The organism is Microbulbifer agarilyticus S89 (genome assembly GCF_000220505.1).
In the GTDB taxonomy this organism is placed as follows: Bacteria; Pseudomonadota; Gammaproteobacteria; order Pseudomonadales; family Cellvibrionaceae; genus Microbulbifer; species Microbulbifer agarilyticus_B.
Genome location: NZ_AFPJ01000032.1, coordinates 1 through 182,341 on the forward strand (window position 1 = coordinate 1; position 182,341 = coordinate 182,341).

Here is a 182,341-nt window from a genome sequence, read left to right on the forward strand (position 1 = left end):
GATGGCCGAAACCATCTGTATCGATCCGTCGCTCCGCAAGCACCCACACATATTGCTTGATCGAATTTTTAAACAACTCAGTGCAGCGCTGGGCCATCACTGTGGGACGCGTATTCTACACATCCGATCCGCTGAAGCAAGGCTTTTTTAAAAATGTTTTCGAAGAAAAATCTTTGAAAATCAAAAGCTTACTTAGCTTCCCCGCCGCGCTTTGCGTTGCCGCTGCAGCAGCGAGGGCGCGAACTATACGAATCTGCCGGGGGGTGCGCAAGTACTTTTATGACAAAACTGCAAAAAAGATTTTTCCCGGCATTTTCCGCTCAATTAGCGATCAATTCGCACGATAAAACAGGTGATACTTCTTCTTGCCCAGGCGAACAATAAAGTACTTGTTGTGCAGAGCGCGCTCGGTAACAAACACAGACGTCGGGCTGCCATTACTGTCCATGCCCACGCCTGCACCATTTACCAACACGGCACTGCGACCCAGCGCATCCTTCACCGGCTTACCAGAAGCTGCCATGCCCGCATCCACCAGCAATTGAATCAGGCTTTGCTCGCCGAAATCGGCGGGCAGCTCGGAACTGGGCAGACCGTCGAGACGCAGCTGCTCCAGATCACCTTCAGAGAGATCTTCGATACCACCAGAGAACAGCGCCTGAGAAATGCGCTCGGCTGCCGCCAGCCCCTCTTCACCATGCACCAGGCGAGTCACCTCTTTGGCGAGCACTCCCTGCGCTTCCGGGCGGCCGGCGCGCTCAGTATCTTCTTTCTCCAGAGCATCAATGGCATCGACACTCAGGAAGGTGAAGTACTTCAGGAACTTGTACACATCCGCGTCAGCGGTATTCAGCCAGAACTGATAAAAGGCATAGGGCGAGGTGCGCGCCGGATCGAGCCAGATGGTGCCACTCTCGGTCTTGCCGAACTTGGTGCCATCGGCCTTGGTTACCAACGGCAGAGTCAGACCAAATACTTTGCCGCGGTGCTGGCGACGAGTGAGATCGACGCCACCGGTAATATTGCCCCACTGGTCCGAGCCGCCGATTTGCAGGGTGCATTCGTGGCGCTTGTACAGCTCGGAGAAATCCATGGACTGGAGCAGGATATAGGCAAACTCGGTAAAGGAGATGCCTTCACCTTCGCGCTGAATCCGCTGCTTCACGGATTCTTTGTTCACCATATTGTTCACTGAGAAGTGCTTGCCGACATCGCGCAAGAAGTCGAGCACATTCAGGTCTTTGGTCCAGTCCAGGTTGTTAGCGACCAGCGCGGCATTGTCGCCGGATTCGAAATCGACGAAGGCGCTCACCTGGGCTTTGATTTTCTCGACCCAGCTGGAAACCACGTCTGGGGTATTCAGCGAGCGTTCCTGCGCTTTAAAGGAAGGATCGCCAATCAGGCCGGTTGCGCCGCCAACCAGTGCGATCGGCCGGTGACCTGCCGCCTGAAACCTCTTGAGGGTCAGCAGCGGGACTAAACTGCCTATATGAAGGGAATCCGCGGTGGGATCGAAACCACAATATAGCGTGCGACTCTGCTCTGCCAGATGCAGTTCGAGTTCGCCGTCACCGGTGGCCTGGTTGACCAGCCCGCGGCGCGTGAGATCTTCCAGTAGTGTCGCGTCCACTCCGGCCATGGTATCCCCTTGCGGTAAAATCAGATGTCTGAGAAGCCACCAAAGCGTGTTTTGACGGCCAAAAATTGGGCTGCAAATGTACCGAATCCTGCGGTAAATACAAGCTTGAGGGGGTTATGTGACAAGGGCGCGCCCGGCGCAGCACAATGCTGGCCCCCACTACCGTGCGAACGCCTTTCACAACCCTATTGAGGAACTGAATCTTGGTCAGACAGGTCAATTACCCCGTGAACGACGGCGTAAATTTTGTTATAAAGTCGCCCTGGTGTTCGTTTTTTAGACGATCACAGACCTGCGGCGCAACGCTTCACGTCTGACCCGAACCCAACAAATACCACTGTCAGCGCTACTTCTATATAGAACCATGCAAAATCGACGCAAAAACGAGCGCCTGATCGGCGCTATGGGCAAACACTTCCCGCGCACTCACGCCGTTGCTGCCGGTGCGGCGAGTTTCGCCCTGGCCTTAGTCCTGTTTATTTCGCCGCCGGAAGTCGAGGCGAAGCGAACCGCGCTGCCGGTGACCCTGAGCCACGCGGAAGAGGCGCCTCAAGGACTGGCGCCAGAGCACGAGACTGCGGCGGTGGAAAGCACCAGCGTTATGGAAGGTTTACGCGTGGTCCAGGAGACCGTGCGCAACGGGGATACCCTGTCCGACCTGTTCCAGCGCGCCGGTGTCAGCAGCGCGGAGATGTACCAGTTGCTGTCCAGCGGTAAAGAAGCGAAACAACTGGCCAAACTGGTGCCGGGGGAGGAGCTTACCTTCCAGATTGACGGCGAGGGGAGCCTGCAAACCCTAGAACTGCATCGCGACCGCCTCAGCAAGGTGGAATTCAGCCGCGATAGCTCCGACCAGTACAAATACGCCCTGCACACACGGGAAGCGGAGCGCTACACCGCGTTCCGCCAGGCGGAAATCAACAGCTCCCTGTTTGTGGACGGCAGCAAGGCGGGCCTGAGCAATAACCTGATCATGGAGATGGCCGACATCTTCGGCTCGGACATCGATTTCGCACTGGATATTCGCAAGGGCGACAAATTCAGCGTGGTTTTCGATGAAGAGTTCATCGATGGTGAGAAGATTGGCAACGGCGCGATTCAGGCAGTGTCCTTTACTAACCAGGGAAAAACCTTCAGCGCAGTCCGCTACATAGATCGCAATGGCGACGTGAATTACTACACGCCAGATGGCAAGAGCATGCGCAAGGCGTTCATTCGTACGCCGGTAGATATCGGCCGCATCAGCTCCCATTTCAACCCGCGCCGCCTGCACCCGATCTTCAAGACCCGCCGCCCGCACAACGGCACCGATTACGCCGCGCCGCGAGGCACGCCAGTGTATTCCGCGGGTGACGGCCGCGTGGTCAAGGCCGGCTACACCAAGGCCAACGGCAACTACGTATTTATCCAGCATGGCGAGCGCTACCTCACTCGCTACCTGCACCTGCACAAGCGCCACGTAAAGCGCGGCCAGCGGGTCAAGCAGCGCCAGGTCATCGGCACCGTAGGCTCTACCGGTTACGCCACTGGCCCGCACCTGCACTATGAGTTCCTGGTCGACGGCCGTCACCGCAACCCAGCGACCATTGTCCGCAAGCTCCCCAAGGCCAAGGCCGTGGCGAGCTCTGAAATGGATCGTTTCCTAGCCCAGACCCAGCCACTGCTGGCCCAGCTGCAACGGTTTGAACAGCCCGCACTCGCACAAAATAACGAAGAGAAGGACTCCGTAAACTGAATGACGGACCTCTACATTGGCCTGATGTCTGGCACCAGCGTCGACAGTATCGACGCGGTGCTGGTCGAATTTTCTGAATCAGCCGGCGCCTCTGGCAGCCAACTACACTGCAAAACCCGCGCAGCGATCGGTCACCACATTTCCTCGGAAATGCGCGAAGCCATCCTCGCCCTGTGCGCGCCCGGCCCCTCCGAGCTGGACCGCTCCGGACAGCTGGACCGCCAACTGGGGCAGGAATTTGCCGCTGCGACCCTCGCGGTACTGCGCGAAGCCGGCGTCCAGCCACAGCAGGTGCGCGCGATTGGCAGCCATGGGCAAACCGTGCGCCACCGCCCGCCCGGCTCTGTATCGACCCCATTTTCCCTGCAGCTCGGCGACCCCAATACCATCGCGGCGGAGACCGGTATCACCACGGTGGCCGATTTCCGTCGCCGGGATATGGCTCTCGGCGGCCAGGGAGCGCCACTGATGCCGGCGTTCCATAACGCGGTATTCCGCGCCGACCGCGACCGCGCTGTGGTGAACATTGGCGGCATGGCGAACATCACCGAGCTGGCCGCGAATGGGGACGTGCGCGGCTACGATACCGGCCCGGGTAACGCGCTGCTGGATTACTGGGTCAAACTACATCGCGACACCGCGTACGACGCTGACGGCGCCTGGGGCGCTACCGGCAACCCACACCCGGAACTGCTTAATCGATTGCTGAACGACCCCTTCTTTGCCGCGCCGGCCCCCAAAAGCACTGGACGCGAGGCCTTCAACCCCAACTGGCTCGAGATGGCCTGTGCCGGGCTCGAACTAACCCCGGTGGATGTGCAGGCGACCCTGGCCGAGGTCACCGCGGCAACCATCGCCAATGGCGTGCACGAATTTGCCCGCGGCGGTGAGCTGCTGGTATGTGGAGGTGGCGCGCGCAACGGCGACCTGATGGAGCGCCTGCGCAGGCGCCTGCCGACCTGGACGGTTGCGCCCACGGATCATTATGGAATCGATGCAGACTGGGTGGAGGGCGCCGGTTTTGCATGGCTCGCACGCCAGACCATTCTGGGACTGAACGGCAACTGCCCGGCAGTGACCGGAGCATCCAAGGAAACGGTACTAGGGGGAATCTTTCCCGCCTGATTGGCGGGAAAGAAGCTGAAACGCGAATCCGCGATCAGATTGAAAAGGACGAGCCGCAGCCACAGGTGGAGGATGCGTTCGGGTTCTGTACCACAAAGCGCGAGCCAGACAGCCCCTCTTCGTAGTCCACACTGGCACCAACCAGGTACGGATAGCTCATGGCATCCACCAACACCTGAATACCATCTTTTTCCACTACCGCGTCGTCTTCGGCCACCAGCTCATCAAAGGTAAATCCGTACTGGAATCCTGAGCAGCCACCACCGGTAACGAAAACCCGCAGTTTCAGCTCCGGGTTGCCCTCCTCTTCCAGCAACCCCTTCACCTTGGCAACGGCCTGTTCGGTCACCTGGATCGGTTCGGGAGAAAAGGAAACAGCTTCAGACATAGAATTCACTCGACACAGTTTGCAGCTCCAACCCTATGTGGGCGCTCTGACTGGGCGCATTATGAATAAAACCCAGCAAATGGGTCAAGTATTACCCCAATTGCCGGGCTTCACCAGCCAGTTGGCAGCTTAGTCCGCGTCAGTGACTGCTTCGTCAGCGTTAAAGCCGAGCATACGCGGTTCGCTGGCGCTATCCATATCCACATTGGATACCAGCGAGCCATTGACCTGGGCGCCTTTTACCATCTCGATCAGCTTGTAGTGCACATTGCCTTCAACCATCGCCTTCGAGGCCAGCTCAAGGTGGCCGCTGGCGTGCACATCGCCTTTCACATTGCCGTTTACCACGACATTGGGCACACGGATTTCGCCTTCGATGGTGCCACCGTCAACCACTTGCAGGCGCGCATCGCTGTCACTGTGGGCGCTGATATTCCCCTTTACGGTACCTTCAACCACCAGGTTGCCGCGAAAATGCAGGTCGCCGGTTACTTCGGTGTGTTTCGCAATCAGGGTTGTGCTGTTGCCGCCAGTGCTAGCCATAGTTTTCTCTTTCTTTTTCAACATAATTCAACCGAACCTCATGAATTGGATGGAGTCTGGTCGCTCCAAACGCGCCATGTGCGCACTCAGCAAATCAGCTCTGCTGCACCAGCCAGCCATAGCGCTGATCAATATTGAATCCTTTGCGCTTACTGGATTTGAGCGACAGTTCGACACCTTCCGGCACGAAGCCCTCCGGCAACTGCAGCTCTCCCTCGATATTCTGAAAATACTTGAATCGCAGCGGAATCGACTCGCTTTCCACCTGCTGGGACAGGTCCGCCAGTGCATAGCGGCGGGCCTCGCCATCCGTCTGTCCAACAATAGTAAAGCGCACGGCCCCGGTCACCACCTGGTGACGGGCGGCAGACTGCTGAACCAGGAGTTTGTATTGATAGCGGCGATCGCCTGCCTCAGAAATACTGAAACGGCCAATGGAGACACCTTCACTGCCTTCGGCAGGCGCCATAATGCCGCGATAGAATGCAATCTCCTGGCGCAGCTCAGCGATCTGGCTGTCCTTGGTAACCAGCTCGGAACGCACGGACTCACTGGCCTGTTCGCCAATGGTCACCGACTGCTCGGCGGTGGTGGCGCGGATACGCAGGGTTTCGATCTGCGCACGCAGGCGGTCCACCTCATCCAGCGCACGGGCGTGGGCACGAGACTTCTCATCCAGGCTCTTGCTGATCTGATACTGGCCAGCGAAAAAGGCACCGGCACTCGTGGACAGCACCAGCAAGCTCACCCCCAGGGCGGAAAATACCCCGTGCAGGATGGGCCGATGGGGCACCACTTTCATTCGGTACTGTTTGCTGCCTTTAACTTTGCGCGCCATTGGATTGATTCGTGTTGTCGCCGTGTCGTGTATTTTTCTATTGTGCCACTGCTGCCGATTCTAAGGCAGCAGTGCCGGGCTCTCTAGCCCCTGGTTCTCATTTAAGCCAAACATGATGTTCATGTTCTGAATCGCCTGCGCAGACGCGCCCTTGGCCAGGTTATCGATGGCCGATAGCACCACCACCGTATCGCGGTCCTGCGGGCGCATTACCGACAGCCGGCACATATTGGTGCCCTTCACGCTGCGGGTCTGTGGATGGCTGCCAGCCGGCATAACATCCACGAAGGGCTCCGCTGCATAGCGCTGCTCGAACTGCTGCTGCAGCGCCTCCTGGGCACTGGCTGCCGCACTGGGGTCCTTCAGCTTGGCGTACAGGGTCGCATGGATGCCGCGCACCATGGGCAACAGGTGTGGCACAAACGTCAGTTCTACCGGGCCACCATTAGCGCGGTCAAGGCCCTGCTCGATCTCTGGCAGGTGACGATGCCCACCGGCCGCATAAGCACGGAAGGTGTCGTTGTTCTCCGCAAACAGCAGGTCGGTCTTGCCCTGACGACCGGCACCACTGGCGCCACTGGCGGCGTTGGCGATAAGCCCGGTGGACTCGACCAGCCCGGCCTCCAGCAGCGGCAGCAAACCCAGCTGCACCGCGGTCGGGTAGCAGCCCGGGCACGCAATCAGCTGGGCGCCGGCAATTTGATCCCGATTGACTTCGGGCAGGCCGTACACCGCCTGCGGCACCAGCTCCGGACAGCCGTGCGGCTGGCCGTACCAGCTTTCCCAGGTGGCAATGTCCTGTATGCGGAAATCCGCGGACAGGTCGATCACCCGCACGCCCCGTGCAATCAGCGCCGGCACCTGCGCCTGGGCGACACCGTGCGGCGTGGCGAAAAACACCACATCACACGCGGCCAGGGCATCCACATCTGGCGCGGTAAATTTCAGATCGTAGTGACCCCGCAAACTGGGAAAGAGTTCCGCCACCGCAGTGCCCGCCTCGGCACGGGAGGTGATCGCACTGACCTCCACGCCGCTGTGGCCAGCCAACAGGCGCAGTAACTCCACGCCGGTATAACCTGTTCCACCCACGATGGCCGCTTTGATGACACTCACAATCTCGCTCCTTTTTACTGCCTGCTAGTCACTGTCCTTTGCGGGGCGCCCTACTGGCGGGCCACGTCCCCTGTATAATGAGCCGTGCACTCTACCATAAGCCACTCAGATTAAAGGATTAACCGTGCGGCGCAGAACGCAGTCGAAGCCCCAATCCCGCTATGCCGCCGCAATTTCTCGCCTGCGCCGGCCACAGTTTTTCGATCGCCTGCAGCTCGAACTCTCCGCACAGCAAGCCCTGTCAACGCTGGTGCTACTGGCACTGGTCATCGGCATTTGCGCCGGACTGGTGATTATCGCGTTCCGCCAGCTCAGCGAAGGCCCAGCCATCCTGTACCTGCCCAAGCTGGAGGACTTCGAGTCACTCTCGCCGGAGTGGCGTTTCATGCTGCCCGTGGTCGGCGCGATGCTGCTGGGGCTGATATTCCACTGGATCGCACCCTCCGGGCGCCCGGTTGGCGTGGTTCACGTGCTGGACCGGCTGCACAACCACCAGGGCAAGATGCCCGCCAAGAATGCCATCTTGCAGTTTTTTGGCGGCGCCCTGGCGCTGCTCAGTGGCCAGTCCATCGGTCGCGAGGGCCCTTCCGTTCACCTGGGTGCCGCGACCGGCAGCTGGGTCGCACAGCGCCTGCGCCTGCCCAATAATGCCCGGCGTACCCTACTGGCGTGTGGTGTGGCTGCGGCGATCGCCGCGTCATTTAACACCCCTCTGGCCGGGGTGATTTTCGCCATGGAAGTGGTGATGCTGGAATACACCGTGGCGGGTTTCCTGCCGGTGATGATCGCCGCGGTGAGCGGCAGTGCGGCCACCCGCCTGGCGTTTGGGCACCACACCATGTTCAACGTGCCGCCCTCGCAACTGCAGTCGCTGGCAGAGCTCCCCATCCTGTTCGCATGCGCACTGGCGATCGGGGCGCTCGCCTCGCTGTTTATTATCAGTCAGCGCAAACTGGTGCCGCTGCAGCAGAAGTACTCGCCCCTGCTGCGTTTCACCATCGCCGGCGTGGCGACCGGGCTAATTGCCATCTGGATTCCGGAAGTGCTCGGCACCGGGTACGACACCATGGAGCTGGCCATGCTTGGGCAGATCGGCGTGGTTGCACTTTCGATCATCGTACTGGCCAAGCTCACCGCTACATCGCTGGCAATCGGGCTCGGCATCCCCGGTGGGGTTATCGGACCCAGCCTGATTCTCGGCGCCTGCATCGGTGGCGGCGCCGGCCATCTGGCCAATATTCTGCTCGGCGAGGCCACGGCCAGCCCCGGCTTGTACGCAATGGTCGGTATGGCCGCAATGATGGCGGCCATGCTGAACGCACCACTGGCGGCATTGCTGACCATCCTCGAGCTGACCTATAACGCCAACGTGTTATTCCCCGCCATGCTGACCATTGTGGTTGCCTGCCTGGTAAGCCGGCAGCTGTTTTCTACCGATGGGATTTATCAGGAGTCGCTGCGCGCCCTCGGCAAAAGCGGCACCCCCAGCTGGCGCGCACAGATGCTGAGCCGCGTTGGGGTGGCGGGGGCAATGGAGCGGGCCATCGCGGTAGCGCCACAACTGCTGGACCCGACACAGGCGCAACGGCTGATCGACCAGAAACCCGCCTGGCTGCTGGTGGACACCGAAGACAGTGCGGTAGCACTGCGTACCGCAGACCTGGCTCATTTCCTCCAGCGCCCGCAGAACCCGCCAAAGGACCCGCAAGACAACGAGCACAAGCCCGCAGCAGAAGAAAAAATCGACCTGTTACGTCTACCCGGCGAACGCCTGGAAATGGCGCCGCTGAGCTGGCGGGCAACGCTACTGGAAGCTCAGCAGACCCTGGAGCGGCGGGATGTCGGGGCGTTGTACATCGGCCGGGATTACGATCAGGGCAGTCCGGGTGTACGCAACTGTGATGTGGCGGGTATTATCTTGCCCGAGCATATAGAACATTATTACCGCCAGTGAGCCTCGCCATAGGACACTGACCGACAAAACACCAAAACGACAACAACAAACCCTGCCGGGTAAGGAGCCTCAATGCTGTGGGTCAAAGCCTTTCATATTATTGCCATGGTGTGCTGGTTTGCCGCTCTGTTTTACCTGCCGCGACTGTTTGTGTACCACGTCGACGCGACCGATGCGCTGAGCAAGGACCGCTTCAAGATCATGGAGCGTCGCCTGTACCGGGGCATCGCCATTCCTTCCATGCTGGCGACACTGATTTTTGGCATCTGGCTGATTACCTACAACCCTGAGTACTACAAGTCCGCCGGCTGGCTGCACGCCAAACTCACCCTGGTCGTGCTGCTAATCGGCTATCACCATATCTGTGGCAGCTACGTGAAGAAGTTTGCCGCCGACAACATCACCAAGAGCGGGCGCTTTTTTCGCATTTTCAATGAATTGCCGGTGCTGGCACTGATCGCGATCGTGATTCTGGCGGTGGTGAAACCGTTTTAAGACGGCACGCGCCCCGCACAGGGGCGCGTGAGCCCTCCTCGCGGCACCGTCACTACCAGTGACGCAGCTAGAATTAGGATACCTGCCAAAGATTCCCAAACGCCATGGATACGCAACAGCCAGTCGTCCTCACCGTCACCCACCACGACCCCAGCGGCAGCGCCGGTATTGCGGCGGATACGGAAACGGCCGCAAGCCTGGGGTGCCACTGCGCCTCGGTGGTCTCGGCGATTACCGTGGGGGACACCAGTGCGCTCGCCGGGGTGGCGCCGGTGGACGACAGCCTGCTGGTGGAGCAAGCCCGGGCGGTGCTCGAGGACATGCCGGTGGCGGCGATCAAGATCGGCTATCTTGGCTCGGTAGAGAATGTGCACGCCATGCACAGCGTGCTGCGCGACTACCCGGATATCCCGCTGATCATCGATCCCGACGCTACCCTTGCCGACAAGGAAAGTCTGCTGGCGCCGCCCCTGTGGCGCGCCATGTGCGACCTGCTACTGCCGCTCGCCACGCTGGTTGCCCCCAATCGACGCGAAGCCCGGGCCATGGCGGGCGAAGCCGACGTCTACGACGCCCAAGCACAGGAGCTACTGGAAAGTGGCTGCCGCTACCTGCTGCTTACCGGGGTACCGGCGGAAGACCAGCAGCTGGAAAATCGCCTCTACGATGCACGCGGCCTGATTCGTGAATTCCACTGGAAACGACTGCAACCGGCGGCCTATGGGGTCTGCGGGACCCTGACCACGGCGATCGCCTGTCATATCGCGCACGGCCTAAACATGCTGGAAGCGGTCAATCGCAGCCAGCAGTTTACCTGGAGCGCCATCGCCGACAGCCGGCGTCTCGGTATGGGACGACCGGTACCCAACCGGCTGTTCTGGGCCTGCAAAGACTGACCAGCACGCCACCCTCCTTTCTTGCCTTCATTGCGCTGCCACAGTGCTCCGCGGTTTGCGGAGCGGGCCTGTGGCGCGGATAATACGCGCAAATTTTCATCACGGTGTCCCTGTCACCGTTCTATACCCGGTATCCGTATTTCTATGAGCAAGTCTGAAACTCTCTTTGCCGAAGCCCAGAAAGTCATCCCCGGCGGCGTTAACTCGCCGGTGCGCGCCTTCCGCGCAGTGGGCGGCACCCCGGTGTTTATCGAGCGTGCCGAAGGTGCCTATCTGTATGACGCGGATGAGAAGCGCTACATCGACTATGTGCAGTCCTGGGGCCCGATGGTGCTGGGTCACGCCCACCCGGACGTCATCGACGCAGTGGTCGAGCAGGCCCAGTCCGGCCTGAGCTTTGGTGCACCGACCGAGCTCGAAACCGAGCTGGCGGAAGAGCTGTGCCGCGTGTGGCCGAACATGGACCTGGTGCGTTTCGTAAACTCCGGTACCGAAGCCACCATGAGCGCCATCCGCCTGGCCCGTGGTTACACCGGCCGCGACAAGATCGTGAAATTCGAAGGCTGCTACCACGGCCATTCCGATTCCCTGCTGGTAAAAGCCGGGTCCGGCGCACTGACCATGGGCGTACCATCCTCCCCGGGTGTCCCCGCATCGCTGGCCGACCACACCATCACCCTCACCTACAACGATATTGAAGGCGTGAAACAATGCTTCGCCGAAATTGGCGATCAGATCGCCTGCATTATCGTAGAGCCGGTAGCGGGTAACATGAACTGTATCCCGCCCATTCCCGGCTTTCTCGAGACCCTGCGCGAAGTGTGTGACCAGTCCGGTGCGGTGCTGATTCTCGACGAGGTAATGACCGGTTTCCGGGTTAGCCTGACTGGCGCCCAGGGGCACTTCGGTATCGATGCCGACATCACCACACTGGGCAAAGTCATTGGCGGCGGCATGCCGGTCGGCGCCTTCGGCGGCAAGCGCGAGATCATGGAACAGATTGCACCACTGGGGCCTATCTACCAGGCCGGCACCCTGTCCGGTAACCCGATGGCGATGGTGGCGGGACTGGAAACCCTGCAGCTGATTCAAGAGCCGGGTCTCTACGACGAACTGACGGCCAAGACCGACCGCCTGGTGGAAGGCGTGCTGGATGCAGCCAAGGCGGCGGACATTCCGCTGACCGCCAATAAAGTCGGCAGCATGTTCGGCTTTTTCTTCACCGACGCCGAGCAGGTTAGCAACTACCAGCAGGTTATGGCGTGCGACACCGACCGCTTCAACCGCTTCTTCCACGGCATGCTGGAAGAAGGCGTATACCTGGCCCCGGCCTCCTATGAAGCCGGCTTTATGTCCGCGGCGCACTCCGACGAAGATATCGAAGCCACTATCGACGCGGCGAAAAACGTCTTCGCCAAACTGAAATAAGCGAGAGCTGCCATGAGCTTCACCTCCCACCGCGGACCCTACCCGCACAGCCGCCCGCGCCGTCTGCGCGCCAGCGAGTTTTCCCGCCGCCTGGTGCGGGAGAACCGCCTGAGCAGTGACGACCTGATCCTGCCACTGTTTGTGATCGAAGGCCGCGGCGAGACCCAGCAAGTGGCCTCCATGCCCGGCGTGGAACGGCTGAGTGTTGACCTGCTCACCGCCAAGGCCAAACAATTGGTGCAGCTCGGTATCCCGGCGGTGGCACTGTTCCCGGTGGTGGACCCGTCAGCCAAGTCCGACGACGCGCGTGCCGCCTACGACAAAGACGGGCTGGCCCAGCGCGCGGTGCGCGCACTCAAGGATGCCGCGCCAGAATTGGGCGTGATTACCGATGTGGCACTGGACCCGTTTACCAGCCACGGCCAGGACGGCCTGATGAACGATGCGGGTTATATCGTTAACGACGACACAGTGGAGGTACTGGTACAGCAGGCCCTGTCCCACGCGGAGGCCGGCGCCGATGTGGTGGCGCCGTCCGACATGATGGATGGGCGCATCGGCGCAGTGCGCGCCGCGCTGGAACGGGATGGCCACGCCAACACACAAATCATGTCCTACGCCGCCAAATACGCGTCCAGCTACTACGGGCCATTTCGCGATGCGGTGGGCTCCGCCGGCAACCTGAAGGGCGCCAACAAATTCAGCTACCAAATGGACCCAGCCAACGCTGACGAAGCGCTGCACGAGTGCGCACTGGATCTGGCGGAAGGTGCCGACATGATTATGGTCAAGCCCGGCATGCCGTATCTGGACGTGGTGCGACGGGTGAAAGACGAGCTGAAGGTACCGACCTTTGCCTATCAGGTCAGCGGTGAATACGCCATGCATTGCGCTGCGTTCACAAATGGCTGGCTGAACCGCGAGGCAGTCATTCTGGAATCGCTGCTGGCATTCAAACGCGCCGGCGCCGATGGTGTGCTCACGTATTTCGCGGAAGAAGCTGCGCGGCTACTGCAGGCATAAACAAAGGCTGCGGCACCTGGGAGACCGGGGTCAGGGCCACTGATCCTCTTGCTGCTGCGGCGGCCAGGGTTGTGCCTCTTCTACCGGCACACCGCCGCGACGCTGGCGCTCGTCCAGCCGGCGCCGCTCTTCCTGCGCACGCCGCTCTTCTTCCTGATAGCGCTGTTCCTGCAAGCGCGCGGATTCCTCGAGGCGGCGCAAACGCTCCGCCTCATCCGGGGGAATTTGCTGATACTGCTCCGGGCCAAGCTGCTCCTCGCGCTCCAGCTGCTCGCGCAACTGGCGTTCCCGTTCGCGCTGCTCCTGCATCTGCTCGCGGCGCTGCTGCTCCGGATCAATGCCCCAGCCCGGGCTCATATCCTCCCGCGGTGCGACATTTTCATCATCGCGATCAAACCAGTTGCGGAACCAGCCGCGACGCTCGCAGCGCGGGTCGGTCTTGAGGCGGCTCTCCACCGACACCGGGATTTCACGCCCACCCTCACAGTGACGCGGATCCATATATTCGCCTTTCTGATTCACCGGTTTCCACTCGACACCGCGAGGTGCCTGAATACGTCCGTGACGATGGGGCAACTTGCGCATGATGTCGGTCCAGATCGTCAGGGCACCGGTTGCACCAGTGAGTTCGGTGCGCTCGTTATCGTCGCGGCCCAGCCACACCACTGCCGTCACACCGGGGCTAAAGCCGGCAAACCAGCTATCGCGATAATTGTTGGTGGTACCGGTCTTGCCCGCGAAGGGCACGCTGTTGGGTAAGCGACGGTAGGCACTTTTACCGGTGCCCTCGCGCATCACCTGCTCCAGCCCATAGCGCAGCAAATAGATCGGCACCGCTTCCACACCGCGGTTCATTTTCGGGCGAAAGCGCTGCACCTGATCACCCTCCGCATCGGACACCGCCAGCAAGGTGCGCGGTTCCACATGCTCACCGCCATTGGCCATGGTCTGGTACATACCCGCCACTTCAAAGGGGGTCATTTCCACCGCCCCCAGGAACAGCGAGGGAACCCGCGGCAGATTTGCTTCGACACCCAGGCGGCGAATGGTTTCGCGCACATTTTCAATGCCAAGATCCAAGCCCAGACGGGCGGTGGCCTGGTTGTAGGAACGCGACAACGCCACATACAGGGGGACCTGGCCGTGGCTGCGATTATCAAAGTTCGCCGGCATCCACACCTGACCGTCGGCCGCCACTTCGCGAATGGGGGCATCATCAATCAACGTGGCCAGATTGAATTCGTGCGGGCGCTCCAGCGCCGTGAGATAGATGGCTGGTTTGATCAGCGAACCGATCTGACGGTTCGCCTCCAGAGCACGGTTAAACCCTGGATAGTGGGGACGGCGGTCGCCCACCATCGCCAGCACATTGCCGCTGTGATTTTCGAGAATCACCGTGGCGCCCTGTAACGATTTGGCCTCGATGTTGCGATCGCTTTCCAGCTTGTCAGCACCCTGGCTAATCGCGTCTTCTGCCAGCTTCTGCACCGAGGGGGCCAGTGTGGTGTACACCCGCAGGCCGGCAGTGCGCAGCTCTTCCACCGAGTAATAGGGGCGCAACTCTTCCAAAAGCCGCTCGGTAAATGCGGGATAGGGGTTCTGCGCAGCCGCGCCTTTGGTTGCCACTTCCAGTGGCTTGGCCTTGAGCCGCTGCAGGTCCTGCTCACTGATCAGCCCCTGCTCTTCCATGACGTCGAGCACGATATTGCGACGCTCCAGCGCGCGCTTGGGATGACGCCAGGGGTTGTAGTAGGAAGCGCCCTTGGCGAGCCCAACCAGCAGCGCCATTTGATGAGGCTCCAGCTGGTTAAGGGGCTTGTGGAAGTAAAACTCCGATGCCAGGCCAAAGCCATAGATTGCGCGGCTGCCCTGTTGGCCCAGCCACACCTCATTGATGTACTCCTGCAGGATGTAGGCCTTGTCGTAGTGGACCTCCATGAGGATTGCCATCAGGGCTTCGTTGAATTTGCGCCACAGACTCGGCTTGTGGTCGAAGAATATATTCTTCACCAGCTGTTGGGTGATGGTTGAACCGCCCTGCACCACGGTGCCCGCCTGCAGGTTGGCCACCATGGCGCGGGCAATGCCACGCGGGGACACCCCGAAGTGATGGGCAAAGTCCTGGTCTTCCACCGCAATCAGCGTGGCGCCCAGCAGCGGTGGAATTTCGGTAATGCGCACCGGCGTGCGGTCGTCACCCCCGCCAAGCAAGGTGCCGATGGGCGCCGCATCCAGACGAAATTCTTCCAGCGCTGCGCCGTTTTCATCACGCAGGTTGGTTAGCTCATCATTGCGCAGGCGGAAGCGCACCTTGGCCTCCCGGTCGCGGCTGTCCGCATGGACAAAATCGCGGCGCCACACCACATATTCCATCCCCTCTCGCTGCCACTGGCCGGGCTCGTCCACCGGGGATGCCTGTTTGTAGTTGAGCGCAGAGAACTCCGCCTCCAGCTCATCCGGGCGCATCACCATGCCTTCTTTCAATACCAGCGGCCGCGCAAACACGCGTGCGGGCAACTGGTACTGGCGACTGTCGAGGCGCTCGCGCAGCTGCATATCCAGCCACACCATATAGCCGGCCAGCACCAATACACCGAGCAAGGCCAGCAAGCTCAGCCGCTTGATCCAGCGGCCCAGGCGCCCCTGCTTCCGGTTAGCGCGCTTTTTCTGGGTACGACGTTTTGTTGCTGGCATAGATATCTGGGTAACTCTTCAAACTTTTCAGAAACGTACAATAATTCGCAACAGCGCACTTGCTAGGCCGGGGTAACGGCCCCATCGCCTGGGCTCGCTTGTATACACACCGCAGACTTTCGCCGCGACACAACTGCAGCCCGGCCGCACCATAGGCTGTTATAGGCGGCATTTATAAGGTCGGCCGCACACAAGTCAAACCCAACGGGTCACAACGTGCCAGCGCTGCAGCCTCATGCTGCAACCTCAACTAGTGGCAACGCTGTAGCAACCAGCAACAACGCCCACAATGTTCAGCGGGCGCTAAACTTGCACTCGACCGGGTGGCCGCCATAATGCGCGCATTCCCAAATTCAACAGCCCATAACCACGGACTCCCGACCCCATGCACCAGTATGAACTCTATGGCATCGGCGCCGCCCTGCTCGACACGGAAATCGAAGTCACCGACAGCGACCTGAAAACCCTCGGGGTGGACAAGGGTGTCATGACCCTGGTGGACGACGCCCGCCAGCAGCAGCTGGTGGACGACCTCAAAAACCACTTGGTCACAGCCAGCCACGCCTGCGGCGGCTCCGGTGCCAATACCATCATCGCCGCCAGCTACTTCGGCCTGAATACCTTCTATTCCTGCAAGGTCGCCGACGATGCCAACGGCGACTTCTACCGTAACAACCTGGCCGCAGCGGGTGTGCGCTATCCAGAGGTTTTGAACAACGCCGCCACAGGTACCACCGGCAAGTGCCTGGTGCTGATCACCCCCGACGCCGAGCGCAGTATGAACACCTTTCTCGGCATCAGCGCCGAATTGTCAGTCAATGAACTCGACAGCGATGCGCTCGCCCAGTCCCGCTGGGCCTACATCGAAGGCTATCTGGTGTCGTCACCCACCGGTCGCGCTGCCGCGATTGCCCTGCGCGAACAGGCCGAGTCCGGCGGCGTGAAAACCGCTCTGAGCTTATCCGACCCCATGATGGTGCAACTGTTCCACGACGGGCTGAAAGAAATGATCGGCGGCGGCGTCGACCTGCTGTTCTGCAACCGCGACGAAGCGCTGCAGTATTGCGCCACCGACTCCCTGCAGGAGGCCGCACAAACCCTGCGCCAGCACTGCAAGGCCTTCGCCATCACCCTTGGTGCCGACGGTGCACTGCTGTGGGATGGCGAACAGGAATACCGCGTAGCTAGCCCCAAGGTAAATGCCATCGACACTAACGGTGCCGGCGACATGTTTGCCGGCGCCTTCCTGTACGGGATCAACCGCGGAATGCGCTTTGCCGAGGCGGGCGAACTGGCGTGCCGGGCGGCAGCGCAGGTAGTGAGTCAGTATGGACCGCGTTTGCGTGCGGAACAGCACCAGGAATTGCTGACGCAACTAGCCAACGCTTGAACGAAAGCATGCCTCGCGCAGCCATGAAACTCACGAGCGGGTAAGTTGCCGGGTAAGGGTTGCAGCCGCGTCGGCGACAGGGAGGTCGCCGACGCGTGGTCTAGTGAAGGGTTTTCGGGGTGGGCCGGGCTCAATCCACGGAGGTCGGCCGCGGCCCACTGATCTCGGGCAGGCAGGCGGCAGCGGCAATTCCAAACCCCTGCGCGTAATCCACCCCCATCAAACGCAGTCGTTCCAACAGCTCCGGAGTCTCCGCAAATTCCGCAATGGTGCTGATTCCCATCCGCTTGGCCAGGTGGTCCACCGTACTCACCATCGCGCTGTCGATCTCATCCTCCAGCATATTGCGTACAAAGGAGCCGTCGATCTTCAGGTAGTCCACCGGCAACTGGCGCAAGTACGCGAGCGAAGAGGCACCGCGACCAAAATCATCCAGCGCAAAACTGCACCCGGCCGCACGCAACTTGTGGATAAACATCAGCGCCCGATCCAGGTTATTGATCGCACTGGTTTCGGTAATTTCAAACTGCACCCGCGACGGCGCAACGCCCGCATCCGTCAACTCACGCAACACAAAGTCGGCAAAGTATTCATCGCCCAGGCTGATTCCAGAAACGTTGATGGCATAGTGGAAACCGCCGGCGCCACTGCTCTGCTCGAGCGCCATGTACTTGAAGATGTTACGGATCACCCAGCGATCCACATCATCGATAATGCCGTAGCGCTCGGCGGCCGGCAGAAAGAGGCCGGGAGAAATAATATCGCCATCGCGCCCGCGCATCCGCACCAGCACTTCATAGTGATGCACCCGGTTCTTTTCCTGCAGCGCCACCACCGGCTGGCGATACAGCATCAGGCGGTCATCGCGAATTGCCGCATGGATCTCTGACAGCCAGGTGCTCTCGCGGCGTTTTTCCAGTGCCTTGCGCGAATCGCCGAAAAATTTCACCCGGTTGCGCCCCTGCTCTCGGGCCGCACTGCATGCATCATTGGCGGTCGCCAGCAGCTGGCTGGAAGGTGGCGCATGTGCGTCGACACTCACCGCGCCAATAGACAGCGCGGGACGGGTCTCACTGGACTCCCACTCGAACACAAAATCGTTCACCGCCTCGCGCAGCCGCGTGACGATGCGCTTGGCTTCTTCCAGGGTGCAATCGCGGAGCAACACAGCAAACTCGTCACTACCCACACGCCCCAGCAAATCGTTCTTGCCCAGGCACTGGGTGAGGATACGTGCTAATGCAACCAGCAGAGCGTCACCGGCACTGTAGCCAAGGGTGTCGTTGACCACTTTGAATTGATAAACGTCGAGGTACAGCAGGATATGGTGCTGGCGCGGCCCGGTGTCCCGGTTGAGTAATTGCTGCAAGGCCTGTTCGAAGGTCTGGCGATTGGGCAGACGGGTAAGCGTATCGTGACTGCTTTGCCAGCTCAGGCGGGAGGAAATCCGTCGTGCTTCCGAGGTGTGCCGCAATACCACCACGTAGCCATCTAGGCTAACACCGTCTTTGACCGTGTTTATCTGCACACTGATCTCAACGAGTTCCGCCTCACCATCCGCGAGTCGCAGCCCCTGCCTGCGCAGATTCGCGCGCAGCTCGCGACGGCTTGGCACCTCCTCTGCCGTGGCCTCACCCGGGCTCAGGGCGAGGTCGAGTGGCACACCCTGATCATCTTCAAGGCGCAGACACTCCGACAAAATCTGACCGGGTAACAACCCCACGAGGCTGCCACACAGCTCTCCAGCCAGCGGATTGCTGTAACGGATGCGCCCATGGCGGTCGGTGATCACGACACCATCGGCCACTTCCCCCAGCGCCAGCTCAGCAGCAGCCAGGCTCATCTGAGCACTGGGCGACATATCCGGCGTCGATGCATCGAGCTGGCCGTGAAAGGTGGCGCTTTGGGAGTCAAATTCAGTCAAGGGACATCCAGTTTAATCAGCCTGTGCAAATGGCCCGCGGCTAAAGCAAGCAGTGGGCCTGGTGCCAGGATGCTCGGAGCGGTGTAACCAATTACGTTAACGAATGCACTGCATACGAAATTAACTGTACACCGGATCGGCGACAATTTCCGATCAAAAACAAATTTCTCAAAATAATACCGACTTAGGCGCTGGCACGATAACCCTTGTGCACAATCCATTACAAATAGTGTGTAAGTTCGCACACTTTGAGGATTTTTTTTCATGCCAGCAAAAACTGACGTGCGCCTTTACAGGTGTTGACGCAAGAACGACTTCAGCTTTTCGTCCTCAAACGCGCGCTGCAATGTTGCGCTCAGCAGCTGGTTGATCGTGGCCTGCACCTCTTCCTTGCTCGGCTTGATCAGGTTGCGGTCTTTGCCACTGGTGCTGTAATTACCGAAAAAAGTCGCGCCCTTAACCGTAACCTGTAACTGAATCGCCGCACCGGAATCCACCTTGGTGGTGTAAAGCTTGTTCGGGCTGGTGTAGCGCAGGTCGGTCAGGGTTGCCACCACCTGCACATCGCCACCACCCTCAACGGTGCGGAATGACCAGGCTTCAAAACCCTGATACAACGCGTCAGCAATTGCCCGGTCAATATTATTGGCCAGGGTCACATTCGAAGAATCCGAGTAAATCCCCCCCAGCGAGCCGAGCCCATCGTTGCCCAACTGGTTGGCGCCCCGCGCGGAAAGGGTGTAGCCCGCACCGATGTTATCCGGTGCCACACTTACCTGCGGCTTAATTTCGACCTGTACCGGGCTGTGCGCACAGCCGCCCAGCATGACCGCAAAACCGGTCGCCAGTATCGCAAAGAGTGATTTCATAAATGGCTCCACTTTTTATCTGTAATGGCCGCTCACCGCGGCGCAAGGTTTCAATCTGGGTTTCTACTCAGCGCTAACCATGTCCATGGTGGCCGTGATGGTGGTGATGATCTTCCTGCTCCACCTCAGCACTCATTCCCGCGGGCGGAGCATCGTTGAGCCCCAGCACCGGCAATGAGAGCTGGAAGCTGCTGCCATCGGCAAATATGAGCTTTACCGGAAGTTGTGCACCAGCTTGCAGCCGCACGCCATGCACCATCAGATGGGTGCCACCAGGGCGCATTTCAAGAGAGGCAAGGGCCGGTAAGGCGAGCTGCCCCAGCGCGCGCATCTTGCTTATTCCATTCTCCTGCAGGGTCGTATGCAGCTCCACGCGGCCCTCGGGATGGGCGGGCAACTCGATGCGCTCCAGCACATACTCGCTTGTGGACAAATTCTGTAACGCCAGATAGGCCGCGCCCATGGGTGCGCCCGGTGGCATTTCCCGGGCGTAGCCGACGGCGCTGAGGTGCCCGGCAGGTTGCTGATCCTTCAGGTCACTTGCATGAAGTGCGCCGGCAGTAAACGCAGTAACCAGAGATGCGAGTGCAATGACCCGCAACAGGCCCGCGGCAAAGCGACTTTTTTTCATAATCAACTCCCCATCTAGACATGTATTGCGCATAGCTGTGAATCGTTGTACTTATTCGCGCTTAGCCGCGCTGTATCGTGCATCGCCAAACCCGCGCGTCGCTTGCGCGAGCGCGGCTTAGCGACTCTTTTGTAACAGTAATCGCGGTGGATTGCCGAGCTTTATGTCACCCCGAACCCGGTATCCCGGTACCGCCTGGCGCAACTGACTGTAGATCCAGCGGCCCTCGGCATCATCGCGCGCAACAATAATCACCCGTAACTGATGCTGCTGGATCCGCTGTGCGGTCGTGGCGAGCATCTGCACCATGGCCGCGGAGCGCGCGGACAACTCGGCTGGCGGTAGCGCCACTGTCTGCGCTCCGGGCCCGTCCAGTGTCACATCCTGACGGGCACGCTGCCGCTCGCGCTGCAATTGTGCACGCACCTCTGCAGACAGAGGGTTGCCGGGGGCGATTTCATCCGCGGTATTCAGCAGACTATTTACCTCCCCGAAGGATCGCCGCCGCAACGCATCGCGTGCCCGATCCACCTGATGCATTACCAGCGTTTGGATGCCCGCCCTGGCCTGGGTATTGCCTGGATCCAGCTGCAGTACCTGCAAGTAAAAATCGTAGGCGCTGGCACCAGCCGGCATGGTGATAAAACCCTCACGCTGCGCCACTTCCGCCCGCGTCAGAAAGTGACGAACAGCGCGCTGGCGTATCTCTTCCGGGCTGGGGCCGGTGGGCGCTGGCGGCACAACCACTTGTGGCGCCGGAGGCGGCGGCGTTGCACACCCTGCCAGCAGCACAACCGCACCGGTTGCGAAAACAGTGACCGCCTTCAACTTTCTGATACCCACCTCCCTGAAGCAGTCACCCATCGGGCGACTGTTGTTTTTTTGTACCGACACCACCGTTATACTGCCAGCGCAATTGTGCGCAGGCTGCGGCACACGCCAGCGTCCAGCCTGCAGCTGCACCCCAACCGGGGAACGGCACCGTGCAATAACAGTCCAATCTGACCCGACTATAAAGAATTTTATTACCGATGACTGCGAACACTTCCGGCATGCGCGAAATTTATCTGCCCACCTCTTCGAACACGCGGCGCCCGTCGCGCAACCGACTGGGGACTGCGCTGGCTCTTCTGACCGCATTGCTATGCAGCCTGCTGCTGAGCGCCCCGGCGAGCGCACAACAGGAGAACCCATTCGCCGCGCTCGCTGGCGGTCAGGACGATTTTCTGCCGGTAGACGAAGCCTACCAGCTCGACGTTCTGTTAACTGACACAGATGCCGCCGCCCTGTTTCAGATCGCTCCAGAATATTACCTGTACCGGGACAAGTTATCGGTTTACCTGCTGAACGGCGAAGACAAGACCGAACTGCCGCTGACCCTGGTAAGCGGCGAGGTGATCTGGGACGACTATTTCGAAAAAGAAACCGAGGTGTACCGCTGGCAGCTGGAAGTTCCGTTGGCGCTACCAGAGGGAGCCAGCAAGGCCCGCCTGCAGGTGAACTACCAGGGCTGCGCGGATGCGGGCCTGTGCTATCCACCGCAAACACGTAATTTTGACCTGGATCTGCTGCAAAAAACCGCCACCCCCGCCGCCGGCAATGGTGGCCTGGGCTCAGGCCCCGGCGGCGCAGCAAGTGGCAGCACTGCACCCCTCGCCGGCAGCGCCAGCAGCACGCTTTTCTCCAACCTGTTACTGGCCATGGCGCTGGCTTTTGGTGGCGGCATGCTGCTGAACCTGATGCCCTGCGTCTTCCCGGTACTGTCGATCAAGGCGCTGACCATCACCAACAGTGGTGACCGCCAGCAGCTGCACGGCTGGGCTTACACCGCGGGCGTGGTCGCAACTTTCCTGCTGATTGCCGCCCTAATGCTGGCCCTACGCACCGCGGGTGAGGCCGTCGGCTGGGGCTTCCAGCTGCAGTCGCCGGTCGTAGTAGCCGCGCTGGCCTACCTGTTTTTTGCCATGGGCCTCAGCCTGTCCGGCCTGACCGAGTTCGGCGGCCGCCTGATGGGCCTCGGCGCCAACAGCGAAAGTAAGGGGCTCAGCGGCTCCTTCTCCACCGGCGCTCTGGCTACCGTCGTGGCCAGCCCGTGCACCGCGCCCATGATGGGCTCGGCGCTGGGCTTTGCCGTGACCCAACCCGCGCCAGTCGCACTCGCGGTATTCGCTGCCCTGGGCTTCGGCATGGCGGCACCCTTCTTGCTGCTTACCTATATTCCCGCACTGGCCCAGCGCCTGCCGCGCCCCGGCCCCTGGATGGAAACGCTCAAGCAACTGCTGGCCTTCCCAATGTACCTGACTGCGGTGTGGCTGCTGTGGGTACTGGGTCGCCAGAGTGGCAGTGACGGGGTTACCCTGGTGCTGGCCGGTGCGGTTGCCATCGCCTTCGCCCTGTGGCTGTGGCCGCGCCCGGCAACCGCCGGCAAAACCTGGCTGCGCACCAGCACCGCGGTGATCGCGGTTGCCGGCGCCATTTGGGTTCTACCCAACCTGGACAGCAATGCGAGCCAGCCAACGCAGGCAAGCAAGAGCGATTACTGGCAGACCTATTCGCCAGAGGCTCTCGCAGCAGCGCGCAGTGAAGGCCGCCCGGTACTGATCAACATGACCGCAGCCTGGTGCATCACCTGCCTGGCGAACGAAAAAGTCGTACTTTCCAGCGACCGTATTACCGCGGCGGTGGCAGATCTGGGCATTACCGCCCTGAAAGGTGACTGGACCAACCAGGACCCGCAAATCACCGAACTGCTGGCACGCTACGGCCGCTCCAGCGTGCCACTGTACCTGCTGTTTCCGGAGGGCGGTGGTGAACCACAGATTCTGCCGCAAATCCTGACCCGCGATGGCCTGCTCACGGCCATGCACAGTGCGGTTAGCGAAGAGCGCCTCGCTGAATCCGCTACTCGCTAGTTTGCCCCTGCCGGTGGCAGAGCCACCGGCCCCCTTCGCCGCAACCACCCCAGCGGCATCGAGCCCCACCTTTCGGCCAAAATGCCATTGTGGCCATTCACGCTGGCGAAAAAGCCACCCATTCATAAAAAACTACGGCAATTAGGCCGCTAACTTCGGCGAACTGCGCGCAACGTCTCTTTTTCGACATTTGAGGCATGGACAGGGGGTCACTTTTACGGCAAACTCCAAGCGAAATTTGCCAAACACCCCTTGTGACGCGGTTTTCCGGGAAGTTTCATGACTTTTTCCCGATTTTAGTCACAACTTTGCGCGCTTTACCGAGGCACAGAATGGCTAAACTGCTTTTGCTACACGGCCCCAATCTGAACCTGTTGGGCACCCGCGAGCCAGAGATCTATGGCTCCACGACTCTTTCCCAGATTAATGAAGCTGCCAGCGCGCAGTGTGCGGCGGCCGGCTGCGCGTTCGACAGCCTGCAAAGCAATCATGAAGGGGCACTGGTGGAACGTATCCACCAGGCATTTGCCGACAAGGTCGACTTCATCGTGATCAATCCTGCGGCCTTTACCCACACCAGTGTGGCGCTGCGCGATGCCCTGGCCGGTGTGGCCATTCCGTTTATCGAAGTGCACCTGTCGAACCCTCACGCCCGCGAGCCTTTCCGCCATCACTCCTACCTGTCCGATTTGGCCAAGGGCGTTATTTGTGGGTTCGGCGCGGATAGCTACACCCTCGCCGTGGGAGCTGCGCTCAAGCAACTGGGCTAATCAAGATTTTCATTCCCCGGCTGCGTGTCGGGGAACCGGTATACACAAGATCAAGAGTGAACTGTTATGGATATCCGCAAAATCAAGAAACTAATCGAACTGCTCGAAGAGTCCGACATCGGCGAGCTGGAGATTAAAGAAGGTGAAGAGTCAGTGCGCATCAGCCGCGGCCCCAGTGGCGCTGCGATTCAGATGCCGCAAATGGCCATGCCGATGGCGGCTGCTCCCGCCGCGCCGCAGGCGCCCGCCGCACCGGCACCGGCGGCTGCACCCGCCGAGCCCGCGGAAGAAGCCGTACCCGCACTGACCGGCCATCCGGTTAAGTCCCCAATGGTGGGCACTTTCTATGCAGCTTCCAGCCCCGGCGCCGATCCGTTCGTGAAAGTTGGCCAGCAGGTAAAAGCCGGCGATGTTATCTGCATCGTTGAGGCCATGAAAATGATGAACCAGATCGAGGCGGACAAGGCCGGCACCATCGAGGCAATCCTGGTAGAAGACGGCCAACCGGTAGAATTCGACCAGCCGCTCGTCGTTATTTCCTGAGCGGGGGCGTTTACGCATGTTTGAAAAAATTCTAATTGCCAACCGCGGCGAGATTGCCCTGCGGGTGCTGCGCGCCTGTAAGGAAATGGGTATCGCTACGGTAGCGGTTCACTCCCAGGTTGACCGCGACCTAAAGCACGTGCGCCTGGCGGATGAAGCCGTATGTATCGGTCCCAACCCATCCCCTCAGAGCTACCTGAATATCCCCGCGATCATCGCGGCAATGGAGATCACCGATTCTGTTGCGGTGCACCCGGGTTACGGTTTCCTCGCGGAGAATGCAGATTTTGCCGAGCAGGTACAGAAAAGCGGCTTTACCTTTATTGGCCCCGATGCGGACGTGATTCGCCTGATGGGGGACAAGGTTTCCGCAATCGCTGCCATGAAGAAAGCGGGCGTACCCACGGTACCCGGTTCTGACGGCCCGCTGCCGGACGACGGTGAGCGCTGCCTGGAAATCGCGCGCAAGATCGGCTTCCCGGTCATCATCAAGGCGGCTGCAGGTGGTGGTGGCCGCGGTATGCGCGTGGTACACAGCGAAGGCGCGCTGGTAAATTCCATCGCGGTGACCAAGTCCGAAGCGGCTGCCGCGTTTGGCGACAGCACCGTCTACATGGAAAAATTCCTGCAGAATCCGCGTCACGTGGAGATCCAGGTAATGTCCGACGGCCAGGGCAGCGCCGTGCATTTTGGTGATCGCGACTGCTCACTGCAGCGTCGCCACCAGAAGGTTCTGGAAGAGGCACCAGCGCCGGGCATTCCGGATGCGGTACGCAAGGAAGTACAGGACTCCTGTATCCAGGCGTGTATTGATATCGGCTACCGCGGTGCGGGCACTTTCGAGTTCCTGTACGAAGACGAGCGCTTCTACTTCATCGAGATGAACACCCGTATTCAGGTTGAGCATCCGGTATCGGAAATGGTGACCGGTGTTGACCTGATTAAAGAGCAGATCCGCGTATGTGCGGGTGAGAAGCTCTCTTTCAAACAGGAAGACATCAAGATCACCGGCCACTCTTTCGAGTGTCGTATTAACGCGGAAGACCCGAAAACCTTCTTCCCGAGCCCGGGCAAGGTGGAAAACTTCCACGCACCCGGCGGTTTGGGTGTACGCGTGGACTCTCACCTGTACGCGGGCTATTCGGTACCGCCCAACTACGATTCCATGATCGCCAAGATCATCACCCACGCGGAAGACCGTGAAACCGCACTGGCGCGGATGCGTGTCGCCCTCAGCGAAACCATCATTACCGGTATCAAAACCAACATTCCTTTGCAGGAAGACCTGGTTCGGGATGCGGAATTTGCCAAGGGTGGGGTGAACATTCACTACCTAGAGAAGAAGCTGGGGCTCGAATAAGCCCTGTGACTTCTCCGCCCGCCCCGAAGGTATTTAGCTCTGAAGCACCTCCGGGGCGGGAAAGTACCGGGGATCGGTTTTCAAAACCGCTGTGAACCCATCCCTGGGCGCTGCGGCGGCGACGTCCTGTCGCCGACGCTTTTGAAAACCGATCCCCGGCACCTCCCCTTCAGACTTACCTTCCCTACCCTTTTAGCTCGCGCTCTCTAGTAGAATGCAATCAAGTTCGACTCGAAGGCTCCGCTGCCACGAGCCACCCAAGCACTTCAAAACCAAAAACTCCGGATAACATCTAATGCCCTGGCTCCAACTCCGAGTAAACACCAACCGCGAACAGGCCGAGAAGATTGAAAGCGCCTTGCTGTTCGCCGGCGCCGTCTCAGTCACCCTGCAAGACAATGCCGACCAGCCCATCCTCGAACCCGGCCTCGGCGAGACGCCCTTATGGGACGAAACGCTCGTCACAGGCCTGTTCGATGCCGAAGTCGACACCGGCGTGACCGAAGCCAAGGCCGCCTCTTTCCTGTGTGAACTCCTCCCCAACGCCCGCTGGGAGCAGCTCGAAGACAAGGACTGGGAGCGGGAGTGGATGAGCAACTACAAACCCATCCAATGCGCCGATAACCTGTGGATCTGCCCAAGCTGGTGCGAACCGCCCGCGCCGGAAGCCGTCAATATCATCCTCGATCCGGGCCTGGCTTTCGGCACCGGCACCCACCCCACCACCTTCCTGTGCCTGCAGTGGCTGGCCGGTGAGCCGGTGCAGAGCAAGACTGCCATCGACTTCGGTTGCGGCTCTGGCATCCTTGGGATCGCCGCCATTTTGTTGGGTGCCGAGAACGCCCTGGGTACGGATATCGACCCCCAGGCGTTGATTGCCAGCCGCGACAATGCCGTGCGCAACGGCCTCGAACCCGCGCGTTTTCCGGTTTACCTGCCGGAGAAAACCCCGGCAGATGCCAGTGCCGACATCATGCTCGCCAACATCCTCGCCGGCCCGCTGGTCGAACTGGCCCCGCAGCTTGTGGAGCGCACCAAGGTCGGCGGCCGTATCTGCCTGTCCGGGATTCTGGCCAGCCAGTCTGACAAGGTGAAAGCGGCCTACAGCCAGTGGATCGATTTCGATGCAGATGGTGAAAAAGAGGAGTGGGTGCGGCTGAGCGGGACCCGGGTGAGATAAATCATCAGGGGCACAACGCCGCTCACAAGGCTCACCGGACTACGCGGCGGGCCCTGCGACTGATAAACTCCCACGCCAAAGCAATAATCGTCGAAATCCATGTCGCAACTGGTTACCCGCTGTCCCCACTGCAGCACCTCGTTTCACGTCAGCGAACCTCAGCTGCGCGCCGCCCGCGGTGCGGTGCGCTGCGGCTCCTGCCTGCAAGTATTCCGCGCCGACGAAAATATTGTATTCAACGAGGACGATCCGCAGCCAGCCAACAAGAAAGCGATCGAGGAGTTACTGGAAGATGACGACTTCCTGATCCACGACGATATCGACCTGGATGGCGACGACGAAACTGGTGAAGAAGAGCTACCCAGAAGGGCCAAGCCTACGTCGGAACAATCTGCATCACAGCAGCCTGCGCAAGCCACCGCACAAAAAAGCGATGCTCTCGACGACAGCCCGCTGATCGGCGATGCCTTTGGCGAACAGCAGTGGCAGGAGCTCGGTAGCGAAGACGACGATGACCGACAGGGTGACCTGCTGGACATGGACAGTGGCCTCGACCGGATGAGCGACTCCTCCGACAATCCGTGGGCGGAAGAAATGGCCCGGGAGGAGTCCAGCAGCCTCCGCGCAAGCAGCGCCAAGCAATCGGAAGATGACCTATTTGCCGAGCAGTTTGCCGCAACCGATGACCTCGACACTCCCGAGCCGGAAGAGTTGATTGCCGCGCCGGCACCGGGCTCCAGTCATGATGATGACCTGGCACCGCTGCCGGACGCACAACTGGGCCCATCCGAGCTGCACGCGCGGCACCTGGATTCCGGCCAGCTTGAATCGGCACCACTGCTACCCAAGGACCAGCTGATCTCATCCATCGGCGCAGCGCCGATCGAAATGTCCTGGCAGCCCAAGCGGCACCACATCATCCCTACCTGGCTCTGGGCCCTCGGCAGCCTGCTGCTGATGCTGGGGCTGGTGGCGCAAACCGCCTATTTTGGTTTCGATACCCTCAGCAAGCGCGACCCCTGGCGCAACCTTTACGCCCAGGTCTGCCCGTACATCGGCTGCACCTTGCCACCGCAGGTGGACATCAATGCCATTCACACCGCCAATCTGGTGGTGCGCAGCCATCCGTCGATTCCCGGTGCCCTCGCCGTAGAGGCGGTGCTGCTCAACCGCGCACCGTTTGATCAGCCCTTTCCCAGCCTGCAGCTGCGTTTCACCGACCTGAAGAACAGCCCGGTAGCGAGCCGCCGCTTCAATCCGCGGGATTACCTGCGCGGCGAACTGTCCGGCCGCCGCCTGATGCCTGCCGGCAACCCGGTGCACATCGCGCTGGATATCGTTGACCCGGGTGCGGACGCGGTGAATTACGAGCTGCGCATCGCCCCGAACTGAGCCCGCCATGATCATGGCTGCGATGAAACAGAAGGCGCAAAAATGCGTACGATGGCGCCAATTGCTACAAATTATTGCACAAAGTTCGTCCCAAACGGCCAGCCATCGACCAATTTGAGCGCTTTTTCGCTTTTCCAGTGGGCAGGCAGCCGCTATCATAGGCGGCTCTTTGACACCTGATGAGACCAAACCCGCGGGAGGGTGTGTTGCCCACGGAACTGCCAAGCAGCTTCGCCATCGGCCCCTATAACATCGGAGCGCCAGTAATCCTGGCGCCCATGGCCGGCGTTACCGATCGCCCCTTCCGCAAATTGTGCCGTGAACTCGGCGCGGGCTTGGTCGTATCCGAGATGGTCACCTCCGACACCAGTCTGTGGAACAGCCGCAAATCACGTATGCGCCTGAACCACGCCGGTGAGGCGGGGCCGATTTCGGTGCAGATTGCCGGTGGTGACCCGGAGATGATGGCGGATGCCGCGCGCGCAAATGTCGAGCGCGGCGCGCAGATCATCGATATCAACATGGGTTGCCCGGCAAAGAAGGTGTGCAAAAAAGCAGCGGGTTCTGCCCTGCTGCGCGATGAGAAACTGGTTGCCGATATCCTGCAAGCGGTGGTTTCCTCGGTGCCGGTTCCAGTGACGCTGAAAATTCGTACTGGCTGGTGCCCGGATTCCCGCAACGGGGTAACGGTGGCCAAGATGGCCGAAGATTTCGGAATTGCTGCTCTGGCAGTTCACGGACGCACCCGCGCCTGTGGCTACCATGGTCAGGCCGAATTCGATACCATTGCCGAGATTGTGTCGGCGGTGAAGATACCCGTCTTTGCCAATGGCGACATAACCGGCGCGGAGAAGGCCCGCAAGGTGTTGGACTACACCGGCGCTAAAGCGGTCATGATTGGCCGTGCGGCTCAGGGACGTCCATGGATATTTCGGGAGATTGCTCACTACCTCGCAAAGGGGGAGCACCTGCCGGAGCCCTCACTGGATGAAGTCAGGGATATATTAATCACTCACTTGAGTGAACTGCACCGTTTCTACGGTGAGGTTATGGGGGTACGTATCGCCCGTAAACATGTGGGCTGGTACGTAAAAACACTCGCGGACAGCGAGGAGTTTCGTAAAGCCTTTAACCGAATAGATAGCGCAGAAGCACAACATGCCAGCGTTCGTGAGTGGTTTGAACGCCGAATAACTAGAGGGGCAAAAGCGGCATGACTAACGAAGCATTAATTCCGGATACCAGCGATGTGGTATCCACTGGGGGCCAGACTCAACTACAGCAACCGCAAGCCTTGCGCGATGCGGTTGAGCACGCGATGGAGAACTACTTCCGCCACCTGGACGGACAGATGGTAACCGACGTGTACGATATGGTGCTGTCTGAGATTGAAGCGCCTATGCTGGAAGTGGTGATGAAGCACACCCGCCACAACCAGACCCGTGCAGCGCAGCTGCTGGGCCTCAACCGGGGCACCCTGCGCAAGAAGCTTAAGCGCTACGGCCTGCTGTAAGGCAGCCAACCGCTCCAGGCAGCCAAAGCCGGGGCGGCAAAATTTCGACGAGGGGGGATGAGCTGAGCTCATCCCCCCTCGCTATTTGTATTTCCAACGTTTTTAACCTGCTCTTTACACATCTGAATGGACGATGCGATATGACTGACAAGGTGGCCGTTCGCCGCGCGCTGATCAGCGTTTCCGATAAAACCGGCATTGTGGAGTTCGCCCGTGAACTCTCCGCCATGGGCGTAGAGATCCTCTCTACCGGTGGTACCTACCGCCAGCTGGGTGAAGCCGGTATCCCGGTTGTGGAAGTTTCCGATTACACCGGCTTCCCGGAAATGATGGACGGTCGCGTGAAGACCCTGCACCCGAAGGTGCACGGCGGCATTCTGGGCCGTCGCGGCAAAGACGACGCGGTAATGGACGAGCACGGCATCAAGCCCATCGATATGGTTGTAGTGAACCTGTACCCGTTCAAGGCCACCGTTGCTGACCCCAACTGTGACCTGCCCACCGCCATCGAAAACATCGACATCGGCGGCCCCACCATGGTCCGCTCCGCGGCCAAGAACCACAAAGATGTGGCCATCGTGGTCAACGCACACAGCTACGACACCGTGATCGAAGAGATGAAAGCCAATGACGGCGCCCTCGGTTACGAAACCCGCTACGACCTGATGGTGCAGGCGTTCGAACATACCGCCCAGTACGACGGCATGATCGCCAACCACTTCGGCGCGCGTAACACCAAAAACGAAGCCCGCGAATTCCCGAACACCTTCAACACCCAGCTCGAGAAAGCCCAGGACATGCGCTACGGCGAGAACCCGCACCAGAAAGCGGCCTTCTACGTAGAAGCAGACGCAACCGAAGCCTCCGTATCCACCGCCAGCCAGCTGCAGGGCAAGGAACTGTCCTTCAACAACGTCGCCGACACCGACGCCGCACTGGAAACCGTTAAGCTGTTCGACGAGCCGGCCTGTGTGATCGTCAAGCACGCCAACCCCTGTGGTGTTGCCATCGCCGCGGACATCAAGACCGCCTACGAACTGGCCTTCGCCACCGACCCGGAATCCGCATTCGGCGGCATCATCGCCTTCAACCGCGAACTGGACGCTGAAACTGCCCAGCTGATCGTCGACAAGCAGTTCTCCGAAGTGATCATCGCCCCGAAAGTCAGCGCCGAGGCCGCCCAGGCCGTATCCGCCAAAAAGAACGTGCGCCTGCTGGAATGCGGCGAATGGCCCACTCTTTCTGAACAACAGGAGCGCCCCGCAACCTACGATTACAAGCGCGTCACCGGTGGCCTGCTGGTACAGGAAAAAGACAACGGCATGGTTGCCAAGGAAGACCTCAAGGTGGTCACCAAGGTACAGCCGTCGGAAGAGCAGCTGGACGAACTGCTGTTCGCCTGGAAAGTCGCCAAGATGGTCAAATCCAACGCCATCATCTACGCCAAAGACGGCCGCACCATCGGCGTTGGCGCCGGCCAGATGAGCCGCGTCAACTCTGCGCGCATCGCTGCGATCAAAGCCGAGCACGCCGGCCTCGAAGTTAAAGGCGCCGTTATGGCATCTGACGCCTTCTTCCCCTTCCGCGACGGCATCGACAACGCCGCCAAAGTAGGCATCAGTGCCGTAATCCAGCCCGGTGGCTCCATGCGTGACGAAGAAGTGATCGCTGCAGCCGACGAGCACGGCATGGCGATGGTGTTTACCGGAATGCGTCACTTCCGTCACTGATAACGTCACACAAACGACGACTGTTGTAATGACTCTGCAGTAAACAACCTGCAGAGTCAGACGCGAAGGGGCTGTGGCTGGCGGCCTTTCGCGAGACCGTCTGCGGCCTGGATGGCCGCAGCCGAGCCCCCAGGGATGGGTTTACGGCGTGTCTCGCGAAAGGCCGCCAGCCATAGCTCCGCCACGGACTGGCCAGGTACTTTCCCCTGAAGCCGGTAAAGCAGCAGTCCACCTCATCCGAATGCTAAACTAGCCCACCTAAATCACAGGCACGGGGAAACTCAAGAATGAACATCCTGGTAATCGGCTCTGGTGGCCGCGAACACGCACTGGCCTGGAAGGCCGCCCAAAACCCCGCCGTAGACACCGTCTTCGTCGCACCGGGTAACGCCGGCACCGCCCACGAACCCAAACTGCAGAACGTCAACATCGGCGTCGACAATTTCTCCGCGCTTTCTGACCTGGTGGAAGAAAAAGGCATCGACCTCACCATCGTCGGCCCCGAAGCCCCGCTCGTTGACGGCATCGTCGACTTCTTTAACAGCCGCGGCCACAACATCTTCGGCCCGGAAAAAGCCGCCGCCCAGCTGGAAGGTTCCAAAGCGTTCACCAAAGAATTCCTCGAGCGCCACGCCATCCCCACCGCCGCCTACCAGAACTTCACCGAAATCGAGCCCGCCCTCGAATACATCCGTGAACAGGGCGCGCCGATCGTGGTAAAAGCCGACGGCCTCGCCGCAGGTAAAGGCGTGATCGTCGCCGAAACCGTAGAACAGGCCGAGCTAGCCGTGCGCGATATGCTCTCCGGCAACGCCTTCGGTGACGCAGGCTGCCGCGTCGTGATCGAAGAATTCCTCACCGGCGAAGAAGCCAGCTTCATCGTGATGGTGGATGGCGAAAACATCCTGCCGATGGCCACCAGCCAGGACCACAAACGTGTCGGCGATGGCGACACCGGCCCCAACACAGGCGGCATGGGTGCCTACTCCCCGGCACCGGTAGTCACCCAAGACGTATACCAGCGCATCATGGACGAAGTCATCGAGCCCACCGTGAAAGGCCTCGCCTCCGAAGGCATGCCTTACACCGGTTTCCTGTACGCAGGCCTGATGATCAACGCAGAGGGCACCCCCAAGGTTATCGAATACAACTGCCGCTTCGGCGACCCGGAAACCCAGCCGATCATGATGCGCCTGAAATCCGACCTGGTTGAGCTGTGTATGGCCGCAGTCGAAAAGCGCCTGGATCAGGTAACCGCCGAGTGGGATTCGCGCCCGGCGCTGGGTGTGGTACTGGCCGCCAATGGCTACCCGGGCAGCTACCGCAAGGGTGATGCGATTTCCGGTCTGGACAAGGCGGACAGCGAGAACGCCAAAGTCTTCCAGGCAGGCACCGCGCTCGACGGAGAACGCGTCGTGACTAGCGGCGGCCGCGTACTCTGCGCGACTGCGCTGGGTGACACCGTTGCCGACGCGCAGAAGAATGCTTACGAGTGCGCCAGCAAGATATACTGGGAAGGCGTCTTTTACCGCAAGGACATCGGTTACCGCGCCATAGAGCGCGAGCAGACAACCGAAGCCTGATTGCCCAAGCGGAGCGAAGCTAGCAAGCTAACCAGCTAGTCACCTAGAGAGGAACGTATCGTGAGCAGCCACCGCCAATTAACCGGACTCGACCGCCTGCTACTGCAGGCAGACCGCGCACTGCGCACCCTGAGTCCCGGCTCGCCCTGTCACGAGCGCCCGTCACCCGCTAAAACCGTGGATGAAGCGGAGCTTTCCGACAGTGAGCGTCGCCATGCGGCGGGGCTGATGCGGGTCAATCACAGCGGGGAAGTCTGCGCCCAGGCCCTGTACCAGGGCCAGGCGCTGACCGCCAAATTGCCCGAGGTGCGGGCGGAGATGGAGCACGCCGCGGACGAAGAGATCGACCACCTGGCGTGGTGCGAGCAACGTCTGGATGAACTGGGCAGCCGTCCCAGTGTGCTCAATCCGCTCTGGTACGGCATGTCCTTCGGTATCGGTGCCGCTGCCGGCAAGATCAGTGACAAGGTCAGCCTGGGCTTTCTCGCCGCCACCGAGGAACAGGTGTGCAAGCACCTGGAGGGCCATCTGCAGGAACTGCCTGAGCAGGATGAAAAGAGCCGCGCGGTGGTGGAGCAGATGCTGGTGGATGAGGCCAAGCATCAGCATGCAGCGCTGGATGCCGGCGGGACTCGCTTCCCCGGCCCGGTTAAAGGTTTGATGACGCTGGTTTCTAAGGCGATGACTTCGGTCAGCTACCGGCTTTAACAAAGCTCAGCTCTCAGATGCGAAGCCTGAGTGCTGGGTATTCGTTTTCGGAAGCGTCGCAAACAGGGATGTTTGCGACGCAGCGTACAGGGACGTATTCACAGCGGTTCCGAAAACGAATACCCAGTGCTCGGGCGCCACGGCCCTATCCATCAAGGCTCGAAATCAAACCACTTCAGTCTCACAACGAAGCCAGTCCTCTTCGAGCTCCATCGCGATACGATCCCCAACCAACAACTCCCCCACACCCGCCGGCGTGCCGGTCAGCACTACATCTCCCGGCATCAGGGTGAAGTACTCACTGATATACGCCACCAGATCCAGAATCGGCGTCAGCATATGGTTGGACTTGCCCCGCTGGCGGATCTCCCCGTTCAGCCACAGGGTGTAAGTCAGGTTATCCCAATCCGGCAACCAGTCCAGTTTCACAAACGGCGATAGCGGGCAGGCACCATCAAACCCCTTGGCTTTCTCCCACGGCTGCCCCTTGGCTTTCAGGTCCGACTGCAACTCCCGCAGCGTAAGGTCCAACGCCAACCCCAGCCCGGCAATCGCACCTGGTACATCGCCCGGGTTGGCATCGGTCAGGCGCTCGCCGATCAACAGCGCCAGTTCTCCCTCAAAATGGCAGCTGCCACGGCCGCGGGGAAGGTGGACTGGTTGTGCCATCGGCACCACCGAGGTCGCGGGCTTGATAAACAGCAGCGGCTCGTCCGGAATCGGGTTATTCAGCTCCTCCGCGTGCGCCGCATAATTGCGCCCAACACACACGATTTTGCCGAGCGGCAGGTTGACGGGGGTATTACAGGTAAATTCGTGTTGATACATAACCAGATTCGATAGCTAGGATAGATATTGCGTATAAAGCTTTGGAAAGCCCTTGTGGTATGATGCCGCCCTCGCCGGGCCCCCGGTGAGGCCCAACCGATTTTCTTTAACCCGCCGCGACCGATCTTCGTCGCGCACGGCCAAGAGACCCGATATGGCTCCGCCCAGTTCTGACCAAAAACAATCTCTCCAGAAAGACAAAATCCGCATCCTGTTACTGGAAGGTGTACACCAGTCCGCCGTAGACCTGCTGTCTTCCCGCGGTTACACCAACGTGGAATATATCAAAACCGCGCTGCCGGAAGACCAGCTGATCGAGAAGATTGCCGATGCCCACTTTGTCGGGATTCGCTCGCGCACCCAGCTGACCCGCAAGGTCCTCGAGAATGCGCCCAAGCTCATCGCGGTGGGCTGCTTCTGTATCGGTACCAACCAGGTAGACCTGCAAGCCGCCACCGATCTGGGAATCGCGGTATTCAATGCGCCTTACTCCAACACCCGAAGCGTAGCCGAACTGGTGATCGCTGAAGCCATTATGCTGCTGCGCGGTATCCCCGAGAAGAATATCGTGTGTCACCGCGGTGGCTGGAAAAAGTCCGCGGTGGGCTCTTACGAAGCGCGTGGTAAAACTCTCGGTATCATCGGCTATGGTGCCATCGGCTCGCAGACCTCGGTATTGGCCGAAGGTATCGGCATGCGCGTGATCTTCTTTGATGTGGTCACCAAGCTACCGCTGGGCAACGCCAGCCAGGTCAACAGCCTCGACGAGCTGCTTGCCCAGTCCGACGTCATCTCCCTGCACGTACCGGAGCTGCCCTCCACCAAGTGGATGATTGGCGCCGAGCAGATTGCCAAGATGAAGAAGGGCGCGATCCTGCTGAACGCCTCCCGCGGCACCGTGGTCGAGATCGAGCCGCTGGCGGATGCGCTGAAGAGCGGCCACCTTGCCGGTACCGCTATCGATGTATTCCCGGTGGAGCCACGCGGCAACGACGACGAATTCCAGTCCCCGCTGCGCGGTATCGACAATGCCCTGCTGACCCCACACGTTGGCGGTTCTACCGTCGAAGCGCAGGAAAACATCGGCGTGGAAGTGTCCGACAAACTGGCGCTATATTCCGACAACGGCACCACCACCAGCTCGGTGAACTTCCCGGAAGTCGCCCTGCCCGGCCACGCCGGTGCGCACCGCCTGCTGCACATCCACAAGAATGTGCCAGGCGTGCTCGGCGCGATCAACCAGGTGTTTTCCGACAACGGCATCAACATCTCCGCGCAGTTCCTGCAAACCAACGAGACCCTCGGCTACGTGGTTATCGATGTCGACGCCGAATACTCGGATCTTGCGCTGGAAAAGCTGAAGAACATCCCCGGCACGCTGCGCTGCCGCGTGCTGTTCTAAGCGCACACGCTCGACGCCGCTAACGGGCGCTACCGGCGTCTGTTACACGCCCCGCAACCCGGGTGCTACTGTAAATATCTGCAGTACCCCGGGTTTGTTGATTCTGCCCCCTGGCAGATGGTTCACGGCACCGCTGGGTGATCCCCGGCTCAGTCGTTTCTGTCCCCATTGCTGCTACGCAATACCAACCGCGAAGCGTAGGTAATACCCGTTGAAAAATCACAACTCAGACTCCGCCGCCACCGGCCTGCTCGCGGGCGTCGCTGCCTATTTTATCTGGGGTGTCGCACCGCTGTATTTCAAGCTGCTGGACGACCTGTCGGCACTGGAGATTCTCAGCCATCGCAGTATCTGGTCATTGGTACTGGCGCTGATCATGCTGGCGGTACTGGGTAAGCTTGCGGGGTTGCGCGAGGTGCTGTGCACGCGCAAAACGGTGGTTGCTCTGCTTGTCACTACTGCGCTGATTTCCTGCAACTGGCTGATTTTCATCTGGGCGATCAATAGCGACCATATTCTCGACGCGAGCCTTGGCTACTACATCAATCCGATTTTCAGCATCTTGCTCGGGGTGGTGGCAATGGGTGAGCGGCTGCGCCCGCTACAGTGGTTTGCGGTATGCCTGGCGGCGGTGGGTATTTCTTACGAGATATGGAGTTACGGGCGCCTGCCACTGGTGGCCCTCGGCGTGGCGCTCACCTTCGGCCTCTATGGCCTGGTGCGCAAAAAGACACCGGTGGATAGCCTCACGGGTCTAACTGTAGAAACACTATTTATGCTGCCGCTCGCACTTGGCTTCCTGTTCTGGAGCAGCAGCCCCACCAGCAACTTGCTCAACAACAGCTGGCAAATGAACGCGCTGCTGATTGCCGCCGGCCCGGTTACCCTGACCCCGCTGCTGTTGTTTAATATTGCCGCGCGCCGTCTGAATCTCTCCACCCTCGGCTTCCTGCAATATATCGGACCGACGCTGATGTTCGTGTTCGCCACGGTGCTTTATCAGGAACCACTGACCAGTGCCAAACTCGTCACCTTCGCCTTTGTGTGGGTCGCACTCATCTTTTACTCCGTAGACGCACTAATGCAGCGGCGCCGACAGCGCCGGCGCCAGCAGGCAATGGCATAGAGGAATTGGCGAGAGGGAGAGGTGGCGTGGCTGCGACTAGTCCGCCAGCCACTGGTCCAGTGCGTCGATAATCTGCTGCCGGTATGGCTGGGTTTCGTTGATCATCTGGTGGCGTGCGCCGCGCACAATAACCCGCTTGCTGTTGGGGAAGCGGTCCGCGATCGCGCTCATGTTGTAGCGCCAATCTACGGTTTTATCATCGGTGCCCTGCACCACCAGAATGGGCTTGGGGTTGCGATTGGTTTTTGGGAAGACCTTCAACCAATCCACCATGGCACCTAGCCAGCGAATCGACATGACGGGTGACTGCAACGGGTCGCGCAATGCCTGACGACGGGCAAACTCGGCATCGTGGGTATTGATGTTAAATCCGCGACTGGGGTGCGGCATCAGAAAACGCCCTAGGTAATACATCCATTTGCGCAGGTGCCAGTTGGCCGGGCGCACCAGCGGTGCCAGCAACATGATCTTGTCGAACGGTTGCCACAAACTGAATTGCAGATAACTCAGCAGGGTCGCGCCGCCGGTGCTCTGCCCCATGCCGTGCCAGGGTTGCGGCATTTTATTTCTGGCCTTGCTCAATAAGGCCTCCAGCACTTCACGGTACTGCAGAAAGGTATCGATGGCCACGGGTTCGCCACTGGAAAGCCCATGCCCGGGAAAGTCCACGATCACCACGTTATAGCCACGCTCCAGGCCAAAGCGTATGGCCGAACCGTAAATACCGGTGTGGTCAAAGTAACCGTGACAGATAAATAAAGTGCCCTTGGGGTTATCGACAAACCAGTACTGGGTTACCAGCTCAAACCCGGCGGACTTGAAGGTGCCGATACCGGTGGCACAGGCCTCGGAGAATTGAAGTCGATAAAAATTGCGGTAGGAAATCACCGCTTCCGGCAGGGGTTGGCTACAGGAAAAATCCAGCTGCGGCAGTTGGCTGCGCAACGCAGAGTAGTCCGGACGGCGAATCACCGGACTGGTATCAACGGCATTGAGATCTTTCAGCAGTTCCATGACCTCATGGTACTGCATTTTTCAACAAAAAAGGGCGACCCCGATTCCATAAAATCTGGGGTCGCCCTCTTAACTAACCGCTTTCGATCAATTGATCTTGGGTACCAGCTCACCGTTTTCGTAACGCTGGGACATGACATCCAGGCTAACCGGCTTGATCTTGCTGGCGTTACCGGCGGTGTTAAACGCTTCGTAACGGGCAACACAGATATCTTTCATGGCCTGGGTAGTGGCCTTCAGGAATTTGCGCGGATCGAACTCGGATGGATTCTGAGCGAGGAAACGGCGCACCGCACCGGTGCTGGCGAGACGCAAATCGGTATCGATATTGACCTTGCGCACACCATACTTGATGCCTTCACAAATTTGCTCAACCGGAACACCGTAGGTTTCCGGAATCTCGCCACCAAACTCGTTGATGACCGCCAGCCATTCCTGCGGCACAGAGGACGAGCCGTGCATCACCAGGTGGGTATCCGGGATACGCGCGTGAATTTCCTTGATGCGATCAATCGCGAGAATGTCACCAGTAGGCGGGCGGGTAAACTTGTACGCACCGTGGCTGGTACCACAGGCAATTGCCAGCGCATCTACCTGCGTCTTTTTCACGAAATCCGCGGCTTCTTCCGGGTCGGTCAGCAGCTGGTCGTGGGACAGCTTGCCTTCGGCACCTACACCATCCTCCTCACCGGCCATACCCGTTTCCAGGGAACCCAGGCAGCCGAGTTCGCCTTCCACAGACACACCACAGGCATGCGCCATTTCTACCGCGCGCTGGGTGACATCCACGTTGTACTCGTAGGACGCCGGCGTCTTGCCATCATCCATCAGCGAGCCGTCCATCATCACCGAGCTGAAGCCGAGCTGGATGGAGCGCTGGCAGACCGCGGGGCTGGTGCCGTGGTCCTGGTGCATCACCACCGGGATATGCGGAAATTCTTCCACCGCCGCCAGGATCAGGTGGCGCAGGAATGGCGCACCGGCATATTTACGCGCGCCGGCGGAAGCCTGCACGATCACCGGGGAGTCGGTCTGTTCGGCCGCCTCCATAATGGCACGCATCTGCTCCAGATTATTGACGTTGAACGCAGGCACGCCGTAGCCGAACTCGGCAGCGTGGTCCAACAATTGACGCAAGCTGATTAAAGCCATGAAAAAACCCTTTCTCGTCGATATTTAGCAGTTTTGGGTTAGCGGGCCATTTGCGACCCACTGGGGCGTGCGATTCCTGAAGCAAGCTCCGGTCGCATCTGTTTTTAATTTGGTGTCTGCCCCGGCATCCGCCGGGGGCTTTAAATCTGTATCGCGGCTTTGTTCAGCCGCCCGCTTCAGCTGCGCGCATTTACTCAGCTGCGCGGCCTTATTCAGCTGCGCGGCTCTCCAACATCGCCACTGCTGGCAGCACTTTGCCTTCCACGTACTCCAGGAAAGCGCCACCCCCAGTAGAAATATAGGAGACCTGCTCGGCGATGCCGTACTTGTCGACCGCCGCCAGGGTGTCGCCACCGCCAGCAATGGAGAAGGCGTCGCTGTCGGCAATCGCCTTGGACAAACGCTCGGTACCACCGCCAAACTGGTCAAACTCAAACACGCCCACCGGGCCGTTCCAGATAATGGTTTTGGCGTTTTTCAGGATGTCAGCCAGTGCCGCAGAAGAGTCCGGGCCGATATCGAAAATCATATCGTCTTCGGTCACCGCGTCGGCAGACTTGGTTTCGGCGGCCGCAGATTCGCTGAATTCCTTGCCGGTAACTACATCGGTGGGCACAGGAATATCGCACTTCTGCATCAGGCCCTTGGCGGTATCGAGCAGATCGTGCTCGCACAGGGATTTGCCTACCGGCTTGCCACTCGCGGCGAGGAAAGTGTTGGCAATGCCGCCGCCGACAATCAACTGATCAACCTTGTCGGACAGGCTCTCCAGCACGGTCAGCTTGGTGGAAACTTTGGAGCCACCAACGATCGCCACCATGGGACGCGCCGGGTTGGCCAGTGCCTGCTCCAGGGCATCCAGTTCGGCGGCCAGCAACGGACCCGCACAGGCGACCGGGGCAAACTTGGCCACCCCGTGGGTCGAGGCCTGGGCGCGGTGCGCGGTGCCAAAAGCGTCCATCACAAAAATGTCGCACAGGGACGCATACTGCTTGGCCAGCGCCTCGTCGTCTTTCTTCTCGCCCTTGTTAAAGCGCACGTTTTCCAGCAGCACTACTTCGCCGTCCGCGAGTTCCACGCCACCCTGCCAGTCTTTGATTACCGGCACGTCTTTACCCAGCAGCTTGCCCAGGTGTTGCGCCACCGGTGCCAGGGAAAACTCTTCCGCGAACTCACCCTCCGTGGGGCGCCCCAGGTGCGACATCAGCAGAACCTTGGCGCCAGCGTCTACAGCAGCTTTGATGGTGGGCAGTGCCGCGCGAATACGCGCGTCCGAGGTGACGACCCCGTCTTTTACCGGCACATTCAGGTCTTCGCGAATCAATACGCGCTTGCCTGCCAGATCCAGGTCCTTCATCAATTTAACCGCCATAGCCAATCCTCTTTTGCTGGTTGCTGAATACTTACTCACGCTACCTGCCCCGGCGGGACGGGAAAGCGGGCGCGGATTATACGCTGTTGCGCCACCGGCGGTCACCGTACGGCAAAGTCTGCGCGACGGGGGCTTGGGCAGGCGCGAGTATATCAACCCGTTTTGTAACTGGATTACGGCACACCGCGGATAAGTCATTGACACCGTTGTCATTTTTACAAGAATGCAAAAAAAATCGCTCACGCCGTCGCGGCACCGTTTGCCGGTAATTGCCAAGCCCCGTAGCATTGCCGGCAAACTCGTGCTTTGCTTGAAATTCCTGTGCCCGCTATTCCCAATTTTCTACCGGTTCAACGGACTCCGTCATGTCACGCAGTAAACGTCGTCACAAGGTGCGCTTTCCCAATCCCGACGGGTTGCCTCTCGCGGGTATTCTGGAGACGCCACAGGGCACCACCCGCGGCTTCGCGCTGTATGCGCCCTGCTTCACCTGTGGCAAAGACGTACTGGCCGCTTCGCGCATCTGCCGCCGCCTCGCCGAGCATGGTGTCGCGACCCTGCGCCTGGATTTCACCGGTCTCGGCGACAGTGCCGGCGACTTTAGTGAAACCAACTTCTCCAGCAACGTGGCGGACCTGACAAGCGCGGCATCTTTTCTACGCGATGAGTACCAGCCTGCGGACCTGCTCATCGGACACAGCTTCGGCGGCGCCGCCGTGCTTGCCGCGGCCGACTCGATTCCGGAAGCGAAGGCCGTGGTTACCATCGCCTCCCCCGCTGCACCACAGCATGTGCTGAAGCAGTTTGGTAGCGCCCTGGAAACGATTCAGCAGGAGGGCCAGGCCGAGGTGCAGCTTTCCGCGCGCCCATTTGTGATTCGAAAACAGTTTGTGGACGATGTGTTGGGTATACCGGAAGGGCATATCCACACGTTGGGGCGCCCGCTGCTGATCTACCACTCGCCGATTGATCAGGTGGTATCCATTGACGAGGCCGCAGAGATTTACAATCGCGCGCTGCACCCCAAAAGCTTTATCAGCCTGGACGATGCGGACCACCTGCTGAGTGAGCGGGCCGATGCCCTCTATGTGGCCGATACGCTGGCGGCCTGGGCGCAGCCGCACCTGAAAGCGCACGCAGGCTAATAAGATAAGGTGACACAAATGGAAGAGTTCACGGATCAGTGCCCCTACTGTGGGGAAATGATTTCTATGCTGATCGATACCAGTGCCGGCGACCAGCACTACATTGAAGATTGTGCGGTTTGCTGTCGCCCGATTCAGGTGCGGGTAACGGTAGAGATAGATGGTAGCTGGCAGGTGCAGCTAAGCCATGAAAACGAGGTGTAAGTCATCCGCGCTCTCAAGTAGCGCCCACAACAAAAAAGGCCGCGAACTTCCGTTCGCGGCCTTTTTTGCATCCTGTGAGATGGAAATGCTTACGCCTGGTGAATTTCTTTCGCCACGCGCTCGGCACTGGTAACCGCACCGTCAATATAACCGAAGGTCTCGATCTCAGTGTGCTCACCACAGAAGTGGATATTCCCCTCCTGCAATGGAGGTGCCCCCCACCATGTGGTGTGGCTACCAAAGGTCGGAGTGGAGTAAGAGCCTTTCGACCATGGGTTGGCAGACCACTTGGACTGCATCGCAGTACCGGAGAAGGTTGCAGAAGTGCCGGGGAAGACGTTATCCACAATGCCGTAGAAGTGATTAATATCACTTTGCAGCGGCGCCGCAAATGGCTGGTCGGTGCCGATATTTTTACCGTAATCACCACCAAAGAAGTTCACCAGAATACCATCGCTGCTACCAGTGACTGAGGTGGAATCCCAGGTATCAAACAGTTCCGGGCGGCCGACATAACAGACACCGTTGGCTGTTACTTCTTCACCATTCAGATACCGTGTCTGAGTCCAAGGACGGCTGTTGTGATGCAGCGCAATTTTACCATTTGCACCAAAGGCCATTTGCTCGATCGCCAGCCGCTTTTGCGGACGGAAGCTATTGTACAAAGCAGGAGCAATATCCACATCACGCAGCAGCGAGAACGGCAGCGCCAGCACCAGCTTGTCACAGTTGTGTACGTAGCCGTCTTCAAAGGTCAGGGTGTAAGGACCATTGATGTCGCCATCGATCGCCACCAGCTTACGGCCGGTCTCAATAGTGCCTGCCGGCAGCTCATCTACCATGCGTGTTACCAACTGATCGTTACCGCCTTCGATACGGAAACGCTCATCGGTGCCCGCCAGTGGTAGTGCGCTGTTAATCGGGTTCCATGCCAGCAGATAGATCAGGTTCAGCGCGGTCTGCTCTTCCGGCTGCAGGCCATACTCGGCAACCAGGTCAGCCTGGAAAACCTGCCCCATATTGGAGTTCGCACCGATACCTACCTGGTCCATCCAGGTATTGGAGTCGAGGTAATCCAGCGCCTTGTGCGCGTCGTTATGCGAATCGTAGGTTGGTACCCATGGTGCATCTTTTTGGGTATTTTTGAAGATTCTGTACACATCGCGCCACTCTTCATTGAGCTGGCTTTCGGTGTAGTGTTGCCCGTTTACGTAATAAATCTCGCTACCGCCGGGCACCGCATTGCCGTTCACATCTTCTACGTCCAGACCCAGCTGGTTCGCCAGGTTACGTACCGCAGTATGCTCGGTGGAAATTAGCTCACCGCCGCGCTCAACCGGGCGACCAAAAATAGAGCGGTTGGTGTTTACCCGGCCACCCAGACGGGTGTTGCCTTCGAATACACGGCTACTAATACCGTACTGCTGCAGACGATGCGCACAGCGGATACCGGCAATGCCGCCGCCGATGATAGCCACGCTACCGGTAGGCTTGCTCGCAGCTTGAGTCGGAGCGGATACGGTTCCTGCCGCAGCACCAACACCCACAGCAGCCGCGCCAAACCCGAGCTGCTTGAGGAAGCGACGACGCTCTTCATTCCCGGCCAGCTTTGCGCCTTGTGAAACGATGTCGAGACTTTCATCTGCAGAGATTCCGGTTTTATCGGACAGCGCCTGGGCAACACGCATGCGGCGCATCAACCCGGCGATGGGGGAGAGGGACTTGCGACTTCTCATGATTCTTCCTGTGAGTTTGGCGAAACTGGGACGTAGGTCCCAGAAGTTATTTTTTACGCCATTCTACAGAGGTGACAAAAAAATGGAATATTTATTCAGTTTTTAGGGAAAGTTAAGAACTAAGTACTCACAAGCTCGTAATTAATTGATTTACATACACTTTATCCCCCACTCGTTCAGCACATTGGTGAATTAACGTGCCAGCACCGGTGGATTTTCCATCAATAACAGCGAGATTTGTCACTCACAGCGTACCCAACTGGTCGGCGGGGCGGCGCCCTCCGCACCATGTACGACAGACCAGATACGCCACAAACGAAAAAGGCTTGCCGGGTTAGCGGCAAGCCTTTTCCTATTCGCCCTAATTAACAGGTATTAACTAGGTAGAATCACTGGTACATCGAGTGACGTCTTATTGACGCTGCAGATCGCTGATACAACGATTGTACTCATTGATATACACAGAACTGCCTCGGTTAGGTACTGCATTGGATTTGTCCGCAGCAGAGGTACGACAGCCCTCAATCTGGTCTGCAGTCAGGCCCACACCGGGGTTAGTCACTACAGACGCATTCGGCGTGGACTGATGATCCATCACACGAGGCGGGTTGGTTTCATAAAAGTAACCACCTTGCTCGTTAAAACGATAAAAGGTGTCACCGCTTTTAAAGTAGGTGTTACCCAGAATTTGCACTTCCTGAGCGCCTGACGGCAGTTGCGTCATGGTGCTTTGCGCATGGGCAAAACCCGCAATCGAACAAAACAGAACTACTGGTAACAGGTAACGCATGATGATCTCCTCATCTCCCAATGTGTTCGGAAGTCTATTCACGGTATCTGGGCATCCCAACAGAATTTCTAAAAATAAAACCGTTGAAATGACTTCAAAGCAGAGAGGAGTCGAAGATTAGTTTTCCTGATCACTCTCCTGTTTTTGCTGTTCGCGCAGCTCGCCCAAACGCTGGCTCGTTTGTTTCGCCGTTGGCTTTTCCGGGGCAAAATTTTCTACTTCGGTGCGCTCTTCGCGCAACGCGCGTTCGGTAGCCTGTCGCTCGTCACTATAGTCCGGTGCCAGCGCTAACTTGGGCCCATTGCTGTTAAAGCCCAGCAGCACCCAGATAAAAAACAGCAAGCTCAGCAATCGAATAACCAATGAGCGGTCCAACAACCAGTGCAGCCCTTCACCGCGGTGGCGCAGAAACTGAATCCGCAAAGTAATGTTGAGCACCAGTAAGGCACACGCCGCGATAACAATCCCGCTGGCCAGCCCGCCCAGTGCACCCGCCAGCCAGTTGGCCACCTGTGAGTTGAATTCCATTAGCCCGCCCTCACCTAGCGCTTGCGCGCGACTTGTTTCATCTGCTCGGAGAACACCGCCTGCTGCAGGCCGATAGTGCCCAACGCCTCCACCGGTACAAATACCTTGTTATTCGACTCGGCCATAGTCTCCAGCACTTCAAGCGTGCGATAAGAGAGATATTTGTCCGTCACTGACTTGGCAAGCAGGTCATTAACTTCTTTCTGCCCCATGGCCTTTTCACGAGCGATTGCCCGGTTCATTTTTTCCCGCTCCAGGTCCCGCTCCATCTGAATCTTCTGGATTTCAAACTGCGCCTTCTCCTGTTCGATCAACTCTCGACGCTCCGCCGCGCGCTCCTTGGCCTCAGTGATAACCTTCGGGAACTGAACATCGGCGATACCCAGGCGCTTGATCTTGATAGGAGTGCCATCGAGAGAAGTAGCCACCGCGGAAAACAGTTCCTGACTCAGCATTTCGCGACTGGAAGCAATTTCATTGATGGAGTATTTGGCAATCACCCGGCGTACCACATCGCGTATGACCGGCTGCGCATAGGTGTTGTACACCTGGCTCACAGAGATATTGCCATTCTGCGGCGGCATGCGATCAAAGATATTGTCGATATATTTTTCGTTTACCGCGCCGGTCATGCGGATATCAAAGCTCATATTGAGCTGGTCCTTGGGCATAAACAGCTTGAATTTTTCCAGGTGACCGAAGTCAGCAATCGCCAGTGTCACCAGCTTATCGCAGTAGAAGATGCACATGTCGAGACGGAATTTGGACGGCGGTACAGTACTCGGTTTGTAGCCGTTCTTGGTGAGGACCTTGCCTACATGTGCCGGTGGCACCTCCACCCGGTCGGCGCAGGCAGTCAGCCCCAGAAAAGGCAACAACAAAAGAAGAACAGGCAACTTCGACAGCTTTGGCATTTCCATATATCCCTAAATTCTTTATTCACTCGGGCGAGTACATTAAATAGGTATTCACGCAGGAGCAAGTTGATCAATCTGCGTACAGCTGGTGAAACTCCCACAAGAAAAACCCACTGGCCTGTGATCTAATTGCTGCTTTCTCGCCGCTTTCGGGATCCAAGAAGATGCAAACTGAATTTCTCACCGCGACCCTGTTTAACTTGGGTTTGAACCTGCTGTATACCATTCTCGCGCTGCTAATCGGCATGGTTGCGCTGCTGCTGATCGATAAAAAACTGCTCAAGCATGTGGATATCGAAGGCGAACTCAAAAATGGCAATGTGGCCGTGGCCATTTTTGCCTCAACCATCTTGATCTTCGTTGCCATGATCATTTCTTTCGGTCTCAAGGGCTAGGGTATCGCCGTGAGATCCCTGTTCTTCTATCTGGCCATGGGTTTGCTGATGATGCTGCCGGAACTGGTGCGGCACTGGCAGGCTCTGCCCGACGAGCAGGCCCTGCAGCAGCACCAGCTCGCGGTCATGCTGAGTGAAGAAGGTACGGCTGCGGTTAAAGATGACCAGAAAGGAATCGTAAAGATTGCCGGTAGCTACTCGCCACTCACCGAAACGATGGTGCAGCAGGCGGTAGCAAAACGCAGCGAGCAGCAGAGCAGCTATATCTCTATCTGGAATTGGCAGGGCATCGAGGCGGTGACCGCCTCCGCCCGCGGGCTCGACAGCCAGCACCACTTTGCCAACAGCTATCTGGTGGGTTTCCAGCCATTTGAGACCGAAGCCTTATGGGTGCCGCTGTACACCCTGGCAATGCGCAAGGAATACCAGTACGACCACCTGCAATACGCGGGTCTCGCCGATATCTGGCAGACGTCGCGCCAGGCGTATTACCAGAAACGCGGCGATTGTGAAGATCATGCGATCTTGCTGGCGGACTGGCTGATTAACCTGGGCGTGGATGCGCGGGTGGCTCGGGGCACCTACAAGGGTGAGGGCCACGCATGGGTCGTGGCCATTGTGGATAACACCGAATACTTGCTCGAGGCCACCAGCAAACGTCGCCAGGCCAGCTGGCAAGCCATGCCGCTTGCCGCGCTGAGCGAAGGATATGAAGTGGAATTCCAGTTCAACCGCGACTATTTCTGGGCCAAGACCACCTCAGCGCCAACACGTCGCTACCGCGGTGATCACTGGATTCGCAAATCGCAGTTTATTCGCGGATAAACTGCGCCGGTAATCCTCAGGGGCGAGTATTACCGGCGCCGCACATTTTCCTCAGTCCTAATCACTGGCCGACCTAGATCGGCGAGCCCGGCGGCATCGGCTTAAGATCTCCCTTCTCCACCTTCAATTCGCCATCCATGAAGGCAGCGATACGATTCGCCTCATAAAAGTAGTGGGCGTTGTAGCCGTGTGGATCCTCGCCAAACAACTTCATTGCGCCGATTGCGTGCTGGAATTTAGCCAACTCAAAATTCGCCCGTGCGCGGGCGGACTCGGGCGCCTGCTTGTTGTCTGCCAGTAACATCAGATGGTGGATATACGCGTGGTTAACCCGCTGGTGGATGGCCGCCTGCAGCCCGGTGTATTGCTCACCCACCAATGCCTGCTCGGTAAGCTGCGCCAACAGGGTATTGAAGCCGGGGCCATCGCCCCGTCGCGCCTGCTGTTCCTGCAGGCGTGCAGCACGCTGGGGGTCAAGCAATATGGAGAAGGTATGCCCCGCGGCAGCCTCCGCCATGGCAATCCCGTCAAATGCCACTCCGGTATACGCGGGGAAGCTTTCATTGCTGCGGCTGTACCCGAACGCTTTGGGAGGCAGGAGCTTCAGCACGCGCTCCGGCAGGGTTAGGAACTCCGGCCGCAGGGTTTGCGCCAGCGCATCAATCGCCTGCTGCTGTTGATTCGCAGGCACCATTCGATAGCTCTCTTCACTCGCGTCATTCGACAGGTAGTCGTAATCCAGCCCGCCGATCAGCTTGCCAACCGCCTCGGCTTGGTAGCGGTGGCCGTAGTACACCGGCACCAGGGTTTCTTCCAGCGACGAGCGTGCGGAGTCCACCTTGTTGGCCGCAGGACTATAGTTCTCCAGGGCGTGCTTGCGCAGCGCGGTCATGCGCTGGAATTCGTCCAGCGGCTCCCGCCCGTTATCCCACAGGTGGGAATAGGCATGGACATTATTGATACTGCGGGAGTCCCGATCAGTGATAAACCGTAGCTTCTGTTGTTGCGCCTCCTCGAGCACACCACTGAGATATTCCGCTTCATCGCCGTCGGCCACGCCGTAGCCATAGCGAATCGCCAGCTTGTCCCTGGCGCCAATACCCGACGCGTAGGCATTCTCTGCATCGAACTTGCTGCCGACCAAACTTACCAGAGGCGCGGGATAGTCCATTACCGACGCGCGATCTTCTGCACTGGAAATAAAATTATGCGCCAGGCCGATGGTGTGCCCAACCTCGTGGGCAGAAAGCTGGCGAATACGCGCAAGCGCCATCGCCTTCAGCTGTTCCGTATCCGCATCCTTGTTGCCATAGGGCTGCAGCAGGCCCTGGGCGATCAGGAAATCCTGGCGTACCCGTAGGGACCCGAGGGTGACATTCCCCTTCAGAATTTCACCGGTTCGCGGATCATAAATCGAATATCCATACGACCAACCGCGAGTGGAGCGGTGCACCCAGTTGATCACGTTGTAGCGTACATCCAGTGGATCCGCGCCTTCCGGCAACAGCTTCACTTGAAAGGCATTTTCAAAACCGGCGGCCTCGAACGCTTCATTCCACCAGCTTGCGCCATCAATCAGGGCACTGCGCACCGGCTCCGGCACACCCGGGTCAATGTAATACACAATCGGCTCAACGGGTTCGTTGCTGCCCGGGCGCTTCTCCAGTCGATGCCGGAAGATCAGTCGCTGATCCATGGGCTGGTCGATGGCGGTGGCGTAGTCGCGAAAAATCAGCGGGAAATAGCCGGAGTTACTGTGAAAGCGTCGCGGCTTGTAGCCGTCGTCTGGCAGGGCCACCAGAGAAATATGCTGGCGCAGGGTCGCAAGCTGCGGGGTAGGCACCACTTCCTGCATGTATTTGCCCGGGTCGCTGCCGGCGAAGGTTAGCTGCGCTTCAAATTCGCTATTTTGTGGGAAGCTTTTGGTCCGCGGCAGGTAGATCGCAGAGCGGTCCTTGTCCAGGCTGTAGCTACCCTGCCCGGCTTGCTTGAGCCGCGCAGCAATACCGTGCTGGTCGCTCAGGACAAACGGAGTGAAGTCCACCAGTACCGCGCCCGCTTCTTCACCCAGCACCTTAAAGCCCCAAATCACCGAGGACGCAAAAGCTTCGGATACGGCGCGGCGCTCGGCCGGGTTGTCCGACAGCGCCCGGTATTTCAGATTTACCTGGTGCAGCAACACTTTGTTGCCGACGCGCTCAAATTTAACCACACGGCTTTCTCCGACCTGGTTGCGATCCAGGCCAACCGGGTTGGAACCCAGGCCCTGCGCGAGCCCGGTGAGCAACAGCAGCTCGCGGTCGAACGCATCTACCTGCAACAGCAGTCGCCCCTGCTGGGGGTCCCAGAAGTAATCAAATAACCCCTGCTGCCGCTCCATACCGGAGGTGATCGTGGCAATTGACTCCGCGCGTGAAAAGCCACTGAGCGACAGGACTCCCGTCAGCAGAACAACAGTTAAAATCAGCCGGTGTGACATGGCTCTCCCCAAAATCGGTTTTCAGTATTATTCACCTGTGAAGACTACCATTCGCACAGATTCAGTCCACCAGCCCTATGCCTGCGCCCCTCACTGTCACTGGGATGACGGCTCTGGGATGAAGGTTCGGGGAATCGAACAGTTCCACCCCTGCCAGATTTTTTTACTCGAGTGCATCCAAAAGGGCTTATCGATGAGTCATACCCAAAACACCTGTTATGGAATTCCTGATGAAGCCGATACTCCCGTTCACCTTCGCCGCCTTGGCCACCATGGCAACCGTCACTTTTGCGGCGGAAGACGTGTCCATTTCCCATGACGGAAATAGCTGCAATGTCTCCATGCATCACCAGGTCACCGTCGGGCCGGACTTTCTGGAAGTGCGCGATGAAAACGATCTGGCCCCACTGATTGCATTCAGCAACCCGGACCAGCTGGCTGTGGGTGACGACGGCCTGACGCTGTCGGCAGACCAGCAGAAGCTTATGAAGCAGTACCAGCAGCAACTGCACCAGACCGGCGAAGAGGTATCCCTGCTGGCCGTTGCTGCCGTCGACGTGGCTCTTGAGGGGCTGGGCATTGCTTTGACAGCCCTTGCCGGCCCAGATGACCCGGACACCGAATACTTCCTGCACGAGTCCAGCCTGATCCGCAGCGAGGTAACCGAGAAGCTGCAGCACCCCGGCGATGTATATTCCTTTGGCACCCCGTGGGTGGAAGGGGTCCTAGAGAGCACCCTCGAGGAAGAGCTGGAACCGCGTATCGCGGCATTGGCGACCCGCTCTGCCGGCAAGATTGCCTGGCATGCGATGAAGGCGGTGTTTACTGGTGGCGGCAGTGTAGAAGCGCGTGCCGAAGCGGCAGCAGAGGAAGCGGAAGCTCTGGTGGAAGCGAAAGCGGAAGCTCTGGAAGCGCGTGCAGACGCCTTGTGTGCGCAAATGGAGTCTCTCGATACCCTGGAGACCGAGCTGCACCGTGCCATTCCAGAGCTGAATGGACTCGACCTGATTAAATTCGATCGCCGAGGTTAACCACATACGACCTCGAACGCGAGACTCCTAACACTCCCCAAGTGTTTGGCCGCATCCCCCAGAGGGTATGCGGCCTTTTTTATTGGGCAATCAGGACTTTTTATCGACGCCCAGTTCACCCAGAGTCTGCGCCATGTCCTGAGCACTGGTGGCTGGCTGAATATCGCGGTCGATCTTCAAAATATTACCGTCTTTGCCAATGTAAAAGGTCACGCGCTTGGCCATGTTCAGTACTGGCATTTTCACGTCGTAGGCCTCGGCGACCTCACCGGTGGGATCGCTCAGCAGGGGAAAATCGGCCTTCATTTCCTCGGCGAACTTGGTGTTGTCGTCCAGGTCATCGGTACTGGCCATGAAATAGGTCACATCGTAGGCACGAATCAGATCGCCATTTTCAGCCAGCGACTTGCACTCGATGGTGCAGCCTTTGGTAAAGGCTTTGGGATACCAGGCAATAACGACCGCCTGCTTGCCCTTGAAATCGGACAGTGTGTAGGTTTTACCATCGGAAGCTTGCAAAGAAAATTCCGGCGCCGGGCTTCCCACCTCAAGCGCCATTGCTGGAACGCTGACTACCAGCATCGCCATCCAAAGAAACAATTTTCTCACTTTCCTCTCCTTTACCAGAGTTATGTTCAACAGGCAGAACGGCCTTAATTTTTGACCAAACATCCACCACAAGTTTCCAGCTTTTTACCGCTGGCTTCAATGTATATAGGCCCATAGAATGCAGTCTTTTGCGCAATTCGGTCAGGAGTCATAACACCGGGCAGTCACATACTGCTGCGCAGGGAACAACAGAATAACGCGATAAATAGAGCGCCTTTATGTTTTCCCCTGTTCAGAGCCTGCACCCCTGTCTACGGCTCCTAATAATCGTAGCCCTACTCCAGCTCGTTACCGCTTGTGGCGGCGGCAGTAGCGAAGAGGACGGCAGCGACCGCGAACTGACCCAGACGCCGCCACCTTCTTACGCCCCGGGGAACGGTTCGGATTCCTCCGGTTCGCCTCCCACTCCCGGCAGTAGTGGCGGCACCCAGGCGGTACCCCCCGGTGAATACGCCACGCTCGAACGTTGCACGCCGTTTTCCGGCAGTGCCGAAGCGCCGCTCAAAGTGATTTTTGCCAATCTGGATGCAGCACCATATTTTGACGAGATTGTGCAGGATTCACTGGAAAATCAATTTCGCTCACTTGCACCTTTTGCGGAATATCAGCACCAGTTCGGTTTTTACCGGGTGAACCTTGATGGTTTCTCTGCACAGGGGTGTAGCCGTATTGATAGCGGTGGCTTCACCTGTGATGAGGACAAGATTCATCAGTCGATTTATCAGCAATGTGGCGGCGACGATTTACACGGCGTGATCAAGATCGTCATCGCCGAGGCAGACTTTGGTGCGTCTGGGGGCGAAGTGATCTATGTCGCCAGCGACCGCGATTGGCAAGACAGCGCAACGGCACTGTACTACCTGCGCAACATTGTGATTCACGAAGTGGGGCACAATTTTGGACTCGCCGACCTGTATGACGGCGGCGTGAATCGCGATGGCTCTGCGGTCGAAGGCTGGCCCAGTGAGCTGTCCCGCGAGTGGGCCAACCTGGACGCCCCTGGCTGCAGCAAGTGGTGTAACAACTTCAAACCGGCGAGCGAGTACACTCAATCGGAAAGTGCGGTATGCCCCTCATTCACCGATCGGAGTAGCTGTGTCGCATACAACCGGTCGGAGGCGGGCGAGTGTGCGACCGATGAAGATGGCAACCCCACCTGCTGCGCCTGGTCGAGCAACAACGAGGACGACTATTTTGCCTCACAATGCACTCCTGCCTGGGGCACGGAAAATATCGGGCAGGATTGCCTGCAAGGTACCGGTTGCTTTTATGGCGGCGCCTACGGCAACAATTCCTGGCGCCCGGCCAAGACATGGGAAGACAGTATTATGTACGGTGCCGGGCAATCCACCGCGTTTGACGCGGCATCGGAGCGGGCGCTGGGCGAAGCCATGCGCTGTTGTGGCACCTCGGATGACAGTACCAAGTCCTGTGCGCTGTTTCGCGCGAACTTCACTACGTTTATGCAGGATTTCCAGCCGTATAAAACTCGACTCGGTTCCTGCGGCACACGGTAAGCCTAATTACTTGCCTGCAGAAATTCAGTGAAGCGCGTGTCCAGCTCTGCCGCTGCAGCGGTTCTGCCTTTTGCGCGTAAAATCTCAATCATACACTCGGCGGTACACAGGCCGCCGTCGCGCTGGTTGCGGCGTAAATTGAAACGTGAAGGGTGGTTGGGAAGCAATTCTACGCGTGGGACGGACTTCAGGTAGGCGCTGCGGTTAAACATTTTGCGCGCTTCCTGCCAGGTGGCATCCAGAAGAACAAATGTTTGGCACTCCTCCACGGAAAGAGATTCCGCGAAGGTATTCTCTTCGTGTACTTCGCTATTCGGATATACCAACCCGGTATCAGCCCGCTGTAAAAGCTGGAGTAATTGCACATCCGGTTCGGTGCGTTTCCAAATCACTCGACGCACTACTGCAGCCGCCTCACCCACTAGTGCCAACTTGCCGGTGTTTGTGGGCTTATCAAGCTCCCGCTGATGGGTTAGTAAAATAATCTCCATTGAGGAGCACCACCTCCCTCTTTGTAAACCCGTATTTCACTCCTAAAGAAAATGCACTAACAAAAAAGCACGGCATTACCGTGCTTTTTTAACATCAGTGCATCGAAGATCACTGGGAAAGGCGCAAGGCCTGGCGACTGTCAAAGTCAAAAATCAATACTTCCCCATCGTAGCCATTGAGATAGGTCCATCCAGTTGCCGCATCGACTGCGCCGCGAAATCCAGTATTCGCATTTCTGGCGTCGAAAAATTCACGATCCCCCGTTTCAAGATCAACGTAAATCATCGGCTGTACTCCAGTAACACTAAGGCTCTCCACCAAAAGCTTGTTCCTGTAGGCGTCTAGTCGGATCTGGGTTACCTCCCCTAAACCGGGACCTTCACCCACATCGTCACTGGAGAAAACTTCGCGCTGACCGGTGGCCAAGTCCACTTGGTAAATTGTTCCCGTGGATTGTTCGGAAACATATAGCAAGGTTTGTTCCGGGTTCAATGCCGTATAGGTAGGGAGCTGCCAATCTACGCCACCGCCGGCGCCGCCAGGCTGGCTAACGATTTGACGATTACCCGTCGATAGTTCGACCTGGAAAATAGCATCGACATCTCGATCCAGCACGTATGCAATACCAGTCTCTTCGACGATCTCAATAGCGGTAATTTGAGTAAATACCGGACCTAGGCCTCTGCCAGTGCCTGACACCAGCTTTCGATCACCAGTTTCAGCATCAACTTCTACCACCGTGTTTTTCTCGGAATAAGAAGCACTATCCCACCACGACTGCGCTAGGTAGATATCCCCATCGAGTGCGCTTACCGCAAAATCACGGAAACGTCCGATGTCGGCGCCAGAACCAATGACTTCACTGGTCACGATTTTCCGATCGCCTGAAATCGGGTCAACTGCCATGATTTCATAGGCATAACTTTGCGTAAGTTCATTAATCAGCAAAACCCGGTCATTGACAGAATCGTAGCGAGCAGACTGCCCTCTATTGATCGGAGCCCCCTGACCGCGCGCTCCTTGGGTGATCTGCCTGCGCTCTCCAGTATCAATATCTATTGCTATCAAATGGTTGGCTACGCAGCCGAGGTATATATCACCATTTACATCATCGACAGCCATATCGAAGTTTTGCTCGAAAACAAGATTGGTCGCAAGATAGTCGTATTTGCCGGAAATCAGGCGACGCTCTCCAGTATCCAAATTAACTTCCAGCAGCTCGTCGTAAAAGTCACCAACGTAGGCCTTGTCGCCACTAGAATTTACCGTGAAATTCATAGCCCACTGGAAATCGTAGCCGGTGCCAACTGAATTGCTACTTGCAACAACTCGATTACCCGTAGCCAGATCAATCTCGATTATTTGATCTTGATCACCCTGTCTTGCATGTGCGAACAATCTGCCATTGGCTGCGGCGATAGCACGAGAATTACCTATTGCTGCACCACTTCCGTAGCTTTCACTGGACACAAGGGCTCTTGCTCCAGATGCAAGATCAACGCTGTACAAAGCCCACTCCAGGCCATTGGAAGCGCTGTTAAACATATAGAGGATGTTGGCCGAACTATCGATCGTAGCGTTTTCAGGGCGGAAGCTCACTCCATCCGTGCCATCCCACGAAATCACACTGTCCGGTGTTGACGATAGACTCAGCTCAAACACACTTCCGTCTACATCGAATGCATACATCTTTCCAGTCGTAGTATTCAATGCAGAACCATAGTAATTCCCTGACACAGGGAAGTGTGTCATTTCACCACTGATAACATCAGTGGTCGTTACTACAGATGACAAGCTCACGATGTGATTACTCGTTGCATCAAAGTCTACTGAACGGCAAGCGGCAAAGCCCTCATCCCTTCGTAAAGCCACGGTTCTTGTCGCTGCCGCGTCATTAATATTGCCGTTGACGTCTTCAACTTCAATCACAATCGAATTTTCACCTGGTTCGGTGAGATAAATGTCCGCACTCCAGGTTTCGAAGACACCATCCTCGCCAGAGATCGCATCAACTCCGTTTACTGTAACTCGCTGTACTTCAACGTTATCTGCGGCGGTACCACGCACAGTGACCAATGCGGAACCTTCTTGAATCCGTGCGCCGACAACCAGCCCATCGATATGCGGGAATAGTATCGCTGCAGTTGGCTTTTCCCTCTCGGCACTAGTGGTCACTGAAAAGGTGGCGCTAACATTACTGATTGAAAGCGTCACGGCAGTTTCTGTTGCGAACTCTGGTGAGGTCATAACCCGGACAACAACCGAGTCCCCCACGTTCACGCTACCAGACTCTGAAGTAAACTCCCCTCCATTGACCGAGTATTCACCACCTTCTATTGAGATATCTACGGCTTCATTTATTCCTTGAACGGAAACAGCTTCGGACTCTACCCATACTTCCCAGTCCGCATTAACGATACTGGAAAACGTGAATTGATTTGGTGTCACATCCTGAATAGGAGCGTCTGAACCACCAGAAGATCCCCCACCCCCACAGGCAGACAAAACGAAGATTGATGCGAGCAGCACCAGACGAACCAGCGCAGTTACACCTGGCATGTTTCCCCCTAATTGTTATTAGATAATTAAAATTTGGGGGCAAATATACAGCCACCTAAGGTTGACCTAAAGCGAGTTTGGTCTGAACCTTTCGTTTTGAGCAAATATTCAACACCAATGGCCTAATGCTGAAAAAATAGGCGAGAAAGGTCCAGCATTCGATTGGCAAAACCCCACTCGTTGTCGAACCAGATCAACACCTTGACCAGCTTGCCGCCGGCGACACGGGTCTGGCTGGCATCGACGATCCCGGAGCGCGGATCGTGGTTGTAGTCGCTAGAAGTAAGTGGCTCTTCGCTATAACCCAGCACACCACAATACTCAGATTGCGCTGCGGCCTTGAGCACGGCATTGACTTCCGCCTGGGTAACCGACCGATGCAGCTGCACCGAGAGATCAATGGCGGAAACGTTGATCGTGGGTACGCGCATGGCCTGGGCTTCAAACTTGCCGGCCATGTCCGGGAGTATGCGTTCGATGCCGCGGGCGAGCCCGGTATCCACGGGAATAATGGAGCCGATGGCTGAGCGTGTTTTACGTAAATCGGTGTGGTGATAGGCGTCGTTCACTGGCTGGTCATTCATCGCGGAATGAATGGTGGTGATCACGCCGGCATCAATACCAAAGGCACTGTCGAGCGCGGCGATTGCGGGAATGCTGCAGTTGGTGGTGCAGGAGGCAGCGGAGATGATGGTTTCCTCTCCACTCAGCGAACCGTGATTAACGCCGTAGACGATGGTGGCATCGACATCGCTTTTCGCGGGCTGCGAGAAAATAACCTTTTTCGCTCCGGCCTTGAGGTGCAGCTCGGCGCGTTCGCGTTCGGTAAAACTGCCGGTACACTCGAGGACGATGTCGACCTGCGGCGTGCGCCAGTCGAGGTCTTCGAGTTCGCTGTGATGGGTTACGGAAATCTTGTCGCCGTTCACCAGCAGGGTGTCGTCCTGCACGGCGACATCGCCGATAAAGCGGCCGTGCACGGTATCGTATTTGGTGAGGTGGGCAATGGTGGCGCAGTCGGCCAGCTCATTGATGGCGACGATCTGCAGCTGGGCGCGCAGGTTGGATTCATACAGGGCTCGCAGAACGCTGCGTCCTATGCGGCCGTAGCCGTTGATCGCGAGTCTTATCGGTTTGGGCATGTATACCTCGGGCTATGTCCACCGCCCTTGGTCAATGCTCGGTTGTCGTGCGGTGGCGGCTGGCTACCGGATGCGGATTTTCAGGACCACTGTAAACCCATCCCTGGGCGTTGCGGCGCAAACTTCCTGTTTGCGACGCTCCTGAAAATCCGCATCCGATACCCAGCCTGCGATTCAGACCCCGCTAATTTGCAGCGGAGTCGAACGTTTTACTTCAGCAGGCCTTCTACAGCCTCAACCACTTTATCGGTGGTGATACCGAAGTGCTTCATCAAGTCACCAGCCGGTGCGGATTCACCGAAGGTTTCCATACCGATGATTGCGCCGTCGAAGCCGACAAACTTGTACCAGTAGTCCTTGTGAGCAGCTTCCACGGCAACGCGGGCGCGCACGGAAGACGGCAGTACGGATTCGCGGTATTCAGCGCTCTGTGCAGAGAAGGCTTCGGCACACGGCATGGAGACAACGCGCACCTTGCGACCGGGCAGCTGTTCGGCGGCGGCGGTGGCGAGCTCAACTTCGGAGCCGGTGGCGATGATGATTGCTTCCGGTTCGCCGTCGCAATCGCGCAGGATGTAACCACCTTTCTCGATATCCGCGAGTTGCGCATCGGTGCGTGCCTGCGGGGCCAGGCCCTGGCGGCTGAAGATCAGCGCGCTGGGGCCTTCGCTGCGGGCGATGGCCATTTTCCAGCTTACCGCGGACTCGGTGGCGTCACAGGGGCGCCAGGTCTGCAGGTTCGGGGTGGCGCGCAGTGCGGTCAGCTGTTCTACCGGTTGGTGGGTTGGGCCGTCTTCACCGAGACCGATGGAGTCGTGGGTGTAAACGAAGATGACCTTCTGCTTCATCAGCGCGGCCATACGCACGGCGTTGCGGGCGTATTCCATAAACATGAGGAAGGTCGCACCGTAAGGTACGAAGCCGCCGTGCAGGGCGATGCCGTTCATGATGGCGCTCATGCCGAATTCACGCACACCATAGTACACGTAGTTACCGGAGGCATCGTCTGCCGTGACACCTTTGGTACCGGACCAGATGGTGAGGTTGGAGCCGGCGAGGTCAGCAGAGCCGCCGAGGAATTCCGGCAGCAGCGGACCGTAAGCATTGAGGCTGTTCTGGCTGGCCTTACGGGAAGCGATTTTCTCGGCATCCGCCTGGCACTGCTTGATGTACTCGTCGGCCTTGGCCATGAAGTCCGCCGGCAGTTCGCCGCTCATGCGGCGTTCAAATTCGGCAGCCAGATCCGGGTGGGCTTCTTTGTAGTCTGCGAAAATGTCTTTCCACTCGTCTTCCTGCGCTTCGCCTTTGGCGCGCGCGTCCCACGCGTGGTACAGGTCTTCTGGCACATGGAATGGCTCGTGCTTCCAACCCAGGGTTTCGCGTACCAGGGCGATTTCGTCGTGGCCCAGCGGTGCGCCGTGACACTCTTCGCGGCCCTGCTTGTTCGGGGAGCCAAAGCCAATCACGGTTTTGCAGCAGATGATGGTGGGCTTGTCGGTTACCGCGCGTGCCTCTTCAATCGCCGCTTTGATCGCCGCTGGATCGTGACCGTCCACGTTCGGGATCACGTGCCAGCCGTAGGATTCAAAACGCATGGGCGTGTCGTCGGTGAACCAGCCTTCTACTTCACCGTCGATGGAAATACCGTTGTCGTCGTAGAAGCCAATCAGCTTGCCGAGGCCCAGGGTGCCGGCCAGGGAGCAGGCTTCGTGGGAGATACCTTCCATCAGGCAGCCGTCGCCGAAGAAGCAGTAGGTGAAGTGGTCCACCAGCTCGTAGCCATCGCGGTTGAACTGGGCTGCCATCACTTTTTCTGCCAGTGCCATACCCACCGCATTGGTGATGCCCTGGCCCAGCGGGCCGGTGGTGGTTTCTACACCTGGGGCGTAGCCGTACTCGGGGTGGCCCGGAGTCTTGGCGTGCAGCTGGCGGAAGTTCTGCAGCTCGTGGATGGACAGGTCATAACCTGCCAGGTGCAGCAGGGAATACAGCAGCATAGAACCGTGGCCATTGGACAGCACGAAGCGGTCGCGGTCCGCCCACTCGGGGTTGGCCGGATTGTGTTTCAGATAGTCGTTCCACAGCACTTCAGCGATATCTGCCATTCCCATGGGGGCGCCAGGGTGACCACTGTTGGCTTTTTGGACCGCGTCCATAGACAGGGCGCGGATGGCGTTAGCCTTTTCTGTGCGAGACGGAGTAGAAGACATAGGGATCTCTCGGTTTGGGATCTTCGGTTCATCAGATGCGCTGCGGTCCCGGCTCTGACGGCCAGTATGCCGCGGTCCCTCCCTACCGGCGCTTATCGCTGTCCGGCAAAACGGGGGGCGTATTTTCCCGTACTACCCGGTGGGGCGTAAAGTCTAAGGATTCGTTTCTTCCTTCAGCACAGCAACATTTTCCTAACAAATAGCAATCCTGCTGTACCCGCGGGATTGTCCATGGAATTCACCCCACCTGCATCAACTTTTTTAAATACAGCTAAATCAAAAGTTTTTGATATAGGCCAAAAGCACTGCTAGACTCCCGGCCATGCTTGAGTCCAAAAGTGCCTCCAGCCAACCGGCCGGGGAAGACAAACAACATGCCAGCGACCAGATTCCGCAACTGGCGGCGACCCTTAAGGCCGCCGGCGATCCGTTGCGCCTGGAGATATTGCGCCTGCTGGCTCAGGACTCCTATAGCGTGCTGGAGCTATGCCACATTTTCGACCTGCGCCAGCCAGCACTGTCGCACCACCTGAAGGTGCTCTCCCAGGCTGGACTGGTCAGCAAACGCCGTGAGGGCAACAACCTGTTCTACCGGCGCTCCGCCAACAGCGAGCTGCTCCAGCAACTGTTCAGTGGCCTCGACCAGCTGCCGCTAAGCACTGGCCGGGCCGCCGCCGTGGCCCAGATTGCCGCAGAGCGTGCCGAGGCCTCGCGCCGCTTCTTTGCCGACTACGGCAATCGCTTCCGCGAACAGCAGGAGCTGATCGCCAGTTATAGCGTCTATGGCCCACAGGTAGCACAGCTGCTGAAACCCGGCCGTCACGCGCTTGAGGTAGGCCCGGGCGAAGGGGAATTCCTGGAGGAGCTGGCCAGCCGCTTTGGCACGGTCACTGCGCTGGATCTGTCCGCGACCATGCTCGAGCGCGCGCAGGCCTTTGCCGACGAAAAGGGCCTGCAGAATATCGAGTTCGTGTGCGATGACACACGTGCCGCCGCATCCCGCCCGGAAAGTGCGGACTGCATTGTGGTGAATATGGTGTTGCACCACACGCCGGATCCCGCGCAGATTTTTCACGATCTGCAAAAGTCTTTAAGGGCCGGCGGGCAGCTGCTGATTACCGACCTGCACGACCATGCGCAGGACTGGGCACGGGATGCCTGTGGCGACCTGTGGCTGGGTTTTGCGCCCCAGCAGCTGGTTGAGTGGGCCGCAGATGCGGGCCTGAGCAAAGGGCGCAGTGTGCACAGTGCGCTGCGCAATGGCTTCCAGATTCAAATCCAAGAATTTTTGAAACCCTGACCACCCAAAAAAAATCGCATTCAAGCAGCAAACCAATTACGTAATAGCTAAGTACTAGGCAGTGTCGGCGGGCGAAACCGTAGTTCCCCGCGCCAGCATAGGAATAACGGAAGCGCGCCAAGCGCAATAGGAGAACTCAGCATGAGTGAATACAGCATTTTTACCTCGGAATCAGTATCCGAAGGCCATCCAGACAAAATCGCCGACCAGATTTCCGATGCGGTACTGGACGCCCTGCTGGCACGCGACAAAAACGCCCGTGTAGCCTGCGAAACCCTGGTGAAAACCGGTATCGCGGTTATTGCGGGTGAAATCAGCACCAGCGCCTGGGTCGACCTGGAAGACCTGGTGCGCAAGGTCATTACCGATATCGGCTACACCTCTTCTGCGGTGGGTTACGACGGTGAAACCTGTGGTGTGATCAATGTGATCGGCAAGCAGTCTGTGGATATCGCCCAGGGCGTGGACCGGGTAAAACCGGAAGACCAGGGCGCCGGTGACCAGGGTCTGATGTTCGGCTATGCCACCGATGAAACCCCGACGTTCATGCCGTCGCCGGTGTACTACGCACACCGTCTGGTAGAGCGTCAGGCAGAAGCGCGCAAATCCGGCCTGCTGCCGTGGCTGCGCCCGGATGCGAAGAGCCAGGTTACCTTCCGCTACAACGAACAGGGCGAGCCCTGTGCGATCGATGCGGTGGTGCTGTCTACCCAGCACAACGAAGAGGTGTCCCAGGAAGATCTGCGCGAAGCGGTTATGGAACTGATCGTGCACCACGTGCTGCCGGCCGACCTGCTGCACGAAAACACCAAGTACCACATCAACCCGACCGGCAAGTTTGTGATCGGCGGACCTGTAGGTGACTGCGGCCTGACTGGCCGTAAAATTATTGTGGACACCTACGGCGGTTCCGCACGTCACGGCGGCGGCGCTTTCTCTGGTAAGGACCCGTCCAAGGTGGACCGCTCCGCCGCTTATGCAGGCCGTTACGTAGCGAAAAATATCGTCGCCGCGGGTCTCGCCAAGCGCTGCGAGATCCAGGTGTCCTATGCGATTGGTGTGGCCGAGCCCACCTCTGTCTCCATCAACACCTTCGGCACCGGCAAAATCAGCGACGACAAACTGATCGAACTGGTGCGGGAAAACTTCGACCTGCGCCCCTACGCCATTTCCAATGCGCTGGACCTGCTGCACCCCATGTATCAGCTGACCGCTGCCTACGGCCACTTCGGCCGCGAGCCGTTTGAGCACAGCTACAAGTGGATCGACAGCAACGGCAAAGAACAGGTAGAGACCTTCACCGCTTTCCCGTGGGAGAAAACCGACAAGGCGGAAACCCTGCGCGCGCAAGCAGGTTTCTGATTTACAAGAACACCGAATACAGAGGCCGTTATCGGCCTCCAATAAAATTCTCAAGGATTTAACTAGTGAACCAAATGAGCACCGAATTCAAAGACTTCAAGGTCGCCGATATTAATCTGGCCGATTGGGGCCGCAAGGAAATTGAAATTGCCGAAGGTGAAATGCCGGCATTGATTACCCTGCGTGAAAAGTACCGCGCAGAGCAGCCGCTGGCGGGTGCCCGCATCATGGGCTGTATCCACATGACCATCCAGACCGCGGTACTGATCGAAACACTGGTGGCATTGGGTGCAGAGGTGCGCTGGTCTTCATGCAACATTTTCTCCACCCAGGATCACGCCGCTGCCGCCATCGCCGCCCGCGGAATTCCGGTATTTGCCTGGAAAGGTGAGACCGAAGAAGAGTACGAGTGGTGCCTCGAGCGCACTATTGGTGCTGACGTAGCTGGCTGGCAGCCGAATATGATTCTCGACGACGGTGGCGACCTGACCGAACTGCTGCACCGCAAGTATTCGGAGCTGTTGGACAAATGCCACGGCATCAGTGAAGAAACCACCACCGGCGTACACCGCCTGCAGGACATGCTGAAGGCAGGCACCCTCAAGGTACCGGCGATCAACGTGAACGACGCCGTGACCAAGAGCAAGAACGACAACAAATACGGTTGTCGCCACAGCCTGAACGACGCCATCAAACGCGGCACCGACCACCTGCTGTCCGGCAAGAAAGCATTGGTTATCGGCTACGGTGATGTGGGCAAAGGCTCTGCAGCTTCCCTGCGCCAGGAAGGCATGATCGTGAAGGTAACCGAGGTTGACCCCATCTGTGCCATGCAGGCCTGCATGGATGGTTTTGAATTGGTTTCCCCCTACATCAATGGTGAAAACAATGGCACCGCAGATTGCATCGACCGCACCCTGCTTGCCAATACCGACCTGATTGTGACCACCACCGGTAATGTAAACGTGTGCGATGCGCACATGCTTGCGGCGCTCAAGTCCGGTGCAGTGGTGTGTAACATCGGCCACTTCGATAACGAAATCGACACCGCGTTTATGCGCGAAAACTGGGAGTGGCAAGAAGTAAAACCGCAGGTGCACAAGATCGTGCGCGACGCGGCGAGCAACGATCACCTGCTGCTGCTGTCTGAAGGCCGCCTGGTGAACCTGGGCAACGCTACCGGCCACCCCAGCCGCATCATGGACGGCTCCTTCGCCAACCAGGTGCTGGCACAGATCCACCTGTACAAGGAAAAGTTTGCCGACTTGCCCGCAGACCAGAAAGTATCCGCGCTGTACGTAAAAGTACTGCCGAAGCATCTGGACGAAGAAGTGGCCAAGTACATGGTCGAGGGCTTTGGCGGCGTAATTACACGCATGACCGAAGACCAGGCCAAATATATCGGCGTATCGGTTGACGGCCCGTACAAGCCAGAAAGCTACAAGTATTAAGATGCCTCTGGACCGGTCGCGAATCACCATCGCGACCGGTATCCGAGGGAATGGAAAAGAACAATGAGTGATTTACGTATTAGTTTTGAATTTTTCCCACCCAAGACCGAAGAGGGCCGGGAAAAACTGAAGAACACCCGCGAACAGCTGCAAGCATTTAACCCGGAGTTTTTCTCCGTTACCTACGGTGCCGGTGGCACCACCCGCGACACCACCGCCAACATTGTGTGCGGCCTGCGGCAAAAGGGCGTTTCCATTGCGCCGCACCTGTCATTTGGCGGCGACAACGAAGAAATCGTACTGGGGCTGCTGAACCGCTACAAAGAAGCCGGTGTCGACCGTATCGTAGCATTGCGTGGTGACATGCCTTCCGGTATGGGTGCAGTTGCACAGTTGGTGTACGCCAATGAGCTGGTGGCCTTTATCCGTCGTCACACTGGCGACCACTTCCATCTGGAAGTCGCGGCCTACCCGGAAATTCACCCGGAAGCCGGCAGCTACGATGACGATATCCGCTATCTGAAAGGCAAGTTTGATGCAGGTGCCAACAGCGCCCTGACTCAATATTTCTATAACCCGGATGCGTATTTCTACTTCTTGGACCAGTGTGCCAAGGCAGGTATTGATGCACCCATTTACCCGGGCATCATGCCAATCACCAACTTCACCAACCTGGCACGTTTCTCGCGCAATTGCGGCGCGGAAATTCCACGCTGGCTGAAGTACCGTATGGAAAGTTTCAGCAACCCGGAAGACGTGAAAAAGCTGGGATTGGAAATCGTGACCGATCTGTGTGAAACCCTGCTCGAGGGTGGCGCACCCGGGCTGCATTTCTACACCATGAACCAGGTGGGACCCACGGCCAGCATTCTGGATGCGCTACAAATCTCGCAAGGTTGAATCAAACAAAAAAGAGCCTCAAATGAGGCTCTTTTTTGTTGCAGCTGGAGAACCCTATAACCCTCCCGGGCCACAGTCATTTTTCAAATACTCCTCTAGCGCGGAGAGCATCGTGTAATGATGCTGAGGGAACCAGGGATTACTGTGCCATAAATCAGGAATCTCGAGATATTTGACCGGTTTATCCAGACTTTTCAGGCGGTCATAAAACTTTCGAGACTGGTCCACTGGTACACGCTGATCCCGGTCACCATGAAAAATAAACAATGGAATATTTGCCTTGTCAGCCTCGTAGTGAGGGGACAAGCCGGCGATGGTTGGATTCTGAAATTCCCGGTTAAACGGGTTTTCGAAAGTAATTTTATCAAAGGTATCCAACTCAGATAGCCCAGCACCTGCAATCGCACACTGGTATGGACTATCCTCCCGCACAGTCGCCGCCATGGCTGCATAGCCGCCATACGAGTAACCAAACATAGCTATACGGTCTTCACTTGCAATACCGTTATCAACTAACCACTTTGCCCCGTCATCTTTATCGTCCTGCATCTTCTGTCCCCACTCGCGATCACCAGCACGCCATAGTCGCTGCCCCCACCCCTCTGACCCGCGATATTGAGGCTGCAGGACCGCATATCCACGGTTCGCGAGAAACTGGGCCCAACGATCCCAACCAAGATAGTCACGCGCCCAGGGCCCACCGTGAGGCATAACGACCGTTGGGTAGGGAGGCTTTACTCCATGGGGTTTGGTCAAGAATGCAGGGATTTCCAAGCCATCCCTAGCTTCGTAGGTCACAAACTCCATTTCCGACATGGCCGATGGATCGATATTCGGGAAAGTTCTACCAAGGGGCATCAACTGCTGTTGATTGATAAGAAGGCTGTATGAACCCGGTTCTTTGGGACCCGAAGAATAAATCACTACCAGATTCAAATTTCGAGACATAGACTCCAAACGATGTATTTGATCTTTTGGCAGTGCAGCATCGATTTTGCTTTGCAACTGTGCAAAATCAGCATCGGTGTAAACATCGGTTACCGCAGGGCCAGCGACACGATACCCAATCACATCAGACTTACCGGCCACTGGATAAGGATGAGTGAGCACCCCCATCATCTCATAGTTCTCACCAGGAAATAGCGGCTCGCTCAGCTCGCGAGAGCTAATATCGTAACGGCGAATGATGGCCTTATCGCGACCGGTATTGTCAGACACATAGACACTGCCATCAGCGGCTACAGTTACGCCATCAATACCAATTCCCTCGCGATTAGCAGCATAGACCTTAAAGTGCTCTTCCCATTTATCACTTACAGGGTTTTTGAAGGATGTAACAATATGTATATCGTCACCTGAGCCCTCAATCTTCTGGCGAACGACGACGTTGCCCAAAGTGTCAGTGTCAAAACTACTTCTATCATCACCACGGAATACGCGTTTAGTGGTCAACCGCTTTAGGTCGAGCTCTAAGAACTCCTCGGTCCGTTGATCTGTTTGTATGCTAACCAAAACCTTATTTGGTTTATCTTCAAGTAAATCAACGATAGAGGCAGACTGAATGTCATCGCGATGACGCATCAACTCGCGAAACTCACCAGTGTCAGCGTCTAGAATGTAGGGGATGTTTCGAAACCAACGCGTAGGCTTTCCGCCAAACCGATAATCGAATTTTTGTCGGCCAACGGCAAATAATTTGTCATCACCCAGCCATTGCAAACCAATTAACTTGCTGCTCTTGGGCTGATAGCGCGTGGGTGGTTTTGAAAAATCGGATACGCTCCAAAGAGTCGCATATGGCGCTTCATTCACACTCGCCAGGGTAAGTGCTGATATCCGTGTACCTGCAGGGTTAACACTAACGGAATCAATCAATGGATCATGCACCCAAGCTTCCAGCGGCACATCCTTGGCTTCAATCTTTACTATTGGTAATGCTGCCAATACGGCAAACAATACGTGTCTTATATTTTTTATCATTCGTCGCTTTCTCAAAATTTTAAAATCTATATTTTGGAATCACGTACAGATCGACGCAAAAAACCCGGCCCCCATTTGGTGACCGGGCGTATCCCTATGCGTTAGAAGTCATAACCAAGCTGAACCATAAAGGTACGGCCAAACATCGGATAACCAGAACCAGGCAATGTATTGAAAACACGCCCTGCAGATACCGACCCTGTGCCATCAGATACTATCGGTGGCTCGTCATCCAGCACATTTCTCATGGTCGCCAGTACGCTCCAATCGCCCTCTGAATAACGAGCGGAGAGCGTATGGTAAAGCTCATTGTCAGTTTGGGTGATCAAGCGTTCGTTCGGAGCTTCTTGGCTTGAACCAATGAAGTCCAAACGCCAGTTAAACTCCCACTCTTTGTAGTCGACAGAAATATCCATATCGCCTACCCAGTGCGGGAAGCCCCAAGCACCTTCATAGTTCTCTTCCTCACCCAGAATTTCAGAACTGGACTCATCGGTATAGGTGATAGTTGTATCGACACTGAAATCAAAACTATTGAAGGAGTGCTCGTACAACATATCGATGTCATAACCGGAGGAGTTGAATTTACCTACGTTAATAAAGGATGCATCGACCGATGTCACGAAGCCATCTTCGTCCCGCGCACCAATCCGTGAACAGAAGGGACTGGAAAAGTTTTCTGAGCTATAGCAGGTACCGAGGAGACCAACAGCAGTGAGGCTCTGAACAGTGTTTTCCACTTCAATGTCATACCAACTAAGCGCCACGGACAGACCAAGCTCTTCGGGCTGCCATACGATGCCATAGGTATAAGAATCAGAAGTTTCAGCCTTCAGGTCATCGGCACCACCTGTAACGGTGAGAATAGAGCGGCTTCCATTCTCACCGAAATCTTCCGGTACGACAGCAGCACAGTTCTGATAAATAATATCACCCGGGTCGTATGTAGAAGTGTAGTTTAGGCAGGGGTCTGACAGACCTTGAGCAAAGCTGGTTTGGTCGCCTAAGAAAATTTCATACAAATCAGGTGCGCGGAAGGAGGTACCTTTGGTTGCTCGCAGACGCACGCTAGGGATCACTTGCCAGTTAAACGCTGCGCGGTAAGTTGTGTCGTCACCATAAGAGTCATAGTCAGTCCAACGAGTAGACATATTCAATGACATCTCTTCAGCACCAGGGACATTAGCTAGGAGAGGTAATTCAAATTCACCATAGATTTCCTGGACGGTATCCGTACCCTTAGTGCGCCCCGCTGCAGTAAAGCCCCACAAATTGTCATTTTGCGAATTTTCATCGGGGATATCATCAATACCTTCGCGGCGATACTCGATACCAATTACACCCATGGCTTCACCAGCCGGCATACTAAAGAGTTCACCTGTGGCGTGACCGGCAAATTGGATACTATCGTAGACCGTCTCACCTTCTGTCATGGCAGTGAGGTAATTGCGCTCAGCATCGGTCAGACGGCCATTCAATAGGGCGTCTTCGGTAAACAGGTTGGCCGCGACACAGCCAGGGTTGTTCGCCAGATCCTTACAAACCAGATTGCCATCAGCGTCCAGCTCGGCATTAAGCGAGGCCGTCACTCGATCATCCAGTAGCTGCTCACTCGCGTAAGTACCCTTGGAGTAACCATATCCCATGTACGCATCGTAGGTCCAAGTTGCGGATAGATCGCCTTTCAAACCAGCAAAGAAGTTAATCCGATCAATCGAAACCTTGCTTTCCGGGTTGAGCAGTTCATAGCTAGGCAATACTGGTTGTGCAGTGAATCCGCCAAAGCCCGCGAGAGGGCCACTCGTGCCAAATGGGTTAGTCGGATTGTCTGCTGGAACTACTGGGAAAAACTGACGATAACCACTATTCGCTACCGTATCGCGGCGATTGTAGAACATCTCGTAATAGGCAGTAGCACTGAGATCATTGATCGCAAAATCGTAGTTACCCATAGAAGACAATGAGAACAGCTCTAGATCAGTTTGCATCTGATAAATGCTGCCTTCACGGGTATCGCGATAAAATTCACCAGAGTTATCCAGATCATTTTCCGCTACGGTTGTATAGTAAGGAATACCGTAAATGCCATTGATGGTTGGATCGTAATTTGGATTTGAAGCATCCGCACCAGGCGCCAAACTCGGATCAAAACGGGCCCAACCAAATGGCGAGACTGCAAAACCTTGGATCTGGCCGAAGCACAGTTCCTCTCCAGTCGAAGGGTCACGGTTGTCAATAGTGCCGTTACCATCATTGTCAGTAAGGCGCGGCCGTGTAGTGCACTTTGCGTAGTCAACATCGTTCGCAACGATTTCCGACTGCTTATATGCACTGCTGGCAACATTCACACTCCAATTGTCTCCGGTGACACCCCACACCCCGTCCAGGGAGTACTCGGCACCTTCCCCAATTTCGGGGACCCGGTACAAAAAGTTCACGGTACTACCATCGATGGATTCACGAGTAATTGCGTTGACAACACCCGCGATTGCATCAGCGCCGTAAATAGAAGATGCGCCATCTTTCAGGATTTCATAACGGTTCACCAGTGAGGATGGCAGTGCCGTCAAATCCACTGAGTTGGTTGCACCACGAACACCGGAAGGAGCCCAGCGCTTGCCGTTTACCAATACCAGAGATCGCTGCCCACCGAGACCACGCAGAGAAACGGTCTCTGCTCCCGGCCCGCCGTCAGTGACGAAACCAGAAAAAGAATCATCAATCTGTTGACCAGAGGCAACAGTCGAATTTTGCAAAATATCCGAAGCACTGATTAGACCCGCCAAGGCACTTTTGCTTGTGGTGATTACGGCGATAGGTGCTGTGCTACTGTATGTATCTCGCTTAATACGAGATCCCGTTACAGTCACATTTTCCATGGCCGGTTCAACTTCTTCCGCAGCTTTCGCATCCATCGCGACAGTCTGAGTTTCCAGCTCGCTCTCTTCCTGCGCATAGGCATACTGGATACCAACGCTCATTGCGCCGGCAACGGCAAGACTGAGGAGTTTTTTATTAAATGTCCTTTCCATGCATCCCCCAAGGATTAGCTTTTGGTAGTGAAGGCAAGTCGATTTGAGCCCAATCTTCAGTTGTAAATACTGTGATAGCTGATAAGCCCAAAGGAAACGACTCCCAATGACTTGACGTGCTGAAAGGAGCAAACCTCAGAATAAAACTGTACAAAAATCGGAAAAATTAAAAGTATTCACCATAAGATGAATTATGCGCCAAATTTAGTATGAACCCGCTGCTGCTTTGTTCTTTTTTTGATCATCGGACTTTCTCACAGCAAACTCGGACTGGCCAGATCTAGTTGCTAGCTTCTCGCCGCTCGCCACCGAGACGCACATTTAACGGCTTGCCATCGAAGTCGATCACCCGCACCACCAAACGGCGGTTTTTTTCGCGCCCGCGCTGTGTCGTGTTGTCGGCAATAGGGTCGGAATCACCGAGGCCGGCGGCCTCTACACGGCCGGAATCAATGCCTCGTTCCAGTAAAAACTGACGCACCCAGTCCGCCCGCCACTGCGACAACTTGCGGTTTTTATCCGGATCGCCGGCGTTGTCCGTATGCCCTTCCACCACGATCTGGAGCGCAGGAAAGTCGCGCATGATAACGAGCAACGCTTCCACGTCCCCCAAGGTATTCATCTTGGGGGCAAAGCCTCCGGGAATGAAATCCACACTCAATACAAAACTATCTCCCTGCTCCCGCGTCTGTCCCATCAGATAGCGCACCATGTCGTCACCAAATGGTGCCGCCTCGCGGGCCGTCTGCTCGCTCAAGCCATTACTCACCAGATCCCGCGGGTCGAGTGTGTATTTCTTGGTGGGGTCGGTGCACCCGGTCGCAAGCACAATAGCAAGTACCAGAGGCGACATAGAATAGGTTGCACGGGTAACGGCCCGACGGGGACGCAATGATGACTTGGAACATGCTTTGGGCATGGGGTCAGCTCCTCAACCAGAATCGAGCAGCGCCCGCTACAAACACGAGCACCAGACGGTCCAGAGATTCTAGAGTCGGAGAAAAGTATTCCCTAGGTGGACCCGGATGACGACCTCAGCCACCAAGCAACTCGGGCAACACCATGCTCGTGCAAACCCTTGCATCCACGTATTTCTGATAAGACCAGCGGGACTCTAACCTTCACAAAATGCCTTAAGCCCTCTGGGAGATGGCTATGAACAAACAGCTCCTGCTTACCATCCTCGGCATTGCCGCCATTGCCTGGGCGCTGGTATTTAACGCCAAGGTCACCGCACAGCAAATCGTCACCGTCGATCCGGGAGATGCGTGGCTGAATGCCAGTGAAGGCTATCAAGAGAAAGTCACCTGGCGCATTGCCAGCAAGGGCGGTGCCGCCTCACCGCGCGGGGTATTTGTCAATCTGGACAACAATCAAGAGCTCGCGATCGTTGACCAAATTCTCGAGTTCAGTGGCGACAGCGGTCAACTGACTGAGATCGTTCAGATCTCTCCAGTGCAGGCGCGCAGCTGGCATCAGAAAGGGGTGCGGAGAGTAGGATACCGACGCGTGTTTGCCGGCCCCGCAGGCAGCCTTTCCAACCATATCCTGTTTGACCTGGACTCCAGCGGTCGCCTGGCACAGGTAGAGGCCTCTCCGCCCTCACAAACCGTGAGTGGCAAATCCCGGCAAATGATGATGGCGTGGAACCTGGACAGCGACCTTGGCAACATTAGCGCAACGTCCACCAGTGGACAGTTTCTGGTGGGCGACACAGTAATTTATGAGGTTTCTGAAGCGGTCACCGCACAGGCCGGCAAGCCATTGCGAGAAACGGTCGAATTACCGCCTGGCCTGGTGCGCTCATTACTAGCGCAGGGTATTAATGAGGTGCGCTACACGCGCACTTTCGTGGATGAGAAAGACACGCGGCGCAGCGCTTCGGTAGAGGTTCAACTGACGGAGTAATTGGCCTGTCGGTTAGCCGGCGCGCTTGCGTCGGGTGAGCTGGAACCAGAAAAGGCCTTCCAGCACTATGCCAAGCAGGAGGAAGATAGCACCTCCGGCGGGGATGCCGAATACGTAACAGGCAATGGCTGCAAACAGACAGATAACTGCGATTAATAGTCTTTTCAAGATGCTCATAGCCTAGCTTCCGTAAAATATCGCTAACTCCTTTGCGACCACTTTGCCAGTACATTCAAAAGTAATCCAGCAACAGTTGCATATCGTTGATTACCCGCGCGCCCTCGGCCTCCAGCTGCCGTGTGCGCGTTGCGTGCTGGCTGTATCCGATAACGGGCATACCTGCCGATACCGCAGCCTTCACCCCGGCAATGGAGTCCTCAACCACAAGACAGTGCTCGGGCGCCACATCAAACTGCGCCGCACTGTGCAGAAACAGGTCGGGCCAGGGCTTGCCGCGACCGACATCATCGGCACTGTAGATACGCCCGGCAAAATAATCCCACAATCCGGTTTTGTTGAGTGTGACCTGCATTTTCGCATGAGGGCCAGATGAGGCCACACAGGTTTGCAGGTCTGTGGCCTGCAATTTGTCCAGCACCTCATGAATGCCGGTTACTGCCTCTAACTCTGAGTGGAAGGCGGCGCGAATGCGGCTCTCTGTTGCATTGAAATACGACTGCGGCAACGGACCACCGTAGCGGGTTTCGATATCCAGCAGGCAGTCCTGGATAGAGCGACCACTAAATTCTTCATCTAACTGTTCGGCGGTTGCCGGCATCCCGAGCTTCGTCATCTCCTCCGCCACCACACGGCACACGATCGATTCGCTGTCTACCAGCACGCCATCGCAATCGAAGATAACCAGACGGGTTTGGGAGGTAAAACTATGCATGTATCGTCCAAGGCTTTTTCAGGTCGCAGAGATCAACAGGATCCCGATCAAGACACCTACGGCGCCAGCGACGCGGACAATGTTTTCATTGCCATGGGCGATACCCAGGACAAATTCACGGGTGCGTTCATAACCGGACTGCAGCGCATAGGCGCCGATTACCACCAGCAAGATACCCAACACATTAAACAGGGTGCCCCAGCTGCGGGTATCGGAAATCAACAGGAAAATAATACCGATGACAATCCGTGCCCAGGCACCGAAGTAAAACATCTGTGGATTCATGCGATCGCTTAAATCCCGCGCGATCTGCGGCTTGAGGACAATCAGAATCGACATGGCAGCAATGGCCACACCAATTAACCAGACTAAAGCCTTCATCGTGTTTCCCCTGTTAGATATCGCCCCATTGATACTGCAGCACAGACAAGGCCGCTACCGGCGCCGTCTCGGTGCGTAAAACCCGTGGCCCCAACCGAAGCGGATGGAAGCCCTGCTGCAGCGCCAGCGCAATTTCCTCCGCCGACAGGCCACCTTCCGGCCCCACCAATAATAGCGCGGCATGCGTGCGCCCCGATTGCTGCTCCAGCTCTGCCAGAGTCGCATTGGTGCGATGGTGCAGCACCAGCTTCAGCGCATCACTTTCCTGAGCCTGATCGAGCAACTGCGGCAATTTCAGTGGCGCCAAAATCTCCGGCACCAGATTGCGCGCGCATTGCTCACAAGCGCTGATAGCAATCTGCTGCCACTGACCCAGCTTTTTCTGCAGGCGATCACCGGAAAGTTTTACCTCACAGCGCTCGGTAAACAGCGGCTGAATCTGCGCCACCCCCAACTCGGTGGCCTTCTGGATCACCCAGTCAAAACGATCACCGCGGGAAATTCCTATCGCCAAAGTGATGGCCAGCGGCGACTGCCTGTTACCCTCGCTAAAGGCGCCAATTTTCACTCGCGCCTTTTTGCCCGCCTCAACCAGCTCCGCCGCGTACTCACCGCCGCTCCCATCAAACAAAATAAGCGGACGCCCCGGCCCCAGACGCAACACCTTTACCAGATGGCGCGACGCCGCTTCATCGAGTTGCAGCTCTGCTTGGCCAGCCAAAGGCTGCGAAGAAAAAATACGAGGAATACGCAAAGGAACTTCCAGATCCAGGAAAACATTGCGTGAAGAGTAATACAGGCAGAGAGGAAGTTGTAGCTAGAACCCCGCGGCCCCGGGATAAGGCCGTTTGGTGGCCCTGCACGGAACAGTTGCCGCCCAGGTTGTGGAGTGCAGGGCCACCAATCGGCCGCCACTGCACCCACAAAGTGCTCGAGTTATACCCTCTCGATATCCAACGGCAGTTCTTCAGCAGGCTTGTCGCCCTTCACCCTAACCCGCATCGTCTCAATGACTTTGTACAGGTTAGGCACCAGCACCAGCGTGACAAAGGTCGCACACAGTACGCCAAACGCCAAGCTGACCACCATCGGGATCAGGAACTGCGCCTGGATCGAGCGCTCGAACATAATCGGCACTAGACCGATAAACGTCGTGATGGAAGTAAGGATAATCGGACGGAATCGATCGCGACCCGCCTGTACCACGGCATCCATTACCGCCATGCCCTGTGCACGCAGCTGGTTGATCCGATCCATCAATACCAGGTTATCGTTCACCACCACGCCCGCAGCCGCCAGGAAGCCCAGCATCGACATAATGCTGATGTCGTACCCCATAATCAGGTGGCCCAATACCGCACCGAAGAAACCAAACGGTACTGCGGTAAGGATCAACAGCGGTTGCGAATAGGAACGGAAGGCAATCGCCAACAGCGCGTAGATGGTAAACAGGGAAAGCACAAAGAAAGCCAGAATCGCACTGCCAAACTCCTCTTCTTCCTGCATTTCACCCGCGGTTTTCAGGCTGAAGCCCGGGAACTGGTTTTCCCACTTCTTCAGATTGTTTTCACGCACCTGTTTCAGGATCTCATGCGCCGGCGAGGTACCCGGGATCAACTCCGCGGTAATCTGCACCGTGCGCTCGCGATCGTTGCGGCGAATCGTGGTGTAGCCGGGCACGTACACCGCATCGGCCACCGCACTGAACGGGATTTCACCATCGTTGGTGCGAACACGGATACGGTCGATCTGCTCCTCACTGGCACGCTCTTCCTGTGGATAACGCACCATCACGCGCACGTCTTCGCGACCGCGCGGAATACGCTGCACTTCTTCCCCGTAGAAACCCTGGCGCACCTGTCTGGCCACATCGGCGAGGCCAATACCCATATTGGTAGCGTGGGGTTTCAGCTGGATCTCAATGTCCTGACGCGCTGCGATCAGGTTATCGCGCACATCGTAGACACCGGCAAAGCTGTTCAGCGCTTCTTTTACCGCATCCGCCGCACGGCGCATCTCTGCCATGTCCCCGGAGGCGGTACTCAGGTTGAGCGACATACCCTTACCACCATCGTTAATGGTGTGCTGGATATTCATCTCCTCCACACTCGCCGGCAGCTTACCCACATAGTCACGCCATTTCAGCGCCAGCTGCTCGGAAGTTACGTCGCGCTCTTCACCGTCGGTCAGCTGCAGCAGCACGGTCACATTGCCGCGCCACAGGAATACCATGGTGTTATCGACAAACTCCTTGCCACCGTTCAGCGCCAGCATATCCGGGTCTTTCGCCAGCTCCATACCGGCACGCTCGAACTGCTCCAGCACCCGCTTGGCTTCCTCAAAGGACTCGCCCTGCGCCATGGTGGTTCTAAGTTCCAGCAGGTCCGAGGGAACCGATGGCGAGAACGCCTTGCCCACATAACCCTTGCCGAACAGCGCGAACGACAGGATCAGGGCCAGGAAGAAAATCATCACCGTGGTGCGGCTGTTGCTGAGGGACTTCTCCAGCAGCGGCATGTAGTACTTGTCACCCGCGATCTTCATGGCGCCAGCGAACTTGCCGCGCACCTCCTGCAGTTTGCGACCAACACTCGACGTCGCCTTCTGCTCAGGTTTCAGGCTCACCAGGTGCGCAGGCAGGATCAACAGGGATTCAACCAGCGAGAACACCAGGCACAACAATACCACCACCGGCAACGCCATCATCATCTGCGACGTGTAGCCTGGCAGGAACAGCATGGGCACAAAGAACACCATGGTGGAGACCACCGCAAAGATCACCGGCGCGGAGACCGTTTTCACTCCCGCCTCGGCGGCTTTCAGGCCGGTCTCGCCGCGGTCGTGCGCGGCATGCACCGCCTCGCCGACGATAATGGCATCGTCCACCACGATGCCGAGAATCATCAGGAACGCGAACAGTGACAGCATGTTCAGGGTGATACCGGTGGCCGGCAGCAACCAGAAAGCGCCCATAAACGCGGTAAAGATACCCACGGTTACCCACACCGCCAGTGCCGGGCGCAGGAACAGCATCAGCAGCACAAACACCAGGGCCAGGCCGGTCACCGCATTCCAGAACAGCATGCTCATACGGCTTTCATAGGCCTCGGAGAAATCGAACCAGGTTTCGAACTCCATGCCCGGCGGTAGCGTCTCGCGCGCCTCTTGCATGAACTCGCGAATGCCCTCGGCGGTAGCCACCACATCCAGCGGCTCGCCCTGCATGACCCGCAGGTTCATCGCCGGCTTGCCATTGAAGCGGATGATCGAGCCCTCTTCCTCGAAGCCGTCATTGATTGTTGCCACATCACGCAGCAGCAGCTGCGTGCCATCGGCACGGCTGATTACCGGAATACGCGCGAAATCTTCGGCGGTGTAGGCCTGTCCGCGGGTCTGCACCTGGATATCACCGCGGTCGGAACGCACGCGACCGGCCGGCAGGTCCAGGGATGAGCGGCGCACCGCATTGGCAACATCGTCGAAGGACAGGTTGAAGCGGCGCAGGTTCACTTCCGAGACTTCGATGGAAACCTCATCCGCACGATCACCCCACACATCCACGCGGCGCACACCGGGGATCAGCATCAGCTTGTCGCGCAGGTCCAGTGCGGTCTCCTTGAGCTGGCGCGCAGAGACAGGACCGCCGATGGCGATCATCATCATCTGCTGCTCCCACTCTTCCAGCGAGATCACCGGGCGCTCGATATCCGCCGGGAAGGTATTGATGGAATCCACCTGCACCTTGATGTCGTTCAGCAGACGCAGCTCATCGTAGCCGTCGATCGCCTGGATACGCACGGTGCTGTTACTGCGCGAGGACCAGGAGTTTACCTCCTTGATGCCCTTCACTTCGGAAATAGCCTGCTCGACCCGCTGGGTTACCTGCTGTTCCACCTCCGCCGGGCCGGCGCCGGGGAAGCTGATATTAATGCGTACCACACCGGGGTTAATCGCCGGGAATACCTCGCGCCCGACGTGGGAAATACCAAACGCACCGCCGATGATGATCATTAACATCAACAGGTTGGCGGCCTTACTGTTGCGGACGAACCATCCGATAATGCCCTGCATAATTAGTAGGCTCCCTGCGCAGATGCGCTGCTGCCACCGGCAGTTTCCGCACCCTCACTCTGAGGTTCATCGGACGGCCTCTCGGACTGCTCACCCAGGTAGATGCCGGACGGCTTTTCGTTCAGTGGATTCGGGCTCAGCACCATGCCCTCACGGGAATAGCCGAGGCTGGAGATAACCACCTTGTCACCGGCATCGATGTCGCCGCGCAGCCAAACCTGGTCACCGGCGGCCTGCAGCAACTGCACCTGCTTAAAGCCCAGCTGGTTCTCTTCGTTCAGCACCAGGATATGGTCGCCCTCATGCAGGGCCTGACGCGGCAGCAGGGTGATGTCGTCGTAGGTTTTACCGGCAATGTGCGCTTCCACGAACAGGCCGTTAATCAGCGGCGCGTCGCCCTGATACGGGTTCGGCACCTGGGCCACGGCGTACACAAAGCGGCTGTTGGGATCGATGGCCGCCTCGGTGCGCACAATCTGGCCACGCCACTCGCGGGGCTGACCGGCGAGATTGGCACTCAGGCGCACCGCCGGGCCATTTTCAATAGCGCGACCCAGCGGCAGCTCCAGCAGCGACAACTGATGATCGGTCAGGGGCAGGCGCACTTCGGCAATGCCCACACTGTGGATACGGGCGAGCTTGGTGCCGGCAGTCACGTACTGGCCGATGTCTACCAAAGTTTCCACCACGCGGCCGGCAAACGGCGCTTTCACTGCGGTGCGCTCCAGGTTCAGCTTGGCCTGGTCGCGGTCGGCCTTGGCGGCTTCCAGCTCCGCTTGGGCAGCCGCCAGCTGGGGCTTACGCAGGAACAGGTTGTTGGCAGCCTCGCTACCCAGGTCGCGCCATTCGCGCTTGGCCTGCTTGGCCCGCCCCTCTTCCTGGGCCAGGGCCGCGGCGGCATTGGCGACCTGCGACTGGGAGCGGGTCAGCTGATGGCGGTAGTCCGCCGGCTCGATTTGCAGCAGCGAATCATTTTTCTCAAAGAAGCCACCGGCGACAAACCCATCGCTGACGCTTTCAATAACGCCACCCACACGGGCCACGACCTCAATTTCGTGACGGGCATGTACCGAGCCCTGGCTGGGTACCAGCAGGGTGTGACGGCCGGGCTCCGCGTACAGGATATCGGCCACCGGCGGCACTGCCGCTTCGGCAACTTTTTCCTCAGGCTTTGGCGCAAGCGCAACGACTGCGGCTATCGCAGCCCCACCAACTAGAACCACGAGACCCAAAATTTTATTTTTGCTAGAGCGTTTGTTCGAAGGATTCACAGCTGTCCCATTGATCAAAATTTAACTAGTTGCGCATTCTACAGGGCTGACAGCGTATTGGAACCAGCGCCAGCTTCAGAACACCGCAGCAAAATTCCAGTTGATCGCAAACTGCCGACAGCCACCGCCCGCGATGGGAAATCGAACCACTTTCCACCTTGGTGACCGCGGCCCCATGGCCCATAATGGCCGCCGATTTTTTTGGTCGGGCCCGAGCTGTCAGCGCTCACCTCCCCTGCCGCAAAACGCCTGATGTGACTTTGAGGAAGTAGATAACAAGATGTTGGATATCAACGCCCGTATCGCCGAAGAACTGAACGTGCGCCCGCAACAGGTGGCCGCCGCCGTGGGACTGCTGGACGAAGGCGCGACCGTACCGTTTATTGCCCGCTACCGGAAAGAAGTAACCGGGGAACTGGACGACACCCAGCTGCGTACCCTGGAAGAGCGCCTGCGCTACCTGCGCGAGATGGAAGAGCGCCGCGCGGCCATCCTGAAAAGCATCGACGAGCAGGGCAAACTTACGCCCGAGCTGGCCCAGCAGATCAACGCGGCCGATACCAAGAACCGCCTCGAAGACCTCTACCTCCCCTACAAACCCAAGCGCCGCACAAAAGGCCAGATCGCCATCGAAGCGGGCCTCGAGCCGCTGGCCGACGACCTGTACGGCAACCCGTCGCTGAACCCGGAAGAAGAGGCGCAGAAGTACCTCAACACCGGCAACGAAGACGCCGCCCTGCATGTGAAAGACATCAAGGCCGCGCTGGATGGTGCCAAGTTCATCCTGATGGAGCGCTTCGCCGAAGACGCCGAGCTGCTGGGCAAGCTGCGTGACTTCCTGAGCCGCGACGGCCAGGTGAAATCCAAACTGCTGGACGGCAAGGAAGAGGAAGGCGCCAAGTTCCGCGACTACTTCGAATATGGCGAAGAATGGTCCAAGGTGCCGAGCCACCGCGCGCTGGCGATTTTCCGCGGCCGCAATGAAGGCATCCTCGCCATCAACCTGGGCCTGGAAGGCGACGAAGAGCGCCCCGCCACCGCCGGCCATCCCTGTGAAAGCATTATCGCGCGCCACGTGGATATCGAAGACCAGGGCCGCCCCGCCGACAAATGGCTCGGTGAAGTGGTGCGCTGGACCTGGCGCATCAAGCTGCTCACCAGCCTGGAGACCGACCTGCTTGGCCAGCTGCGCGAAAAAGCCGAGGAAGAGGCCATCAAGGTCTTCTCCCGCAACCTCAAGGATCTGCTGCTGGCCGCCCCCGCCGGCCAGAAAGCTACCATCGGCCTGGACCCGGGCCTGCGCACCGGGGTGAAAGTCGCCGTGGTCGACGCCACCGGCAAGGTGCTGGACCACACCGCTATCTACCCCAACCCGCCACAGAACAAGCTGGCCGAGTCTGCCGCGGTCATCGCCGCGCTGTGCAAGAAATACGACGTGGGCCTGATCGCCATCGGCAACGGCACCGCCAGCCGCGAGACCGACAAGTTTGTCGGCGAGACCATCAAGCAGTTCAAACTGACCGCGCAGAAGGTCATGGTGAACGAGGCCGGTGCATCCGTGTACTCCGCCTCCGAATTTGCCGCCAAGGAATTCCCGGACCTGGACGTCACCATCCGTGGTGCCATTTCCATCGCGCGCCGCTTACAAGATCCGCTCGCCGAACTGGTGAAGATCGAACCCAAGTCCATCGGTGTGGGCCAGTACCAGCACGACGTATCCCAATCCCAGCTGGCGCGCTCCCTGGACGCGGTAGTGGAAGACTGTGTGAACGGCGTGGGCGCCGAGCTCAACTCCGCGTCCGCACCACTGCTGACCCGCGTGTCCGGCCTGTCTGCGTCGATCGCCGCCAACATCGTCAACTACCGTGACATGAACGGCGCCTTCAAGAGCCGCGCCCAACTGAAAGAAGTCCCGCGCCTCGGGCCCAAGGCGTTCGAGCAGGCCGCGGGCTTCCTGCGCATCAACAACGGCGAAGACCCTCTCGATCGCTCCGGTGTGCACCCGGAGTCCTACATCGTGGTGAAGCGCATCGCCGAGAAAAACGGCCGAGAGATCAATGGCCTGATCGGCGACTCCGCCTTCCTGCGCCGCCTGAACCCGGCGGACTACACCGATGAGAAATTCGGTGTACCTACGGTGAAAGACATCATCAGCGAGCTGGAAAAACCCGGCCGCGACCCGCGCCCGGAATTCCGCACCGCCAAGTTCGAGGAAGGAGTCGAGGAGATCAAAGACCTGCGCCCGGGCATGGTGCTGGAGGGTACCGTCACCAACGTCACCAATTTCGGTGCCTTCGTGGATATCGGTGTACACCAGGACGGCCTGGTGCATATCTCCGCGCTGTCGGAGAAGTTCGTCAAAGACCCGCACGAAGTGGTCAAGGCGAATGACATCGTCAAGGTGAAGGTGATGGAAGTGGACGTAGCGCGCAAGCGTATCGGCCTGTCCATGCGCATGTCTGACGAGCCCGGCGAACAGGGCAGCGGTGGCGTGAAGCGCGGAGATCACCGCGAGAGCAGACAAGCCCAGCGCCATAACAACCGCAGCCGCCAGCAACAGGGCGGCGGCAACGGCGGCCGCGGCAGCATGGGTGACCTGCTGGCGGCGGCGATGAAGGGTAAGAAGTAACTACCCAGGTAATAAGTCCGGGTAGTAATCCCGAGCAATAAAAAAGGGCGATCCACTGGATCGCCCTTTTTCGTTTGAGAACTTATGTTTCGCGACTGAGTTCGAGAAAATCTTCTCCGGGATTACACAAAAAGTGCACCTCATTCTCCAGCACCGGGTGTTCGAAGCCCAGCTCCTGCGCATGCAACAAAAGCCTCGATGCCGCGGCGCGCGCCTCGGGGTGTGCGTAAAACGGATCGCCCAGAATTGGGTGGCCGAGGGCCTGCATGTGCACGCGCAATTGATGCGAGCGGCCGGTTACGGGAGTTAACTGCAACAGGCTGGTGCGCCCGTCGCTATCGAGTTTTTGCCAGCGGGTCAGGGACGGTTTGCCGGATTCGAAACAGACTTTCTGCCTCGGGCGGTTGGGCCAGTCGCAAATGAGTGGCAGGTCGACCTCGCCCTCGCTCTGCTCGGGCTCACCCCAGACCCGCGCCAGATAGCTTTTCTCTACCTGTCGATTTTGGAATAGCAGGCTCAGCTGCCGGTGCACCTCTGTGCCCAGCGCCATCACCACCAATCCGGAGGTGTCCATATCCAGGCGATGCACAATCAGCGCCTGTGGATACTCTTGCTGGGCACGCAGCGCCAGGCTGTCTTTGTGGGCGGGATCGCGGCCGGGCACGGTGAGCAGCCCGCTGGGCTTGTCCAGCACCAACAGGTGGGCATCGCTGTAGACGACATCCAGGAGGGGATCAGTGGGGGGATTGTAGGGGCGCAAAACTCGGGCTCGGCTATCAGAAGGAAATGCGCCGCAAGCTTACGCAATTTTGCGCGGCCGCGCATTGGGCGGCCGGACTACTGATTCAGAAACAGCGGGTCAAACTAGGCAGACTAATTAGACGAGTTAAACTAAAAAGCCGCGCAACATGCGCACCAGCACGTCGCGGCTGGACTGCCCCTTGATCCCCACACTGGTGACTTGTGAGAACTCCAGGCTCTGGATCATCCACAGGAACATCTGGGCATCCAGATCTGGGGAGCGGGTTGCCAGCGGCGCAATAAATTCACGGGCGTAGCCAGTGAGCTCGTCGTTATACGACTCGATCTCTTTGGCCAGCGCAGGAGACGGGTGTTGTTCGTACAGGTACTGGCACTCGATCTGCAGTTGACGCAAACGAGTGATAGGACCGGTATCGATCAACTGGGCAAAAATATCCGCAAGCCCCTCGATGTACGCATCGCGTTCCGCCAGCGTACCGTCGTCGTTTACGCAGCGTGCCAGCAATTCGGAATAGGCCACCACGATGCCCATGTTTACGGGCTCCATCGACTTTCTGTACTCGCGGAACGCCTCGACCAGAATATTGTCGATGGTGCCGAAGTAATAGGTGGTCATCGCCAGCTGCACACCCGCCTCACTGGCAATCGACCGGTGAGACAGGGCCGCCAGCCCCTTGCGCGCGATCAGATCCAGAGTGGCATTGAGGATCTTCGCCATGGCGACTTCACGCTTCTCCGCCTTCTTGTTTACAGAGGAGGACTTAGCGCTGGGTGCTGTGGGCGTGTTCTCGCCAGCTCCGCTGCTGGAAACCATGTCGTTACCTCAAGAGAGTAAATTCGGGGCACTCAGTGCACGAAATAGGAACCCTATACAACGGTCAATTATTGGTCAATCGTACAAGGTTTGCGCTAATCTGGCGCCCTGATCAGCAAGATAACGTATAAGACACGCAAACCCGCAAAAATTCCCGCCCATTTACGCTTTTTACGGCCTATTTGCGTCCGTCGGTTCACTTTGGCGCGCTCACGAAAAATGTTTTCAGCGACTATCGGCACGTCCCAGCACCAGAGATTCCACCCCGACTACCGAGACACGAAAACAAACTTGATGCCGCCGCGGCAACTGGTACTGCCGTGCAAAGTCTTCGCGCAATTGCAGCAGCAAAATGCGCTTGTCCATTTCTATGGATACCAGCCGTGCGCATTCAAAACCAAAGTAACAGCGTACTGAGGGATACAGGGCTTTAAACAGGCTCTCCTTGGCGGAAAAGATCAGCGTGGTTGCCTGCGCTGGGCGCAACGGTGAACTGGCGGTCAATAGCTGTTCATCCGCAGTAAGGATGGAAGGCTTCACCTCCTCACACACTTGCGGGGTCATCCAGTGCTCGCGATCGATCGCCAGGTAGCGGAGCTGTGTTGCGCTGGCGAGCACACAGGCAGCCTCATCGCCACAGTGGGTAATGCTGCCGATGACCCCGTTTGGCCAAAGTGGATTGCGGTGCCTACCAATACCGATAGCGGGAACAACCCGATCCCGCGGCCGCAGCTCCGCCAGCAATGTGCCGGCGAGGTAGCGGCCAGCGAGAAACTCCGCCTGACGCCGGGGCACAGCCTGAGCTATCTCTTCGGGCAACAGGATGCCCGCTGCAGTGAAAAGCGCCGGGGAATAGCGCTCGACATCGAAACGGCAGCTGGCCTGATAAAAGCCCGCAGCATCGTGCCGCTCACACGCCAGGTCGAGAATAAACCCGCTGCGGGTCAGTGCCCGGGCCGAGACCTGTGCCGACGCCTGCACTTTTGCCTGTGCTGTTACTTGTTGCACCGGTGGAAGATCCATTCGTTCAATCCGCGGCAGCGCCGACCGCACACTCACGCGCTACCGATCATTCTGTGGCTTCAGCAGGTGCGGCCACGACTTCGGGAAGCAGTGACTGCAACAGCGCATACAACATTTCGACACGCGCCTGGTTGGGAAAGTACTTATTCGCCAGCATCACAAAACCAAACCGCTGCTGAGGTATAAATGCGACATAGGTGGAAAAGCCTCCGGTGGAGCCGGTCTTATTGATCAGTACATTGTGCTGTGGCGCCATGGGGGGGTGGATTGCATCCACCGGCCGGTCTCCACTGATATTCTTCCAGTCGTTACCGGCGAGCAACCGGGTTCGCGCCAGTGGCAGCGCGTATTGCTCCCACACCATATCCTGCACGTAATACTTGGTGCTGAAATAACCGGTGCGGGTTTTCTCCAGCGCCTGCTGCAGGTCCTCATCGACCTTCACCAGTTGCATCTGAGCAGCAATATAGCGGGTCAAGTCTGCAGCGCTGGCGCGTACACCATAGGCCTCCTCAGCCAGCAGCCCCATGTTTACCCGCACCGGCTCGTGCTGCCGGTTATGCCCCTCGGCGTAATTCGCCATTTTCTCGGCGGGGACCTGCACGTAGGTTTCAGATAATCCCAGGCCTCGAAAAATATATTTATCCATTGCCACGGCAAACGGCTGATTCAGGCTGCGTGCGGCAACCAGGCCCAACAGGCCACTGCTTGGGTTGGAATACGTACGCTTGCTACCGGGAGTGTACTGCGGTTGCCAGTCGCGAAAATAACTGAGCAACTGGTCTTCGTCCTGCACCGCGGACGGAACCTGTAGCGGGAAGTGCCCCGCGGTGTGGGTCGCGAGATTGAGTACCGATACCCGGTCCATGGCACTGCCACGCAGCGGCGGCAGGTAAGCACTCACCGGCTTGGCAAAATCCAGCGCGCCTTTGACTTCTGCATACGCCGCCAGGGTGGCAGTGAATGTCTTGCTGACCGAGCCCACTTCGAACAGGGTGTGTTCGGTTACCGGCTCACCGTCTTCCAGGGCCGTCTCACCCAGATTGAAAAAATGCGGTTCGCCATCGATGGTAAGGGCCAGCGACATGCCTGGCACACGGTATTTTTCCACCACGGGCTGGATCGCTGCCACCACCGCGGCCTCAAGCTGATCGGCGCTAATTTTCGCGCCAGAATCCGCGTGGGCCATGCCGCTCAGGATAACCCCGGTAGCGGCAAGCAGGCTCTTCAGTGAGCGTGAAACAAACGGTGAGAGCGACATCTTGTATTCCTTATTGTGGCAACCGCATACCGGCGATGGAAACTCACGGGCGTGTTTTTTGTCTGACCCTATACCCGGGATAAAGTGCAGTTTAGCCGGAATAACTTTCCGCCCCCGCGTATGCACCTAAAATGTGCACATAAACTAGCGCTCGAAAGATGCCGCCACAGTCGGATACACTTTACCCACAATGCACTCGGCTGCATGGCCACCCTAACCCGCTGGCCCTGGGGCCTGGTTGTGCGCCATTAATGACCGCGAGACAAGCCGTACCGGACCCATGCGATCTTTCCTGTTAAAAAGCTTCCTCTTTCTGCTGGTACTCGCGGTACTGGCGGCAGGGGTATTCGTGGCTTTTCCGGGATTGAAGTATGAGCTGTACCGCAAGCTCCCCCCCAAGATCCGCTGGAATATTTCCTACGCCCTGACAGACAAGTTTGTGGTGGGGATGGTGTATTTCGTCGAGCGCAACAATCAACTGCTGCTGGTGCGCCACACCTATCAGGACAAGTGGTCGCTGCCTGGCGGCTGGGTGGAGCGCAATGAGTCGTTTGAGGAATCGGCGCGACGGGAACTGCGTGAAGAGCTGGATATCAAGATCGACGATTTCGAGGTGCTCGAGGTCGACAAGGTGCCGCGCTCGGGCATTATCAATATTGCGGTTCGCGGGCGCCTGAAAGACAAGCAGGTGGCAATCCGCGACGGCGAAATCTACGGCTACCGCTTCTTTGACCTGCATCGCCTGCCGGAAGATGTCATTTACACCCACAAACCGTATATCAAGCGCTATCTGGATGCACGGCGGCCTCCGCGGCAATTGCCGGTGGAAGAGCCGGCGCCGCCCTCGCCACCGGAGCGGCAGTCGCCGTGACGCTACCGCGGGCGGCGAGCGTCAGCCCTTGATGCCATTGGCAATCTGAAACACTACCCGCGCGGCAGTGCGCGCCGCGTGATCTTCAATATCGAAGTAGGGGTTAAATTCGGCGATATCCGCCAGACAGACCTTTTTCGATTCCAGCACCGTATCCAGCAGCGGCTCGAACAACTCGAAGGCCACACCGCGGCCAGCGGGCGCACTCACTGCGGGCATGGTCGCCGCGGGCAGGAAGTCCAGGTCGATGGTCAGGTACACGAAATCCACGCGGTCGATAAAGTCAGCGATCTGGCGCTGAACCAGCTCGATGCGCCAGGGCACGATCTCTCGATCGGAGATGACCTGCGCGCCCAGCTCTTCCGCACGCTGATACAGCGCCGGAGTATTGGCGGTCGCCGCAGCACCCACGCAGAGATAATTAAATGGTCGGCCATTCAGATCGCACTGTTCCGCGATCTGGTAAAACGGGGTACCCGATGAACCCTGCGGCGCAGGTAGCCGGATATCCAGGTGGGCGTCGAAGTTGATAATACCCAAGGTTTTGTCCCGGTGCTGCTCGCGCATCCAGCGCGCGATACCCTGGTAACTGCCGTAGGCAATCTCGTGGCCACCGCCGAGCACCATGGGAAAGTGCCCAGCACTCATCAGCTCGGTAATGCGCGCGCCGAGCATCGCCTGCCCCGATTCCAGATCGTCTTTTTCCACGCGCACGTTGCCCGCATCGTAAAGGGGCGCGCCGAAGGTCTTGGGCAGATTGGCCAGCGCCAGGCGCAGGATACGCGGGCCCTTGGCGGCACCGATCCGCCCCTTGTTACGGCGTACGCCTTCGTCACTGGCAAAGCCCAGAATCGAGAATCCCGGCGGGCTATCCAGATGCAGCGGCACTATGTCCTGATGCCAGCGCTTGCCTGCTTTGCCGTCTTCACTATCGACGCGGCCACTCCACAGGCGCATATCAGCCAGCTGTAACATGATGTCCCCCTAAAAACATTTCTGCGGGTTTCAGCGCACCCACCTCATAGGCAAGCTGGTCCGGCGTGTCCATCGGCCACAGTGCCATATCCGCGCGCAGTCCCGGGCGCAACACACCCCGCGAGCAACAAATCCCCAGCGCGCGCGCCGCGGAGCGCGTCACGCCGGCGAGCGCTTCCGCTGGGGTCAGGCCGAACAGGTTGCAGCCCATATTCATCATCAGGCGCAGCGAGGCGATCGGGCAGCTGCCCGGATTCAAATCGGTGGAAATCGCCATGGGTACACCGGCGGCGCGCAGCTTATCCACCGGTGGTAGGCGGGTTTCCTTCAGCGTGTAAAACGCACCGGGCAGCAATACCGCAGCGGTACCGCTCTCCGCCATCGCCGCGACATCTTCGTCGGTGATGTATTCAATATGCTCCACCGACAACGCGCCTGCACTGGCTGCCATCTTGGTGGCGCCGGTGGAGGCGAGCTGCTCCGCGTGTACCTTGACCGGCAAATCGAGTTTGCGTGCCGCGCTGATTACCCGCTGGCACTGTTCCACCGAGAAGGCGATGTTTTCACAAAACATGTCCACCGCGTCGGCCAACTGTTCCCGCGCGACCGCAGGCAAAATTTCGTTGCATACCAGGTCGATGTATTCGTCGGCGCGGCCATCGTATTCCGGTGGCAGGGCGTGGGCGGCGAGGCAGGTGGTGAGGACGTTCACCGGGTAGTGCTGGGCGAGGCGGCGTGCCACGCGCAGTTGCTTCAATTCATTGTCGAGGTCGAGGCCATAACCGGATTTGATTTCGATGGTGGTGACCCCTTCGCGCATCAGGGCTTTCAGGCGCGGTTCGGCGGCGTGATACAGCTCTTCGGCACTCGCGGCGCGGGTAGCGCGCACGGTGGACAGGATGCCGCCGCCCGCGCGGGCGACCTCTTCGTAGCTTTCGCCACCCAAACGCCGGGCGAATTCACTGGCGCGGTGGCCGCCGTAAACCAGGTGGGTATGGCAGTCGATTAGCCCTGGGGTCAACCACTGCCCCTCGCCATCAATCACCAGATCCGCCGTCGTTTCCGGCAGCTCCCGGCGCGGGCCGATCCAGACAATTTTGTTGCCCGTCACCGCCACCGCAGCGTCTTCCACCGCGCCGTAGGCGCCGGGCAGAGACGGATCCATCGTGGCCGCATGGACATTGGTAATCAGCAGATCACAGCGTTCGGTCATAGTCGCTCACTGAATTGGCGTTATTTGTAACCATAGCCCTGTTTGGGGGGATTTGGCGCGGATTCTCACAGGCCCAACGAGACCTCGTGGGCCCGGTCACTGGGTGTGGGGTTTCAGGACCGCTGCGAGTACATCCATGTACGCTTCGGCGCCGCCATCCATGGCGACGACGATCCTGAAACCCCACACCCAGCACCCGGCCTTCGATTCAAGCCTTATTGGCATGAACCCGATTAGGGAAGACCGCCAACTATTGACAGCCAGCCTCACCAAATTCATAGTTGGCTCCAACTAGACTTGTATATACAAGAATGTACAAGATGGTAGCCACTTTACCCGAGCAGGCAAAGACCACACAAGTATGAGCAGTCAGATTTCCAGCACGACCACCGGGGCCAGCAGCCAACCGCGCTATGCGGCGATCAAAGCGCACATCCGCGCGCAGATCGAATCCGGTGAGTGGCCGGCCCACTTTCGTGTGCCCTCGGAGAACCAGCTCGCCCAAGACTTCAACGTCAGCCGCATGACCGCCCGACGCGCCCTGTCAGAGCTCACCGACGAAGGCGTACTCATGCGCTCCCAGGGCCTCGGTACCTTCGTGGCCGAACCGGTACCGGCCGGTTCTCTGTTGGAAGTCCGCAATATCGCCGACGAAGTTGCCGCACGTGGTCATAGCTACGGTAATCGCATCCTTAAATTGGAACAGACCACCGCCAGTAACGAAGTGGCCGTTGCTCTGGGTCTCGCCGAAGGCGCGGCGGTGTATCACTCGATCATCGTGCATCTGGATAACGGCCTGCCAATCCAGTTCGAGGAACGCTATACCAACCCCACACTGGTGCCGGAATACCTGCAACAGGACTTCAGTGCGGCCACACCAAACGAATACCTGACCCGCGTGGCCCCGTTGACCGAAGCCGATACCACGGTGGAAGCCATTGGCGCGGACGGCACTGTCGCAGAGGCGCTGGAAATCGATAGTGGAAGCGCCTGCCTGCAGATCTGGCGGCGCACCATGAGCCGTGCGGGCACTGTGAGTTTTGCGCGGCTGGTACACCCGGGTAATCGATACCGGCTCGGCGCACAGCTGAGGTTTTGATAGTCAGGTAAAAAACTACAGAAATACAAATTGAAGGCGAGGTGCCGGGGGGAGGTTTTCAGGATCGTCGCAAACAGGAAGTTTGCGCCGAAACACCCAGGGATGGGTTCGCAGGGGGGCGCCTAGCCTGGTCCTGAAAACTCTTACCCGGTGGCCTGCCGCCACAAGACACACAAATGAACCCCGGGGCCAAAAGCCCCAAGAAAATCCAATTCAAACTATCCACAGAATTTGGAACAGACGAGGCAACCATGACCGACAAACGTCACGACCCTAGCCGCAAGATTGCCGCACCCACCGGCACCAAACTAAATGCAAAAAGCTGGCTTACCGAAGCCCCGCTGCGCATGCTGATGAACAACCTCCACCCCGACGTAGCCGAACGCCCGGAAGACCTTGTCGTGTACGGCGGTATCGGCCGCGCCGCACGCGACTGGGAGTGCTACGACAAAATCGTCGAAGTGCTGCAACGCCTCGAAGACGACGAAACCCTGCTGGTGCAATCCGGCAAACCCGTCGGCGTATTCAAAACCCATGCCGACGCTCCCCGCGTACTGATCGCCAACTCCAACCTAGTACCCCACTGGGCCAACTGGGAACACTTCAACGAGCTGGATAAAAAAGGCCTTGCCATGTACGGCCAGATGACCGCCGGCTCGTGGATCTACATTGGTTCCCAGGGCATCGTTCAGGGCACCTACGAAACTTTCGCCGCGGTAGCACGCAAACATTTCGATGGCGGAGCTACAAGCGGAAGCGGGGCAAGAGGCAAATGGATTCTCACCGGTGGACTCGGCGGCATGGGCGGTGCCCAGCCACTCGCCGCCACTATGGCCGGCTTCTGTATGATCGCCGTCGAGTGCGACGAAACCCGCATCGACTTCCGCCTGCGCACCGGCTATGTGGATAAAAAAGCCACCAGCCTCGACCAAGCCCTGGCAATGATCAACGACGCCATGGAAAAAGGCGAAGCCATTTCCGTGGGCCTGCTTGGCAACGCCGCCGACGTTTTCCCGGAAATTGTCGAGCGCGGCATCCTTCCCGACTGTGTTACCGACCAGACCTCTGCCCACGACCCGCTGAACGGCTACCTGCCGAAAGGCTGGAGCATGGAACACGCCGCTGAGATGCGTCAGAAAGACGAAGCAGCCGTGGTAAAGGCTGCGAAAGAATCCATGGGCATTCAGGTCGAAGCCATGCTCGCTCTACAGGAACGCGGCTCGGCCACTCTCGACTACGGCAACAACATCCGCCAGATGGCCTTCGAAGTAGGTGTGGAAAATGCCTTCGACTTCCCGGGCTTTGTACCCGCCTATATCCGCCCGCTGTTCTGTGAAGGTATCGGCCCGTTCCGCTGGGCAGCCCTGTCCGGCAACCCGGAAGATATTTACAAAACCGACGCCAAGGTAAAGGAACTGATTCCGGACAATCCGCAGCTGCACAACTGGCTGGATATGGCGCGCGAGCGCATTCAGTTCCAGGGACTGCCAGCACGTATCTGCTGGGTAGGCCTGAAAGACCGCGCGCGCCTGGCACTCGCCTTCAACGAAATGGTGGCCAACGGCGAACTGGAAGCACCGGTGGTGATCGGTCGCGATCACCTGGACAGCGGCTCCGTTGCCAGCCCCAACCGCGAAACCGAATCCATGCTGGACGGCAGCGACGCCGTCTCCGACTGGCCCCTGCTGAACGCACTGCTAAATACCGCCAGCGGCGCCACCTGGGTCAGCCTGCACCACGGTGGTGGTGTGGGCATGGGCTTCTCCCAGCACTCCGGTGTGGTGATTGTGTGTGACGGCACCGAAGCCGCGCGGAGACGCATCGAACGCGTGCTGTGGAATGACCCGGCCACCGGTGTTATGCGCCACGCCGATGCGGGCTATGACATCGCCAAGAACTGCGCACAGGAGCAGGGTCTCGACCTGCCGATGCTCAAAGACTAAAAAATTTTGCGAAGAAATTTGCGGTAAAAAGATTATGTATCAACTGGAAATTATCCCGGGCCAATTGAGCCTGGAACAACTGCGCCGCGTTGCACGGGAACCGGTGCAGCTGTCGCTACACAAAGACGCCCACGCAGCCATCAAGGCCTCAGCAAAAACCGTGGCGGATGTGATCGAACAGGGCCGCACCGTATACGGAATCAATACCGGTTTTGGCCTGCTGGCTAACACCCGCATCGAAAAGAAAGACCTGGAAACCCTGCAGCGCGCCATCGTCCTGTCGCACGCAGCCGGTACCGGCAACTTTATGGATGCCAATACCGTGCGCCTGCTGATGGTATTGAAGATCAACTCCCTCGCGCGTGGTTTCTCCGGCATCCGCCTGGAAGTGATCGAGGCACTGATCAAGCTGGTTAACGCCGGCGTTTACCCGGCGATCCCGGAAAAGGGTTCCGTGGGCGCCTCCGGTGACCTGGCGCCGCTGTCACATATGAGCGTGGTGCTGCTTGGTGAAGGTGAGTGCTTTATCAATGGCGAACGCAAGTCCGCCGCCGAAGGCCTGAACTTTGCCGGCATGACGCCGCTGGTACTGGCGCCGAAGGAAGGATTGGCACTGCTGAACGGTACCCAGGCCTCCACTGCCTTCGCACTGGAAGGCATGTTTGCCGCGGAGGACCTGTTTGCCGGCGCGGTGGTAACCGGTGCACTGACCCTGGAAGCGGCCAAGGGCTCACGCCGCCCGTTCGACGACCGCATTCACGCAGCGCGCGGACAGGTTGCCCAGCGCGACGTCGCCGCCAGCTACCGCGACCTGCTCGGCACGGCCAGTGATATTGGCGACTCCCATGAAAACTGTGAAAAGGTACAGGACCCCTATTCCCTGCGCTGCCAGCCACAGGTAATGGGCGCCTGCCTGCAGCAAATCCGCTTTGCCGCCGAGGTATTGCTGGCGGAAGCCAACGGTGTTTCCGATAACCCGCTAGTGTTTACCGACGAGGAAAACCCGGAAAACTCCGACATCATTTCCGGTGGTAACTTCCACGCGGAGCCGGTGGCCATGGTTGCCGACAATTTGGCCCTGGCCATTGCCGAAATCGGCTCTCTGTCCGAACGTCGCATGGCGCTGCTGATTGATTCCAACCTGTCCGGCTTGCCACCTTTCCTGGTGGACAACGGCGGGGTGAACTCCGGCTTTATGATTGCCCAGGTGACCTCTGCAGCGCTGGCCAGTGAAAACAAAACCTTCGCCCACCCGGCGAGCGTCGATTCACTGCCCACCTCCGCCAACCAGGAAGACCATGTTTCCATGGCCACCTTCGCCGGTCGTCGCCTGCGCGACATGGCCGACAACACTTGCGGGATTCTCGCGGTGGAATTGCTGGCCGCTTGTCAGGGCCTCGACTTCCGCGCGCCACTAAAAACCACCGACAAGCTGGAAAATGCCAAGGCCGCTCTGCGCGAGCGCGTACCTTTCTATGACAAGGACCGCTACTTCGCGCCGGACATCGAAGAGGCCAAGCAACTGCTGGCGAGCGCCTATTACCGCGATTACCTGGCCACAGAAATGTTGCCCAGCAATCAGTAATTAGCCTGCCGCCGACCTTCGCTTGTACGCAGTGCTCATCTGCGCATGAGCGAAGGTCTTTCTACTTATGCCTTAGCCTTAGCCTGCAAACGTTAACTAGCGGCTGCCTGCTGGGACTCGTACTTCTTCGCCAGCTTGCCGCTGAGCTTTCCCGTCACCGCCCACACCAGTAACGCCACCCAGGCAATCCACGATAGTCCTGCGGGCACATTGGCGAGAAAGATTTTCCCCAAATGCTTGCGATTGAAAAAAATCGCCAGCAGGCTCGGCAAAAACCACACTGCAAAGAAAAACACCACAAAGATCGCAGTCTGCACTGGGTCCAGTCCCGCCAGCAGCGCGAAAAAATCCTGGGCTTTTTGTTCAAGGTTCGACAACATAAGCAAGGTCTCTATATCTGATGGAAAATTGAATCAGGTTGTTCGATCGACGCTTGCGGTAGTACCGGCGAACAGGACTTTCTTACAATTTATTTTTCTTATTTTTCATTCGTTGCAATATTTTCTCGTTGCCAGCGATCAATCTGCTTTGCGCTGCGCTGTATACGGCGCCAATAGCACAGGCTCCATACGGCCATCGCCAGGGTAAACACACCGAGTAGTCCGATGCTGGCGGCACTGTTTTGCCCGAAGATGGGCTCCAGCCAACCAAATTGCGACAGCCACTGCCACAGCGCAAGAATCACCAGCTCGGCGACAAACAGCAGCCATGCGAATTGTAGGGTGCGACGCTTGCGCACCAGCCGCAGCCGCGCGCGTTCCAGATACGCCTGCGTGGTTTCCTCCAGCGGCGCCGACAGGCCTCGACGATTGGAGACCGAGAACGCCATTGCCCCGACCAACAACACCAGTACCAGCAGCGCACGCCACGGTGCGTCGCGCACCTCACTGGCCAGCATCAGGTAAATCCCGAAAAACCCGACCACTATTGCGGCACCCCATTCGAGCAGCGCGTGCAAGCGCATCTTCCGCTCCTCGCGACGAATCCTGTTGCGAATAGCGTCCGGCACCGTCGGCGCAATCGTCACTTGCTGCCACACTTCCGCGAGAGCCTGCAGTTCGTCATTTTCTGCCGTATCGTTTGTCAGCTTGTTGTCTGCGTCGCCATTCATACCGTCTTACCCAATTTTGTATTCAAGCGCTCGCGGGCACGATTCAGGCGCACCGCCACATTGGACTCACTGATACCCAACACTTCGGATATCTCGCTGTAGCTGAGTCCCTCAAAGCGCAGGCTCAGTACCTGGCGCATGCCCAGGGGTAGCTGGGCCACCGCGCGCATCAGCCGCTCGGCGTCCCGCTCTCGTATCAGGCTGCCTTCCGGTCCCGGCCGCTCATCACACACACTTTCCAGCAGGTCGCTGTCGCCCGTGTCACGTCGTCGCACCAACTGGGTCACGCTGCGGTTGTGGGCAATGCGGTAGACAAAGGTGCGCAGGCTCGAGTCGCCGCGGAAATTCGGCAGTGCCCGCCAGATGGCCATCCAGATTTCTTGCACGAGATCTTCCTGCTCTGACCGGTTTCGCACGTAGCTGCCTGCGACACGGGCGATACCGCCGCCGCATTCGTCCACCAGCTGCTGAAAGATTTGTTCCCGAGTGTCCAAGTTATCGTTATCTATCCGTTGAAATGGGCCGCTGAGCCATCACTGGCAGCAGTTGCTACGGGCTACTGTACCCAGCGGGACGGAAACCTTACAAAAAATTCCCGCTTTCGGCGCAAGCGTTGCCTCCGCTGCAGGCCCCGCGCTCCCGACACGCTGACACACTATTCATCTTCACCTGCGAACTCTCAAAACCCCAAAGCCCATTTCGGTCACATTCTGGCCCAGATTGACGTTTACGTTAACGTAAACGTCAACTAGACTTCGGGCAGATCAGAGGACCCCAGATGAACGCCACCGCCACCAATAGCGCCGACAGCTACAGCATTTCTGAGCTGGCCCAGGAGTTCGGGATTACCACCCGCACCATCCGCTTTTATGAAGATAAGGGGCTGATCAGCCCGGAGCGGCGCGGGCAGACGCGGGTGTACTCACCGGAAGACCGGGTGCGCCTGAAGCTGATCCTGCGCGGCAAGCGCCTGGGGTTCTCGCTGGATGAGAGCCGGGAAATCATCGATATGTACGACCCGGCCCACGGCAATGTGGAACAGCTCAACCGCCTGCTGCAGCGCATCGAAAGCAAGCGCGAGCAGCTGCGCCAGCAGCAGCGCGACATCGAGAAGGTGCTCGCGCAGCTGGATGAAGCCACCGCCCGCACCCAGGCGGCTCTTCAAGAACACAGTAACTAATTTCAACCTAATACCACTCTGACTGAGTCATCGCGGAGCAACCCATGAATACGCCTTACCCAACTCTCAACTTCGGCCTCGGTGAAGACATCGAAATGCTGCGGGATATGGTCTACAAGTTCTGTCAGGCAGAACTGGCCCCGCGCGCAGCACAGATCGACGAGGACAACCTGTTCCCCGCGGATATGTGGAAGAAGTTTGGTGAACTCGGCCTGCTGGGTATGACCGTCGAAGAAGAATACGGTGGCTCGAATATGGGTTACCTGGCCCACGCGGTGGCGATGGAAGAGATTTCGCGCGCCTCGGCCTCTGTCGGCCTGTCCTACGGCGCGCATTCCAACCTGTGTGTAAACCAGATCCGCAAGAATGGTACCCCGGAGCAAAAAGCCAAGTACCTGCCGAAGCTGTGTTCCGGTGAGCATATCGGCGCGCTAGCCATGAGTGAGCCAAACTCGGGTTCCGATGTGGTGAGCCTGCAGTTGAAGGCGGAAAAGAAAGGTGACCGTTTCATCCTGAACGGCAACAAGATGTGGATCACCAATGGGCCGGATGCGCACACCTATGTGATCTATGCGCGCACCGAGCCGGGTATCAGCTCCGGTGGTATCACGGCGTTTATCGTGGAGCGTGGGTTTAAAGGTTTCTCCCAAGCGCAGAAGCTGGACAAGCTGGGCATGCGTGGTTCCAATACTTGTGAGCTGGTGTTCGAGGATTGCGAAGTACCGGAAGAGAATATTCTGGGCCAGCTGAACGGCGGTGTGCGTGTGCTGATGAGCGGCCTGGATTACGAGCGCACGATTCTGTCTGGCGGCCCGGTGGGCATTATGCAGGCGTGCATGGATATCGTTGTGCCGTACATTCACGAGCGCAAGCAGTTCGGCAAGGCGATCGGTGAGTTCCAGCTGATGCAGGGCAAGATTGCGGATATGTATGCGGACCTGAATGCGAGCCGTGCGTATCTGTATGCGGTGGCACAGGCTTGTGACCGCGGTGAGGATTCGCGCAAGGATTCTGCGGCGGTAATCCTGTTTACTGCGGAGCGTGCCACGCAGATGGCACTGCAGGCGATCCAGACCCTGGGCGGCAATGGCTACATCAACGAGTACGCCACCGGCCGCCTGCTGCGCGATGCCAAGTTGTATGAGATTGGCGCGGGTACTTCTGAGATTCGTCGTATGTTGATCGGGCGCGAGCTGTTTAACGAGACTCGCTGAGTTTCGTAGGTAGTTTCGGGGCGGCACTGCTGCCGGGACGGGTTCACTGGACATGCCGTGAACCCATCCATGGGGGCTCTTCTAAAACATCCCTGTTTTAGAAGGTCCAGCAAACCCGTCCCGGCATCAGTACCTGCGCATGTAATTTCTGTGTTCTAACCAACAAAATGATTTCTATGAACCAGATTCAGACCAAGATTAATTCCCGCGATCCCGCATTTGCGGAAAACCGTGAGCAGATGCAAAGCATCGTCGACGACCTGCGGGAGAAACTGGAAGCCATCGCCAAGGGTGGTAGTGAGCGCGCGCGCGAGAAGCACGTATCGCGCGGCAAACTGCTCCCGCGTGATCGTATCGATGCACTGCTGGATCCCGGCAGCCCTTTCCTGGAATTCTCCCAGCTCGCCGCCTTCGATGTATACGGTGAAGATGTGCCGGCGGCGGGGATTCTGACCGGTATCGGCACCGTATCCGGCCAGCCCTGTGTGATTGTGGCCAACGATGCGACGGTAAAAGGCGGCACCTATTATCCGCTTACCGTGAAGAAGCACCTGCGTGCGCAAGCCATTGCCGACGAGAACAATCTCCCGTGTATTTATCTAGTGGATTCCGGTGGCGCTAACCTGCCGCGGCAGGATGAGGTATTCCCGGATCGCGAACATTTCGGGCGCATCTTCTTTAATCAGGCGAACCTGTCGGCAAAGAATATCCCGCAGATCGCAGTGGTGATGGGTAGCTGCACCGCCGGCGGAGCCTACGTTCCAGCCATGGCAGATGAGTCCATTATGGTGAAGGAACAGGCCACCATTTTCCTCGCGGGGCCGCCGCTGGTGAAAGCCGCGACCGGTGAGGAAGTGACTGCGGAGGAGCTGGGTGGTGCCGAGGTGCACTGTAAGACGTCCGGGGTTTCCGATCACTTCGCCAACAACGACACCCATGCGCTGCAGATCGCACGTAACTCTGTGGCTCGGTTGAACCGAGTCAAGAATCCGGGCGTGGACATCAAGAAGCCGATCGAGCCGATTTACCCGCCGGAAGATATTTACGGGATTGTGCCGAAGGATTCACGCCAGCCGTTTGATGTGCGCGAGATTATTGCGCGTGTGGTGGATGGTTCTGAATTTGATGAATTCAAGGCAATGTACGGCACCACACTGGTAACTGGCTTTGCGCGTATTCACGGTTACCCGGTGGGCATCGTCGCCAACAACGGCATCCTGTTTGCGGAGAGCGCACAAAAAGGCGCGCACTTTATTGAGCTGTGTGCACAGCGCAACATTCCGCTGGTATTCCTGCAGAACATCACCGGCTTTATGGTGGGCAAGCAGTATGAAGCCGGCGGCATCGCCAAGCACGGCGCCAAGATGGTGACCGCGGTGGCCACCGCCAAGGTACCCAAGATCACTATTTTGATCGGCGGTTCTTTCGGTGCCGGCAACTACGGCATGTGCGGCCGCGCCTACGACCCCAACTTCCTGTTTATGTGGCCCAACGCGCGCATTTCCGTGATGGGCGGTGAGCAGGCGGCAGGTGTACTGGCGCAGGTCAAGAACGACCAGATGACGGCAAAAGGCGAGAGCTGGAGCGAGGAAGAAATTGCCAAGTTCAAGCAGCCGATCATCGACGATTATGAACACCAGGGGCATCCCTACTACGCGTCGGCGCGCTTATGGGACGACGGTGTGATCGACCCCAAAGATACCCGCACGGTATTGGGTTTGTGCTTGGCCGCGGCCACCCACAAAGAGCCCGAGGAAACCAAGTTCGGCGTTTTCCGCATGTAGAATGTTGGCTACACCGGCCAACCCTCTACCTATACGAATTAAGGAAAGAACATGAGCGATAAAATGCTGTGCGAAATCGATAGTGAAGGCGTCGCGACGGTAACCCTCAACCGTCCCGAGATTCACAACACCTTTGACGACGACCTGATTCGCCAGCTGGGCGAGACCTTCGACAAGCTCGCCAACAGTGGCGGCGTGCGCGCGCTGATTCTCGCCTCCAATGGCAAGAGCTTCTCCGCCGGCGCCGACCTGAACTGGATGAAGCGGATGGCGGAGTACAGCGAAGAGCAAAACCGTCAGGACGCAGCGGCGCTCGCGGCCATGCTGCACAAACTCGACCAGTTCCCCGCACCGACCATCGCCCGTGTGCAGGGTGCCGCCTTTGGCGGTGCCGTTGGACTGGTGAGCTGCTGCGATATCGCGATTGCCACCGAACGCGCCAGCTTCTGCCTGAGCGAAGTAAAAATCGGCCTGCTGCCCGCCACCATCAGCCCCTATGTGATCAACGCCATCGGCGCGCGTCAGGCACGCCGTTACTTCGTCACTGCCGAGCGCTTTTCCGCAGCCCGTGCCCAGGAAATCGGTCTGGTTTCGGAAGTGGTAGCCGAGGGCGACCTGGACCTGACCGTACAGAAACTGGTGAACAGCATTACCGACAACGGCCCCAATGCCGTCACCATGGCCAAACAACTGGCCATGTCCATGTCTAACCGGGTAATCAATTCGGAGCTGCAGGGCCAGACCAGTGCACTGATTGCCGCTGTGCGGGTTTCCCCGGAAGGTCAGGAAGGGTTGAGTGCGTTCTTGGAAAAACGCGCACCCAGCTGGATGAACACCAGCGAAGACTAAACAAATACCAAAGCGCTAACGCAGCGCAGAGGTTTCATTGAAGGCCGGGCATCGGGGCTGTGCTTTCAGGATCGTCGTCGCCATGGATGGCGGCGCCGAAGCGTACATGGATGTACTCGCAGCGGTCCTGAAAGCCCAGACCCGGTGACCGGCCGCCACCAAGCCGGAACAGAGCTCCACCAAGAGCGCGAAAAACCAAACAGAGCCAGCCATGATTCGCAAACTGCTGATCGCCAACCGCGGCGAAATTGCTTGTCGCATTATCCGCACCGCACGCCGCCTGGGCGTTGCCACCGTCGCGGTCTATTCCGATGCAGACGCCAATGCCCTGCACGTGCAGCAAGCCGACGAAGCCGTGCACCTGGGCCCGGCGCCCGCCAAAGAATCCTACCTGGATATCGACAAAGTCCTCGCCGCCGCCAAGCGCACCGGCGCCGATGCCATTCATCCAGGCTACGGCTTTCTCTCTGAGAATGCGCACTTCTGCCGTGCCTGTGAAGAAGCCGGCATCATCTTCGTCGGCCCACCGGCTGGCGCCATCGAAGCCATGGGCTCCAAGTCCGCCGCCAAACGGATTATGGAAGAAGCCAACGTACCGCTGGTACCCGGCTATCACGGCCAAAGCCAGGACCCGGGCATTCTCGAAGGCCACGCCAACCGCATCGGCTATCCCGTCCTGCTGAAAGCAGCCGCTGGCGGCGGCGGCAAGGGTATGCGCCGGGTCGACAAGCCCGAAGATTTCCATGCGGCCCTCGATGCAGCCAAGCGCGAATCATTGAATGCCTTCAATGATGACATCATGTTGATCGAGCGCTACGTGGTGAATCCGCGTCATGTCGAGATCCAGGTGTTCTGCGACAAACAGGGTAAAGGGGTTTACCTGTTCGAACGGGATTGCTCGGTACAGCGCCGTCACCAGAAAGTAGTGGAAGAAGCCCCGGCCCCCGGCCTCTCCGCCGAAACCCGCAAGCAAATGGGTGAGGCCGCGCTGCGCGCCGCACATGCGATTGGCTATGTCGGCGCCGGTACAGTGGAATTCCTGCTGGATGCCGGTGGCGCCTTCTACTTCATGGAGATGAATACCCGTCTGCAGGTAGAGCACCCGGTCACTGAAATGATCACCGGTCAGGACCTGGTCGCGTGGCAGCTCGCGGTGGCAGCCGGCGATCCCCTGCCACTTACTCAGGATGACCTGCACATTGTCGGCCACGCCTTTGAAGTGCGTATTTATGCCGAAGACCCGGATAACGACTTCCTGCCCGCCACTGGCAAGCTGTTGCGCCACCAGCCGCCACCAGAAACCCAGTCTGTGCGCGTGGATACTGGGGTGCAAACCGGCGATGAGATCAGCGTGCACTATGACCCGATGATCTCCAAGCTCATCGTGCACGGCAGCAATCGCCGCGAGGCGCTGGCAAAACTCGATCGCGCCCTGCAGCACTATCAGATCGCCGGCCTGCGGCACAATATTGAGTTTTTGCGCCGCGTGATTAATCACACCGCGTTTGTGAACGGCCGGGTGAACACCCATTTTATTGAAGATCACGAACAGGAAATCCTGCAACAGGAGCAGCAACTGCGCTCACAACAGTGTGCCGCTATTGCCGTATTTCTTGCCCACCGCGAAACTCGCGACCAGCACCGCTCTGCCCCCCGGGCCGACGCCTATTCACCGTGGCATAGCGGCAACAACTGGCGCAACGGCCTGACCGTCTGGCGCAGCCAGAAAGTGGAAGTACACGGACGCGAAATCGACATTCAATTTTCCGGCAGCGAGCAGAGCCTGCACTGGCGTTGCAGCGCGGCCGTGGACAACCAGAGTGGCACCGTTTCCGCATTGCACGGGCAAGGTGTCGCGGTACTGGATGGGCGTCGAGTCAATTATTCCAGCGTATCCCATGATGACGAAGGCACAGTATTTGTCAGCGGCGAGCAGGTCGATTTTAAAATTCTGCCACCGGATATCGGCGAAGGTTCCGATGCAGCGCACGGACTGGAAGCGCCAATGAACGGCACCATCGTCACCCTGCTGGTGGAGCCCGGGGCGCAGGTCGCCCAGGGTGACCCGCTGCTGGTGATGGAGGCGATGAAGATGGAGCACACATTGCGCGCGCCGGCAGACGGCACGGTAACGCAATTCTTCTGTGCCACCGGTGAGCTGGTGGATGGCGGCAGTCTGCTGATCGACTTCAGCAGCGAGGCTGCCGAGACCTAACCGGCAAAGAAAATATTGAGAGGTTCAAGGCAATGTCACTGCCCGACAAAGTGAAAATTGTGGAAGTCGGCCCCCGCGACGGACTGCAAAATGAAAAGCAGCCGATTTCGGTGGAGACCCGCGTGCAGCTGATCGACCTGCTGAGCGACAGCGGACTGCAGGTGATTGAGTCCGGCAGCTTTGTCAGCCCCAAATGGGTGCCGCAAATGGCAGCCAGCGAGGAAGTCCTTGCCGGTATCCGGCGCGCCCCCGGCGTTACCTACAGCGCGCTCACCCCCAATATGGTCGGTTACGAGCGTGCCCGGGAAGCACAGGCAGATGAGGTTGCGGTATTCGGAGCGGCCTCAGAGAGCTTCACACGCAAGAACATCAACTGCTCCATCGAAGAAAGCCTCGAGCGCTTCCGCCCGCTGGCCGAGCAAGCCCGCATGGATGGCATTCCGGTGCGCGGCTATGTGTCCTGCGTGCTGGGCTGCCCCTACGAGGGTGATATACCCGCAGCAAAGGTTGCCGAGGTCAGCCGCGCCCTGCTGGACATGGGCTGCTACGAAATCAGCCTCGGCGACACCATTGGGGTTGGCACCCCTGAGAAAGCGCGTCACATGATCGAGACCGCGGCCAAGGCAGTCCCGTTGGAAAAACTCGCGGTGCACTTCCACGATACCTATGGTCAGGCGCTGGCAAACATTTACGCGGCGCTGCAGGCGGGTGTGAGCGTGGTGGATTCCGCGGTGGCCGGTCTCGGCGGCTGCCCTTATGCGCGCGGCGCATCGGGCAATGTGGCCAGCGAAGATGTGCTGTATATGCTCGAAGGACTGGGTATCCACACCGGTATTGACCTGGGGCGACTCGCCAAAGCGGGCAACTTTATTTCCCAAGCACTGGGGCGAGAGAGCAACTCCAGGGTCGCGCGGGCCATCGCCGGTGAAAGCGGCTGCATTAAAGGGGAGTAAGTCGCCTTCCTGGTGGGGGCAATAGAAGCACCGGGGTCACTAGATTCATCTTGATCTGCTACTATCGGGCGCTCTTATTCACTTGCCTGAAATTTGTCCGCATGAAAGTCTTACGTTTTGGCCTTATCGCCGTCACCTCCCTGCTGTTGCTGGCCGCTCTGATCGCACCCCGCCTGATCGGCCCCCAGGTAGAAATGGTGCTGCAACAGCAACTCAGCCAGCAAGACAATATCGAACTGACCGGCTATCAGCGCGGCTGGTTTGGCGCCGAGGCGGTGACCCTGCTCATCGGCAAAGACGGCAAGACCGAAACCCAGAGCGAGATCCAGCACGGCCCCGTGCTGTTCACCCGTAGCGGTCTAAAGGTCGGCGCCCTGTATGCGGAAACCCGCCTGACCGGCAAGCAACTGGAACCGTCCCTGCGTCACCAGCTGGAGGCCTACTACGGCCCGCTCAGTCAGGTGCTCGATGACAGTCCGGTGGTGGTCGAAACCCTCGTTGCCACCAACAACCGCGTAATCAACACCCTGCATCTGCAACCCATCGACCGCAACGTGGCCGATCAGCAAATCCAGTTTGCCGGGGGCAAGATTCGCCTGGTGACCGATTACACGGGCCAGCAGCAAGATAGCCGCTTCGAATTGGGTGAGTTTGTGCGTATGGATGGCCACCGCGAAGCACTGTACCTGCAGTCCGCCAGTGGCGATTTCACCCTGGCGTCCACCGGCGCGGGCACCCTGCAAGTCAAATTGCCACTGGTGCGCACCAACAATGATTCCGGGCCCGTGGAACTGCGCGATGTTGCACTGGACTACACCGGCGAACTGGTGGCACCAAAGACCCTGAAGGTGCAAACCGCCATCAACCTGCCAGACATTCAGTCCGCCACACCCGCCAGCAGCCTTACCCAGCAGCTGCATCTGCCGGCGGTGACCTATGACGACCTGCACCACTTTCTGTACAGCCTGTTACTCAAGCCCTCGGCCGAGCGCAACTGGCCCCAGGTGTTCCAGCGCCCGCTGCAGGCCCAGCAACAGCTGGATATCGCGACCGCAAACGGCCCCATGCAACTGCAACTGGATGTGGACTGGAAAGGCATCCCGCGCAGCCAGCGGGTGCAGAACGACAAGCTGTTCTGGCTGGACAACCTGGAGGGCAGCGCCAATATTTCGGCTGCCGAGCAGGCGCTAATGCAGTCGCCGCTGATCATGCAGGCAAGCGCGCTAAAGCAGTACGGCTTCCTGCTGGAAGAGAACGGCCAGCTGACCATGCACCTGCAGCTGGATAAGGGGGTTCTGGCGGTCAACGGCCAGCAGCTACCTGCGGACCTGTTTGTACTTGCGCTGATGGGCGGGCTCTAAACCGCGCTCGCGCCGTTTTGCAGACAAAAAAAGAGCGGCCAATTGGCCGCTCAACGGTTTTCTCTCACCGTTTATCGTTACAACTTCCATTCTTTCATCATTCTGCGCTGCAACTTAAGAGTAAGCAGGCCGATTGTCCGATAGGTTCAGCCAGCCCCGCACTACGCGATAGACCACCCAAATCCAGCTGATTCCCCAGACCACGAAACCAATCAGAATCCACACCGTCGCCCAACCGATTACAAACCACAGCAAGCTGTACCAGAAGGTGCGGATTTGCCAGCGGAAATGGGACTCCGCCAGGGTGCCGCGCACATCGCCGCGCTTGACGTAATTGATAATCACGCCCACAAAGAAAGGGACCGCGGTAAAAATACTGATGGCCTGGATCAGGTATACCAGGGTGGCGATATCGCGAGCAGAGCGCTCGCGTTCCGTTTGTTGCTCAACAGGGTACTGCTCGGACATGGCTCGACTTCCATTTATTTGCATTCATTCAACCAGCGCTAAGTGTAAGCGCTATTGCTCCTCAGGATAACCACTGCCAGCGGCTACCCATCGTGACAATCGCCGGGTTTATCTCAGCGCCCACTCGGTGTGGACGTTTTTCTCACGCCAGGATTTCAGCTGTTGAATGGAAGTGCGCATCAGCCCGAGGATCTCGGTGCGCTGGTGGCGGCAGTAATCGCGCTCACTGTCGATGGACAAGCGTGCCGACAGGGCCTTCAGGCGCCCAGAAACCACCTCTAGCCCAACACTCTCTGCCTCAGCGGCAATGGCTTGCGCCTGGTGTTGGGCATCCAGCCAGTGTCGTCCTGTCAGGGCACTGGTAAACGCGGTGATTTTCTTCGGCAGGTTGGCAAGGCGGTCTCCCAACAACTCCGCAAACGCCAGATGGCCAAGAGTGTCCCGTTGCCGCTCAAGGGTACTTGCATTCAGCACCTTGTTGGTTCGGCCAGGTTTACCCGCGGCAGACTTGCCCTGGGACTTCTGCTCCACCCAGCTCAGCAACTGCGTCAGCTGTGCGTCGGTTGGCTCGCTGGGCAGTACACCCGACAGCCCCTTCGCCACATAGTGCTCACGATCACCCTTTTTCAGATTGTCTAACATGCCGAATATCAGCAGGTTGTCATTGGAATAGTCGCCGCGCATTTTATTCGCCGTTTCTACCCCGTCGATCAGTGGCAGGCGCACATCGATCATCACCAGGTCATATTTGGACTTGAGGGCTGCCTCGGCGCCATCGACGCCGTTACTCTCACACCGCACCTGATGGCCACTGGCCTCCAGCCGCCGCCGCAGACTGGGATGGCTGTCATTCTCAACCAGCAGAATACTCAGGGGGTGATCCGTTTCTTCCATGCCCAGCGCAGCGGCAGCGGGTGCCGCAGCCGTCTCAAGCCCCTGAGGTGTATCCTGGCCTGCACGCTGAATCTCTTCGATATTGCTGCGCAAAGTGCGGCACTGACCCAGTGCCGCCTCGGCCAGATGTCGGGTTTCATCATCACCGCCGCGGGCGAGCAGGCTCATGGTGCTCACTAGCGTTTCCAGCGGCTTGCGCATGCGGTGGCCCGTAAGGGAAAGGAAATCCCGGTGCTCTTCCTGATTCTGCTCGGCGGAAAGCTTGACCTCCTCCAGCAGCTTGTCGCGCTCCATCAGTTCATGCACGCGCGCCTGCACTTCACGAAACAACTTGGCGTTCTCCGCCTGCAAGTCAGACACCCGTGCCGCGGCAGATTCCTGCGCGGCCTGCAGCTGCGCCCGCAGGCGCACCTGCACGACCACCACGCCAATCAGTACGATACCTGCGAGGAGCAACCAAATCAGGGGGACTCCGGTATCGAGTAATAGCGCCTGTCCGGGAAAGGCAAATGCCGGGGGCGGCACTAGGCTGGCCAAAAACATGGCAGCAACCGGGAGGGAAATTCTGGTTCTGGCAGCGAAAATACGGCTACTCGCCGAACGGCAGTAGGTCATGGTCATACTCATCCTTGAAACCATTGATATGTGCGGGTTAATCCTGCAACCCGATCAAAACCCACGTTGTAGACCCGTTAACGGGAAACTTATTGGAGGGTTTTGTGTGTGTCGGCATCTCGCTAGATTGCCGACGGTCATTCGCATCCTGCTCGCGAATTACTGGACGCGATTCCTGCGCCCATCTAGCTCTCTTCTAGCTCAGTGGAAAAGTAATATTAGCGGTGTTTTACACCAAACTACCGTGCCACTTAAGCCAATTTTACGCCAATATTCCCGAACGTGCCGGAATTCTTGCCAGGCGCATTGGAAGCCACTCCCTCAGGCAAGTCAACTTCACGCGATTACAGTGATTTGCCACCGCAGGGGACGCTATCCATGTCGCGCGCAACAGGCGCCCCGGCATTGCGGCGCGCCCAGATCCGGCGCAGGAAATCGAGGTAAATCCCGTACGGACGCCCAAGGATCCCGGCAATCATGGCGAAGGTAATACAGGCAGTGGCAATCTCTGCCATGGATGCGCCACCGAGCATCATATTGATGGTGTAAAGCGGCAGCTGGAAGCTCAGGAACACGAAAGTATCCACCGCATAATTATGCACAGCACCGCCGCGGCCAAAGCGATTTACTATCCAGGCGCGGTACATACTGAACGGCCGCGCGATCACCGAGTTGAACACCACCGCCAGCAGACGGACCTTCAGGTGCTCACTCCAGCTCATCCCTGCCAGCAACAGCTCGATGGGAATGGCAATTGCCCAGGAAAAACTATTCATGGCAAACACGTCGAGGAGCCACTCGCTCCAGCGCGTACGGCGGTTGCGACGCTCGTTGACCTGCGAATTCGTAGACTGGGTGGTTGCAACCGGCTGCTCGTCCTCCAGTACCATAACGGGAGGAGACACAGGGATGGCTTCGGTTGCCTGCGACAGTGACTGGGGCGACATAGTGATACTTGACCTAAACCGCGGCAGGCTTGTGGCCCCCACAGGCGAGAACTGGACATTATTTGGTCACTTTTGGTGACGCCGGCGATTATATCCACCAAATCGGCAAAATCCAGCCTTACCATATTAAATATTTATTATTTTTCGTAAATGCATCCTACTTTATGGTTATTGCCTCTTAAACCATCCTAAGCAATGCGCGATTTGGCAGACAAAAAAGCACGCCCAAGGCGGTACCAGTCATATGGTACGGGGTGCGGGGTGCGGGGTGCGGGGTGCGGGGTGCGGGGTGCGGGGTGCGGGGTGCGGGGTGCGGGGTGCGGGGTGCGGGGCAGACTATTGCAGATTGAACTGGTCGCGCAGATAGATGGCCCCCATCAATAGCAGCAGGGTACCCACCCACACGGCGATATAGATCTTCATCGCCTTGTTCGCGGATTTTTTCTGCCACCAGGTGCGCGGCTCAATCCCCTTCATCAAAAACACCAGTTTGCAGGCCAGATTGACGCACACGATATTCACCGCCAACAGCAGGCCGGCCCCCAGGGCCAGCTGCCATTTGCCCGAGCCGATCATCATGCCGAAAGTGGCGGCCGGCGGCAGCAGAGCAACGGCCACCATCACCCCGACCAACACACTGGACAGTCCGGAGGTCATCGACAGTGCTGCGGCAGCGCCGGATGCCAGCGCCAATACGACCGAATCCCATCCCACATAGGTGCGGGACAACAGCTCGTTGCTGAGGGTCCCCCAGGGCCAGATCAGGCCAATCACCACCGACAGGCCCACGGCTACCGCAAGCCCTACCACCAGTGTTTTCAGGGCGCTGCGCATCAATGCGGGGTCCGCCAGTGCGGTGCCGAGGCCAAATGCCATATTCGGCCCCAGCAGCGGTGCGATCACCATGGCACCGATGACCGCTGCGACGTTGTTTTCCAGCAGGCCGATGGCGGCAACCAGCGTGGACAAAATCACCAGGATCACGTAATTCCGATCCAGCCGGGCGCTCTTTTCCGCACTGGCGTACAACGCCTCGCGCGCCGCCAGCGCCGTATCCTCCTTCTTGCGCTGCGCATCACTGGGCTTGGGCAGCGACAGCTCTACCGGAATAACCAAAACGCGCGCGCCCGCCACACCATCCACCAGCGGCGCAAGATCGTCGAGAAACACCTGTACCTTGTCGTCACTGGTCAGCAGGCGCATGGCCTGGTGGCCGCTCTGCACCGGACCCTCGATACGAAACTCCTCGGCCTTGCGCGCTTCGGCAATTGCCGCGACACGGTCGGTATCGCGCGGGTCGGTGAGGATGGCGAGCAGTTTCACAGTAGTTTCCGCAGGCGATCAGAATTGGTAGCGCAACGCTGCGCGCAGGGTGCGCGGCTCGAAGATGTGGTAGTGGAGGTCTTCTACCCCTGCGGCCCCCTCACCCGGAAGGCGCGACGCATAGAAGTAATCCACATCGTGGTCATCTGAATTCAGGGCGTTCAGCAGGTCCAGCTGCAACCGCCAGCGATTCAGGTCGCGCCCGAGGCGAAGATTTACCAGCAATGAACCCGCCGACTCGACCGCACCATCCTCCAGCAACGGGTAGGCACTGAAATGGCGCAAATGTAGCGACGCAAACCAGCCGCTGTCACCCCTATAGTTGATGGCCGCGCTGGCCACCAGCGGAATTGCGCCGGGAATTTCATTCCCGGCGGGATCGGAACCGGCAAATTGCGCATCCGTATAGGCGAGCTCCAGCTCGCCACTAATCTGCTCCGAGGCAAACCAATAGAGACCGGCCTCTAGCCCCTGTCGATCGCTGGGCCGGCTGGCTTCGGTATTGCCCGCATCGCCCACAAACAGCAGCTCGGAATCCAGCGCCAACTGCCACAGGGCAAGGGTTGCGTGCAGCCGGTCGGTGACAAACAGCCGCGACCCGAGTTCTACCCCGCGGGACTCAACCAGCGGGTCCACCGCGTCTACCCTCTCCGCCGAAACCGGGTCCACCTGAATGACCGTACCGCGGGCGTCATTGGAATGCAGCCCCTGCCCGTAGCTCATATAGAATTCAGATACAGGCCACGGCTGCCAGGCGAGACTGGCCTTCAGCGATGCCTTGCCATCACTGCGTTGCCCGCTGTTTTGCGCAAGGCCCGCATTTACAGAAAAGTCGTAATGGTCGTAACGCAGCCCCAGATAAGAGCGCAGGGTGTCGGTCCACTGGTACTGGTTAACCGCGAACAACCCCAGGCTATCTTCCACAACCTGATCTTCGCGCACCGTCCCCGTTACGTTGCGAGCGACGGTGCGATACAGACCGACCTTGTCGATATCATCGCGGCGCCCCTGCAGGCCCAGGGTCCAGCTGGCCGCATCGCGCTGCCAAACTTGCGAAGCCTCAAACCCATATACACGGCGATCATCACGCTGTTGGAATTGGTCACCCTGGTCGGGAAAATCCAGCGCATAGGTAAAATTCGACCAGAGGGTGAAGTCGTAGTCGATGACATAAGCACTGACGGCAAGCTCACCGGCCACCGCTGCACCCGTCCAGCCAGCGGAAAAGCTGTAACGCTGCGTATTACCGCCGAGCGTGGTATCCAGGGAGCCAAAGGCATCAATGACGCCCTGAGTCACTGCGCGCGCCGGGATCTGGTCGGGTGAATTCCAGCGGTTGTCGTACCCCATAAACGTCAGGTGCCCGCGGCCGCCGGCGAGATCAGAAGACACCTTACCCAGCAGGTTCGTTTTATGTACCGACTCGTCGATATCGCTCCAGGGCCCATCATAGCCCTGCCACTCTGCCGCCAACATCACATCGCTACTGGACGCCGAGAGCGACTCCGCAACCACCGCGCGACGATAGCCGTACTCGCCGAAACTCAGCTCGGCGAGGCCCCTGGGTAAGGTGTCCGCCAGTACAAACTGTGCAGAACCGGCCGAAGAAAAATCCCCAACTTCCGCATAATACGGCCCCTTGCGATACCGCAGCCGCTGAACCGTCTCCGGGATCACGAAATTGAGGTCGGTGTAGCCCTGCCCGTGACCGTGAGTACGTAGGTTCACCGGCATGCCATCGACAAAGGTGGCGAAGTCGGTGCCGTGATCGAGGTTAAACCCGCGCAAGAAATACTGGTTGGCCTTGCCGCTGCCAGAGTGCTGGGTGGCCACCATGCCCGGCACAAATTCCATCAAGTCGCCGGTACGGATTAGCGGCCAGGTACCGATTTCTGTGGGCCCCACCTCACCCTGTGAAGCCGAGATCGCCTCGCCGTTTAAATTGATCTGTCGCCCAAGCACCGCCACTTCTTCCATGGCTTCTCGATCATCTTCCGCGTGGGGACGTGGCCGGTTGGCCTCTGTGAATCCATTCACAGCGACGGTCAACATGAAAACTAGGGACATCAATGCCTCACTATTATTTTTAGGCGGCGGCTTTCCAAGGTGAGATGGACTGCGCCACCGCATGCACAATGCGACGGCACATCAAACGTATTGAGTGCACTTCAAGATAGTTGAGGATGCTTGCACTGCCAGAACAGCGGGAGGAATTTCGGCGTCAAAAGGCATCTGCGGGGATATGACACACCACCTCTACCTGGTGTCCATCCGGGTCGCGCACAAAGGCACTGAAGTAGTCTGCGTGGTATTCCGGACGCAGGCGTGGCGCACCACTGTCCTCGCTGCTGTCATCTGCCGTACCCGCCTTCAGCGCAGCCTGGTAAAAAGCGTGCACGGTTTCCCGGTCTTCTGCGCTAAAGGCAATATTCACGGCGGGCGCCGTGGTCGAACCACCTTTGATCAGTAACTGCGGCTTACCACCCCAGCCAAACCCGGCCCAGTCACCCATCTCCATCGCCAGCTCATACCCCAGGGGCGCGAGCGCCGCCAGGTAAAATGCCTTGCTGCGCTCGTAGTCGTGCACAGTCAAACCGATATGGTCGAGCATGATGAAGACCTCCCGCTAGAGATTTTTCCCGTTTGGGAGATGAGTATAGATAGCGCGCGGCGACAGCTGTGCCTGCGAGCAACCTAACAGAACTAGTCAGGCAGGAACTGGGAGGCAGCAGGGAAAGAGGCGTATCAAATGATGCCGAAACAGGCGAGCAGCCCGAAGACAACAACCGCAGTGCCGCAAATAAATTGCCCGAGGATCAGCGCGCGGATAGCGAAGGTATAGCGAATACAGCGGCCCTGATTGTTCAGGTCACGGGTGAAAATTCGTGCCGGTTCAGGCAACTGTGCTTCTATGGCGCGCAAACCAGGCACCGTCAGGTTCAGTAATTGCCGACTGCGCATATCCATCACCCAGAATATGGCCGACACAATCACTACAAATCCACCCAGCAGCACCAGAATGAGCGGATGAAACCCTTTTTCCACCGCGGTAAAAATACCGCCATCGGCGAACATGGAAAGCACCACAAAAAAGTTAAAGGCTTTTAAACGCTGCTCGGCGTTAAAACGATAATGGTCACACAGGTACTGCTGTTCGTTCACGGAAGGACTCTAACTGCGAAAGATGAAACGACTACGGCGCTTGCTGAGACAGCTTGCCGTGTAAATCATTGACGGTTTTTAGTGCCGCAGAGCCATACCAGGGGTGTAGCTCCATCACTAGGCGCCCGGCCTGTATTGCCGGATCGGTTTCCGTTAATTTGCGCGCTTCTTCTACCGTATCCACATCAAATACATAGATTCCGCGCAACGCACCACCATCAAGAAATGGGCCTGCCAGAACCAACACGCCTTCGTTCGCCAGGCGCTGGATATTTGCCATGTGTGCACGTTGTAACTCCGCAGCGGTGGTTTCGTCCTGATCTCGATTGGGCCCGGCCTTTAGCAGCGCCAGTACATATTTGTGCATCCCATACTTGTCGGCACCGAGTTCTGCTGCCAGCTGTGGGTCGTAGGTGGGTTTGGTCTCGACGGATTCTTCGGCTACGGCACCTGTCGCCAGCAGCACGCTCGCGAGAGCCGAAATAATCCAGTTGCGTAGTTTGATCATGTTATTACTTATTATTTTTTATCGGGTTCTGGAACAAAAAAATAGTCAGGGCACAATCAGTACATCGGTGTTGGCACGGCCTAGAATACGCTCGGCGGTATTGCCCAGCAAGAAGCCTTTTGGCCCTTTGCGTACCCCACGGCCGACAAGGATTGCGCGCGCTTTATTGCGATCCACCACGCGATTGACTTCAACCGCGGGCTTGCCGGTAACAAAATGTGTTTTTTTACATTTTACCCCGCTGTCGGCAATTACCGTATCGATTGCTTGCAACAAAGCACCCGCTTGCTCGCGGAATTCATCCAGGTCCGCCACTTCATCTGGGGTAGGCACACAGGCCACGGCCTCCAGATCGGCCCCGACCAGTGAGGCCAATTTACCACCCACGGAAAGTACGCGCTGGTTTAGCTCCACATGCAGGGGGTTGTCGATAGCGGGATCCAGTGCGCCAACAATGCGATCGCGCTTGACCCAATCGGTGCTCACCGCGAGCCATAGCGGCGCGGGAAGCGCCTCAATCATCCGCCAGTCGATGGAGCCAAAGCCGCCACGGCCAAATTGCTTTTGCGCAGTTTTTACCACCAGGTCGCAATCATTGGCGGCGAGGTAGTCGAAGGTCCAGTAGGGGATATCGTGATGCCAGATGACTTTGGCGGTCGAACCTGCAGGAAGTGAGTACTCGCTTTGCAGATCCTGCAGCCACTTATTGCGCTCATTTTGTATCTGATCGCTGACGTTCAGTACAGAACCGGACAACAGCGGAATGGAGACCACGGGCTCGTAGACAAAACTCACCAGATGCAGCTTCGCGCCTGACTTTTCCGCCAGCTCCAGCGCCCGCTCCAGGGCTATCTGCTCATGCTTGGGCTTGTCGAGGATGACGAGAATATTCTGCATGTGGCCTCCGTTGCTACAGGGAAGTATTCAGCACCATTAATTAAATCATCGGAAATTGGTTTTGTCTTAGTTTGGATCAACTAGAAAATTTTTGTGGTATCCACTGTCTTGCCATAGTGGCGGACAAACACAGGGGACGGATTTTCAGGACCGCTGTGAACCCATCCCTGGGCGCTGCGTCGCAAACATCCTGTTTGCGACGCTCCTGAAAACCCGCCCCCTGCGCTTGCCCTTCGTATGAGACGCTTGGTGGAATCAGGAGCTATCAGGGAATTGTTATTTGACGCCCTCAAATCGCTAGGTGGAGCTGCAAGGGCCTACGAGGGTCTGGGGTTCAAATTGAAGGAGGGGCGCTGGGTGTTCGTTTTCGAAAGCGTCGGCGACAGGGACGTCGCCGATGCAGCGTACAGGGATGTATTTACAGCGGTTTCGAAAACGAATACCCAGTGCGCCGCCGCCACAGCGCCTTCATTAGAACCCCAAGCGGCGAAACAATATCGTTATTTATTGGCGCGATGATCCACCAGCTCATCAACCACAGAAGGATCGGCAAGCGTGGAAGTGTCACCCAGAGAATCCAGCTCGTTGCAGGCGATCTTGCGCAGAATACGGCGCATGATTTTGCCAGAGCGGGTTTTCGGCAGGCCTGGGGCCCACTGGATGATGTCGGGCTTGGCAATGGGGCCGATTTCCTGCACACACAGGTTGATCAGTTCCTTGCGCAATTCCTCAGAGGGCTCGCGGCCATTTTTCAGGGTCACATAGCAGTAGATGCCCTGACCCTTGATGTCATGTGGATAACCCACCACCGCGGCCTCGGCAGTATCTTCGTGCAGCACAATCGCACTTTCGATTTCTGCGGTACCCAGACGGTGGCCGGAGACATTCAATACATCGTCGATGCGGCCGGTAATCCAGTAGTAACCATCGGCATCGCGGCGTGCGCCGTCTCCGGTGAAGTAGTAGCCGGGGAAGGTGGAGAAATAGGTATCGATCATGCGCTGATGATCGCCGTAGACACTGCGGATCATGCTCGGCCAGCTGGCCTTCATCACCAGAGCGCCTTCACCTTCACCGTCGATTTCCTGGCCTTTTTCGTCCAGCAGGGCCGGCTGTACACCGAAGAACGGGCGTGTCGCGGAACCGGGTTTCATCGCGGTCGCGCCGGGCAGCGGGGTAATCATGTGCGCGCCGGTTTCGGTCTGCCACCAGGTGTCCACAATCGGGCAACGATTTTCACCGACCACATTGTGGTACCACTCCCAGGCTTCCGGGTTGATCGGCTCACCCACGGTGCCCAGCAGTTTCAGCGAGCTGCGGTCACACTTGGTAACGAAATCATCACCGGCACCCATTAATGCGCGAATCGCGGTTGGTGCGGTGTAGAAGGTGTTTACCTTGTGCTTTTCCACAACCTGCCAGCAGCGGGAGGCATCCGGGTACGTGGGTACACCTTCAAACATCAGTGAGATGGCGCCGGCGCACAGCGGGCCGTACACGATGTAGCTGTGGCCGGTAATCCAGCCCACATCGGCGGTGCACCAGAAGACGTCACCTTCTTTGTAATCGAAGGTGTATTTGAACGTCATGGTGGAGGCCAGCAGGTAGCCGGCGGTGGTGTGCAGTACGCCCTTGGGTTTACCGGTTGAGCCGGAGGTGTACAGGATAAACAGCGGGTCTTCCGCGTTCATCGGTTCGGGTGCACAGTCGGTGCTTTGTTCGGCCACGGATTCGGCGTACCAGATATCGCGCTTGCTATCCCAGTCGACATTCGCGCCGGTGCGCTTGACCACCACCGCGGTATGCACGTCCGGGCAGCTAGCCAGGGCCTTATCCACATTCGCCTTCAGTGGCACCTTGCGGCCGCCGCGCACGCCTTCGTCGGCGGTGATCACCAGGCGGCAATCGGAATCGAGAATACGGTCTTTCAGGGAGTCAGGAGAGAAGCCACCGAACACCACAGAGTGCACGGCGCCAATGCGGGTACAGGCAAGCATGGCGTAGGCCGCTTCCGGGATCATGGGCATGTAGATGCACACGCGATCCCCTTTGTTGACGCCGCGCGCCTTGAGCAGGTTCGCCAGGCGGCCTACGTTGTCGTGCAGCTCCTGATAGGTAATGTTTTTGCTGTCGGCCGGATCATCACCTTCCCAGATCAAAGCGGTCTGCGCAGCGCGAGCCGGTAGGTGGCGATCGATGCAGTTGACGGAAACATTCAGTTCGCCGTCGGCAAACCAGGCCGCGTGGCCCTTGGTCAGGTCTTCCTCAACCACCTTGGTGAACGGCTTGCTCCACTGCAGGAAGTCGTTAGCCTGCTGGGACCAGAACGCCTGCGGGTCCTCAACGGACTGGCGGTACATGCGCTGGTAATCGTCGTTGGTGACGAGGGTGTTGGCGGCAAAAGTTTCGGGCACCGGGTAGGTGTGCACTTCGGACATCGTTTTCTCCCTTATTAGTATTATCGGGATGCTGCACGGCCCCATTCATTGAGGCCTGTTGGCTGCAGGCATCACAGCGATACGCCCGGCAATCGCTATGCCCGGCGCGTTGTGTGGCTCTGCTGTGGCTTTCTGCCACTGCGCCACTGATATTCGCGTCGCTGCTATCCCGACAAGTTATACCACTGGCGGCAACCATATGACAACGCTGTCACCATTCCTGCCCCTCCATCATAGCCTGACCACTTTGCGCTTTCCCAGAGGCGTGCCGGAATCCCGTGCCTTTTTTGCCGCGAGCAGGCAAAATGTGCCAACAAAAGTGATCACATTTTGAATTTGCCGGAGGTAGGTATGACCGCGAAGTTGATGCGTGTTACAGAAGGTAAGGTAGCGAGAGAGTCCGGGGTGGTAGCGCCGGAGAAGGTGCTGACTGGGAACCCGCAGCAGTGGACCGAGCACTTTTTCACCAACAAGAAGGAAAACTTCTTCTGTGGTATTTGGTCCTCCGATGCCGGCAAGTGGTCACTCACTTACAGCGAAGACGAGTTCTGTTATATCATCGATGGCGAGGCAATCATTACCGATGCCGATGGTGATAGTGAGCGAGTTACCACCGGCGATGCGTTCTGTATCCCGGCCGGGTTTGAAGGGACCTGGGAGACCATCGGCTCGGTCAAGAAGTTCTACGCCATATATGAAGAGTAAATCAGCGTGAGGCGCCACCTCGGGCGCTTCACATTGGCTCGGTTTAGACGGATCGGTTCAGGCCAAATCTAATTCAGGTAAACAAAGCCTAAACTGATCTCAATTAACCTAACCCGTAGTTAACACCACCACCCTCTCCCGCACGAATATGTGCCCTATGGATCTCCCCATCAACGGAATGCCCCGACTCACTCGCTAACAGGGTGCAAAGGGCGGCGCAAGGTAACAAAAAACAGGATTACCGAAGACATACCGCATACGGCAATGGATGCCACCAACGTGAACGGTGATCCGTCAAATACCGCACTGACAATAACAATTGCAATTGCACCCAATACCATCTGTAGAGTTCCGCCTAGAGCCGCTGCGGTGCCGGCGATTGGCCCATGCTCATCCAGAGACAGCACCATAGTTGTTGGCACAATCAAGCCGAGAAAGGCATTCGATAAGAGCAATAACGCCACCAGAACGACAAAATTGTCCACGCCAGAAATATTCAGCAGCAAATGTACAAGTGCGGTCAGCGCGAACCCATTTACCGCCCACTTCACCACGGCAACACCACCGAAGCGCTCACCGAGGCTGGCTGCGAACTGGCTTGAAGTAAAGAACCCAAGCGCATTCAAGGCAAAGGCCAGACTGAATTGGGTGGGGGTAAGCCCGTAGTACTCGGTATAGAGAAATGCGGCAATTGCGAGGAATGAGAAAAAGCTGGCGGTTCCCATACCGCCAATCAGCGTCATTCCCATAAAGGTAGGATCGCGAAACAAGACCCTGAAAGCAGCGAACATCGCAGAAATTTTCACAGGCACCCGCTCCGCCACCGGCAGGGTTTCCGGTAAAGCAAAGCGGATCAACAAAAGGCTCACCACAGTTGCGGCGGCTACCGCATAGAAAACGATTGGCCAGCCAAATGGATTCATCAGCAAGCTGCCCACAAGCGGTGCCAGCATCGGTGAAATTGATATCACCAACATCACCAAAGCCATCAAACGTGTAGCATCGGTGCCGGTGTAGCGGTCGCGTATAATCGCACGTGGAATCGACATCACCGAGGCCGCGCCAACGCCCTGGATAAACCGCATAGCGATTAGCCATTCAATTGTGGGGGAAAGCGCACAGCCAATGGATGCCAGGAGAAATATCGCCAACCCGAAGTACAGCGGCGGTTTACGGCCAAACATATCCGCCGCGGGCCCGTAGAACAGCTGGCACACGCCAAAGGCAACAAAAAAAGACACCAGCGTGTACTGGGACTTGGTCGCGGAGACACCAAAGTCTTCTGCCATCGCCGGCATGGCAGGGAGATACATATCAATGGCGAAGGGCCCTACGCAACTGAGCAGCCCCAAGATCAACGCCATTTTTACAAAATCGGATTTCATCAAGCTCGGACTTATTTTCGGAAGCGCTTCCGGTACAACCCCCGGACCAGCATGCGTCCGAGCCTTTGGTGAGTCTATCAGCCCTCGCGGTAAGTCCAAAGCAGGCCAAATGTCATTGGGGGAACTTCACTTTCCGATCCGTCTGGGCCTCTGCAGTTATTGGCACACAAATAAAAAACGGTGTCGTGCCAGTCAATAGCTGACTGCCACGGCACCGCTTATTTGTGGAAGAAGGTGTCAGTTCTTACGGATCAGCTCCAGTACCTCTTTACTGGGGAAACCCTGCAGATCAACGCCGACACTCTCTTCAAACTTAAGGATGGCTTTGCGCGTACCGCCGCCGGCCTTGCCATCGATCTCACCATCGTAGAAGCCTTTTTCCTTGAGCTTGGTTTGCAGCTCAATAACTTCATCGCGGTCCAGTTTGGTGAAGGGACGCTTCCAATCTTTGCTGAGCGGGGGCGCGCCACCGATCTGGTCGGCGAGGATACCCACCGCCGCGGCATAGCGGTCGGAGTTGTTGTAGCGTTTGATGACGAAGAAGTTCTTCAGCATCAGGAAAGCGGGGCCTTTGCGGCCAGCGGGAAGTTTTAGCTCGGCGACATCATTCGGACGAGGGAACTCCTTGCCGCGTACACGTTTTACGCCGAGCTTTTCCCACTCGGAAATCTTCAGCTTACCCGCCGGCAACTTACGATCCGGGATGGTGACCTCGTAGCCCCAGGTTTGCCCAGATACCCAGCCATTCTTTTTCAGCAGGTTGGCCGCGGTTGCCAGCGCATCGGGCACGGAATTCCAGATGTCTTTTTTGCCATCGCCGTCCATATCGACCGCATAGGCCTGGTAGCTGGTCGGAATAAACTGGGTGTGCCCCATGGCGCCGGCCCAGGAGCCGGTGAGATTACTTTCGTCGATTTTGCCGCTCTGCAGAATTTGCAACGCCGCCAGCAGCTGGCTGGTGCCGAATTTTTTACGCTTGGGATCCGCGTAGGCAAGTGTGGCCAGCGAGCGAATCACACTGCGCATGACGGTTTTGTTATCCAAGATGGCGCCAAAGCTGGACTCCATGGACCAGATCGCCAGTAGGATATTCGGGTTTACACCTGACTGCTTCTCAATCTTGTCGAGCCAGGGTTTCAGCTCTTTCTTCTTGGCCTTGCCGCGCTGCACCGCGTATTTGGTTACACGGTTATCAAAGTACTGCCATACCGGCGCCTTGAACTCTGGCTGGAAGCTCGCCTTATCCAACACCCACTGGTCCGGTGAGTCGATGCCCTTGAAGGCGCGGTCGAAGGTCTCTGGCGTAATACCCTCTTTCAGGGCCTGCTGGCGAAATTCCTTTTTCCATTTTTCGAACCCCGGATCTGCAGCGGCTACCGCTACTTGCGCGCCCACAATCAACAGAGCACACAGGGATAAAAATGCGAATAGGAATACATGGTGACTACCGGTGCGACGCGCCGGCAAAGAGGCAACTTGGCCCATAACAGCTCCTTGGCAATAACAGCTCGCACAAGGGTAGAACGGAAGGCTGGCAACGGAAAGGGAGGATTGACGCCAGTCATTCAGGGTGTGACTGGAACGACACTTTTTTCCACATGTTCGACCCGCCGCGGGCGGGCCGAAAAGTCGGGAAGTTGATCCGCTCGGATTAGCGCCCGGGAAAATCAGGGCGCCGGCGGAATTACATAGAACAGTACGGCAAAGAAATGCAGTACGCCGCCTGCCAGTACAAACAAGTGCCATATGGCATGGTGGAAGCGCAGGCTACGCCACAGATAAAACGCAATGCCGCCGGTGTAGCACAGGCCACCCAGCACCAGTAGCAGTAGCCCGCCCGGCGCCAAGTTGTCCATCAGCGGTTTCACCGCAGCGACGATTACCCAGCCCATCAGCGCACTCAGGGTAATGGACAGGGCGCGGATCTTCTTCAGCGGCGAGAACTGGATAATCAGGCCCAGCAGGGCGAGTCCCCAGATAACGCCAAATATTGTCCATCCCCAGGGGCCACGCAGGGTGACCAGAGTAAAGGGCGTATAGGTTCCGGCGATCAACAGGAAGATGGCGGAGTGGTCCAGGGTGCGCAAAATTTGCTTGGCACCGGCGTGGGTAACGCTGTGGTAAAGGGTCGAGGCCGAAAAGCACAGAATCAGGGTGGCGGCATAGATGCTGCTACTGACGATATGCCAGGCATCCCCGCGCAGGGCGGCAAAGGCACACAGAACGCCAAGGCCGGCAATGGCCAGCAAGGCGCCGACACCGTGGGTGACGCTATTGGCGATCTCCTCGGCTGCGGTGTAGCGAGTGGCGACCTTGGCGGTCATGCTATTGGACATGGCGCTTACCCTTTGGGTTACCGAATCTGCACACGGTGAACAACCTGTTGAGTGTCGCAGAAAAATGTGACTGTAAATTGAATTACAGTTCCATGATCAGGATTTGTACGGCGGGAGGCAAGCAATGTTTGAGACCGGCGAGTATCGCCGGCCCCAAACTGGGAGGGTTCCTGACGGGTCGATTGACCCAGGGGATTAGATGCTGGGGTTGTGGATACCCATCTCGCACAAGGCGGAGGATTCACGCACGATGGTCTGTACGCGGTCTGGGCCGGTAGAGATGATATCGATGGGCGCGCCCACCAATTCTTCGATACGGGCGATGTAGTCACGCGCAGCCTGCGGCAGCTCCTTTTCGCGCTGCACACCAAAGGTGGTGTCGCTCCAACCCGGCATGGATTCATAAACCGGCTCTACGCCTTCCCAACCAGCGGCGTCGAACGGTACCGGCACTTCTTCGCCGGCAGCGTTGCGGTAGCCCACACAGATTTTTACTTCTTTCAGGCCGTCCAGAACGTCCAGCTTGGTCAGGCACAGGCCGGAGATGCTGTTAATGCGGATAGCGTGGCGCACGGCAACGGCATCGAACCAGCCGGTACGACGCTGGCGGCCTGTGGTAGCGCCAAACTCGTGGCCCTTCTCGCCCAGATGACGGCCCACTTCACAATCCAGCTCGGTGGGGAAAGGACCACCGCCCACGCGCGTGGTGTACGCTTTGGTGATACCCAGTACGTAATCCAGGTACAGCGGACCAAAACCGGAGCCGGTGGCGGTGCCACCTGCGGTGGTATTGGAAGAAGTGACAAACGGGTAGGTGCCGTGGTCGATATCCAGCAGAGAGCCCTGGGCACCCTCAAACAAGATGTGTTCGCCGTTCTCACGCGCTTTGTGCAGCATATCCGCCACATCAGCGATCATCGGTACCAGCTCTTCACGCCAGGCTTCCGCCAGCTTGAGGGTTTCCTCGTAGCTGACCGGCTCCACCTTGTAGTATTCGGTCAGGGCAAAATTGTGGTATTCAAGCAGCTCCTTCAGCTGGGCACAGAAGTTGTCCCAGTTGCACAGGTCACCGAGGCGCAGGCCGCGACGGGCCACCTTGTCCTCGTAGGCCGGGCCGATGCCGCGGCCGGTGGTACCGATCGCCTTGGCACCGCGGGCTTTTTCACGGGCCTGGTCCAGAGCTACGTGCACCGGCAGGATCAGCGGACACGCGGGAGACAGACGCAGGCGCTTGCGCACCGGCACGCCGGCGGACTCGAGACCGCCCATTTCCTTGAGCAGGGCTTCCGGAGACAGCACCACGCCGTTGCCGATCAGGCAGGTAACATCGGTGCGCAGAATACCGGAGGGAATCAGGTGCAAAACGGTTTTTTCGCCGTTGATCACCAGGGTGTGGCCGGCGTTGTGACCGCCCTGAAAGCGGACTACCAGTGCGACTTTCTCGGTCAGCAAATCGACGATCTTGCCTTTGCCTTCGTCGCCCCACTGGGTGCCCAGCACCACTACATTCTTGCCCATGTGTGTATATCTCGTGTCGTCAGTTCAACGTTAGACGGGCGGAAAATAACTGTCGGCCGCGCCCGTCTAGCGGCCAGAAAGTGCAATAAAAAGTTCGACTCAATCGAATAGCTTAGGCTTCAGCCCCGTGGTTTCACCACCCACTCGTCGCCTTCGCGCACCAGTTCGCGGTCGCAGCGGGCCAGGGTCTCTGTGTCGTCACTGCCTTCGCCAGGCATGGTGCTGATGACAATCTCGCCGTCGGCGCGCAGCGCGCCGATAGTTTGCCACAACTGCGCGCAGTCGCCGGCGGGGGCGAGAATCGCGGCGGCTTCGGCTCCGCCGTTCTGCCCCAGGGTATTAATCGCCACCAGGTCGGTACTGAAGCCGGTGGCTGCACGGTCGCGCCCAAACACCGCGCCGATGCCGTTGTAGCGGCCACCGTTGGCCAGCGCCTGACCGTGCCCCGGGGAGTAGGCGGCAAATACCAGGCCGGTCTCGTAGTCGTAACCGCGCATCTCACCCAGGTCAAAAAACAGCTCTACTTGGGGATAACGACGCGCCACCGCGTCCGCGACCTGCTGCAATTCGTCCAGCGCATTGCGCAGGGCCTCGGGGCCATCGGCGAACAGTTCGCTGGCGCGCGCCAGGCAACCACTATCGCCGGCAAGGCGCGGCAAGTTGCGCAGCCATTTCGCTGCCTGCGCGTCGGCAATATTATCTTCTACCCAGCGCTCGATATCCGCCACCGCCTTGCTTTGCAGCAACGCGATCAACGCGTTCTGCTGGGCTTCATCCAGCTGTGCGGCATCCGCGAGGCTGCGGAAAATGGCCACATGGCCGAGATCCAGGTGGATCTCGCGGATCCCCGCGGTGCGCAGGGTTTCCACCATCAGGCTAATGACTTCAATGTCGGCCTGCAGGCTCTCGACGCCATACAACTCGGCACCGATCTGAATCGGCGCGCGCGGGCCCATCGGCGAACGCGGGCGGGTGTACAACACCTGACCGGCGTAACACAGGCGGTTGGCGCCACTTCTGGGGAAACTGTGGGAATCGATACGTGCGGCCTGCGGGGTGATGTCCGCGCGAATACCCAGGCTGCGTCCAGATAACTGGTCGGTCACCCGGAATGTACTCAGGTCTACGTCGCGCCCCATACCGATCAGCAAGGAATCGGTAAATTCCACCATCGGCGGAATGATCATCTCGTAACCCCAGCGGTGGTAGAGATCGAGCAGATCTCGGCGCAGGGTTTCCACCCGCTTGGCGTCCGCGGGCAAAATCTCGGCGATGCCATCCGGTAGCATCCAGCGTTTGGCTTGGGTCATGATGTGGGCGTTCGATAGTTAGCGGGCGGCCTTCTGGCCGGGAGAATCTCGGTCCTGAAGCTCAGTCAAACAGCATCAGCAGGGCCGTGCCGGCGAGCATACAAACGAGCCCCGCCGTGCGCAGGCTGCGATTATCCACAGATGCCAACTGCTGTACCAGTGCGCGCCAGCGCTTGGGGTAGAGAAAAGGCAGAATGCCCTCGATGATCAGCACCAGGCCGATGGCCCGGACCAGCTCGTCCCACACGTTGGTCGTTCCTCAGGACTATTGCACAAACAGGTACAGCAAGAGATTCGTCAAACAGGCCGGCACAAAAAAACCGGGCGCCGGCCCGGTTTTGGGGATTTTACCACTATTTTGTAGAGCTGTGGCCACTGAAGTGGCCACGAAATAGTCATAACTACCTGCGTTATTCCCCGGAAGGATCCTTCAGGTAACGGAAGAACTGGCTGTCTGGCTCCATCAACAGCATATCGCTCTTACTCTTGAAGGACTCTTTATAGGCCGTCAGGCTGCGGGAGAAACGATAGAACTCGGGGTTCTTGCTGAACGCCTCAGCGTAGATCTGAGCGGCCTCGGCATCAGCCTCACCGCGCACCTCTTCCGCCTTGCGATACGCTTCGGATTCGATAACCACCTTCTGGCGGTCCGCGCTGGCGCGGATACGCTCACTGGCTTCCTGACCCTTTGCGCGGTGGTCACGGGCTTCCAGCTCACGGCCGGCACGCATACGCTGGAACACCGATTCGGATACTTCCGGTGGCAGGTCGATACGCTTCACGCGTACATCCACGATCTCAACCCCGAGATCCGTTTGCGCGGTCTTATTCAGATTAGTGGTGATTTCTGCCATCAGCTCATCGCGCTGGCCACTCACTACCTCGTGCAGGTCGCGTACACCAAACTGGTTACGCAGGCGGTTGTTGATCTGCTCTGCCAGCAAGCGCACAGCATTGCGCTCGTCGCCGCGGGTCGCCACATAGAAGCGGCCCACATCGAAGATGCGGAACTTCGCGTAGGAGTCCACCATCATGAACTTGTTTTCGCTGTTCAACATCCGTACCGGCTGGGAATCCACGGTCTGGATGCGCGCATCGAATTTGCGCAGCTCATGTACCAGTGGAATCTTGAAATACAGGCCAGGCTCGTAGTCCGTGCGCACCACTTCACCGAAGCGCAGCAGCACCGCTTTTTCGGTTTCTTTCACCACAAACGCACTGCTGGATACCGCGAGCACCGCGAGCAAAACCAGCGCGATGACAAAAAGAGATTTGTTACTGTTCATTGCTTCTCTCCTTATCGTACGTCGCGGCTGCGGCGGCTATTGGCCACTTCGGTACGCAACTGGTTGATGACACGCTGGGAAATCTCATCGACTACCTGCGGAGAGACCTGGGTGCGCTGGCTGGCGCTGCTCGCACTACTCTCGGCCAGCTTGTCCAGCGGCAGGTACATCATGTTATTGCCGCCTTCCACATCGACCATCACCTTGGAGGTGTTTTGCATCACTTCCTGCACCGCGTCCAGGTACAGGCGCTCGCGGGTTACTTCCGGCGCGCGGGTGTATTCGGTCAACAGCTTTTCAAAACGCACCGCCTCACCGCGGGCGCTCTCTACAATGCGCGCCTTGTAGGCTTCCGCCTCTTCGATCATCCGCTGCGCCTGACCGCGGGCCACCGGAATCACCTGGTTGGCATAGGCCTGGGCTTCGTTCTGCAGACGCACCTCGTCCTCACGGGCACGTACCACGTCATCGAACGCATCCTGCACTTCGCGCGGCGCCTTGGCGTCGGTGAGGTTGACCACGTCGACACGGATGCCGGTCAGGTAGAGGTCGAGATATTCCTGCAGGCGCTCCTGGGTGTCAGCGGCAACCTGGGTACGATTCTGCGAAATAACCCCATTCAACGTCTGTGATCCGACGACGTGACGCAGGGCACTGTCGGTGGCTTCCTGCAGGCTCTTCAGCGGGTCAGCCACACGCAGAACGAAAGACTCTGCATTATCGATGTGCCACTGCACCTGCAGCACCACGTCCACAATACTCGCATCCTCGGTAAGCATCTGACCGGTGGTGCGCTCGGTACGCACCTCGGTCATATTCACCTTGGTGACATGATCGATCAGCGGCGGGTTCCAGTGCAGACCGGCGGTCTGGGTGTTGTGGTATTTGCCGAGGCGCAGGACCACGGCAGATTCGTTCGCGTCTACCTGGTAAAAGCCCCACAGGCCATAAACCACGGCGAGGACGATGAGTACCAGCGACCAGGGGAAGCTGGCATTGCCACCGGGGCGACCATCGTCACTGCCGGAGGGTTTGCCGCCAAACAGGCCGTTAAGCTTCTGCTGCATTTTACGCAGCACTTCATCCAGATCCGGTGGGCCATCGTTGTTGCGATTGCCACCACCCCATGGGTCTTTGTTATTACCACCCGGCTCGTTCCAGGCCATTTACTCACTCCAACTGTGCAATTTATTAATCATTAGCTGACGCAAATTCTAGCATTGAATGCCTTGGCTGCGCCGCGCCTCGCGTAATCGTTAATCGAGCTCCCAGTCTTCAGGACGGGGCTCTTCTTCCGGCTTCTCCGGCAACCACTGCGGCGGGTTACCTACTGCGCGGAAGGGTGCCATCAGGCGCTGTAGTTCCGCGCGCGGCAGTAAAACCTGCAGTTCGACGTCGCCATTGTCGCGATAACTTTCATTTTGTACCGCGTTCCCCTCGAACAGTTGAGCGCGCAGGCGCGCATGCTGCGGGGGAATAACCAGGGCGCCGCTCACCATTTGCTCGCCGATGCGCTCGGCAATCGCTTCTACTAGCAGGTCACAACCGGCTCCGGTTACCGCTGACAACCATACCGCACGGGGCACCCCCTGATCATCGCGGTCGATGCGCGGCTCGGCATCAGCCAGCAGGTCCAGTTTGTTGTACACGAGCAGCTGGGGCAAATCTGCCGCGCCAATTTCCTCGAGTACCGACTGTACTTCCTCAATCAGATGCAGGCGATTTTCCGCCGCCGCGTCCACCACATGCAGCAGAAGCGTGGCATTAGCCGCCTCTTCCAGGGTCGCGCGAAACGCCTCTACCAGGCGGTGTGGCAGGTGGGATACGAAACCCACGGTGTCGGCCAGGACCATCGCCCCGACATTGGGCAAATCCACTCGCCGCATGGTTGGGTCCAGTGTCGCGAACAACTGATCCTGCACATATACGTCGGAACTGGTAATTCGGTTGAATAGCGTGGACTTACCGGCGTTGGTGTAGCCCACCAGGGAGACCGTCGCGACTTCCGCGCGGGAACGCCCGCGCCGCCCCTGCTCGCGCTGGCGACGAACCTTGTCCAGACGCTTTTCAATCGAGTCGATACGTGCGCGCAGCAAGCGGCGGTCGGTTTCCAGCTGGGTCTCACCAGGACCGCGCAGGCCAATACCGCCCTTCTGGCGCTCCAGGTGGGTCCAGCCACGCACCAGGCGGGTAGACATGTGGCGCAGCTGCGCCAGTTCCACCTGCAGCTTGCCCTCGTGGGTACGCGCGCGCTGCGCAAAAATATCCAGAATCAATCCTGTGCGATCGAGCACCCGGCATTTCAGCTCGCGCTCAATATTGCGCTCCTGACTCGGGGAGAGGGTGTGATCAAAGATCACCAGTTCCGCGCCGTGCTTGGTGACGGTTTCCTGAATTTCTTCCAGCTTACCGCGGCCAACAAACGTCTTGGGATCTGGGGTGGCGCGCTGGCCAAAGATAAAAGCCACCGGGTCGGCACCGGCTGAGAGCGCCAGCTCCTCAAATTCCCGCGGGTCATCAGGGCTGTCGATGGCGGAAAGTTCCAGGTGGACCAAAACAGCAAGTTCACCGGATTCCGGGCGATCAAAAAACAAGGATTATTCTCTTGAACTCAATAGTTGCGCCGCACACCGTATTATTCAATGCACTGACGCCGAACAACAGACGCCCCGGACGAGCCGGGGCGCTGAATACAACTTTCTGGAGGCCGGCGCTGAACAAAAGCGGGATAAACCCCAGCATTAGCCCAACACCGTAAACACCCGCTTCGACTTAGCCGCCGAAGCTATCGCGCTCACCGCCTTCCGGTGCGCCGCCTTCACCACCCGGGCCAGCCGGATTCATCAGCGGAACACGCACGGCGCGGGACGGCACTACGGTGGAAATCGCGTGCTTATAAACCATCTGGCTAACGGTGTTTTTCAACAGCACGACAAACTGGTCGAAAGATTCAATCTGGCCCTGCAATTTGATGCCATTCACCAGATAGATAGAAACAGGGATACGCTCTTTACGCAAAACGTTCAGGTAAGGGTCTTGTAAGCTGTGCCCTTTTGACATCATTGTTCTCCTTGCCAAAAGATAGGTCGCCAGATGACGCACGAACGCGCCCGCGAATTCCGCGGACTAAAAAACGGCCATGGTGATGCGGCGTATAAAAAAGAGCCAAAAAATAGACAGGGCTCTGTGAATAACTGACTGATTTGGGACGGACACACCGGCCCACTCACGTTATGGCTGCTCAACCGAGAAATTTCAAGGCCTCTGGCAACATTTCCTCGATTTTGCGGACTTTCCCGCCAGGCTCTTGTGCGCCGATTCGAATAAGGTCAGGCCAGCGCCGCAACCAGGTGAGCTGGCGCTTGGCCAGTTGGCGGGTGGCGGCAATGCCTGCAGCCACCATCTGTTCGTAATCGGTGTCGCCATCCAGGTACTCCCATACCTGACGGTATCCCACCGCGCGAATCGCCGGCAGATCCTTGTGCAAATCACCGCGCGCGCGCAGCGCCTGCACCTCTTCAATGAAGCCGTTTTGCAGCATCCGCTCAAAACGCTCGGCAATCCGTCGATGCAAAATACTGCGATCTTCGGGCACGATCGCCAACTGCTGCACCACATAGTGCGCCAGTGGCGACTCCCGCTCCTGCTCGGCACGCAACTGGGTCATGGTCTTGCCGGAGAGGTGGAACACCTCCAGCGCGCGCTCGATGCGCACCGAGTGATTGGGGTGCAGCTCTGCCGCCAGTTCTGGATCGATCTTCTGCAGCTCCTGATGCAGTGCCGGCCAACCTTCCCTCTCGGCCCGCGCCTCTGCCTGGGCACGGAATTCGGGATCCGCCTCTGGCATCTCTGCCATGCCCTGTAATAGAGCCTTGAAATAGAGCATGGTTCCACCCACCAACAGCGGAATTTTGCCGCGCCCGCTGATCTCTTCCATCGCCGCCAGCGCGTCGCTGCGAAAACGCCCGGCGGAATAGCTCTCCGCCGGATCGCAGATATCAATCAGTCGATGCGGGTATCGCGCCAGCTCCTCCGGCGTGGGCTTGGCAGAGCCGATATCCAGCCCGCGATAGACCAGTGCAGAATCCACACTGATTAACTCGACCGGCAGGCTGTCACTGATCGCCATGGCCAGATCGGTCTTCCCCGAAGCCGTAGGGCCCATCAGGAAGATAGCGCGGGGACGGCCTTCAGCCGAAGCGTTCAAGTTACTGACCTCGCATAAACCATTTATCCATATCTGCCAGCTTGACCTGCGTCCAAGTGGGACGACCGTGATTGCACTGGCCACTGCGCTCGGTGCGCTCCATATCCCGCAACAGGCCATTCATTTCCGGAATGGTTAATTTGCGATTTGCACGCACGGAACCGTGACAGGCCATGGTGGAGAGGATCTCGTTGATCTGATTGCCGATGCGATCGCTGCTGCCCTCGGCCAGCAGATCGCTCAGCACATCGCGCACCAGCTGTTCCACCGGGGCGCTGTGCAACATGCTGGGTACCTGCCGCACCATCAAGGTTTCCGGCCCGGCACGCTGCAGCACAAAGCCGAGCGCAGTGAATACTTCCTCACGCTCCTCGAAGCAGTCTGCCTCGCGCTCGCTCACGGCCAGGCTTACCGGCACCAGCAGCGGCTGCGCCTGAATACCGCCGGCGGCATGGGCGGCCTTCATCTGCTCGTACACGATACGCTCGTGAGCCGCGTGCATATCCACCACCACCATGCCGTGCTCGTTTTGCGACAAAATATAGATGCCATGGAGCTGGGCGATGGCAAAGCCGAGGGGTGGTGTTTCACCTGCTTCCTCCGCAGGTACTTGCTGCGACCAGGCGGCGCTTGATGTCGCGCCTGCGGTCACGGCCGGTGCTTCCCGCACACCGGTATCCAACGGCTTGTGCAGCTCGCCGTAATTGTGCATTTGCTGCTGAATCCTGTCCGCGGACGGCTGAGTGCCGGCGCCGCCGATTCCGCCAAACCCTGGACTGGCCGTCTGGGCCGGTGCGGAAGCTAGCGCCATGCGTTCCTGGCCGGCAAACTCGCCGGCGGCGACACCGGAAACCTGCGGCGCATGAGAATGCGCTTCATCCTCCTCGTCGCGCGCCCCCGGGCGTACATCCGCCAAGGCCCGATGCAAAGAGCCGAAGAGGAAATCGTGCACCAGACGGCTATCGCGGAAGCGCACTTCGTGTTTGGTGGGGTGCACGTTGACGTCCACCGCGGCGGGATCCAGCTCAAGGTACAGCACAAACGCAGGATGGCGACCGTGGTACAGCACGTCGGCAAAGGCACGGCGCACCGCATGGCTTACCACCCGGTCGCGAATAGCTCGACCATTTACGTAGAAAAACTGCAGGTCGGCCTGGGAGCGTGAAAACGCGGGCTCCGCCACCCACCCCCACAGACGCAGGCCACTGCGCTCCATTTCGATATGCAGGGCGTTTTGCATAAACGCCGGGCCACACAACTGCGCCACCCGCCGTTCCATCTCCGCCCTCGAGGTGCCACCGCGCAGGTTGTGCACGCCCTTGCCGTTATGACGCAGGCTGAAAGAGACATCGAAACGGGCGAGCGCCAGGCGTTTGATGGTTTCGTCAACGCGATTGAATTCGGTTTTTTCCGTGCGCAAAAACTTGCGCCGCGCCGGCGTATTGAAGAACAGGTCCCGCACTTCAACCGTGGTGCCACGCGGATGTGCCGCCGGCGCCAGCTGAGTTTCCATTTCCCGCCCTTCCGCGGTTACCGTCCAGCCTTTACCGGATTCATCGCGGCTGCTGGTCATGGTCAAGCGGGCAACGGAGGAAATACTGGCAAGCGCTTCACCGCGAAAACCGAGCGTGGCCACGGCTTCCAGATCTTCCAGTGCATGGATTTTCGAGGTGGCATGACGGGCCAGCGCCAAATGCAGGTCTTCTTTCTCGATCCCCTTGCCATTGTCGCGCACCATAATGCGCTTCACGCCCCCCGCATCCAGGTCGATTTCCAGACGGGTAGCGCCGGCGTCGAGACTGTTTTCCAGCAACTCCTTGATCACGGAAGCCGGGCGCTCGACCACCTCACCGGCGGCGATCTGGTTGGCGAGTCTGGGGGAAAGTAGTTGGATATTTTCTGGCATGGAGGTTTGAAAGCTGTGTGTCGTCTCTGCCGCCCCCACTCAGGGGCTCTGTGTATCGGGGCGGGCCCGAAGCACCCGGAGCGCTTCGGACGGTAAAAATCAGCCAGCGGGGATGGTCAGGGTCTGCCCCACGCGAATCATGGAATTGCGCATGCCATTCGCCTTCTTCAGGGCCGCCACGGAAATGTTATAGCGCGCGGCGATTGCCGACAGGGTATCTCCCCGGCTAATGGTGTGTTTGCGGTCAACGCGACTGGCATTTGCCGCCAGCCAGGTGCCCGCGGGTGGGCGGGAACTGAAGTGGGCCACTATACCTTCACTGAGTTTTTCTGCCATTCGCTTCTGGAACGATGGGTCACGCAAGCGACGCGCCTCCTGCGGGTTGGTAATAAAACCAGTCTCCACCAGAATCGAGGGCACATCCGGATTGCGCAGTACCGAGAAATTCGCCTGCTCCACTTTCTTTTTGTGCAGATGGGTAAAGCTGCCCAGGGAGCTCAGCACACTGCTGCCAATATCCAGGCTGGCATTCATAGTGGCAGTCATCGCCAGATCCAGTAACACGCCCGCAAGAGTATCGTCCTTGTCGCTCAGACTGAGATCGCCGGCACCCCCAATCAAGTCGGACTCATTTTCCCGCTGCGCGAGAAAACGTGCGGTTTCACTGGTGGCACCGCGCGAGGACACCGCGTAGACGCCGGCGCCGCGGGCGTCTTTACGGGTAAAGGCATCGGCGTGAATAGATACGAACAGGTCTGCGCGCAACTGGCGCCCCTTCTTCACCCGGTCGCGCAGGGGAATATAGTAATCCCCGGTGCGCACCAGTTTTGCGGAGAAGCCGCGTTTCTTGTCCAGGGATTTTTTCAGATAGCGGGAAATGGCCAGCACCACGTCCTTTTCCCGCAGCCCGCCCGGACCGAGTGCACCGGGGTCTTCACCACCGTGACCGGCGTCGATGGCGATCACAATGTCTTTCTGGCCGCTGACCTGCACCTGCTGGATAGTTTTTTCTTCGACCTTGCTGCGGTCGTGCAAATCGATCACCAGGCGATCGGGCAGTTGCTCGTGGCGGCGCAGGGCGAAACTGCGCGGATTGACCGGCTGCTTGAGGTCCAGCACCACGCGCAAGTCCCGCTGGTTCTGGGTCGCATGACGCAGGCCGGCAATGGGAGTATCTGCCAGCGGCAGGTTGTCGATTGCCGCGGTAAGCTGCGCGCCACTTACATCGATCACCACGCGGTCAGGATTCTTCAGGGTAAACAGCTTATGTTCTGCGGGGCCATCGAGATCGAACACCAGACGCGTGTGGTCCGGCGCGCGCCACAAACGCACACCCTCCACTTCCGCACTGGATACGGGTAACGCAACCAGTGTTGCGAGGAGAAAAACAATGCTCGTTAGAAATCGCACCGGCAACCCTGCTCCAATCATTATTATTGCCCTGTTTATCGTCCGCCTGCTCGCACTAAATGCATCACGCCTGATCAGCCAGGGTCGAAAAGCGCCCTGCCCAGCACCTCGGTACCAGCATCACTGACTGCGGTTAATTTTAGACTGCGCCCCTCGCCCTGCAGCTGCAATTCAATCTGCAGATCCGGTGTCGGCAAAATACCAGCGCCCCGCTCGGACCACTCCACCAGGCTCAGGCTACCGGGGCCAAAATAATCCCGCACCCCCATGTATTCCAGCTCTTCCGCATCGCCGAGACGATACAAGTCGAAGTGGTATACCCGCTCGACGGGAAACTCATAGGGTTCCACCAGGGTGTATGTGGGGCTTTTTACCGCACCGCGATGTCCAAAAGCGCGCAACACGCCGCGGCTGAATGTGGTTTTGCCGGCACCTAACTGACCGCCGAGAAAAAATACCAGGCCGACGCTCATACCGGAGACGCGGCACGCTTCACCGAGCGTTTCACCCGCCGCCACGGTGGCAGACTCATCCGGCAAATACAGCACTTTTTCCACAGGCTTACCGTCCAAGATTACTAGCCCCTATTAACTCTTCAATTCAGGCTTCAGTCCACAAGCGCGCGGATATGCGGCAACAAGTCCGTGGCTAACAGGCCGCGCTGGCCATCGGCGGCCGCGCAATTACCCGCCTCGCCGTGCAACCACACCCCGAGGCGCGCTGCCGCCGGCAGCGCCATACCTTGACCAATTAGGGATGCGATTACCCCGGTAAGCAGGTCGCCCATACCGCCGGAAGCCATACCCGGGTTACCGGTGTTGATCACATCGGCGCCGTCGCGGTGGGCAATCACGGTGCCTGCACCCTTTAATATCACCACGCCGCTGAATTTTTCCTGAATCGCGCGCGCCGCCGCCACCGGGTCGGCGGTTACCTCGTCATTGGAAATCTGTAACAGGCGCGCCGCCTCTCCAATATGGGGCGTCAGCACCCAATCATCGCGCTGGGTACCGGCAAGGACGCGGCCACCGGCCAGGATATTCAGCGCATCCGCGTCCAGCACCAACGCCGCCTGTGCGCGGCCCGCACGGGCCAGTAATTGTTCACTCCACGGTGAGCGGCCGAGCCCCGGCCCCACTGCAATAACACTGGGCACCTCCAGCAAAGGCTCCAGCTCCTGCCCGGAAACCACCGGATGTGCCATCACTTCCGGGCGGCGGGTCAGTGACGCCACCACATGCTCCGGGCGAGTGGCGAGTGAGATCAGGCCACTCCCGGTGCGCGCCGCGGCCTCTGCGGCCATCATGGCAGCGCCACCAAAACCGTGGTCTCCGCCGACGATCATCACATGACCGAATTGATTCTTGTAACTGTCTGCCGTGCGCGCCGGTAGTCGCGCAAGGCTCTCTGCAGTATGGCGCAGTAACATACCCTGCACCTGTGGATAAATCTCGGCAGCCGCCCCCAGATCGTCAAACACGACCTCACCGGTAAGCGCTGGGCCGCGCCCCAGAAACAGGCCCGCCTTGCGTCCGATAAACGTCACCGTTACGTCCGCAGTGACAGCCTGCTCGGCAAAGCCGCTATCGGCATTCAGACCCGATGGGAGGTCCACCGCCAATACCGGAACACCTGCACCATTGATATGCGCCACCGCTGCATCCACCGGGCTGCGCAGTGCGCCATTGAATCCGGTACCCAGCAAGGCGTCCACCAGCACGGTGTTTTTATCCGGTGCGGGCATGGCGTCAATGGTCGACACTAACTTGGCACCCTCACGCTCGGCAAAGCCGTAGGCCTCCAGGGCTTCTCCCTTCAGCTGCTCCATCGGCACCCCCACGAACACGGTCACGGGGATCTGGCGCTGGGCGGCGAGGCCGGCAATCACATAGCCATCGCCGCCATTGTTGCCGCCACCACAGAAGACCTGAATTTCGGCCACCTCAGGCCAGCGACGACGCAGGCAGTCAAATGCCGCGCGCCCGGCGCGCTTCATCAACGCGCGCCCGGGGATCTTTTGCTGGTTAATTACCAGCTGGTCGAGCTGGCGCACGGCCGCCGCGCTGTAGAGTATTTGCGGCTCAGCAGCGGGGCTTGGGGCAAAATCCTGACGTTCCATGGTGTCCGACATAAGCGAGTACTGCATTCCTGCTGTGGTCAATTTTTAAACTGTGGCAAAATACCGGCAATTATACCGCCTCAACCGGCGAACCGCCGCACGCGGCCAGTGCCAATTTCCCCAATATCGACGAATGCGCAATACCCCCGACCCTCAGACCATGGCAGAACTCGCCGCACAGATTCGCGTGTGGGGGCGGGAGCTGGGCTTCCAGCAGGTGGGGATTACGGATTGTCAGCTGGAACAGCATGGCGAGCGCCTGCAGCAGTGGCTGGATGCGGGTTACAACGGCGATATGGAGTGGATGGGGGCCCACGGCGACAAACGCTGGCGACCGGACTTACTCGAAGCGGGCACTCTGCGGGTGATCAGTGTGCGCCTGGACTATTTGCCGCCGGATACCCAGCCGGTGCAGGTGCTGAAAGACCCGGGCAAGGCCTATGTTTCGCGCTACGCCAACGGCCGCGATTACCACAAGTTAATCCGCAAGCGCCTGGCGCAACTGGCGCAACAGATCGACCGGTATTGTGAAGAGCGCGGCATTCCCGCCCAGGGCCGCGCCTTTACCGACAGCGCGCCAGTGATGGAGCGCGCACTGGCGGAAAAGGCCGGACTCGGCTGGATCGGCAAAAACTGCATGGTGATCAACAGCCAGGCCGGCAGCTGGTTTTTTCTCGGCGAGATCTATACCAACCTGCTGCTACCGGTGGACGAGAGTGACGAGCCCAATCAATGCGGCGAGTGCACCGCCTGTCTCAAGGTGTGCCCCACCGATGCGTTTATCGATGCCTACACCCTGGACGCACGCCGCTGCATTTCCTATCTCACCATTGAAAACAAAGGTCCGATCCCCGAGGAGTTTCGCGAAGCCATGGGCAACCGGGTATTTGGTTGCGACGACTGCCAGATCATCTGCCCCTGGAACAAGTTCGCCAAACCCACCGCGGAACAGGCCTTTCACCCACGCCACGGCCTCGACAGCGGCGAGCTGACGGACCTGTTTCGCTGGACCGAGCCAGAATTCCTGAAAAAGACCGAGGGATCGGCGATTCGCCGCATTGGATTTGAACGCTGGCAGCGCAACCTGGCGGTCGCGCTGGGAAATGCCGACGCCACCCCAGAAGTAATCGCCGCACTGGAAGAGCAACTCGACTCAGCAACGCCGCTGGTGGCCGAGCACATCCAGTGGGCGCTAGCACGGTTGCGCAGTGGACGGCGCAGGAAACGTAAAATAAAACGCTGCTAAACCTGCGCCCGCATCAGCTCATGCGAAAAAAGTGCTCGCGGTAGTGCTTCAGCTCGTTGATGGAGTCGTGGATATCGTCCATGGCCAGATGCGACGAGGTCTTCTTTACCCCATTCAGCACATCCGGGCGCCAGCGTCGCGCCAGCTCCTTCACCGAACTCACGTCCAGATTCCGGTAGTGGAAGTATTGCTCCAGTAGCGGCATATACTTCACCAGAAAACGGCGGTCCTGGCCGATCGAGTTGCCGCACATGGGTGAGGCCCCCTCTGGCACCCAATGGCTAAGGAATTCAATGGTTTCCCGCTCCGCCTGGTGCTCACTGATACTGGAATCCTTGACCCGGGCCACCAGCCCGGAACCACCATGCTGCTCGGTGTTCCAGTCGTCCATGGCGGCCAGCAGCGCATCGCTCTGGTGGATCGCCATGACTGGCCCTTCAGCCAGCACGTTCAGGCGCGAATCCGTCACCACGGTGGCGATTTCAATGATGCGCTCTTTCTCCGGATCCAGGCCGGTCATTTCCAGATCGATCCAGATCAGATTATTCTGATCCACAGTAGTCTCCTTAACGGTCGCGTCCCGCGGCCAGTTGCCATTAAATTGGACGATAGCGAGGAAGGTACCGCAACCACCTAGCGATGCAAGTTATAATCCGCCGCTTTCCACAACCCGAACCCTCATGAGCAAACGCAAACTCAACCGCCGCCAGCAATGGCGCATCGCCAAGATCCAGCAGGAACGGGAGGCCCGCGCACGCAAACGCGAGGAGAACCTGGACCAGGCGGCGGAGGAAGGCGACCTGGGCCCAGAGCAGACCGGAATGGTCATTGCCAACTATGGCTCGCAGGTCCTGGTGGAAAGCGCAACCGACAGCCAATTGCGACAGCGTTGCCATGTGCGCGCCAATATCGACACCCTGGTGACCGGCGACAAGGTCGCCTGGAATCCGGCGACCGGTGAGGCCACCGGCGGCCTCGGCGTGGTCGGTGCACGCCTGCCGCGCCACTCGGAATTGCAGCGCCCGGACCGCTACGGCGACATGAAAACCGTGGCGGCCAATATCGACCGTATCCTGATCGTCATAGCGCCCTATCCGGAGCCTTTTGCCAACGCAATCGATCGCTATCTGGTGGCAGCCGAGACCACCGGCATTCAGCCTCTGTTGCTGCTCAACAAGATAGACCTGATTGACGACAGCAACCGGGAACACCTGGAAGACCTGCTGCAACCCTATCCAGACCTTGGCTACCCGGTACTGAAACTCTCCACCAAAACCGGCGAAGGGCTCGACCGGCTACTGGAAACACTGGCCGAGGGCACCAGCGTGTTCGTCGGCCAGTCTGGGGTGGGTAAATCCTCACTGATCAACGGCCTGCTGCCCAGCGCCGATGCCCGCACCGGCGCACTGTCGCAAGCCACCGGCAAGGGTACTCACACCACCACTGCGGCGGAACTGTTTCACCTGCCAACCGGTGGCGATCTGATAGACTCCCCCGGCATTAGAGAGTTCGGCATCTGGCACATGAGCGAACAAGCACTGCTGGAAGGCTATGTGGAATTTCGCCCGTTTATCGGCCACTGTCGCTTCCGCGACTGCCGCCACCAGAGCGAACCCGGCTGCGCCATTCAGGAAGCGCTCGCACGCGGCGACATCAGCCAGCGCCGTATGGACAGCTTCCTACACCTGCGCAACAGTCTGGAAAGTGACTGAGCTCAACTGACCGGCGACAACCTACTGCCACAACAAGGAATGCAACAAGGAACCCTGCGTGAGTGATATCCCACTGATTCTGGAACCGGAACAACTGGCTGCGTTGCTCGAGCACGAAGAGATCCGCGTGATCGACCTGAGCAGCCCGCAAAACTACCTGGCGGGCCATATCCCCGGCGCACTCGGCCTGCCGTTTCAGGCGCTGATGGCCGGCACCCCCCCGGCACCGGGCAAACTACCCTCAATCGAGCGCCTCACCCAGGTGATGCAGGCCATTGGCCTCACGCCGGATACCCACATCGTTGCCTGCGATGACGAAGGCGGCGGCTGGGCCGGACGCCTGCTGTGGACCCTCGAAGTCATCGGCCACAAAAATTACAGTTACTTGAATGGTGGCATGACCGCATGGAAAGGCGCCGGCCTACCACTGACAACCGAAGACGCCACCGTCTCCCCTAGCAATATCGAAGTAACTATCGCCGACGACGCCCCGATGATGGACGCGGAACAAATCCAGCAGCGTCTCGGGCAAAATGACCTGCAAATCTGGGACGCCCGCTCCCCCCTGGAATACCGCGGCGAGCGCATCGTGGCCATGCGCGGAGGTCACATTCCCGGCGCGATCAATTGCGAGTGGACGCAACTAATGGACCCACAGCGCGACCTGCGTATTCGCGCAGACGCAAAAGAATTTCTCGCGGCGCTGGGTATCGATGGCAGCAAAGAAATTGCCACCCACTGCCAGAGCCACCACCGTTCAGCATTTACCTGGCTGGTAGGAAAATCCCTGGGATTGCCGATCAAAGCCTACCCCGGCTCGTGGAGCGAATGGGGCAACCTGTCGGATACACCGATAGAAAATTAGACAAAAGGTTTTCGAAAACTTACCCAGAACAAATTTTGACGCTAAGGCCGGGTAGCTGGTTCGGGTTTTCAGGAGCGTCGCAAACAGGAGGTTTGCGCCGCAGCGCCCAGGGATGGGTTTACAGCGGTCCTGAAAACCCGAACCAGCTACCCGGACGCCACAGAACCACAACCAACGGGACCACCAAACCCAAATGCACCCGAAATTGTTTATTTTCCTGCAATACATCACCCCCCAGCACCTGCTCTCAAGAGCCGCCGGCTGGCTGGCAGAAACCCGCATCGGCGGTATTAAAAACCCGTTCACCAAGTGGTTTGTGGAAAAGTACGAAGTCAATATGAGCGAGGCGCAGGAAGAGGACTATACCGCTTACACCTGCTTCAATGACTTCTTCACCCGCGCCCTCAAAGAAGGCGCACGCCCGATCGTAGAGGGTGAAAAGACCATTGCTGGCTGTGCCGATGGTGCCATCAGCCAGCTAGGAGAAATCCACAATGGCAGAATTTTCCAGGCCAAAGGCCAGGACTACAGTCTGCTGGAACTGGTCGGTGGTGATCCCGAAGTTGCCGCACAATTTACCGGTGGCAAGTTCGCCACCGTGTATCTTTCTCCCAAGGACTACCACCGTGTCCACATGCCGCTGGACGGCGTACTGCAGCGCATGATCTACGTGCCCGGCGAACTGTTCTCGGTCAACACCACCACCGCCGAAAACGTTCCGCGGCTGTTCGCGCGCAACGAGCGCCTGGTGTGCATCTTTGATACCGCGGCAGGGCCCATGGCCATGGTGCTGGTAGGCGCTATGATTGTCGCCGCCATCGAGACCGTGTGGGCGGGGCAAGTCGCACCGCTGAAGCGCCAGGTACGCACCACCCGCTACGATGAACAGAAGCCCATCGAGCTGAAAAAAGGCGAAGAAATGGGCCGATTCAAACTCGGCTCCACGGTGATTCTGCTGTTTGGGGCCGACAAGGTAGATTGGCTCGAAAGCCTCGAGGCAAGTACACCGGTGAAGATGGGCGAGCACTTTGGTGACCTTATCCAGTAGCGATAACGACAATGCCCGCGGTACCCGAATTTATTCGCAGCAACCCCAGGCTCGCCATTTTTGCACTGGTGGCGGTGGCTGCGTCGGGCTTCGGGCAGACGTTTTTCATCGCGATTTTTGGCGGCGCCCTGCGCGCTGAATTTAACCTCAGCAACAGCTGGTACGGCGCCGGCTACAGCGCCGCCACTCTCCTGTCCGCATTGGTACTGCTCGGTGCCGGCACCTTGATCGATCGCTGGCCACTACGCCGCGTGGCCATGCTTGGCACCCTGCTGTTGACCGCTGGATGCCTGACATTGGCCTTTGCCCACAGTGCCTGGATGCTGCTACCGGGATTCTTCCTGCTGCGCTTCGCCGGCCAGGGATTCATGACCCATATGGGAATGACGACCGCCGGGCGCTATTTCGCCGAAAATCGGGGAAGAGTGATTGCGCTGGCCGCGCTGGGCTTTCCCATCGCCGAAGCACTGCTCCCCACCACCGGTTCGCTGATTATCCAACACCAGGGATGGCGCAGTGTCTGGCTGCTATCCGTGGTGGTGCTAATTATTGGTATTCTGCCGGCGCTCTACTGGCTCGCTGGCAACACTGGTGAACACTCCGAGCAATCATCCGAAGCACCACATCACAACAATAACCACTATACCCGCGCCCAAGTGCTGCGCGACCGCGGTTTCTACTGCCTGCTGCCCGCCGCATTGATGACTCCATTTGTGGTGACCGCGATACTGTTCCACCAGGGTGCCATCGCCGATGAACGGGGCTGGCCGCTACCCACCATGGCCGGTGCCTTTGTGGGGTACGCGGCAGGCCACCTGCTCGCATTGTTTTTTGCGGGCAGCATGGTCGATAAACTTGGCGCGCAGCGAAGCCTGCCGGTCGCCCTGTTACCCATGCTCGTTGCGCTGCTACTGCTCGCCTGCAGCAGCGCATGGTGGGTGCCTTACGTGTACTTGACCCTGATTGGCATCGGCCAGGCGGGAACCGGTACCGCGGGCAGCGCACTGTGGCCGGAGCGCTACGGCACCACGCACCTCGGCGCTATCCGTTCTGTTTCCCAGGCAAGTATGGTGCTGTCGACGGCCGCATCACCGCTGCTGGTGGGGCTACTGCTCGACCGGGCGGTAAGCGTCACGGGTATTTCGCTAATGTTTGGAGGGATCGTTTCACTGGCGTGTGCACTGACGCTGGCAGCGTCACTCACTCCACAACAAATAGTGATACAGCGCGACTGAGAGTCGCAGCTCCCTGCTTCGAGCACTTGAGGACTATGACAGCAAAGCGGCGGGATTAACCCACGGGCAATATACGGGTGAGGAAGGCTGGCAGTCGCGACTGGTTCAGGTACTGATCACGCACCTTGGTCACATCGATCGCAGGATAACGACTCGGGTCCATATCCTGGGTGATGGTGATCAAGCCGACTTCGGCGAGAGACTTCTTGCCCTTTCGAATCAACGCTTGCTTGCGATCGTCATCCGCTGCCATATCGAAAACACGCGGCTTTTCCAGCAGCTGGCGATTGCGATCGGTAACCAGCATGACCTTGGGCTTCAGGCGGCGCTGGTGGTTTTGCTCCACCACTACCGCCAACTCTCCGGTAGAAAGCTCTACCTGGGTGCCTGTTGGGTACAGCCCGATGGACTGGATAAACTCCACCACCAGCTGTTCTTGAAACGCGGAATTGCGCAGCTCATAGAGCTGTGCCACGGCACTGGAAGGCGGCACCGGGAATTCTGCACCGCGGGGGTTGGTGGCTTCATCGTAAAAAGTGACGATGCCACACATCCGTGCCAGCACCGGGATCTGACCACCGCGCAACCCTTTCGGATAGCCACTGCCGTCAAACTGCTCACGATGACAGCGGACAATATTCAGCACCTGCGGATCCACATTTGGATCGCTCGACAGCAGGCGCACGCTGTAATCCACAAATTTGCGGTACTCCAGCTCCTCGCGCGGGCTGCGCTTGTCTGCGGTCAGAACCTGCTGCGAGAGATACAACTTGCCAACGTCTTTCAGCAGGGTAGCAACGCCGAGTTGCACCAGGTCCTGGCGGCGCAGGCCGATATGGCGACCAAAAACCACCGCCCAGATACTCGCCCGCACGGAGTGGTTATAAGAGTGCTCATCTTTCGCCCGCACACGAGCCAGCCACGAGAAGGCATCGGGGCTGCGCAGCACACTGTCAACCATCTGGGACGTTGTCTGTGTTACCTGCGCTGTGGGCAGGGGCTGGTTGGATTCCAGCTGCACCATCACCTGATGCATACCCTGAATCATACGGTCGTGTAGCTTGCGCGCCTTGAGCGATTCTCTGCGTGCTGGCTGCGGGGCGGGATAACTATTGTGGGTAATCTGAACTGGCTTGCAGTTGATGGCCACGGGAATGCGGCGAGGCGCCGCTTTACCGGGCTTCTCGCGCGCGGCACTCTCTGCAGCCGTACGCGTAAGCTTGCGCAGCTTGATGCCCACATCACCGACGGTTTTCGCGACGTCCACATAAACGAAGCGACAGAACTTCTGCAGCTGGCGGATTTCTTCCAGGTCGCGGATATAAAACCCTTGCAGGGCAAACGGAGTGCGTGTCCACGGGCGATCGAGACGAGACACAAACATGCCTCGCTGCAAGTCCTCAACGAATACTTTCGCCTGCTGAATTTCCACTAGATAAGTGCCGCGCTAACCGTTTCGGTGTAATTTTTCTTTGCTTTTTATCTTTGTGACAAGCCGCGCCGAATCAGACCAAATCCCAGAGGCGCGGCCGAAGAAGCGGATTGTCACACAGGCATCCCCTCAGGCACGCCGTCAAGTTGTGATAGATATCACAAAATTGACCACTAATACCAGTCCTTAGGGATCCAGTTAATCAAAAAGCCGCCGATTTGGCGCCTTTTTTCTCATTAAGACTCAGAATGCGCACTCGCGGCCCATTTTATGGCGACGCGCGGCGATACCCCTCAACCGTGATACTGCGGGGAGAGTTCCACCACCGCATCAAACATTGCCCCCGCATGCGCCGGGTCGACCTTGGGCGTTACGCCGTGCCCAAGGTTGAAGATATGCCCACTGCCGCGACCATAACTGGCCAGGATGGACGCGACCTCTTCGCGAATGCGTTCCGGGTTGGCAAGCAGGATCGAAGGGTCCATATTGCCCTGCAGCGCCACCTTGTTACCCACACGCGCCCTGGCCTGGGCGATATCGGTGGTCCAGTCCAGACCAAGCGCATGGGCGCCGGTTTCGGCCATCGTCTCCAGCCACTGGCCGCCACCTTTGGTGAACAGAATTACCGGTACCTGACGGCCATCGTTCTCCTTGATCAGCCCCTGCACAATGCGCGCCATATAGGCGAGAGAGAACTCCCGGTAGGCGCTGTGGCTGAGCGCACCGCCCCAGGTGTCAAAAATCTGTACCGCCTGGGCGCCCGCGCGAATCTGTGCGTTCAGGTAATCGACCACCGAATCCGCCAGTACCGTCAGCAACTGGTGCATATCCTGCGGACGGTTGTAGAGCATCTCCTTGGCACGGGCAAAATCCCGGCTGGAGCCACCCTCAATCATGTAGGTCGCCAGGGTCCAGGGGCTACCCGAGAAGCCAATCAGCGGCACGCGACCGTTCAGCTCACGGCGGATGGTGGTCACCGCATTGGTGACGTAATCCAGGTCTTTCGCCGTGTTCACCACTTCGAGCGCGGCGATATCCGCACTGGTACGCACAGGCTTCTTGAACTTTGGCCCTTCTCCCTCTTCGAAATACAGGCCAAGACCCATGGCGTCGGGGATGGTCAAGATATCGGAAAACAGAATTGCCGCATCCAGCGGGTAGCGCTCCAGCGGCTGCAAGGTCACTTCACAGGCCAGTTCCGTATTGCGACACAGATCCATAAAGGTGCCGGCTTTGGCACGAGTGGCGCGGTATTCCGGTAGATAGCGACCGGCCTGGCGCATCATCCACATCGGGGTACGGTCTACCGGCTGGCGCAGCAGGGCACGCAGGAAACGATCGTTTTGCAGGGGAGCGAACTGGGTATCAGACATGAGGGCAACGGCTGGATAAATGGGCGGCCATTGTACTCTCGGGGTGTGATTTAGGACAGGGAGCCCAATGACGGAGCAACGAGTTTGTACAGATATTTCGTCGAATAGTGGAACCGCCAGATATCTTGCTGACGGTTCCACCGGAAAGGATTGCGGCTACAGGGTCAGACCTCGAGGAAGTCCAGGATACCTTCGGCAGCCTGGCGCCCTTCCCAGATGGCGGTTACCACCAGATCCGAACCGCGCACCATATCGCCACCAGCAAACACTTTCTCATTGGACGTCTGGAATTTGTATTGCTGCTTCTCCGCGGCAACTACGCCACCCCAGTCGGCCACTTCGATATTGTGGTCGCCAAACCACTCGGCCGGGCTCGGACGGAAACCAAAGGCAACCAGCACGATATCCGCCGGAATTATTTCCTCGGAACCGGGCACCACTTCCGGACGGCGACGCCCGTTTTCATCGGGCTCGCCCAGCTGGGTAGTCACAACTTTGACACCCTCAACCTTGCCATCACCGACAATACCCACGGGCTGGCGATTGAACAGGAAGTTAACCCCCTCTTCCTTCGCGTTGGCCACTTCACGGCGGGAACCCGGCATATTCTCTTCATCGCGACGGTAGGCACAGGTAACACGCTGGGCGCCCTGGCGAATTGAGGTGCGGTTACAGTCCATGGCGGTATCACCACCACCGAGCACCACAACGCGCTGGCCTTCTACGGAAATAAAGTCCTCCGCGTTTTTCTCCCAGCCCATGTTGCGGTTCACATTGGAAATCAGGAACGGCAGGGCGTCGTGCACGCCAGGCAGGTCTTCACCGGGGAAGCCGCCCTTCATGTAGTTGTAGGTACCCATACCTAAGAATACGGCGTCGTAATCCGACATCAGCTGATCAAAGGTAATGTCTTTGCCGATTTCGGTTTCCAGGCAGAACTCTACGCCCATCTCAGTGAAAATCGCACGACGCTGCTGCATCACGGACTTTTCCAGCTTGAACTCGGGGATACCAAAGGTCAGCAGGCCACCAATTTCCGGGTGCTTGTCAAACACCACCGGCTGCACACCATTGCGCACCAGCACGTCTGCACAGGCCAGGCCCGCAGGGCCGGCACCGACGATCGCCACGCGCTTGTCGGTTTTCTTCACCGCACTCATGTTCGGGCGCCAGCCCAGGGCAAAGGCGGTATCGGTAATGTACTTTTCCGCATTGCCGATAGTGACCGCGCCAAAGCCATCGTTCAGGGTACAGGCCCCTTCGCACAGGCGATCCTGCGGGCACACGCGGCCACACACTTCCGGCAGGGAGTTGGTCTGGTGACTCAGCTCCGCCGCTTCCATGATGTTGCCTTCACTGATCAGGCGCAGCCAGTTGGGAATGTAGTTGTGCACCGGGCACTTCCACTCACAGTAAGGGTTACCACAGTCCAGGCAGCGGTGCGCCTGGCTGGCTACCTGCTTCTCTGTGTACGGCTGGTAGATTTCCACAAACTGGTTGGTGCGGGTAATGATGTCTTTCTTGGCGGGGTCCACTCGGCCCACGTCGATAAACTGAAAATCGTTGTTTAGACGCTCTGACATACGTAAATCTCCCCCTTATTCGCCGCGCTTGCGCACATCGGACAGCAGTCCAGCGAGGCTGGCCGCCTTCGGCTTCACCAACCAGAATTTGTTGAGGTAATCGTCGAAGTTGTCCAGCAACTCCACACCCCAGGCACTGCCGGTCTCGGCCACGAACTCTTCGATCACTTCGCGCAGATGGCTCTGGTATTCCTCCAGCGCCTCACTGCTGATACGGCGCAGTTCGATCAGCTCGTGGTTGCACTTGTCGAAGAAGTCGCGATCCATATCCAGCACATAGGCAAAGCCACCGGTCATACCGGCACCGAAGTTCACACCGGTTTTGCCCAGCACCGCAACCATACCGCCGGTCATGTATTCACAGCAGTGGTCGCCCGCACCTTCGACCACGGCGAAGGCGCCGGAGTTGCGCACACCGAAGCGCTCACCGGCACAACCGGATGCAAACAGCTTGCCGCCGGTGGCCCCGTACAGGCAGGTATTACCAACAATGCTGGTTTCCTGTGAGGCGAATTCGCTTCCCTGCGGCGGGCGAATGACCAGCTTGCCGCCGGCCATACCTTTACCCACATAGTCGTTGGCATCACCTTCGAGATACATCTCCAGGCCGCCGGCGTTCCACACACCGAAGGACTGACCGGCAACACCGGTAAGGCGCAGCTTGATGGGCGCATCCGCCATACCCTGGTTGCCGTGACGTTTGGCGATCTCACCGGACAGGCGCGCGCCAATGGAGCGGTCGCAGTTGGTGAGCGCAAAGCTGAACTCGCCCCCGGCAAGGTTCTCAATCGCTGGCAAGGTCTCTTCCACCATGCGCTCCGCCAACAGGCCTTTGTCCCACGGTTCGTTCTTGGCCAGCTGACAGGTCTGCGGCTTGCTGTCGAGCAGCTCGTCGGTGTGCAACAGTGGCGACAAGTCCAGGGTCTTCTGCTTGCTGGTCTCCCCATCCAGTGTTTCCAGCAGGTCGACGCGACCAACCAGCTCATCCATGCTGCGCACACCCAGGCTCGCCATCCACTCGCGGGTTTCCTCGGCCACGAACTTGAAGAAGTTCATCGCCATTTCCACGGTGCCAATGTAGTGCTCGTCACGCAGCTCTTTGTTCTGGGTGGCGACACCGGTGGCACAGTTGTTCAGGTGACAGATACGCAGGTACTTACAACCCAGCGCGACCATCGGCGCGGTACCGAAGCCAAAGCTCTCGGCACCCAGGATCGCCGCCTTGATCACGTCGAGGCCAGACTTAAGGCCACCGTCGGTTTGTACGCGCACGTTGCCGCGCAAGTCGTTGGCGCGCAGGGTCTGGTGGGTTTCCGCCAGGCCCAGCTCCCACGGGGAACCGGCGTAACGAATGGAGGTAATCGGGCTCGCCGCGGTACCGCCGTCGTAACCGGAAATGGTAATCAAGTCTGCATAGGCCTTGGCCACACCGGCGGCAATGGTGCCGACACCGGGGCGCGATACCAGTTTTACCGACACCAGCGCATCCGGGTTGACCTGTTTGAGGTCATAGATGAGCTGCGCGAGATCCTCAATGGAATAGATATCGTGGTGCGGGGGCGGCGAAATCAAAGTCACACCGGGCACCGAGTAGCGCAAACGCGCGATCAACTGGTTTACCTTGCCACCGGGCAACTGGCCACCTTCACCGGGCTTGGCGCCCTGAGCCACTTTGATCTGCAGCACTTCGGCGTTCACCAGGTAGTGTGGGGTAACCCCAAAACGACCGGAGGCAATCTGCTTGATCTTGGAAACTTTATCGGTGCCAAAGCGCGCCGGATCCTCACCACCTTCACCGCTGTTGGAGCGGCCACCCAGGCGGTTCATCGCCTGCGCCAGTGCTTCGTGGGCTTCTGGAGACAGCGCGCCGAGGGACATGGCGGCGGAATCGAAACGACGCAGAATATTTTGCGCAGGCTCTACCTCTTCCAGCGGAACCGGCTGTACATCTTTTTTCAAACCCAGCAGGTCACGCAGGGTCGCAACCGGGCGCTGATTGATCAGCGTGGCGTAATCACGCCAGGCCCCGTAATCGCCGGTGCGCACTGCTTGCTGCAACGCCTGTACCACGTCCGGGTTAAACGCATGGTATTCCTCGCCGTAGACAAACTTGTGCAGGCCGCCGGGAGAAACCTTCTTGCGTGGCTTCCACGCCAGTTGGGCACGGGCGCGCATGTCGTCTTCCAGCTCGGCAAAGCCAGCACCCAGCACGCGTGCCGGCGCTTCCGGGAAGCACAGGTCAATCACTTCCTGCGACAGGCCCACCAGCTCGTACAGCAGCGCGCCGCGGTACGATGCAATGGTGGAGATCCCCATCTTCGACAGGATCTTCAGCAGCCCCTTGCAGATACCGGTGCGGTAATGCTTCTGCGCGGTAGCCGCATCCAGCAGCAGCTCGCCGGTTTCAATCAGGTGATTGATGACGCTATAGGAGAAGTACGGGTGCACTGCGGTAGCACCTACGCCAATCAGACACGCCAGCTGATGCGAGTCGCGCGCGGTGGCGGTGTCGACAACAATGTTGGAATCACAACGCAGGCCCGCGTGCACCAGGTGATGGTGCACGGCACCGGTAGCCATCAGCGCGTCGATCGGCAGCTTGCCCTCGGTGATATCGCGATCAGACAGCACCACAATTACGGTACCGTCTTCGCGCACGGAATCGGCCACCTCGCGGCACAGCTTTTCAATGGCACTCTTCAGGTCCAGCTGTGCGGGGTCGTAATTCAGGTCGAACACTTTCGCCGTGAACTCTTCACGCCCTAGATCCAGCAGCGCGGTGTACTTCATATGTGAGAGTACTGGCGAGGATAGGATCACGCGGTCCGCATGTTCTACGGTTTCCTCGAACACGGATTTTTCACGACCCAGGCAGGTTTCCAGGGACATGACGATGGTTTCACGCAGCGGGTCGATCGGCGGGTTGGTGACCTGCGCAAACTGCTGGCGGAAATAGTCGTACAGGCAACGGTTACCCTCGGACAGCACCGCCATCGGGGTATCGTCACCCATTGAGCCGACCGCTTCCTGGCCGGACTCCGCCAGCGGGCGGATTACCTGATCGCGCTCTTCCAGTGATGAGCTGAAGAGCTTCTGGTAAACCTTGAACTGGTCCAGGGAGAAATTGTTATCCACCGGTGCGGTCACCAGCGTGGAACGGATGCGACGGGCTTTTTCTTTCAGCCACTTCTTGTACGGGTGCGCTTTCTTGAGCTCACCATCCACCTCACCGGTGTGGCGCAGCTCACCCTTCAAGGTATCCACGGACAAAATTTGGCCCGGGCCAAGGCGCCCTTTGGCAACCACGTCTGCGGGGTCGTACTGGTAAGTACCCACTTCCGACGCAACCGTGATGAAGTCGTCCTTGGTGATCACCCAGCGCGACGGGCGCAGGCCGTTGCGGTCCAGGGTACAGACCGCGTAGCGGCCATCCGTCAGCACCAGGCCGGCAGGGCCGTCCCACGGCTCCATATGCATGGAGTTGTATTCGTAGAAGGCACGCAGATCGGAGTCCATGGTGTCGACGTTCTGCCACGCCGGTGGTACCAGCATGCGAATCGCGCGATGCATGTCGATGCCGCCCACGGTCAGCAGCTCGAGCATATTGTCGAGGCTGGAGGAGTCGGAACCAACGCGGTTTACCAGTGGCGTCAGTTCGGAAAGCTCCGGCACCAGCTCGGTGATGAACTTGTTGGTGCGCGCGACCGACCAATTGCGGTTGCCGGTAATGGTGTTGATTTCACCATTGTGCGCGAGCATGCGGAACGGCTGCGCCAGCGGCCAGCGCGGCATGGTGTTGGTGGAAAAGCGCTGGTGGAAAACGCAAATCGCGGTTTCCAGGCGCGGATCGGCCAAGTCCGGGAAGAACTTGGGCAGGTCCGCGGGCATCATCAGTCCTTTGTAGGACAGCACCGCGGTGGACAGGCTACCTATATAGGTATCCTGGGTCAGTTGCTGCTCAGCCTTGCGGCGGGCGACAAACAGGCGCGCGTTGAACTGCTGCTGTGCCAACGCTTCTTCTGCATTGTTGATCAACAGGTGCTCGAAACGCGGCAGGGATTCGCGGGCAATGGGGCCCAGGCACTCTTCATCGGTCGGCACCACACGCCAACCCGCCACTTGCAGGCCTTGTTCCTGCAGCGCGCGCTCAAGAATCTCGCGCGCACTGGCGGCCGCGGCCTCGTCCAGAGGCAACATGATGGATCCGACCGCGTACAGGTCACTCAGGTCCTGGCCCAGCTCAGCCTTGGCCACAGCGCGCAAAAAGCTGTCTGGTTTCTGCAGCAGCAGACCACAGCCGTCACCGGTTTTGCCATCGGCGGCAATGCCTCCGCGGTGAGTCATACAGGTCAGCGATTCAATCGCCGTCTGCAATAACTTGTGGCTGGTTTGGCCCTTCAGGTGGGCAATCAGTCCAAAGCCACAGTTATCTTTGAACTCATCCAATCGATACAGACCGCTACCCATAGAATTCCTCAAAGTGTTATCGCTACCCCGCGGGTGGTGCATGCCGCTGCCTCTATGCAGTGACAAGCAGGTCACAGCCGTAGACTGCTCCCGGAGGTATATTTATCTACTCTCGAGCCAAAGGTGCCGCAGAATTCACTGAATTTTCGAAACCCCAGTGACAAAAAAAGCCCACATAAAGGGCTTGGTGTTGCTCGCTCGCTGCGAGCCTGCGTTTATTGTTATCGGCTCTTTTTCCCGGCTTTCACCGGGGGGGCGCGCAATATTACTCGTGCGCCCCTGCGATTGCAAGATTTGGCAGTTTTTTCCGCTGTTAGCGGGCAGTTCGACCGATTTATCTTCTTTTTAGCGCAAGTTCAGACAAAGAATCCTCAGTTTGGTAAAAAAACTACAGATTCATCACTGCGCACCGCAGGCGCGCAGCGTCGCAACCAGCTGGTCTTTCGGTGTATCGCTGATTATTTGTGCGTCCCCGATGGCGCGCAACAGCACCAGGCGCAATTTACCGTCTTGCACCTTCTTATCCACCGCCATGGCATTCAGGTAGTCGTCAACCGTCATATTTTGTGGAGACTGCTGTGGCAGCTTGGCCTTGCTCAGTAGTGCGCGTAACCGCGCGACGTCATCGGCACTAATCCAGCCGCGCAGGTAAGACAACTCGGCGGCCATCACCATGCCTGCAGCCACGGCCTCACCATGCAGCCACTTGCCGTACCCCTGTACGGCCTCTATCGCATGGCCAAAGGTATGCCCGAAGTTCAGGATCGCGCGCCGACCAGACTCCCGCTCATCCTCGGCAACCACGGCGGCCTTGTCGGCGCAGCTGCGCTCCACGGCATAGGCCAGCGCCTGCGGATCCCGTGCCAGCAACAATTCCATGTTCTCTTCCAGCCACTCGAAAAAGGCTGGATCGCAGATCATGCCGTACTTGATCACCTCCGCGATCCCGGCCGATAGCTCGCGGTCGGGAAGCGTGTTGAGGGTATCAATATCGATAAGCACCAGCTGCGGCTGATAAAAGGCGCCGACCATATTTTTCCCAAGCGGGTGATTCACGCCGGTCTTGCCGCCAACGGAGGAATCCACCTGCGACAGCAGCGTGGTTGGCACCTGCACAAAATCCACACCCCGCTGGTAACAGGCGGCAGCAAATCCGCTCATATCACCGATAACGCCACCACCCAGCGCAACAATGGTGGTGCCGCGATCATGGCGGTTTTCCAGCAGACAATCGAACACGCGGTTAACGGTATCCAGGGTCTTGAATGCCTCACCGTCGGGCAGTTCGACCACATCGACCTGCGCAAAATCCTGCAACCCGTTGAGCAACGTCTTCAGGTACAGTGGCGCAATCGTCTCATTGGTTACAACGAGGACCTGCTTGCCACAGATATACTGCACAAACGGTTCAGCATCGGTTAACAGGCCTGAGCCAATCAGAATCGGATAGCTGCGCTCACCCAGGTCGACATTGAGACGGTGCATGGTTACTCCCTAACGCGCACAAGTTGGATATAAAAGAGATAGGACAGAGAAGGTCTGCGGAATGTACTTACGCGGAGGATTGCTCGGCGAGGCGATCGGCGACAAGCTGCGCAGCCTGTTTCGGGGTGCAGTAATCGGTATCGCAAACCAGATCCGCAACCTCGGCATAAAAAGCACCGCGCTGCTCGAGAATCTCGGCAAGCTTTGCCCGCGGGTCCTCTACCTGCAATAAAGGACGATTGCTGTTTTTCGAGGTGCGCTCCACCAGCTGGTCGAGGCTCGCTCTCAGGTAAACAATAAAACCGCCGTGCTTGAGTAGCTCGCGATTCTCCGGTTTCAGGACAATGCCACCACCAGTCGCGATTACCTGAACTTCACCATTACACAGGTCCCGCAACACCTCACTTTCCCGGCGGCGGAAACCCGCTTCACCCTCCACGTCAAAGATCCAGGGGATATCGGCACCGGTGCGGTCTTCCAGCACCTTGTCAGAATCGGCAAAAGGCAGCCCGAGTTGGGCTGCCAGCAATTTGCCTATGGTGGACTTGCCGGCCCCCATGGGACCGACAAGAAAGATAGGCTCGGAGATCACTTGCTAAAGGACAGGAACTCGTCCTGCATGATACGCGGCGTGATGAAGATCAGCAGTTCACGCTTATCTTCTTCACGGCTGGTACGCTTGAACAGGTGGCCAAGGAAGGGAATATCACCAAGGAACGGCACCTTGGTCTCACCCTCAATGGTTTGCGCCTCAAAAATACCGCCCAGCACAATGGTCTCACCATTGGCGACCAGCACTTTGGTCTGCAGCGAGTTCACGTTGATCGCTGGAATCTGTGCACCGGTAATCACGTTGGTAAACAACTCACCGACACTGTTCTGGTCGATGTTGAGGTTCATGATGATGTTGTTATCCGGAGTAATCTGCGGGATAACATTCAGCAGCAGCACCGCCTCCTTGAAGGTTACCGACGCCGCACCAGAGGAAGTCGCTTCCAGGTAGGGGATCTCCACACCGGAGCGAATGCTGGCCTCTTGCTTGTCACCGGTCACCACTTTCGGCTGAGAGACAATTTCGGCCTGCCCCACATCCTCAAGTGCAGACAACTCCAGACCGAGCAGGAAATCCTCTTTCAGGATCGCATACGCTACGCTGCCAGCCGGGTTGGAGACCCCCAAATCGATCAGCATAGGATCATGCAGGGTCTGCGGGGAAGTCACGTCAGGACCACTTCCATCACCGTCAGCAATCAGTCCGATTTGAGAACCAGAGCCAATGCCTAGGCCATCATCACCAACATTGTGGTCTTCCATATAGCTCCAGCGCACACCGATATCACGCAGGAAGCCGGTGTTCGCAGTGACAATACGCGCCTCGATCATTACCTGACGAATCGGGATATCGATCGCATTGATCAGGTCACGGAACTGGGAGATCTTCTCTTCGGTATCGGTCAGGATAATGGTGTTGGTACGCTCATCAACAATCGCACTACCGCGGGTAGACAGGATGCTGCGCCCCTCTTGGTCTTCACTACCACCGGCAAAATTGCCCTGGCCAAATCCACCCCCTCCAGACTGCCCCATACGATCACCCACAAACAGGGTGAAGATTTCTCGGGCATCGGCATAGCGAATCTGGATGTATTCGGTACGCAGTGGCGCCAGCTCTTCCAGCTGCTTGCGAGTCTCCAGCTCACGGCGTTCGCGCTCGGCAATTTCAGCAGCCGGGGCCACCATAATCACATTGCCTTCCTGGCGCTTGTCCAGGCCCTTGGCCTTGAGGATCAGCTCGAGCGCCTGGTCCCAGGGCACACCATCGAGGCGCAGGGTGATACGGCCCTGAACGGTGTCACTCGCCACCAGGTTGAGGTCGGTGAAGTCCGCAATCAGCTGCAGTACCGAGCGCACTTCAATATCCTGGAAGTTCAGCGACAGTTTTTCACCGACAAACGCAAACTCCTGCTGCTTCTCACGCACCTGCGCCACAGTCAGCGGCTTGACGCTAAGCACATATTCATTGTCGGCCTGATAGGCGAGGTAGTCGTAATCACCATCGTGAGGATCAACAGTTATCACGCTGTTGCGGCCATCGTAGTCAACACTGATAGAGTTTACCGGCGTCGCAAAATCGGTCACATCCAGGCGCTGGCGCAGGGATGGCGGCAGTTCCGCACCGAGGAAGGTCAGCACGATTTTGCCGCGGGTGCGCTCTACATCGATATTCACTGCGGGGTCACTCAGGCTGACAATGACCTTGCCCTCGCCGCCTTCGCCGCGACGGAAATCAACATTGTTAATGCCCACATTGCTGGCCGCCTGGAATTGCGCGCTACCACCGATATTGGTCGTGCTGCGCACTGGTGCAGCGGTGACCGCTGCAGTACTGGCACTGTCGGCACCTACTTCCAGTACCACCTGGTTGCCAACGCGCTCGCTGGTGTACACCGGCAGCTTGTCCAGGTTGAGAATCAAGCGCGTACGGTCTTCACCAGACACGATTACCGCGCTGCGTGCAGCGCCGATATCCATGCTGTATTTCTTTTGTGGCAGTACGCTTTCGACACCCGCGAAATCCATCACAATGCGCGCAGGCTGCTCAATGGTGTAGCCAGTTGGCTCCGGCGGCACATCGCTAAAGGTGAGACGCAGCTGGAGTCGGCTGCCCGGCAGCTCGGAGAACTGGATGTCGTTCAGCTGGCTGGCCAAACTTGGCATCGCCAAAGGCAGAATCAGCAGGCCCAGCAGCAACGCTTTTGCGCGCGACAGCTTATTGGCGCCCCAGGCCAATACTCGGGCGAGTTGCTTGATGATCATTTTTAGTTGTCCTTATCTTCCAAAGTCAGTGCCCGCGGCCGCTCAATCCAGCCACCGGTGCCATCCGGCACAATTTCGAGTACATCGAGTTGTGACGACGAGGCGTTGACCACCCGCCCGTGGTTTTTACCCATGTAATTACCGATCGTGATGCGGTGAATGCCGCCATCACCATCATTGACCAACGCCCACAACTGGCCCCCTCTGGACAGGGTACCCACCATGGACAGCGCATCGAAGGGATAGCGCTCCAGCAGTTCTTTCTGCCGGTTGACGTCCGGCGCCACATCCAGTTTGCGCCCCACCAGACGCTGATCCGCTTCCAACATCGGGCGAATAAAGGGACTACGCATAGCAGCCGCGCTGTAGACATACGGGCTGTAAGGCGTAAATGTGGGGATCGGCTCAATCTGTCCTTTGGGCTTGTGCTTGACTGCTGCCATCTTCTGGCGCAGATCACCGTGGCTGCCGTCCAGGCTACAACCGGCGAGCGCCAGGACTGCCGCGGTCAGAGCGAAGTATTTTTTCATCCCTCTTCTCCCTGATCCTTATAGCGATAGGTCTTGGCACGCACCACCATATTCAGGAGTGCGGAGCTGTCTTTACTGGTACCGATTTCGAAGTCATGTAGGGTGACAATACGCGGCATGCCGGCGATACCGGAAATAAATGCGCCAAACTCGTGGTAGCCACCCTGCACCTCGATACGGATCGGCAGCTCTACATAGAACTCACCCACCTGCTCACCTTCCAGTGCAATCTTCTGGATCGTCAGACCGCTACCGCGACCGAACTCATCGATATCTTCCAGCAGGCCAGGCACTTCGGTGTCCTTCGGCAACTGCTTCAAAAGCGCGCCAAAGGTTTCTTCCATCTCGGCCAACTGCTCGCGATACGCATCGAGGTTTGCCGCCTCGAAAGACTTGCGCTCAAACTGGGTAAACAGCTCGCGCTCCTTGTTCGCGGCAAACTCCAGCTGGCCGTAGCGATCCTTGATCATGAAGAAGTAGCCGCCGCCGATTAGCACGGCGGAAATAATGACCAGCAAAGCCACACGCCCAGCGAGGGGCCAGACACCGACACGGGAAAAGTCGATATCATTGATATCCAGCTCATTGAGCTGTTTTAAAGTATCTTCAAGCGCCACGATTACGCTCCACTGTTGGCGCCGTCCTCGGCACCTTCTTCTTTTTTGCGGCCGCTAACACTGACCGTCATTTCAAACGCGCTGGCCTGCTCGCCGTACTCGGGCTTCGCCGTGACCCCGGTGAGGTTGGGCGACTGGAACCACTCAGACTGGTCCAGACTACGCATAAACGAGGACACCCGGTTGTTGGACTCGGCCATACCGGAAATCTGCAGAGTCCTGCCAGTGCGCTTCAGCTCGGTTAACCACAAACCTTCCGGGGCGGCACGTACCATCTCATCGAAGTAACGCACAGCCAGCGGACGGTTGCCCTGCAGCTCCTGAATCACGCGCATGCGGTCAATCAGCTCCTGGCGACGCTGCTTCAGCTCCTTGATTTCACGCACCTGCTTGTTCAGTGCGGCAATCTCGGTATTCAGCAGCTGGTTGCGCTCATTCTGATTGGCGATCTGTGCGTCGACGGTCTTCATCCACATGAACACCGACACTGCAGCAGCGGCCACCACCACAACGGCAACCTGCTGAAACTCTTTCTGCTTCTGCGCCCGGAACTCCTGGCGCCACGGGAGTAAGTTAATTTTTGCCATTGATCAGAACTCCCTTTCGCGCATGGCGAGGCCAGCAGCGATCATCAGGGACGGCGCCTCACTCACCAGAGCCTGGCGATTCACCCGGGACGCGACACTCATGTCCCGGAAGGGGTTGGCCACGAGTGTCGGCTTGTTAAGTTTTTCCCCAACCAGCTCGGCGAGCCCTTCCATGGCAGCAACACCGCCGCCCAGCAGGATGTAATCCACGTCGCTGTAGGAAGTTGAGGAGTAGAAGAACTGCAGGGAGCGCATGACTTGCTGCACCACCGCATCGCGGAAGGGCTCGAGCACTTCCGGGTAGTAATCATCGGGCAAGCCGCTGCCGCCCTGGCGCTTGGCCAGTGTGGCCTCTTCGGCGGACAGGCCATAGCGACGCTGGATCTCATCTGTCAGCTGGCGCCCGCCAAACAGTTGCTCACGGGTGTATACGGTGCGCCCGTCGACCATGACTGACAGCGCACTCATGGTCGCGCCAATGTCGATGACCGCGACCACCAGCTGCTCCTGCGCCGGGAACTGATTGTCCAGCAGGGTGTAGGCACGCTCAATGGCGTAGGCTTCTACATCCACCACCCCCGGCTGCAGCTCGGCTTCGCTCAGGGCAGAAACCCGCTGCTCCACGTTCTCACTGCGGCATGCGGCCAACAGCACCTCAACCTGCCCCTCCCCCTTGTCCGAGGGCCCCTGTACCTCAAAGTCGAGGTTTACTTCATCCAGGGGATAGGGGATGTACTGATCTGCCTCAAGCGCGATCTGGGCTTCCAGCGCGTCGTCGGAGAGGTCGGCCGGCATATCCAGGGTCTTGGTGATGACCGCAGAACCGGATACAGCCACCGCGGCCTGGCGCAGACGGGTCTTGGAACGACGCACGACCTTGCGGATGGCCTCGGCGATGGCACCGACATCATTGATGTTTTTATCCACTACCGCATTCGGGGGCAGAGGCTCGGCTGCATAGCTTTCCACCCGATATTTGTCGCCACTGCGACTCAGTTCGAGCAACTTGACCGAGGTGGAGCTAATATCGAGCCCAAGCATGGCTTTCGGGCCCTTATTGAGAAAAGGGAGCATCCCCATTTTTCTTATCTTTTCCGTGGGTTATGGAGGTTTGATGTTATAGCACTTTAAATTACCGTCGCAACCGCCTTTTGCATAGGTATCAGCGCACATTATTCGTATAATTGTCGAACAGTGCCGATATAATTGATTAAGACGTATACAGAAGCATTTCCATGACCGAAAAAGCCCGCAACCGCCTGTTGTCACTGCTGTGGCTGGCTCTGGCCGGTGCCGCCGCCGGCGCCATGGCGTTTTCCAGTATTTATCTGTACCTGAAACCGGGCTTGCCATCCGTGGAAACGCTGCGCGATATCCGCCTGCAGACCCCGCTGCGCATCTATTCCCGGGATATGAAACTGATTGGCGAATTCGGTGAAAAGCGCCGCAGCCCGATCACCATCGACCAGACCCCGGAGATGTTCATCAACGCCATTTTGGCGGCAGAAGACGACGGTTTCTACTCCCACAGTGGTGTTTCGATCAAAGGCCTGATGCGCGCCGCGCGCCAGCTGATAGCCAGCGGCTCTATCCAGTCGGGGGGCAGTACCCTGACCATGCAGGTGGCGCGAAATTTCTTCCTGAGCCGCGAACAGCGCTTTATCCGCAAGTTCAACGAGATCCTGCTCTCCCTGCAAATCGAACAGGAATTGAGCAAAGACGAGATTTTGGCGCTGTATATCAACAAGATCTTCCTCGGCAACCGTGCCTACGGTTTCCAGGCGGCAGCCCAGGTCTACTACGGCAAAGACATCAATGACCTGAACCTGGCCCAGTGGGCCATGATGGCGGGCCTGCCCAAGGCACCCTCGACCTACAACCCCATTGCCAATCCCTCCCGGGCGCTGGTGCGCCGCAACTGGATCCTCAAGCGCATGCTGGATCTGGGGCATATCGACCAGGACGAGTACAAGAACTCCATCACCGCACCGGTCACCGCACGCTTCCATGGGCGCGACCTGGATTTGAGCGCGCCCTACGTGGCGGAGATGGCGCGTAAAGAGGCCGTGGACCTGTTTGGCGACGCCGCCTACACCGATGGCTACCAGATCATTACCACGGTCGATAGCGGACTGCAGGACGCGGCGCGTAAAGCCTTGCAGCACGGGCTCGAGACCTACGATGGCCGCCACGGTTACCGCGGACCGGAGCAGCGCCTCGACGTGGAGCTGCTGGCGGACAACGATCAGCTGGTGGACCTGCTGAAGGAGATCCCGATACTCGGCGGCCTCGAGCCCGCGGTGGTCACCGCGGTCAATGCCCAGAGCCTGATGGTGCAACTGCGCGACCGCAGAGTGGTCGAAATTGCCTGGGAGAATGGCCTCAGCTCTATTCGCCCGTATATCTCCGAGAATGCCCGCGGTAAGCGACTGACTTCCGCTGAGGAAATGTTCGCGCCCGGCGATGTGGTGCGCCTGCGCCGTATCGTGATCAGTGCCGAGCAGGTAGCGGCGGAGCAGCAAGCAGCCCAGGAAGCCGCACTGGCCTCCGCGGCCGAAGCCCTGGCCGACACCAATATCACCGAAGACCCCTTCTCTACCCCGGAAGGACTGGCCAGCGAAGAGCCCGCAGAGGCGCCAGAGGCCCGCGAAGAGTGGCACCTTGCCCAGGTGCCCGCGGCTCAGGGCGCGCTGGTGTCGCTGGAACCGGAAGACGGTGCGATTCGCGCGCTGGTGGGCGGATACGACTTCCGCCAGAGCCACTTCAACCGGGTCACCCAGGCAGCACGTCAGCCGGGCTCCAGCTTCAAGCCGTTTATCTACGCGGCCGCGGTGGAAAATGGCTATACCGCAGCCAGCATCATCAACGACGCCCCGATCATCTTCGAGCAAACCAATCTTGAGGATGTGTGGCGCCCGGAGAACGATGGCGGAACCTTCCTCGGCCCGACCCGCTTGCGCAAAGCCCTGTATCTGTCGCGCAACATGGTCTCCATTCGCCTGCTGCAGGCACTGGGATTGGACCGAGCGCTGACCTACACCGAAGGGTTCGGCTTCGACCGCGCCAAGCTGGATCGCAACCTCTCCATTGCACTCGGCACTTCTGCGCTCACGCCGCTTGAAATGGTGCGCGGTTACGCGGCCTTCGCCAACGGCGGCTTCCGCGTGGAACCCTACCTGTTAGACCAGGTACTCGATGTGCATGGTGATACCGTCTACCAGGCACTGCCACTGACCGTGTGCCGTGACTGCCCGCTGCCAGGGGAATTACCTGCTGCAGAAGCGGAGCCCGTCGACCTGCAGTCCGTACAGCATGAGGCGGCGGCAGCCGCCCATGAAGAAGAACCGCTCGAACTGCGCACGCTGCCGGTAGCCCCGCTCAGCGCCGATGAGCAGGCCCGCCCCCGTGCGCCGCGTGCGATGGAGGCAGAAACCGCCTTCATCATGGACTCCATGCTTAAGGACGTGATCAAGCTGGGTACCGGCCGCAAGGCACTGGTCATGAAGCGCGGCGACATCGCCGGTAAGACCGGTACCACCAACGGCCCACGCGACGCCTGGTTCTCCGGCTACAGCCCGCATTTGGCCACCAGCACCTGGGTAGGTTTTGACGACAACACACCGATTGGTCGCAACGAATACGGTGGCTCAGCGGCATTGCCCATCTGGATCGACTTCATGTCAGCGGCCCTTGATGGCCTGCCGGAGCGCCACTTGCCGCAACCGGAAGACATCGTCACCACGCGCATCAATCCGCGCACCGGTATGCGCACATCCCGCGGCGGTATATTTGAGATATTCCGCGCCAACCGGGTGCCCGGCCGCGAGACTTATAGCAATTACCCATCGATCTACTCCGACGGCCCGAGCAATCCAGCTAACGGCGACAGCCAGTCGCAGGAGTCAGTGCCCGAAGAGCTGTTCTGACGGTAACTGTCACCGGACCAATAAAAAACGCCGCCCTTGGGCGGCGTTTTTTATTCGCTGCGAACACGACCGTATGACCGGCCGTCGGCAGCTAGCGCGAACTGCGATAGTCGAGACAGGCTTCTTCCAGGGTACCCAGGTCGGGGATGACTGCCGCCTCACCGGTGACCGAGACGTGCATCAACTCACCCATGGCACACTCACCCTCGCGCCCGGCGAGATCGGTGGGGGTCACACGCACCAGGCGTGGTGTACCTTGCAAGACAATCGCAAAAAATGGCAAGTCGCCATCCGGGTTGCCGCTGCTGAGTACCGCGATCCGGCAGTTACTGCGCAGCACCGGCATCGGGTTGCCGCGCATTACCTCAAAAGAAACCAGCGGCAAGCGTAGCTCACGCCAGTGCAGCTCACCCATGTACCAGTCCGGCGCATCAAACGCGGATACCGGGCTCTGCAGGGCGATAATTTCAGACAGTGTGTCTACCGGCACCAACAACTGGCCATCCGCCAGCGGCAACAGCAGGCTGCTGACCTCACTCGGGACCTCGGTGTTCGGCAGGGTCTCTACGCCATTTCCACTCATGCTGTGTACGCTCCACCACCTAGCGTGGCTGCAAAATTCTCATTCACGGCGGCCATCAGGTATCCGCCTTTGCCTCGGTAAAGTCGCGAATCGCCTCCAGCAGGATCTCTTCCTGATACGGCTTACCCAGGTAGTGGTTCACCCCCAGGGACAGCGCGTGATCGCGGTGCTTCTTACCGGTACGCGATGTAATCATGATGATCGGGATGTCCCGTAGACGGCTGCTGGAACGCATGTTGCGCGCCACCTCAAAGCCATCCATACGCGGCATTTCGATATCCAACAGCATCACATCGGGGATGACATCCTGCAGCTGGATAATCGCGTCCTGCCCATCCTTCGCAGTAATCACCTGGAAGCCTTCCCGCTCCAGGAAGCGCGTGGTGACCTTGCGTACGGTTACCGAGTCATCCACCACCATGACCAGTTTCTGGGTCTCTGGCTCTTCCCGCGTGCTCACGCTAGGCGCCTCTTCCAGCAACGGCGTTTCCGGGCGCGCCAGTTGCGCGGAGTGTTTGCGCAGCAGTGCGTGCGCATCGAGGATCACCACCACGGTACCATCACCGGTAACCGTCGCACCGGAGACGCCCTGCACACCGGCAAACTGCGGCCCCAGGCTCTTCACCACAATCTCGCGACTGCCGAGGATTGCATCCACCTGCAGCGCCATCGCGGTGTTATCGGAGCGCACCAGCAGTACCGGCATCTGCATGTCCTCAACCGCCAGACGCGGCTGTGCGGAAGACTGCAGCAGACTGCCGAAATAATTTACCTGGTAAGGCTCGCCGGCGTACTCAAAGCGGGCTTCCGGGGTGCGGTAGTAGTGCTCCAGCTCAAACGGGCTCAGACGCACGATGCCTTCGATGGTGTTTAGCGGCATGGCGAACAAGTCTTCACCCACCTTCACCATCAACGCGCGGTTGACCGACACCGTAAACGGCAGGCGCACCACAAACTCAGTCCCCTGGCCCGCTTGCGAGCCGATTGTGACCGAGCCACCGATCTGCTTGATCTCGGCGGAGACCACGTCCATGCCCACGCCGCGTCCGGAAATCTGAGTGACCTGATCCGCGGTACTGAAGCCAGCGTGCAGGATGAACTGCATGATTTCATTGTTGGACAGCTCTGCGTCCGGGCGCATGAGGCCGCTCTCAATCGCCTTTTCGCGCACCCGCATCAGGTTGATACCAGAACCATCGTCACTGATGGTCAGCACCACCTCACTACCCTCGCGGGCAACGGCAACCGCAATGCGGCCGCGCTCTGGTTTGCCGGCGTCGCGACGCTCCTGCGGGGATTCAATACCGTGGTCCACCGCGTTCCGCAGCATATGCTCAAGCGGTGCCACCATACGCTCCAGCATGGAACGATCCAGCTCACCTTCCACGTTGGAGAACACCAGATCCACCTGCTTACCGAGTTCGGCACTGACCTGACGCACGATGCGGCGCAAGCGCGGCACCAGGCGTGAGAAAGGTACCATGCGGCTGCGCATCAGACCTTCCTGCAGCTCGGTATTTACCCGCGACTGCTGCAGCAGCAAAGTCTCGGTGTCCCGGGCCTTGTTACCCAGGGTCTGGCGCAACTCCAGCAAATCCGAAGTGGACTCAAGCAAAGAGCGTGACAGCTGCTGGAACGACGAGTAACGGTCCATTTCCAGCGGGTCAAAATCCACATCCTGTTCTGCCAGCTGCTCCTGACGGAACTGGATCTGCGCCTCGGTTTCCTTATCCAGGCGGCGCAGCTGTTCATTCAGGCGCGACAGGGTGGAATCCATTTCATCCAGGGCCAGGCCAAACTCACTGACCTGCTCTTCCAGACGGCCACGGGAAATCGATGTCTCACCGGCGAGGTTTACCAGCTCTTCCAGTAGCTCGGAGGCAACCCGCACCATTTCCTGGGGCTGGTTGCGCGGCTGGCCACCATCGCGCTCGCCAACATTTTTCGATTTGCGCACGAAGGGCAGTACATTGCTGCCGCTTGCCGCCGGCGCAACGTCGGTCGGCTCGACCACCGCTGGCGGAGTATCCACAGTCGCGGAAGCCGGCGCCTCGACAACCGGGGCCTGTTCAATTTCAGCCGCTGGTACGTCGACTGCAGTGTCAATCGCAGTATCTACAGCGACCGTCTCTTCGCCGGCTGGCGCCGCATCGGTGCCCACAGCGTGCGCGTCAGCCCACTGGGTCTCCAGCAGGGCACAGAATGCCGGCAATTCATCACCGCCCATCCACGCCTGCACGGTTTCAACACCCGCCGCGAGTCGGTCGTAGATGCCGTGCGCATCGGCAAAGAAACTTGCTGCCGGCGCACTGCCGCTCTGCATATTTTCAATCACGGTCTCGAAGCGGTGGGCAACCTCACCCAGACCCATGAGCGCCGCCATGCGCGCGCCACCCTTGAAGGTGTGCAGCACACGTTTCAGGGCTTCAGGCATGGCGTTGTCGCCCGGAGACTGCTCCCAGTTCTGGATCAGCTCTTCCAGTTCGTCCATCAGATCGGACGCTTCCTCGAGGAACACCTCGACCACATCCGGGTCGATATCGGCCAACAGCGCGCGTTGCGCATCGGTCATCTCACCGGCTGGCGCCTGTGGCGCCGCAACCTCAACATTCGGCGCAGCAGTGGGCTCCGCCGGGGTCACGGGCGGCTCGGCCATCAGTCGCTCGACCACGTCACGCCCTTCCGGCGCGGTGAATTCCGGCTCCGTTGTTTGCTCTGGTGCCAGCTCGGCTTCCGAGACCAGCTCGGGCTCCAGCACCAACTCAGGCTCCAGCACCAACTCGGACTCAAGGGCCTCGAAGGCAGCCGGTGCGGCTACGTCCTGCTCATCGGCAGACAGTTCGGATTCCAGCCACTCAACGGTCAGCTCGCGCTCACCCTCGACTACGCCGGCACTATCGATGACATCATCTGCATTAATTTCAAGCTCGGCAGGCGCATCGGCGATCACACTCTCGCTGGCCAAATCGTCTGCAGCCTGTTCTTCCGCAACCAGGTCGTCAAAGCCCAATTCGCCCAGGTCATCCGCCTGCGCTTCGGCACCAGCAGCAACCTCCGTCTCGGCTTCTGCTTGCGCGGCAACAGTTACTGCCGTGTCATCGAAAACGAATTCGCTGGCATCAATACCAAACTCTGCGAGGTCGATATCTTCCTCTTCACCGCTGTCATCCCCCTGTGCCAGCGCGCGCAGGGCCTCGCCCACAGCGTCGCTTACCTGGGGCAGATCGGTTGATGCTGCGACAGCATCGACCAGGTCCAGCAGCTCATTGTGGCCCTGCTCGAGGGATGCCCACAGCGCGGGTTCCTCTTCCAGGTGACCGTCGATCACCTGGCGATAGACGGCCAGCAACAGGTTCGCCAGCTCCTGCAGCGTGGGTAACTGGGCTTGGCCAGCGGCCTGCTGCAGAACGTCGAGCTCTTCTGCAACCGGCAAAATAATCGATCGATCACCGGGGGCAGCGCGCCAGCGATTCAGCATCTCATCCGCGTCCAGCAGCACTTTCATGCCATCGGCCATGATCACCGCCAGCAGCTGCGGATCCACGGCTTTCGGTTCGTTGGCCTCGCGCTCGCGAATCAGGTGGCCAACGGCGCGTTCCTGCAGTTCCGCTACCCGCGCCACGAACTGATCGCTGCGCTCAACGTGCAGCGGCTCGCGACGGTAAATCTGCTGCAGCACCTCACGCACATAGCTGGCGCCATCGCTGATCAGGTCATAGGTGTCGCTATCAATCGCCACCTGGTAAGTGCGCAACTCCTTGGCGAAGCGCTCAAGCGGCGCCATGAGTTCAGCCACCTGGGTAACTTCCGCCATGTGGGCAGAGCCTTTCAGGGTGTGCAGGGCGCGGTGCAGCGGGTCAGACGGAACGTCGTAGACCGGCGCCTGGCGCTGCATCTCGGCAAGGAATTCCGCCACCGTGGCCAGATGGGTTTCCGCTTCCTGCGCGAAGATTTCCCACAGCTGTGCATTTTCATCCACTTCAAGCGGCGCATCGTCGTTGACGGCTGGCGCCGGGGCGGCCAGCTCGTCCGTGCCGGCAGCGTCAGACGACAGCATTGCCTGCGGCACTTCACCTTGGGAAAGCTGTTTCGCCCAACCCTCCAGCTCTGCCGTGCGTGCCGGGTCCGGGTCACCGGTACGGGTGCGGAAGCCATCGACCATCGACGGCAGTTTGGCGAGCACCATCTCGATCAGGGTGACATGGGCGCGCACCGGCGAGACGGTTTCATCCAGCACCCGGTTGAGCATGTTTTCCACGGCCCACGACAGCTCACCGACTTCCATCGCCTCGACCATGCGGCCGGAGCCCTTCAGGGTGTGGAAGCCACGGCGGAATTCCACCAGCGAGTCGCGATCGCCAAAATTGGCGGCCCACAGGGGGAAGTAGTGGTTGATGGTCTCGAGCACCTCACCGGCTTCCTCGAGGAAAATCTCGACGATTTCATCGTCGATGATGCTGGTATCGTCATCATCTTCCAGCGGAGACAGGGTTGCCGCGGGTTGTTCCACCGCCTGTGCGCTTGGCGCAGCGGCGGAATTAATTTCGGATGAGGTTTCGCTAGCGGTGTCAGTGGCCGCCGCCGGGTCCGCGCCCTCCTCGGCAAACCAGCTCTCTTCGATTAGTGACGGTGCTTGTTGATCGGCAGTAGCGGCGTCTTCGCCGGTGAGTGAGGCGCTCTCGCCATCGCCCGCAGCCGAGGCTTCTCCGCTCAGGCTTCCCGCAAGCGCTGCCAGCGGGTCGGCATCGAGCTCAGGCGCGCTTGCAGATACAGCTGCTTCCTCTTCCGGTTCGAGATCGAGCTCAAACCCATCCAGGGCCTGCTCTTCCTCGTCGGCAACCGGTGCGGCGACCGGCGCAACAGAATCCGTGGCGGTTTCTGCAGGCAGTTCAAGGCTGTTGAGGGCGTCGCTATCGGCACCATCGGTGGTCGCGGCGAACACATCCCCTTCGGAGACTGCATAACCGAGAGTGGCAACACTCTCTTCCGCCAGTGCCAGCAGCATGTCGGCATCTTCGATGCCATCGGCACGGCGCTCAAGGTAATACTCAACACTGGTTACCGCATCGGCCAGCGTGTCCAGTAGTTTCCAATCGGGCTGGTCGCCGGCATTGATCAACCGCTCTTCGATATAACTACGGCACGCACCGACAATTTCAGCAGCGCGTCCATAGCCCACCATTTCCAGGCCGCCACAGACTTCCTGCAGGCGCTTGGGCACCGAGGCGAGATGCCCGGCATCCCAATGGCTGGCGATGTACTCCACCACCGCTTCCTTAACATTTTCCAGGCCGATGCGCGCTTCGCGCAGTACCTGTTCGGTAGCCTCGCCCATCAGCGGCGATTCGCTATCGACCTTGCGATCCCGTTCCGCCGCGGCGGCCAGGCCCGAGTCGAGCTGCACCAGCTCGGATGCGGCCTGCATCAACAGGTCGTCGGGTGCCGCACTGCGCGAGGCGTCGCGCAGGTATTCGTAAATACTGCGGGCGCGGGTACGCTGGTTTTCCAGCCCCAACACACCCAGGGTGTCGGCAATTCGCTTGGCCACCACCGCAGTGTCGGAAAGCGGCGCACGCTCGGTGGTGCTGATACTCGGGTCGAGTGCTTCACGCACACTGCCCAGTTCTTCACGCAGTGCCGCCACCGCGGTGCCCATCGCCTCTGGCCCCATGGCCAGGGCATCTTCGTTGTCCGGGCGCGGCGTGCCGGGCACTGCGCGGTCCAACGCAAACTTCTGGTACAGCGCGGCGGTGCGCGGGCCATTCGGGCCGCTCAGGTAAACGTAAAACAGGAGGTTGCGGATGAGGTCGCGGTCCGGGCGCACATCGAGAACGCGCGCACCCTGCCCCGCGAGCAGGCGGAATTCGACATCGATACGGCGCAGCAACTGGCGCAGCGCCGGCAAAACATTTACCCGGTGGTCCGCGATGCCCTCGAGCAGCCCCTGCACGATTTCCCACAGGTGTTGGCGCTGGCTGCCGCTGTACAGCAGCGCCATTTTTTCACTGACCTTGCCCAGGTAAGCGAGGCTTTCACCGCTGTTCACATCGCGGATCAGGCTGGCGGCGGCCACGTGATACATCTTGCGCAGCTTGGTTACCAGCTCCTGCAGTTTTGCCGTATTACCCAGCAGCGGCTGGCGCTGGCCGCTGGCGTGCTCCAGTGCGGAAAGGTCCGGGGAGAACAGCGCACCTTCGGTAATCAGGCGCTCGCGGCGCACCGCGCGCAAGTCATTCAACAGCGGCAGCAGCAGCACCGCATTATCGCGACGCTGGAAGGCAATTTTTTCCAGGTAGAGGGGTAATTCCAGCAGCGCACGCATGAGGAACTCACGCGTTTCATCGCTGTTCTCGACTTCGCCGCTGGCGAGGGCCTGCACCAGCTGCTCCATCTCTTCGGCGAGCATCGCGGCACCGGTCAGCTCCGCCATATGCAGGCTGCCGTGCACCTGGTGAATCAGGCTGAGGCAATTCTTCAGCAGGCTATCCGCAGCGCTGGCGGCATCACTGGAGGGGTCGGAAGCGGCGGAATCCGAGGCAAATGTTTCCAACTGCTGGCGAGCCTGAGCCAGCGTCTCGTTGATTTCGCCTATCAGCCAATCCAGGGCCACAAAATTGGGATTGTCGTGACTCACGCCAAGTCCTCGGTAATTCAATTTGCCCGCCCGGCAACGGATCTCAGGGAGCCTCCCGTCGCGAGCTGCTTTACACCCTCACCAATTGCACGGTGAGGGCGTCCGCTTTGTCGTTATCAGAATATGCGGTAAATCAGGCCAGAGCCCGGTCTTCACGCTCTTCTTGAGAAAGTGCGGCGAGGCCATCTTCGTCGGCCATGGCGCCCTCAAGGGATTCGTCATCCAGCATCGGAAATTCTTCAGACAGCTGTGCCAGATCGCTATCGTACAGATCGCCTTCCGCCTCCACGTCGTCTGCCTGCGGCAGTTTGAAGCCGGCAACAGAGTCGCGCAGGCTGGATGCGGTCTGGGCCAGGTTACCAATGGACTGTGCGGTGGCCTGGGTACCGGCGGAAGTCTGCGAGGTAATTTCCTGAATCACGTTCATCGTGTTGGAGATGTGACCCGCGGACGAGGCCTGCTGGCGTGCCGCGTTGGAGATGTTCTGAATCAAGGATGCGAGGTTGGTGGATACCGTTTCGATCTCCTCCAGGGCAACACCCGCGTCCTGCGCCAGGCGAGCACCGCGCACCACCTCGGTGGTGGTGGATTCCATCGAAACTACCGCTTCGTTGGTGTCCGACTGAATCGCTTTTACCAGGCCTTCAATCTGCTTGGTTGCCGCAGCGGAACGTTCCGCGAGGCGCTGTACCTCGTCCGCAACCACCGCGAAGCCTCGACCCGCGTCACCGGCCATAGAGGCCTGGATCGCGGCGTTCAGTGCGAGGATGTTGGTCTGGTCCGCAATGTCGTTAATCAGACTTACGATGTCACCAATCTCTTGGGAAGATTCACCCAGTCGCTTGATTCGCTTGGAGGTATCCTGAATCTGTTCGCGGATGGTATCCATGCCCTTGATGGTGTTCTGTACCACCTTGGCACCGTTACTTGCGATCTGTACCGAGCGTTCTGCTACCTGGGCAGATTCCGCGGCGTTCGCAGATACCTGATCAATGGTCACCGCCATTTCGTTCACCGCCGCGGATGCACCGGCAATCTCCTGCGCCTGGTGCTCAGAGGCCTCGGCGAGGTGCAGGGCGGTCTGCTGGGTTTCCTGAGACAGTGAGGATACTTCCTGCGCAGTGCCGTTGATTCGGGATACCAGTACCCGCAGCTGGTCAATGGTGTAGTTAATAGAGTCCGCAATCGCACCGGTGAAGGCCTCGGTCACCGTTGCGGAGGTGGTCAGGTCACCGTCTGCAAGGTCGGCCAGCTCGTCCAGCAGCTGCATAATCGCCTGCTGGTTACGCTCGTTGGTTTCGGATTCTTCTTTCAGGCTTCGACGTGCGCCGGAGAATGCGGTGACCATCATGCCGAAAATCAGCAGCACGAAAACACCGGCAATAATGGCAATGGTTTGGTTGTTCGGCTGACGCTCACTGGACAGGCTAACAATCCGGTCGTTCAGAGTAGACAGGGCTTCCAGCAGCTGCGGGGAAGAGGTGGCAATACCGTCCGCGGCCTGACGGGTCGCAAACAGGGCCGGCGTCGCTTCGAAAATTTCGCGTACGGAAGAACTTACGAATTCGAACAGTTCAGTAATTTCTTCCAGGGACTCACGGGCCTCGCTGTCGGTAACGCGGGAGATACCCATCACCACGTCACCACCCTTCATACCGTCTACCACTTTACCGAACAGGCTGGCATCGGTGTTGAACTGGTCTGCCGCGGCTTCCGCATCGTCACCACCCTGCAGCATCTTATCGATGTTTCGACCGATACGTTCCGCACGCCATACCTGCAGCTGGGCCTGCTCTACCTGGTTGGCCGGAGCGTTGTTGGCCAGCAGGATTTCCACGATGTTGTTGTGCTCTGCCTGCAGTTCCGGCAGCGAGTCGTTCAGGGTGCTCGCCACGTCGTTCAGGAAGATAATGGAATCTTTATTACCGATAATGGTGTCGGCCTGTTCGCGCATCTGGCGCCAGACCTGGCCATAGGCACCCAGTTCAGCCTCCAACGCGCGGCGGCTTCCCGGGTCCATGCCCTGCAGACCGCTCCAGGTTGCAGCCATCTGGTTCACAACCTGCTCCAGGTCCGCAAACGCCTGCTCGTCGCCCGCGGTAGCGGCCGGTGCGTAGGACACCAGCTGGTAAGAAAGAGCGCGCATCTCCGCTACGTCTTCCAGGTACGTCTGATCCCGGTCAGCGTGGCTCTGCACCAAATAGATGCTGACGATCAGCCCCGCCAGTGTGGCGAGTACCAAGAAAAACATAAACAGCGCGGCAGGGTTACTGCGCAACGCGGAAAATGAATTCTGGGAGCCTGTTTTCATAATTTACTCCTGGCGGACCTGTGCCTCAGGCCAATTCTTGTTTTCACCACTTATTGAGGCCCACTGGCCTCACAACCCCAACTGCCCGCAATGCGGACATCCCCAATACCGGCCACGGCCGACTACGGTTCGCGACCGACACCCGCTGCCGCAGCAGCATCAGGGCCGGACACTGATATGACGTACGGACGCTGCCGCACCTCATTGACCCGCCAGGGCGAGTCGACGCAGACACGAGGCCTACGCCTGTAACGCAGAATGCCGCGACTCAGTGAGCCGCGGCATCCGCAAATTGAAAATCGTTTATCAGCGCCTGCAGATCGAACACCAACCAGCGCCCCTGCTGCAGCACAAACTGGCCGCTCACCATGGGCGCAAAGGGTTCCGAGAGATCTGCGGGCGGCATCTGCCCATATTCCAGCGCCAAGTGTTGCATACCATGCAACTCATCGACGATCAGGCCGGCATAGAGCTTTTCGTGCTCCAACACCAGCACACGACGATTCTGGCGCGAGCTGGCGAGGTGACCACCAAAGAAAGCGGCCATATCAAACAGCGGCAACAGGCGACCACGCACATTGGCCACACCGCGCACCCACGGCTGAACCCCGGGGATAAAGGTGTACTGGGGAACCTCAAGCAGCTCCACCACGTCCTCCATGGCGGCCACGAAGCGCTGACCCAGCAGAGAAAACCCAATGCCCGTCCAGTAGGGTTTGATTTCCTGACGGGCGGGCAGCCCCTTAGCCTGCGCCTTGGCGCGGTTGGCAATATCGACGAGCGCGAGATACGGGGTAAGCGTTGGTTGCACGGAGACTCAACGTCGGCCTCAGGCCAACACCTCCGCGATAGTACCCAGCAGCTTGCCCTCGTCGACCGGCTTGGTCAGGTAGGCACTGGCGCCCTGACGCATACCCCAGACACGATCAGTGTCCTGGTCTTTGGTCGTCACGATGACGACGGGAATGCCAGCGGTCTCGCCACCTTTACTCAGCTGACGGGTAGCCTGAAAACCATTCAGGCCCGGCATTACGATATCCATCAGAATAACGTCGGGGCGCTGTTCACGCGCCACGTCCACACCGCTCTCGCCATTGGTGGCGGTCAGCACGGCGTGACCGTTCTTCTCAAGCATGGTGGTCAGTTTGTGAGTTTCGGTTGGCGAGTCATCGACGATTAGCACTCTGGCCATCTGGTCCCCCGAGATAGTGTTGTCCACTCCGGCCATCGCAATTTTACCGGGCGGATGTTGTTGGCACTGGCCACCCCCACTAGCGGAGCGCGGCCATACGCTTTGTTATTTATTGCAAACGACGCTGACATTTACGACATTCGATCATCTTTGGGATCGTTGACCTGCATCAGCGTGGCTGGACGCAATAGTCTACGCCATTTCTGCCAAGGGTTTCACGCCCTGAATGAGAAGTTATTCTCAGGCAGCGTGATGCGGCTTGGCATGGGCGGAAATTGCGCCCAGAAGTTCGCTTTTGCTGAACGGCTTGGTCAGATACTGATCGCAGCCGACCACGCGCCCCTTGGCCTTGTCGAACAGGCCATCCTTACTGGACAGCATCACGACAGGTGTACTGCGGAATTCGCTGTTGTTTTTGATCAGCGCACAGGTCTGATAACCGTCCAGGCGCGGCATCATGATATCTACAAAGATAATGTCCGGACGTGAATCGGCGATCTTCGCCAGTGCATCGAAACCGTCGGTGGCGGTAACGACCGCGCAACCGGCTTTTTGTAGCAACGTTTCTGCTGTGCGACGAATGGTTTTACTGTCGTCGATCACCATCACGGTGAGACTTTCCCAGTTGAGCTCCATAGTGTGTTCCCAAATCCCCTTCTACTTATTTTCAGGCGTCTCGGCCATGAGCCCGGGCCTGTCTTTACAACCTCATTACGGGGTCCGATCGTTGCTGCGAACAGCCACCTGGGGAGGGTTTACGCTCTTGCGCGAACCCAGTGACCGGCGGACGCAGATCAGATGCAAACTTGTATCACAGATGAACAGGTGAATCTAGCGACGTCCGAGTGTGGCAGCGCACAATGGTCATTTTGTGAGCGGTGCCGCACTTTACCTGCCGGCGTATCCGCACCGGCAGCTTGCAGACTGGGGGCACTACTCTTACCTTACCCGTTGCGCAGCCATCCAGTGTTGGCGCGCCCCACCCAGCAAGTTCAGTTTGACGGACATTCTATGAGCCAGACTCTCGGCGTGGTCATGGACCCCATTGCCAATATCAACTTCAAGAAAGACACCTCCCTGGCCCTGCTGCTCGCAGCCCAGCGCGCAGGATTCGAGCTGTATTATTTTGAACAGGCAGACCTGTATCTGGATGGCGCAAAGCCGATGGGCAACGGCGCACCGCTGCAGGTGTTCGCGGACCCAGAAAAATGGTTCGAGCTCGGTGAGCGCAAACCGGTACACCTGGGCGATCTGGATGTACTGCTAATGCGCGTGGATCCGCCATTCGACAATGAATACATCTACGCAACCTATATTCTCGAAGCCGCTGAGCGCGCCGGCACCCTGGTGGCCAACAAGCCGCAGTCTCTGCGCGACTGCAACGAAAAGATTTTCGCCACCCACTTTGCCGACTGCATCCCGCCGCTGATCGTCAGCCGCGACATGCAGCAACTGCGCGAATTCCACCGCGAACACGAGGACGTGATCTTCAAGCCTCTCGACGGCATGGGCGGCACCGGCATCTTTCACGTAAAGCCGGACGGCGGCAATATTGGAGCGATTCTCGAGACGCTCACCGACAACGGCCAGCGTCAGATCATGGGGCAACGCTACATCCCCGAGATTAAAGACGGCGACAAGCGCATTCTGGTTGTGGACGGCGAACCGGTGCCGTATAGCCTGGCGCGCATCCCGCAGGGCGGCGAAACCCGCGGCAACCTCGCAGCAGGTGGCCGCGGCGAGGCGCGCCCGCTCAGTGAGCGGGATTTGGAAATTGCCCGCCGTGTCGGCCCCACCCTGAAGGAAAAAGGATTGCTGTTTGTCGGCCTCGACGTGATCGGTGATTATCTCACCGAAGTCAATGTGACCAGCCCCACCTGTGTGCGAGAAATTGACGATGCCTTCGGCACCGACATTGGCGGCATGCTGATGCGCGCGATCACAGACCGATTGGCAAAAAAGGGATAAACTGCCCAGCGAATGGTTCAGCACCCGGCCCGCAACACGCAATCGGGCCGATGGGTGCTGGCATTGAGCAGAAGTAACCGCAACCGCAGTAACAACAATAACCAAAATGACCGCAGCTCCCAGCCAGCCCAAGCGCCAGACTCCGCCAACCGCCCCGGGCAACCCGTCGTCCCAGGGCGACCGATTTACCTTTGCCCTGTTTCTGGCCTGCGCCCTGCACGCCCTGTTGATATTCGGCGTGGCGTTTACGGCGCCAGAGGCCAGCGAGGCACCGCCGACTTTGGAAGTGACCCTGGCGCAGCACCGCTCCATGGAAGCCCCGGAAGACGCCGACTACCTGGCGCAGCACAATCAGCAAGCCAGCGGCACCGCGGAAACCCCCAAGGAACTGTCGACCGACCGACACGCGGAAATCGCGGACACCAGCATTCGGCAGGTCAATCCGCTGCCCCAGCAACAGGCCGCTCGCCCGGCAGATCAGCTGCGCCAGCTGATTACCACCATCGGTGACAGCCCCACGCAGGCACCGGAGCTTCCCGCCGAGGACAAGCGCTCGGAAGAAAAGCAGGGCGACGCACCTTCCGACCTGCCGCCGAGCAACCCGGAGATCGCCAGCCTGCAGGCGCGCCTCGACAAGATTCGCCAGACCATTGCCCAGCGCCCGCGGGTACGCCGCCTCACTTCCGTAGCCACCAAGGCCTCCCCGGATGCGACCTACCTGCACGACTGGCGCCAAAAGGTGGAAGCGGTCGGCAATGACAACTTCCCCGAGGAAGCCCTCAGCCGGCAGATCACCGGCGACCTGCGCATGATGGTGCGCTTGCTGCCCACCGGCGCGGTCGAAGAAGTGGTCATTCTGGAGTCCTCCGGTGAGCGCATCCTCGATGATGCCGCGCAACAGATTGTGCGCCTGGCGGCACCGTTCGCACCCTTCCCCGCGGAGATTCGCCAGCAGGCAGACCGACTGGAAATCATCCGCACCTGGCGCTTTGAAATGACCGGCTTCTCCACCGCCGCCAGTAAAACTCCCAGCCGCGGCTAACAGCCTCTAAACTAGCACCATGCAACCCACAAACACCGACAAGATCGACAGCGATCTCACCAGTAACAGCCTGCGCGGCCAACTGCTACTGGCGATGCCCGGCATGCAGGACCCGCGCTTTGTGCATGCAGTCGCGTTTATTTGCGAGCACAGCGCTGACGGCACCATGGGTGTAGTCATCAACGCACCGAGCAAGGTGACCTGGAAGGAAGTGTTCTCCCAACTGGCACTCGACGACATCAGCCTACGGGGTGATGAGCCGGTACTGGTGGGCGGCCCGGTGGCCCAGGAACAGGGATTTGTGTTGCACGGCCGCGGCATGCAGTTCGCCTCTACCGCCGAGGTTTCTGAAGAAATCAGCCTGACCGCCTCCAAAGACATCATTGAATCGCTCGCCGCTGGCCGCGGACCTGACGATGTGCTGCTGGCACTCGGCTACGCCGGCTGGGGCCCCGGGCAACTCGAACAGGAAATTGCTGAAAACGCCTGGCTGACACTGCCGGCATCCGCCGAGATCCTGTTTGCCACCCCCTGGGAAAAACGCTGGCAGGCCGCCGCCGCACGCCACGGCATTGACTTGAGCGGGATCGGCACCCAGTCTGGCCACGCCTAGGTTTACCTTCTGCATATGAAAGCCATCACCGCCCTCGCCTTCGACTTCGGGACCAGTTCCATTGGCCTGGCGTACGGCCAGAGCCTTACCGGCAGTGCCCGCGAGCTCGACCCACTGCCGGCCAAAGACGGCAAGCCCGACTGGAATCGGGTGCAAAACATCGTCGACGAATGGAAGCCCAAGGTGCTGGTGGTTGGCCTGCCCCTGAATATGGACGGCAGTGAAAGTGAGTTTGGCGCTCGCGCACGCAAATTTGGCCAGCGCCTGCATGGCCGACTCGGCCTGCCGGTGGAATATGCCGATGAACGTCTGAGCACGCGCGCCGCCAAGGAGGAGGCGCGCGACCGCGGGCATCGCGGCAACTACGCCAACCAGCCCGTAGACTCCATCGCCGCGCGCATTTTTCTCGAGGACTGGCTGCGCAACGTTGCCGACTCTTGATGCGGCGGCCGGTAATCCGGCGCACAAGCTGGTAAACTTGCGCGCAACGTCAATCCAGCCAGTTTCCCCGCATGTCCGAATCAAGCACCACCAGCAACACCCCGATTTCCACTGTCCGCATCGCTACCCGCGAGAGCGCCCTGGCCCTGTGGCAGGCGCACTTCGTCAAGGGTGAGCTGGAGCGCCACCACCCGGGGCTCACCGTGGAACTCCTACCCATGACCAGCCGCGGCGACCAACTGCTCAGCATCCCACTGAACAAGGTGGGCGGCAAAGGACTGTTCGTGAAAGAGCTGGAAAAAGCCATGCTGGAAGGCCGCGCCGACATCGCGGTGCACTCCATGAAGGATGTGCCGATGGAGTTCCCGGAAGGCCTGCACCTGCCCGTCATCTGTGAACGCGAAGACCCGCGCGATGCGTTTGTGAGCAACCACTACGCGTCTCTCGCAGAACTCCCGCAAGGTGCGGTAGTTGGCACCTCCAGCCTGCGCCGCCAGTGTCAGGTGCTGGCAGTGCGCCCGGATCTCGAGGTCAAATTCCTGCGCGGTAACGTCAATACCCGCCTGGCCAAACTCGACGCCGGCGAATACGACGCCATCATCCTCGCTGCGGCCGGCCTGTTGCGCCTGGAGATGGACGCGCGCATCGCCGCCTTTATCGAACCGGAAGTGCTGCTGCCTGCCGGTGGCCAGGGTGCCGTAGGTATCGAATGCCGCCGCGATCCGGCACTGGAAGCCTTGCTGGCACCGCTGCAGCACGATGCAACCCGCCATCGCCTCAATGCCGAGCGCGCCCTGGTGCGCCGCCTGAATGGCGGTTGCCAGGTACCGATTGGATGCTACGCAATTTTCAGTGACGAAAAACAAACCCAGCTTTGCCTGCGCGGCCTGGTGGGCAGCCCCGACGGCGCGACCATGCTGCGCGGCGAAGTCCATGGCCCTGCTGAAGAAGCAGAATCCCTCGGCATCCGCCTGGCCGAACAGCTGTTGCAGGCCGGCGCCGACAAGATCCTCGCGGAAATTTAATTCATCGCCACTTAATTCACCATCGCATCCGCAGTGACGGCTCCACCCATGACCTCACCCCTCGCCGGCCAGCGCATACTGATCACTCGCCCCGCGCACCAGAGTGACCGCTGGCAGGCACTGCTGCACGCGCAGGGGGCGATGGTGGACAGCATTCCCATGCTCGCTATCGAACCGGTAACCGATGCGGACGCAGTGCAGGCGGTGAAAAGCCTGATCCTGGATTTTGACCAGTTCGATCACGCCATCTTCGTGTCGCAGAACGCCGTACAATTTGGTTTTGACTGGTTGGATGACTACTGGCCACAACTGCCTCAGGGGCCGCGTTACTACGCCATCGGTGCGGCCACGGCCAGGGCGATTCGCGCCCGCGGCGCCGGGCCTGAAGCATGCGACAGCGCTGCGATGGATTCCGAAGCATTGTTAAACCTGCCACCGCTGCAGAACCCGCAGGGCGAGCGCGTAATCCTTTTTCGCGGCCAGGGTGGGCGCCCACTGATCGGCCAGACACTGGCAGAGCGCGGCGCGCGTATCGACTACTGCGAGCTGTACCAGCGCCTACTGCCAGCCGATGCCTGCACAGAACTGCGCGCGTACCCACACATCCCCGATGCCATCACCTTGCACAGCGGGGAAACACTGGAGAACCTGCAGCGCGCACTGGAAACAACCGGTAAACGCGCCGCGCTGAACGACTGCGCGCTGGTCCTCCCCAGCCAGCGCGTCGCCGAGCAGGCCCTGGCGCTCGGTTTCAGCAAGGTTTTTGCCGCCAAAAATGCCGGCGACACGGCCATGCTGGACGCATTAAGCGAAGCACTCGCGTCCCCGCATTGCTGAAATCCCACCGATCACGGTAAAAAATTTTAATTCCGCGCCAGACTTCCTATAAAGAACCGCTGCAGTCGCTATAATTTGGCGACAAATTTTCTAGCGGCATCCGTGCAGCCCACCGCCCTGACAACCGCTAGAACGACCGGTGCCCCCACGCATCTACCCTGAGCAAGCGAGCCCATGAGCGATAAAAAAGCCCCAGCTTCCGCCACGCCGGACGACAACAACGATAAGCAGAAAGATATACCCACGGTGACCGAGAAAGCGGAGCCCAAGAGCAACTTCGCCAAGGCCGCAGTAAAAACCGGCGACGTAAAGACCAGCGGCAGGGCCAAAAGCGACAGCAAAGCAAAAAACCCAAGTACGCCCCGCGCCGCAAAGAAGGGCAATGGCTGGGCCTGGTTCTGGTTACTGCTGTTGGCACTCATCGCCCTCGCGGTCGCCGCCTGGTATTTCATTCCCAGTGTGCGCACGCAAGCCAATAGCCACCTGCAGGACCTGCCGCTGGTGGGGCGGTATTTTGCTGCCGACACACAAACCATTTCGCAAAGTGGCCGCACCACCGCCAGCGAAGACAATGCACCGGCAGCCAGTGACCAATCTCAGCCAGCAGACAGCATGCCCTCTGCGCCAGCCACTAACGACAACGGCACGGCCAGCCGCGCCGCCGACTCAGCGACAACAAATAACCAGGGCACCACAACCGACAACGCGCAGACCACTACCGCACAGCCGCCAGTACCCGAGCAACCCATGCTGCAGCCCGGCGAATCCCAGGCCACGCCGCCGTCGGCAACATCACCGACGCCCCCGGCCTACCAGAACCTTGAGCTCATCAAAGGCCTGCGCCAGCAACTGGAGCAGCAAAACCAGGTCATCGAGCAGCTTCAGCAACAGCTGGCAGGTGTGCAGCGCAACGTCACCGCACAGGGCAACCGCCTGAGCCAGCTGGGTAACGCCAGTCGCGAAGACTGGCAACTGGCGGAAGCGGATTACCTGCTGCGCCTGGCCAACCAGCGCCTGATGCTGGAGCAAGACAGTCGTTCCGCCCTTGGGCTGCTACAGGAGGTCGACAAGATTATCCGCGACGTGGATATGCCGGATTTGTACGGTGTGCGCCAACAGCTGTCCCGCGATATCACCGCACTCAAGCTCGTCGAAAATGTGGACCGCGAGGGCCTCTACCTGCGCCTGCGCGCACTGGAGGAGCAGATGGTCAAACTGAACATCCAGCCGCAGTTCGATCTGGCCAAACGCGATGCCGCTGTCATCCAGCAGCAAAACGCGAACCCCGATGTTGGCGAGGCGCACTTCCGCTCCAGCTGGAGTAACTTCCTTAACTTCCTCAAAGGTTCTGTGCGTATTCGTGATGGCGAGGTCGACCCGGTTCTGCTGTCGCCACAGAGTGAAACCCGTTTCCGCCAGAGCCTGCGCTTGAATATGGAACAGGCCGAACTGGCGGTGCTGCGTGCGGATGACACCGTGTTCAAAGACTCCATTAATCACGCGCGCCAGCTGCTACTGGACTACGGCGTGGACAATCCTCAGCGTCAGGTAATCCTGCGCGAGCTGGAAGAGCTCGCGCAGGAGAAAGTCAAAGTCGAGCTACCGAACCTGAGCGCGTCGCAGACCGCGCTGCGCAACTACATCGACAAGATGCACAAGGTCTCCTCCGGACAGACGCCGAGTAATGACAACGGAGGTAGCGACTGGTGAAACGCTTCCTCCTATTTACCCTGCTATTACTGCTCGGCGGCGCCTTGCTCGCCGAGGCCATGCGCTCCTATCCCGGCTACCTGTTATTGATGGTGGGTGGTGATGGCGGAAAACGTATCGAAATGAATTTGTGGGTCGCCATCGGCGGCCTGGCTCTGGGCATACTCGCGCTGTTCCTGTTTATCTGGCTGTTGCGCAGCGTGGCGCGGGCCATTGGCGGTAGCGTCAGCCGCATTCGCTTCGGCCGCAGCCGTATCGCCCGCCGCCGGCTTACTAATGGCCTGGTGGAGTTTATGGAAGGCAACTGGGCACGTGCGCGAAGATTACTGCTGAAAAGTGCGGCGCGCTCCGATGCCCCGATCATTAATTACCTGGCCGCAGCACGCAGCGCATTCGAGCTGGGGTATCGCGACGAAGCCAATGAGCTTCTGGCCAAGGCCGAGGCCACCGGTGATGACACCCAACTCGCCGTGGCCATCAGCCAGGCGCGCATGCAATTGCTCGACAAGCATTATGAGCAGTGCATCGCCAGCTTGCAGCGCGCGATGCAACAGGAGCCCAACCATCCGGCCCTGTTGCAATTGCTGCGTCAGGCCTATTACAACATCGGCGAATGGCATGGTCTGCGCGAGTTGTTACCCAGACTGGAAAAGCATGCCAGCATGCCCGAGTCACAGTTCCAGCAACTAGAACTGGAGGTGTACCAGAACCTGCTGCGTGACGCCGCCAATCGCGATAACAAGGACAAGCTACGCGAGACCTGGAACAGCCTAAGCGGCCGCTGGCAGCGCAATATTGAACTGCGCAATCTTTATGGAGCCATGCTGCACAAGGTAGGGGATGATGTTGAAGCGGAGAAACACCTGCGCTGGATTCTCAACCGAGAGTGGCGTGCAGACACAGTGCGCCTCTATGGCCACCTGACAGGCGCTGACGCCAGTCAGCAGCTCACTATTGCCGAAGGCTGGCAAAAAGAATACGGGGAAAACGCCGATCTTCTTACCTGCCTGGGACGCCTGTATCTGCGCAATGAAATATGGGGCAAAGCGCGGCAATATTTCGAAAAAAGCCTGCTGCTGCGCTCAGACCCGGAGACCTCCGCCGAACTGGCGCGGCTCCTCAACGCATTGGGTGAAAAGGAGAATGCGGCGCGACTTTACGAGCAAGGGCTGCTACAGGCAGTTTCCACACTGCCACAGCTACCGTTACCTGACCAGCAGGCACATATGCTGGGGACACGGGCATCCTGATCGCTTGTCGACGTGCTCAACCACGCGCGCACCATTCCCACGGATGTATCGATCCAGGTGCCCCGAGAGGGGCAACATGGTAAATAGCATCATTTAAGTGTCGCATGAGACTGACAAATCAGCGGCCGGCGCGACGCGCTTATGCAGGCTTCCGTCGCAGAACAGGTAAAGATTGGGTCCGCTAAATGGATAATCGCCACCTTGCGTAGCCGTGCTTAACACCTCGCCGGATTCCTTATCAATTATGGTCGAGACCACCCTGGGTTTATCCCCATGCTGGACGTCAACGGTCAGCAGCTTACCATCCAATTCGAATTGATAGGCACCGGGTTTATCCAGATCAACGGTGGCTTCCAGCGAAGTAACATTGTCTTCGATAACGATATAGTCAACGGTTTTTGCCACCGATGTCGCTGAAAGTAATCCCGCACAAACTAGCAGTAAGATACGTTTTCCGTTCATTTTTAAATCCTTTTTCATGTGGCGATTTAGCCTAGCCTGACGCAGATGAACCCGGCCTGAACGGTATGCACTGGGTAACACGATAAAGTCTTGGCCCGGTCGCAACCAAAGACAACTGAGTTACCATTAGACCCAGACCTTGCCATTCATAGATCACTAACCAGATAATTCAACACATCAACGACCTGCTGCGGTGTTGTTGCCCACGCATATGCCGCAGCATCGACCTCTTTTAGCGGGTGCACGATTTCCTCAGCGTGTAGCGTAATGTAGGGTTTACCAAGAGCAGCACAGTATCCGGCATCAAACGCCGCATTCCACTGCTTGTACTTATCCCCAAATCGGATAATCGCAACATCGCACTTCTCGATTAGTGTTTTTGTACGAATTGCATTCACCTTCGCCGACTTATGGTCACGCCAAAAACCGCTCTCTTCGCCGCCAAGCACATCACCCGCCCCATCACTGGCGTCATGATCCGTAACTGCAGATGAAAAGACAAAATTACCACCTGCGCACCCATCGATAATCTGCTTCCGCCAATCCGTATGGATCTCACCAGAAAGATAGATATTTAACGCCACTTCAAACTCTCCGATTTAAATATAGATCTAGGCATGGCATGAGCAATGCCTCGAGCAACTACTTAATCTCACACCAAAAAAACCAAATATACTTCACTCGATGAAAAAAATTTCAGTATTCGTAACAACACAGCAGATATGCATCAAATGCACCCACCGTTGATAACTCAAGGCATGCGCCTATCTTCATGAACTTTGTAGGCAAGCCCACGACACTCCATATACTTGTAGCAGAGCCTCTCTGCAAAAATCTGACATTGCTCAATTACTATGCCGTTCGCGCCTTGGTCCAACGCCCGCGACTTTAGAATTTTTTCAAGGCTGACGCGTGAAAGACGGCCCTCATCCGCACTCTCTTGACAATGGGAAGCTTCCACCGCCCCTAGAAAAACGGCTTCATGCTGCCCTATTTCCTCTTGGGAGTACTCCTTTACATTTTTTGACTTCAGCATTGACGTGGCATATGGGCCATAGTCGACAACTACAGACAAGCGAGCACAGCCACAAAGCACAAATACGAGTATGACACTGAATATTTTCATAATTTATTTAGGAAACCCTAATAGCTCGACACTTTAAGGGCTGACCTTCTCCGCATACACTCTGCAAGAAAAAAAGAACGCAAGAACACAACAAACCTAATAGGTCCAGAATAATTCACGCCATCCGCAGCTGCGCCATGATCCACTCTAGAACCGAATACCCGCATTAATATTGAAAAATATTACACGAGCTGCTGTTTCACCAGGTCTGCCCACAAATTGAAATTTGACCTCTGGACCTACTGTAAATCTATCACTGAACACCAACCCACCTTTGAAAGATGCTTCAGCCATCGATCTAGTCTTACTGCGCTCAACGGAAAATTTTGCTGCCCCAATGCCGGCGGTACAGCCCAAATATGCATGTAGGTCTTCATCAATAGTATAATCCTGTGCGAATCGCAGTCCGGCCGACAGTGACATATATTCCTGACCAGTTTCATGCAGTAAATTTCTTCCTGAATCGAGCAAGGAAAAATCGACATAGTATAAATCTGACGTTGGCACCCATCGAATGCCCTTCGCCAAACCAGAATCCAAGCCCAATATCGCATAGTGATTTCTGTCAATATCGCCTTCGTCCTTATCAGCCTTAACGGAAGCCGAAGGTGCATACGAAACAATCAACTCATTAGAAAAACAGCTTTCTGCTAGGAGTAAAAATGGAAGTACAAAATAGATTGCTTTCATGGCATTTCCTTATAGCGCGTCAATAATGCAGAAAACGACTGATCCAAATTTCAGGCGAGTGAGTGCAGAAGCCAATGATTTAATTGAATTATATGTGCGCTACTCAGGCACGCCAAAAACAAACATTGTACCGAAGAAGAATACAGCGGATACGATCGCTGAAAAGTAGCTCAAAACAAAAGGCAGCCTCCATTTTTCGGCGAAAGCTTTGGCTGACTCACAAGAGATTGCCCGATAATCCTTGTTTATAAGATATTTATTTAATGGCCAAGCACTAACAAGGTCACCATTCCCAAGCAAGGTTGGCTCACCGGCGTGTTTCCATAAACCAGGGTGCTTCCTTCGGCTACCTCGGATAAACATCCAGGATGAAATACTCTCTAGAATAAGACAAACAAAAAATACGGAAAATGTTGTCCAGAAAACCACTTTTTGTCCTTTTCTTATTACGCCCTACTCAGAGGTCGCATATTTTGTGCGCAGCTTGCGCAAACTTGAGCGCAGTGACCCATGCAAAACGTGCATGCAGTAAGACGCCCCACGAACCCCAAAAGCTCCGGAAAAACTGTACCGACTTACTGGTATTTTACGACTCATGGCTGAAAAGAGCTGCACCGCCGCTTAAACCAACCAGTTCGCTTTTTGTAGTTTGTCGGGCAATTTTCTTGGCACTCGGCGCCCAACACTTTTAGCGATTTAGCGTCTCTATAAAAGGCAACAGTTTCGCCTAAAACCACATGCTTGTATCCGGGCTCAGTAGATGAAACTAGAAAATGATTATCGCTGTCTCCGATCAATATTCTATCACTAGCCAGTGCATACACATCGAATCTCCACATGCCCCAGGAACTCCAATTATGCATTATTAAGCAATTAGACATTGTTTTTAGTGGCTCTTGCTCTTCCTCCGAATGAGAATGTGAAGATATACCAATCGTAGTAATTAGCAGCATTCTTATTATTTTCATGCTCAACTTTCCTTGTAATTGCTAGCGCCTCAAGAACCGGCGGCGCTTACACCCTCCGAATTGCTTGAGTTGTTAAGTACTGCCTGTTGGTACGCACCATCGTAAATTAGAAGACTCAATATCATACCCTGGATTAGCACTGTAATCTGATCTAGTGTGTACCCAATAGCGTGGTCGACTTGCGGACCAACGAAGAGAAGTAAGGGAAATATTAAGATAGTTGAATACACATAAGCTTTTCGCGCCCACAACTTGAGCATAAGAAGCCCAAGCATTGAGACTAAATTTACAAGCGCTAGGACCAATAAAAAAATTAATGCTATCACCTCCATAGTCGCCGGAGTAGCTTCTTCATTTATGGCCAGATACTCTTGAAGCTCGACTGGTAGATATGAGTCAGTGAAAAATAGTGCAATAATGATAAGCACTATGAGAGTGAGCTCTAGCTTTACCAAATTCCTTATCGTGTTAATCATTCCTCAAATGCTCCCTCTAAAATTTAGCGCCCGCAGCAATTTGCGCGGTCTTGTTAGTGCATCGGTATCACCACCTTCTTCGCCGCGGGAAATACAACTCCAGCTTCATGCGCAATTTCGTTTGAGTTAACACCGCTGAAGTACAAATCTATAACACCCTTGTTTTTCAAAAACAGGCTAACTACAGCAGCTTCTTGTATCAACTCGACACTCTCTCTCCTAACTCGAATGGTTTTGGGACCAAACGGCCAAGTACCTAATGAAGTAGTAATTTCGATTCGATCTCCAAGATCACGAAAAATTCTTTTTTCAATATCGTGAAACTTTCTCGTCGTATACTTTTGAGTTATGTATGGAGCCAAAAAAGCAATAAGAAATGAACTTAGTCCAGCTATCAAATATTCCAAAATACGACCTTAGTAGCGCTAACGCCCACAGCAGGGGCGGCTTACCTCATGCGCGCTTTGCGCGAAAATGGGAGCAAAGCGACCGCGCAAAACGTGCATAAGGTAAGCCGTCCCGCGGAGGACCGAAGAGCCATAGCCTTGCTGCCTGTGTTTGTTAAGCATCTTTGCTTCGGTGCCGGACCGCACTATAAGTTAGCCACCAACCTACCAGGCGCCCCAAAACGAAAACTACGAGGATTGGTGGCCAAAGAGCGGACACAATGTCTTGGTAAAATGAGCTTGACCAATCATAAACGGGCCAAATCCATACAGTGACAATAATTAAAGAGCTTACCCAGTTATCTATTTTGACCCAGCGATATACCAACTCTAGAAGCAGATAGAAAATAACCACCAAACCTACACCCGCCCATAGCTCTGAGTCATAGCAATTCTTGACTACTGCAATGAGCATGAGAATGGCAGGAACCACTCTTAAATAGGCTCTATCTTTCTCTGGTGTATTTTTCAGCATCAACTTCTTGTGATTGCTTAACGCCGCCAGCAGGGGCAGCTTACCTTGTGCGCATTTTGCGCGAAAATGGGAGCTCAGCGACCCGCGCAAAAGGTGCACAAGGTAAGCTGTCCCGCGGAGGGCCAAAGGCCCGGAGCTTTATTGCCTGGCTTTGTTATGTGATCACCTGCCGCCCTACTCGCTTGCTATGTGGTTAGCTCATTTTCTGCCATACCGCATCAACATTTCTATACTGATCAGGTAAATGTTCTTTGGCATCAACTGCAGAACAGTACTCTGAGTCTTGTTCAGCCTCCCAGTTAGCGTCGCAACTGAAGCGATAGACCACCTCCGAATCTCTGTACTTGCAAATAGCTAGGCCAAATATTTCTGATGCGATTTTCCCACAATCATAATAAATCACCCCAAACGGTCTATCACCCGACCAAGACCATTCAATAACCTTTGCACCATCTATTTCTTTGGGTGGTTTACTCATAAATTCCTGACACAT

At 58.3% G+C, this 182,341-nt stretch carries 151 protein-coding genes; 60 read left to right on the forward strand and 91 right to left on the reverse strand.

What is annotated here, in order from left to right; genetic code table 11:
• The coding region (locus AS89_RS18665) for a hypothetical protein (protein ID WP_237709663.1) at nt 1-347 on the forward strand (347 nt) is incomplete at its 5' end.
• On the opposite strand, the gene tyrS is transcribed toward AS89_RS18665, so the two are convergent.
• Complete coding sequence (gene tyrS, locus AS89_RS0109285) at nt 332-1,639, reverse strand: tyrosine--tRNA ligase (protein WP_010132278.1); 1,308 nt, start codon at nt 1,637-1,639, stop codon at nt 332-334. The genes AS89_RS18665 and tyrS overlap by 16 nt on opposite strands.
• 364 nt (nt 1,640-2,003) lie before the next feature.
• Between tyrS and AS89_RS0109290 the strand changes: the two genes are divergently transcribed.
• Both AS89_RS0109290 and AS89_RS0109295 read left to right on the forward strand, forming a co-directional pair.
• Complete coding sequence (locus AS89_RS0109290) at nt 2,004-3,374, forward strand: peptidoglycan DD-metalloendopeptidase family protein (protein ID WP_010132279.1); 1,371 nt, start codon at nt 2,004-2,006, stop codon at nt 3,372-3,374.
• On the forward strand, nt 3,375-4,499 hold the full coding sequence (locus AS89_RS0109295; protein WP_010132280.1) for an anhydro-N-acetylmuramic acid kinase: 1,125 nt from the start codon (nt 3,375-3,377) through the stop codon (nt 4,497-4,499). It abuts the gene before it with no gap.
• A gap of 34 nt (nt 4,500-4,533) precedes the next feature.
• Here the strand turns inward: AS89_RS0109295 and erpA are convergent, their stop codons facing one another.
• The 4 genes from erpA to argC form a co-directional block, all read right to left on the reverse strand.
• Nucleotides 4,534-4,887: an iron-sulfur cluster insertion protein ErpA gene (erpA, locus tag AS89_RS0109300; RefSeq protein WP_010132281.1), complete on the reverse strand. Its 354-nt coding sequence runs from the start codon at nt 4,885-4,887 to the stop codon at nt 4,534-4,536.
• 129 nt (nt 4,888-5,016) lie between these two features.
• On the reverse strand, nt 5,017-5,430 hold the full coding sequence (locus AS89_RS0109305; RefSeq protein WP_100169327.1) for a bactofilin family protein: 414 nt from the start codon (nt 5,428-5,430) through the stop codon (nt 5,017-5,019).
• Between the two features lie 94 nt (nt 5,431-5,524).
• Entirely contained in the window at nt 5,525-6,268 is a 744-nt protein-coding gene (locus tag AS89_RS0109310) for a DUF6776 family protein (RefSeq protein WP_010132283.1), read from the reverse strand.
• 60 nt (nt 6,269-6,328) lie between these two features.
• Entirely contained in the window at nt 6,329-7,384 is a 1,056-nt protein-coding gene (gene argC / locus AS89_RS0109315) for an N-acetyl-gamma-glutamyl-phosphate reductase (protein ID WP_010132285.1), read from the reverse strand.
• Nucleotides 7,385-7,508: 124 nt separating this feature from the next.
• On the opposite strand from argC, the gene AS89_RS0109320 reads away from it, so the two are divergent.
• The 5 genes from AS89_RS0109320 (at nt 7,509) to hemB (ending at nt 13,180) form a co-directional block, all read left to right on the forward strand.
• A complete protein-coding gene (locus AS89_RS0109320) occupies nt 7,509-9,338 on the forward strand; it encodes a chloride channel protein (RefSeq protein ID WP_010132286.1) in 1,830 nt (609 codons plus the stop codon).
• Between the two features lie 72 nt (nt 9,339-9,410).
• Nucleotides 9,411-9,833: a protoporphyrinogen oxidase HemJ gene (hemJ, locus tag AS89_RS0109325; protein ID WP_010132287.1), complete on the forward strand. Its 423-nt coding sequence runs from the start codon at nt 9,411-9,413 to the stop codon at nt 9,831-9,833.
• Between the two features lie 104 nt (nt 9,834-9,937).
• A complete protein-coding gene (thiD, locus tag AS89_RS0109330) occupies nt 9,938-10,729 on the forward strand; it encodes a bifunctional hydroxymethylpyrimidine kinase/phosphomethylpyrimidine kinase (RefSeq protein WP_010132288.1) in 792 nt (263 codons plus the stop codon).
• 144 nt (nt 10,730-10,873) lie between these two features.
• A complete protein-coding gene (gene hemL / locus AS89_RS0109335; protein ID WP_010132289.1) occupies nt 10,874-12,157 on the forward strand; it encodes a glutamate-1-semialdehyde 2,1-aminomutase in 1,284 nt (427 codons plus the stop codon).
• Between the two features lie 12 nt (nt 12,158-12,169).
• Nucleotides 12,170-13,180, forward strand: coding sequence for a porphobilinogen synthase (hemB, locus tag AS89_RS0109340; RefSeq protein ID WP_010132290.1), 1,011 nt, complete (start codon nt 12,170-12,172; stop codon nt 13,178-13,180).
• A gap of 30 nt (nt 13,181-13,210) precedes the next feature.
• Here hemB and mrcB read toward each other — a convergent pair whose 3' ends face one another.
• Nucleotides 13,211-15,874: a penicillin-binding protein 1B gene (gene mrcB / locus AS89_RS0109345; protein WP_010132291.1), complete on the reverse strand. Its 2,664-nt coding sequence runs from the start codon at nt 15,872-15,874 to the stop codon at nt 13,211-13,213.
• 385 nt (nt 15,875-16,259) lie between these two features.
• On the opposite strand from mrcB, the gene AS89_RS0109350 reads away from it, so the two are divergent.
• Nucleotides 16,260-17,264 carry an adenosine kinase gene (locus AS89_RS0109350; RefSeq protein ID WP_010132292.1) on the forward strand — a complete coding sequence of 335 codons (1,005 nt, stop codon included), beginning with the start codon at nt 16,260-16,262 and terminating at the stop codon, nt 17,262-17,264.
• Between the two features lie 130 nt (nt 17,265-17,394).
• On the opposite strand, the gene AS89_RS0109355 is transcribed toward AS89_RS0109350, so the two are convergent.
• The 4 genes from AS89_RS0109355 to AS89_RS0109370 form a co-directional block, all read right to left on the reverse strand.
• Nucleotides 17,395-19,188 carry an EAL domain-containing protein gene (locus AS89_RS0109355; protein WP_010132293.1) on the reverse strand — a complete coding sequence of 598 codons (1,794 nt, stop codon included), beginning with the start codon at nt 19,186-19,188 and terminating at the stop codon, nt 17,395-17,397.
• 290 nt (nt 19,189-19,478) lie between these two features.
• On the reverse strand, nt 19,479-20,057 hold the full coding sequence (locus tag AS89_RS0109360; protein ID WP_010132294.1) for a YajG family lipoprotein: 579 nt from the start codon (nt 20,055-20,057) through the stop codon (nt 19,479-19,481).
• A 73-nt stretch (nt 20,058-20,130) separates the two neighbouring features.
• A complete protein-coding gene (locus AS89_RS17270; protein ID WP_010132296.1) occupies nt 20,131-20,688 on the reverse strand; it encodes a copper chaperone PCu(A)C in 558 nt (185 codons plus the stop codon).
• A gap of 117 nt (nt 20,689-20,805) precedes the next feature.
• Nucleotides 20,806-21,582 (reverse strand): N-acetylglucosaminyltransferase, encoded by a 777-nt coding sequence (locus AS89_RS0109370; RefSeq protein ID WP_138976387.1) that lies wholly within the window; start codon nt 21,580-21,582, stop codon nt 20,806-20,808.
• A 137-nt stretch (nt 21,583-21,719) separates the two neighbouring features.
• On the opposite strand from AS89_RS0109370, the gene AS89_RS0109375 reads away from it, so the two are divergent.
• The 11 genes from AS89_RS0109375 (at nt 21,720) to coq7 (ending at nt 34,379) form a co-directional block, all read left to right on the forward strand.
• Complete coding sequence (locus tag AS89_RS0109375; RefSeq protein WP_010132299.1) at nt 21,720-23,600, forward strand: protein-disulfide reductase DsbD family protein; 1,881 nt, start codon at nt 21,720-21,722, stop codon at nt 23,598-23,600.
• 332 nt (nt 23,601-23,932) lie between these two features.
• Complete coding sequence (gene aroQ / locus AS89_RS0109380; protein WP_010132300.1) at nt 23,933-24,370, forward strand: type II 3-dehydroquinate dehydratase; 438 nt, start codon at nt 23,933-23,935, stop codon at nt 24,368-24,370.
• A 66-nt stretch (nt 24,371-24,436) separates the two neighbouring features.
• Complete coding sequence (accB, locus tag AS89_RS0109385) at nt 24,437-24,913, forward strand: acetyl-CoA carboxylase biotin carboxyl carrier protein (RefSeq protein ID WP_010132301.1); 477 nt, start codon at nt 24,437-24,439, stop codon at nt 24,911-24,913.
• Nucleotides 24,914-24,929: 16 nt separating this feature from the next.
• Entirely contained in the window at nt 24,930-26,273 is a 1,344-nt protein-coding gene (accC, locus tag AS89_RS0109390; protein WP_010132302.1) for an acetyl-CoA carboxylase biotin carboxylase subunit, read from the forward strand.
• A gap of 295 nt (nt 26,274-26,568) precedes the next feature.
• The gene (gene prmA / locus AS89_RS0109395) at nt 26,569-27,453 is read left to right on the forward strand and encodes a 50S ribosomal protein L11 methyltransferase (protein WP_010132303.1); all 885 of its coding nucleotides are present in this window, start codon (nt 26,569-26,571) and stop codon (nt 27,451-27,453) included.
• A gap of 99 nt (nt 27,454-27,552) precedes the next feature.
• Nucleotides 27,553-28,845 (forward strand): DUF3426 domain-containing protein, encoded by a 1,293-nt coding sequence (locus tag AS89_RS0109400; RefSeq protein ID WP_010132304.1) that lies wholly within the window; start codon nt 27,553-27,555, stop codon nt 28,843-28,845.
• A 179-nt stretch (nt 28,846-29,024) separates the two neighbouring features.
• Complete coding sequence (gene dusB, locus AS89_RS0109405; RefSeq protein ID WP_050901676.1) at nt 29,025-30,062, forward strand: tRNA dihydrouridine synthase DusB; 1,038 nt, start codon at nt 29,025-29,027, stop codon at nt 30,060-30,062.
• Nucleotides 30,059-30,358 carry a DNA-binding transcriptional regulator Fis gene (gene fis / locus AS89_RS0109410; RefSeq protein WP_010132306.1) on the forward strand — a complete coding sequence of 100 codons (300 nt, stop codon included), beginning with the start codon at nt 30,059-30,061 and terminating at the stop codon, nt 30,356-30,358. Before dusB ends, fis begins: the two co-directional genes overlap by 4 nt.
• Before the next feature lie 140 nt (nt 30,359-30,498).
• The gene (gene purH, locus AS89_RS0109415) at nt 30,499-32,088 is read left to right on the forward strand and encodes a bifunctional phosphoribosylaminoimidazolecarboxamide formyltransferase/IMP cyclohydrolase (protein ID WP_010132307.1); all 1,590 of its coding nucleotides are present in this window, start codon (nt 30,499-30,501) and stop codon (nt 32,086-32,088) included.
• 287 nt (nt 32,089-32,375) lie between these two features.
• Entirely contained in the window at nt 32,376-33,671 is a 1,296-nt protein-coding gene (purD, locus tag AS89_RS0109420) for a phosphoribosylamine--glycine ligase (RefSeq protein ID WP_010132308.1), read from the forward strand.
• Nucleotides 33,672-33,731: 60 nt separating this feature from the next.
• Nucleotides 33,732-34,379, forward strand: coding sequence for a 2-polyprenyl-3-methyl-6-methoxy-1,4-benzoquinone monooxygenase (gene coq7 / locus AS89_RS0109425; protein ID WP_010132309.1), 648 nt, complete (start codon nt 33,732-33,734; stop codon nt 34,377-34,379).
• Between the two features lie 165 nt (nt 34,380-34,544).
• On the opposite strand, the gene AS89_RS0109430 is transcribed toward coq7, so the two are convergent.
• Entirely contained in the window at nt 34,545-35,207 is a 663-nt protein-coding gene (locus AS89_RS0109430; RefSeq protein ID WP_010132310.1) for a fumarylacetoacetate hydrolase family protein, read from the reverse strand.
• A gap of 154 nt (nt 35,208-35,361) precedes the next feature.
• Between AS89_RS0109430 and serA the strand changes: the two genes are divergently transcribed.
• Both serA and rarD read left to right on the forward strand, forming a co-directional pair.
• Nucleotides 35,362-36,609, forward strand: coding sequence for a phosphoglycerate dehydrogenase (gene serA / locus AS89_RS0109435; RefSeq protein ID WP_010132311.1), 1,248 nt, complete (start codon nt 35,362-35,364; stop codon nt 36,607-36,609).
• A gap of 211 nt (nt 36,610-36,820) precedes the next feature.
• On the forward strand, nt 36,821-37,735 hold the full coding sequence (gene rarD, locus AS89_RS0109440; protein ID WP_010132313.1) for an EamA family transporter RarD: 915 nt from the start codon (nt 36,821-36,823) through the stop codon (nt 37,733-37,735).
• Between the two features lie 36 nt (nt 37,736-37,771).
• On the opposite strand, the gene AS89_RS0109445 is transcribed toward rarD, so the two are convergent.
• From AS89_RS0109445 to AS89_RS0109455, 3 genes are all read right to left on the reverse strand, one after another.
• Nucleotides 37,772-38,767 carry an alpha/beta hydrolase gene (locus AS89_RS0109445; protein WP_237709664.1) on the reverse strand — a complete coding sequence of 332 codons (996 nt, stop codon included), beginning with the start codon at nt 38,765-38,767 and terminating at the stop codon, nt 37,772-37,774.
• Nucleotides 38,768-38,836: 69 nt separating this feature from the next.
• Nucleotides 38,837-39,901 carry a class II fructose-bisphosphate aldolase gene (gene fba / locus AS89_RS0109450; RefSeq protein ID WP_010132315.1) on the reverse strand — a complete coding sequence of 355 codons (1,065 nt, stop codon included), beginning with the start codon at nt 39,899-39,901 and terminating at the stop codon, nt 38,837-38,839.
• 208 nt (nt 39,902-40,109) lie between these two features.
• A complete protein-coding gene (locus AS89_RS0109455; protein ID WP_010132316.1) occupies nt 40,110-41,273 on the reverse strand; it encodes a phosphoglycerate kinase in 1,164 nt (387 codons plus the stop codon).
• A 365-nt stretch (nt 41,274-41,638) separates the two neighbouring features.
• Here AS89_RS0109455 and AS89_RS0109460 point away from each other — a divergent pair, with 365 nt between their 5' ends.
• Nucleotides 41,639-42,418 carry an alpha/beta hydrolase family protein gene (locus AS89_RS0109460; protein ID WP_010132317.1) on the forward strand — a complete coding sequence of 260 codons (780 nt, stop codon included), beginning with the start codon at nt 41,639-41,641 and terminating at the stop codon, nt 42,416-42,418.
• Nucleotides 42,419-42,436: 18 nt separating this feature from the next.
• Entirely contained in the window at nt 42,437-42,622 is a 186-nt protein-coding gene (locus AS89_RS0109465) for a CPXCG motif-containing cysteine-rich protein (protein ID WP_010132318.1), read from the forward strand.
• 89 nt (nt 42,623-42,711) lie between these two features.
• Here AS89_RS0109465 and AS89_RS0109470 read toward each other — a convergent pair whose 3' ends face one another.
• From AS89_RS0109470 to AS89_RS17275, 4 genes are all read right to left on the reverse strand, one after another.
• On the reverse strand, nt 42,712-44,358 hold the full coding sequence (locus tag AS89_RS0109470) for a flavin monoamine oxidase family protein (protein WP_010132319.1): 1,647 nt from the start codon (nt 44,356-44,358) through the stop codon (nt 42,712-42,714).
• Between the two features lie 412 nt (nt 44,359-44,770).
• Nucleotides 44,771-45,148, reverse strand: a complete 378-nt coding sequence (locus AS89_RS0109475) for a hypothetical protein (RefSeq protein WP_010132321.1) — start codon at nt 45,146-45,148, stop codon at nt 44,771-44,773.
• Nucleotides 45,149-45,265: 117 nt separating this feature from the next.
• Nucleotides 45,266-45,676 carry a hypothetical protein gene (locus tag AS89_RS0109480; RefSeq protein ID WP_010132323.1) on the reverse strand — a complete coding sequence of 137 codons (411 nt, stop codon included), beginning with the start codon at nt 45,674-45,676 and terminating at the stop codon, nt 45,266-45,268.
• Between the two features lie 14 nt (nt 45,677-45,690).
• On the reverse strand, nt 45,691-46,590 hold the full coding sequence (locus tag AS89_RS17275; protein ID WP_100169331.1) for an SPFH domain-containing protein: 900 nt from the start codon (nt 46,588-46,590) through the stop codon (nt 45,691-45,693).
• 167 nt (nt 46,591-46,757) lie between these two features.
• Here AS89_RS17275 and AS89_RS0109490 point away from each other — a divergent pair, with 167 nt between their 5' ends.
• Together AS89_RS0109490 and AS89_RS0109495 are read left to right on the forward strand one after the other, a co-directional pair.
• Complete coding sequence (locus tag AS89_RS0109490; protein WP_010132325.1) at nt 46,758-46,988, forward strand: DUF350 domain-containing protein; 231 nt, start codon at nt 46,758-46,760, stop codon at nt 46,986-46,988.
• A 9-nt stretch (nt 46,989-46,997) separates the two neighbouring features.
• Nucleotides 46,998-47,813 (forward strand): transglutaminase domain-containing protein, encoded by an 816-nt coding sequence (locus tag AS89_RS0109495; RefSeq protein WP_010132326.1) that lies wholly within the window; start codon nt 46,998-47,000, stop codon nt 47,811-47,813.
• Nucleotides 47,814-47,886: 73 nt separating this feature from the next.
• Here AS89_RS0109495 and AS89_RS0109500 read toward each other — a convergent pair whose 3' ends face one another.
• Nucleotides 47,887-50,292, reverse strand: a complete 2,406-nt coding sequence (locus tag AS89_RS0109500) for a zinc-dependent metalloprotease (protein WP_010132327.1) — start codon at nt 50,290-50,292, stop codon at nt 47,887-47,889.
• Nucleotides 50,293-50,522: 230 nt separating this feature from the next.
• On the opposite strand from AS89_RS0109500, the gene AS89_RS0109505 reads away from it, so the two are divergent.
• Nucleotides 50,523-51,323, forward strand: coding sequence for a DUF2884 family protein (locus AS89_RS0109505; protein WP_158217353.1), 801 nt, complete (start codon nt 50,523-50,525; stop codon nt 51,321-51,323).
• A 90-nt stretch (nt 51,324-51,413) separates the two neighbouring features.
• On the opposite strand, the gene AS89_RS0109510 is transcribed toward AS89_RS0109505, so the two are convergent.
• The gene (locus AS89_RS0109510) at nt 51,414-51,932 is read right to left on the reverse strand and encodes a peroxiredoxin (protein WP_029249915.1); all 519 of its coding nucleotides are present in this window, start codon (nt 51,930-51,932) and stop codon (nt 51,414-51,416) included.
• Nucleotides 51,933-52,150: 218 nt separating this feature from the next.
• Here AS89_RS0109510 and AS89_RS0109515 point away from each other — a divergent pair, with 218 nt between their 5' ends.
• Nucleotides 52,151-53,449: a hypothetical protein gene (locus AS89_RS0109515; protein ID WP_010132330.1), complete on the forward strand. Its 1,299-nt coding sequence runs from the start codon at nt 52,151-52,153 to the stop codon at nt 53,447-53,449.
• A 2-nt stretch (nt 53,450-53,451) separates the two neighbouring features.
• Here the strand turns inward: AS89_RS0109515 and AS89_RS0109520 are convergent, their stop codons facing one another.
• The 4 genes from AS89_RS0109520 to tkt all read right to left on the reverse strand — a co-directional run bounded on the left by AS89_RS0109520 (nt 53,452) and on the right by tkt (nt 59,852).
• On the reverse strand, nt 53,452-53,940 hold the full coding sequence (locus tag AS89_RS0109520; protein WP_010132331.1) for a DTW domain-containing protein: 489 nt from the start codon (nt 53,938-53,940) through the stop codon (nt 53,452-53,454).
• 109 nt (nt 53,941-54,049) lie between these two features.
• Nucleotides 54,050-56,500, reverse strand: coding sequence for a PQQ-binding-like beta-propeller repeat protein (locus tag AS89_RS0109525; protein ID WP_010132332.1), 2,451 nt, complete (start codon nt 56,498-56,500; stop codon nt 54,050-54,052).
• A 122-nt stretch (nt 56,501-56,622) separates the two neighbouring features.
• Entirely contained in the window at nt 56,623-57,642 is a 1,020-nt protein-coding gene (gene gap / locus AS89_RS0109530) for a type I glyceraldehyde-3-phosphate dehydrogenase (protein WP_010132334.1), read from the reverse strand.
• Nucleotides 57,643-57,851: 209 nt separating this feature from the next.
• Nucleotides 57,852-59,852, reverse strand: a complete 2,001-nt coding sequence (gene tkt, locus AS89_RS0109535) for a transketolase (RefSeq protein WP_010132336.1) — start codon at nt 59,850-59,852, stop codon at nt 57,852-57,854.
• Nucleotides 59,853-60,174: 322 nt separating this feature from the next.
• On the opposite strand from tkt, the gene AS89_RS0109540 reads away from it, so the two are divergent.
• The 4 genes from AS89_RS0109540 to metF all read left to right on the forward strand — a co-directional run bounded on the left by AS89_RS0109540 (nt 60,175) and on the right by metF (nt 64,865).
• Nucleotides 60,175-61,152 (forward strand): metalloregulator ArsR/SmtB family transcription factor, encoded by a 978-nt coding sequence (locus AS89_RS0109540; RefSeq protein ID WP_010132338.1) that lies wholly within the window; start codon nt 60,175-60,177, stop codon nt 61,150-61,152.
• Between the two features lie 141 nt (nt 61,153-61,293).
• Nucleotides 61,294-62,514 (forward strand): methionine adenosyltransferase, encoded by a 1,221-nt coding sequence (gene metK, locus AS89_RS0109545; protein WP_010132339.1) that lies wholly within the window; start codon nt 61,294-61,296, stop codon nt 62,512-62,514.
• A 74-nt stretch (nt 62,515-62,588) separates the two neighbouring features.
• The gene (gene ahcY, locus AS89_RS0109550; RefSeq protein ID WP_029249916.1) at nt 62,589-63,965 is read left to right on the forward strand and encodes an adenosylhomocysteinase; all 1,377 of its coding nucleotides are present in this window, start codon (nt 62,589-62,591) and stop codon (nt 63,963-63,965) included.
• A gap of 63 nt (nt 63,966-64,028) precedes the next feature.
• Nucleotides 64,029-64,865, forward strand: a complete 837-nt coding sequence (metF, locus tag AS89_RS0109555) for a methylenetetrahydrofolate reductase [NAD(P)H] (RefSeq protein WP_010132341.1) — start codon at nt 64,029-64,031, stop codon at nt 64,863-64,865.
• A gap of 54 nt (nt 64,866-64,919) precedes the next feature.
• Here the strand turns inward: metF and AS89_RS0109560 are convergent, their stop codons facing one another.
• The 3 genes from AS89_RS0109560 to AS89_RS18195 form a co-directional block, all read right to left on the reverse strand.
• Nucleotides 64,920-66,845, reverse strand: coding sequence for an alpha/beta hydrolase family protein (locus AS89_RS0109560; RefSeq protein ID WP_010132342.1), 1,926 nt, complete (start codon nt 66,843-66,845; stop codon nt 64,920-64,922).
• A 101-nt stretch (nt 66,846-66,946) separates the two neighbouring features.
• Nucleotides 66,947-69,877 (reverse strand): TonB-dependent receptor plug domain-containing protein, encoded by a 2,931-nt coding sequence (locus AS89_RS0109565; RefSeq protein WP_010132343.1) that lies wholly within the window; start codon nt 69,875-69,877, stop codon nt 66,947-66,949.
• 280 nt (nt 69,878-70,157) lie between these two features.
• The gene (locus AS89_RS18195) at nt 70,158-70,796 is read right to left on the reverse strand and encodes an OmpA family protein (RefSeq protein WP_237709665.1); all 639 of its coding nucleotides are present in this window, start codon (nt 70,794-70,796) and stop codon (nt 70,158-70,160) included.
• A 236-nt stretch (nt 70,797-71,032) separates the two neighbouring features.
• On the opposite strand from AS89_RS18195, the gene AS89_RS0109575 reads away from it, so the two are divergent.
• Nucleotides 71,033-71,785, forward strand: a complete 753-nt coding sequence (locus AS89_RS0109575; protein ID WP_010132346.1) for a hypothetical protein — start codon at nt 71,033-71,035, stop codon at nt 71,783-71,785.
• Nucleotides 71,786-71,797: 12 nt separating this feature from the next.
• Here AS89_RS0109575 and AS89_RS18860 read toward each other — a convergent pair whose 3' ends face one another.
• The 6 genes from AS89_RS18860 to AS89_RS0109605 all read right to left on the reverse strand — a co-directional run bounded on the left by AS89_RS18860 (nt 71,798) and on the right by AS89_RS0109605 (nt 78,352).
• Nucleotides 71,798-71,962: a hypothetical protein gene (locus AS89_RS18860; RefSeq protein WP_010132348.1), complete on the reverse strand. Its 165-nt coding sequence runs from the start codon at nt 71,960-71,962 to the stop codon at nt 71,798-71,800.
• A 55-nt stretch (nt 71,963-72,017) separates the two neighbouring features.
• On the reverse strand, nt 72,018-72,677 hold the full coding sequence (locus AS89_RS0109585; protein WP_010132350.1) for an HAD family hydrolase: 660 nt from the start codon (nt 72,675-72,677) through the stop codon (nt 72,018-72,020).
• An 18-nt stretch (nt 72,678-72,695) separates the two neighbouring features.
• Nucleotides 72,696-73,058, reverse strand: a complete 363-nt coding sequence (locus AS89_RS0109590; protein WP_010132351.1) for a hypothetical protein — start codon at nt 73,056-73,058, stop codon at nt 72,696-72,698.
• 13 nt (nt 73,059-73,071) lie between these two features.
• Nucleotides 73,072-73,812 carry a 16S rRNA (uracil(1498)-N(3))-methyltransferase gene (locus AS89_RS0109595; RefSeq protein WP_010132352.1) on the reverse strand — a complete coding sequence of 247 codons (741 nt, stop codon included), beginning with the start codon at nt 73,810-73,812 and terminating at the stop codon, nt 73,072-73,074.
• 182 nt (nt 73,813-73,994) lie between these two features.
• Nucleotides 73,995-77,129, reverse strand: a complete 3,135-nt coding sequence (locus tag AS89_RS0109600) for an efflux RND transporter permease subunit (protein WP_010132354.1) — start codon at nt 77,127-77,129, stop codon at nt 73,995-73,997.
• Nucleotides 77,130-77,131: 2 nt separating this feature from the next.
• Entirely contained in the window at nt 77,132-78,352 is a 1,221-nt protein-coding gene (locus AS89_RS0109605) for an efflux RND transporter periplasmic adaptor subunit (protein ID WP_237709667.1), read from the reverse strand.
• Nucleotides 78,353-78,680: 328 nt separating this feature from the next.
• Between AS89_RS0109605 and AS89_RS0109610 the strand changes: the two genes are divergently transcribed.
• Nucleotides 78,681-81,029, forward strand: a complete 2,349-nt coding sequence (locus AS89_RS0109610; protein WP_010132356.1) for a Tex family protein — start codon at nt 78,681-78,683, stop codon at nt 81,027-81,029.
• 82 nt (nt 81,030-81,111) lie between these two features.
• On the opposite strand, the gene AS89_RS0109615 is transcribed toward AS89_RS0109610, so the two are convergent.
• From AS89_RS0109615 to ampC, 4 genes are all read right to left on the reverse strand, one after another.
• The gene (locus tag AS89_RS0109615; RefSeq protein ID WP_010132357.1) at nt 81,112-81,789 is read right to left on the reverse strand and encodes an RluA family pseudouridine synthase; all 678 of its coding nucleotides are present in this window, start codon (nt 81,787-81,789) and stop codon (nt 81,112-81,114) included.
• 126 nt (nt 81,790-81,915) lie between these two features.
• Nucleotides 81,916-82,605 (reverse strand): TetR/AcrR family transcriptional regulator, encoded by a 690-nt coding sequence (locus AS89_RS0109620; protein WP_029249918.1) that lies wholly within the window; start codon nt 82,603-82,605, stop codon nt 81,916-81,918.
• 225 nt (nt 82,606-82,830) lie between these two features.
• Nucleotides 82,831-83,628 carry a 4'-phosphopantetheinyl transferase family protein gene (locus AS89_RS17285; protein ID WP_010132360.1) on the reverse strand — a complete coding sequence of 266 codons (798 nt, stop codon included), beginning with the start codon at nt 83,626-83,628 and terminating at the stop codon, nt 82,831-82,833.
• A 46-nt stretch (nt 83,629-83,674) separates the two neighbouring features.
• A complete protein-coding gene (gene ampC / locus AS89_RS0109630) occupies nt 83,675-84,889 on the reverse strand; it encodes a class C beta-lactamase (protein ID WP_010132362.1) in 1,215 nt (404 codons plus the stop codon).
• Between the two features lie 280 nt (nt 84,890-85,169).
• On the opposite strand from ampC, the gene AS89_RS18200 reads away from it, so the two are divergent.
• A complete protein-coding gene (locus AS89_RS18200; protein ID WP_010132364.1) occupies nt 85,170-85,760 on the forward strand; it encodes an NUDIX hydrolase in 591 nt (196 codons plus the stop codon).
• Between the two features lie 21 nt (nt 85,761-85,781).
• On the opposite strand, the gene hutG is transcribed toward AS89_RS18200, so the two are convergent.
• Together hutG and hutI are read right to left on the reverse strand one after the other, a co-directional pair.
• Nucleotides 85,782-86,735, reverse strand: a complete 954-nt coding sequence (hutG, locus tag AS89_RS0109640) for a formimidoylglutamase (protein WP_010132365.1) — start codon at nt 86,733-86,735, stop codon at nt 85,782-85,784.
• Nucleotides 86,719-87,948: an imidazolonepropionase gene (gene hutI / locus AS89_RS0109645; RefSeq protein WP_010132366.1), complete on the reverse strand. Its 1,230-nt coding sequence runs from the start codon at nt 87,946-87,948 to the stop codon at nt 86,719-86,721. The genes hutG and hutI overlap by 17 nt, the downstream gene beginning before the upstream one ends.
• A 361-nt stretch (nt 87,949-88,309) precedes the next feature.
• On the opposite strand from hutI, the gene hutC reads away from it, so the two are divergent.
• The 3 genes from hutC (at nt 88,310) to hutH (ending at nt 92,575) form a co-directional block, all read left to right on the forward strand.
• Nucleotides 88,310-89,047 carry a histidine utilization repressor gene (gene hutC, locus AS89_RS0109655; protein WP_010132368.1) on the forward strand — a complete coding sequence of 246 codons (738 nt, stop codon included), beginning with the start codon at nt 88,310-88,312 and terminating at the stop codon, nt 89,045-89,047.
• A 251-nt stretch (nt 89,048-89,298) separates the two neighbouring features.
• Nucleotides 89,299-90,990, forward strand: coding sequence for a urocanate hydratase (gene hutU, locus AS89_RS0109660; RefSeq protein ID WP_010132369.1), 1,692 nt, complete (start codon nt 89,299-89,301; stop codon nt 90,988-90,990).
• Nucleotides 90,991-91,024: 34 nt separating this feature from the next.
• Nucleotides 91,025-92,575, forward strand: a complete 1,551-nt coding sequence (hutH, locus tag AS89_RS0109665) for a histidine ammonia-lyase (RefSeq protein ID WP_010132370.1) — start codon at nt 91,025-91,027, stop codon at nt 92,573-92,575.
• Between the two features lie 92 nt (nt 92,576-92,667).
• On the opposite strand, the gene AS89_RS0109670 is transcribed toward hutH, so the two are convergent.
• The 3 genes from AS89_RS0109670 to AS89_RS0109680 all read right to left on the reverse strand — a co-directional run bounded on the left by AS89_RS0109670 (nt 92,668) and on the right by AS89_RS0109680 (nt 94,180).
• Nucleotides 92,668-92,955 carry a superinfection immunity protein gene (locus AS89_RS0109670; protein ID WP_010132372.1) on the reverse strand — a complete coding sequence of 96 codons (288 nt, stop codon included), beginning with the start codon at nt 92,953-92,955 and terminating at the stop codon, nt 92,668-92,670.
• 98 nt (nt 92,956-93,053) lie between these two features.
• Nucleotides 93,054-93,686 (reverse strand): hypothetical protein, encoded by a 633-nt coding sequence (locus AS89_RS0109675; RefSeq protein ID WP_010132373.1) that lies wholly within the window; start codon nt 93,684-93,686, stop codon nt 93,054-93,056.
• A complete protein-coding gene (locus AS89_RS0109680) occupies nt 93,683-94,180 on the reverse strand; it encodes an RNA polymerase sigma factor (protein WP_010132375.1) in 498 nt (165 codons plus the stop codon). Before AS89_RS0109680 ends, AS89_RS0109675 begins: the two co-directional genes overlap by 4 nt.
• 284 nt (nt 94,181-94,464) lie before the next feature.
• On the opposite strand from AS89_RS0109680, the gene AS89_RS0109685 reads away from it, so the two are divergent.
• The 7 genes from AS89_RS0109685 (at nt 94,465) to AS89_RS0109715 (ending at nt 103,242) form a co-directional block, all read left to right on the forward strand.
• Entirely contained in the window at nt 94,465-94,866 is a 402-nt protein-coding gene (locus AS89_RS0109685; protein WP_010132376.1) for a MerR family transcriptional regulator, read from the forward strand.
• Between the two features lie 44 nt (nt 94,867-94,910).
• The gene (locus tag AS89_RS0109690; protein ID WP_010132377.1) at nt 94,911-96,080 is read left to right on the forward strand and encodes an isovaleryl-CoA dehydrogenase; all 1,170 of its coding nucleotides are present in this window, start codon (nt 94,911-94,913) and stop codon (nt 96,078-96,080) included.
• 176 nt (nt 96,081-96,256) lie between these two features.
• The gene (locus AS89_RS0109695) at nt 96,257-97,864 is read left to right on the forward strand and encodes a carboxyl transferase domain-containing protein (protein WP_010132378.1); all 1,608 of its coding nucleotides are present in this window, start codon (nt 96,257-96,259) and stop codon (nt 97,862-97,864) included.
• A gap of 51 nt (nt 97,865-97,915) precedes the next feature.
• Nucleotides 97,916-98,713, forward strand: a complete 798-nt coding sequence (locus AS89_RS0109700; RefSeq protein ID WP_010132379.1) for an enoyl-CoA hydratase/isomerase family protein — start codon at nt 97,916-97,918, stop codon at nt 98,711-98,713.
• Between the two features lie 211 nt (nt 98,714-98,924).
• Entirely contained in the window at nt 98,925-100,928 is a 2,004-nt protein-coding gene (locus AS89_RS0109705) for an acetyl/propionyl/methylcrotonyl-CoA carboxylase subunit alpha (protein WP_010132380.1), read from the forward strand.
• A 32-nt stretch (nt 100,929-100,960) separates the two neighbouring features.
• Complete coding sequence (locus AS89_RS0109710; protein ID WP_010132381.1) at nt 100,961-101,881, forward strand: hydroxymethylglutaryl-CoA lyase; 921 nt, start codon at nt 100,961-100,963, stop codon at nt 101,879-101,881.
• Between the two features lie 101 nt (nt 101,882-101,982).
• Nucleotides 101,983-103,242, forward strand: a complete 1,260-nt coding sequence (locus tag AS89_RS0109715; protein WP_010132382.1) for a DUF945 family protein — start codon at nt 101,983-101,985, stop codon at nt 103,240-103,242.
• 114 nt (nt 103,243-103,356) lie between these two features.
• On the opposite strand, the gene AS89_RS0109720 is transcribed toward AS89_RS0109715, so the two are convergent.
• The 10 genes from AS89_RS0109720 to acs form a co-directional block, all read right to left on the reverse strand.
• Complete coding sequence (locus tag AS89_RS0109720) at nt 103,357-103,710, reverse strand: DUF4870 family protein (RefSeq protein ID WP_010132383.1); 354 nt, start codon at nt 103,708-103,710, stop codon at nt 103,357-103,359.
• A 108-nt stretch (nt 103,711-103,818) separates the two neighbouring features.
• On the reverse strand, nt 103,819-105,147 hold the full coding sequence (locus AS89_RS0109725) for a response regulator (protein ID WP_138976388.1): 1,329 nt from the start codon (nt 105,145-105,147) through the stop codon (nt 103,819-103,821).
• A 416-nt stretch (nt 105,148-105,563) separates the two neighbouring features.
• Nucleotides 105,564-106,166 (reverse strand): L-alanine exporter AlaE, encoded by a 603-nt coding sequence (gene alaE / locus AS89_RS0109730; protein ID WP_010132386.1) that lies wholly within the window; start codon nt 106,164-106,166, stop codon nt 105,564-105,566.
• A gap of 336 nt (nt 106,167-106,502) precedes the next feature.
• The gene (locus tag AS89_RS0109740) at nt 106,503-107,489 is read right to left on the reverse strand and encodes a TIGR00341 family protein (RefSeq protein WP_010132387.1); all 987 of its coding nucleotides are present in this window, start codon (nt 107,487-107,489) and stop codon (nt 106,503-106,505) included.
• Between the two features lie 18 nt (nt 107,490-107,507).
• Complete coding sequence (locus tag AS89_RS0109745; protein WP_237709666.1) at nt 107,508-109,556, reverse strand: TonB-dependent receptor; 2,049 nt, start codon at nt 109,554-109,556, stop codon at nt 107,508-107,510.
• A gap of 154 nt (nt 109,557-109,710) precedes the next feature.
• Nucleotides 109,711-110,100, reverse strand: a complete 390-nt coding sequence (locus tag AS89_RS0109750; RefSeq protein WP_010132389.1) for a VOC family protein — start codon at nt 110,098-110,100, stop codon at nt 109,711-109,713.
• 134 nt (nt 110,101-110,234) lie between these two features.
• Entirely contained in the window at nt 110,235-110,651 is a 417-nt protein-coding gene (locus AS89_RS0109755) for a RipA family octameric membrane protein (protein ID WP_010132390.1), read from the reverse strand.
• Between the two features lie 31 nt (nt 110,652-110,682).
• Complete coding sequence (locus AS89_RS0109760) at nt 110,683-111,159, reverse strand: YciI family protein (RefSeq protein ID WP_010132391.1); 477 nt, start codon at nt 111,157-111,159, stop codon at nt 110,683-110,685.
• Between the two features lie 45 nt (nt 111,160-111,204).
• Nucleotides 111,205-112,056, reverse strand: a complete 852-nt coding sequence (locus AS89_RS0109765) for a universal stress protein (RefSeq protein ID WP_010132392.1) — start codon at nt 112,054-112,056, stop codon at nt 111,205-111,207.
• A gap of 500 nt (nt 112,057-112,556) precedes the next feature.
• Entirely contained in the window at nt 112,557-114,494 is a 1,938-nt protein-coding gene (gene acs / locus AS89_RS0109775) for an acetate--CoA ligase (protein WP_010132394.1), read from the reverse strand.
• 351 nt (nt 114,495-114,845) lie between these two features.
• Between acs and AS89_RS0109780 the strand changes: the two genes are divergently transcribed.
• Nucleotides 114,846-115,199, forward strand: coding sequence for a cupin domain-containing protein (locus tag AS89_RS0109780; RefSeq protein WP_010132395.1), 354 nt, complete (start codon nt 114,846-114,848; stop codon nt 115,197-115,199).
• A gap of 188 nt (nt 115,200-115,387) precedes the next feature.
• Here AS89_RS0109780 and AS89_RS0109785 read toward each other — a convergent pair whose 3' ends face one another.
• The 15 genes from AS89_RS0109785 to AS89_RS0109855 all read right to left on the reverse strand — a co-directional run bounded on the left by AS89_RS0109785 (nt 115,388) and on the right by AS89_RS0109855 (nt 132,688).
• Nucleotides 115,388-116,584, reverse strand: a complete 1,197-nt coding sequence (locus AS89_RS0109785; protein ID WP_010132396.1) for a multidrug effflux MFS transporter — start codon at nt 116,582-116,584, stop codon at nt 115,388-115,390.
• A gap of 237 nt (nt 116,585-116,821) precedes the next feature.
• The gene (locus AS89_RS0109790; RefSeq protein ID WP_010132398.1) at nt 116,822-118,069 is read right to left on the reverse strand and encodes a lytic murein transglycosylase; all 1,248 of its coding nucleotides are present in this window, start codon (nt 118,067-118,069) and stop codon (nt 116,822-116,824) included.
• Nucleotides 118,070-118,251: 182 nt separating this feature from the next.
• Entirely contained in the window at nt 118,252-118,920 is a 669-nt protein-coding gene (gene trhA / locus AS89_RS0109795; protein ID WP_010132399.1) for a PAQR family membrane homeostasis protein TrhA, read from the reverse strand.
• Between the two features lie 195 nt (nt 118,921-119,115).
• Entirely contained in the window at nt 119,116-120,438 is a 1,323-nt protein-coding gene (locus AS89_RS0109800; protein WP_010132400.1) for an adenylosuccinate synthase, read from the reverse strand.
• A gap of 119 nt (nt 120,439-120,557) precedes the next feature.
• Entirely contained in the window at nt 120,558-121,748 is a 1,191-nt protein-coding gene (locus tag AS89_RS0109805) for an ATP phosphoribosyltransferase regulatory subunit (RefSeq protein WP_010132401.1), read from the reverse strand.
• A gap of 61 nt (nt 121,749-121,809) precedes the next feature.
• Nucleotides 121,810-121,995: a DUF2065 domain-containing protein gene (locus tag AS89_RS0109810; protein ID WP_010132403.1), complete on the reverse strand. Its 186-nt coding sequence runs from the start codon at nt 121,993-121,995 to the stop codon at nt 121,810-121,812.
• A gap of 163 nt (nt 121,996-122,158) precedes the next feature.
• Nucleotides 122,159-123,034: a protease modulator HflC gene (gene hflC / locus AS89_RS0109815; RefSeq protein ID WP_010132404.1), complete on the reverse strand. Its 876-nt coding sequence runs from the start codon at nt 123,032-123,034 to the stop codon at nt 122,159-122,161.
• An 11-nt stretch (nt 123,035-123,045) separates the two neighbouring features.
• Nucleotides 123,046-124,200: an FtsH protease activity modulator HflK gene (gene hflK / locus AS89_RS0109820; RefSeq protein WP_010132405.1), complete on the reverse strand. Its 1,155-nt coding sequence runs from the start codon at nt 124,198-124,200 to the stop codon at nt 123,046-123,048.
• A 90-nt stretch (nt 124,201-124,290) separates the two neighbouring features.
• Nucleotides 124,291-125,628 (reverse strand): ribosome rescue GTPase HflX, encoded by a 1,338-nt coding sequence (hflX, locus tag AS89_RS0109825; RefSeq protein WP_010132406.1) that lies wholly within the window; start codon nt 125,626-125,628, stop codon nt 124,291-124,293.
• A gap of 178 nt (nt 125,629-125,806) precedes the next feature.
• The gene (gene hfq, locus AS89_RS0109830; protein WP_010132407.1) at nt 125,807-126,094 is read right to left on the reverse strand and encodes an RNA chaperone Hfq; all 288 of its coding nucleotides are present in this window, start codon (nt 126,092-126,094) and stop codon (nt 125,807-125,809) included.
• A gap of 181 nt (nt 126,095-126,275) precedes the next feature.
• Complete coding sequence (miaA, locus tag AS89_RS0109835) at nt 126,276-127,199, reverse strand: tRNA (adenosine(37)-N6)-dimethylallyltransferase MiaA (RefSeq protein WP_050901677.1); 924 nt, start codon at nt 127,197-127,199, stop codon at nt 126,276-126,278.
• Nucleotides 127,200-127,242: 43 nt separating this feature from the next.
• Entirely contained in the window at nt 127,243-129,147 is a 1,905-nt protein-coding gene (gene mutL / locus AS89_RS0109840; protein ID WP_010132409.1) for a DNA mismatch repair endonuclease MutL, read from the reverse strand.
• A gap of 99 nt (nt 129,148-129,246) precedes the next feature.
• Nucleotides 129,247-130,578 carry an N-acetylmuramoyl-L-alanine amidase gene (locus tag AS89_RS0109845; RefSeq protein ID WP_010132411.1) on the reverse strand — a complete coding sequence of 444 codons (1,332 nt, stop codon included), beginning with the start codon at nt 130,576-130,578 and terminating at the stop codon, nt 129,247-129,249.
• Between the two features lie 53 nt (nt 130,579-130,631).
• Nucleotides 130,632-131,129, reverse strand: a complete 498-nt coding sequence (tsaE, locus tag AS89_RS0109850) for a tRNA (adenosine(37)-N6)-threonylcarbamoyltransferase complex ATPase subunit type 1 TsaE (RefSeq protein ID WP_010132412.1) — start codon at nt 131,127-131,129, stop codon at nt 130,632-130,634.
• A 35-nt stretch (nt 131,130-131,164) separates the two neighbouring features.
• On the reverse strand, nt 131,165-132,688 hold the full coding sequence (locus AS89_RS0109855; protein WP_010132413.1) for a bifunctional ADP-dependent NAD(P)H-hydrate dehydratase/NAD(P)H-hydrate epimerase: 1,524 nt from the start codon (nt 132,686-132,688) through the stop codon (nt 131,165-131,167).
• A 121-nt stretch (nt 132,689-132,809) separates the two neighbouring features.
• Between AS89_RS0109855 and queG the strand changes: the two genes are divergently transcribed.
• Nucleotides 132,810-133,922, forward strand: a complete 1,113-nt coding sequence (queG, locus tag AS89_RS0109860; RefSeq protein ID WP_010132414.1) for a tRNA epoxyqueuosine(34) reductase QueG — start codon at nt 132,810-132,812, stop codon at nt 133,920-133,922.
• 13 nt (nt 133,923-133,935) lie between these two features.
• Here the strand turns inward: queG and orn are convergent, their stop codons facing one another.
• Complete coding sequence (orn, locus tag AS89_RS0109865; protein WP_010132415.1) at nt 133,936-134,478, reverse strand: oligoribonuclease; 543 nt, start codon at nt 134,476-134,478, stop codon at nt 133,936-133,938.
• A 124-nt stretch (nt 134,479-134,602) separates the two neighbouring features.
• Between orn and rsgA the strand changes: the two genes are divergently transcribed.
• From rsgA to AS89_RS17295, 4 genes are all read left to right on the forward strand, one after another.
• Nucleotides 134,603-135,634, forward strand: a complete 1,032-nt coding sequence (rsgA, locus tag AS89_RS0109870; RefSeq protein WP_010132416.1) for a small ribosomal subunit biogenesis GTPase RsgA — start codon at nt 134,603-134,605, stop codon at nt 135,632-135,634.
• Between the two features lie 58 nt (nt 135,635-135,692).
• Nucleotides 135,693-136,499 carry a sulfurtransferase gene (locus AS89_RS0109875; protein WP_010132417.1) on the forward strand — a complete coding sequence of 269 codons (807 nt, stop codon included), beginning with the start codon at nt 135,693-135,695 and terminating at the stop codon, nt 136,497-136,499.
• Between the two features lie 193 nt (nt 136,500-136,692).
• Nucleotides 136,693-137,547, forward strand: a complete 855-nt coding sequence (asd, locus tag AS89_RS0109880; RefSeq protein WP_010132418.1) for an archaetidylserine decarboxylase — start codon at nt 136,693-136,695, stop codon at nt 137,545-137,547.
• Nucleotides 137,548-137,558: 11 nt separating this feature from the next.
• Nucleotides 137,559-138,782 (forward strand): MFS transporter, encoded by a 1,224-nt coding sequence (locus AS89_RS17295; RefSeq protein ID WP_010132419.1) that lies wholly within the window; start codon nt 137,559-137,561, stop codon nt 138,780-138,782.
• Between the two features lie 55 nt (nt 138,783-138,837).
• Here the strand turns inward: AS89_RS17295 and AS89_RS0109890 are convergent, their stop codons facing one another.
• The 11 genes from AS89_RS0109890 to AS89_RS0109940 form a co-directional block, all read right to left on the reverse strand.
• Entirely contained in the window at nt 138,838-140,214 is a 1,377-nt protein-coding gene (locus AS89_RS0109890) for an HD-GYP domain-containing protein (protein WP_010132420.1), read from the reverse strand.
• A gap of 293 nt (nt 140,215-140,507) precedes the next feature.
• Nucleotides 140,508-141,587, reverse strand: a complete 1,080-nt coding sequence (hemE, locus tag AS89_RS0109895) for a uroporphyrinogen decarboxylase (RefSeq protein ID WP_010132421.1) — start codon at nt 141,585-141,587, stop codon at nt 140,508-140,510.
• A gap of 164 nt (nt 141,588-141,751) precedes the next feature.
• Complete coding sequence (locus AS89_RS0109900) at nt 141,752-143,170, reverse strand: FAD-dependent oxidoreductase (RefSeq protein WP_010132422.1); 1,419 nt, start codon at nt 143,168-143,170, stop codon at nt 141,752-141,754.
• A 15-nt stretch (nt 143,171-143,185) separates the two neighbouring features.
• The gene (gene gltB, locus AS89_RS0109905) at nt 143,186-147,637 is read right to left on the reverse strand and encodes a glutamate synthase large subunit (protein ID WP_010132423.1); all 4,452 of its coding nucleotides are present in this window, start codon (nt 147,635-147,637) and stop codon (nt 143,186-143,188) included.
• 399 nt (nt 147,638-148,036) lie between these two features.
• Nucleotides 148,037-149,122, reverse strand: coding sequence for a 3-dehydroquinate synthase (gene aroB / locus AS89_RS0109910; RefSeq protein WP_010132424.1), 1,086 nt, complete (start codon nt 149,120-149,122; stop codon nt 148,037-148,039).
• A gap of 67 nt (nt 149,123-149,189) precedes the next feature.
• Entirely contained in the window at nt 149,190-149,714 is a 525-nt protein-coding gene (locus AS89_RS0109915; RefSeq protein ID WP_010132425.1) for a shikimate kinase, read from the reverse strand.
• Nucleotides 149,711-151,939 (reverse strand): type IV pilus secretin PilQ family protein, encoded by a 2,229-nt coding sequence (gene pilQ, locus AS89_RS0109920; RefSeq protein ID WP_010132426.1) that lies wholly within the window; start codon nt 151,937-151,939, stop codon nt 149,711-149,713. Before pilQ ends, AS89_RS0109915 begins: the two co-directional genes overlap by 4 nt.
• Before the next feature lie 2 nt (nt 151,940-151,941).
• Nucleotides 151,942-152,469, reverse strand: a complete 528-nt coding sequence (locus tag AS89_RS0109925) for a pilus assembly protein PilP (protein ID WP_010132427.1) — start codon at nt 152,467-152,469, stop codon at nt 151,942-151,944.
• Nucleotides 152,466-153,086, reverse strand: a complete 621-nt coding sequence (locus AS89_RS0109930; RefSeq protein WP_010132429.1) for a type 4a pilus biogenesis protein PilO — start codon at nt 153,084-153,086, stop codon at nt 152,466-152,468. Before AS89_RS0109930 ends, AS89_RS0109925 begins: the two co-directional genes overlap by 4 nt.
• A gap of 2 nt (nt 153,087-153,088) precedes the next feature.
• Nucleotides 153,089-153,673, reverse strand: a complete 585-nt coding sequence (locus tag AS89_RS0109935; RefSeq protein WP_010132430.1) for a PilN domain-containing protein — start codon at nt 153,671-153,673, stop codon at nt 153,089-153,091.
• A 3-nt stretch (nt 153,674-153,676) separates the two neighbouring features.
• Nucleotides 153,677-154,753 (reverse strand): pilus assembly protein PilM, encoded by a 1,077-nt coding sequence (locus tag AS89_RS0109940; protein WP_029249927.1) that lies wholly within the window; start codon nt 154,751-154,753, stop codon nt 153,677-153,679.
• Nucleotides 154,754-154,908: 155 nt separating this feature from the next.
• On the opposite strand from AS89_RS0109940, the gene AS89_RS0109945 reads away from it, so the two are divergent.
• A complete protein-coding gene (locus AS89_RS0109945) occupies nt 154,909-157,599 on the forward strand; it encodes a penicillin-binding protein 1A (protein ID WP_010132432.1) in 2,691 nt (896 codons plus the stop codon).
• A gap of 91 nt (nt 157,600-157,690) precedes the next feature.
• Here AS89_RS0109945 and AS89_RS0109950 read toward each other — a convergent pair whose 3' ends face one another.
• From AS89_RS0109950 to pilG, 6 genes are all read right to left on the reverse strand, one after another.
• Nucleotides 157,691-158,182: a chemotaxis protein CheW gene (locus AS89_RS0109950; RefSeq protein WP_010132434.1), complete on the reverse strand. Its 492-nt coding sequence runs from the start codon at nt 158,180-158,182 to the stop codon at nt 157,691-157,693.
• Nucleotides 158,183-158,237: 55 nt separating this feature from the next.
• Nucleotides 158,238-164,816 carry a hybrid sensor histidine kinase/response regulator gene (locus AS89_RS0109955; RefSeq protein WP_010132435.1) on the reverse strand — a complete coding sequence of 2,193 codons (6,579 nt, stop codon included), beginning with the start codon at nt 164,814-164,816 and terminating at the stop codon, nt 158,238-158,240.
• A 133-nt stretch (nt 164,817-164,949) separates the two neighbouring features.
• On the reverse strand, nt 164,950-167,127 hold the full coding sequence (locus tag AS89_RS0109960; RefSeq protein WP_010132436.1) for a methyl-accepting chemotaxis protein: 2,178 nt from the start codon (nt 167,125-167,127) through the stop codon (nt 164,950-164,952).
• A gap of 268 nt (nt 167,128-167,395) precedes the next feature.
• Nucleotides 167,396-167,938, reverse strand: a complete 543-nt coding sequence (locus tag AS89_RS0109965; RefSeq protein WP_010132437.1) for a chemotaxis protein CheW — start codon at nt 167,936-167,938, stop codon at nt 167,396-167,398.
• Between the two features lie 18 nt (nt 167,939-167,956).
• Nucleotides 167,957-168,319, reverse strand: coding sequence for a twitching motility response regulator PilH (gene pilH, locus AS89_RS0109970; protein WP_010132438.1), 363 nt, complete (start codon nt 168,317-168,319; stop codon nt 167,957-167,959).
• A gap of 240 nt (nt 168,320-168,559) precedes the next feature.
• Entirely contained in the window at nt 168,560-168,955 is a 396-nt protein-coding gene (pilG, locus tag AS89_RS0109975) for a twitching motility response regulator PilG (protein ID WP_010132439.1), read from the reverse strand.
• Between the two features lie 375 nt (nt 168,956-169,330).
• Here pilG and gshB point away from each other — a divergent pair, with 375 nt between their 5' ends.
• The 8 genes from gshB to AS89_RS0110015 all read left to right on the forward strand — a co-directional run bounded on the left by gshB (nt 169,331) and on the right by AS89_RS0110015 (nt 177,205).
• Complete coding sequence (gshB, locus tag AS89_RS0109980; protein WP_010132441.1) at nt 169,331-170,287, forward strand: glutathione synthase; 957 nt, start codon at nt 169,331-169,333, stop codon at nt 170,285-170,287.
• A gap of 106 nt (nt 170,288-170,393) precedes the next feature.
• Nucleotides 170,394-171,329, forward strand: a complete 936-nt coding sequence (locus AS89_RS0109985; protein ID WP_010132442.1) for an energy transducer TonB — start codon at nt 170,394-170,396, stop codon at nt 171,327-171,329.
• A 19-nt stretch (nt 171,330-171,348) separates the two neighbouring features.
• Entirely contained in the window at nt 171,349-171,942 is a 594-nt protein-coding gene (locus AS89_RS0109990; protein ID WP_010132443.1) for a YqgE/AlgH family protein, read from the forward strand.
• A gap of 15 nt (nt 171,943-171,957) precedes the next feature.
• Entirely contained in the window at nt 171,958-172,383 is a 426-nt protein-coding gene (ruvX, locus tag AS89_RS0109995) for a Holliday junction resolvase RuvX (protein ID WP_010132444.1), read from the forward strand.
• A 71-nt stretch (nt 172,384-172,454) separates the two neighbouring features.
• Complete coding sequence (hemC, locus tag AS89_RS0110000) at nt 172,455-173,408, forward strand: hydroxymethylbilane synthase (protein ID WP_010132445.1); 954 nt, start codon at nt 172,455-172,457, stop codon at nt 173,406-173,408.
• Between the two features lie 48 nt (nt 173,409-173,456).
• Nucleotides 173,457-174,245, forward strand: coding sequence for a uroporphyrinogen-III synthase (locus AS89_RS0110005; RefSeq protein ID WP_010132446.1), 789 nt, complete (start codon nt 173,457-173,459; stop codon nt 174,243-174,245).
• A gap of 174 nt (nt 174,246-174,419) precedes the next feature.
• A complete protein-coding gene (locus AS89_RS0110010; RefSeq protein ID WP_010132447.1) occupies nt 174,420-175,955 on the forward strand; it encodes a uroporphyrinogen-III C-methyltransferase in 1,536 nt (511 codons plus the stop codon).
• Nucleotides 175,952-177,205: a heme biosynthesis HemY N-terminal domain-containing protein gene (locus AS89_RS0110015; RefSeq protein WP_010132448.1), complete on the forward strand. Its 1,254-nt coding sequence runs from the start codon at nt 175,952-175,954 to the stop codon at nt 177,203-177,205. Before AS89_RS0110010 ends, AS89_RS0110015 begins: the two co-directional genes overlap by 4 nt.
• A gap of 93 nt (nt 177,206-177,298) precedes the next feature.
• On the opposite strand, the gene AS89_RS0110020 is transcribed toward AS89_RS0110015, so the two are convergent.
• From AS89_RS0110020 to AS89_RS0110055, 6 genes are all read right to left on the reverse strand, one after another.
• On the reverse strand, nt 177,299-177,685 hold the full coding sequence (locus AS89_RS0110020; RefSeq protein WP_138976390.1) for a hypothetical protein: 387 nt from the start codon (nt 177,683-177,685) through the stop codon (nt 177,299-177,301).
• Between the two features lie 128 nt (nt 177,686-177,813).
• Nucleotides 177,814-178,251: a YtoQ family protein gene (locus AS89_RS0110025; RefSeq protein ID WP_010132450.1), complete on the reverse strand. Its 438-nt coding sequence runs from the start codon at nt 178,249-178,251 to the stop codon at nt 177,814-177,816.
• A gap of 167 nt (nt 178,252-178,418) precedes the next feature.
• Nucleotides 178,419-178,793, reverse strand: coding sequence for an Rcs stress response system protein RcsF (gene rcsF / locus AS89_RS19095; RefSeq protein WP_010132451.1), 375 nt, complete (start codon nt 178,791-178,793; stop codon nt 178,419-178,421).
• A gap of 147 nt (nt 178,794-178,940) precedes the next feature.
• Entirely contained in the window at nt 178,941-179,483 is a 543-nt protein-coding gene (locus AS89_RS0110035) for a hypothetical protein (RefSeq protein WP_010132452.1), read from the reverse strand.
• Nucleotides 179,484-181,488: 2,005 nt separating this feature from the next.
• Complete coding sequence (locus AS89_RS18785) at nt 181,489-181,947, reverse strand: hypothetical protein (protein ID WP_158217354.1); 459 nt, start codon at nt 181,945-181,947, stop codon at nt 181,489-181,491.
• Between the two features lie 94 nt (nt 181,948-182,041).
• Nucleotides 182,042-182,341, reverse strand: a 300-nt coding sequence (locus AS89_RS0110055) for a hypothetical protein (protein WP_010132455.1), incomplete at its 5' end; no start/stop codon positions are given.

Excerpts from the sequence above, each read along its gene's own strand:
- tyrS (WP_010132278.1), bottom strand. The coding sequence starts at position 1,639 with ATGGCCGGAGTGGACGCGACACTACTGGAAGATCTCACGCGCCGCGGG.
- AS89_RS0109290 (WP_010132279.1), top strand. The coding sequence starts at position 2,004 with ATGCAAAATCGACGCAAAAACGAGCGCCTGATCGGCGCTATGGGCAAA.
- AS89_RS0109295 (WP_010132280.1), top strand. The coding sequence starts at position 3,375 with ATGACGGACCTCTACATTGGCCTGATGTCTGGCACCAGCGTCGACAGT.
- erpA (WP_010132281.1), bottom strand. The coding sequence starts at position 4,887 with ATGTCTGAAGCTGTTTCCTTTTCTCCCGAACCGATCCAGGTGACCGAA.
- AS89_RS0109305 (WP_100169327.1), bottom strand. The coding sequence starts at position 5,430 with ATGGCTAGCACTGGCGGCAACAGCACAACCCTGATTGCGAAACACACC.
- AS89_RS0109310 (WP_010132283.1), bottom strand. The coding sequence starts at position 6,268 with ATGGCGCGCAAAGTTAAAGGCAGCAAACAGTACCGAATGAAAGTGGTG.
- hemJ (WP_010132287.1), top strand. The coding sequence starts at position 9,411 with ATGCTGTGGGTCAAAGCCTTTCATATTATTGCCATGGTGTGCTGGTTT.
- thiD (WP_010132288.1), top strand. The coding sequence starts at position 9,938 with ATGGATACGCAACAGCCAGTCGTCCTCACCGTCACCCACCACGACCCC.
- hemL (WP_010132289.1), top strand. The coding sequence starts at position 10,874 with ATGAGCAAGTCTGAAACTCTCTTTGCCGAAGCCCAGAAAGTCATCCCC.
- hemB (WP_010132290.1), top strand. The coding sequence starts at position 12,170 with ATGAGCTTCACCTCCCACCGCGGACCCTACCCGCACAGCCGCCCGCGC.
- mrcB (WP_010132291.1), bottom strand. The coding sequence starts at position 15,874 with ATGCCAGCAACAAAACGTCGTACCCAGAAAAAGCGCGCTAACCGGAAG.
- AS89_RS0109350 (WP_010132292.1), top strand. The coding sequence starts at position 16,260 with ATGCACCAGTATGAACTCTATGGCATCGGCGCCGCCCTGCTCGACACG.
- AS89_RS0109360 (WP_010132294.1), bottom strand. The coding sequence starts at position 20,057 with ATGAAATCACTCTTTGCGATACTGGCGACCGGTTTTGCGGTCATGCTG.
- AS89_RS17270 (WP_010132296.1), bottom strand. The coding sequence starts at position 20,688 with ATGAAAAAAAGTCGCTTTGCCGCGGGCCTGTTGCGGGTCATTGCACTC.
- AS89_RS0109375 (WP_010132299.1), top strand. The coding sequence starts at position 21,720 with ATGACTGCGAACACTTCCGGCATGCGCGAAATTTATCTGCCCACCTCT.
- aroQ (WP_010132300.1), top strand. The coding sequence starts at position 23,933 with ATGGCTAAACTGCTTTTGCTACACGGCCCCAATCTGAACCTGTTGGGC.
- accB (WP_010132301.1), top strand. The coding sequence starts at position 24,437 with ATGGATATCCGCAAAATCAAGAAACTAATCGAACTGCTCGAAGAGTCC.
- accC (WP_010132302.1), top strand. The coding sequence starts at position 24,930 with ATGTTTGAAAAAATTCTAATTGCCAACCGCGGCGAGATTGCCCTGCGG.
- prmA (WP_010132303.1), top strand. The coding sequence starts at position 26,569 with ATGCCCTGGCTCCAACTCCGAGTAAACACCAACCGCGAACAGGCCGAG.
- AS89_RS0109400 (WP_010132304.1), top strand. The coding sequence starts at position 27,553 with ATGTCGCAACTGGTTACCCGCTGTCCCCACTGCAGCACCTCGTTTCAC.
- dusB (WP_050901676.1), top strand. The coding sequence starts at position 29,025 with ATGAGACCAAACCCGCGGGAGGGTGTGTTGCCCACGGAACTGCCAAGC.
- fis (WP_010132306.1), top strand. The coding sequence starts at position 30,059 with ATGACTAACGAAGCATTAATTCCGGATACCAGCGATGTGGTATCCACT.
- purH (WP_010132307.1), top strand. The coding sequence starts at position 30,499 with ATGACTGACAAGGTGGCCGTTCGCCGCGCGCTGATCAGCGTTTCCGAT.
- purD (WP_010132308.1), top strand. The coding sequence starts at position 32,376 with ATGAACATCCTGGTAATCGGCTCTGGTGGCCGCGAACACGCACTGGCC.
- AS89_RS0109430 (WP_010132310.1), bottom strand. The coding sequence starts at position 35,207 with ATGTATCAACACGAATTTACCTGTAATACCCCCGTCAACCTGCCGCTC.
- serA (WP_010132311.1), top strand. The coding sequence starts at position 35,362 with ATGGCTCCGCCCAGTTCTGACCAAAAACAATCTCTCCAGAAAGACAAA.
- AS89_RS0109445 (WP_237709664.1), bottom strand. The coding sequence starts at position 38,767 with ATGCAGTACCATGAGGTCATGGAACTGCTGAAAGATCTCAATGCCGTT.
- fba (WP_010132315.1), bottom strand. The coding sequence starts at position 39,901 with ATGGCTTTAATCAGCTTGCGTCAATTGTTGGACCACGCTGCCGAGTTC.
- AS89_RS0109455 (WP_010132316.1), bottom strand. The coding sequence starts at position 41,273 with ATGGCGGTTAAATTGATGAAGGACCTGGATCTGGCAGGCAAGCGCGTA.
- AS89_RS0109460 (WP_010132317.1), top strand. The coding sequence starts at position 41,639 with ATGTCACGCAGTAAACGTCGTCACAAGGTGCGCTTTCCCAATCCCGAC.
- AS89_RS0109465 (WP_010132318.1), top strand. The coding sequence starts at position 42,437 with ATGGAAGAGTTCACGGATCAGTGCCCCTACTGTGGGGAAATGATTTCT.
- AS89_RS0109470 (WP_010132319.1), bottom strand. The coding sequence starts at position 44,358 with ATGAGAAGTCGCAAGTCCCTCTCCCCCATCGCCGGGTTGATGCGCCGC.
- AS89_RS0109475 (WP_010132321.1), bottom strand. The coding sequence starts at position 45,148 with ATGCGTTACCTGTTACCAGTAGTTCTGTTTTGTTCGATTGCGGGTTTT.
- AS89_RS0109480 (WP_010132323.1), bottom strand. The coding sequence starts at position 45,676 with ATGGAATTCAACTCACAGGTGGCCAACTGGCTGGCGGGTGCACTGGGC.
- AS89_RS17275 (WP_100169331.1), bottom strand. The coding sequence starts at position 46,590 with ATGCCAAAGCTGTCGAAGTTGCCTGTTCTTCTTTTGTTGTTGCCTTTT.
- AS89_RS0109490 (WP_010132325.1), top strand. The coding sequence starts at position 46,758 with ATGCAAACTGAATTTCTCACCGCGACCCTGTTTAACTTGGGTTTGAAC.
- AS89_RS0109500 (WP_010132327.1), bottom strand. The coding sequence starts at position 50,292 with ATGTCACACCGGCTGATTTTAACTGTTGTTCTGCTGACGGGAGTCCTG.
- AS89_RS0109505 (WP_158217353.1), top strand. The coding sequence starts at position 50,523 with ATGAAGCCGATACTCCCGTTCACCTTCGCCGCCTTGGCCACCATGGCA.
- AS89_RS0109515 (WP_010132330.1), top strand. The coding sequence starts at position 52,151 with ATGTTTTCCCCTGTTCAGAGCCTGCACCCCTGTCTACGGCTCCTAATA.
- AS89_RS0109520 (WP_010132331.1), bottom strand. The coding sequence starts at position 53,940 with ATGGAGATTATTTTACTAACCCATCAGCGGGAGCTTGATAAGCCCACA.
- AS89_RS0109525 (WP_010132332.1), bottom strand. The coding sequence starts at position 56,500 with ATGCCAGGTGTAACTGCGCTGGTTCGTCTGGTGCTGCTCGCATCAATC.
- gap (WP_010132334.1), bottom strand. The coding sequence starts at position 57,642 with ATGCCCAAACCGATAAGACTCGCGATCAACGGCTACGGCCGCATAGGA.
- tkt (WP_010132336.1), bottom strand. The coding sequence starts at position 59,852 with ATGTCTTCTACTCCGTCTCGCACAGAAAAGGCTAACGCCATCCGCGCC.
- AS89_RS0109540 (WP_010132338.1), top strand. The coding sequence starts at position 60,175 with ATGCTTGAGTCCAAAAGTGCCTCCAGCCAACCGGCCGGGGAAGACAAA.
- metK (WP_010132339.1), top strand. The coding sequence starts at position 61,294 with ATGAGTGAATACAGCATTTTTACCTCGGAATCAGTATCCGAAGGCCAT.
- ahcY (WP_029249916.1), top strand. The coding sequence starts at position 62,589 with ATGAGCACCGAATTCAAAGACTTCAAGGTCGCCGATATTAATCTGGCC.
- metF (WP_010132341.1), top strand. The coding sequence starts at position 64,029 with ATGAGTGATTTACGTATTAGTTTTGAATTTTTCCCACCCAAGACCGAA.
- AS89_RS0109560 (WP_010132342.1), bottom strand. The coding sequence starts at position 66,845 with ATGATAAAAAATATAAGACACGTATTGTTTGCCGTATTGGCAGCATTA.
- AS89_RS0109565 (WP_010132343.1), bottom strand. The coding sequence starts at position 69,877 with ATGGAAAGGACATTTAATAAAAAACTCCTCAGTCTTGCCGTTGCCGGC.
- AS89_RS18195 (WP_237709665.1), bottom strand. The coding sequence starts at position 70,796 with ATGCCCAAAGCATGTTCCAAGTCATCATTGCGTCCCCGTCGGGCCGTT.
- AS89_RS0109575 (WP_010132346.1), top strand. The coding sequence starts at position 71,033 with ATGAACAAACAGCTCCTGCTTACCATCCTCGGCATTGCCGCCATTGCC.
- AS89_RS18860 (WP_010132348.1), bottom strand. The coding sequence starts at position 71,962 with ATGAGCATCTTGAAAAGACTATTAATCGCAGTTATCTGTCTGTTTGCA.
- AS89_RS0109585 (WP_010132350.1), bottom strand. The coding sequence starts at position 72,677 with ATGCATAGTTTTACCTCCCAAACCCGTCTGGTTATCTTCGATTGCGAT.
- AS89_RS0109590 (WP_010132351.1), bottom strand. The coding sequence starts at position 73,058 with ATGAAGGCTTTAGTCTGGTTAATTGGTGTGGCCATTGCTGCCATGTCG.
- AS89_RS0109600 (WP_010132354.1), bottom strand. The coding sequence starts at position 77,129 with ATGCAGGGCATTATCGGATGGTTCGTCCGCAACAGTAAGGCCGCCAAC.
- AS89_RS0109610 (WP_010132356.1), top strand. The coding sequence starts at position 78,681 with ATGTTGGATATCAACGCCCGTATCGCCGAAGAACTGAACGTGCGCCCG.
- AS89_RS0109620 (WP_029249918.1), bottom strand. The coding sequence starts at position 82,605 with ATGGTTTCCAGCAGCGGAGCTGGCGAGAACACGCCCACAGCACCCAGC.
- AS89_RS17285 (WP_010132360.1), bottom strand. The coding sequence starts at position 83,628 with ATGGATCTTCCACCGGTGCAACAAGTAACAGCACAGGCAAAAGTGCAG.
- ampC (WP_010132362.1), bottom strand. The coding sequence starts at position 84,889 with ATGTCGCTCTCACCGTTTGTTTCACGCTCACTGAAGAGCCTGCTTGCC.
- AS89_RS18200 (WP_010132364.1), top strand. The coding sequence starts at position 85,170 with ATGCGATCTTTCCTGTTAAAAAGCTTCCTCTTTCTGCTGGTACTCGCG.
- hutG (WP_010132365.1), bottom strand. The coding sequence starts at position 86,735 with ATGTTACAGCTGGCTGATATGCGCCTGTGGAGTGGCCGCGTCGATAGT.
- hutI (WP_010132366.1), bottom strand. The coding sequence starts at position 87,948 with ATGACCGAACGCTGTGATCTGCTGATTACCAATGTCCATGCGGCCACG.
- hutC (WP_010132368.1), top strand. The coding sequence starts at position 88,310 with ATGAGCAGTCAGATTTCCAGCACGACCACCGGGGCCAGCAGCCAACCG.
- hutU (WP_010132369.1), top strand. The coding sequence starts at position 89,299 with ATGACCGACAAACGTCACGACCCTAGCCGCAAGATTGCCGCACCCACC.
- hutH (WP_010132370.1), top strand. The coding sequence starts at position 91,025 with ATGTATCAACTGGAAATTATCCCGGGCCAATTGAGCCTGGAACAACTG.
- AS89_RS0109670 (WP_010132372.1), bottom strand. The coding sequence starts at position 92,955 with ATGTTGTCGAACCTTGAACAAAAAGCCCAGGATTTTTTCGCGCTGCTG.
- AS89_RS0109675 (WP_010132373.1), bottom strand. The coding sequence starts at position 93,686 with ATGAATGGCGACGCAGACAACAAGCTGACAAACGATACGGCAGAAAAT.
- AS89_RS0109685 (WP_010132376.1), top strand. The coding sequence starts at position 94,465 with ATGAACGCCACCGCCACCAATAGCGCCGACAGCTACAGCATTTCTGAG.
- AS89_RS0109690 (WP_010132377.1), top strand. The coding sequence starts at position 94,911 with ATGAATACGCCTTACCCAACTCTCAACTTCGGCCTCGGTGAAGACATC.
- AS89_RS0109695 (WP_010132378.1), top strand. The coding sequence starts at position 96,257 with ATGAACCAGATTCAGACCAAGATTAATTCCCGCGATCCCGCATTTGCG.
- AS89_RS0109700 (WP_010132379.1), top strand. The coding sequence starts at position 97,916 with ATGAGCGATAAAATGCTGTGCGAAATCGATAGTGAAGGCGTCGCGACG.
- AS89_RS0109705 (WP_010132380.1), top strand. The coding sequence starts at position 98,925 with ATGATTCGCAAACTGCTGATCGCCAACCGCGGCGAAATTGCTTGTCGC.
- AS89_RS0109710 (WP_010132381.1), top strand. The coding sequence starts at position 100,961 with ATGTCACTGCCCGACAAAGTGAAAATTGTGGAAGTCGGCCCCCGCGAC.
- AS89_RS0109715 (WP_010132382.1), top strand. The coding sequence starts at position 101,983 with ATGAAAGTCTTACGTTTTGGCCTTATCGCCGTCACCTCCCTGCTGTTG.
- AS89_RS0109720 (WP_010132383.1), bottom strand. The coding sequence starts at position 103,710 with ATGTCCGAGCAGTACCCTGTTGAGCAACAAACGGAACGCGAGCGCTCT.
- AS89_RS0109725 (WP_138976388.1), bottom strand. The coding sequence starts at position 105,147 with ATGTTTTTGGCCAGCCTAGTGCCGCCCCCGGCATTTGCCTTTCCCGGA.
- alaE (WP_010132386.1), bottom strand. The coding sequence starts at position 106,166 with ATGTCGCCCCAGTCACTGTCGCAGGCAACCGAAGCCATCCCTGTGTCT.
- AS89_RS0109745 (WP_237709666.1), bottom strand. The coding sequence starts at position 109,556 with ATGTCCCTAGTTTTCATGTTGACCGTCGCTGTGAATGGATTCACAGAG.
- AS89_RS0109750 (WP_010132389.1), bottom strand. The coding sequence starts at position 110,100 with ATGCTCGACCATATCGGTTTGACTGTGCACGACTACGAGCGCAGCAAG.
- AS89_RS0109760 (WP_010132391.1), bottom strand. The coding sequence starts at position 111,159 with ATGATCAAACTACGCAACTGGATTATTTCGGCTCTCGCGAGCGTGCTG.
- AS89_RS0109765 (WP_010132392.1), bottom strand. The coding sequence starts at position 112,056 with ATGCAGAATATTCTCGTCATCCTCGACAAGCCCAAGCATGAGCAGATA.
- acs (WP_010132394.1), bottom strand. The coding sequence starts at position 114,494 with ATGTCCGAAGTGCACACCTACCCGGTGCCCGAAACTTTTGCCGCCAAC.
- AS89_RS0109780 (WP_010132395.1), top strand. The coding sequence starts at position 114,846 with ATGACCGCGAAGTTGATGCGTGTTACAGAAGGTAAGGTAGCGAGAGAG.
- AS89_RS0109785 (WP_010132396.1), bottom strand. The coding sequence starts at position 116,584 with ATGAAATCCGATTTTGTAAAAATGGCGTTGATCTTGGGGCTGCTCAGT.
- AS89_RS0109790 (WP_010132398.1), bottom strand. The coding sequence starts at position 118,069 with ATGGGCCAAGTTGCCTCTTTGCCGGCGCGTCGCACCGGTAGTCACCAT.
- trhA (WP_010132399.1), bottom strand. The coding sequence starts at position 118,920 with ATGTCCAATAGCATGACCGCCAAGGTCGCCACTCGCTACACCGCAGCC.
- AS89_RS0109800 (WP_010132400.1), bottom strand. The coding sequence starts at position 120,438 with ATGGGCAAGAATGTAGTGGTGCTGGGCACCCAGTGGGGCGACGAAGGC.
- AS89_RS0109805 (WP_010132401.1), bottom strand. The coding sequence starts at position 121,748 with ATGACCCAAGCCAAACGCTGGATGCTACCGGATGGCATCGCCGAGATT.
- hflC (WP_010132404.1), bottom strand. The coding sequence starts at position 123,034 with ATGAACAGTAACAAATCTCTTTTTGTCATCGCGCTGGTTTTGCTCGCG.
- hflK (WP_010132405.1), bottom strand. The coding sequence starts at position 124,200 with ATGGCCTGGAACGAGCCGGGTGGTAATAACAAAGACCCATGGGGTGGT.
- hfq (WP_010132407.1), bottom strand. The coding sequence starts at position 126,094 with ATGTCAAAAGGGCACAGCTTACAAGACCCTTACCTGAACGTTTTGCGT.
- miaA (WP_050901677.1), bottom strand. The coding sequence starts at position 127,199 with ATGGGCCCTACGGCTTCGGGGAAGACCGATCTGGCCATGGCGATCAGT.
- mutL (WP_010132409.1), bottom strand. The coding sequence starts at position 129,147 with ATGCCAGAAAATATCCAACTACTTTCCCCCAGACTCGCCAACCAGATC.
- AS89_RS0109845 (WP_010132411.1), bottom strand. The coding sequence starts at position 130,578 with ATGATTGGAGCAGGGTTGCCGGTGCGATTTCTAACGAGCATTGTTTTT.
- AS89_RS0109855 (WP_010132413.1), bottom strand. The coding sequence starts at position 132,688 with ATGTCGGACACCATGGAACGTCAGGATTTTGCCCCAAGCCCCGCTGCT.
- queG (WP_010132414.1), top strand. The coding sequence starts at position 132,810 with ATGCGCAATACCCCCGACCCTCAGACCATGGCAGAACTCGCCGCACAG.
- rsgA (WP_010132416.1), top strand. The coding sequence starts at position 134,603 with ATGAGCAAACGCAAACTCAACCGCCGCCAGCAATGGCGCATCGCCAAG.
- asd (WP_010132418.1), top strand. The coding sequence starts at position 136,693 with ATGCACCCGAAATTGTTTATTTTCCTGCAATACATCACCCCCCAGCAC.
- AS89_RS17295 (WP_010132419.1), top strand. The coding sequence starts at position 137,559 with ATGCCCGCGGTACCCGAATTTATTCGCAGCAACCCCAGGCTCGCCATT.
- hemE (WP_010132421.1), bottom strand. The coding sequence starts at position 141,587 with ATGTCTGATACCCAGTTCGCTCCCCTGCAAAACGATCGTTTCCTGCGT.
- AS89_RS0109900 (WP_010132422.1), bottom strand. The coding sequence starts at position 143,170 with ATGTCAGAGCGTCTAAACAACGATTTTCAGTTTATCGACGTGGGCCGA.
- gltB (WP_010132423.1), bottom strand. The coding sequence starts at position 147,637 with ATGGGTAGCGGTCTGTATCGATTGGATGAGTTCAAAGATAACTGTGGC.
- aroB (WP_010132424.1), bottom strand. The coding sequence starts at position 149,122 with ATGCACCGTCTCAATGTCGACCTGGGTGAGCGCAGCTATCCGATTCTG.
- pilQ (WP_010132426.1), bottom strand. The coding sequence starts at position 151,939 with ATGATCATCAAGCAACTCGCCCGAGTATTGGCCTGGGGCGCCAATAAG.
- AS89_RS0109925 (WP_010132427.1), bottom strand. The coding sequence starts at position 152,469 with ATGAAAAAATACTTCGCTCTGACCGCGGCAGTCCTGGCGCTCGCCGGT.
- AS89_RS0109935 (WP_010132430.1), bottom strand. The coding sequence starts at position 153,673 with ATGGCAAAAATTAACTTACTCCCGTGGCGCCAGGAGTTCCGGGCGCAG.
- AS89_RS0109940 (WP_029249927.1), bottom strand. The coding sequence starts at position 154,753 with ATGGGGATGCTCCCTTTTCTCAATAAGGGCCCGAAAGCCATGCTTGGG.
- AS89_RS0109945 (WP_010132432.1), top strand. The coding sequence starts at position 154,909 with ATGACCGAAAAAGCCCGCAACCGCCTGTTGTCACTGCTGTGGCTGGCT.
- AS89_RS0109950 (WP_010132434.1), bottom strand. The coding sequence starts at position 158,182 with ATGAGTGGAAATGGCGTAGAGACCCTGCCGAACACCGAGGTCCCGAGT.
- AS89_RS0109960 (WP_010132436.1), bottom strand. The coding sequence starts at position 167,127 with ATGAAAACAGGCTCCCAGAATTCATTTTCCGCGTTGCGCAGTAACCCT.
- pilH (WP_010132438.1), bottom strand. The coding sequence starts at position 168,319 with ATGGCCAGAGTGCTAATCGTCGATGACTCGCCAACCGAAACTCACAAA.
- pilG (WP_010132439.1), bottom strand. The coding sequence starts at position 168,955 with ATGGAGCTCAACTGGGAAAGTCTCACCGTGATGGTGATCGACGACAGT.
- gshB (WP_010132441.1), top strand. The coding sequence starts at position 169,331 with ATGAGCCAGACTCTCGGCGTGGTCATGGACCCCATTGCCAATATCAAC.
- AS89_RS0109985 (WP_010132442.1), top strand. The coding sequence starts at position 170,394 with ATGACCGCAGCTCCCAGCCAGCCCAAGCGCCAGACTCCGCCAACCGCC.
- AS89_RS0109990 (WP_010132443.1), top strand. The coding sequence starts at position 171,349 with ATGCAACCCACAAACACCGACAAGATCGACAGCGATCTCACCAGTAAC.
- ruvX (WP_010132444.1), top strand. The coding sequence starts at position 171,958 with ATGAAAGCCATCACCGCCCTCGCCTTCGACTTCGGGACCAGTTCCATT.
- hemC (WP_010132445.1), top strand. The coding sequence starts at position 172,455 with ATGTCCGAATCAAGCACCACCAGCAACACCCCGATTTCCACTGTCCGC.
- AS89_RS0110005 (WP_010132446.1), top strand. The coding sequence starts at position 173,457 with ATGACCTCACCCCTCGCCGGCCAGCGCATACTGATCACTCGCCCCGCG.
- AS89_RS0110010 (WP_010132447.1), top strand. The coding sequence starts at position 174,420 with ATGAGCGATAAAAAAGCCCCAGCTTCCGCCACGCCGGACGACAACAAC.
- AS89_RS0110020 (WP_138976390.1), bottom strand. The coding sequence starts at position 177,685 with ATGAAAAAGGATTTAAAAATGAACGGAAAACGTATCTTACTGCTAGTT.
- rcsF (WP_010132451.1), bottom strand. The coding sequence starts at position 178,793 with ATGAAAATATTCAGTGTCATACTCGTATTTGTGCTTTGTGGCTGTGCT.
- AS89_RS0110035 (WP_010132452.1), bottom strand. The coding sequence starts at position 179,483 with ATGAAAGCAATCTATTTTGTACTTCCATTTTTACTCCTAGCAGAAAGC.